Source organism: Peterkaempfera bronchialis (assembly GCF_003258605.2).
Classification (GTDB): domain Bacteria; phylum Actinomycetota; class Actinomycetes; order Streptomycetales; family Streptomycetaceae; genus Peterkaempfera; species Peterkaempfera bronchialis.
On record NZ_CP031264.1, the window covers coordinates 4,210,633 to 4,435,172 of the forward strand.

The following is a 224,540-nucleotide window of genomic DNA, read 5'->3' on the forward strand; positions in this document are numbered from 1 at the left end:
AGCTGCACGGCGCGACCCACCTGGGCGAGGGTGCCGAGGTGGGCCCCAACTGCACGCTGACCGACACCTCGGTGGGGGCCGGGGCGCATGTGAGCAACGCCACGGCGGACCGGGCGGAGATCGGCCCGGAGGCGTCGGTGGGCCCCTACGCGTATCTGCGGCCGGGGACGCGGCTGGGCCGGAAGGCGAAGGCCGGCACCTATGTGGAGCTCAAGAACTCGGAGCTGGGCGAGGGCGCCAAGGTGCCGCACCTGTCGTACATCGGCGATGCCGAGATCGGTGAGGGCAGCAACATCGGCGCGGCGTCGGTGACGGTCAACTACGACGGCGTCAACAAGCACCGCACGGTGGTCGGGGCCCACTGCCGGACGGGTTCGGACAATATGTTCGTGGCCCCGGTGACGGTGGGGGACGGCGTCTACACGGCGGCCGGATCGGTGATCACCAAGGATGTGCCGGCGGGGGCGCTGGCGGTGGCCCGGGCGGAGCAGCGGAACATCGAGGGCTGGGTGGAGCGGCGCCGTGCGGGTACTGCGGCGGCGCAGGCAGCGGCGGCGGCCCGGGAGGCGCGGAAGGCCGGGGAGCGGGCTGCGGGAGGTCCCGGGGCGGACGCTTCCGCCACGGGCGCGTAACCTGGTGGACATGCGTGCGCTGCGGGTTCCCGATGGCTCGGCCTGCGGTGGCGTTTCCCTTTTTGAAAGGCCAGTCGCCCGGTTCTGGAGCGTGGACCCGCGTGCGGCAGCAACCGAGGAGACGGTGCAGTGACCGGCATCACCACGTCCGGTGAGAAGAACCTTCGACTCTTCTCCGGCCGAGCCCACCCGGAACTGGCGAGGGAGATCGCCGAGCAGCTGGGGACAGAACTGGTCCCGACCAAGGCGTTCGACTTCGCCAACGGTGAGATCTACGTCCGGTTCATGGACTCGGCGCGCGGCGCGGACTGCTTCGTGGTGCAGAGCCACACGGCGCCGATCAACCAGTGGATCATGGAACAGCTGATCATGATCGATGCTCTGAAGCGGGCCTCCGCCCGGAGCATCACCGCGATCCTGCCGTTCTACGGATACGCCCGCCAGGACAAGAAGCACCTGGGCCGGGAGCCGATCTCGGCCCGGCTGATCGCCGATCTGCTGCGGACGGCGGGCGCCGACCGGCTGATGGCGGTGGATCTGCACACCGCGCAGATCCAGGGCTTCTTCAACGGCCCGGTGGACCACCTCTTCGCGCTGCCGCTGCTGGCCGACTATGTGGCCACCCGGGTGCCGGCGGGCCGGCTGACGGTGGTCTCGCCGGACGCGGGCCGGGTGCGGGTCGCCGACCAGTGGTCGGACCGGCTGGGTGCGCCGCTGGCGATCATCCACAAGCGGCGCGACCCCAATGTGGCCAACAAGGTGATGTCGGCCGAGGTGGTCGGTGACGTCCGGGACCGGGTCTGCGTGCTGGTCGACGACATGATCGACACGGCGGGCACCATCTGCGCCGCCGCCGACGCGCTCTTCGACAACGGCGCGGCGGACGTCATCGTGGCGGCGACCCACGGGGTGCTCTCCGGCCCGGCCGCGGACCGGCTGAAGAACTCCCGGGTGAGCGAGTTCGTCTTCACCAACACGCTGCCGACGCCGGCGTCGCTGGAGATGGACAAGGTCACCACGCTGTCGATCGCGCCGTCGATCGCCGCCGCGATCCGCGAGGTCTTCGAGGACGGATCGGTGACCAGCCTCTTCGAGGGCGTGCACAACTGACCGCCTGAGCGGACTGCGCTGACTGAGCGGCCCACCGCCGGGACACCCCGGCGGTGGGCCGATTTCGTGCAGGCTTGGCCTGCGGGTAGACTTGCGGGGTTGCTCGGCGAGGGAGGCCGTACGGCTCGCGAGGGCTCTGCTTCCGTGATCGACGCGCTGCCTGCAAGCCATCTGCGTGCCGCCGCCGAGTGAACTGCCCCGAATTTCCGAGGGTGTGGTCCCGGCGGCTTTCTGTTGTTCCGTCCGCACCCCGCGTATGCCACGAGGAGTGCTGTCGTGTCCGAGGTCCGTCTTGCCGCTGAGCCCCGTACCGAGTTCGGCAAGGGCGCTGCCCGCCGTGCCCGCCGTGCCGGCCTGGTCCCGGGTGTCGTCTACGGCCACGGTCAGGCGCCGGTCCACCTGAACCTGCCCGGCCACGCCCTGATGATGGCCCTGAAGACCCCCAATGTGCTGATCTCCCTGCCGATCGAGGGCAAGGACGAGTTCGTGCTGCCCAAGGCCGTGCAGCGCGACGCGATCAAGGGCTTCCTGGAGCACGTCGACCTGCTGCTGGTGCGGCGCGGCGAGAAGGTCACCGTCGAGATCCCGGTGCTGACCGAGGGCGAGCTGGCCCCGGGCGGCAACCTGCTGGAGTACATGCTCAACGCGCTCCCGGTGGAGGCCGAGGCCACCCACCTGCCGGAGAACGTCACCGTCTCCATCGAGGGCCTGGAGGCCGGCGTCTCCATCCACGCCAAGGACATCACGCTGCCCAAGGGCACCATCCTCTCCGTCGACCCGGAGACCGTGGTGCTCCAGGTCGTCGCCGCCCAGGCCGAGGCCCCCTCCGAGGAGGCCGCGGAGGCCGCCGAGGGCACCGAGGGCTGATCCGGTCGCGGACCCCTGCCAGACCGCTGCCCCGGTCCGCTCCGGCGGGCCGGGGCAGCGGTGTGCCGTGGGCCCGACCGGGCGTCGGTGGGCGGCGGCGGGGTCCGGCGATGATGGTCCTCGGTGGTGTCGATCTCGGGAGCGAAGCAGACGATGAGCAGCGGTGACGGCGGCTACACGGGGCCGTGGCTGGTGGTGGGCCTGGGCAACCCGGGCGACGAGTACGCCCGCAACCGGCACAACGTGGGCTGGATGGTGGTGGACCTGCTGGCCCAGCGGATGGGCGGCCGGTTCAAGGCGCACAAGAGCCGCAACCAGGTGGTGGACGGCCGGCTGTCCGGGCAGCGGGCGGTGCTGGCCAAGCCGATGTCGTATATGAACCTCTCCGGCGGCCCGGTGACCGCGCTGCGGGACTTCTACAAGGCGCCGACCTCGGCCCTGGTGGTGGTCCACGACGAGCTGGACATCGACTACGGGGCGCTGCGGCTGAAGCTGGGCGGCGGCGACAACGGGCACAACGGCCTGAAGTCGATCACCAAGTCGCTGGGCCCGGACTACCACCGGGTGCGCTTCGGGGTGGGCCGGCCGCCGGGCCGGATGCCGGTGGCGGACTTTGTGCTCAAGGACTTCTCGGCGGCCGAGCGCAAGGAGCTGGACTGGTTCGTGGACCGGGCGGCGGACGCGGTGGAGGCGCTGATCAGCGAGGGGCTGGAGCGGGCCCAGCAGTCGTACAACTCGTAGTCGGCGAGGGACTGGCAGGCGGAGCCTGGTGCGGGGGCGCTCCGCAGGGTAGCGTGCGGCGCCGACGGGCCGGAGGCGGGGGCGTACGGTGCCGGGCCCGGTCCTGACGAGTCCCCGGGAGTGCGTGTGGCGGTGGCGAAGGCGGCCGAGCGGAAGGCGGCGGCGGCCAGGGTCGTGGCCAGGACGGCGGCGACACCCGCCGCGCAGCGGGTGGCGGCCTCGCCGCGCTTCAAGGGGCGGCGCAGCCGGCTGCGCAGGGCGGGTGAGCGGGCCGTGGGCCTGGTGCTGCTGCTGCGCCTGCTGGCGGTCTGGGCGGTGGTGCTGGTGCTGCTGGGCACGGCGGGCTGGGCGAGCTGGCGGGGCTGCCAGGACGCGGTGCTGGGCGGCCGGGAACGGGGGACGCTGACGGTGGCCTCCTGCGACCCGGGGGTGTGCCGGGGCAGCTATGTCCCGGATGGGCCGGACAGCGCCTCGCGGGTGGTCACCGTGGACCGCTCGGGGGTGCCGGAGGGCGGGCGGTCGGCGGAGCCGCTGGCGGTGGCGATCCGGCCGGGTACGTCGGAGGCGGTGCGCACCGGCTGGGCGGGGGTGCTGCATGCCTGGATCCCCTTCGGCGGGGCGCTGCTGCTGGCGTCGGTGGTGCTGGGGGTGGCGCTGCGGATGCGGCGTACGGCGTGGGTGGGCGCGGTGCTGGGGGTGGCGCTGCTCTGCGGGGCCTTTGCCGCCAACTCGTTCTGATGGCTCGTCAGCGATCCTATGGCTTTGGATGGTTGGCGCGTGCAGGGATCGTGTTGAGTCGTGGCCGAAGTGTTACCCGTGGACCGGTGGGAGGGTTCTGTCCTGGTTCGCTGGTGTTCGATGGGATAGCGGTGTCCGGTCCGACTGTTTTTGTCGTGCATGCGGCGAATTGATTTCACTCCCGCGCCGGATGACGATGTGTGATGTTCCTGGGCCCGGCGTGCTCAGTGCCTCCCCTCCTCCGGCCTCTAGGTTTGCCGGATGCCGCCGCCTGACCACCCCGTACCGGGCCCCGTGCGACCAGATCAAAGGGGTACGTGTGTCCATGTCGCGACGCACCCGTGCGGCGCAGTTCGTCGGCGCCGCAGCACTTACGACCACCGTGGTCCTCGGCTGCGCCGGTGCGGCGCAGGCGGAGACCGGTGCCGATCCTGGACAGGTCCCCCGGATGCGTCCGGCCACCGCCCCGGTGGCGCCGCTGCTCGCCGACACGGGCAGCGAGGACACCGGACTGCTGGTCGTCTACGCGGGGCTGCTGGTGGCGGCCGGCGGAGGGGCGCTCTGGGCGCTGCGCAGACGCGAGGAAGCCGCCGCACACTGAGGGATCGTCACAACTCCGGCCGCTGTCAGTCCCATTGACAACCGCCTGCGGTCGGGTCGAGCATTCAACGTGCTCCTGGGACCCGTGTGATTGCGCGTTGCTGTCGAGCCCCGGCACACTCCCGCCGATGTCCCGCTCCGCCGCGCCCACGACCCGCCAGGGGCCCGTAATCAGAGCTAAGGGGTATCCGTGTCCATATCACTCCGGGTCAGCCCGACCCGCCTGCTGGGCGTCGGGGCTGCCGCCGTCGCGCTCTCCGCAGCCGCGGCCTCGCCCGCCCTCGCCTGCGCGCACGGCACCGGGCCGGGCGGCAAGCACTGGGACAAGAACCCGGGCCGCTACCAGCCGCATCCCGGCGGCAAGACGGCGACCTGCGAGTTCTCCCTCAACGACGGCCGTACCTGGTCGAAGTCGGTGGACGTCAGCCGCGAGTCGCTGAAGCCCGACGCCGCCGGCAAGGTGCACCTCAAGGTCAGGGCCGACGGCAAGGGCACCTGCACCGTCTCGCTGGCCTCGTACCTGACCCACGGTCCGACCTGGGAGACCTCGGGCAAGCAGGTCTTCGTGGACTTCGACTCGGTGACCGTCGGGGACAAGTTCAAGACCGACACGCTCAATGTGAACATCCCGGACGCCGGCTGCTTCGCCCAGGTGGACCTCTACAAGGGCGACACCCAGTTCGACGGCGTCCCCGGGCACAAGCACGGCGACCTGCCCGAGGGCCCGGACCACGCGGTCATCAAGGAGCTGCTGATCACCTCCTGGAACGGCGGCACCCGGGACTGCACGGACAACGCGTCCCCGACCCCGAGCGAGTCCGCCCCGGAGACCGAGACCCCGACGCCGTCGGAGAGCGCGCCGGAGTCGGAGTCCCCGACCCCGAGCGAGTCCGCTCCGGAGAGCGAGACCCCGACGCCGTCGGAGAGCGCGCCGGAGTCGGAGTCCCCGGCTCCGAGCGAGTCCGTGTCGCCCACCGACTCCGTCTCCCCGACCGACTCCGGGGCGCCCGGCGAGTCCGCCTCGCCCAGTGAGTCCTCCTCGGAGGTCGCCCCGGTGGCGTCCGACTCCACCGCGCCCGTGAGCGTCGCGCCCGGCACCTCGCTGGCGAACACCGGCAGCAGCGGCACCGGCATGCTGGCCGGGATCGCCGGAGCGCTGGCGGTGGCCGGCGGCGCGGCGCTGTTCTTCGTCCGCCGCAGCCGTACGGCCCGCCACTGAGGCGGCTGAGGCAGTCAGCCGGAAGGCCCGCCCGCATCGCGTGAAGCGATGCGGGCGGGCCTTCCGCCGTTCCGGGGCCGGGGCCAGGGTTAGGGCCAGGGTCCCGGCCGGGTGCGGGTCAGCCGGTGTTGCGCAGCCCCGCCGCGATGCCGTTGACGGTCAGCAGCAGGGCGCGGGAGACCAGCGGGTCCTCCTCGGCGCCGCGTGCCGCGTCCTCGCGCTGCCGGCGCAGCAGCGCCACCTGGAGGTAGGAGATCGGGTCCAGGTAGGCGTCGCGGACGGTGAAGGTCTGCTTGAGCACCGGGTTGTGCTCCAGCAGCTCGTTCTCGCCGGTGAGCCGCAGCACCTCCTTGAGGGTCAGATGGTGCTCGGCCTCGATCGCGGTGAAGACATGCCGCAGCTCCGCCGGGACCAGCTGCTCGACATAGTGGCGGGCGATCCGCAGGTCGGTCTTGGCCAGCGTCATCGCGACATTGGACAGGAAGTTGCGGAAGAAGTGCCAGGAGCCGTGCATCTCGTCCAGCACATCGCCCAGGCCCGCGTCGCGGGCTGCGGCCAGGCCGGAGCCGACCCCGTACCAGCCGGGGACGATCTGCCGGGACTGGGTCCAGCCGAAGACCCAGGGGATGGCCCGCAGGCCGTCCAGCCCCGCCCCGGAGTCCGGGCGGCGCGAGGGCCGGGAGCCCAGGTGCAGCGAGGCCAGCTGGTCGACCGGAGTGGCGGCGAAGAAGTACTTCGGCAGGTCCGGGTCCTCCACCAGACGGCGGTAGGCGGTGTGGGACGCCTCGGAGACGGTGTCCATGCAGGCGTCCCAGCGGGCCAGCGCCTCGGCGGACTGCCGGGGCGCGGTGTGCAGCGCGGACGCCTGGAGCGTGGCGGAGACGGTGAGCTCCAGGTTCTCCCGGGCCAGCGAGGGGATCAGGTACTTGTCGGAGATCACCTCGCCCTGCTCGGTGACCTTGATCTCGCCGTCCAGGGTGCCCCACGGCTGGGCCAGGATCGCCTCGTGCGAGGGGCCGCCGCCACGGCCGACGGTGCCGCCGCGGCCGTGGAAGAGGCGCAGCCGGATGCCGTACCGCTTGGCGACGTCGCGCAGCCTGCGCTGGGCGCGGTGGATCTCCCACTGGGAGGTGGTGATGCCGCCGAACTTGGAGGAGTCGGAGTAGCCGAGCATGACCTCCTGGACGTCGCCGCGCAGCGACACCAGCAGCCGGTAGGAGGGGTCGGCCAGCATCTCGTCGAGGATCCGGTCGGCCTGCTGGAGTTCGTCGGTGGTCTCCAGCAGCGGCACGATGCCGATCCTGGCGACGCCCGCGTGCAGGTCGATCAGCCCGGCCTCGCGGGCCAGCACGGCGGCGGCGAAGACGTCGTCGGCGCCCTGGCACATGGAGATGATGTAGCTCTCCACGATCTCGTCGCCGAACCGCTCGAAGCCCTCGCGTACGGTCTGGAAGACCCCGAGGGTCTTCTGCCCGGCCGCGTCGATCGGCGCCGGGGAGGGGGCCAGCGGGCGGCGTGACTTCAGCTCCCGGGCGAGCAGCCGCTGCCGGTAGTCGCGCGGCATGTCCTCGTACCGCCAGGCTTCCTCGCCGAGCCGGTCGAAGAGCTGGCCCAGGGCGTGGTGGTGGGCGTCGGCGTGCTCGCGGACGTCCATGGTGGCCAGCTGGAGGCCGAACGCCTCCACGGTGCGGATGGCGCGGGCCAGCCGGCCGTCGGCGATCAGGCCGCCCCGGTGGGCGCGCAGCGACTCCTGGATCAGCTTGAGGTCGGCCAGCAGCTCGCGGGTGCCCAGGTAGTCGCGGCCGGGCTGGTGCACGGTGCCGGCGGCGAGCCGCTTGCGGGTGTTGACCAGCTTCTCCCGGACGCAGGTGGCCTTGAGCCGGTAGGGCTCCTCCGCGTTCATCCGCTTGTAGCGGGGGGAGAGCTCGGGCAGCGCCTCCAGGTCGGCGGCGAGCGAGTCCAGCAGCTCCTGGGAGGCGCCGGCCAGCCGGACCGAGGTGGAGAGGGTGGCCCGCAGGTCGTCCACGGTCTCCAGGGCGTCCTTGATGCCGTACTCGTGCTGGAGGATCAGCACATCGCGAGTGACCGCCGGGGTGACATTGGGGTTGCCGTCCCGGTCGCCGCCGATCCAGGTGCCGAAGGTGAGCGGCCGTACGCCCTCCGGGATCGCCACGCCGATCCGGGCCAGCTCCTCGTGCAGCTCCTCCAGGACCTCCGGCACGGCCTCCCGGTACAGCTCGTCCAGGTAGTAGACGGCGTTGCGGGCCTCGTCGGCGGGCTCGGGGCGGGCGATCCGCAGTTCGTCGGTCTGCCAGAGCAGGTCGATGACCTCGGCCAGCCGCCGGTCGGCCTGGCGGCGGGCGGAGCCGTGCCGGGCCGGATCGGCCTCGGCGAGGCCGGAGACGGTCTGCTCGCGGTGGATCTTGTCCAGCAGCTCCGCGATGCGGCGCAGCTTGTTGAGGACGCTGCGGCGGGCGGCCTCGGTCGGGTGCGCGGTGAAGACCGGCCGTACGGAGAGATGGGCCAGGGTGTCCGCGAGGTGCTGCGGGTCGGCGTCGGCGAGCTGGTCGGCGGTCCGGGCGATCGTGGACCCCTCGCGGGTGCGCTGTACCGACAGCTCGTGGCCACGGTGCACCTGCTCGGTGACATTGGCGAGTTGGAAGTAGGTGGAGAAGGCGCGGACCAGCTTGGCCGCCGTCTCCAGTTCGGTCTGCTCCAGCAGGGCTGCGGCGGCCTTGCCGTCGCTGCGGGTGAGGCGGCGGACCTCCTCGACCAGGTCCAGCAGCTCCTGGCCCTCCTGGCGGACCAGGGTCTCGCCCAGCAGGTCGCCGAGGCGTCGGATGTCGGCGCGCAGCGCGGCATTGGCGGCGAGTGCGGTCGGGTCGGCGGTGTCGTGCTCTGCCGCGGGGCGGTCGGCCGGGGTGGGGACCGGTGCGGTCACGGCTGGCTCCCTTTGCTCACGGTTACGGCTACGGGACGGTGCTTGGCACGGCCATGGCTCCGCGCGGAGGGCGGCAGACGCCGACCCGGAAGGGCGGCGCCCGCCCGGCGCGGGTCCTCGGCAGAGCCCGGTGGTGCGGGCCGGGGCGGTGAGTTCCGCCACAGCCGGTGCGGACCGCGCTGTCCGACGCGACCAGCATAGGTCGCCGGGTCCGTCCGCAGCCCCTGGCGGTCGTATGGCGGACAGGCCGTGCCCGGGTGTGCGCCGCGCGGGACGGGTAGCCGTCATGGGGGGGAGAGCCCGAGGCGGGTGGCGCCTACGCTGGTGCCCATGAGCATGTCGGCGGGGGAGAGCACGTCCCGGAGCGGGGTGTCGGGACCGGTGGCGGTGGCGGTGTCGGTACCACGGGCACCGGGCGCGGCGCGGGCGGAGGGCGGCCGGGGGAGGAGCGGCCCGCTCTGGTGGGCGCGGCGGCGCAGCATGGCACTGGATGTGCTGCTGGCCGCGGCGGCGGCGCTGGAGTGCGGGGCGGGCGCGGCCGGGTTCGCCTCCGGGTCGCTGCACTGGCATGGCGTGGTACCGGTCATCGCCTTTGTCCTGGGCTCGCTGGCCGGGGCCTCCCTGGTGGTGCGGCGGCGCTGGCCGGCGCTGCCGGTGGTGGCGGCGCTGGTCTTCGTGCCCGGCATGGTCGGCGTGGTGCTGCTGGTCGTCTCCCTCTACACGCTCGCCGCCTGCCGGGACTGGCGGGCCCGGCGCTCCACGGTGACCACGCTCTCCGCGCTGGTCTTCGTGGAGACGCTGGGCATGGTGCTGATCACCTTCTTCGGCGACCCGGAGTCCGGCGGCAGCGACTCGCCGCGCCTGCTGCTGGTCGTGCTGGCCGTCCTGGTCGCGGTCGGGCTGACGGTGCCGCCGGTCGTGGTCGGCCTGTACGTGGGGGCCCGGCGCCGACTGGTGGAGTCGCTGCGGGACCGCGCCGAGGGCCTGGAGACCGAGCTGGCCCTGCTGGCCGAGCAGGCCCATGAGCGGGCCCGGCGGGCCCGGATGGAGGAGCGCACCCGGATCGCCCGGGAGATGCACGATGTGGTGGCGCACCGGGTGAGCCTGATGGTGGTGCACGCCGGGGCGATGGAGCGGATCGTCGCCAAGGACCCGGACCGGGCGGCGGAGAGCGCCCGGCTGATGGGCGAGGTGGGCCGGCAGGCGCTGGACGAGTTGCGGCAGATCCTGGGCGTGCTGCGGATGTCCGAGGGGGAGACCGGTACCGCCGCGGCCCGGGCCGGTGCGGCTCCGTCCCCGGCGCGGAAGGCCGAGGACGGGGCGCCGGACGGCGGCGCGTTCGGCGGTGGCCGGGGCGGTGGCGGCCGGGCCGACGGGGGCGCGGGCGACGACGGTACGGCGGCCGGAGCGGACGGCGGCCCTGGGCTGGGCGATCTGGTGCGGCTGGTGGAGCAGTCCCGGTCGGCCGGGCTGCCGGTGCGGCTCGCGGTCAGCGGGGCCCGGCGGGCGTTCACCGCCCAGGCCGAGCACACCGCGTACCGGGTGGTGCAGGAGGCGCTGACCAATGCGTACAAGCATGCGCGGGGCGCGGACACGCTGGTGACCGTGGCCTATGTACCCAACGGGGTGCGGATCACGGTGGTCAACACCTGCCCCGCCGAGCGGCCGCAGCCTGGCGCCGACCGGCCGCTGCCGAGCGGCGGCAACGGGCTGGTGGGGATGCGCGAGCGGGTCGCGGCGCTGGGCGGGACCTTCGCCGCCGGAGCGGCCGACGACGGCGGCTTCCAGGTGGAGGCGGTACTGCCGTCGCGGCTGGCGGTGAACGCGGTGCCGCTGCGGCGGGAGCCGGTCGAGCCCGCGTAGGCGGTGCCGCTCGGGCGGGTCGGCGGTCAGACGGTCAGGCGGTCAGGCGGTCAGGCGGTCAGGCGCTGGAGATGGTGCCGCCGACGCTCTGCTGGAGGGACCGCAGGGTGGCGCTGTCCGCGCCCACCGCCCAGCGGTCGCCCACCAGGAAGCTGCCGCCGCCGAGGGTGGCCTGGAGCCACTGCTGCTGGTCGGCCTGGCTGGTGAAGGTGGTGACCGCGAAGCGCGTCCCCTGCCGGTCGGTGCAGGTGGTCTGCTTCAGCTGCTGGCCCGCGTCGGGCGCGGCGGCAGTGCAGCCGGTGGCGGCGGCGAAGCCGCTGAGCGCCACCGGCGGCCTGCCCTGGTCCCCGGCGCCGGGCTGCTGCGCTCCCGGTGCCCCCTGCATGGTCTGCATCCCGGCCGGGAACTGCGGGCTGTCCGCGCCCGAAACCGCCCCCGGGTTGGCCTGGCTGGCGCTGCCCACATGGTTGCTGGCGGTACAGCCGACCACGGACATCAGCAGGGCGGCGACGGCGACGGCTCCGCCGACCGCAGCCTGCGGACGGACGGCGGGCGTGCGGCGCGGTGCGGTTGGATCGGTCGCGGTCGCGGTCGCGTCGGTCGCGGTCGGATCGGTCGCGGTCGCATCGGTCATGGGGGGTGCCTCCCGGGCGGGTGTGCTGCGGGCCGGTGGTGTCCGCAGACGGGTACGCGGGGAGGCGGTGGACGGTTCACCCGGAGGCGTGTGGCGGCGCGCGGGACGGTCGGAGCAGCCCGGGTCAGAGCAGCCCGGCGACGGTCCGCAGCCGCTCCGGGGCGGCGCCCGTGACCAGGGTCGTCACCGCCTGGTCGACGCTCGGGCCGAGGTACCACTCGCCGCTGTGGTCCAGGCTGTAGACCCGGCCCTGTGCGTCGATCGCCAGCAGGCCGAGCCCGCCGTTCTCCTCGCCGAGCGGGGCGACCGGGCTGTCCAGCGCCCGGCTGAGGTCGGCGAGGGTACGCGGCTGGTGCAGGCCGCGCATCGGGTCGATCAGGAAGGGGGTGCGGGCCAGCTGCTCGCCCGCCCCGGCCAGGTCGACGCCGATGCCGCCGAACTCCGCCCAGGCGTCGACGGCGGCGGGGAAGACGCTGTGGCGGTGGCCGTCGGGGGAGTCGTGCGCGGCGAGGGCGTCCGCCCACGCCTCGGCCTGGCGGATCTGCCAGCGGCCGGGATGCCAGCCGGCGTGCTTGAGCGCGGACGAGACCTCGGCGGGGAAGCGGGCGTTCAGCAGGGGGCTCCTCGGTTCGGGGACGGGGCCGTGGTGCGGTGCGGCGCGGGTGCGCGGCGGCTCAGCCGGCGTCGGCCGGCGGCGCCACCGCGACGCTGCGCACGCCGAAGTGGTCCAGCATCGGTTCGCAGGAGCGGCAGGGCGGCTGGTGGGTACCGTGCGCCGGGTCGCCCTCCTCGCGAATCCGCACCGTCGTCAACTTGGCGCCCTTGAGCGCCTTGCGGGCCTCGGAGAGCCCGAGTGGCTTACGCGAGGCACGCCGTGACCGGTTCGCCTCCGCGACGGTGAGGTACTGCGACAGCAGCACCGCCTCGGGGCAGCGCCCGGTGAACCGCTCCCGGCTCTCCAACGGCAGCCCGTCCAGGAAGGCGGCGACCAGTGGATGCAGCGCGGGCAGCGGGTCGTCCTTGTACCCGGGGTGGGTGTGGGTGGCACCCCGGACCGACAGGGCGGCGGCCACGGCGGGCAGCAGGCTGTCACGGTGGTGGCGGAGCAGCGGGGTGGCGGCCGGTGGGCGGGGGCCCGCCGGGTCGGGGTCGTCCGGCCGGGCGGAGGAGGTGGCGAGCGGCGGTCCGGCAGCGGCCGGCGTCCGTTCTCCGATGGTCAAGGTCTCTCCTCCCTCCCTCTGCGCCGGGCCGAGTGGTATCGGCGAAGTACAAGAGGTCAGACTGCCAAATCCTGGAGATGATCACGAATCCGGGGTGGGGGACGCGGGATGGTTCACGGGGGACTGTCCTGTTTTATCGGCGGCGGGGGCATCGTCAGCAGCAGTGGAAATGACGTCAGTTGCCGACCGGCCGGGGGGCGTGGGCAAGTCGCAACTCCGCCGCCGTGGCCGATCCTCACAGCCCTTCCACAAGTCGTGGGCGGGGTTTCCGCATTCCGCCTCCCTGCGCCGGAGGGCGGCGGTAGCGTTCCAGCAGCGACACCGGAAGCGGTGCGCGCGGCACCGCCACCGCAGGGGAGAGCAGGCGGCTGCCGCGTCCCGTCCTCCGGTCGTCTCCGGCAGTGAGGGTGTCAGCCGCGCCGGTCGCAGCGCCGCGCGGCGAGCATGGGGGGTCGATGCCATGACGCATTCGCGGCGGAAGAGCGGCGAGAGCGGCCAGAGCGGTGGAAACGGCAGGAGCAGCGCAAGGGGCGTGACCGGGGCCGCCGAGGCCCATGAGGCGCCGGGTGAGCATGTGGAGACGCCGGGGCCGCCCACCGTACCGGCCGGCGGGCCGATCGGCCTGGCCGTCGTCGGCGCCGGGTACTGGGGGCCCAACCTGGTCCGCAACGCCCAGCAGACGCCCGCACTGCGGCTGCGCTGGCTCTGCGACCTGGACGAGTCCCGCTCCCGGCGGGTGCTCGGCGAGTACAGCACGGTGCGCGCCACCACCTCCTACGACGAGGTGCTGGCCGACGAGCGGGTGCAGGCCGTCGCCGTCGCCACCCCGGCCGCCAGCCACTACCGGCTGGTCCGGGCCGCCCTGGAGGCGGGCAAGCACGTCCTGGTGGAGAAGCCCATCACCACCGACGCCGACGACGCCGCCGAGCTGGTCGCGGTCGCCGAGCGGCACGGCCGGGTGCTGATGTGCGACCACACCTTCTGCTACACCCCGGTGGTGCGCCGCATCCGCGAGCTGGTGCGCGGCGGCGACCTGGGCGAGGTGCAGTTCTTCGACTCGGTACGGATCAACCTCGGCCTGGTGCAGCCCGACGTCGACGTGCTGTGGGACCTCGCCCCGCATGACCTGTCCATCCTGGACTTCGTGCTGCCGCCGGGCGTGGAGCCGGTCGGGGTCTCCGCCCAGGGCGCCGACCCGATAGGCGCCGGCCGTGCCTGCGTCGCCTATCTGACCGTCCGGCTCAGCAGCGGCGCGCTCGCCCACTGCCACGTCAACTGGCTGTCGCCGACCAAGGTCCGCACCACCATGATCGGCGGCTCGCGGCGCACCCTGGTCTGGGACGACCTCAATCCGCAGGCCCGGCTGGCCGTCTACGACCGTGGCGTGGACCTCACCCCGCCCGACGAACTCACCGATGCCATCCGCCACCAGGCGCTGATCTCCTACCGGGTCGGCGAGATGGTCGCCCCCGCGCTGATGGAGCAGGAGGCGCTGCGCAATGTGATGGCCGAGTTCGCCGCCGCCATCGCCGAGGGGCGGGCGCCGCTCACCGACGGCCGGGCCGGCGTACGGGTGCTGCGGCTGCTGCACGCCGCCTCCCGCAGCCTGGAGCTCGGCGGCGCCACCGTACCGGTCGGCGCCGCCTCCGGCCCCGCCGCCGACCCCGACCTGATCACCGCCACCCTCCCGGAAAGGGCCGTCCCCCGATGACCGACACCACGCCCCCCGAACCCCGGTGCAGCGTCGACCTGCGGGGCGCCCGATGCGTCGTCACCGGCGGCGCCGGGACCATCGGCTCCACCGTCGTCGACCAGCTGCTGGAGGCCGGTGCGGGGGAGGTCGTCGTGCTCGACACCTTCGTCCGGGGCCGGATGGCCAACCTCGCCCGCGCCCAGCACCTCGCCGCCGCCGACGACCCCCGGCGGCTGCGGGTGGTGCACGGCGACATCCGCGACCGGGCGCTGCTCCGCGAACTGCTGGAGCCCGGCACCGATGTCCTCTTCCACCTCGCCGCCATCCGCATCACCCAGTGCGCCACCGAACCAAGGCTCGCCCTGGAGGTGCTGGTCGACGGCACCTTCGACGTCCTGGAGGCGGCGGTGGAGACCGGCGTGCGCAAGGTCGTCGCCTCCTCGTCGGCCTCCGTGTACGGCCTGGCGGACACCTTCCCCACCCCGGAGACCCAGCACCCGTACCACAACGACACCTTCTACGGCGCCGCCAAGACCTTCAACGAGGGCATGCTGCGCAGCTTCCACGCCATGAGCGGCCTGGACTATGTCGCGCTGCGCTACTTCAACGTCTACGGCCCCCGGATGGACGTGCACGGCCGCTACACCGAGGTCTTCATCCGCTGGATGGAGCGGATCGCCGCCGGGCAGCCACCGCTGATCTTCGGCGACGGCGCCCAGACCATGGACTTCGTCTACACCGACGACATCGCCCGGGCCAATCTGCTGGCCGCCCGGGCCCCCGTCACCGACCGCGTCTACAACATCGCCAGCGCGAGCGAGGTGTCGCTGCGCGGCCTCGCCGACGCCCTGCTGGCCGCCATGGACCGTACCGACCTCGGCGTCGAGCACGGGCCCGCCCGGGACACCGCCGGCGGCGTCACCCGCCGCCTCGCCGACATCACCGCCGCCGAGCGCGACCTGGGCTGGAAGCCGGAGCTCGGGCTGGAGGAGGGCCTGCGCCGACTGGTCGGCTGGTGGCGGGAGACCACGGCTGCCGAGACCGAGGCCGCTGCCGAGAGCGCTGCCGGGAGTGCCCTGTGACCATCCCCGTGATGATCCCCTGGCTCGGCGAGGAGGAGGCCGAGGCCGCCGCCGAGGCGGTCCGCTCCGGCTGGGTCGCCCAGGGCCCCCGGGTCGCCGCCTTCGAGCGGGCCTTCGCCGACCACCTCGGCGTACCGCACGCCGTTGCCGTCTCCTCCTGCACCGCCGCCCTCCACCTCGCCCTGATCGGCGCCGGAGTCGGCCCCGGCGACGAGGTCGTGGTCCCCTCCCTCTCCTTCATCGCCACCGCCAACGCCGCCACCTACGTCGGCGCCGTCCCCGTCTTCGCCGACGTCGACCCGGCCACCGGCAACCTCACCGCCGAGACCGTCGCCCCGCTGCTCACCGACCGCACCCGGGCCGTGGTCGCCGTCGACCAGGGCGGCGTACCGGTCGACCTCGACGCCCTGCGGGCACTGGCCGACCCGCGCGGCATCACCGTGGTCGAGGACGCCGCCTGCGCCGCCGGCTCCACCTACCGGGGCGCCCCCGCCGGACAGGGCGCCACCCTGGCCGCGTTCTCCTTCCACCCGCGCAAGCTGCTCACCACCGGCGAGGGCGGCATGGTCACCTGCCAGGACGCCGCCACCGCCGCCCGGCTGCGGCGGCTGCGCGAGCACGGCATGAGCGTCTCCGCCGCCGACCGGCACGCCGCCACCGCCGGGGCCACCGTGCTGGAGACCTACGACGAGATCGGCTTCAACCACCGGATGACCGACATCCAGGCCGCCGTGGGCCTGGTCCAACTCGGCAAGCTGCCCGCCATGGTGGAGCGCCGCCGCGCCCTCGCCGAGCGCTACCGCGCCCTGCTGGCCCCGCTGCTCACCGCGTACCAGGGCGCCCGGCTGGTCGCCGACCCGCCGCACGGCACCACCAACTACCAGTCCTGCTGGCTGCTGCTGCCGGACGGCTTCCCGGTGGGCCGGGCCGACCTGCTGGGCAAGCTCGCCGCCGCCGGGGTCTCCGCCCGGCGCGGCATCATGGCCGCCCATCTGGAGGCCCCGTACGCGGGCACCGCCAGGGTGCCGCTGCCCGCCACCGAGCACCTCACCCGCAACTCCCTGGTCCTGCCGCTGCACCACTTCCTGACCGAGCCGCAGCAGGACCAGGTCGTCGCCGCCCTGCTGGGCGCGGCGGGCTGAGACAGACCGACCACACCGAATCGGGGGACCGCACCATGACCACCGGTACACCGGCCGACGACCCCATCCCGCTGGTGGACCTGCGGGCCGCCCACGCGGAGGTCGCCGAGCAGGTACGCGAGGGGTTCGACCGGGTCCTCGCCACCGGCGCGTACATCAAGGGGCCGGACGTCGGCGCCTTCGAGCAGGAGTACGCCGCCTTCTCCGGCACCCGCCACTGCGTGGGCACCGCCAATGGCACCGACGCCGTGGAACTGGCCCTGCGCGCCCTGGAACTGCCGCCCGGCGGCGGCGTGGTGCTGCCCGCCAACACCTTTGTGGCCACCGCCGAGGCCGTGGTCCGGGCCGGGCTGCGGCCGGTCCTGGTGGACGCCGACCCCGAGCACCTGCTGATCGACCCGGCCCGGGTCGCCGAGACCCTGGAGGCCGACGGCGGCGCCGTCGCCGCTGCCGCCGCAGGCCGCGACGGCCGCCCCGGCCGGATCACCGCCCTGCTGCCGGTCCACCTCAACGGCCAGCTCGCCCCGATGCGCCCGCTGCTCGACCTGGCCGCCGAGTACGGCCTGCCGGTCGTCGAGGACGCCGCCCAGTCGCAGGGCGCCACCCAGCACGGCCGCCCCTCCGGCTCCTGGGGCCGGGTCGCCGCCACCAGCTTCTACCCGGGCAAGAACCTCGGCGCCTACGGCGACGCCGGCGCCGTCACCACCTCCCACGACGCCCTCGCCGACGCCGTCCGGCTGATCGGCGACCATGGGTCGGGCCGCAAGTACCTCCACGACCGGTTCGGCTTCAACTCCCGGATGGACACCCTCCAGGCCGTGGTGCTGCGCGCCAAACTCCGCCGCCTGCCCGCCTGGAACGCGGCCCGCCGCGCCGCCGCCGCCCGCTACCACGCCCTCCTCGCCGACCTGGACACCCTCACCCTGCCCCGCACCCTGCCGGGCAATGAGCACGTCTGGCACCTCTACGCCGTCCGCATCCACCCCGGCCGCTCCCGCGACGCCATACTGGCCGCGCTGCACGAGGCGGGTATCGGCGCGGGCATCCACTACCCGGTGCCGGTCCACCTCCAGCCCGCCTTCCGCTCCCTCGGCCACGGCCCCGGCTCCTTCCCCGCCGCCGAGCAGGCCGCCCGCGAACTGCTCACCCTGCCGCTCTTCCCGCAGATCACCGAGGCCCAGCAGACCCGCGTCGCCGAAACCCTCGCCAAAGCCCTGACCCGCACATCCTGACCGGTCGCGGACCCCGGCTTCAGGCCCATCGCACCCGGTGTCCGGCGGCGACGATCCAGCGAGCAGTGAGAGGCTCCGAGATGACCGGTACACACGCACCCAGCGCGGACCAGGTGCCTGCGGCGCGTTGGCGCAAGTCCAGCTTCAGCGGCGGCGGCAATGACTGCGTCGAGGTGGCCGAGGGCGTCCCGGGCCTGGTGCCGGTGCGGGACAGCAAGGACCCGCACGGCCCGGCGCTGCTCTTCACCCACCGGGCCTTCGCCGACTTCCTGGCCGGGCTGAAGGCAGGCGAGTACTGACCGGACGGCCCCGGACCCCCTCCGGGGCCGTCCCCACCTCACCCCGCCCCGGCTCAGCCGACGGGCCGCGCCTGATGCTCGGCGGCGAGGGCGGTGACAGGGAAGGCGCAGGCCGATGAAGGACAGCAGCACCGCCCGCGCGCTGCGGGCCCAACTCGTCGCCGAGTTGGAGCAGGACGGCTCGATCCGGACTGAGCCGTGGCGGCGGGCGGTGTCGGACGTGCCTCGGCACCTCTTTGTGCCCGCCTTCTGCACCGACGGGCCCGGCCCGGACGGCATCACCCGCTACACCCCCGTACCGCAGGGCACCGGCGAGTGGCTGACTCTGGCTTACCGCAACCGCACCTGGGTCACCCAGCTCGACCACGGGGCCACTTCCACCACCGACGGCCCGGTGACCGGCACCCCGACCAGTTCGTCCACGCTGCCGGGCGTCGTGGTGCGCATGCTGGAGGACTTGGAGGTCGGCGACGACAGCCGGGTGCTCGAAGTCGGCACCGGGACCGGGTACTCCACCGCCCTGCTCTGCGCCCGCGTCGGTCCGGAGCGGGTGGCGAGCGTGGAATTCGACCCCGGGCTGTCGCGGGCGGCCCGAGACCGCCTGGAATCCCTCGGCTACCGGCCCCGCCTGATGGTCGGCGACGGCGCCCTCGGTGCTCCCGCGCACGCACCCTTTGAGCGGATCATCGCCACCTACTCGCCCGGCCGCATCCCGGCCGCCTGGCTGGAGCAGAGCGTCCCGGGGGCGGTCATCCTCGCCTCACTCGCCGGCAGCCTGGACGCCTACGGCTATGTACGCCTGGATGTCCGGACCCCGGAGAGGGCGGAGGGGCGGTTCATCGACGGCCGGGTGTCGTTCATGCTCTCCCGTGGAACCCGTCGCCCCGCCCTCGGACCTCTCCTGCGGGCGGCCCTGGATGCTCGCAGGCACACCGCCGCCGCCGACACCGCCGTGCACCCGGCGGTACTGGACGAGACGGGTCTGCTGTGGGCCGTCCAACTCGCGCTGCCCGGGGTCACCCGGCTCACCCTTGCCACCAACGGCGGTACGGGCTGCTGGCTCCTCCACCCCGACGGGTCGTGGGCCGTCCTGGAGAGCGCTCCGGGTGGCGGGGTGCGGGTCTGCCAGGGCGGTCCCCGGGCGTTGTGGTCCACGGTCGAAGCGGTGGTGTCCCGCTGGCTCGGGGACGGGCGTCCGGGGTTGGGCCGGTATGGGCTGACCGTCACGCCGGAGGCGAACTCCGTCTGGCTGGACACCCCCGACCGGCCCGTCGGAGTCCTCGCCGGGTGAGCCGGGGGCGTGCCGTGGCCGGGGGGTGACGGGTGGGGCAACGGGGGCTCAACCGGGTTGGGCGGGATGGGGTTTCGGCAGGGAAAGTGCTCGGCCTGTCTTCCGTGGTGGGGTCCGCGTCCCTACAGTCTTGACTGTCATGGGCACTACAAGTCGCCATGACGCTCATCGTCCGACACCCCTGGGGACAGCCATGCCCACAGTCGGCAGAACCTCCGGCCGCCGACCATTCGCCTACGCGGCCGGACTCCTGGTCACCTCACTTGCCCTCCTCCTCTCGCTGCCCGGCGCCGCCACCGCGCAATCCGCCGCGGGCCGGGGAACTCCGCCGCCGATCACCCACCCCGATGCCGACCACGCCGGATCGGGCCTGCAACGTCAGGGCGGAAGCGGCGTACTCGCGCAGCCCTCCGTCGCCGCAGCGGCCGCCGGCACCCTGGCCGGGCTGGATGTGAGCAGCTACCAGGGCGTTGTGGACTGGGCGGCGGTCAGAAGCAACGGCGCCGCCTTCGCCTACGTCAAGGCCACCGAGGGGACCACCTACACCAGCCCCTCCTACAGCGGGCAGTACACGGGCTCGTACAACGCCGGGCTGATCCGCGGCGCCTACCACTTCGCCCTGCCGGACCGCTCCAACGGCACCGCCCAGGCCGACTGGTTCGTGGGCCACGGCGGCGGCTGGTCCGCCGACGGCAGGACGCTGCCGCCCGCCCTGGACATCGAGTACAACCCCTACGGCGCCACCTGCTACGGCCTCGGCCAGAGCGCGATGGTCTCCTGGATACGCGCCTTCAGCGACGAGGTGCGGGCCAAGACCGGTCGCTACCCGATGATCTACACCACCACCGACTGGTGGACCACCTGCACGGGCAACAACGGCAGCTTCGGCGCGACCAACCCGCTCTGGATCGCCCGCTATGCCGGCAGCCCGGGCACCCTGCCCGCCGGTTGGTCGGCGCAGACCATCTGGCAGTACGCCGACTCCGGGGTCTTCCCCGGCGACCAGGACCGCTTCAACGGCTCCCTCGCCGACCTCCAGGCGCTCGCCCTCGGCAACGGCGGCACACCGCCGCCGAGCGCCGGGTGGCCCACCGTGCAGCAGGGGCAGAGCGGCCGGCAGGTGACCACCGTGCAGTACCTGCTCAATGCGCATGGTGCGTCGCTGGCGGTGGACGGTGTCTTCGGCTCGGGTACCGGCAGTGCGGTGCGTTCCTTCCAGTCCTCGCACGGTCTGGCGGCCGATGGCGTCGTCGGCCCCGCGACCTGGCAGGCACTGCTGGTCACCGTGCAGCAGGGCAGCACCGGCCCTGCGGTCTCCGCCGTGCAGGCGGAACTCAATGCGCATGGTGCGTCGGTGGCGGTGGACGGTGTCTTCGGCTCGGGTACCGGCAGTGCGGTGCGTTCCTTCCAGTCCTCGCACGGTCTGGCGGTCGACGGCGTCGTCGGCCCCGCGACCTGGCAGGCACTGGTCTCCTAGCCCGTCCCCCTCAAGGAGAGGTTCAGCCATGAACACAGAGCACAGCACGGGCCGGGACGTGAGCCGGCGCACCCTGCTCAGAGGCGCGGCCGGTCTGGCGGGCGCGCTGGGCGCGGCGGCTGCCCTGAACATCGGGCTGGCCGGCCGGGCGTCGGCGTACGGGTGGTCCCGTACGCTCCAGCAGGGCGCCAGCGGCTCGGATGTCACCGAATTGCAGATCCGGGTCGCGGGCTGGGCGGCGGCCGGGGCGCAGCAGACCTATGTGGCCGTGGACGGCTCGTTCGGGCCGGGTACGGCGGCGGCGGTCAAGCGGTTCCAGTCCGCCTACGGGCTGGCCTCGGACGGCGTGGTGGGGCCGCAGACCCAGCAGACGCTCAACGGGCTGGAGGCTTCGGACGGATCGACGTCGCACTTCGGCTGGAACGAGTTCACCTCCCATGACGGCGCCGGGTTCACCGGGGGCAAGGTGGGCTCCGCCCAGGTCAAGGAGAATGTGCGGCGGCTGATGTACAAGTTGGAGGCCCTGCGCAGGAAGGCCGGGGACCGTCCCATCACCATCAACTCCGGCTTCCGCAGCATCTCCTACAACGCCCAGGTGGGCGGCGCCTCCAACAGCATGCACGCCTATGGCGTCGCGGCGGACCTGGCCGTGTCGGGGCTCTCCACGCTCAGCGTGTACCGGATCGCGGAGACCTGCGGCTTCTCCGGCCTGGAGACCTACACGGTGTCATGGCAGCACGTGGACAGCCGGATCGAGTACCCGTATGGCTCGCAGTTCTGGTGGTGGGAGGACGGCGTCGCCTGACGCGAGACCGGGCTGACCCGGGCGGCCCTGAGTGGCCGCCCGGGTCGGGCCGGTGTCAGCCGGTGCGCTGGGCGAGGTGGCGCGGGTACTCCTGGCGGTTGAGCGGGTTGCCGTCGGGCCGCTCCCGGGTCGGGGCGGGGCCGCTGACCGGCCGGTCCCCGGACGGCTGGGACCACCAGACGCCCTCGCCGTGGGAGAGGCCGGGGAGCTGCCGGGTGAACCGGTCCACCCGGCGGGCCGGGAGGTCTCCGGCGAGCAGCCAGGAGGAGTCCTCCCGGACGGGGTCGCGGAGGTGTGCGCCGAGGGCGGCCGGTCGGGCGGTGACCGGGCCGAGGACGTCCGCCGGGATCTCGCGCTCCAGGCAGACGACGCGGCTCGGCGCAAAGACGGCCTCCACGCCGAAGTCGTCACGCAGGACCGCCGCGATGACCTCCTTCTGCACCTCCCCGTACGGCAGCACCGACGTCCGCCGCCGACGGCGGGGCGGGTGCTGATCAGCGGGTCCTGCTCGGCCAGGGCGAGCAGCGCGGTGTGCAGCCGGGCCGCCTGGTCGGGCCGCCGCGCCCGGACGACGGTCTCCAGGGTCGGCGGCGGGAAGCGGGGGCGTCCATGCAGCCCGTCGGCCGTCACGGTATTTCTCAGCCCTGATACCCCGGACCGGGGCCGGGGTCGGGACCGGGCTCGGCCCGGCGGATCGCCTGGTCGCGCACCAGGCGGGCCACCAGCGCGCCGATCAGCAGCCCGGCCACGACAGCCGCGGTGAGCAGGTCCCACCACGAGGGACCGACGGCCACCCCGGCCCGATTGACCCCGAGCCCGCCCAGCACTCGGACGGCCGCCACCCAGAGCGCGAGGCGGAGCAGGTTGCCGGGGCTGAGGTGGGTGCGCCACGGGGGGATCGCCACCTGGGGCAGCTCCTGTCCGTCCGGCAGGATCGGCCCGTAGCCGGGCGGCCGGCCGGGAGGCGTCCACAGCAGCGGCCACCGCCCCGGTTGGTTCGCGCCCCAGAGGACGGGGGCCGGCACACCCGGGCGGAGGTCGGGCGCGCGCATCCACGCGGCCCGCTGCCGCGCGGCGGGGTCGGTGTCCACCGCCAGATGGAGCCGGGGACCGGCCAGACCGGGCAGCCGTCCACCGTCGAACCGTTCGAACCGGTAGCCGTAGAGATGCGCCACCCAGATCTCCTGGGACAGCTCCGCACCCCGGTGGAAGCCGGGCGAATGGGTGGACGGCTGGGCCTGGGACCGGTCTGGCATCGACTCCCCCATCGGGGAGAACGGTCCGGCGATTGTATCGGGATGGCAAAGGCGGGTCAGGGTTGTTCGCGGGCGAAGAGGTGGGTGAGGCGGGGGAGTTCGTAGAGGACGGCGTGGGCGGTGACCTCGCTGGAGGGGGAGGCGACGACGCATGCCTCGATCAGGGACTCCAGGGCCTGGCGGGTGCGGTGCAGGCCGAGGCCGAGGGCGGCGGTGGCCTCTTCGAGGGTGAAGAGCGGGGCGGGGAGTGAGCCGAGGATGCGCAGGATGTCGCGGGCGGGCTCGGGGAGGTCGCGCCAACATCGGGCCAGGCGGGGGCGGACGGCGGTGTCCCCGACGGAGAGTTCGTCGAGGGCGGTGAGCGGGTCGGCGAGCCGGGCGGCGTACTCGTCCAGCGGCAGGTGGCGCAGGACGGCGAGCTTGGTCGCGGCGACCCGTACGGCGAGCGGCAGCAGCCCGGCGGCGGAGACGATCCGTTCGGCGGCGGGCCGGTCCGCCGTGACCCGGCCGAACCCGATGATGCGGCCGAGCAGTTCGAGGGCTTCGGCGGGGGTGTACGGGCCGACCTCGACGCGGTGGGCCGACTCCAGCCCGGCCAGTCCGGTGCGGGCGGTGACCAGGACCTGGCCCGGGCCGGAGGCGGGCAGCAGCGGCCGTACGCTGGCCTCGTCCGGCGCGTCGTCCAGGAGCAGCAGCACCCGGCGCCCGGCCAGCCGCCCCCGCCACTCGGCGGCGGCTTCGGCGGTCTCGGCGGTCTCGGCGGGGTCGTCGCCGAGCGGCGGCGCGGGCAGTCCGGCGGCGCGGTGGAGTTCGGCGAGTACCGCGCCGGTCGGCCGGGGGGAGCCGTCCGGGGTGCGCATCCGGACCAGCAGCCGGCCGTCCGGGAAGGCGTCCCGCAGCCGGTGCGCCACATGCAGCGCCAACGAGCTCTTGCCCGCGCCCACCGGGCCGGTCAGCGCCACCGGCTGCCCGCTGTCGCGGCCGAGCACCTTGAGCAGCCGGTGGACGTGCTCCTTGCGGCCGGTGAAGTCCGCCAGGTCGCGGGGGAGCAGGGGGCCCGCAGCGCCGGAGGGGCGGCGGCGGGCCGGTGCGGCGGCCGAGGGCGGGCCGGGCGGGTCGGTGAGCAGGGCGCGGTACCGGGCCTCCAGGGTGGGGCTCGGCGGCAGGCCCAGTTCCCGGGCCAGCAGTCTGCGGTACTCGTCGTAGACGGCGAACGCCTCGCTCTGCCGCCCGCAGCGGTGCAGCGCGGTCATCTGGGAGACCCGCAGCCGCTCCCGGAACGGGTGCTCACGGGTCAGCTCGCCGATCGTCTCGGCGACGGCGCCCGGGTCGCCCGCCTGGCCGGAGCCGCCCGCATGACCAGGCCCGCCCGCATGACCGGGGCCGTCAGGCCCGCGCGGGTCGAGCTCCGCCTCGGCCCAGTCCTCGTACACGGCCACCCGGAGCAGGGCCAGCCGCTCGGCCTCGGCCCGGATCGCCTCCGGTCCGGCCAGGTCGGCGAGGACCGGCCCGCGCCACAGGGCCAGCGCCTCGCGCAGCAGCCGGGCGGCGGCGGCGCCCTGGGCGGCCTGCCGCCCGGCCCGGGACAGCTGGTCGAAGCGGAGTGCGTCGAGTTCGCCGGGGCCGACCCGCAGCAGGTAGCCGCCGTGCCCGTGGACCAGCCGGTCGCCGTGCCCGGCGGTGGAGAGCAGCTTGCGCAGCGCGCAGATGTACACCTGGAGGTTCTTCCGGGCGGTGCGCGGCGGACTGCCCTCCCAGAGGGCGTCGGCCAGCAGCTCCAGCGGGACGGTGCTGTTGGCGCGGCAGAGCAGCAGGCCCAGCACGGTGCGCTGCTTGTGCGGGCCGAGCGGCAGCGGTCGGCCGTCCAGGGCGGCGGTGAGCGGGCCCAGGATCCCGAAGTGGAGCCGGCCGGGCCGTTGCGGCTGGTCGTGTCCCAATCGTCTTCTCCTCCCGGCCGGGGGCAGCCGTGAGCGGCGGTCGGCGGGTCGCGCCGACCGTCCGCTCGGTGACGGTGACGGTGACGGTGACGGGTGACGGGTGGCGGCGGCGGATGCTGTGAGGCGGCCGTCAGCGGTCGGGCGGGGGCGGCCTGCCGCCCCAGGCGGTGTCGTCGGCGGCGCGGTGTTCTCCCGCAGTCCTGGGGGCGACCTGCATCGTGATGGGCTCCGTGGTCGTCGGTCCGTCCGTCGGCGGTTCCGGGGCAGCCCTCACCACGGCCTCATGCGTTCTTGACCGCTTCTCCACCCCTCGGTTACAAGACTGAGATGTCACCGTCCGTGCCGTCCAGATGACCCACATCGCACTATCGTGCGCCGCAACAACCTGCAAGGAGAGACGAGTTGGCGATCAGTCGCTTATCGGGAGTCCCGGTGGCCTCGGCCACCCTCGGAGCGGACGAGGTCCAGGTCTATGCCTGGGCGGTCGAGCGGGGCCGGCTGGTGGTCGAGGAGGCGGAGGCCGACCTGGGCATGCGGCCGGAGCGGCTGCGGGCCGCGGTCCATGTACTGGCGGGGCTGGAGCTGCTCCGGCCCGACCGGCCCGACCGCCCCGACAGTGCCGACGGCCCCGACCGGCCCGACGGCCCCGACAGACCCGACAGACCGGACCGGCCGAGGGAGGCCGAGGAGCCCGGGTCCACCGAGGAGCCCGGGTCCACCGGGGAGTGGCTGGTCGCCAGCCCGATGACCGCCAGCGCCGGAGCCGCCGTCGCCGAGGCGAAGCTGCGCCGCAGCCTGGCCGACCTGGACCGGCTGCGCGACTCGCTGGCCGCCCTGGGGACGCTCTACGCGGCAGCCGGGCGCAACGCCGAGGCGGCGGGCAGGCCGCTGGCGGAGGTGGAGTCGCTGGACACCGTGGTCGCCATGATCGAGGAGGCCAGCGAACGGGCGGCGACCGAGGTGATGACCTGTCAGCCCGGCGGCGGACGCCCCGCGCACCTGCTGGAGCAGGCCGTGGAGCGCGATCTGCGCACGGTGCGGCGCGGGGTGCGGATGCGGGTGCTGTACCAGCACACGGCGCGCGGCCACGGCCCCACCCGCGCCTATGTGGACCGGATCACCTCGGTCGGGGCGGAGGTGCGCACCCTGGGCGAACTGGTCGGCCAGATGGTCGCCTTCGACCGCCGGGTGGTCTTTCTGCCGCTGCACCGCGACCCGGACGGCGCGGTGGTGCTGCGCGACCCTTCGGTGGTGGCCTTCCTCTGCCGGACGTTCGACCGGATGTGGGGCCTGGCGTCGCCGTTCGCCCCGGACCGCCGCGACGCCGTCGTCCTGGACGACCTCAAGCGGGCGATCCTGCGGCTGCTCGCCGAGGGGCTGCGGGACGAGACCATCGCCCGCCGACTGGGCATGTCGCTGCGCACCTGCCGCAAGCACATCGCGGAGATGCTGGAGCAGTTGGGCGCGGAGAGCCGCTTCCAGGCGGGCCATCTGGCGCACGCCGCCGGGCTGCTGCGGGTCGGCGGCGAGGGGTCCGGCCCTCCCCCCGGGGGTGAGGGCGGACGCCGCCCGCCGTCAGCGCCCCGCCTCGCCCACGGGGGTGCCCGCCGCCGCCGGGTCCTGGGCGGACCCCGCCGCGCCCTCCGGTTCCGCCGCCGTCCCCGGTTTGGTCTGCGGCTGGGCCTCGGACGGCTGCGGCCGGACCGTGAGCAGCCCCCGGGTACGGAGCAGCGGCCCGGCCGAGACCAGGGTGATGACCAGGGCCAGGCCGCCCAGCAGCAGCCAGGTCCAGGAGACGCCGAGTGCCTGGAGCGCGGCGCCGGCCAGGACCGGGCCGGTCGCCGCCAACCCGGCCGTCACCATGCCGGACGCGGTGCTCACCCGCCCGATCAGCTCCCGGGGGGCCAGGGTGAGCACCGCCCGGCCCACCACGATCCCGGCAGGCGGCGAGAGCAGCACCAGCACCACCAGCACCGGGCCCAGCACCCACGGGCTGGACGTGGTGGCGAAGAGCGTCAGACCCGCCGCCCACACCGTGCCGACCAGCAGGAACAGCGGCCCCGGATCGAGCCGCCGGACGATCCACGGCGCCGCCGCCGAACCCAGCACCCCGCCCACCCCGGCGCAGGCCATCACCAGCCCGATACCGGACGGGCTGGTGCCGCCCAACCGCAGCGCCAGCACAAACGCCACCTCGGCGGAGGCCGTCACCAGGTTGAGCAGTCCGGCAAAGGCCAGCGCCCGCAGCAGCATCGGCTGCCGCCCCAGCCAGCGCAGCCCCGCGACCGGGCTGCGGTCCGCCGTGCCCGAGGCCGGAGCCGCCTCCGGCCGGGCGGTGATCCGCGCCACCAGCACCGCCGAGACCGCGTACGAGGCCGAGTCCACGACAAACGGCAGCACCCGGTCCACGGTGAAGAGCCAGCCGCCCACGAACGGCCCGATCAGCGACGCCGTCGCCGCAGCGGCCTGGCTGCGCCCCAGCGCCTCGGGCAGATGCTCCTCGGGCACCACGTCCCGGACGGCGATGGTGCTCGCCGGGGAGAAGAGCGCGGTGGCCACGCCCTCCACGGCGGCGACGATCAGCAGCTGCGGGTAGCCGAGCACGCCGATGGCGGCGGCGACCGGGATGGAGCCCACGCCGACCGCCCGCACCACATCGGTGGCGAACATCACCCGCCGCCGGTCCCAGCCGTCCACCAGGTGGCCGGCCGGCAGCCGGAAGATCAGCCGGGCGGCCATGGCGCAGGTGGCCACCGCCCCGGCCTCCGCCGGGCTGCCGCCCAGCGACAGGACCAGCAGCGGATAGGCGATGTACGAGACATAGGAGCCGAGGGTGGACAGCGTCTCGCTGGTCCAGTACCGCCGGAAGTCCGCGTTGCCCCGCAGCGCGCCGGATCTCGCCATACCGCACCTCCGTGGCCGGGTGGCCGCTCGGTGCCGGGCCGCTCAGAGGCGTCCGGCCGCGTTCAGTCGGTCCAGCAGCGCCGCGTCCACCTGGTCCTGGAAGGCGGTGAGCGCGGCGGCCTCCTCGCTCTGCCGGTACAGGTCGCCGCAGGAGACCCAGCGGCCCTCGGCCTGCTCGTCCGGCAGATAGCCGTCGTCGAGCGTGCCGACCTGCCACTCCGGCCGCCCGGCGGTGTCCCAGCAGCTGGAGAGGGTGCCGTCGGCGCTGATCACGGCGCCGTACCGGCCGTCCCGGAAGGAGCAGGACTGGCACGGCGTGTGGGCGCTCGGCCGGGGCACGCTGAAGCCCCGGTCCAGGGCGGCGGCGTACCAGCGGGTGAAGTCGGCGGCCAGGGTGCCGTTGTGCAGCAGGTCGTTGCGGTAGCCCACGCCCACGTCGCCGACCATCGCGAAGTAGAGGGAGCAGCGGGTCGGGTCCAGCCGCTCGGCCAGCCGGTCGACCAACTCGTCCATGCCGGGCCGGCTGCGGTGCGAGACATTGACCCGCAACTGCCAGCGGAGCGTGGTGGCCTCGGTGGCGCGGGCCAGGTTGGCGGTGATCCGGTCGAAGGTGCCGCCGCCGGAGCGCCGGACCCTGATCCGGTCGTGCTCCTCCCGGTCGCCGTCGAAGGTCACCTGGACCGAGCCGAGCCCGGCGGCGTTCAGCTCCTTGGCGATCAGCGGGGTGAGCAGGGTGGCGTTGGAGGTCATGGCGGCCCCCGCCAGGCCCAGGTCGGCGGCCCTGGCCAGCAGCTCCCGGGCGCCGCGCGGGTTCAGCAGCGGCTCGCCGCCGAAGAGCAGCAGCGAGAGGCGGTCAAGGTCGGCGTCGGCCATCCGGCGGCGGGTGAAGTCCAGCACCGCGCCGATGGTCTCGGAGGTCAGCCGGGCGTGCCTGATCCTCGGCGGGCGGCTGCCCCCGGCCGGGTCCTGCCCGGTGTTCTGGAAGCAGTAGTCGCAGCCGAGGTTGCAGTCGGTGCTGGTCAGCACGGTCAGGGCGTAGACGCGGTAGGGCGGCGCCGTGTACAGGCCCGCCTTGCGCAGATAGCGCTCGGCGGAGGGCCGCGGTACGCCCTCCGGTGTGACCTGCTCGGGGCGGAGCAGCGCGCAGCCGCCGCCGCCGAGGAACCACCATCCCCGGGCGGAGCGGATCAGCCGCGCGCCGGTCTCCGAGACGGCGGGCAGGGTGCTGTGCATGCTTCCTCCCAGGAGCGGGCGCGGCGGTTGACCGGGCCGCCGGGCCGACCCGGGGGTCGGCCCGGCGGGTGGATCAGTTGACCTTCTCCTGGTGGACGCCGCACCAGCCGGCCACGTCGGAGATGCCCTGCTCGTCGTCGACGTCGGCGGTGTGCGCGACGACCTCGGGAGCGTCCTCGCTGCCGGTCTCGATCTCTTCGGGGGTCGGCTCGGTGTTCTCGGCCATGGCGGACTCCTGTTCTGGGAGTGGCAGATGCTGGGAGTGGCGGACGGAGACGGGCTGTCCGCCCCGGACCGGGCGCCGACGGGGTACGGCCGACCGCTCGGACGGAGGCGGGCCGACGGTCGTCCGCCGGCCCTCCAGAAGCTAGGCGGCCCGGGTTCGGCAGCGGTTGGACGCCGGTATGCGGGCGGTGAACGCGCAGGCGGCGACGGGTGCACCGGGTCGGCCGCCGCCCCCCGCCGCCGCTCGGCCGACCCCCGGCAACCCCGCTGAGCAGCGGCCATACCGTCCCCGAACCGGCACCCAACCGGCAGCCAACCGCGCCGCGTCACCGTGGTCCCCGTACGGCGGCGGCCCGGCGGCCCGGAGCCGCGCCGACCAGCCGGAGGGAGGGTGTGCCGATGCGGCTGGCCGACCTGCTCGCGCTGCGCCCGGTGCCCGGCGCCGGCCTGCTCCTCACCCTGACCCGGCGCTGCCCGCTGCGCTGTGCGCACTGCTCGACCGCCTCCACCATGGCGGCGGAGCAGGTGGACGGGGCCGCGCTGCTGCGGTTCGTCCGCTCCTTCACCGCCGCCGACCGGCCCGAGGTGGTGCTGCTGACCGGCGGCGAGCCGCTGCTGCGGCCGGAGCTGGCCGCCGACCTCGCCGCCGCCGCCCGGACGGCCGGGACCCGCAGCGCCCTGCTCAGCGGCCTCTTCTTCGCCCGGGAGGACCGCATCCCGGCCCGGATCCTGCGTGCGGTCACCGCCGTCGACCACTTCTCGGCCAGCCTGGACGCCTTCCATGAGCGGGAGGTGCCCAGGGCGGCGGCCTTCCGCGCGGTGCACCAGGTGCTGGACGCGGGCGTACCGGCCAGCTTCCACCTCACCGGGACGGGCGCCGACGACCCGTACCTGGCGGACGCCACCGCCGCCGTCCGCCGCGAGTTCGGCGACCGGGCGCCGATGCTGGTCAACGAGGTGCGCGCGGTGGGCCGGGCCGCAGGCTGGGCCGCGACCGCCCGTACGGGGGCGGCCGACCCGGGCGCGGTGCAGCCCTGCGCCATGGCCGCCTGGCCGGTGGTCGCCTTCGACGGCGCCGTCGTCGCCTGCTGCAACCAGGACGTGGTGGACCGCCGCCCCGCCCCCGCCCATCTGCTGCTGGGCCGGATCGCCGACGACCCTTGGCCGGTGGTCCGCGCCCGCGCCGCCGGCTCACCGCTGCTGCGGATGGTCCGGGCCGTCGGGCCCGACCACCTGTACGCCCGCTACGGCGGCGACCCGGCACCCAACGCCGCCGAGGACTGCTGCACGGGCTGCCGCAGGCTCTCCGAGCGGCCCGCCGTCGCGGACGCCGCCCGCCGGGCCGGGGCCGGACCGGTCGGCGAGCTGCTGGACCGCGAGGCCGCCCGACTCCAGTACCAGGCCGGGCCGGTGGCGCTGGCCCGCCGCTGGGGCTGCGCCGGGTACGCCGACCTGGTCGCGCCGGGGCACCCACTGCCCGAGACCGCCGGGGCGACGCGGTGACCGCTCCCGCCCCCGCCGCCGCATCCGGCGCGGCGCGGCGGCTGGCGGTCAAGCTGGAACCGGCCTCCGCCGCGCTGCACGCCGCGCTCTCCGCGCTCTGGCGGCTGCCCGACCCGGCCGACCGCTACCGGGCCTATCTGCGGACCATGCACACGGTGATCCGGGCCTCCGTACCGCTGATGGAGACCGCCGCCCGGCGGTGCGCCGACCTGGGCCCGGCCGACCCGGTCGCCGGGCCGCTCGGCCGCTACCTCACCGCACACATCGAGGAGGAACGCCACCACGACGCCTGGCTGCTGGCCGACCTCGCCCTCGCCGGCGGGGACCCCGCCGAGCCGCTGCGGCAGCTGCCGCCGCCGGAGGCCGCCCGGCTGGTCGGCGCGCAGTTCTACTGGGTGCTGCACCACCACCCGGTCTGCCTGCTGGGCTACATCGCCGTCCTGGAGGGCCACGCCCCCGCACCCTGGCTGGCCGACCGGCTGGCGCGGACCACCGGCCTGCCCGACGCGGCCTTCCGCACGGTACGGGAGCACGCGGTGCTGGACGCCGGCCACGGCGCCGACCTGGACGCGCTGCTGGACCGGCTGCCGCTGACCCCGGAGCAGGAGAGCTGGGTCGCGGTCAGCGCGCTGCACACCGTCGCCGCCGCCGTGGAACTGCTCCGGCGCCCGGACCCGACCGTCCCCCACGCGCCGCCAGGAGGAGCCCCATGACCGACGGCCACGACGACCAGGCAGCCGTCATAGACGACATAGACGACATAGACGACGTGGACGACGTACTGGAGGTGCTGGAGGCCGCGGGCATCGTGGTCGACGGCTTCACCGAGGAGCAGCGGCAGGTCTTCCGCTCGCTCTCCGCCGAGGAGTTGGCGCTGCTGCTGGAGATCAAGGGACGGCTTGACGCGGTCGAGCCGGAGGTGCAGGCGCACGGCGTGGTGGCGGGCGGCGCCCTGTTCTGAACGGCCCAGCTCCGAACGGACCTGTTCGTGAACGGCCGCCCGTCCGCCGAGAGGGAGGACTCCACGATGCACTGCTCCTCGTGCCGGACGCCGCTGGTCGCGGGCGCCCGGTTCTGCTCCGGCTGCGGGACGCCCTGCGCCCCGGCCGCTCCGGCCGACCCGGCCACCGAGGAGCGCAAGGTGGTCACCGTCGTCTTCTGCGACCTGGTGGGCTCCACCGCGATCTCCGGCCGGCTCGACCCCGAGGCACTGCGCGCCGTCACCCTGCGCTACTTCGAGGTGATGAGACGTCAGATCGAGGCGCACGGCGGCACGGTGGAGAAGTTCATCGGCGACGCCGTGATGGCGGTCTTCGGCGTCCCGGTGATGCACGAGGACGACGCCCGGCGGGCGCTGGCCGCCGCCCTGGACATGCTCACCGCCCTGGACCGCCTCAACACGGAACTCGCCGCCGCGCCCGGCGTCCGGCTGGACGTCAGGATCGGGGTCAACACCGGTGAGGTGGTGGCCGGTTCCGATGCCTCCGCCCGGCAGGCGCTGGTCTCCGGCGAGGTGGTCAATGTCGCCGCCCGGCTGGAGCAGAACGCCGCCGCCGGGCAGATCCTGATCGGCCCGGACACCCTGCGGGCCGCCGGCGCCGCCGCCGTCGCCGAGGACGCCGGACCGCTGCGGCTCAAGGGCAAGGCGGACCCGGTCCGCGCCCACCGGCTGCTGGCCGTCCGCAACGACGACCCGGAGCTGCTGCGCCGCTTCGACATCCCGTTCGTCGGCCGCGAGCAGGAGCTGGCGCAGCTGCACCTGGTCCTGGAGAAGACCACCGGGACGCTCGGCTGCCACCTGGCGACCCTGTACGGCGAGGCCGGCATCGGCAAGACCCGCCTGGTCCGCGAATGGCTCGACCGGCTCGACCGGACCGGTACCGCCGTGGCCCACGGCACCGGCCGCTGCCGCCCGTACGGGGACGGCGGCACACTCAGCCCGCTCGCCGACGCACTCCGCCACCTGCTGGAGGCCGCCCCTGAGCACCCCGCCGCGCTTCAGCCGGACGCCGACCCCGGCGAACTCGCCGACCAGGCCGAGGCGTTGGCCCTGCTCCGCAGCGGCCTGCTGCTCGACGGCACCCCCAACCCGTCGGTGGAGGACACCTGCGCGGCGGCGGCCTGCCTGCTGGGCGGCCTCGCCCGGCGGCGGCCCCTGCTGCTGGTACTGGACGACTGCCACTGGGCCGACGCCCTGCTGCTGGGCGTCCTGGACCGGCTCTGCGAGGACCTGGACCGGTCACCGGTACTGCTGGTCTGCACCGCCCGCCCCGAACTGCTGGACCGCCACCCCGGCTGGGGCAGCGGACGGCTCAAGGCGGTCTCGCTGATGCTGCCCGGCCTCTCCGCCGAGGAGTCCGCCCGGCTGGCTGCCGGGCTGGAGGAGGTCGGCGCCCACCTGGCCGACCCGGAGTCGGCCCGGGTGCTGGAACGCGCCGAGGGCAACCCGCTGCACCTGGAGCAGCTGCTGGCGATGCTGGCCGACGGCGGCCCACCGGAGGAACTGCCGCCCACCGTGCACGCCCTGCTGGGGTCGCGGATCGACGCCCTCGGCCCGGCCGAGCGCACCGTACTCGACCTCGCCGCCGTGGTGGGCCGGGAGTTCGACCTCGACCGGCTGGCGGCCCTGGCCCGCTCCGGCCCCGAGGGGCGGCCCGGCGGCTCCCTGCCGCCGGACGGCACCGAGGGAGACACCGTGCGCGCCGCCCTGCGGCGGCTCATCCGCAGGCGGCTGGTCGAACCGGCCCGCCGCGCGCCCGGCGGCGGCCCGGCCTTCCGGTTCAGCAGCGGCCTGGTCCATGAGGTCGCCTACCAGGGCATGGCCAAGCGGGTACGCGCCGAGCGGCACGAAAGGGCCGCCGCACTGCCCGGCGGCGCCACCGACGGCACGGTGGGCCTCCACCTGGAGCAGGCCCACCGCTACCGCACCGAACTCGGCCTGCTGGACGCCCGTACCGAACGGCTGCGCCGCCACGCCGCCGACCGGCTGGCCGCCGCCGGAGCCCAGGCACTCGCCCGCGCCGACCTCCGCTGGGCCGACGACCTGCTGCGCCGGGCGGTGGCCGTCAGCCGCCCCGGCGAACCATGCTGGGCACCGGCCGCCCGCAGGCTGGCCGAGGCGGCGTTGGCCCGAGGGCGTACCGAGGAGGGCGCGGCGCTGCTGCGGCAGGTGGTCTCCGCTGCCACCGCCTCCGGCGACCCCGTCAGCGCCGCCCACGCCCGCCTCACCCTCGCCGCCACCCAACCCGCCGCCGACCCGGAGGTCGCCGACCCGACGGCTGGGCCGGACGTGGAGCCTGCTGTCGCCGGGGCGGCCGCCGCTGGGCCGGCTGCCGGGTCGGGCGTGGCTGGGCCGGTCGCCGATCCGGTCGCTGAGTTCGGGACTGCCGCTGGACCGGTGGCGGGGCCGGGCGTTGCCGGTTCGGTGGCCGAAATCGGGGTTGCCGCTGGGCTGGTCGCCGGGCCGGGGGTGGATGCCGAGGCCGGGGTGGTGGGTGGGTCGCCGACGGCCGTTGCGCGGGCTGTGCTGCCCGTCTTCCAGGCCGCCGGGGACCTGCTGGGGCTGGCCCGGGCCGAGATCCGGATCGCCCAGGACGAGCAGCGCCGGGGCCTGCACACCGAGGCCGACCGGCGGCTCACCCGGGCTCTGGACCACGCGGTACGGGCCGACGCCGAGCCCGAGCGGGCGCTCGCCCTCGGCGCGGTCGGCGTCTCGCTCTGGCTCGGACCGGAGCCCGTACCGTCCGCCGTCGCCCGCTGCCGCGCCCTGCTGGCCGAGCACGGCGCCGGCCGCCGCACCGTCGGAGTGACCCTCAACTGCCCGCTGGCCGTGCTGCTGGCCCTGGACGACCGGCCCGAGGAGGCCCGGGCCTGCCTCGCCGCCGCAGCCCGGCTCGCCCGGGAACTGGGCTACGCCGAGGCGGCCGTCTTCCTGCCGGTCTTCGCCGCCGCCGTGGAGGTCCCGGCAGGCCGCCCGGAACGGGCCGAGGAACTGCTGCTGGAGGCCGAGCGGGCGGGCCGGGAACTCGGCGGCAGCCTGCCCGCCGCCGTCTCCCGGGAACTGGCCCGGCTGCTGCTGGCCCGAGGCGAGTGGCGGCGCGCGCTGTGCCGGGTCGAACCCGACGACCGGGGCCTGCCGCTCTCCGAGGCGGCCGACCGCGACGGCCTGCTCGCCCGGATCGCCGCACTGCGCGGCGACCACGCCGAGGCGGAACGGCTGGCCGAGCGGGCCTGCGACCGGGCGGGCCGCACCGATTCGCCGGTGGCCCGGGCGGTGGCCGCGCTCGACCGGGCGCACACCCTGCTGCTGACCGGCAGCCCCGCCCGCGCCGCCGACGCCGCCGCCGAGGCGGGCCTCGGCTTCACGGAGAAGGGGCACCGGCCCGGGGCGCGGTGGGCGGCGCGGCTCTCCGCCCGCGCCGCCGCCACCGGACCGGACGCGCCGTACGGGGAGGCCGCCCGATGACCACCCAGCCCGCTCCCCGCCCCCCGCTCACCTGGAGCCTGCGCGGCCGGGGCCCGCAGGACATCCCCGTGGACGCCGACGGCGAGCGGATCACCGCCGGCTGGTCCTGGGGCGGCTCCACCGGCCATGGCGTACGGGTCTGCGTGGTGGACAGCGGGGTGGAACGCGACCACCCGCTGGTCGGCCCGGTGCAGGGCTCCTACGCCGTGGTGCAGGGCGACGACGGGCTCACCGTCGAGGAGACCTCCACCGGGGACACCTGCGGACACGGCACCGCCTGCGCGGGCATCATCCGCCGCACCGCGCCCGACTGCGAGCTGTACAGCGTCCGGGTCCTCGGCGAGCGGTTCGCCGGCACCGGCGACGCCCTGCTCACCGGGCTCCGCTGGGCCGTCCGGCAGCGCTTCGACGTGGTGAACATGAGCCTGTCCACCACCCGCCCGCACTTCGCCGAGGCGCTGCGGGTGCTCGCCGACGACGCCTACTTCGGCCGCACCGCGATCGTGGCCTCCGCGCACAACACCCAGGTGGAGAGCTACCCCTGGCGGTTCTCCTCGGTGATCTCGGTCGGCAGCCACCAGGAGGACGACCCCGACCTGTACCTGTACAACCCCCGGCCACCGGTGGAGTTCTTCGCCCCCGGCCAGAACGTCACCGTGCCCTGGCTGGGCGGCGCGACCATCCGCACCACCGGCAACAGCTTCGCCACCCCGTATGTCGCCGGGCTCTGCGCCCGCATCCTGGCCAAGCACCCGGCGATGACGACCTTCCAGCTGAAGAACGCGCTCTACCTATCCGCGGCCAATGTCCGGACCGGCAGCAGAGGTGCCCAATGACCGAGAGCAGAGACCCCGTCGCGCGGGAACTCCTCCAGTCGATCGTCGGGGTGGCACAGGCCATCTTCGGCGCTCAGGCCAGCTCCATCTTCCTGCTCGACGAGCGGGCCGACGAGCTGGTCTTCGAGGCCGTCTCCGGCCGGGGCGAGGAGTTCCTGGTCGGCATGCGCTTCCCGGCCGACCGGGGGATCGCCGGCTGGGTGGCGACCTCCGGCGAGCCGATGGTGGTGGACGACCTCGCGCACGACCCGTCCTTCGCCCGCGACCTCGCCGAGTCCACCCGCTATGTCCCCGACGCGCTGATGGCCGCGCCGCTCATCCACGGCACCCGCATCCTCGGGGTGCTGGAGGTGCTGGACCCGGTGCAGCAGTCCCGGTCCAGCCTGGGCGAACTCGACCTGCTGGCGCTCTTCGCCCGGCAGGCCGCCGCCGCGCTCCGCATCGTGCTGGAACGCCGCGCCGCCGACCTGCCGCCCGTCGACCGGCCGGACCTGGACGCCGGGCAGCGGGCCACCGGGCTGCGGCTGGTCGAGGAGCTGAAGGAGCTGCTGCGCCATGCCGGCTGACGACCGCCGCCCCGCCCCCTCACCGCTCGGCCGGGCGTTCGTCCAGCACCCCCACCCGGTCCTCGCCGAGCTGCGGGAGGGCTGCCCGGTGGCCAGGGTGGACGACCCCCGGGGTCGGCCGGTCTGGGTCGTCACCCGCGCCGAGGACGTCCGGGCCGGGCTGCTCGACCCCCGGCTGTCGCTCCAGCACCCGCCGCCCGCGCCCGGCGCCCGCCCGTACCGCGCGCTGGAGCTGAGCCTGGTCGACTACGACCCGCCGCACCACACCCGCATCCGCAGACTGGCCGCACCCGCCTTCGCCCCGCAGCGGGTGGAGCGCTACCGGCAGGCCGCCGAGACCACCGCCGCCGCGCTGCTGGCGCCGCTGCCCGCCGACCGGCCCGCCGACCTGATGAGCGCCTTCGCCCGCCCCTTCTCCTTCCGCGTCCTCTGCGAGGCGTTCGCGACCCCCGAGGCGGCCCGCGCCGACCTCCTCGGCTGGATGACCGCCCTCTTCGACCGCCGAGGCCGCACCCCCGCCGACATCCAGGCCGCCACCGACGGCATCGAACGGCACGTCAGGGATGAGATCGCGGCCCGCCGCCGCGCCCCCGGCAGCGACCTGCTCTCCGCCATCGCCACCGCCTGGCAGCCGGACGGCGACGTCACCGAGGACGAACTGGTCTCGCTCTGCGCCATGGTGCTGCTCGCCGGATTCGACTCCACCGCGCAGATGATCGGCCTCTGCGTACGGGCCCTGCTCACCCACCCTGACCTGTACGCCCGGCTCCGCGCCGACCCCGCTCTGGTCCCCGCCGCCGTGGACGAGCTGCTGCGCTGGGACACCCCCGCGCCGTTCAGCACCCGCCGCCGGGCCCTGGCCGACATCACCCTCGGCGACACCGTCATCCCGGCCGGCAGCGGCGTACTGCTCGCCATGGCCGCCGCCAACCGCGACCCCCGCCACCACCCCGACCCGGACACCCTGGACCTCGACCGGCCGGGCGCCGCCCGCCACCTGGCCTTCGGACTCGGGCCGCACTACTGCCTCGGCTCCGCCCTGGCCCGGCTGGAACTCTGCACCGCCCTCACCGCGCTGCTGCGCCACCGCCCCGCCGCCCGGCTCGCCGTCCCCGCCGCAGAGCTCTCCTGGCGCGGCGGCTGCCAGCACCGCGTGCTGGCCGCACTGCCCGTCCTGCTCGGTACAGGGGTGGATCCCCGGTGAACGTGCTGCTCTGCCCGCTGAGCGACCCCGGATTCCGCTACCCCGCCCTCGCCGTCGGCCTGGAACTGCGGCGGCGCGGCCACACCGTACGGGTGCTCGCCCCCGGCGGCGCCGCCGGACCCCTGCCGCCCGGCCTGGACCCGGCCGCGACCGCCGGACCCGAGGACGCGACGGCCTTCCGGGTCGGCAACTGGTTCCGGTACGGCGCCGCCCAGTACCGCGCCGTACGCGAAGCCGCCCGGCGGACCCGCGCCGACGCCCTGGTCACCTCCGTGCTCTGCCACGGCGCCCTGCTGGCCGCCGAGACCCTGGACCTGCCGGTCGCCGTCCTCGGCCTGGCCGCCCACCTCTGGCCGTACGCGGCCGGCGGCCAGGGCGAGCCCGAACGGCCCGCGCTCCGCGCCTGGCGGCTGCACGAGACCCTCGGCCACTACGCCCGCGCCCGGGAGGACGCCGGACTCCCGCCCCGCCGCGACCGCGCCCCGGAACGCCCGCTGACCGGCGACGCCCTGCTGCTGCGCGGCCACCCGGCGTTCGAGTACCCCGGCGCGGAGCTGCCGGAACGCATCCACCGGGTCGGCCCCTGCTGGTGGGAACCGGCCCCCGACCCCGCCGACCTCGCCACCCTCGCGGACCTCGACGCCCGCATCGCCCGGTGCGGCAAACCCCTGGTCTATGTCCACCATGGGCGCAGCTTCGGCGGCAGCAGCCTCTGGCCCTGGCTGAACGCGGCCTTCACCGGCGGCCCGTACCAGGCCGTCGTCGAGACCGGCCGCTCCGGCCCGGCCCGACCCGCCCCCGGCGCCGACCTGCTGCCGGTACGCCACCCCTGGATGACCCCCCTGATCACCCGGGCCACCGCCGTCGTCGCCAGCGGTACCACCGCCCCCGTCCTGGCCGCCCTGCTCACCGCGCGCCCGCTGCTGCTCCACCCCGCCGGCGGCGAACAGCCCCTGCTCACCGAGGCCTGCCTACGGGCCGGAGTCGCCCACCGCGCCCCGGCCGACCCCGCCGCGGCCCCGACCGCCCTGGACGCGGCCCGCACCGACCCCGCCCTACGCGCCCGCACCACCGCCGTCGGCGACTGGCTCCGCCGCTCCCCCGGCCCACCCGCCGCCGCCACCCTGATCGAATCCCTCTCCCACCCGACCCCCGCCGTCAGCCCCGCCGGCACCCTCACCGGGTGACCCACCGTCAGCCCAGGCCGGTCACCGCCCCCCGGCCGTGCCGTGCCTGCCGGGCTCAGCTGCCGTCGCGCAGGTCCTTCGGCGCCTCCCGCTGGAAGGCGATCCGGTCGAAGACCGCCGTACAGCCCTCGCCCAGCGGCGACTGCGCCATAAAGCCGATCTTCACCCGGTTCGCCGCCTCCGGGCCCAGCGTGAAGTAGCGGAGCAACTGCCACCAGCGGCCGTCGGCGGAGGCGTGGAAGGCGAAGGCGGCGCCGCTGCGGGTGATCCGCAGCCAGAGCCGGTCACCCATCACCTCATGGGCGTTGGCGTCGTCGGAGGTGCCCCGGGTCACCACCGTCACCGCGGTCGGCCGGTGCTGCGGCGAGTACTCGAAGCAGAGCTTCGCCCAGACCCGCTCGCCCGCGTGCAGCAGCAGCACCCCGGCGTCATAGGTGCTGCGGAACCCCACGGCCACCCGCGCGGCAAGCGTGAAGTCGCCCTCCGGCGGACTCCCCACCAGCCGCCCCGCGTCGGGAAGTTGCTCGCCCTCCCGGCTCATCGGGTCGATGAACAGGTCCGTACTCGGGGCGGACGTCATCGTCAGCGTCCCGCCGTCGATGGCCCAGGAGCCGCCGAGCGGCCCCTCCTCGGCGAGTGCGATCAGCAGACCCTGGATGATGTACCCCTCCGCTTCGGGTTCCACAGGTCCGGCCACAGTGGCGTCCCCCTCGTCTTGTCGCCGCACCGTTTGCGCTGCCGGTGCGGGCGCTGCCGTCCATCCTGCTGGGCGGCGGCGCAGCGCGCCAGAGGAGTCGGGGGACCGCCCCCAGAGGGCCGCCACCGGGGATGGGGAGCGGCACCCCCCACCCCCTAGGCTGGGGACGGAGCAGTAGGAGCCGAGCCAGTGGGGGCATCGCGATGACGACAGGTCGGCCCGGGGCGCCTGCCGGACCCGGTAGCGCACAGGCGCCTGGCGCCGCCTACGCGGGGCAGGCCGTGCACTTCCCCGACCCGCTGCGGGCGGAGAAGTACCCCGCCGGGGTGCGGGTGGACGCCCATGGCTACCCGGACTTCGGCCCCTTCGCGGCTGCCGCCGCCGAGGTCGCCGACCCGCCCGACGGCTTCGGCGTGGACGAACTGCGGCTCACCGACTACGTCTCGGCCAACGCCGCCCTGTACACCCAGGGCCACGCCCTCTGGGCCGACCTGGACTGCGCCGTGGCCACCCCGCAGGGCTGGACCTGGCACCACGCCGTCGGCGGCGCCCCGACCGGCAGCCGCCGCCTGGAACTGGTCCCGGTCGAGGTCAAGGCGCTGCTGCGGCACCACGGCGGCCTGGCCCTGTCCAGCGCCGACCACGCCCGGCGCGGCACCCGCCCGCTCCAGGAGCACCGGCCCACCCACTTCTCCCTCACCGAGGACGGCGGCGACCCGGTGACGGTGACCGAGGATCAGCTCCAGCGGGTCGAGGAGCGGCTCGGCTACCGGCTGCCCGGCGCCTACCGGGGCTTCCTCAAGCTCGCCGGCGGCCGGGCGCCGGTCGGCGTGGCCCTCGACACCGAGCTGGGACTCCTGCTCGACCAGCCGTTCTTCGGCGTCCACGACAGCCACCGGCTGGACGACCTGGTCTACGTCAACAAGTGCGTACGCGACCACCTCACCAAGGACTACCTGGCCGTCGCCTACGCCCAGGGCGGGCTGCTGGCGCTCAAGGTGCGCGGCCCGCGCACCGGCTCGGTCTGGTTCTGCCCGTACGACGACGCCCGCGACACGGGCGCGCAGGAACCGCCGGACCAGCGCTGCGAACGGCTGCTGCTGCCCTGCGGGGACGACTTCGACGCGTTCCTGCTGCGGCTGGCGGGCAGCCCGCCCGAACTGGAGACGGTGGCCGAGCTGATGGTGGACGGCGGGTTCGCCCGCGCCGTCCCCGCGAAGGGGCAGGGGTGATCCGGCCGTGGTGACGTATGCGCAGGCGCAGGAGACCGCCGAGGAGTGGGTCAACGGCGGAGTGCCGCACTTCCAGCGCCGCGAGGTGCGGGTGCGCGAGTTCGACCTGGGGTTCGTCTGCTGGGCGGTGGACCGGGCCACCGGGCCGTCGTCGGACGGCGGCGAGGTGCGGATGGTCATCGCCCGCGACAGCGGGGCGACCACGCTCTGGCCGGCGCTGCCGGTCAACGAGGTGGTGCGGCACTACGAGCAGGCGTACGGCCGTCCGGCGGGCGCCGCCTCGGCGGGGACGGCGACACCGCCCGCCCGCGACTCCGTGGAGGCCACCTCCTTCCTGCTCAGCCCGCCGCAGTGGCTCCAGGAGGCGGGCGCCGCCGCGCTCGCCGCCGAGGCGGCGGAACTGGGCGCCCCGGCCGGGCCCGCGAGGATGGTCGCGCCGCCGGTCCCGGAGGGGCCCGGCGACGTACCGACCATGCTCGCCCCGCCCGAGCGCACCCCCGCCGCAGGCCGCCACGGCCACCCCTCCCCACCCGGCCCCCCGATGCCGCCACCGGGCGGCCCTGCGGGCCCGCCGCCTCCGCCTCCCGGACACGGCTACCCGCCGCCGCCGGGTGGCCCTGCGGGGCCTCCGCCTCCTGGTGTGGGCAGCGTTCCTCTGTTCCCGCCCGGTGGTCCTGCGGGGCCTCCGCCTCAGCCTCCCGGTGTGGGCAGTGTTCCGCCTCCGCCGCCGGGTGGTCCTGCGGGGCCTCCGCCTCCTGATGTGGGGGGTGGTTACGGTTACCCGCCGCCGCCTCCTGGTGTGGGCAGCGTTCCTCTGTTCCCGCCCGGTGGCCCTGCGGGGCCTCCGCCTCAGCCTCCCGGTGTGGGCAGTGTTCCGCCTCCGCCGCCGGGTGGTCCTGCGGGGCCTCCGCCTTCCGGTGCGGGGGGTGGTTACGGTTACCCGCCGCAGCCTGGTGGCTCCACGCCTCCGCCGCCTCCCGGTGTGGGCAGTGTTCCGCCTCCGCCGCCGGGTGGTCCTGCGGGGCCTCCGCCTTCCGGTGCGGGGGGTGGCTACGGTTACCCGCCGCCTGGTGGCCCCACGCCTCCGCCTCCTCCGGGGGCGGGCAGTGTTCCTCCGCCGCCGGGTGGCCCTGCGGGCCCGCCACCTCCGCCCCCCGGTGTGGGCGGTATTCCCCCGCGTCCCGGCGCGGCGGATGGCTATGGCTACCCCATGCCCCCGCCCCCGCCGAGCAGCCCTGCGGGGCCTCCGCCGCCGCCCCCTGGTGTGGGCAGCGTCCCTCCGTCTCGCGACGCGCATGGTGGTTACGGTTACCCGTCGCCGTCGGGTGGCCCTGCGGGGCCTCCGCCTCCGCCTCCCGGTGCGCCGGACGGTCATGGCTACCCGTCACCGCCGCCGCCCCCGCTCCCGGAACTCGACCATGCGCCGACGATGCTGGCCCCCCCGGGCAGCTTCGGCCTGCCCGGTGGCCCGGCGGCGGTGGGGCGCGGGGCGGGCGGTACGCCTCCGCCGCCCCCGCCGGGTCTGCTGGGCGGCGGCCGTGGCCCCAGCGCTCCGCCGCCCCCGCCGCCGCCGGGCGTGCTGCACGGTGGCCCGGGTGCGGCCCCCGGAGGCGGTGGCGGACGCGGTGCCAGTGCCCCGCCGCCTCCGCCGCCGCCGGGCGTGCTGCACGGCGGCCCGGGTGCGGCCGACATCGCGGACGAGCGCACCTCGCGGGCGCCCGGCCCCGGCCGCCCGGGTACGCCGCAGGGAGCCCCGCCGCCCCCTCCGGCGGAACTCGACCATGAAGCCACCCAGCTCGCCCCGGCCGTCAACCTCGGCCCCGGCGGCCGCCCGACGCCCCCGCCGCCGGGCGGTCCCGGCCTGCCCGGGGACCTGGCCGCCGCGCCGCCGCCCCCGCCCGGCATGCAGGCCGCCCCACTGCCCCCACCCCCCGCCGCCGGAGCCGCAGCCGGAGCCGGAGCCGGAGCCGGAGCCGGAGCCGCCGGGCCGAGCTACGGCTACCCGTCGCCGCCCCCGCCCCCGCCCCGGCAGCCGTCCATGCCCTTCCCGCCGGGCCCCGCGATGCAGCCCCCGCCCTTCGCCCCCGGCGGCCCGGTACCCGGGCCTCCCGGCCTGCCCACCGTCGGCCCCGGCTACCTCGCGGTGCTCAGCTACCGGGGCCCCGACGGCTCCGAGCAGAAGGTGATGCAGCGCAGCGAACCCGGCACCCCGCACCCGGAGTGGAAGATCCTCCAGGAGCTGCGCCGCCTCAATGTGCCGCCGGACCAAGTCCTGGAGCTGCACACCGAGTTGGAGTGCTGCGACCTGCCGGCCGGCTACTGCGCCCGCATGGTCAAGGAGGCGTGGCCCAACGTACGGATCAGCCACACCGCCGCGTACGGCCGCGACCATGCCGCCCGGCAGTCCGGGATGCGGCATCTGCTGGAGCACCTGGACGAGTTGCACGCCCTGGCGTCGGGCCCGGCCCGGCCCAAGCCGGTACGGGTCCCGCTGCCGGACCCGGGTGCGGTGCCCAGGCTGCCGCCGCTCGCCCCGCAGCAGTTGGCGGCCGAGCTGGGGCAGGCGTTCGGCCCGGCGGTGTTCCGGTACGAGCAGCGCGCGGTGTCCCGGCAGGGTGTCCCGCAGCCGGTGTCGCAGACACTGACCTGGGCGGGGTTGCCGGTGGAGTTCCCGCCGTTCTTCTGGGCGCAGGCGCAGCCGGGCCGGCCGATCCCGACGCTGGCCGAACTGGCGGCCGAGCGCGGTCGTACGGCCGCCCCGGACGCGGGCGGCTATCTGGTGCTGGGCAATGACTACGGCCGCCAGCTGTGCGTGCAGTACGGCACCGCCGCCGTGGTCGCCGTGGACCTGGACGGCGGGCCGGAGCAGACCCAGCCGAGGTTTGTGAACTCCGGGGTGCCGGAGTTCGTCCGCTGCCTGGCACTGCTCGGCCGGATGTGGCGGCTGCGCTACGGCCTGACGCCGGAACAGGCCGGCCGCTGGACCACCGACTTCCAGGCCCAGTTGGCCGCCATCGACCCGGCGGCCCTGCATTCCCCGGACACCTGGTGGGCCGTCCTCCTTGAGCAGTTCTGGGACGGCCTCCTGTAACACCCGATACCCGGCCACCGCCCCGGCCGACCCGGACCACTCCGAGTCGCCCGGGGCGGTGTCTTCAGGCCACGTTCGACGCGCGAAGCCGGTGCCATCCATGAGGCATCGGCCGCTACCGCATGTCCGCGTGGCGCGGATCGCAGGGGGTGGTTCGGGTACGAGACGGTCTTAAGCAGGTAGCTTAGTGGTCAAAACGGATCAAAAGTGATCAGGTGGTCTGCCTGATCGCGAGCGACGAGGGGAGCAGCATCCATGCGCGACGCCGTCTCTGCGTACGACTTCACCACGGCCCGGCGCGGCTACGCGCCCGAACAGGTCGAGCGTGCGGTCACGGCGCTGGTCAGCCAGCGGGACGAGGCATGGGAGCGGCTCAGCGCCCTCGGGTCCAGGCTCCGCGACCTGGAGGCCGAACTGGCCGCGGCGGTACAGGCCGTCGCGGAGGCCCCGCCGCCCGACTACTCGGTGCTCAGCCCGAGGGCCGCCGGGCTGCTCGCCTCGGCCGAGGCGGAGGCGGATGCGGTGCTCCAGGAGGCGCGGCAGGCCGCCGACGAGCTGCGGCAGCTGGCGCTCCAGCAGGCCCGGCAGCAGGCGGAGTTCACCGCGCAGATCGCCGAGACCACGCGCGGTGAGGCGGACCGGGACGCCGAGCAGGTGCTGGAGCAGGCCCGCGCCGAGGCCGGGAAGGTGCGCGAGGAAGCCGAGCGGGAGAGCCGGGAGGTCCGGGAGGCCGCTGCCGAGGAGGCCGCCCGGCTGTCGGAGCAGGTCGCGCAGGAGCGCGAGCGGACCGAGGCCGAACTCACCGCCCGGCGGCGGGTCGCCGACGAGGAGACCGCCGCAGCCCTGGCCCGCGAGCAGGAGGTCGAGGACCGGATCACCGCCATCGGCGAGCGCCGGGACCGCGAGTCGGCGCAGCACCGCGAGACCGTGCTGGCCCGGGTCGAGGAGATCGACCACGAGGCCCGGACCCGCGCCGACCGGGTGCTGGAGCGGGCCCACCAGGAGGCCGAGCGGATCACTGCGGCGGCGGAGCGGGAGCAGCGGACGTACGAGGAGCGCCAGGAGCTGGTCCAGGTGCACCTGGACCACATTCGGCAGACCCTGGCGGCGCTGACCAATATGCCGACCGCCGCCGGCGCCGGCACCGCCACGTTCTCCGTACCGGCTCCCGCGACCGAGCCCATGCCGGTCGCCGACGCCGACGCGGACACCGCCGAGGTGGCGCTGCCGATCGCGCCGCCGCCCCCGGCGCAGCGGACCGGCCCGACCGGCGACGAGCGCCGCTCCGGCTGACCCTGCCGACCCGCAGGGGAACGTCACAGCACCTCGACGGCGGCCCCGCTCAACCGGCGGCGGCAGTCCAGCACATAGCGGGCATGCTCGGTGACGGCCGCGTAGTCGAACTCGTCGTGGTCCGCGAGCAGGACCACCGCGTCCGCCGCCGCCAGCTCCTCGGGCGTGGCCTCCACCCGCCGGACCGAGGCGAGCGCGTCCCCGTGCCCGCCGTCGGCGGCGGAGGCCGCCCGGGGGCCCGGCGGCACCGGCTCGGCCACATGCACGCCCGCCACCACATGCGGGTCCGCCGCCCGGACCTCCGCGCCCATCCGGGTCAGCAGCTCCGCGACCCGGGCGGCGGGGGTCTCCCGGGCGTCGCCGGTGTTCTTCTTGTACGCCAGGCCCAGCAGCAGCACCCGGGAGCCCTTCACCGACCGCTGCCGCTCGTTCAGCGCCTCCACCAGCCGCCGCACCACATAGTCCGGCATATGGCTGTTGACGTCATTGGCCAGCTCCACAAACCGGAACGGGTGGCCCAGCGCCCGTTCCACCCGCCACGACAGATACGACGGGTCGATCGGCAGGCAGTGCCCGCCCACCCCCGGGCCGGGGGTGAACCGCAGATAGCCGAAGGGCTTGGTGGAGGCGGCGTCGATCGCCTCCCAGACGTCGATCCCCAGGTCGTGGGCGAACATCGCCAGCTCGTTGACCAGCGCGATGTTCACATGCCGGAAGGTGTTCTCCAGGAGCTTGGTCAGCTCCGCCTCCTTGCAGGAGGAGACCGGTACGGTCCGCTCCACCAGCTGCCCGTAGAACCCCTCGACGGCCGCCAGCGACTCCGCGTCCAGACCGGAGACCACCTTGGGCGTGTTCTCCAGCCGCCAGGTCGGGTTGCCCGGGTCGATCCGCTCGGGGCTGTAGCCGAGGTGGAAGTCCCGGCCCGCGACCAGCCCCGAACCCTCCTCCAGCAGCGGCGCCAGCAGTTCCTCCGTCGTCCCCGGGTAGGTCGTGGACTCCAGCACCACCGTCGCCCCCGGCCGCAGGAAGCGGGCCAGCATCCGGGCCGACGCCTCGATGTACGACAGGTCGGGCGCACCGTCGCGCAGCGGCGTCGGCACGGTGATCACCGCGATGTCGAACCCCGCCGCGTCCCGGGGGTCGGTGGACGGCAGATACGAGCCCGCCTCCAGCAGCGGCCGCAGCCGCTCCGCCGGGATGTCCTCCACATAGGACTCGCCCACCGCGAGCCGCTTGATCCGCCGCTCGTCGACGTCGTACCCGACGACCTCGTGCCCCACCTCGGCAGCCCGGACCGCCAGCGGCAACCCCACATATCCCTGGCCTGCGATCACCACGCGCATCGTGGTCCCCACCCCCCTCGGGGCGGCGCCATCCCCACGCCGCCTCACAAATCCAGCCTAGAGAGCGGCGCCGCCCGGCGGAGGCGTTTCCCCAACGCGGCCGCCCACCCGGCCCGGCCGCCCCCGGGCCACCCCGCCGGACGGCGGGTTGCCGGGCCCGGGCGTACCCTGGAACCCCCGGCCCGCACCGCGTGCCGGGCGGTTCGCGTTGCGCGCCGCCGCCCCCGGCCTGCCCACCCCCATGCGCTCGCGTACACCACCGACACACGCGTACACCACCGATACACGCGCACACCACCGACACAGCCGCCACCCCTGACCGGAAGCACGGGACAAGAAGACCCCATGACCCTGACCGGACTGCTTGACGTCGTCGCCCAGGACGCCGCACTCGCCGAGGCCGTCGAGGCCGCCGCCACCGGCAGCCGCCGGCACCTCGACCTGGTGGGGCCGCCCGCCGCCAGACCCTTCGCCATCGCCGCGCTGGCCCGCTCGCTCGCCGGCAAGGCCGCAGGCGACCGGGGCCGCCCGGTACTCGCCGTCACCGCGACCGGCCGCGAGGCCGAGGACCTGGCCGCCGCCCTCCGCTCGCTGCTGCCGCCCGACGCGGTGGCGGAGTTCCCGGCGTGGGAGACCCTGCCGCACGAACGGCTCTCCCCCCGCTCCGACACCGTCGGCCGCCGCCTCGCCGTGCTGCGCCGGATCGTCCACCCTCAGGACGGCGGCACCCCCCAAGCCCCCGAGGGGCTTGGCGGAGACCCGGCGGCCGGCCCGGTGCAGGTGGTCGTCGCCCCCGTACGCTCCGTGCTCCAACCGCAGGTCAAGGGCCTCGCCGACCTGGAGCCGGTGGCGCTGCGGAGCGGTGAGCAGCACGACCTGGACGAGGTCGCGCACCGCCTGTCCGCCGCCGCGTACCAGCGGGTGGAGCTGGTCGAGAAGCGCGGCGAGTTCGCCGTGCGCGGCGGCATCCTGGACGTCTTCCCGCCCACCGAGGAGCACCCGCTGCGGGTGGAGTTCTGGGGCGACGACATCGAGGAGATCCGCTACTTCAAGGTCGCCGACCAGCGCTCCCTGGAGATCGCCGAGCACGGCCTGTGGGCGCCGCCCTGCCGCGAACTGCTGCTCACCGAGCCGGTCCGGGCCCGCGCCGCCGAACTGGCCGCCGCCCATCCCGAGCTGGCCGAGATCCTGGACCGGATCGCCGAGGGCATCGCGGTGGAGGGCATGGAGTCCCTGGCCCCCGTGCTGGTCGACGACATGGAGCTGCTGATCGACGTACTGCCGCAGGGCAGCGTCGCCGTGGTCTGCGACCCCGAGCGGGTCCGCACCCGGGCCGCCGACCTGGTCGCCACCAGCCAGGAGTTCCTGCACGCCTCCTGGGTGGCCGCCGCCTCCGGCGGTGACCGGCCGATCGACCTGGCACCCATCGACGTCTCCGCCGCCTCCCTCTGGGCGCTGGCCGACATCCGGGAGCACGCGGACGAGATCGGCCTGCCCTGGTGGTCCGTCAGCCCCTTCGCAACCAGCGACTCCGCCGAGACCTTCGAGACCCGGCTGGACTTCGACCCGGACACCCTGACCCTCGGCATGCACGCCGTGGAGGCGTACCGGGGCGACACCGCCCGCGCCATCGCCGACGCCAAGGAGCGGCTCGCCGACGGCTGGCGGGTCGTGATGGTCACCGAGGGCCACGGCCCGGCCAGCCGGATCGCCGAGATGCTCGGCAACGAGGGCATCGCCGCCCGGCTCACCGCCGACCTGGCCACCGCCCCCGAACCGGGCCTGGTCCATGTCTCCTGCGGCTCCATCGAACACGGCCTGGTCGACGAGGCCCTGAAGCTCACCGTGGTCACCGAGACCGACCTCGCCGGGCAGAAGTCCTCCACCAAGGACATGCGGCGGATGCCGTCGCGCCGCCGCAACGCCATCGACCCGCTCGCCCTCCAGGCCGGCGACTATGTCGTCCACGAGCAGCACGGCGTCGGCCGCTATGTCGAGATGGTGCAGCGCACCGTGCAGGGCGCCACTCGCGAGTACCTGGTGCTGGAGTACGCCCCGGCCAAGCGCGGCCTGCCCGGCGACCGGCTCTTCGTCCCCACCGACCAACTGGACCAGGTCACCAAGTACGTCGGCGGCGAGGCGCCCTCGCTGCACCGGATCGGCGGCGCCGACTGGGCCAAGACCAAGTCCCGCGCCAAGAAGGCGGTCAAGGAGATCGCCGCCGACCTGATCAGGCTCTACTCGGCGCGGATGGCCGCCCCCGGCCACACCTTCGGCAACGACACCCCCTGGCAGCGGGAGTTGGAGGACGCCTTCCCGTACGCCGAGACGCCCGACCAGCTCACCACCATCGCCGAGGTCAAGGCCGACATGGAGAAGTCGGTCCCGATGGACCGGCTGATCTGCGGCGACGTCGGCTACGGCAAGACCGAGATCGCGGTGCGGGCCGCCTTCAAGGCGGTGCAGGACGGCAAGCAGGTGGCGGTGCTGGTGCCCACCACGCTTCTGGTCCAGCAGCACTTCTCCACCTTCTCCGAGCGGTACGCCAACTTCCCCGTGGTGGTGAAGGCGCTCTCCCGCTTCCAGACCGACACCGAGGCCAAGGCCGTCCTTGAGGGCCTGCGCGAGGGCTCGGTGGACGTGGTCATCGGCACCCACCGGCTCTTCTCCTCCGAGACCAGGTTCAAGGACCTGGGCCTGGTGATCGTGGACGAGGAGCAGCGCTTCGGCGTGGAGCACAAGGAGCAGCTGAAGAAGCTCCGCGCCAATGTGGACGTGCTCACCATGTCCGCCACCCCGATCCCGCGCACCCTGGAGATGGCGGTCACCGGCATCCGCGAGATGTCCACCATCACCACCCCGCCGGAGGAGCGCCACCCGGTGCTGACCTTCGTCGGCCCGTACGACGACAAGCAGATCGCCGCCGCCGTCCGCCGCGAACTGCTCCGCGAGGGACAGGTCTTCTACATCCACAACCGCGTCGAGTCCATCGACAAGGCCGCCGCCCGCCTCAAGGACCTGGTCCCCGAGGCCCGGGTGGCCACCGCGCATGGGCAGATGGGCGAGAACCACCTGGAGAAGGTGGTGGTCGACTTCTGGGAGAAGGAGTTCGACGTGCTGGTCTCCACCACGATCGTGGAGTCCGGCATCGACATCTCCAATGCCAACACCCTGATCGTGGAGCGCGGCGACACCTTCGGCCTCTCCCAGCTCCACCAGCTGCGCGGCCGGGTCGGCCGTGGCCGCGAGCGCGGCTATGCGTACTTCCTCTACCCGCCGGAGAAGCCGCTCACCGAGACCGCCCACGAGCGGCTGGCCACCATCGCCCAGCACACCGAGATGGGCGCGGGCATGTACGTCGCCATGAAGGACCTGGAGATCCGGGGCGCGGGCAACCTGCTCGGCGGCGAGCAGTCCGGCCATATCGCGGGCGTCGGCTTCGACCTCTATATGCGGATGGTCGGCGAGGCCGTCGCCGAGTTCCGCGACCAGTTGGAGACCGGCGGCGAACCGGAGGAGGAGCCGCTGGAGGTCAAGATCGAGCTGCCCGTGGACGCCCATGTGCCGCACGACTACGCCCCCGGTGAGCGGCTGCGGCTCCAGGCGTACCGCTCCATCGCCGCCGTCAACTCCGAGGACGACATCACCCAGGTCCGGGAGGAACTCACCGACCGCTACGGCAAGTTGCCCGAGCCGGTGGAGAACCTGCTGCTGGTCGCCGGGCTGCGGCTGTTCGCCCGCCGCTGCGGCATCAGCGACATCACCCTCCAGGGCTCCAATGTCCGCTTCGGCCCGGTGGAACTGCGTGAGTCCCAGCAGCTCCGGCTGAACCGCCTCTACCCGCGCAACGTCCTCAAGAGCGCCACCCACCAGCTCCTGGTACCCCGCCCCACCACCGGCCGCATCGGCGGCAAACCCGTCGTCGGCCGCGAACTCCTCGCCTGGTCCCGCGAGTTCCTCACCGCCATCTTCGACGAACTCCCCGCCCCCACCCGCTGACCCTCCCCACCCGCACCTCCCTGGCAGCAGCCCGCCCCTGTGGCGGGCTGCTGCCGGTTGTGCGCCGGTGTGTGATCGCGGGCCGACTCAGCGCGTCCCGGGTGTGAGCTCGGCGCCGGTGAGGTCGGCCTGGCGGAGGCCGGCTGTGGCGGTCGGTGATCTGACCGACGGCGGCGGCTGAGTAGGCTCGGGGGGTGCTCATCGGTCTTGTGGCGGCGCTGGTTGCCGCGGTCTGCTTCGGCGTGGCGACGGTGCTTCAGGCGCTGGGTGCCCGTGCGTCGGATGCCCGTGGTTCGGAGGCCCATGGCGCCGCGTCGGGGGGTGTGGGCGGGACGGTCAGGGCGATGGTGAACCTGCCGTTCGCGGCCGGGCTGGGGCTGGATGGGCTGGGGTTTCTGGCGCAGTTGGTGGCGTTGCGTTCGCTGCCGCTCTATGTGGTGCAGGCGGCGCTGGCCGGGGCGCTGGCGGTGACGGCGGTGACCGGGGCGCTGCTGCTGGGGATGCGGCTGGGCCGGGCCGAGTGGCTGGGCGTGGCCGGGGTGTGCTGCGGGTTGGCGGTGCTGGGGGCGACGGCCGGGGCCGAGGGGCATCGGCAGCCGGGCGGCGGCTTCCACTGGGCGCTGCTGGCGGCTGCGGCTGCGCTGGGGGTGGCCGGTGGCGCGGCCTGGCGGCTGCGCGGGCCGGTCCGGGCGGCGCTGCTGGGGCTGCTGTGCGGGTTCGGGTTCGGGTTGGTGGGGCTGGCCGTACGGGTGCTGCCCGCCGTGGAGCTGCCGCAGGTGGCGCCGCTGCTGCGGGATCCGGCGCTGTACGCCCTGGTCGGCGGCGGGGCGGTGGCGTTCCTCTTCCTCACCGAGGCGGTGCGCGGTGGTTCGGTGACCACGGCCACCGCCGGGATGGTGCTCGGGGAGACCGGTGTCCCGGCCGTGCTGGGGGTGCTGCTGCTGGGCGACGGGACCCGCCATGGCATGGTCCCGCTGGCGGTGGCGGGGTTCGCCGTGGCGGTGGCGGGCGCGCTGGCGCTGGCCCGCTTCGGGGAGGTCGGCGGGGTGGAGCCGTCCCGTTAGCGGGCGTCCCACCGGCCGGTCCGGCCCCCGCCCGTCGGGCCGGTGACTGCGGCAAGGACCGTCCCCGGCCTCCCTTTCGAGGCCGGAATGGCTGCTTTTCGGGTGATCGCGCCGACGCGATCAGGTGAAGGCATGGCCCTGGAGGCGCAACCGTCCCTATCCTGCCTCCCGGCAGCACACGCACCAGCAGTCCCGTCCAGGCGGGGCAGACCACCGGACACCAGGACACACAGCACGCCACCGCCGGGAGGCTTCAGTGATCCGCATCCCCGTCCCCGACCGCACCGCGGCGCCCGTCCGCAGGCGGGCCATCGCCGCCGCCGGGGCGGTGCTGGCCACAGTCGCGCTCACCGCCTGCGGGAACACCGCGCGCCCCGGCTCGGCCGCCGTGGTCGGCGACCACCGGATCACCACCTCCGCCGTGCAGGCGCAGGTGGTGGCGTACCGCGACGCGGTGGCCGAGGAGAGCCAGGGCATCCCCCAGCCGGAGAACGCGGGCCTGGCCCGCAACACCGTGCGCGAGATGATCCTCTCCGACCTGGTCGCGCACGCCCTGACCCAGCAGGGGCTGACCGTCACCCCCGGCGAGATCCAGCAGGCCCGTGCGGCCGACGCCCGCCAGCTCGGCGGGGAGGCCGGGCTGCGACGGGCCCTGCTGGAGCAGAAGGGCGTGGCCCCCAACGCGGCCGACGACTTCTACCGGCGGATCCTGGGCATGCAGAAGCTCGCCCAGCACTCCGGCGAGGACCCCGACACCCAGCAGGGCACCGAGGCGATCCGCAAGGCGCTGATCGAGTCGTCCGGCTCCATCAAGGTGGAGCTCAACCCGCGCTACGGCAGCTGGGACCCGAAGACGATCAGCTTCTCCGAGGGCGGCGACGACTGGCTGCACGCCCCGCGTACAGAACCCTCCTGACCTGCACCGGGGCCGCGCACACCGGGGGACACCACCTGGTGTGCGCGGCCCGGGCACGGGTAGGCGCCGCCCATGCCGATGGAAGCAGCAGTGGTCAGCACGGTGAAGCCGGCCGTCGTCGTGATCATCGTGATCGGGGTCCTGATCGTGGTGGGCCTGGTCGCGGCGTTCATCGCGGGCTACCGCCGCAAGCAGGACGAGCCCCCGCCGCGGGTCTCGCACGCCCCGGGCAGCGACTCCTGGGAGACCCGGGAGCAGCATGAGCAGCACCGGCAGCAGCGGCCCGGGGAGCACACCCCCGGGGAGCACACCGGCGGACAGACCGGCGGACAGACCGGCGGGGACCGGCAGCCGCCCGGCCCGCCGCCGCACTGAGACCCGCCGCCCCGCCGGCGGTAGGTTCATGCCGTGGCATCGATCAGTGAGCACCCCCAGCACCCCCAGCACCCCCAGTCGGCCGAGCCGTCCCAGCACCCCGAGCCGCTGCCGGCCCCGACCGGCCGGCTCGTCCTGCTGACCACCACCCACCGGATCGCCCCCGGGCTGCTCTCCTGGCCGGCCTGGGAGACGCTGCGCGGCGCCGACCTGGTCCTGGTCGGCGACCCCGCCCATCCGCAGCTGCCCGCCGTACGGCAGGCCGGTGTCCGGGTCGAGCCGCAGACCGCCGACACCGTGCCCGCGCTGGCCCGCCGCCTCGCCGAGACCGCCGCCGTACCCGGCCGCACCGTGGTCTGGATCGGCGGCGCCGACGGCGACCCCGGCCTCACCGACGCCCTGGCCCGGCTCGCCGTCGAGGGCGGCCTGGACCCGGCCCCGGAGATCGAACTCCTCCCCGGCTCCTATGACCTGCCCGGCGCCCGGCTGCTCGACCTGGTCGCCGTGATGGACCGGATGCGCTCGCCCGGCGGCTGCCCGTGGGACGCCCAGCAGACCCATGCGTCGCTGGTGAAGTACCTGGTGGAGGAGGCGTTCGAGCTGGTGGAGGCGATCGAGGAGGGCGACCGGGAGTCGCTGCGCGAGGAGCTGGGCGATGTGCTCTTCCAGGTGGCCTTCCACGCCCGCATCGCCGAGGAGCACGCCGAGGAGCCCTTCACCATCGACGATGTGGCCGCCGACCTGGTGGAGAAGCTGATGTACCGGCACCCGCATGTCTTCGGCGACGCGGAGGCCGGCACCCCGGAGCAGGTCGAGGCCAACTGGGAGCTGCTCAAGGCCGCCGAGAAGCAGCGCGGCTCGGCCGTGGACGGCGTCCCGCTGGCGCAGCCCGCCCTCGCCCTGGCGGCCAAGCTGGTCTCCCGCGCCCGCAAGGCCGGACTGGATGTCCCGGCGGGTACCCCCGCGCCGCCGCCCGGCGGTGAGACCCCCGAAACGGCCGAGACGGCCGAGACGACCGAGGCGGCAGTCGGCGAGGCGCTGCTCGGCCTGGCCGCCCGGGCGCAGGCCGAGGGCATCGACCCGGAGGCGGCGCTGCGCGCAGCGGCCCGCCGCTACCGCGATGCCGTACAGGCGGCGGAGCGGCAGTCCTGACGCCCGCCGCTCCCGGCTACACCGCCGACCCGGCGGGCTCCTCCCCGGCGGGCTGCCCGGGCCCGCCGGGCACGTCCGCCTGAGCGATGCCCTGGACGGCCTTGCGCATCCCGGCCAGCCAGGCGTCGCGGTCGGTGGCCCGGCCCTGCTCGTACCGCGCCACCTCCGGGTGCGGCAGGATCAGGAACCGCTCGTCGGCCAGCCCGGCGACGACGGCGTCAGCCACCTCGGCCGGCTCCAGCATCGGGCCGAAGGCGCCGAGTACGGCCGCCACCCCGGGGTCGGTGGTCAGCTTGGTGTGCACGCCCTGCGGGCAGAGCACGCTCACCCCGATGCCGCGCCCGCCATAGGTCACCGCCAGCCACTCGGCGAACGCCACCGCCGCATGCTTGGTGGCGCTGTACGGCGCGTCCCCCGGCATGGTGAGCAGCCCCGCCGCCGAGGCGGTGTTCAGCAGCCAGCCCCGGCCCCGGGCGAGCATCCCGGGGACCACGGCCCTGGCCGCGTACACCTGCGCCATGACATTGACGTCCCAGCACGCCTGCCAGAGCGCGTCGGGGGCGTCGATGCCCTGGGCGGTGCCGACCCCGGCGTTGCTACAGAAGAGGTCGATCGGGCCGAGGTGCTTCTCGGCGGTGTGCACCAGGGTCCGTACATCGCCCTCGTGGGAGACGTCGCTCCCCACGCCGACCGCCCGGCAGCCGTCCCGGTCGAGTTCGCCCGCCAGGTCCTCCACGGCGTCCGCGTCCAGGTCGGCCAGGAGCAGCCCGGCCGCGCCCTCCGCCGCGAAGCGCCGCGCGAGCGCCGCACCGATTCCGCCCGCCGCCCCGGTGACGACCACCACCGCACCGCGTACCCGCATGGACCGCTCCTCCCCGGGGCCGCATTCGCCCTGCGCGGCCCGCTGAATCGCACTGCCCGGGATCGTAGGTCACCGCCACCCAGCGCAACAGGGCATGTCCGCCAAGTGGCCAGCTCGCCGCCCTGGCACGCACAGCTGCCGCGTCGGCGAACCACCCCCGTGCAAACCCGGGGCGAGGGCCGGCCGCCGCCTGGCAGCCGCACGCACCAGGACGCCTCGCTCCCGGGCAGACGTCGGCGGGCGAGGCACTAGGTTGGCCGGTATGCCCGTTCCGCCCGCCCCCGCCCTCTTCACCTTCGAGTTCGCCGCCGATCCCTACCCGGCGTACGCCTGGCTGCGCGAGCACTCCCCGGTGCACCGCACCACCCTTCCCAGCGGCGTGGAGGCATGGCTGGTCACCCGGTACGCGGACGCCCGGCAGGCGCTCGCCGACACCCGGCTCTCCAAGAACCCGGCGCACCACAGCGAGCAGGCGCACCGCAGCGGGCGGGTCGGCATCCCCGGGGAACGCAGTGCCGAGCTGATGACCCACCTCCTCAACATCGACCCTCCCGACCACACCCGGCTGCGCAGGCTGGTCTCCAAGGCGTTTACGCCGCGCAGGGTCGCCGAGTTCGAACCCCGGGTGCAGCAGCTCACCGACCGGCTGATCGACTCCTTCGCCGAGCGGGGCAGCGCCGACCTGATCCATGAGTTCGCCTTCCCGCTGCCCATCTACGCCATCTGCGACCTGCTGGGCGTACCGGCCGAGGACCAGGACGACTTCCGCGACTGGGCCGGGATGATGGTGCGGCACGCCGGGGGCAAGCGCGGTGGGGTGGGCCGCGCGGTGAAGCGGATGCGCACTTATCTGGCCGAGCTGATCCACCGCAAGCGGGCCGAGCTCACCGCCCAGCCGCTGCCCGGCGAGGACCTGATCTCCGGCCTGATCCGGGCCAGCGACCACGGCGAGCACCTCACCGAGAACGAGGCCGCCGCGATGGCCTTCATCCTGCTCTTCGCGGGCTTCGAGACCACCGTCAACCTGATCGGCAACGGCCTCTACGCACTGCTGCGCAACCCCGACCAGCGGGCGCTGCTCCAGGACGCCCTGCGCCGTGGCGACTCCGCTCTGCTCGCCGGCGCGGTGGAGGAACTGCTGCGCTACGACGGCCCGGTGGAGCTGGCCACCTGGCGGTTCGCCACCGCCCCGGTCACCATCGGCGGCACGGAGATCCCGGCCGGGGACCCGGTGCTGGTGGTGCTGGCCGCCGCCGACCGGGACCCGGACCGCTTCGACGGCCCCGACACCCTGGACCTGGCCCGCCGCGACAACCCGCACCTCGGCTTCGGCCATGGCATCCACTACTGCCTGGGCGCCCCGCTGGCCCGGCTGGAGGGCCAGATCGCCCTGGCCACCCTGCTCACCCGCCTGCCTGACCTGGAACTCGCCGCCGACCCCGACGACCTGCGCTGGCGCGGCGGGCTCATCATGCGCGGCCTGCGCGACCTCCCGGTCCGCTTCACCCCCGGTTCGACACGGTCGGGAAGCGACCCGGAGTAGGCATCCGGCGACGGTGAGTCTGCCTTTGTGTGATGTTTGTGATGCCGGGTTGTTATCAGTCAGATCAACTGTCTAGGCTCCGGGCGTCTGCTGTTGCGGACCCCGACGCGTGGGACGCCAAGTCCTGTCCACCGTGCGGCCGGGCCACCGAGACCGACCTTGGGACAGGAGCGGGGGAACCAGGTAAGACGCCGCGCACCGCCCCGTGCACGGCTTGGGGTGAAGCCGCCTCCGCGCGGCCGGGCCACCTCCCGGTCCGAACCCGACAGCTCACCTCGCAGGCGTCGGAGAGGGACCCCTTCATGCTGCTTTCCGGCAACGGCCGCCACCGCCGCCCCCGCCCCAGCCAGACCAAGAAGTTCGTCACCGCCGCAGGCGTGACCGGTGCGGGCATCGCGCTGCCGCTGATGGCCGCCGGCAGCGCGTCCGCCGCCTCCACCGCCACCTGGGACAAGGTCGCCCAGTGCGAGAGCGGCGGCGAGTGGGACATCAACACCGGCAACGGCTTCTACGGCGGGTTGCAGTTCACCCAGAGCACCTGGGCGGCGTACGGCGGCACCGTGTACGCGGACCGGGCGGACCTGGCGAGCAAGAGCGTGCAGATCGAGATAGCCGAGAAGGTGCTGGGCAGTCAGGGGCCGGGCGCCTGGCCGGTCTGCTCGGTGCAGGCCGGGCTGACGGCGGCCGGGTCGGACGCGGGTGCGGGGGCGGACACCGGCGGCAGCACCTCCACCGGCGCGGGCGAGGCGGCCTCGCGCGGCGGTGGCCGCACCGACCTGGACCCTGCGGGCAGCACTTCCCCGGACACCACCCCGACCCAGCAGGAGCAGCTGCCCGAGTTCGAGGGCAAGGACGGCTGGGACTCCCAGGACGACGTCTACTGGTACGAGGAGGACGGCGTCTGGCACTGGACCAGCCACCAGAGCGTGTACGAGCAGCACACCGCCGCCGCCGAGGGCACCACCCCGGCCTCCGCCACCCCCGCCGCGCAGACCACCTCCCGGCCCGCAGCGGCGGACGGCGACCAGGACGGCCGGAGCAGCCGCAGCGGCCAGGGAGGCCGGAGCGAGCTGGGCGGCCAGGGCGACCAGGACGGTTACACCGTCCAGGCCGGCGACACCCTCTCCCAGATCGCCGAGAGCCACCACCTCGGCGGCTGGCACCACCTGTACGAGCAGAACCGTTCCACCGTCGGCGCCGACCCGGACCTGATCCTGCCCGGCCAGCAGCTGGACCTCGGCTGACCGGCCCGGGGTCTGACGGCACCGCAGCCCGCACCTGACAGGGCCCGATACCAGCCGGTAGAGGTGTTCGACCGGCGAGACAGGGCCCGGGCAGCGACGGCCGCGGCCTCCGGTGCGGTTAGGCTCAGGTCGTAACGCATCCATATCCGTCAAAGGAGATGCCACGTGCCGTCCATCGATGTCGTCGTAGCCCGGGAGATCCTCGACTCGCGAGGCAACCCCACGGTCGAGGTCGAGGTCGGCCTCGACGACGGCAGCACCGGTCGTGCGGCGGTGCCGTCGGGCGCCTCCACCGGCGCCTTCGAGGCGCTGGAGCTGCGCGACGGCGACAAGTCCCGCTACGGCGGCAAGGGTGTGGAGAAGGCCGTCCTCGCCGTCATCGAGCAGATCGGCCCGGAGCTGGTCGGCTACGACGCCACCGAGCAGCGGCTGATCGACCAGGCGATGCTGGACCTGGACGCCACCCCGGACAAGTCCTCGCTCGGCGCCAACGCCATCCTCGGCGTCTCCCTCGCCGTGGCGCACGCCGCCTCCGAGGCGTCGGACCTGCCGCTCTTCCGCTACGTCGGCGGCCCCAACGCCCATGTGCTGCCGGTCCCGATGATGAACATCCTGAACGGCGGCTCACACGCCGACTCCAATGTGGACATCCAGGAGTTCATGATCGCTCCGATCGGCGCGGAGTCCTTCTCCGAGGCCGTGCGCTGGGGCGTGGAGGTCTACCACACCCTCAAGGGCGTGCTGAAGGAGCGCGGCCTCTCCACCGGTCTGGGCGACGAGGGCGGCTTCGCGCCGAACCTCGACTCCAACCGCGAGGCCCTGGACCTCATCGTCGAGGCCATCAAGAAGGCCGGGTACACCCCGGGCAAGGACATCGCGCTCGCCCTGGACGTCGCCGCCTCCGAGTTCCACAAGGACGGCGCCTACCAGTACGAGGGCAAGGCGCTCTCCGCCGCCGAGCTCACCGACTACTACGCCGAGCTGGTCGCCGCGTACCCGCTGGTCTCCATCGAGGACCCGCTGAACGAGGAGGACTGGGACGGCTGGAAGACCATCACCGAGCGGCTGGGCGACAAGGTCCAGCTGGTCGGTGACGACCTGTTCGTCACCAACCCGGAGCGCCTGGCCCGAGGCATCGAGTCCGGCACCGCCAACGCGCTGCTGGTGAAGGTCAACCAGATCGGCTCGCTGACCGAGACGCTGGACGCCGTGGAGCTGGCCCAGCGCAACGGCTACCGCTGCATGATGTCGCACCGCTCCGGCGAGACCGAGGACGTTACCATCGCCGACCTGGCCGTCGCCACCAACTGCGGCCAGATCAAGACCGGCGCCCCGGCCCGCTCCGAGCGCGTCGCCAAGTACAACCAGCTGCTGCGCATCGAGGAGATCCTCGACGACGCCGCCGAGTACGCCGGCCGGGGCGCGTTCCCCCGCTACAAGTACGAGGGCTGAGACGCGGCTTTCCCGGTGCCCCGCCGTCCGCCCTCTAGGGTGGGCGGCGGGGCACCCGCGCGACCACGGAGGGGACGGAGCAGATGGCGACACGGAAGACGGCCGCACGGCCGCGCGGATCCGCGACCAGGCCCCGCTCGCGCCCCCGCTTCACCGGCCGGGCCGCCGTGCTCGCGCTGGTGCTCTGTTCGCTGATCGCGGCGCTGGCCTACCCCACCCGGCAGTTCATCGCCCAGCGGGCCGACATCGCCGCCCAGCGGGCCAAGGCCGAGCAGGCCCGGGCCCGGGTCGAGGAGCTGCGCCGGGAGAAGGCCCGCTGGCAGGACCCCGCCTATGTCCGGGCGCAGGCCCGGGCGCGGCTGCACTACGCGATGCCCGGGGAGACCCCGTACATCTCGGTGGACCCCGGCGCCGCGCAGTCCTCCGCCGCCTCCGCCCCCGCCGCCCGAGGCGCGGCCCGGCAGCCCTGGTACGCCGGCGTCTGGGACTCCGTGGACGCCGCCGACCGGGCCGCCCCCGCCGCCCCACCCCGGCCCTGACCGGACCCCGCTCCACCTTCCAGCCTTCCCCACGCACGAGACAGCGCCCCCACATGACTTCTGCCGAACACCCCGCCACCCCGGCCGCCGCCGATGCCGCGCCCGCCGATGCCGCCCCCGCCACCCCGGCCGCCGCCGCCGGTGTCGCCCCCGCCGATATCGCCGCCGTTGCCGAGCAGCTCGGCCGCGTCCCGCGCGGGCTGCGCGCCGTCGCCCACCGGTGCCCCTGCGGCCTGCCCGACGTGGTGGAGACCGCGCCCCGGCTGGAGGACGGCACGCCGTTCCCCACCCTGTACTACCTGACCTGCCCGCGTGCCGCCTCGCTGATCGGCACCCTGGAGGCCGACGGCGTGATGAAGGAGATGACCGCCCGGCTCGGCGAGGACGAGCAGCTCGCCGCCGGCTACCGCGCGGCCCATGAGGACTACCTCGCCCGGCGCGACGCGATCGAGGTGCTGGAGAACTTCCCCAGCGCCGGCGGGATGCCGGACCGGGTGAAGTGCCTGCACGTCCTGGTCGGGCACTCGCTGGCGGCCGGCCGGGGCGTCAACCCGCTGGGCGACGAGGCGCTGGACATGCTGCCCGAGTGGTGGCGCAAGGGCCCCTGCGTCTGCGCCGCCACGGAGGACGGCGAGAAGGAGAAGGACAAGTGACCGCCACCCGCGTCGCCGCCGTCGACTGCGGCACCAACTCCATCCGGCTGCTGGTCGCCGATCTGGACCCGCACACCGGCGAGGTGACCGAGCTGGACCGCCGGATGACCATCGTCCGGCTGGGCCAGGACGTCGACCGCACCGGCCGGCTCGCCCCGGAGGCGCTGGAGCGCACCTTCGCGGCCTGCAAGGAGTACGCCGAGCTGATCCACGGCCATGGCGTCGGCCCCGACCGCACCCGCTTTGTGGCCACCAGCGCCTCGCGGGACGCCGAGAACCGCGATGACTTCGTCCGGGGCGTGGTGGAGATCCTGGGCGTCGAACCCGAGGTGATCAGCGGGGACGAGGAGGCGCGGCTCTCCTTCACCGGCGCCACCCGGGAGCTGGCCGCCGCCGGGCTGCACCTGGAGCAGCCCTATCTGGTGGTCGACATCGGCGGCGGCTCCACCGAGTTCGTGCTGGGCGACGGGGAGGTCCGTGCGGCCCGCTCGGTGGACGTGGGCTGCGTACGGATGACCGAGCGCCACTTCACCACCGCCGATCCCTCCACTGCCGATCCCTCCACTGCCGATCCCTTCAGCGCCGATCCCTTCAGCGCCGAGCAGATCGCGGCGGCCCGGGCCGACATCGAGCGCGCCCTGGACACCGCCGCCGAGGTGGTGCCGCTGGACCAGGCCCGCACCCTGGTCGGGCTGGCCGGGTCGGTCACCACGGTCGCCGCCATCGCGCTGGGCCTGACCGCGTACGACTCCACCCGCATCCACCATGCGCGCATCCCGGTGGCCCAGGTCCGGGAGGTCACCGAACGGCTGCTCGCCGCCACCCATGAGGAGCGCGCCGCCAACCCGGTGATCCACCCGGGGCGGGTGGATGTGATCGGCGCGGGCGCGCTGGTGCTGCTGGCCCTGATGGAGCGGACGGGGGCCGCCGAAGTGGTCGTCAGCGAGCACGACATCCTGGACGGAATCGCCTGGAGCATCGCCGGCTGAGGCCCACACGCCCGGGGCGCCGGACGAACTTCGTGAATTTCTTCACATGGAGTTCCGGCCCTTCCCTGCCGTCTGCCAGACAGGCCGTCCGATATGTGGGACGAAGGTCTCCGGGCGCCCTGGCGTGGGGATCCCAGGCCCAGCCCGCCATCCGCACCTGGAATCGAATGACAGTGCCGGGAACCACCGTCTGCCGGCATCGTCGCCGGGATCGTCGCTGCTCACAAGCGGTGCCCGGTCGGCCCCCGGCGCCGGGCCCGTACGGCCCTTCCACGCGGGCCCGTCGGCCGTTCCGCCCGGCCCGAAGCGAGGGCCGCGAAATATAGCACACCGTGTCCAGGGGTACATGACCGGCCTCGCGAGGGACCCCCCGATCCGTGCTGGATACTTTCGGATATGAGCACCACGGAGCGTCCTCGCATCCTCATCGTCGGCGGTGGATACGTCGGCCTGTATGCCGCGATGCGCATCCTCAAGAAGATGCGCTACGGCGAGGCGACCGTCACGGTCGTCGACCCGCGGTCGTACATGACGTACCTGCCTTTCCTCCCGGAGGCCGCGGGCGGCAACGTTGCCCCCCGCAACCTCGTCGCGCCGCTGCGCCGCGTCCTGAAGAAGGCCGAGGTGCTGACCGGTCATGTCACCCGGGTCGACCACGGCCGCAAGGTCGCGACCATCAGCCCGCTGGCCGGCGACGCGTACGAGCTGCCCTTCGACTACCTGGTGGTGGCGGCCGGATCGGTCTCCCGCACCTTCCCGATCCCCGGTCTGGCCGAGCACGGCATCGGCATGAAGACCGTGGAGGAGGCCATCGGCCTGCGCAACCACGTGATGGCGCAGCTCGACAAGGCCGAGTCGACCACGGACAAGGACGTCCGCCGCCAGGCCCTCACCTTTGTCTTCATCGGCGGCGGCTTCGCCGGGGTGGAGACCATCGCCGAGGTCGAGGACATGGCCCGCGACGCGGCGAAGATCTACAACACCGTCAGCCGCGAGGACATGCGCTTCATCCTCGTCGAGGCGTCCAACCGGATCCTCCCCGAGATGGGCCCGGACCTGGGCGTCTGGACCAAGGAGCGGCTGGAGGAGCGGGGCATCGAGGTCTTCCTGGAGACCTCCATGGAGTCCTGCGTCGACAAGCACGTGGTGCTGAAGAACGGTGTCGAGGCGGACGCCTCCACCATCGTGTGGACCGCCGGCGTCAAGCCCAACCCGGTGCTCGCCGACTTCGGCCTGCCGCTGGGCCCGCGCGGCCACGTGGACACCGCCCCGACCCTCCAGGTCAAGGGCTTCGACTACGTCTGGGCGGCCGGCGACAACGCCCAGGTGCCGGACCTCGCCGCCGGTGAGGGTGCCTGGTGCCCGCCGAACGCGCAGCACGCCGTCCGCCAGGCCATCGCGCTGGGCGACAACGTGATCTCCGGGATGCGCGGCTTCCCGCAGTCCGACTACAAGCACAAGAACCTCGGTGCGGTGGCCGGCCTCGGCCTGCACAAGGGCGTGGCGATCCTCTTCGGCAAGTACAAGCTGAAGGGCCGCCCGGCCTGGTGGTTCCACCGCCTGTACCACGGCAGCCGGGTGCCGACCATGAACCGCAAGGTCCGGGTCTTCACCGACTGGACGCTGGCGATGTTCCTCAAGCGGGAGACCGTGGGCCTGTCCCAGATGGAGAACCCGCGCGAGGCGTTCTACGAGGCCGCCGTCCCGGTGCCCGCCCCCCGCAGCGAGAAGGCACTGGCCGACCGGGTCTCCTGATCCCGCGCTGGTGCGGCATCAGTTCGGAGGCTCTCCGCCCGGCGGCGTTGCCGGACCACGACCTCCGTGGTGCTCAGCCGGCCCTGGTGCCGGGCGGAGCCGCCCCCGCGCAACGCGGGTGTGCACACAGAGCCCCCTCGGCCGACTCCCGTCGGCCGAGGGGGCTCTGTGCTGTGCTGTCCCGGCAGGTGATGTCCAGGGCGTCAGTCGCCCTTGATGGCCTCCAGCACGTTGATCCGGGAGGCCCGGCGGGCCGGCCAGACCGCCGCCAGCAGGCCGATCACCGCGGCGCCCGCCAGCAGGTACGCCACCTGCGTGAGCGGCACCACCGTGGTGAGACCGGACAGGTTCTCCTTGAGGGTGCCGTTCACCGCCCAGGCGAGGAAGATGCCGAGGCCGATCCCCAGCACCGCGCCGAAGAGCGAGATCACCAGCGACTCCAGCCGGACCATCCGCTTCACCCCGGCCCGGTCCAGGCCGATCGCCCGCAGCATGCCGATCTCCCGGCGGCGCTCGAAGACCGACATCGCCAGGGTGTTCACCACGCCGAGCACCGCGATCAGCACGGCCATCGCCAGCAGCCCGTACAGCAGATTGAGCAGAAAGCTGATCACCTGGCTGAAGCCCGCCCGGATCTCGTCCTGGTTCTGCACCTTGATCAGCGGGTTGTCACCGGTGGCCGCCTTGACCGCGCGTTGCAGGGAGTCGCTCTCCCCATGCGCGCCCTTGAGCAGCACCTGGCTGACGCCGGACTCCTTCCTGTGCCGGTCCAGTACCCGGTTGTCCAGCACCAGCGACGAGACCATGCCGTTCTTCTCATAGACGCCCCCCACCGTCAGCCGCGCCGTGGACCCGTCCGGGTAGCGCGCCTGCACGGTGGAGCCGGTGTGCCAGCCCCGTTCGGCGGCCACATCGGCCCGGACCAGCAGCTGCCCCTGGGCCAGGGCGGCGGTGGAGCCGCTGCGCAGGCGCAGCGCGACCAGCCGGTCGAAGGCCGCCGCGTCCACCCCGGAGAGCGGGCGGGTACGGCCGCCCAGGTCGAGCTGGGCGGACGTCATGGCGCCGACGGCGGAGACATCCGGCACCTTGGCGATCTCCCTGGCGACCTCGGGGGAGAGGTCGGAGTAGTTCGCCATGGAGACCAGGTAGTCGGCCTTGAGGTCACCGGTGACGGCCTTGTCCACCGCGTGGTTCACCGAGCTGCCGATCACCGACAGCGCGCTGATCAGGGTGATGCCGATGGTCAGCGCCGAGGCGGTGGCGGCGGTGCGGCGCGGGTTGCGTACCGCGTTCTGCCGGGCGAGCCGGCCGGAGACCCCGAAGGCCCCGCTGAGCAGCGGCGTGGCGAGCGCGATCACCGGGCGGGAGAGCAGCGGGGTGAGGACGAAGACGCCGATCAGGGTGAGGAACGCGCCTGCGGCGATCGGCATCCGGCCGTCGCTGCCGCCGGTGGACGCGCCGTACACGATGGCGGCCACGCCCAGCGCGGTCATCGCCGCGCCGATGGAGTTGCGGACCAGCAGGCTCTTCTGGGTGGCGGGCAGCTCGGCGCTGCTCATCGCCGCCACCGGCGGGATCCTGGATGCGCGACGGGCGGGCAGCCAGGCCGCGAGCAGTGTGACCAGGGTGCCGACGGCCAGCGAGACCAGCACCGTGGCCGGGGTGACGACCAGCGGCCCGTCGGGCAGCGGGGCGTCCAGGGCGCCCATCACCGCGCGCATGGCCGCCGCGATGCCGATGCCCGCCGCAAGACCGGCCAGCGAGGCGGCGGCGCCCACCGCGAATGCCTCGGCCAGCACCGAGCGGGTCACCTGGCGGCGGCTGGCGCCGACCGCGCGGAGCAGCGCCAGCTCCCGGGTGCGCTGGGCGACCAGCATGGTGAAGGTGTTGGCGATGATGAAGACGCCGACGAAGAGCGCGATCCCGGCGAAGGCGAGCAGCGCGGTGGAGAGCGAGTCGGTCGAGCGGGCGATCTGCTCGGCCTGGTCGTCGGCGAGCTGCTGCCCGGTCTCGGCCCGGATGGTGTGGCTCTTGGGCAGCAGCTTCTCGACCCGGGTGAGCAGTGCGGCCTGGGAGGTGCCAGGGGCGGCGGCGACGTCGATCTCGCCGAAGCGGCCGGGGGAGAGGTAGAGCCGCTGCGCGGTGGCGGTGTCGAAGAGGACCAGGGAGCCGCCGGAGGAGACCCGGGGGTCGTCGGTGTGGAAGACACCGGTCAGCCTGAGCCGCATCACCGGCCCGTTGACGGCGACCCGCACGGTGTCGCCGACCTGGAGTCCGCCCTTCTCGGCGGTCCTGGTGTCCAACGCGATCTCGCCCGGGCCCGACGGGCCGTGGCCCTCGGCCATGGGGTAGCGGGAGTCCCGGCCGCCGTCGCCGGGCACGAAGTTGGTACCGGTGGTCGACCAGCCGTCGCCTATCAGGTCGCCCTTGCGGTCGGCGACCCCGGCGAAGCCGTCGACCACGCCCCGGGCGCGGGCCACGCCCTCGGTGGCGGTGATCCGCTTCAGGGTGTCGGCGGTGAGCGTGGCGCCGCTGCGGTTCTTCTCGGCGGAGTCGGCGTAGGCGGAGGCCGAGCGGTCGGTGATGGCGACGGAGACGTCGGAGAAGCTCTTGGAGGCGCTGTTCCTCAGCGCCTGGCCGAGGGTGTCGGTGAAGACCAGGGTGCCGGCCACGAAGGCGATGCCGAGCAGTACGGCGAGCGCCGTCATCAGCAGTCTGGTCTTGTGCGCGAGGACATTGCGCAGTGCGGTGCGGAGCATGGGTGCGGATCCTGTCGGTGCGGGTCCTGGTCGGTGCCGGCCCTGTCGGCGCGGTACCGGCGGCGGTCAGCTGGTGCGGCCCTTGGCGTCGAAACGCCGCATGCGGTCGAGCACGCCGTCGGCGGTGGGGCGGTCGAGCTCGTCCACGATCCGGCCGTCGGCCAGGAAGACCACCCGGTCCGCGTAGGAGGCGGCCACCGGGTCGTGAGTGACCATCACCACGGTCTGGCCCAGCTCGCGGACCGAGTTCCGCAGAAAGGCGAGGATCTCGGCACCGGAGCGGGAGTCCAGGTTGCCGGTGGGCTCGTCGGCGAAGACGATCTCCGGTCGACCGGCCAGCGCGCGGGCGCAGGCCACCCGCTGCTGCTGGCCGCCGGAGAGCTGGGAGGGGCGGTGGGAGAGCCGGCCGGAGAGGCCCACGGTCTCGATCACCCGGTCCAGCCACTCCTTGTCGGGCTTGCGGCCGGCGATGTCCATGGGGAGGGTGATGTTCTCCAGCGCGGTCAGGGTGGGCAGCAAATTGAACGCCTGGAAGACGAACCCGACATGGTCGCGGCGGAGCCGGGTCAGGTCCTTGTCCTTCAGCCCGACCAGCTCGGTGTCGCCGATGGTGGTGGACCCGCCGGAGACCGTGTCCAGACCGGCCATGCAGTGCATCAGGGTCGACTTGCCGGAGCCGGAGGGGCCCATGATCGCGGTGAACTCACCACGGTGGAACTCCACGCTCACCTGGTCCAGCGCGACGACGCGGGTCTCGCCCTCGCCGTACACCTTGCTGAGCGCGGTGGCGCGGGCGGCGGCCCGCCCGGTGATGACGGGGGCGGCGGTCGTGGTCACGGAGGGCTCCTGGAGGTGGGTGGATTCCGGGTCACTCCATGCTCCGGTGCGCCACCCCCGCCAACCGTCGCCCGGGCGGAGGGTTGGCCCCACCGCCTCGCGGCGTAGAGGGTCGTACACGGCCTCCTCCCCCGGGATGACACGGCCCCGAGAGACCAGGTCGTGCGGTGGAGGCCCGGGGGCGTCCAAGACAGGCTAATGATGCGTCAGATCACATGAAAACAAGACAACTTCGGCTGCTGTGTGCATGCAGTGCATGCCCCACCCCACTAGGCTCGGAAGTGCCCCCGCGAGGGGGGAGTGGGGTGTGTGCCCGGATGGTGGAATGCAGACACGGGCAGCTTAAAACTGCTTGGCCGAGAGGTCGTGCCGGTTCGAATCCGGCTCCGGGCACCCCCGCCGTGACCGGCATTCCGTCATGGCGTGCATCGTGGGGAGGCCAGGTCCGGTGAGGTCTCCGGCTGTGTCCGGGCGCCGACCTACGACGGCAGGGCGGCCAGTGCCGCATCCCACGGGAACCCGTCCGGCTGCCCCTGCCCCGGCGCGTTCGGCACGAACCCGCCCTCGCCCAGCAGCACCCGCACCCCGACCCCGCGCAGCGCCTCGACGCTGCGGTCGAACTGCGGGTGCGCGAGGAACGCGGAGTTCACGCAGGGCATGGTCACCAGCGGGATCCGCTTCCCGATCGCCTCGGCCGCGAAGCCCACGACGAAGTGGTCCGTGATCCCCAGCGCCCACTGGTTCAGCGTGTTGAAGGTCGCCGGAGCCACCAGCGCCGCATCGGCCGGTGGCCATACGTCCGGCTCGCCCGGCAGCTTGTACTGCGAACGCACCGGGTGCCCGGTGTGATCCGCCAGGGCAGGGATGTCCCGCTCCAACCAGCGCGCCGCCGTCGGCGTGAGCCCCACGCACACCTCCCACCCGTCCTCCTGCGCGCGCCGTACGACGTCGGGCAGTTGGAACACCGGCGGGGCGGCGCAGCCGATCAGGTACAGCACACGAGTCACCGTCATGTCGCCCAGCCAACCCGGCCCCGGGCCGACCGTGCAACCGCATGTCTTCGGGTTGGCCCAGGGCGTGGACGGCGGCGGCTGGGAGGACGAGGCGTCGTGGAACAAGCCGATGAAGGCGGGCGCCAGCGAGGCCCTGCGTGACGCTCGCGCCGAGCTGGCCGGCGTCGCGGACTGGCGGGCGGACGACCTGAAGGCCGTCCTGCTCGCCATCGGTGAGAAGCACGGGCTGAAGCTGGGCAAGGCCCAGGCGCCCATCCGGGTCGCGGTCACCGGCCGGACGCTCGGACTGCCGCTGCTCGAGGGTCACCTGCTCGGTGGCCGGGGCGAGCGCGGCCAGCATGGTCAGCGCCTCGACGCGGGGGCCGAGCAGCGAGTCGTTGACGAAGAGCGAGTCGAATCCCAGGCGTTCGGCCCGGCGGCCGAAGGCGACCAGCTCGCGAGGGTCGTCACCTGGGCCCCACTGGGCGGCGCCGGTCGGAAGCAGTACACCGATGTCCATGCCGACGAGCCTCACGGCCGGCGCGAAGGGCGGCAATTCCCCGCTGGGAATAGGCGTTCAGCTGCTCACCCCCGCCCCAGCCCCGCGCCGCTGCCCGCCGTCCGCCGCGACACCGCGTCGGACTGCCCCGGGGTGCATGGCCTGCCCTTTACCAGGGCATTACCATTGCCGTGCGGGCAGCACCGAGCCGCCCTGGGAGGAAACACATGAGGAGCAGCAACCCGGTCTTCTCGCGGCAGGGAGCCTTCACCCGCGACACCGGATACGCGGGCTTCGGGCCGTCGCAGTCCACCGGGCCGCAGCCGCAGAGCCCGTCCGGCGGCAACCCGTACGCCAACAACCCCTACGACCAGCAGCAGCCGCTCACCGACGAGCAGTTGCAGCAGATGTACCAGGCACCCCCGGCCGGTCCGCTGGAGACCGGGCGGATGACCATGGACGACGTGGTGGCCCGTACGGCCATGACGCTGCTCACCCTGGTCGCGGGCGGTGCGGTGGCCTGGTTCGCCATCCCGGTCGGCAGCTACGGCATCGCCATGGGCGCGGCGCTGGCCGCCTTTGTGGTCGCCATGGTGATCAACTTCCGGCGCTCCATCAGCCCGGCGCTGGTGCTCACCTACGCGGGACTGGAGGGGGTCTTCCTCGGGGCGATCAGCAAGGCGCTCAACACCTACTTCTCGGGCATCGCCATCCAGGCGGTGCTGGGCACCGCAGCCGTCTTCGCCGGCATGCTGCTCGCCTACCGCTCCGGGCGGATCCGGGTGACCGCGCGCTACCAGCGGATCGGCATGGCCGTGGCCCTGGGGTTCGTGCTGCTGATGGTGGTCAACATGGTGGCGGCCATGTTCGGCGCCGACATGGGTCTGCGCTCCGGCCCGCTGGGCATCCTGGTGGGCGTGCTCGGGATCGGGCTCGGCGCCTTCTTCCTCTCGCTGGACTTCCACGAGATCGAGCAGGGCATCCGGGGCGGCGCCCCGGAGCGCGAGGCGTGGCGGGCCGCCTTCGGCCTGACCCTCTCGCTGGTCTGGATCTACCTGGAGATGCTGCGGCTGATCGCCATCCTGCGCGGAGACGACTGAGCCGTCCGGCAGCGCGGAGGGCCTGGGAGCCGATGGCTCCCGGGCCCTCTGGCGTATGGGGGTGAGGGTGATGGTTCGCGGGTGGTACGGGGGTTCTTCCGAGGTGGGTCGAGGGGAACCGGGGATCGGACGGGGAGCGCTGCTCAGGCGAGCTTCCGCGCGGCCCTCCGCAGGTCGTGCTCGTGCACGATGGCCTTGGCATAGCCGTACGAGATGCCGTACTCGCGGCGGAGCCAGTCGATCTTCTCCTCACAGCGGGTGAGGCCCGGTCCGTCGTCGACGGCCTTGAGCCAGTCGCTGATCTCGCGGCCGGTGACCGCCGGGATCCTGGAGAGGAGGTTCTGATGGGTCGCTGCGGAGTACATGAGGGACATGGGCGCCTCCGGTTGAGCGGTCCGTCCTCCCACCGTGCCTGAGGTCGGAACCCTTGGCAACACTCGCCGTCCGGGCGGTGCGCGGAAGGGGACGGGCGGTCCTCGTTGCACGCCTGCTTACCCACCATTCGCCCGGTTGACGCCTGCCCCTCGGCGAACCGCCGCAGGTGCCCGGTTACGCTCGCCCCATGCCCGATCCCGCCCCGCTGCTCACCGCCGTCGACCGGCTGGCCGACCGTTTCCGCTCGATGCCGCAGAGCAGGCTGGCGGCGCCGGTGCCCGGCCACCCCTCGCGGGCGGCGGCGGTGCTCGCCCTGGCCCGGCGGCTGGCCGAGCACGCACAGGCGGTGGAGGAGCAGGGTACGGAGACGCGGCGGCTGCCGGACGCGGGCCCCTTCGCCTGCGGTGACCAGCTCGCCGTGGCCGGCCACGACCTCGCCGCCGCGCTGGCCGACCTGCCCCCGGACGCCCCCGTCACCACCCAGGACGGCGCCCGGTCCACGGCGGCCGGAGTCCTGGCGGACGCGGTCGCGGCGGTGGGCGCCACAGCGGAACTGGTGGCCTGAGCCGGGTGGTCCGAGCCTGAGCCGTCAGAGGCTGGCGACGACCCGGTCGGCCAGCACGTACACGGTGCCCTCACCGGTGGCGAAGGTCAGCGAGTAGGAGCCGGAGAAGCGCGAACCGCCGAGCAGCCGCACCTCATCCCCGCAGCGCACCGCCTCGATCAGCCGCTCCGCCGACTCCCGGTCGCCGGGGGCCACGCAGAGGGTGGTGCCGTCCGCGAACGCGTAGACGTCCAGGGTGCCCAGCGGGCCGGGGCGGACGTCGGTGAGGGCGGTGCCGTCGCCGGAGAGCCGGTTGAGGGTGGAGTCGGTCCACTCCCGGGACGGCGCCTGGCCGGGTACGAAGTCCGGGTGCGAGGGGTGGCGGCGCGGGTCGGGGGCGGTCGGCGCGGGCTCCGCCTGCACCTCCAGGTCGGCCGGGGCACCGGCGCCGCTCTGTACGGGGTGGCCGGTACGCATTCCGTTGCCCTCGGCGATCAGCTCCTCCAGCGCGGTCCGCAGCGCATCCGCGAACTCCGGGTCCATCCGCTCGGTGGCGGCGGTGTGCGGGAAGTCCTCGGCGCTCTCCGGGGCGTCCTGCGGGCCGGTCGGCCGGGGGAAGTACAGCGGCCAGCCGTCCACCGGATCGGCGCCGCTGAACGGGGTGTCGAAGAGCGGCGCGTCCTCCGCCGACCGGGCCTCCTGCTCGGCCCAGAAGGCGCGCGCCTCGGCGACCTCCCGCTCGCGGTCCTCGGCCAGGGCGGCGGCGACCGCCGTCCTTATCGCGGCGTCGTCCGGCGCGGGGACGGTGGCCGGGGGCGCCGCGCCGGCGGCGGTGGCGGCGTCGAGGCGTCGCGACAGGCCGCGTACATGGACCAGCAGCCCTGCCGTGAGGACGAGCAGGAGCAGCAGCAGGACGGTGCACACGGCGTTCACGGAACGTACTCCTCGCGCGGAGCTGAACGGGGGATCACCACCACAGTGCCGTATGCGCGCGCGTGACGTCAGGGGAAGGAGTCCGCTTCGTGAGTGAGCTGTGACCTTGTCCATGTCGACGCAGGTGGACGTGGTATACGGGGCGGAGTCGAGTGACTGCGGGCCGTCGATCGAATGGCGTCGCACGGGTGCGCAGAGGGCTGGATCAGCTTCTCCATGTGATCCAGCCCTCAAACACGAAGTGTCACGCCAAACGGGTGACTCCCCCCGCTGCGGCTCAGCTCAGCCGCTCTCAGCTCAGCCGCTCGATCACCATGGCCATGCCCTGCCCCCCGCCCACGCACATGGTCTCCAGGCCGAACTGCTTGTCGTGCCACTGGAGCGAGTTGATCAGGGTGGTGGTGATGCGTGCGCCGGTCATGCCGAAGGGGTGGCCCACGGCGATGGCGCCGCCGTTGACGTTCAGCCGGTCGAGGTCGATGCCCAGGTCGCGGTAGGACGGGATGACCTGCGCGGCGAAGGCTTCGTTGATCTCCACCAGGTCGATGTCGCCGATGGCCAGCCCGGCCCGCCGCAGGGCCTGCCGGGAGGCTTCGACCGGGCCGTACCCCATGATCTCGGGGGAGAGCCCGGAGACGCCGGTGGAGACCACCCGCGCCAGCGGGGTGATGCCCAGCTCCCGCGCCTTGGTGTCGGACATGATGACCAGCGCGGCGGCGCCGTCGTTCAGCGGGCAGCAGTTGCCGGCGGTGACGGTCCCGTCCGGGCGGAAGACCGGCTTGAGCCCGGAGACGCCCTCCAGGGTGACGCCGGCGCGCGGGCCGTCGTCGGCGGAGACCACGGTGCCGTCCGGGGTGGTGACCGGGGTGATCTCGCGGGCCCAGAAGCCGTCCTGGATGGCCTTCTCGGCGAGGTTCTGCGACCGCACGCCGAACTCGTCCTGCTCGGCGCGGGTGATGCCCTTGAGCCGGGCCAGGTTCTCGGCGGTCTGGCCCATCGCGATGTACGCGTCGGGCAGCAGGCCGTCCTCGCGCGGGTCGTGCCACTCGTCGGAGCCATGGGCGGCGCGCTCGGCGGTACGGGCCCTGGCCTGGGCGAAGACCGGGTTCTCGGTGTCGGGCAGGCCGTCCGAGGTGCCCTTGACGCTGCGGGAGACGGTCTCCACACCGGCCGAGACGAAGACGTCGCCCTCGCCCGCCCGGATGGCGTGCAGCGCCATCCGGGTGGTCTGCAACGACGAGGAGCAGTAGCGGGTGACCGTACAGCCGGGCAGGTGGTCCATCCCCAGCTGTACGGCGACGATCCGGCCCAGGTTGAAGCCCTGCTCGCCGCCGGGCAGGCCGCAGCCCAGCATCAGGTCGTCGATCTCGCGCGGGTCCAGCTGGGGCACCCGGTCCAGGGCGGCACGCACGATGGAGGCGGTGAGGTCGTCCGGGCGGACGTCCTTGAGCGACCCCTTGAAGGCCCGGCCGATGGGTGAGCGGGCGGCGCTGACGATGACGGCTTCGGGCACGGTGACTCCTCGGGGGACAGGACAGCCGGGCGGCCAGTCGGCCACGGCCGTAAGCTACCGCTTAGTACCACGGTCGTCACCCAGCGCGGCATGTGAGCTGGGCGACGTTCCCGCTCTCCCCCCGTCCGGCCCCCTGCCCGGCCCCTCGTCCGGCCTCTCGTCCGGGCCCCCGTTCGGGCCCGCCTGCCCCGCCTCCGCCGCCGTGGGCTCCGACGTCATCGGCAGCCGCTGCCGCCGCCGGTGCCGGATCAGCGCCCAGCGCCCCAGCGGGCCGCTCGGCGAGCCGCCCGGAGCCGCTGCCGCGACCTCCGTACCGGACCGCCCGGCGGCCTCCGCCGCAGCCACCGCCACCGGCAGCACACCCTCGCCGCGCCGCGCGTCCGGCCGCTCCTCCTCCGGCCAGAGGCCCAGCGCCGCACAGAGCGAGGGCAGCACGGCCATCGCGGCGGTGCCGTACCCCTGCGCCGACGGGTGGTAGCGGTCGGCCGCGAACAGCTCCCGGCGGGTGGCGAACTCCGGCCCCAGCAGCGACCCCAGGGAGACGCTCCGGCCGCCCGCCTCCACCACCGCAATGGTCTGCGCCGCCGCCAGCTGCCGGCTCAGCCGCCGCGCCACCCAGCGCAGCGGCGGCCGTACGGGCTCGATGGTGCCCAGGTCAGGGCAGGTGCCCACGACCACCTCGCAGCCCGCCCCGCGCAGCCGCCGCACCGCCTCGCCGAGCAGCCGCACCGACTCCACCAGCGGCATCCGATGGGTCACGTCATTGGCCCCGATGATGATCACGGCCACATCGGGGACGGTCTCCAGTGCCAGGTCCACCTGCCGGTCCAGGTCGCTGGAGCGGGCCCCCGACAGCGCCACATTGACCAGCCGCACCCGCCGCTCGGCGACCGACGCCAGCCCGGCCGCCAGCAGCGCGCCCGGCGTCTCATGGCCGCGCAGCACCCCCAGCCCGGCGGCGGTGGAGTCGCCCAGGAAGGCCAGCACCAGCGGGGGAGCCGCCGCCTGCGGCCCGTCGGCGAAGGCGCCGCCGTAGACCCCGTCGGCCTTCGGCGGGTCGGCTCCGAGCGCCCCCACGGCCCGCTCGGCGAACTTGGCCTCGGTGACCAGCAGGCCGACGACGCCGACGCCGAGCAGCCCGATCCCGCCGCCGCCGTACGCAGCCGCCGCCGCGATCCGCCGTGCCACCCGTGCCCGCGACATCCACCAACCCCCTCACCCGGTCCCGGTCCGATCTCTCACTGGCTGCATACCCAGCGCCGCACCGGGCTACCGCGTGTGCGCCCCGGGTGATCACCACCGGGCCGGGGCGTCGGCGCCCGGGACTCCGCACCTCTACCCTGACCGGTACAGACACACCCCGCTGCACCGATCTGTGCGCATCTGTTCCACATCCCGGGAGGACCCCCGTGCGGTACCACGAGTCGATCATCGAGTTGGTCGGCGACACGCCCCTGGTGAAACTCAACAAGGTCACCGAGGGAATCCAGGCGACCGTTCTCGCCAAGGTCGAGTACTTCAACCCCGGCGGCTCGGTGAAGGACCGCATCGCGATGCGGATGATCGAGGCCGCCGAGGAGTCCGGAGCGCTGCGGCCCGGCGGCACCATCGTCGAGCCCACCTCCGGCAACACCGGTATCGGGCTGGCCATCGTGGCGCAGCAGAAGGGCTACCGCTGCATCTTCGTCTGCCCGGACAAGGTCTCCACCGACAAGATCAACACCCTGCGGGCGTACGGCGCCGAGGTCGTGGTCTGCCCGACCGCGGTCGCCCCCGAGCACCCCGACTCGTACTACAACGTCTCCGACCGCCTGGTGCGGGAGACCCCCGGCGCCTGGAAGCCCGACCAGTACTCCAACCCGGAGAACCCGGCCTCCCACTACCACTCCACCGGCCCCGAGCTGTGGAAGCAGACCGAGGGCCGGATCACCCACTTCGTGGCGGGCGTCGGCACCGGCGGCACCATCTCCGGCACCGGCCGCTACCTCAAGGACGCCTCCGAGGGCCGGGTCACCGTGGTCGGCGCCGATCCGGAGGGCTCGGTCTACTCCGGCGGCACCGGCCGCCCGTACCTGGTGGAGGGCGTCGGCGAGGACTTCTGGCCGGAGGCGTACGACCGCACCGTCGCGGACGAGATCGTCGCCGTCTCCGACAAGGACTCCTTCCAGATGACCCGCCGCCTCGCCAAGGAGGAGGGCCTGCTGGTCGGCGGCTCCTGCGGGATGGCCGTGGTCGCCGCGCTGGAGGTCGCCCGCCGGCTCGGGCCCGACGACGTGGTGGTGGTGCTGCTGCCGGACGGCGGCCGCGGCTACCTCAGCAAGATCTTCAACGACGAGTGGATGGCGGACTACGGCTTCCTCTCCTCGCCCACCGAGGAGGCCACCGTCGGCGATGTGCTCGCCCGCAAGGACGCCGTGGAGCACGCCGGCATCCCGCAGTTCGTCCATATGCACCCCGGCGAGACGGTCGGCGAGGCGGTGCAGGTGCTGCGCGAGTACGGCGTCTCCCAGATGCCCGTGGTCTCGCCCGGCGCCGGCCACCCGGATGTGATGGCCGGTGAGGTCATCGGCGCGGTGGTGGAGCGGGAACTGCTGGACGGGCTCTTCACCCAGCGGGTGGAGCTCGGCGACCCGCTGGAGAAGCACATGTCGCCGCCGCTGCCGGTGGTCGGCTCCGGTGAGTCCGCCACCCGGCTGATGGCGGTGCTGGAGCGGGCCGACGCGGCGGTGGTGCTGGTCGACGGCAAGCCCCAGGGCATCGTCACCCGGCAGGACCTGCTGTCCTTCCTGGCCGACCGGGCGCACTGACCGGTACTCACGCTTCCGCCGTGCAAGTGGTACACCGACGTCACGTGTACGCAGCATGCGCTTAACAAGCGCCAGGCATCGTAGGAGTCACGGCAAGACGCCGAGCGTGGTGGCAGTGGATGGCGGGAGCGGCTCCCCGGCACCGCAGCCTCCAGGAGGGCGCGTCGGTCGGCCCTGACCCGGCCCACCGCGTCCCCGCCCGCAGGGGCCGTCGTCGTCCCGCCCCTGGTGGTCCCGACCGATCGCCAGGGTGCGACGGCTCCTGCGGCACCGCACGCCGCAGGGCGTGCCTCCGTGCTCCCGGGTGGGGGAGTGAGACGGAGACGGCAGGGCCGGTCCTGGTATCCAGGGCCGGCCCTCACCGTTGTTCCGTTGTTCCGTTGTTCCGTGTCCGGGTCTGCCGGTGTTTGGGTCTGCCCGAGCCCGGGTCAGCCCGCTTCCGGCGCCTCGCGGCGGCGTACCACCGCCAGCATCCCGGCGCCCACCACCAGCAACGCCGCCCCGCCCAGCAGATACGGGGTGGTGTCGACACCGCCGGTGTCCGCCAGCCGCAGCCCCGCCGCGCTCTGCGCCTCGGCCGCCCGTGCCGCCGAGCGCACCGCTGCCGACTCCGCCGCCGCCCGTTCCGCCAGCGCCTGCGTGGCCTTGTCCTGCCGGGCCGCCGCAACCTCCGCCGACGCATCCGAGGAGGCGGCGGAGGCCACCGGGCCGAGGATCAGCGCCAGCGCCACCGCACCGCCTGCCGCCGCAGCCGTGATCGTCAGCGGGCTGCGCTGGGCTGCCTTCCGCTCACCCACCGGATCTCCTCACGCCGTAGCCGACCCGGATCACCGTGCGGCGGGGACGCCTCCGGCCGGGCCGTTCGCACGATCGTAGTGAGCCCGGCGCCGCTTGGGTAGCGGCGGCCCCGGGCGGCGGTGCCGCAGCACCGCCCCGACTGGCCTACGCTCACTGCCATGACCAGCACCGACATCACCGAAGAGGGCGAGCCCCGCTTCGTCCGCCTGCACATCGAACTCGTCGCCCAGATCACCGACGTGGAGGCCCTCAAGGCCGCCGCCCTCCAGCAGGTGCAGAACGACGAGTACATGGACGACGACGAGCGGGCCCAGGCGGTGGAGGCCGTCGAGATCGACCCGTCCGGCTCGCTCGCCCACTTCGTGGACCCGCTGAAGCTGCTGGGCGAGGTCCCCGGCATCGAGCTGGCCCAGGCCACCTGGGAGTCCGCGCACACCGAGTTCGACCCCGAGAACGAGGACTGGGACCTGTACGAGTCCGGCGACGCCGCCGACGAGTGACCCGCGCCCTCCCGCCCCGCCCGGGGCGGGAGGGTCCGAACGGGCCTGTCGTGGAACGGAACGCCCGCGAACGACGAGCGCACCGGGAGCAGCGGAGGAGCAGCCCACCTTCTCCACCGCCGTCACCGAGCGCAGGGCGGTCCAGCAGGCCATCACCGTGCGGGCCGACCCGCCCGTCGAGATCGTCGGCCACTGGTTCGACGCCACCCGGCTGGACTTCCGGCCCGAGCGGTACTGGGCGCCCGGCACCAGGATCACCCTCCGGCTGCGGCTCAAGGACGTACGGGGGGGCCAAGGGCGTCTACGAGGCCTGAGCGGCTGGAACCTCGGCTGGGCCGAGTGGAAAGCCGGCAGCGCCCTCTGACCCGCCCGCGCCCCCGGCCATCCCGCCCGCCCGCGCAAAGCGGTGCCCCGGCGCGTGACTCGGGCTACCGTGCGCCCATGGCCTCGCAACCGCCCGCCCCCGTCACCCTGGACGGCCGCCACATCAGCCTGGAGCCGCTCACCCCGGCGCACGCCCCCGACCTGCACCTGGCCGGCGGCAACGACGACGAGGTGTGGCGCTGGCTGCCCGCCCTCACCCCCCGCTCCGAGGACGAGATGCGCCGCCTGGTGGAGCAGCGCCTCGCCCAGCAGGCCGCCGGCGAGGCCGCGGTCTTCGCGGTGGTCCCCCGGGGCACCTTCCGGCCGGTCGGCTGGATCGCCTACCTCGACATCTCGGCCACCGACGAGCGGGTGGACATCGGCTGGGACTGGGTTGCCCGCCCCTACCGCAACACCGCCGTCGCCGTCGAAGCCCATCTGCTGCTCCTCTACAACGCCTTCGAGACGCTGCGCTTCGGCCGCGTCCAGTGGCAGATCGACCATCAGGACTTCGCGGCCCAAGCCGTCATGGCCCGCATCGGAGGACTCCGCGAGGGCCCGCTGCGCCGCCACACCCGCCGCCTGGACGGCACCTGGCGGGACACCGTCGTCTACTCACTGCTCGCCCCCGAGTGGCCCGCCGTCAAGGAACGGGTCCGCGCCGGGCTGCTCCCCTGACCCAGCTCCCCTGACGCTGTTCCCCGACCCTGCTCCGACTGGCAGCTTTTCGACGCACCCTGACCGCAGGGCCACTGGAGGACGCCCACCCCCGCCCCCATCCTTGAACCATGATCACCCCCGACACCAAGGACTGGACCTGGGTGCTCCGGCGCCCCTGCTCCGAGTGCGGCTTCGACCCGGTAGCCGTCCCCCGCGAAGCCGTCGCCGACCTGCTCCGCGCCAACGCCGCCGCCTGGGCCGCCCTGCTCACCGCCGAGCCCGCCTCCCAACTGCGCCACCGCCCCCGCCCCGACGTCTGGTCACCCCTGGAGTACGCCTGCCATGTGCGGGACGTCTGCCGGATCTACACCACCCGCCTCGGGCTGATGCTCACCCAGGACAGCCCCCTCTTCGCCAACTGGGACCAGGACGAGACCGCTGTCGCCGACCGCTACGGCGAGCAGGACCCGGCCCGCGTCGCCCCCGAACTCACCGCCGCCGCCGACACCCTCGCCGCCGCCTTCGACCGCGTCTCCGGCGACCAGTGGCACCGCCCCGGCGACCGCAGCGACGGCGCCCACTTCACCGTGGAGTCCTTCGCCCGCTACTTCGTCCACGACCCCCTGCACCACCTCTGGGACGTCACCGGAGACCGGGTCGCCGCCTGACCACCGGCCGACCATGACCTCCGGGGTCATCGACCCCTCCCCGGCGCTGCGGCACGATCGGGACCGTCCACCGCATCGCCGCCCGAGGAGGCCGCCATGACCGCCTATGCCATCGCCCACCTCCGCAATCCGCAGTCGGACCACCCCGACGTCCTGGAGTACCTGCGCCGCATCGACGCCACCCTGGACCCCTTCGGCGGCCGGTTCGCCGTCCACGGCGCCGCCATGGAGGTGGTCGAGGGCGACTGGCCCGGCACCGTGGTCGTCATCGCCTTCCCCGACCTCGCCGCCGCCCGCGGCTGGTACGCCTCCCCTGCCTACCGCGAGATCCTGCCGCTGCGTACCGACCACATCGACGGCACCGCGATCCTGGTCGACGGCGTCGCCCCCGGCTACCGAGCCGCCGCCCTGTCCACCGCCAAGCCCGCCTGAGGAACCCTCCGGCCCCGGTCCCCCGGCCGGGGCGCGTCCGTCCTCAGCCGTCGGTCCTGGCGACGCCGATGGGGCAGGAGAGGCCGGTGCCGCCGATGCCGCAGTAGCCGGCGGGGTTCTTGTCCAGGTACTGCTGGTGGTAGGGCTCGGCGGGCCAGAAGGGGGTGGCGGGGCGGATCTCGGTGGTGATGGGCCCGTGGCCGGCGCGGGTGAGGTGGGGCTGGAAGGCGTCGCGGGTGGCTTCGGCGGCGGCGAGCTGGGCGGGGGAGTGGGTGTAGACGGCGGAGCGGTACTGGGTGCCGAGGTCGTTGCCCTGGCGGAAGCCCTGGGTGGGGTCATGGGACTCCCAGAAGACCTTGAGCAGCTGCTCATAGCCGACCTTGGCCGGGTCGAAGACCACCCGGACGGCCTCGGTGTGGCCGGTGTGGCCGCTGCACACCTCCTCGTAGGTGGGGTTGGGGGTGTGCCCGCCCTGGTAGCCGACCAGAGTGGTCCAGACGCCGGGGGTCTGCCAGAAGCGCCGCTCGGCGCCCCAGAAGCAGCCCAGGCCGAAGTCGGCGACCTCCAGGCCCTCGGGATAGGGGCCGAGCAGGGGGTTACCGAGCACGGTGTGGCGGTCCGGGACGGCGAAGGGGCGCTCGGCGCGGCCGGGGAGGGCTTCGTCGGCGGTGGGGATGCGGTTCTTGAAGCGGTTCAGCAGCATCGGGGAAGCCTCCGGTCGGCGAGTCGTCTGCTGACCACAACGCGCGGCGGGGGTGGGAGATTTCCCCCGGCGGACGCAGTCGTACCGGGCACCACGCTGCGGCGCGATGGTCACGGCCGTTCCCGGGCTACGCTCGGACACCATGAGCGACCAGCACGGACAGCAGCAGTACGCCTTCGAGACCCTTGCCATCCACGCGGGCCAGGAGGCCGACCCGCAGACAGGAGCGGTGGTCCCGCCCATCTACCAGGTCTCCACCTACAAGCAGGACGGCGTCGGCGGCCTGCGCGGCGGCTATGAGTACAGCCGCTCCGCCAACCCGACCCGCACCGCGCTGGAGGAGAACCTCGCGGCGCTGGAGGGCGGCCGGCGCGGGCTGGCGTTCGCCTCCGGCCTGGCCGCCGAGGACTGCCTGCTGCGTACGGTGCTGAAGCCGGGCGACCACATCCTGATCCCCAACGACGCCTACGGCGGCACCTTCCGGCTCTTCTCCAAGGTGCTGCAGCGCTGGGGCGTGGAGTGGTCGGTGGCCGACATGCACAACCCGGAGTCGGTGCGCGCCGGGGTCCGCGCCACCACCAGGGTGGTCTGGGTGGAGACGCCGAGCAATCCGCTGCTGGGCATCGCGGACATCGCCGTACTGGCGCAGATCGCCCGGGACGCGGGCGCGCTGCTGGTGGTGGACAACACCTTCGCCAGCCCGTACCTCCAGCAGCCGCTGGCGCTGGGCGCGGACGTGGTGGTGCACTCCACCACCAAGTACATGGGCGGTCACTCGGACGTGGTCGGCGGCGCCCTGGTCACGGCCGACGCGGGTCTGGGCGAGGAGCTGGCGTACCACCAGAACGCGATGGGCGGGGTGGCCGGGCCCTTCGACTCCTGGCTGGTGCTGCGCGGCATCAAGACGCTCGGGGTGCGGATGGACCGGCACAGCGAGAACGCCACCCGGGTCGCCGAGATGCTCACCCGCCACCCCTCGGTGGTGCAGGTGCTCTACCCGGGGCTGCCGGAGCACGCCGGGCACGAGGTGGCGGCCAAGCAGATGAAGGCGTTCGGCGGCATGGTGTCGTTCCGCGTGGCGGGCGGCGAGCAGGCGGCCGTGGAGGTGTGCAACCGGGCGCAGCTGTTCACCCTGGGCGAGTCGCTGGGCGGCGTGGAGTCGCTGATCGAGCACCCGGGTCGGATGACGCATGCCTCGGCGGCCGGTTCGGCGCTGGAGGTGCCGGCCGACCTGGTGCGGCTGTCGGTGGGGATCGAGTCGGTGGACGACCTGCTGGCGGACCTGGGCCAGGCGCTGGGCTGACACGCCGGAGGGCAGGACGCACAGGCGGCGGTGGCGGGCCCGGATCAGCGGCTCGACACCGTCGCCTGCGCGTCCTGGGGGCCTCCGCCGCTTCCGCTGCCGCGGCGGCTCCCGCTCCCGCTGCCACCCCAGCTTCCGGTCTCGCCCCCGCCCCCGCTTTCGCTGCCGCCCCCGCTGCGGCTCCCGCTCCCGCTCCCGCTTCCGGTCCCGCTCCCGCCCCAGCTTCGGTTCTCGCCCCCGCTTCCGCCGCCACTCCCGCTTTCGCTGCCACTCCCACTCCCACCTGAGTAGGACTCCATGGAGAGGTTGAAGCGGGCGAGCAGTTCGCAGAAGGACTCCCGGTCCTCCTGGGGCCAGTCGGCGATCAGCCGCCGGACGAGTTCCTGCCGGCTGGTCCGTACCTCCTCCAGCCGCTCCCGGCCGAGCGGGGAGAGGGCCAGGAAGACGGCGCGCTTGTCGTCGGGGTTCTGCACCCGTTCGACCAGGCCCGCGTCGACCAGCGGCGCCACCTGCCGGGTGACCGTGGAGGAGTCGATGACCAGGGCGTCCGCGAGGGCCTTGACGCCCATCGGGCCTTCCCAGTCCAGTCGGTTGAGTACCAGGAAGGCGGCGCGGTCCATGGAGTTGCGCTGGGCACCGACGCCGCCGATGCGGACCTGCTCGACCCGGCGGGCGAAGATCGCCACCTGGTACTGCAGGCGGTCGTGGAGGGTGTAGTCCGAGGTCATGGGCGGCTCGCGTTGTCCGGTCGGTGCGGTGCGCCACGGCCCTGGGGACCGGGCAGACTCTGAGAGTACGCGCGTCGACCCCTTGCACGTAACGCCCCGAACCGTGTGAACTTTCCCCCCGTACGCCGAGCGGCACCATCCGGCCGGGCGCGGCCGGTCCCCCTAGGCTGGGGCCATGCACAGCTGGCCGATCACCGTGGACGACGTGCGCGGTGCCCACAAGATGCTCGCGGGCGTGGCCCGGGTGACCCCGATGGAGGGCAGCCGGTACCTCACCTCCCTCGTCGGCGCCCCGGTCCACCTCAAGTGCGAGAACCTCCAGCGCACCGGCTCCTTCAAACTGCGCGGGGCGTACGTCCGGATCGCGGGCCTGTCGCCGGTGGAGCGCGCCGCCGGGGTGGTCGCGGCCAGCGCGGGCAACCATGCGCAGGGGGTGGCGCTGGCCGCCGCGCTGCTGGGGGTGCGCTCCACGGTCTTCATGCCGGTCGCCGCCCCGCTGCCCAAGGTGGCGGCCACCCGGGACTACGGCGCCGAGGTGCGGCTGCACGGGCAGAACGTCGACGAGTCGCTGGCGGCGGCGCAGGACTTCGCGGACTCCACCGGCGCGGTCTTCATCCACCCCTTCGACCACCCGGACGTGGTGGCCGGACAGGGCACGGTCGGCCTGGAGATCCTGGAGCAGTGCCCGGAGGTGCGCACCATCCTGGTGGGGGTGGGCGGCGGCGGGCTGCTCGCCGGGATCGCCGCCGCGGTGAAGCCGCTCCGCCCCGATGTGCGGGTGGTCGGGGTGCAGGCGGCGGGCGCCGCCGCGTATCCGCCGTCGATGGCGGCCGGGCATCCGGTGGCGCTGGAGTCCTATGCGACCATGGCCGACGGCATCATGGTCGGCCGACCCGGCGATGTGCCGTTCGCCGTGGTCAGCGCGCTGGCAGACGGCGTACGGACGGTCACCGAGGACTCCCTCTCGCGGGCGCTGCTGCTCTGCCTGGAGCGGATGAAGCTGGTGGTGGAACCGGCCGGGGCGAGCCCGGTTGCCGCGCTGCTCCAGGACCCGGAGGCGGTGGAGGGTCCGGTGGTGGCGGTGCTCTCCGGCGGCAACATCGACCCACTGCTGATGCAGCGGGTGCTGCGGCACGGTATGGCGGCGGCCGGCCGCTATCTGTCGCTGCGGCTGCTGCTCAGCGACCGGCCGGGTGCGCTGGCGACGCTGCTGGGGGTGCTCTTCCGGGCGGACGCCAATGTGCTGGACGTGGCCCATGTACGGACCGCGCCCGAGCTGGGCGTGGCGGAGGCCGAGGTGGACCTGCACCTGGAGACCAAGGGCCCGGACCACTGCGCGGCGGTCCTCGCCGAGCTGCGGGAGGCCGGGTACACGGTGCTGCGCCAGGGCTGACGGCCACCCGGTGCACAACGGCAGGAGGGCGGCCGGGGCTCAGCCGCTGTACGGCTTGGCCTCCACGATGTTCACGGTGGCGTTCTTGCCGTTGGGCAGCTCGTAGGTGGCGTCCTCGCCGACCTTCTTGCCGTTGATGGCGGTGCCGAGCGGCGACTGCGGGGAGTAGATGTCCAGGTCGTCGCCGGCCACCTCGCGGGAGCCGAGCAGGAACGTCATGGTGTCATCCGGGTCCCCGTCGAAGGCGACGGTGACGACCATGCCGGGGGCGACCACGCCGGAATCCGACGGCGCCTCGCCGACCTTGGCCTTCTCCAGCAGCTGGGTGAGCTGGCGGATACGCAACTCCTGCTTGCCCTGCTCCTCCTTGGCCGCGTGGTATCCGCCGTTCTCGCGCAGGTCACCCTCTTCACGGGCCGCCTCGATCTTCTTGGCGATCTCCACGCGTGCGGGACCCGACAGATAGTCCAGCTCGGCCTTGAGCTGGTCATACGCCGCCTGGGTGAGCCAGGTGGCGTTATCGCTGGTCTGGGTCACAGGTGCTCCTCGTCGGTACTCGGCTGTACTACAAAGCAACGCCCACTCCCGTGCCGGCCCGGCTCGGAAGGGGCGAAACCACGAGCGTAACAATTTCTTGGGGGTGAGGGGGAGTGGCTGACTGCGCACTGCTACCCGGCGGCTGCTCTGCGCATGCCCAGCCCCACGGTCGACTATGCCTCACGGCTCCGACAATCGGGGCGTGCGCCGGTGCGATCGGCGCACGCCCCGGCGCGTCGGCGCCCGGCCGTCGGCCCGTTCGGCCGTGGGCGTCAGCCGTGGGCGACGCAGCCCAGCAGCTCGGCCGTGGTGCCCGGGTGGACCGTGCGGATGGTCACATCCTTCTCGAAGCCGGTGCCGCCGGCCGGGACCGCCACATCCAGCTGCCCGACCACATCGCCGTCCGCCGACTGCGACCGCAGGGTGCAGACCCCGCTCACGCCGTCGCGCTTCTGCACCGACAGATGCGCCCGCACGGCCGTGTCGGAGGTCACCTCGAAGGTCGGCACCTCCCCGTGCATCCGGGTCTCCCGCACCAGGTAGGAGGTGCCCAGCCAGGCGATCAGGCCCAGGAAGAGCACCCCGCAGACCACGGCGGCGACCCGCAACCGCCGGTCGGCACCGGCGTCACCGCCGCCGGAATGCCCGGCCTTGCCGTACCGGCCCTCGGGGAGCCTGGGCGCTGTGGTGCTCATCTGATCGTTCCTTCCCCGGCAGGGCCGTGGAATGTACGGGCCTCCCAGTCCGTCACTATAGGAGTGGCCGACCCCGACCGGACGCGGTGGGGAGGCACGGGATGGATGCGGAAGGAAACAGGCGTTGACTGAGCAGCTGCGACTGATGGCGGTGCACGCCCACCCGGACGACGAGTCCAGCAAGGGCGCCGCCAGCATGGCCATGTACGTCGCCCGAGGGGTGGACGTGCTGGTGGCCACCTGCACGGGGGGAGAGCGCGGTTCCATCCTCAACCCCAAGCTCCAGGGCGACCCCTGGGTGGAGGAGAACATCCACGAGGTCCGGCGGAAGGAGATGGACGCGGCCCGCGAGATCCTGGGCGTCAAGCAGGCATGGCTGGGGTTCGTCGACTCCGGGCTGCCCGAGGGCGACCCGCTGCCGCCCCTCCCGGAGGGCTGCTTCGGCCTCCAGGAGGTGGAGAAGGCCGCGGAGCCGTTGGTCCGGCTGATCCGCGAGTTCCGGCCGCATGTGATCACCACATACGACGAGAACGGCGGATACCCGCACCCGGACCACATCATGACCCACAAGATCACCATGGCCGCCTTCGAGGCCGCCGGCGACCCCGACGCCTACCCGGGAACCGGTGAGCCCTGGCAGCCGCTGAAGCTCTACTACAACCACGGCTTCCCGATGGGCCGCATCCGCGCCCTGCACGCGTACCTCACCGAGCACGGGCACGACTCCCCGTACGGCGAGTGGATCGAGGGCTGGGAGAAGAGCGGCCGCAAGGAGCGGGAGGTCACCACCCAGGTGGAGTGCGCCGACTTCTTCGAGGTCCGGGACCGGGCGCTGATCGCCCACGCCACCCAGATCGACCCCGACGGGCCGTGGTTCCGCGTCCCGCTGGAGGTCCAGCGGGAGGTCTGGCCCACCGAGGACTTCGAGCTGGCCCGCTCCCTGGTCGACACCTCCCTCCCGGAGGACGACCTCTTCGCCGGCATCACCGCCGACATCACCGTCTGACCGACACCCCGGTGGCCCGGCCCGGCCGTGGCCGGGCCACCATAGAGAGGTGACCACCCCCATGACCGACCCCGCCGCCCTCTCCCACCTCACCACCCTGGCCTTCGAGAAGAACAAGGTGACCCCCGGCCTGCTGGGCTTTGTCGTCTTCGCCGTGCTCGGCGCCGCCACCTGGCTCCTGCTGAAGAACATGAACCGGCAGTTCGGCAAGGTGGACTTTATCGAGGAGCCCGAGCAGCCCGACGACGCCGCCCCCCGCAACCCCGAGACCACCCGCAGCGCCTGACCAGCTCCCCCCGGACCCGGCTATCCCCCTCGGCCGGGTACCCCTCCTGCCACCGGTGCCAGTGAACTCGCAGACCGAGTAGTCCGGGACGCTCACGTCTCTCTGATCATCACGCGGCTCCCGCAGAGCTTCGACCAGTCGTCGCGGTCGGAGGTCAGGACAACGACGGGCGTCGGGGTGTAGCTGGACAGCCCCCGGCGACCGGTCCGAGAGCGGGAGCTCACTGACCAGGTCGGCGGGCATGGAGACAGAGATGTTCTCGGTGGTCCCAGCTCGAGTTCGTCCAAGCGAGGCAGCGCCTGCGCGGGCTTCGCCGACGGGGTTGGGCATTGTGAGAGGCTGGCTCTGTGAACCGGTTGGCTGGTGTGACCTCGCCTTATCTGCTTCAGCATGCTGAGAATCCGGTCGACTGGTGGCCTTGGGGGCCGGAGGCTTTCGAGGAAGCGCGACGGCGCGATGTACCCGTTCTGCTGTCGGTCGGCTACGCAGCGTGTCACTGGTGCCATGTGATGGCGCACGAGTCCTTCGAGGACGACGTGGTGGCCGGGTACCTCAATGAGCACTTCGTGGCGGTGAAGGTCGACCGCGAGGAGCGGCCCGACATCGACGCCGTGTACATGGAGGCGGTGCAGGCTGCCACCGGGCGGGGTGGCTGGCCGATGACGGTCTTCCTCACGCCCGACGGTGCGCCGTTCTACTTCGGCACCTACTTCCCGCCCTCCCCCCGGCACGGCATGCCGTCCTTCGGGCAGGTGCTCCAGGGGGTGACCGCCGCCTGGCAGGAGCGGCGCGACGAGGTCGGGGAGGTCGCCGGGCGGATCGTGGCGGACCTGGCCGAGCGGGCGTCGGTGTTCGGGGCCGGTGGGCATGCGGCCCCCGGTGAGGCGGAGCTGCACCAGGCCCTGATGGCCCTCTCCCGGGAGTTCGACCAGAAGCGCGGCGGCTTCGGCGGCGCCCCCAAGTTCCCGCCGTCCATGGCGCTGGAGTTCCTGCTCCGCCACCACGCCCGCACCGGCTCCGACGCCGCCCTGGAGATGGCCGAGCGGACCTGCGAGGCGATGGCCCGGGGCGGCATCCACGACCAGCTGGCCGGCGGCTTCGCCCGCTATGCCGTCGACGCCGCGTGGGTGACGCCGCACTTCGAGAAGATGCTGTACGACAACGCGCTGCTGCTCCGGGTCTATCTGCACCTGTGGCGGGCCACCGGCTCCCAGCAGGCCCACCGGGTCACGCTGGACACCGCCGGGTTCCTTCTCGCCGAGCTGCGCACCCCCGAGGGCGGCTTCGCCTCCGCGCTGGACGCCGACAGCCCCGACCCGGCCACCGGCGAGCCCACCGAGGGCGCCTACTACCTGTGGACCCCCGAGCAGTTGGCCGCCGAGCTGGGCACGGAGGACGGCCACCGGGCCGCCGAGCTGTTCCGGGTCACCGCGTCCGGCACCTTCGACGGCGACACCAGGCCGCTGGGCGGCGAGGGCCCGTCGGTCCTCCAGCTCCCCGAGGACCCCCGCGACCTGCCCTGGTACGAGTCGGTGCGCGGCAGGCTGCTCGAAGCCCGGTCGCGCCGCCCCCGGCCGGCCCGCGACGACAAGGTGGTCGCCGCCTGGAACGGCCTGGCCATCGCCGCCCTCGCCGAGGCCGGCGCCCTGCTGGAGCGGCCCGACCTGGTCGAGGCGGCGCTGGCCGCAGCCGACCTGCTGCTGGCCGTCCACCTCACCGCCGACGGCCGGCTGCTGCGCACCTCCCGCGACGGCCGCCCGGGCGAGGCGCCCGGCGTACTGGAGGACTACGCGGATGTCGCCGAGGGCTTCCTGGCCCTCTACGCGGTGACCGGCGACGCCGAGTGGCTGGAGCTGGCCGGCGGCCTGCTGGACACCGTCCTGGTGCACTTCACCGACCCGGCGAGCGGCGCCCTGTACGACACCGCCGACGACGCCGAGCAGCTGATCCGCCGCCCCCAGGACCCCACCGACAACGCCACCCCGTCCGGCTGGACCGCCGCCGCCGGGGCGCTGCTCGGCTATGCCGCGTACACCGGCTCGGACCGCCACCGCACCGCCGCCGAGCGGGCGCTGGGCGTCGTCGGGGCGCTGGCCGCCCGCGCGCCCCGCTTCATCGGCTGGGGGCTGGCCGTCGCCGAGGCGTACGCCGACGGGCCGCGCGAGGTGGCCGTGGTCGGCCCGCAGGACGACCCCGCCACCGCCGTACTGCACCGCACCGCGCTGCTGGCCACCGCCCCGGGCGCGGTGGTCGCGGTGGGCGGGCCGGACGGCTCCGAGGTGCCGCTGCTGCGCGACCGCCCGCTGCTGGACGGCCGCCCGGCCGCCTATGTCTGCCGCCACTTCACCTGCGACGCACCCACCGGCGACGCGGCGGTGCTGGCCACGACCGTCGGAGCCCATGTGCAGTGACGGCGCAGGACTGAGTGACGGCGCAGGACTGGCCGGTGCAGGGCCGGTCGGCGCAGGGCCTCAGCGCGGCGCCCCGCTCGGGGGCGGGACGATGTCCAGGCCGCGCTCCAGGGTGTCGAAGCAGCGGGTCAACAGGTCGACCAGGTCCTCACGGTCCTCCTGCTCGGCCCAGTAGAGGATGGCCTCGGTGGTGGCGGCCATGAAGGCCGAGACGGCGACCCGCATCTCCATGGTCGGGGCCACACCGGTCCGCTCGGCCAGTACGCCCAGGATCATGTCGCGCGGCTGCCCCGACTGCGTCGCCATCCGGGCGCGCAGCGCGGGCACCTGGTTGACCAGCCGCATCCGGGTCAGCAGCTCCTCGCGGTCGGACTTGAACGCCTGGCGCAGCAGGGCCAGCATCGTCTGCCGGGCGCTGGTCACAAAGGGTTCGCCGGCGGGGCGGGCCCGCAGGGCGGCGACGATGGCGGGGTCGTACTCGTCGCTGAGGACCAGGTCCTCCTTGGTGGCGAAGTAGCGGAAGAAGGTGGACGGGGAGACCTCGGCGGCGGCTGCGATCTGGTCGACCGTGGTGGCGTCGTAGCCCTGCTCGGCGAAGAGCCGGTAGGCCTCGCGGCGCATGGCCTGCCGGGTCTTCAGCTTCTTGCGCTCGCGCAGCGACAGCGGCGCCTCCAGCAGCTCCTGGAGCTCCTTTGCCTCGTGGCCCTCCTGGACGCCCCGGCCCTCCCGGACCGCATCGCCGCCCCCGGTGGCGGTCCGGGCGGTGGCGGTCCGGGAGGGGGCGGCGGGTGTCGGCTGCGCGGCGGTCATACAGGTGATTCTCCGCGATCACCGGCGGTCGCGGCCAGCGGCGGGGTGCCCGGCCCCTCCGGAGCGGGCACGGCGGCGGTGGCGGCCCGGCCGGGCATCCGGGCGCCGACCAGGACTGCGGAGAGCAGCCCGACCACCCCGGCGACCAGCAGCACCCGGTCCATGGCGTGGATGTACGCCGCGTGCGCGGAGGCGGTCAGGGCGGCGTCGTGCAGCTGCCTGGCGACCGCGTCGGCGGCGGCCACCGAGTCGTGGGCGACCCTGGCCGCTGCGGCGGGCAGACCGCTGGTGTCCAGCCGCGCGGTGTACGCCCCGGCCAGCAGGCTGCCGAAGATCGCGACCCCCAGCGCGCCGCCGACCTGGCGCAGCGTCTGGAGCAGCCCGGAGCCCACTCCGGCCCGATCGGGCGGCAGTGTGGCCAGCGCCGCGCCCATGGCGGGGACGATGGAGAGGCCCATACCGAGGCCGAGCAGCGGCAGCCAGACGGCGGTGAAGCCATAGCCGTCGCCGGTCTGGGTACGGCTGCCGAGCAGCAGGGCGGCGCCGATCACCACCAGGCCCGCGGTGATCACCGGTCGGGGGCCGAACCGGACGACCAGCCGTTCGGCGAGCCTGGCGGCCACCATCAGGCCGCCCATCATGGGCATCAGCCGCAGCCCGGTGCCGAAGGCGTCGCTGCCCAGTACGGCCTGGAGATAGAGCGGCAGGACGAAGAAGCCGCCGAAGAGGACCAGCGAGACCAGCGTCGCGGCCAGCGCCGACCAGCGGTAGCTCCGGTCGCGGAGCAGCGAGAGGTCGAGCATCGGCCGCTGCTGGCGCAGGCTGCGCAGCACCAGCACGGTGATTGCGGCGACCGCGCCGCCCAGCGCGGTGACGACCGGGACGTCGTCCCAGCCCCGGCCGGGAGCCTCGATGATGCCCCAGGTGAGGGCGGCCAGGCCGCCGGCGGCCAGCACGGTGGCGACCGGGTCGACCCGGGGCGCGGCGGGGTCGCGGGATTCGGGGATCAGCAGCAGGCAGGCCGTGATGCCGATGGCCACCAGCGGCAGGTTGACCAGGAAGATCGACCCCCACCAGAAGTGGTCCAGCAGCAGGCCGCCGATCAGCGGGCCGAGCGGCATCCCGGCGGCGAGCGCGGAGGCGAGGGCGCCCACGGCGCGGCCCTGCTCGGCGGGCGGGAAGAGCCCGGGGATCACCGCCATGGAGAGCGGCATGATCAGCGCCCCGCCGACGCCCATCGCGGCGCGGGCGGCGATCACGGTGCCGGGGGAGTCGGCGAGCATGCCCAGCAGCGAGGCCGCGCCGAAGAGGACCAGGCCGACGGTGAGCATCAGGCGGCGGCCGAACCGGTCGCCGAGCAGACCCGCCGGGAGCATCACGGCGGCGAAGACGACGGTGTAGCCGTCGATGATCCACTGCTGCTGGCTGGTGGACGCGTGCAGCTGGGTCGCCATGGTCGGCAGGGCCACATTGAGGATGGTCATGTCGAAGCTGATCACCAGCACGGCGAGCACCACGGCGGCCAGCGCCCACCAGCGGCGCGGGTCTGGGGTGGACATGGGAGACCTCCGAGAGTCGATGTCTTATGAGGGTAGCTCTCAAAAGATGGCGGGTGTCAATGCGGATGGGTCTCCATGCCGAATTGTCCGGATGTTGACGCCCCGTTCTCCTGCTGGAATTCCGGCGGTGTCACGCTGGGTAGAGAACGGGTGTCGGCTGAGTCATACCATCGGGCGGCGGCAGCGGAGGGAGGCGGCGATGGGCGGGCGGATTCTGGGTGGCGCTGCGGCGGTCGGCGCGGCGGTCGGTGCGGGCGGCTCCGTCGTGGGCGCCTATCTGCTCGGCGGCCGGCTGCTGGTGCTGGCCGTGGCGGCGGCGGGCACAGGCTGGGCGATGGGGCAGGTGGCCCGCGCCTGGGCGGTGCGGCCGGGTTCGGCGCGGCCCGGGGCGGCACGGCCCGGGGCGGCACGGCTGGGTTCGGCCAGTCCGGGGGCGCGGCGGCGGCTGGGAAGGCGCGCGGCCCCGGCAGCGCGCGGGGCGGCTGCCGGGGCCGATGGGGTGGGAGCGGTCGGGGGTCTCGGGGCGGTCGGGAGCGTCGGTGCGGGCGGAACGGCGGAGCACTGCGAGCGCTGCCGCCGGGCGCGGGAGGCGCGGGAGGCGCGTGCTCAGCTGGTGGCGGAGTACGCCACGATCGACACCCCCACGTACTGGACGATGAAGGCGGCCAGCGTGAAGGAGTGGAAGACCTCGTGGAAGCCGAACCAGCGCGGTGACGGGTTGGGCCGCTTGAGGCCGTAGATCACCCCGCCGGCGCTGTAGAGCAGCCCGCCCAGCACGATCAGGACCAGTACGGCGACACCGCCGGTCTTCAGGAAGTCGGGCAGGAAGAACACCGCCGCCCAGCCCAGCGCCAGATAGCAGGGCGTGTAGAGCCAGCGCGGCGCCCCCACCCAGAAGACCCGGAAGCCGATCCCGGCGAGCGCCCCCGCCCACACCAGCCAGAGCAGCATCTCGCGCTTCCCGCCGTGCAGCAGGAGCAGGGTGAACGGGGTGTAGGTGCCCGCGATGATCAGGAAGATATTGGCGTGGTCGAGCCTGCGCAGCACGGCCTCGCCGCGCGGGCCCCAGGTGAAGCGGTGGTAGATCGCGCTGACCCCGAAGAGCAGCCACGCCGACACCGAGTAGACGGTGCACGCGACCCGCGCCTGCGGGGACCCGGCCAGGCAGATCAGCACGATGCCGCCGATCACCGAGGCGGGGAACATGCCGGCGTGCAGCCAGCCGCGAAGTCTGGGCTTGACCGGACGCGCGCCCTCGATCGCAGCGTCGACGGCGGCGTCGGCGGCGTCGGCGGCGTGATCGAGGGCGGCGAGAGGGGCGGCGAGGGGGGCGTCCGCCGGGGCGGGCAAGGGCTTCGGGGTGTCCTCCGCTGTCATGGCGACATGCTACCTACGGCACCGTAGGTTACCGTTAGGTATGACGTGGTGATCGTCACTCTGCCGGCCGTACCGCCGCCGCAACCGCCACGCTCCGCAGCGCTCGATGCCACGGATTTTCCGGTTCGTCGCCCGTTTGATCACCGGAAAGTCACGGAAGGAGCCCTTCTGACGCGAGGGGCGCTATGTCGCTTTAAAACCCACGGAGATACCCTGCCGACAACCCTCAACCCCAACGCCGGCTCAAGGATGAGCCGACGTGAAACGGAGCGATCGTGCCGTACGAGAACTCTGCCCCCGGCAACTCCGCCCCCACCGAGCACAAACGACTTCTGGCCTGGGTGAGCGAGATCGCGGAACTCACCCAGCCCGACCGCGTCGAGTGGTGCGACGGCTCGGAGGAGGAGTACCAGCGGTTGTGCGACCTGCTGGTCGAGAAGGGCACCTTCACCAGGCTCAACCCCGAGAAGCGCCCCAACTCCTTCTACGCGGCCTCGGACCCCAGCGATGTCGCGCGCGTCGAGGACCGGACTTTCATCTGCTCCGAGAAGGAGGAAGATGCCGGTCCCACCAACAACTGGAAGCAGCCCGAGGAGATGCGCGGCATCTTCCGTGAGATCTTCCAGGGCTCCATGCGCGGCCGCACGATGTATGTCGTGCCCTTCTCCATGGGCCCGGTCGGTTCCCCGCTCTCCGCGTACGGCGTGGAGATCACCGACTCCGCGTATGTCGCCGTGTCCATGCGCGTGATGACCCGCATGGGCCAGGCCGTGCTGGACCACCTCGGTACGGACGGTGACTTCGTCCGGGCCGTGCACAGCGTCGGCGCCCCGCTGGCGGAGGGCCAGGCCGATGTCGCCTGGCCGTGCAGCAGCACCAAGTACATCTCGCACTTCCCGGAGACCCGCGAGATCTGGTCCTACGGCTCCGGGTACGGCGGCAACGCCCTGCTCGGCAAGAAGTGCTACGCGCTGCGCATCGCCTCGACCATGGCCCGCGACGAGGGCTGGCTGGCCGAGCACATGCTGGTGCTCAAGCTCACCCCGCCGACCGGTGCCCCCCGGTATGTCGCGGCGGCCTTCCCGTCCGCCTGCGGCAAGACCAACCTGGCGATGCTCCAGCCGACCATCCCGGGCTGGAAGGTCGAGACCATCGGCGACGACATCGCCTGGATGCGGTTCGGCGAGGACGGCCGGCTGCACGCCATCAACCCGGAGGCCGGCTTCTTCGGCGTCGCCCCCGGCACCGGCACGGCGACCAACGCCAACGCGATCGACACCCTGTGGGGCAACACCGTCTTCACCAATGTCGCGCTGACCGACGACGGCGACGTCTGGTGGGAGGGCCTCACCGAGGAGCCCCCGGCGCACCTCATCGACTGGCGCGGCAACGACTGGACCCCGGAGAGCGGCACCCCCGCCGCCCACCCCAACGCCCGGTTCGCCGTCCCGGCCGCCCAGTGCCCGACCATCGCCCCCGAGTGGGAGGACCCGGCCGGCGTCCCGATCTCGGCGATCCTCTTCGGCGGCCGACGGGCCAGCGCCGTCCCGCTGGTCACCGAGTCCTTCGACTGGCAGCACGGCGTCTTCCTGGGCGCCAACGTCGCCAGCGAGAAGACGGCGGCGGCCGAGGGCACCGTGGGCGAGCTGCGCCGCGACCCGTTCGCGATGCTGCCGTTCTGCGGCTACAACATGGGCGACTACTTCGGCCACTGGATCAAGCTCGGACAGCAGGCCGACCCGGCCAAGCTGCCGAAGATCTACTACGTGAACTGGTTCCGCAAGAACGCCGACGGCAAGTTCGTCTGGCCGGGCTTCGGCGAGAACAGCCGCGTGCTGAAGTGGATCATCGAGCGCCTGGAGGGCACCGCCGAGGGCGTCGAGACCCCGATCGGCATCCTGCCGACCGAGGACACCCTCGACCTCAAGGGCCTGGACCTCACCCAGGACGACCTGGAGCTGCTGCTCACGGTCGACCCTGAGATCTGGAAGCAGGAGGCCGCGCTGATCCCCGCCCACCTGGAGCTCTTCGGCGACCACACGCCGCGCGAGCTGTGGGACGAGTACAACAAGCTCGTCGAGCGGCTCGGCTAGCAGCGGCCGGCAGTCGTACACCGTACGGCCGGAGCCTCGGCCAGGCGATCCCCCGACCGACGATCGCCTGGTTCGGGACTCCGGCCGTCGGCGTCCCGCCGCCCCGCCCGCAGCGCGGTCCAGGAGCCTCAGGCCGCACGCAGCGCCCGGCAGGCCGCCTCATGGGCGTCCATCCGGGTGCAGGCCAGCATCGCGGTGGCGGTGTCCTGCTGGGCGGCGGCCACCACCAGCACCCGCCCGGCCAGCGTATGGGCGCGGGCGTGCAGCTCGGCGAGGGAGCCGGCGGCGGCGGAGTCGGGGAGGTGGCGGACGCGCAGCGGCTCCCCGGCGGGGGAGAGCTCCGCGATCCGGTCGCCGATCCGCTGCGCCGCGCTCTCCAGGTCGGCCCGCTGGCCGCCGAGCGCCGGATCCGGCGCGGGTGCGGCATCGAGTGCGGCGGCGGTGGCCCGGCGCAGCTCGGCGGTGGCGGAGAGCAGCGCGTCCAGGTGCCCGGCGAGCTGTTGCCGCAGGTGGGCGGGCCGGTCGGCGGGCACGCCGGTGTGGTCGCTGCTGTTGTGGTGCGCCGTGCGGGGGCGCGCGGCGGCCGCCATCGGGGCGGACTCCCGCATGGTGTGCACGGACTTGTGGCGTATCGGCTCGTACATGGATGCCCTCCTTACGGTGAGTGCATCCCATCCTCACGTGGACCTGGACTTGGACCAAGTCTAAATCAAGGCTGGGTGTAGCCCTGGAGGAAGGCGCCGATCCGGGTCACCGCATCCACCACCTCCTCCGGCCGGGGCAGCGTCACCAGCCGGAAGTGGTCCGGCTCCGGCCAGTTGAAGCCGCTGCCCTGCACCACCAGGATGTGCTGGGACCGCAGCAGGTCCAGCACCAGTTGCGCATCGTCCTTCACCTTGTAGACCCGAGGGTCCAGCCGGGGGAAGGCGTACAGCGCCCCCCGGGGCTTGACGCAGCTGACCCCGGGGATGTCGTTGAGCAGCGTCCACGCCGCGTCCCGGGACTCCAGCAGCCGCCCGCCCGGCAGGATCAGATCCCTGATCGACTGCCGCCCGCCCAGCGCCGCCGCCACCGCGTGCTGGGCCGGCATATTGGCGCAGAGCCGCATATTGGCCAGGATCGACAGCCCCTCGACATAGCTGGAGGCATGGTCCTTGGGCCCCGACAGCGCCATCCAGCCCGAGCGGAACCCCGCCACCCGGTACGCCTTGGAGAGCCCGTTGAAGGTGACGCAGAGCAGGTCGGGCGCGAGCGAGGCGGTCGGGGTGTGGGTGACCCCGTCGTAGAGGATCTTGTCGTAGATCTCGTCCGAGTAGACCACCAGCCGGTGCCGGCGGGCGATCTCCACCAGGCCCTCCAGCACCTCCACCGGGTAGACCGCACCGGTGGGGTTGTTGGGGTTGATGATCACGATGGCCCGGGTGCGGTCGGTGAGCTTGGCCTCGATGTCGGCCAGGTCCGGGTACCAGTCCGCCTGCTCGTCGCAGCGGTAGTGCACCGCCGTACCGCCCGCCAGGCTCACCGACGCCGTCCAGAGCGGGTAGTCCGGCGCCGGTACCAGCACCTCGTCGCCGTCGTCCAGCAGCGCCTGCATGGCCATCTGGATCAGCTCGGAGACCCCGTTGCCGAGGTAGACGTCCTCCACCGTCAGCCCGTGCAGGCCGCGCTCCTCGTAGTGCATCACCACCGCGCGGCGGGCCGCCAGCAGCCCCTTGGAGTCGCCGTAGCCGTGCGCGGTGGCCAGGTTCTTGAGGATGTCCTGGAGGATCTCCGGCGGCGCCTCGAAACCGAAGATCGCCGGGTTGCCGGTGTTCAGCTTCAGAATGCGGTGGCCCTCGTCCTCCAGCCGCATCGCCTCGTCGAGCACCGGGCCGCGAATGTCGTAGCAGACATTGGCGAGCTTGCTGGACTGGATCACCTGCATGCCGGTCACTGTACGGGCCGGTCGCGGCGCTCGCCCCGTGGTGTTCACCACCTGGACCCGATCTCACCCATGTGCCCCAGTGCCGAGCCCGCCGCCCTTTGCCGCGCAGGCGTCGGCGGGCGAGGCACTAGGATCGCCCCGTTCGAGGGGGGAGCGCATCATGCTGCATCCGGACATCCCCGGGGCGCTGGCCGGCGCCGCGATCGGCCTGCTCAGCGGGGGGCGGCTGCGGGCCGCCGTGGCCCGCCACACCGACCCGCCGCCCCGGCAGCTCCCCGTCCGGGCCGCCGCCGTCGCCTCGCCGGCCCTGCTCGGCGCAGCCACCGGCCTCACCCCCGTCGCCGCCGCCCTCGGCTGGGCGGCGCTGCTCGGCGTCGCCCTGGCCTTTGTGGACGGTGCCGTCCACCGGCTGCCCAACGCCCTCACCCTCCCCGCCTTCGCCGGCACCGCCCTGCTGCTCACCGCCGCCGCCCTGCTGGACGGCCGCCCCGGTGTCCTGCCGCGCTGCCTGCTCGCCGCGCTGGCCCTGGGCACGCTCTACACCGCGCTGGCCCTGGTCGCCCCCGTCGGCCTCGGCGACGCCAAGCTCGCCCCCACCCTCGGCGCCCTCCTCGGCTGGTACGGCTGGGCCACCGTCTTCGCCGGACTGCTCACCGGCTTCCTGCTCGCCGGGCTCTGGGGGGCCGCCCTGCTGCTCACCCGCCGCGCCAAGGGTGCCGACCCCCTCCCGTTCGGCCCGTTCATGCTGCTCGGCGCCCTGGTCGCGGTGGTCCTGGCGGCCTGACCGATCAGGAATCGAGAAGCGCCGCTCCCCGAGGTCACCTAGCGTGACCGTCAGGACGTCCCGGAGCCGTCGGCCGCCCACCCCGTGGGGTGCAGACTTGTGAGGCCGACTGTCGGTTTGCGGCTCGACGTCCTTTTTGACCACGACCCACGACCTCAGGAGTGACCATGACCGGCTCTTCCACCCAGGGAATCAAGACCGTGCTGCATCCCGTGTCCGACCTGGCGGCGGCCAAGGCCGTGTACGCCGCGCTGCTCGGCGTGGAGCCGCAGGCCGACTCGTCCTACTATGTCGGCTTCGAGGCCGCGGGCCAGCACATCGGGCTGGTCCCGGGCGGTGGACCGCAGGGCATGACCGCACCGGTGGCCTACTGGCACGTACCGGACATCGAGGCGAAGATCGCCGAGGTGACCGCCGCGGGTGCCACCGTGAAGGAGCCCGCGCACGATGTCGGTGGCGGCCGCCTGGTGGCCACCGTCACCGACCCCGACGGCAACGTCCTCGGGCTGCTTCAGGACCGATGAGCGCCGCCCCCGCTCCCGCGCCGCCGCAGGAGCGGGGCCCCCGCCTCGGCGAACAGCCTCAGCGAACAGATGGAACATGGAGACCGGATGAGCATGGCCACGAGGACGGACACGCAGGCGCCTGCGCTGCCCGCTGCCGACAGCCACGAACTGATCCGCGTGCACGGCGCGCGCGAGAACAACCTCAAGGACGTCAGCATCGAGATACCGAAGCGCCGGCTGACGGTGTTCACCGGCATCTCCGGCTCGGGCAAGAGCTCCCTGGTGTTCGGCACCATCGCCGCTGAGTCGCAGCGGCTGATCAATGAGACCTACAGCGCCTTCGTCCAGGGCTTCATGCCGACGCTGGCACGGCCCGAGGTCGACGTGCTCGAAGGGCTGACCACCGCGATCATCGTGGACCAGCAGCGGATGGGTGCCGACCCCCGCTCCACGGTCGGCACCGCCACCGACGCCAACGCGATGCTGCGCATCCTCTTCAGCCGGCTCGGGAAGCCGCATATCGGCTCACCCAACGCGTTCTCCTTCAACGTCCCCTCGGTCCGGGCGAGCGGTGCGATCACCGTCGAACGCGGTGGCGGCAAGACCGTACGGCAGACCTTCACCCGCACCGGCGGCATGTGCCCGCGCTGCGAAGGCCGGGGCACGGTCTCCGATATCGACCTCACCCAGCTCTTCGACGACTCCAAGTCGCTCGCCGAGGGCGCCATCACCGTCCCCGGTTACAAGGTGGACGGCTGGTGGACGGTGCGGACCTTCACCGACTCGGGCTTCCTCGACCCGGACAAGCCGATCCGCGACTACACCGAGGCCGAGCTGCACGACTTCCTCCACCGCGAGCCGACCAAGGTGAAGGTCAACGGCGTCAACCTCACCTATGAGGGGCTGATCCCCCGGGTCCGGAAGTCGTTCCTCTCCAAGGACCGGGAGTCGCTGCAACCGCAGATCCGGGCGTTTGTGGACCGGGCGGTCACCTTCACCGCCTGCCCCGAGTGCGACGGCACCCGGCTCAGCGAGGGGGCCCGGTCGTCGCGGATCGGCGGGATCAACATCGCCGACGCCTGCGCGATGCAGATCAGCGACCTGGCCGCATGGGTCCGCAGCATCGAGGAACCGTCGGTGGCACCGCTGCTCGCGACGCTGCGGCAGACCCTCGACTCCTTTGTGGAGATCGGGCTGGGCTACCTCTCGCTGGACCGGCAGTCGGGCACACTCTCGGGCGGCGAGGCGCAGCGCGTCAAGATGATCCGCCACCTCGGTTCCTCGCTCACCGATGTCACCTATGTCTTCGACGAGCCCACCACGGGCCTGCACCCCCATGACATCCAGCGGATGAACGGCCTGCTGCTGCGGCTGCGGGACAAGGGCAACACGGTGCTCGTGGTGGAGCACAAGCCGGAGACGATCGTGATCGCCGACCATGTGATCGACCTCGGCCCCGGCGCCGGTACGGCGGGCGGCACCGTCTGCTTCGAGGGCACCATCGAAGGGCTGCGGGCCGGCGGCACCCTCACCGGCCGCCATCTCGACGACCGGGCCGCCGTCAAGGAGACGGTGCGGACGCCCACCGGCACGCTGGAGATCCGTGGCGCGACGACGCACAACCTGCGCGATGTCGACGTCGACATCCCGCTCGGGGTGCTGGTCGTCGTCACCGGCGTCGCCGGCTCCGGCAAGAGCTCGCTCATCCACGGGTCGCTGGTCAACGGGTCGCTGGTCAACGGGTCGCTGGTCAACGGGTCGCTGGTCAACGGGTCGCTGGTCAACGGCTCGGGGGCGGCCGACGGGGGTGTGGTGTCGATCGGCCAGGGCGCGATCCGTGGCTCGCGGCGGAGCAACCCGGCGACGTACACCGGACTGCTCGACCCGATCCGCAAGGCGTTCGCCAAGGCCAACGGCGTGAAGCCGGCGCTCTTCAGCGCCAACTCCGAGGGCGCCTGCCCCAACTGCAACGGCGCCGGGGTCGTCTATGTCGACCTGGCGATGATGGCCGGTATCGCCACCCCCTGCGAGGAGTGCGAGGGGAAGCGGTTCCAGGCAGCGGTGCTGGACCACCACCTCGGCGGTCGCGACATCAGCGAGGTGTTGGCGATGTCGGTGACCGAGGCCGAGCAGTTCTTCGGCGCCGGCGAGGCGCGCACCCCGGCCGCGCACGCCATCCTCAGGCGACTCGCCGACGTCGGGCTGGGCTACCTCAGCCTCGGCCAGCCGCTCACCACGCTCTCCGGCGGCGAGCGGCAGCGGCTCAAGCTGGCCACCCACATGGCGGAGAAGGGCGGCGTCTACGTCCTGGACGAGCCGACCACCGGCCTCCACCTCGCCGATGTCGAGCAGCTGCTCGGCCTGCTCGACCGGCTGGTGGACTCCGGCAAGTCGGTCATCGTCATCGAGCACCACCAGGCGGTCATGGCACACGCCGACTGGATCGTCGACCTCGGCCCCGGCGCCGGCCACGACGGCGGCCGGATCGTCTTCGAAGGCACCCCCGCCGACCTCGTCGCCGCCCGCTCCACCCTCACCGGGGAGCACCTCGCGGCCTATGTCGGCGCCTGACCGGGGCCCTGGCGGGGACCGTGGGACAGGTCCTCCCCTGTGGCACGATTTCGCAGGTGACCAGCAGACCCACCGCAGCGCACCACCTGCGCGACCTGGCGCGGCTGCGCCGCGTCCGCGACCGGATCGACCGGGAGTACGCGCAGCCGCTGGACGTCGAGGCGCTCGCCCGTGGCGCGCATATGTCGGCCGGGCACCTCAGCCGCCAGTTCCGGCTGGCCTATGGAGAGTCGCCGTACGGCTATCTGATGACGCGGCGCATCGAGCGGGCGATGGCGCTGCTGCGCCGGGGCGACCTCAGCGTCACCGAGGTCTGCTTCGCGGTGGGCTGCTCGTCGCTGGGCACCTTCAGTACGCGCTTCGCCGAACTGGTCGGTATGCCGCCCAGCGCCTATCGGCGCCATGCGGCGCGCGCCACGGCGGGGATGCCGTCATGCGTGGCGAAACAGGTGACCAGACCGACCAGGAGCCGAGCAGCGGGGTCACCGAGCCGAACCTAGGGTGACCACCATGACCACCATGGACCTCACGATTCACACGACCTTCCTCCCGCAGGACGATCCGGACGCGGCCCTGGCGTTCTACCGCGACCTCCTCGGCTTCGAGGTCCGCAATGACGTCGGCTACGGCGGCAGGCGCTGGATCACGGTCGGCCCCGCCGGCCAGCCCGGCACCTCCATCGTCCTGGAGCCGCCGGCCGCAGACCCCGGCATCACCGACGACGAGCGCCGCACCATCACCGAGATGATGGCCAAGGGCAGCTATGCCCGCATCATCCTGGCCACCGCCGACCTCGACGGCACCTTTGCGCGGTTGCAGGCCGGCGGTGCCGAGGTGGTCGAGGAGCCGACCGAGCAGCCGTACGGGGTTCGCGACTGCGCCTTCCGCGACCCTGCGGGCAACCTGGTCCGCATCAACGAGGTCCGCAACAACGAGGCCCGCTGAGTCGTCCGGCGACACGGGGCAGGGGGCCGCCCTCGCGGAATGCACGCGAGGACGGCCCCCTGGGGTGCCGAGCGGTTACGGCATGGCGTGGACGTGCGAGCCCACGCTGTTGGAGAAGGCATTGCCGTTGGCGGCGTCCCAGTTGGTGGACCAGGTCATGGCGCCCCGGATGGTGGGCCACTTCGCCGGGGGGACGAAGGAGCCGCAGCGGCTGCCGGTGGCGAGGCAGTCGAGGGCGTCGTTCACCACGGACGGGGAGACATAGCCGCCCCCGGCCGCCCGGGTGGACGCCGGGACGCCGATGCCGACCTGGGACGGGGCGAGGCCGCCCTGGATGTGGGTGCAGACCTGGGCGGTGATGAAGTCGACGGTGCCCTGGGAGTAGACCTTGCCGTCGCAGCCGTTCATCGAACCCGAGTTGTAGAACTGGGTGTTGACGACGGTGAGGATGTCCTTCACGGTCAGCGCCAGCTGGAAGTAGGCGCCGCTGGTGCTGTACATCCCGATGGTCTCGGGCGCCATGGTGAGGACGAAGCCGGAGCCCGCCTTGCTCGCCAGGGAGTGCAGCGACTGACCCATATAGGTCGGGTTGACGCCGTTCTCCAGGTCGATGTCGACGCCGTCGAAGCCGTACTTCTGCATCAGCGCCCAGGAGCTGTTGGCGAAGTTGGCGGCGGCGGTGGAGTCGGCGACGGTGATGGTGCCGTTCTGGCCGCCGACCGAGAGCACGACCTTCTTGCCGGCGGCGTGCTTGGCGGCGATGTCGGCCCTGAAGTCGGCGTCGGTGTAGCCGCCCAGCTTGGAGCCGAGGGCCGGGTCGAGGGTGAAGGTGATGCCGCCCCGGTTGCTCGGGTCGGCGTCGGCGAAGGAGACCGCGATGATGTCGTACGCGCTCTGGACGTCGCGCAGCCGCTGCACGGTGGCGCCGTTGTCGAAGTTCTGCCAGTAGCCGGTGACCGCGTGCTTGGGCACGCCGCCGGAGGGCGGCGGCGAGGTCGGGGGCTGGGAGGTCGGGGGCTGCGAGGTGGGGGGCTGCGTCGTCGGCGGCGGCGTCGTCGGGGGCTTGGACGTGGGCGGCTGCGAGGTCGGCGGTTGCGAGGTCGGCGGGGTGCCGCCGGGCCCGGTCAGGGTGACATCGTCGGCGGAGAAGGCGGCCTGCCCGTACCAGCCGTGCACCCAGACCGTGACGCTGGTGGTGGACGGGCCCGTCTTGAAGCTGGTGCTGAGCTGGCTCCAGGACGACGAGGTGGTCCAGGTGGAGACATCGGTGGTGCCGGTGCCGGTGGTGCCGAGGTAGACATAGGCACCCTGCACCCAGGCGCTCAGCGTGTAGCTGGAGTTGGGCTGCACCGACACCTTCTGCTCGCACTGACCCGTGTCGGAGTTGCTGGGGGTCGCGGTGAGCGCATATGAGCCGGAGTGCACGGGCGAGGTGACGATGTTCGCGGTTCCGGAACAGGTCCAGTTGGCCTTGGTACCGGTCTCGAAGCCGCCGTTGACGACCAGGTTGCCGTCGGCCGCGTTGGCGCCCGCCGGAAGCAGGGCGACGCCGGCCAGCGCCGCGCCGAGGGCGGTGGCGCCGGCCGTGAGGGCGCCTATGGTGCGCCTGCGCCTTCTGTGTGCAGCACGTGCCATGGGTACGGGTCTCCCTTGCGCGGAAGGCGGGCCGCCGCTGTGAGGGGGCGCGGCGGTCCGGTGGGGGGAAGGGTGGGGCATGCGGCACGGCGCGGCCCGTCCCTGGCACCCAGGGCACGCCGGAGCTGCGCCTCACAAGTTGGACTAGACCAATGTGGGTCGTCAAGACTCCGCGCACCCGCTTACGGCTCCCTTAAGGAAGGCATGAGACGCAGCGGAGGCCCGTACCCGCCGGTCGCGGATACGGGCCTCTGCCGGTGACCTGCCGGTGACCTGCGCGGTCGGCGCCGGATCAGCTCTCGCTTGACCTGGCCCAGAGGTTGAGGCCGGCGTCGGTGGCGTGGGTGTCGATCTCCGCCAGTTCGTCGGCGGTGAGGCGCGGCCCCCGCACCGCCGCCACATTGGCCTCCAACTGCGCCACCGAGGAGGCGCCGACCAGCGCCGAGGTGACCCGGTCGTCGCGCAGCAGCCAGGTCAGCGCCAGCTGGGCCAGCGTCTGGCCGCGCCGCTCGGCGATCCCATTGAGGGCGCGCAGCTTGCCCAGCGTCTCCTCGGTGAGCGCGCCCGGGTCCAGCGACTTGCCCTGGGTGGCCCGGGAGCCCTCCGGGACGCCGTGCAGATACCGGTCGGTGAGCAGGCCCTGCGCCAGCGGCGCGAACCCGATGCAGCCGGCGCCCGCCTCCTCCAGCACCTCCAGCAGGCCGTCCTCCTCCAGCCAGCGGTTGAGCATGGAGTACGACGGCTGGTGGATCAGCAGCGGCACGCCCAGGTCGGCGAGGATGGCCGCCGCCTCCCGGGTGCGCTCCGCGCTGTAGGAGGAGATGCCCACGTAGAGGGCCTTGCCCTGCTGTACGGCGGACGCCAGCGCGCCCATGGTCTCTTCCAGCGGGGTGTCCGGGTCGAACCGGTGCGAGTAGAAGATGTCGACGTAGTCCAGGCCCATCCGGGTCAGCGACTGGTCCAGGCTGGAGAGCAGGTACTTGCGGGACCCCCACTCGCCGTAGGGGCCGGGCCACATGTCGTACCCCGCCTTGGTGGAGATCACCAGCTCGTCGCGGTACGGGCGGAAGTCGGCGGCGAAGTGGCGGCCGAAGTTGGCCTCCGCCGAGCCGTACGGCGGGCCGTAGTTGTTGGCCAGGTCGAAGTGGGTGACACCGAGGTCGAAGGCGCGGCGCAGGATCGCCCGCTGGGTCTCCATCGGCTTGTCGTCACCGAAGTTGTGCCACAGGCCGAGCGAGATCGCGGGCAGCTTCAGCCCGCTGCGGCCGGTGCGGCGGTACGGCATCCGACCGTCGTAGCGGTCGTCCACGGGCCGGTAGGGGGCAGGGGTCATCGGTCGAGGCCCTTTCGGTTTTGTTGTCTGTGCAAACAATACGCGCCGCTTTCTGCCCCTTCACCAGCGCGTTTCGTCCGCGTACGGCCGACCGGAGTACGCTGCTCGCGGGCAAGTGCACGGAGGGGTTGAGCGCCATGGGTCTGCGCGACCTGGTCTATCGCACACCGGGTCTGCGGAACCTGGTCTACGGCGTATACGGGCGCCGAGTCGAAGCGCATCTCGATCCGGCACGCGTCCCGCGCCATGTGGGCGTCATGCTGGACGGCAACCGCCGCTGGGCCCGGGCCGCGGGCATCAGCACCGCCGACGGGCACCGCCGGGGCGCGGACAAGATCCAGGAGTTCCTCGGCTGGTGCGAGGAGACCGGCGTCGAGGTGGTCACCCTCTGGCTGCTCTCCACCGACAACCTCAGCCGGCCCGCCGACGAGCTGGTCCCGCTGCTGGGGATCATCGAGGACGCGGTGCAGGAGCTGGCGGACGCCCGGCGCTGGCGGGTCCACCCGGTGGGGGCGCTGGACCTGCTGCCGGACACCACCTCCGCCGTGCTGAAGACCGCCGAGCAGGCCACCGGCGCGGTGGACGGCATCCTGGTCAATGTCGCCGTCGGTTACGGGGGGCGGCATGAGATCGCCGACGCGGTGCGCTCCCTGCTCCAGGAGCACGCCGGCCGTGGCACCTCGCTGGACGAGCTGGCCGAGACCGTCGACACCGACGCCATCGCCGCCCACCTCTACACCCGTGGCCAGCCCGACCCCGACCTGGTGATCCGGACCTCGGGTGAGCAGCGGCTCTCCGGCTTCCTGCTCTGGCAGAGCGCGCACAGCGAGTTCTACTTCTGCGAGGCATACTGGCCGGCGTTCCGCAAGGTGGACTTCCTGCGTGCGGTGCGTGACTACGCCGCGCGGCATCGGCGCTTCGGGGGCTGAGCGGCGCCCCGGCCCTGGTGGGACGGCGGATGGGCCCGGAGCGGTGCTCAACGGCCGAAAACCGCCGCCGCCCTCCCCGGCTGACCGCGCGATACGCCGAAGGGGTGCGATACCCCCCTCCCACAAGGGCAAACGCGTATCGGGGATGGTCCGTCAGTTGGCCTTCGGCCGCATGCACCGGCCGCGACGCGGGAATACTCCGGCCAGACCGGGACCTCGGCCACCGGGGCCGCGGGGACCGGTGAGCCGCGGGTGACGACGGGTCATCCGCCCGGGAGGCCCTGTGGTCAGTTCCAAGAGCCGCCGGATGCACGACCGGCGCACGTACGTTCTCGACACCAGCGTGCTCCTGGCCGACCCGATGGCCATGACCCGTTTCGAGGAGCACGAGGTCGTGCTCCCGGTGGTCGTGGTCACCGAGCTGGAGGCCAAGCGGCACCACCCGGAGTTGGGCTACTTCGCCCGCCAGGCGCTACGGCTCCTGGACGACTACCGGGTCCGGTACGGGCGGCTGGACGAGCCGATCCCGGCCGGCGAGATCGGCGGCACCATCAGGGTGGAGCTCAACCACTCCGACCCGTCCGTGCTCCCGGCCGGTTACCGGCTCGGTGACAGCGACACCCGCATCCTCGCGGTCGCCCGCAACCTCCAGGCCGAGGGGTACGACGTCACCGTCGTCTCCAAGGACCTGCCGATGCGCATCAAGGCGAGTTCGGTCGGCCTGCTCGCGGAGGAGTACCGCGCGGAGCTGGCCATCACCTCCGGCTGGACCGGGATGTCCGAGCTCGCGGTCTCCGGCGAGGAGGTGGACGCCCTCTTCGCCCAGGACGCGGTGGACATCGAGCAGGCCCGCGACCTGCCCGTGCACACCGGTCTGGTGCTGACCTCCGAGCGCGGGCGCGCGCTCGGGCGGGTCACCGGGGACGGCCGGGTACGGCTGGTGCGCGGCGACCGGGAGGCGTTCGGCCTGCGCGGCCGCAGCGCCGAGCAGCGGGTCGCCCTGGACCTGCTGCTGGACTCGGACGTGGGGATCGTGTCCATGGGCGGACGGGCCGGCACCGGCAAGTCCGCGCTGGCGCTCTGTGCGGGGCTGGAAGCCGTACTGGAGCGCAGGCAGCACCGCAAGGTGATGGTGTTCCGCCCGCTGTACGCGGTCGGCGGCCAGGAGCTGGGCTATCTGCCGGGCACCGAGGCCGAGAAGATGAGCCCGTGGGCGCAGGCCGTCTTCGACACCCTCTCCGCGGTCACCACCTCGGATGTGATCGAGGAGGTGGTGGGCCGAGGCATGCTGGAGGTGCTGCCGCTGACCCACATCCGCGGCCGGTCGCTGCACGACGCCTTTGTGATCGTCGACGAGGCGCAGTCGCTGGAGCGCAATGTGCTGCTCACCGTGCTGTCCCGGATCGGCCAGGGCTCCCGGGTGGTGCTGACGCACGATGTGGCGCAGCGCGACAACCTGAGGGTGGGCCGGTACGACGGCGTGGTGGCGGTGGTGGAGAAGCTGAAGGGCCACCCGCTCTTCGCCCACATCACGCTCACCCGGTCCGAGCGGTCGCCGATCGCGGCGCTGGTCACCGAGATGTTGGAGGATGTGCAGCCCTGAGTTCCCGGAAAGCGGTCAGCCGACCTTCTCACATCCCGTCATATCGGTCGAAATCGGTCATGTGAGAGAAATTCACGGCAAAAGGGGTCGAGCCTCAGGGCTCGGCCCCTTCCGCTGTGCCGCACCCTCAACTCGGCCGGGCGGTACGGCAGGAGCCCGCGAGGGCGGGCGGAGCCTAACGTGGCCTTAAGGCCGCCGCCGGGTGAACCGTAAAGTTCCTGGTCGGCGACCGATGTGAATTTCGACACGCAACCGGGAATTGCGTGGACAGGTCTCCGTCGGGCATGGTGTGGGTTCTGTCAGGCCCCGCGTACGGCGTGGCAAGCCGCCTCCCCCGGGTGGCGTCGTCACCTTCACGGTGACGGTGTGTGCGAACAACTGAAGACCGTGAAGCCGTACGCCGCCCGAGAACCACCACCCCCGTCCCACCGGGGCACCGGGCCCGCGCCTCCCGTGACCAGCACCGGTGGAGGCCAGCGACAGGGGTAGGTCGCGTCCGCAGCGGTCACGCGTGGACGACGCTGGAAGGAAACCATGTGACTCGGATCTCGGTCCGGGGAGTTGCTGTGGCCTCAGCCACCGCCGTCACCGCTGTCGGTGCCGTCGTGGGCGTGGCCTCGGGCAATGAGGGCAAGACCACGCAGACGGTCGATGTCGCCGGCGCCACCCTGCTCGCGGACATCCCCTCGGGCGCCCAGGCCCAGACCATCAGCGACAACATCGGCAGGCAGGCGGACGCGCAGGCCAGCGCTGCCGACGCTGCCGCCAAGAAGGCTGCGGAGGAGGCCGCTCGCAAGAAGGCCGCCGAGGTCGCCAAGGCGAAGGCCGAGGCGGAGCGCAAGGCCAAGGAGGCCGAGGCCAAGCGCAAGGCCGAGGAGGCCAGCCGGGCTGCGGCCCGCTCGGCACTCGCCGCGCCGATGGTCAGCGTGTCCCCGGGATCGGTCCAGGCACTGGCCCGCTCCATCGTCGGCGACGGCCAGTTCCAGTGCTTCAGCGCGATCGTGGAGCGGGAGAGCGGCTGGGACTACACGGCCACCAATGCCTCCTCCGGCGCCTATGGCCTGGTCCAGGCGCTGCCCGGCTCCAAGATGGCCTCGGCCGGCGCCGACTGGCGCACCAACCCGGCCACCCAGATCAAATGGGGCCTCAACTACATGAACTCCCGGTACGGCAGCCCCTGCGGTGCCTGGTCGTTCTGGCAGTCGCACCACTGGTACTGAGCCGTACCGAGCCCTGCCGATCGCTCCGCCTACGCCCTCGACCCGCCGCCGGGTCGGGGGCGTAGGTGTGTCCCCTGCCGGGCGCAGGGTCGCTCCTCCCGGTACACCGCGCCCGAAACCACCGACCGCACCGCACCGGTGCGGGATCATCGGATCGGCCGCGCCGTCCGGTGCGGCCCGTGCGGCCGGTGCGAATCGCCGACCGGCGCAGCGGGTACGGTCGAGCACACGGCGGACGGCGGAACCGGGGAGAGGTCCCGGCCCGCGCGCCATGCGGACCGAGCGGGGACGAGGGAGGGTGTCGCGAGTGTCGCGAATCGGCAAGTGGGGTGTGGTCGAGTGGGGGATGTCCACCGCCGCGCGCACCGCGGCGCGGTTGGAGCAGCGCCGCCGCGAGGCCGAGGACCTGCTCAGGCGGGAGGCGCAGCAGCAGCAGGAGGCGGCGCCGGTCCATCTGGCCGGTCCGGTGGGCCCGGCGGCGCCGGCCGCACCGCCCCGATCGGCCCGGTATGCCCGCGAGTCGTCGATGGGCCGCCCGGCGACACCGGCCGAGGCGGTCCCCTGGGGGCTGCGGGTCGCCGCCGAGTCCACCTGGCGGCTGCTGCTGCTGGGTGCGGCCCTCTATGTCCTCTTCCGGGTGATCACCACGCTGCGGCTGGTGGCGCTGGCCTTTATCGCGGCGGTGCTGATCACGGCGCTGCTCCAGCCCACGGTCTCCTGGCTGCGGCGGCACGGGCTGCCGCGCTCGCTGGCCGCTGCGGTGACCTTCCTCAGCGGGCTGGTGGGGATAGGGCTGGTCGTCTGGTTTGTGGTGTGGCAGGTCTCCACCAACCTGGAGTCGGTGACCAGCCGGGTCCAGGAGGGCGTGGAGCAGCTGCGCGACTGGCTGGTGAAGGGGCCGCTGCATCTGACGGACAAGCAGATCAGCGACTTCGCCAAGCAGATATCGAAGGCCATCGGCACCAACTCCGACGCCATCACCTCGGCCGGCTTCACCGGGGTGACCATCGCGGTGGAGCTGCTGACCGGTGTGGTGCTCGCCGCCTTCTGCACCTTCTTCCTGCTCTATGACGGCGAGCGGATCTGGCAGTGGACGCTGCGCGGGCTGCCGCGCCACTCCCGGTACGCCATGGCCGGTGCCGGGCCGCGCGCTTGGGCGACGCTCACCAGCTATGTGCGGGGCACCGTGCTGGTGGCCTTCATCGACTCGGTCTGCATCGGCATCGGGCTGCAACTGCTGGATGTTCCGCTGGCGGTGCCGCTGGCGGTGATCATCTTCCTGGGGGCGTTCGTCCCGCTGGTCGGGGCGCTGATCACCGGCACCATCGCGGTGCTGATCGCGATCGTCACCCAGGGCGTCTTCACGGCGGCCATGGTGCTGGTGGTGCTGGTGGCCGTGCAGCAGATCGAGGGGCATCTGCTCCAGCCGCTGATCCTCGGCAGGGCGGTACGGGTGCACCCGCTCGCCGTGGTGCTGGCGGTCGCCGCCGGTTCCATCCTGGCCGGGATCGGGGGCGCGGTGGTCGCGGTGCCGCTGGTGGCGGTGACCAACACCGTGGTCGGCTATCTGCGCCGCCGCAGTGCCGCCGGGCACGAGGTCTTCACCGCCCTGGAGGCGGCCCGGGAGGAGCACGCCCGGGAGTCCGTGGAGGCGGAGGAGGGGACCGGGGCGGCCGTGGCCATCGAGAGTGCCGGGGTCCCCGAGCCTGCCGGAGTGGCGGAGGGCGGCGCGGGCCGCGAGGGCACGGAGAGCGGGAATCCCCCGCCCGGCCAGGCCGGTACGGGGGATTCCTAGAGGTGCTGTGGGGCCTCGCCGCTCGGGTTCACCCGGCGGCGAGGGCGCCCTCGGCCTCCAGGGTGGCGCCGACGGCGGCCACCACTGCGGCGATCTTCGCCGCCTCCTGCACGGTCTCCCGCTCCACGCCGGCCTTGCGCAGCACCTGCTCGTGGGAGTCCAGGCACATACCGCAGCCGTTGATCGCCGAGACGGCGAACGACCAGAGCTCGAAGTCGGTCTTCTCCACGCCCGGGTTGCCGATGACGTTCATCCGCAGACCGGCCCGCATGGTGCTGTACTCCTTGTCGGAGAGCAGATGCAGGGTCCGGTAGTAGACGTTGTTCATCGCCATGATCGCGGCGGCGGACTTGGCGGCGGTGTACGCCTGCTCCGACAGGTGCTCCCGGGCCTCCGGCTCCAGCTCGGCCAGCACCCGCGGGCTGCGCGAGGCCAGCGCGCACGCCAGCACGGTGCCCCAGAGCTGCTGCTCGGGGAGGTTGGAGTTGCCGATGACCGAGCCCAGGTTGAGCTTGAGGTCCTTGGCGTAGTCGGGCAGCGCGGCCTTGAGTTCGTCAAGCGCCACGGTCACTCACCCGCGAGCAGCGCGACGGGGTCCAGGGTGGTCTCGCCCTTGTTCCAGTTGCAGGGGCACAGCTCGTCGGTCTGGAGGGCGTCCAGCACCCGCAGGACCTCCTTGGGGTTACGGCCGACGGAGCCGGCGGTCACCATGACGAACTGGATCTCGTTGTTGGGGTCCACCACGAAGACCGCGCGCTGGGCGTAGCCGTCCTCGCCCTCGACGCCGCAGTCCCGCATCAGCTCGTGCTTGGGGTCGGCCAGCATCGGGAAGGGCAGGTCGCGCAGGTCCTTGTGGTCCTTGCGCCAGGCGTGGTGCACAAACTCGGAGTCACCGGAGACACCGAGGATCTGGGCGTCGCGGTCGGCGAACTCCTCATTGAGCTTGCCGAAGGCGGCGATCTCGGTCGGGCAGACGAACGTGAAGTCCTTGGGCCAGAAGAAGACGATCCGCCACTTGCCCTCGTAGGTCTTCTGGTCGATCTGGGCGAACGCCTTCTCCGGGTCGAGGTCGACGCAGGCGGTGAGATCGTACTCGGGGAACTTGTCACCGATGGTGAGCACGTTCGTCCTCCTTGAGCTCGTTGAGGGTGTTTCGTCCGTGTTGCGTATGGTTCCGCACCGTACGGACGTGATCCACACTGACACGAGGGTGTTTGATCCGTGAAATAGCTAGAATCGAACCATCTGATCGGAGGTGGCTATCAGTACCCGAATGCCCGGCAGTTCCGGGGCCCGTCCCGCCAGGCCCGCTCCGGCTGTGGTCAAGCACACAGACCGGCGCCACTCGCGCACGCCCTCGGTCGCCCAGCTCAGAGCATTTGCGGCGGTCGCCGACCACCGGCACTTCCGGGACGCGGCAGCGGCCATCGGGACCAGCCAGCCCGCCCTCTCCGGCGCCGTCGCCGCCCTGGAGGAGACGCTGGACGTGCAACTGGTGGAACGCACCACCCGCAGGGTCATCATCACCCCTCTGGGTGAGCGTGTCGCCGAGCATGCGCGCCGGGTCCTCGCCTCACTGCACTCCCTGACGGAGGAGGTCGAAGCCGCCCGCCGCCCCTTCACCGGCCCGCTGCGCCTCGGCGTCATCCCCACCGTCGCCCCCTATCTGCTGCCCACCGTGCTGCGCATGGTCCGTGACACCTACCCGGACCTGGAACTCCACGTCCACGAGGAGCGCACCTCCTCGCTGCTGGACGGCCTGGCCGGCGGCCGGCTCGACCTGCTGCTGCTGGCGCTGCCCGCCGGCGGCGCGCTGCCGGTCCATGAGATCCCGCTCTTCGACGAGGACTTCGTCCTGGTCACGCCGCCCGACCACCCGCTGGCGGGCCGGGCCGGAGTGCCCCGCGACGCGCTGCTCGACCTCGATGTCCTGCTGCTGGAGGAGGGGCACTGCCTGCGCGACCAGGCGCTGGACATCTGCCGTGACGTCGGCGCCGACCCGGCCGCCGCCACCACCCGCGCCGCCGGGCTCTCCACCCTCGTCCAACTGGTCGCCGGCGGGCTCGGTGTCACCCTGCTGCCGGCCACCGCCCTCGACGTCGAGGCCGGCCGCACCGACCGCCTCGCCGCCACCCGCTTCGCCACCCCCGCCCCCGGCCGCCGCATCGGCCTCGCCTCCCGCCTCGGCTCCGCCCGCTCCCCCGAGTACGACCACTTCGCCACCTCCCTCCGCGACGCCCTCCGCCCCCTCCCGGTCCGCATCGTCACCTGACCCGCCCGCCCGTCCACACCCTGTGGGCAGCCCCGCCGCAGAGACCGCCGAGGCCCCGCCTGCAAGCTGCAGGCGGGGCCGTCGGATGGTGTACGGGTTGGCTTACGGGCGGGCGTCGGCTAGAGGTGCGGCCTGATCGCCAGCACGGTGATCACGGGGACGTCCTTGCCGTCCACCGTCTCGTCCGGGCCGTACATCCAGTAGACCCTCCAGGCGCTGGGCACATGGTTCTCCACATAGGAGTCCCACACCTTGCCCTTTGGCAGACCGGGAAAGCTCTCGTAGGGGTGGGAGTTCAGCCCCGGGTAGCGGGGGTCCTGCTGGAGGAGGGCCAGCGCCTTGCGGACCCTTTTGAGCTTCGCCTCGGTCGCTCTTCCGCCCTTGACGAGTGCGGTCAGCGCCTCGTTGGCGTCCTCGGTGAAGCGCAGCATGTGCGGCACGTTCGCTAGTCCTCGCTGTCGTCCTCCGCGAGGTACGCGCTGAAGTCGCCCAGGTCGATGGTCTTGCCTGCCCTGGCCTGGTCGACGCCCCGGCGGATGCTCTCGGCGAGTTCGGGGTCCTTCCAGACGGCCATCTCACGCTCGGGGATGGACACCACGGGGGTCAGCAGCAGGACTCCGTCGCTGGTGGACTCGACCCGGTAGCGGCGGCCCGGCTTGGCCCCGGCCCGCCCCAGGGAAACGCGCCCACGGGAGTCGACCTCGGTCTCTGCGACGGCTTCGAACTCCTCGCGTTCGATGTGCACTGCGGTCATGACGTTCTCCCTGTGTGTCCCGGAGTGGCCAGCCTGCTCTGGCGGTGCTCCGGGACTCACCGTCAAGGGTACCCATAGTCCCATGAGTGGGAAACTCCCACTTACCCAACAGTCCGCTGCTCAGTGGTCGGAGGTGCCGGAGGTGGCGGGGGTGTCCAGGGGGTGTGGGGCGGCGGTGGCGGGGATGGGGTGGGGGCGGGGGTGCGGTCGATGGCCCAGGAGACGACGGCGAGGAGGGCGCCGACGGCGGCGAGGCCCGCGCCGGCCAGGGTGGGGGAGGTCCAGCCGAGGCCGGCGGAGAGGACCGCGCCGCCGAGCCAGGCGCCCTGGGCGTTGGCGAGGTTGAAGGCGCCCTGGACGGTGGCGGAGGCCAGGGTGGGGGCGTGCCGGGCCTTCTCCATGACCAGGGTCTGCACGGTGGGCACGATGGCGAAGCCGAAGAGGCCGATCAGCATCAGGGTGAGCGCCGCCGACCACTTTGTGTGCGCGGTGACGGCGAAGACGGCGAGGGCGGCGGCGAGCAGCAGGAAGGCCGCACAGACGCTGGGCCGCAGCGCCCGGTCGGCAGCCCAGCCGCCGACCGCATTGCCGATGGTCATCCCGACCCCGAAGAGCGCCAGCACCAGCGTCATCGACCCGGGTGCGAACCCGGCGACCTCGGTCATCAGCGGCGCGATATAGCTGTAGCAGGCGAAGAAGCCGCCGCAGCCGAAGACCACGGTGGCCAGCGCCAGCCAGAGCTGCCCGCTGCGGAAGGCGGAGAGTTCATGGCGCAGCCCCGCCTGGGCATGGCTGGGCAGGGCGGGCACCAGCCGGGCGATGGCGGCGGTGCCCAGTGCGCCGATCGCGACCACGACGACCATGGTCGCCCGCCAGCCGAGGTGCTGGCCCAGCAGGGTGGCGGCGGGGACGCCGACGATGTTGGAGACGGTGAGCCCGGCGAACATCACCGAGACCGCGCGGGCCCGCAGATGGGCGGGGGCCAGTTCGGCGGCGGCCACCGCGCCGGCGCCGAAGAAGGCACCGTGCGGCAGCCCGGTCACCAGCCGCGCGGCGGCCAGGAACCAGAAGTTCGGGGCGATGGCGCAGAGCAGATTGCCGAGGGTGAAGAGGCCGGCCAGGCCGACCAGTACGGCCTTGCGGGGCAGTCGGGCGGCCACTCCGGTGAGCAGCGGAGCGCCGATGACGACGCCGATCGCATACGCGGAGATCAGCCAGCCCGCGCGCGGGATGGAGACCCCGAGGTCGCCGGCGATCTGGGGCAGCAGCCCCATCGCGGCGAACTCGGTGGTGCCGATGCCGAAGGCGGTGACGGCCAGGGCGACGAGCGCCAGGGGCATGGGAGGTTCGCTTCCGAAGGGGCGGGGACGGGCCCTTGAGCGAACCACACGCGGGCGGCCGGCATTCCCCCGGACGGGGGAACGCCGGCCGCGAGCGGGCCGGACCGGCCCGGGTGGGGGCCGGTCAGGGCCGGGTCATGCCTTGCCGATGCCGGTGGCGATGCGGTCGCCGAGGTCCTTGTCGACGTTGCGCCAGTACTGCACGGCGCGCAGCTGGACCTTGTCGGAGACGCCGTTGAGCAGGTGCCCGGTGACATTGGAGACCAGCCGGTCCCGGGCGGCGTTGTCCAGCACCTGGCGGACCATGGTGCCGGCCTGGCCGAAGTCGTCGTCCTCGCGGTGCAGCGGGTACGCCTCGCGGACCATCCGGCCCGCCACGTCCCAGCCGGCCGGTTCGCCGTAGCGCTCGGTGTCGGCGGCGGGCCCGCCGTAGGAGTTGGGCGCGTACGGGGCGGCGGCAGTGGACGGGTCGTACCGCATCGGCCCGTCCTTGGCGTACGAGTGCACCGGGACGTGCGGCCGGTTGGGCGGCAGCTGCGCGTAGTTGGGGCCGATCCGGTAGCGGTGGGTGTCGGGGTAGGAGAAGATCCGGCCGAGCAGCATCTTGTCCGGCGAGACGCTGATGCCGGGCACCAGGTTGGACGGCTCGAAGGCGGCCTGCTCGATGTGGATGTGGAAGTTGTCCGGGTTGCGGTTGAGCGTCATCCGGCCGACCTCGATCAGCGGGTAGTCGCCGTGCGGCCACACCTTGGTCAGGTCGAACGGGTTGAACCGGTAGTCCCATGCGTCGTCGAACGGCATCACCTGGACATACAGCGTCCACGACGGGTGGTTGCCGCTGCGGATGGCGGTGAAGAGGTCGCGGCGGTGGACGTCGGGGTCCTCCCCGGCCATCGCGTCGCCCTCGGCCTGGGTGTAGAACTCGATGCCCTGGTCGGTCTTGAAGTGGTACTTCACCCAGAACCGCTCGCCGCCCGCGTTCTGCCACATATAGGTGTGCGAGCCGTAGCCGTTCATATGGCGCCAGGTCCTCGGGATGCCCCGGTCGCCCATCAGCCAGGTCACCATGTGGGCCGACTCGGGCGAGAGCGTCCAGAAGTCCCACTGCATGTCGTTGTCGCGCAGGCCGTTGTCGGGGCGGCGCTTCTGCGAGCGGATGAAGTCCTGGAACTTGATCGTGTCGCGGACGAAGAAGATCGGCGTGTTGTTGCCGACCAGGTCGTAGTTGCCCTGCTCGGTGTAGAACTTCAGCGCGAAGCCGCGCGGGTCGCGCCAGGTGTCGGGGGAGCCCTGCTCGCCGGCCACGGTGGAGAACCGGGCCAGCATCTCGGTACGCCTGCCCGGCTGGAAGAGGTCCGCCCTGGTGAACTGGCTGACGTCCTGGGTGACCTCGAAGATGCCGTAGGCGCCGCTGCCCTTGGCGTGCACCACGCGCTCGGGCACCCGCTCCCGGTTGAACTGGGCCATCTTCTCGATCAGGTAGTGGTCGTGCAGCAGGATCGGCCCGAGCGCGCCGGCGGTGAGCGAGTCGGAGTCGCTCTCCACGGGGACGCCGGCGTTGTTGGTGGTGTACGGGACCGTCGCGTCGGACATGAGGTGTCCTCCAGCCTGGAATCGTCCGTTTTCGACGTATATGGACGTATACGACTGAAGCACTCGGCGGCGGCCCGCACAACCCGGTCCGACCGCTCAGGGCCTGCTCAGGGCCTGCTCATGGCCTGGTCATCCGCAGCACGTCCAGAGCCTCGTCCAACTGCTGCTCGGTGAGCAGGCCCCGCTCGACGCAGCCGCGCTCCAGCACCACCTGCCGGATGGTCTTACGCTCGGCGAGCGACTGCTTGGCGACCTGGGCGGCCTCCTCGTAGCCGAGGTACCGGTTGAGCGGGGTGACCACCGAGGGGGAGGACTCGGCGTACTCCCGCAGCCGCTCCTCGTTGGCGGTGATGCCGTCCACCGTGCGGTCGGCCAGCAGCCGGGCCGCATTGGCCAGCAGCCGGACCGACTCCAGCACATTGCGGGCGATCACCGGCAGCATCACATTGAGTTCGAAGCTGCCCGAGGCACCGGCGAAGGCCACGGTGGCGTCATTGCCGACCACCTGCGCGGCGACCATCGCGACGGCCTCCGGGACCACCGGGTTGACCTTGCCCGGCATGATCGAGGAACCGGGCTGGAGGTCGGGCAGATTGATCTCGCCCAGGCCGGTGCGCGGGCCGGAGCCCATCCAGCGCAGATCGTTGGCGATCTTGGTGAAGCCGACCGCGACGGTGCGCAACTGGCCGCTCAGCTCCACCAGTCCGTCCCGGGCGCCCTGCGCCTCGAAGTGGTCCCGGGCCTCGGTCAGCGGCAGCCCGGTCGTCCGCGCCAGCTCCGCGATCACCGCGGCGGCGAACCCGGGCGGGGTGTTGATCCCGGTGCCCACCGCCGTGCCGCCCAGCGGCAGTTCGGCGACCCGGGGCAGCGAGGCCAGCAGCCGCTCCACCCCGTACCGCACCTGCGCGGCATAGCCGCCGAACTCCTGGCCCAGGGTGACCGGGGTGGCGTCCATCAGATGCGTCCGGCCGGACTTCACCACCCCGGCGAACTCCACCGCCTTGCGCTCCAACGCCGCCGCCAGCCGCTCCAGCGCCGGGATGAGATCGCCGGTCACCGAGGCGGTGGCCGCGATGTGGATCGAGGAGGGGAAGACGTCATTGGACGACTGGCTGGCGTTGACCTGGTCATTGGGGTGGACGGGCCGCCCCAGCCGCTCGCTCGCCAGGGTGGCGATCACCTCGTTGGCGTTCATATTCGAGGAGGTGCCGGAACCGGTCTGGAAGACGTCGATCGGGAAGTGGTCGTCCCAGCGGCCCTCCGCCACCTCGCCGGCCGCCTGCCGGATCGCCTCGGCCGTCTCCCCGTCCAGTACGCCCAGCTCCGCGTTGACCTTGGCCGCCGCCGCCTTGATCCGGGCCAGCGCCGCGATATGCGCCCGCTCCAGCCGCTGACCGGAGATCGGGAAGTTCGCCACCGCCCGCTCGGTCTGCGCCCGCCACTTCGCGGTCGCGGGCACCCGTACCTCACCCATCGAGTCGTGCTCGATCCGGTACCCGCCCTCGCTGCCGGTCATCGCCGCGCCTCCCTCTCTCGGTCTCTCCTGCCCAAGCGTCCGTTGACGACGCTTCTGTTCCCCGGTCCCGGCCCCAGCAGGGCGGATGCGCGGCGCGTTAGGCCATAGGGATCGATCGGCATATCTAAGGACCCCCGAATGCCGCACATGCCGACGGCGGCGGGGTGTCGTTGGGGACACGTGACCTCTCGACATCTCATCGCCGCACCGCCGGACGGCACGGCGGCGCACCATGACACGGACTGCGCCCGCCTGGGGGAGTGGCTCTTTGTGCCGCCGCCCGGGAGCGGACCGGACGGAACGGGCGCTCCCGACGGTCCGGGCGGCCCGGATGACCCGGTCGGCCAGGACGGCCAGGACGGCGGGGCGGTGGCCTATCTGGAACGCGCCGGCGAGCAGGTGCGCCTGGAGTACTGCTCCCGGCTGGTCGCGGACTTCGCGCGGCTGATCCGGCAGATCGAGGCCGACTTCGCCCGGCGGTTCGGCGCCCGGACCGTACGGGCCGGCGGGTGATGCGGACCGCAGGAGGGGAGCGGAGACGCCATGTATGACACCAGGGAGACCTACCTCCCCTACGGGGGGCTCGGCCACGAGGGCTTCGCCGACCCGCAGGGCACCACCTACCAGCAGAGCGGCTGGTACCTGGGTGAGCCGCTGCTGGACGTGCCGCCCTCCTACACCCCCATCGCCGACCTGCTGGACGCCGGGCACGCCCCGTCGGTCGGCGGCTACCTCCCGCCGCAGCGGTCCGCCGAGCAGGACGGCGACCCGTCCTCCGCCGGCTTCGACCTGCCGCGCGCCCGCCGGCCGGTGCCGCACCGCCGCCGCCGGCCGCGACCGCAGCTGGCCGCCTGGCCGCAGCTCACCAGCTCGGTCTTCGGGGTGCTGACCACCTTCACGGTGACCGCGGTCTCCCTGCTGGGCTGGATCTTCTCCTACGATCCGCTGCAACGGCTGGCCTCCGCGCACGTCGGCAGCGGCCTCGCCCAGCTCTGGCCGGTGATCATCTACGGACCGTGGTTCGTGGCCTCGCTCTCCATCCTGCGGGCCGCCCTGGACCGGCGCCGGATCACCCACTCCTGGGTGGTGCTGGGCGTCTTCTCCGGCATGGCCGCCGTGCTCTGCGTGGCCTCGGCGTCCGCGACCCTCTCCGATGTGATCGTGGCCGGACTGCCGCCGATCACGGCGGTGATCTCCTTCCACCAGCTGATCCGGCAGATGACCGCCACCCGCCGGGCCCGGCACGGCCCGACGGCCGCCCCGCTGCCCCCGCAGCGGACGGCGGGCAAGGGCCGCCGCTGACTGACGCACGGCAGCGCGCAGAGGGCCCCGCACCGGTCCACCGGTGCGGAGCCCTGCCGCGTGTAGCCGTGCCCGGGTCGCTCAGCCGGCCGGGCGGACCGGGATGGAGCCGATGAAGGTCTCGCTGGGCGCCAGCGAGGTGAAGAAGTCATTGCCCTTGTCGTCCACCACGATGAACGCCGGGAAGTCCTCCACCTCGATCCGCCAGACCGCCTCCATGCCGAGTTCGGCGTACTCCAGCACCTCGACCTTCCTGATGCAGTCCTGCGCGAGGCGCGCGGCCGGGCCGCCGATCGAGCCCAGGTAGAAGCCGCCGTGCTTGCCGCAGGCGTCGGTGACCTGCTGGGAGCGGTTGCCCTTGGCCAGCATCACCAAGGAGCCGCCGGCCGCCTGGAACTGCTCCACATAGGAGTCCATCCGCCCCGCCGTGGTCGGGCCGAAGGAGCCGGAGGCATAGCCCTCGGGGGTCTTGGCCGGGCCCGCGTAGTACACCGGGTGGTCCCGCAGGTACTGCGGCATGCCCTCGCCCGCGTCCAGCCGCTCCTTGATCTTGGCGTGCGCGATGTCGCGGGCCACTACCAGGGTGCCGGTCAGTGAGAGGCGGGTCTTCACCGGGTACTTGGACAGCTCGGCGCGGACCTCGGTCATCGGCCGGTTGAGGTCGATCCGCACCACGGCGTCGTCCAGGTGCTCGTCGGTGGTGTCCGGCAGGTATTTGGCCGGGTCGGTCTCCAACTGCTCCAGGAAGACGCCCTCGGCGGTGACCTTGCCCAGCGCCTGCCGGTCGGCCGAGCAGGAGACGGCGATGGCGACCGGGCAGGAGGCGCCGTGCCGGGGCAGCCGGACCACCCGCACATCGTGGCAGAAGTACTTGCCGCCGAACTGCGCGCCGATGCCGATCCGCTGGGTCAGCTCATGGACCTTCTGCTCCAGTTCCAGGTCGCGGAAGCCGTGGCCGGTCGGCGAGCCCTCGGCGGGCAGGGTGTCCAGGTAGTGCGCGGAGGCGTACTTGGCGGTCTTCAGCGCGAACTCGGCGCTGGTGCCGCCGACCACGATCGCCAGGTGGTACGGCGGGCAGGCGGCGGTGCCCAGGGCGCGGATCTTCTCCTCCAGGAAGGACATCATCCGCTTCTCATTGAGGACGGCCTTGGTCTCCTGGTACAGGAACGACTTGTTGGCGCTGCCGCCGCCCTTGGCCATGAAGAGGAACTTGTAGGCGTCCCCGTCGGTCGCGTACAGCTCGATCTGGGCCGGCAGGTTGGAGCCGGTGTTCCGCTCGTCCCACATGGTCAGCGGGGCCATCTGGGAGTAGCGAAGATTGAGCCTGGTGTACGCGTCGTACACGCCGCGCGACAGCGCCTCCTCGTCGCCGCCGGCGGTCAGCACCTGCTGGCCGCGCTTGCCCATCACGATCGCGGTGCCGGTGTCCTGGCACATCGGGAGCACGCCGCCGGCCGAGATGTTGGCGTTCTTCAGCAGGTCCAACGCCACAAAGCGGTCGTTGGCGCTGGCCTCCGGGTCGTCCAGGATGCGGCGCAGCTGGGCGAGGTGCGCCGGGCGCAGATAGTGCGAGATGTCGTGCATCGCCTCGGCGGTGAGCCGGCGCAGCGCCTCGGGCTCGACCTGGAGGAAGCGGCGGCCGCCCGCCTCGAAGGTGGAGACGCCCTCGGTGGTGATCAGGCGGTACGGGGTGGTGTCGGCACCCAGCGGGAGAAGGTCGGAGTAGGCGAACTCTGGCATGGCGGCCATCGGCGGGTGGTCCTCACTGACTGCGGTCTGTCCGGCGACATCGACGAAGCGCCTTCCAGGTTAGAGGGCCGCCGGCCGGGGGCCCGGGCCAGGTGGGCCTGCGTGACAGGGGTCACCCCCGGGCGTACGGGCGGCTGTTCGGCACGTGCCCCGCTGACTACCCTGGGCCCGTGGACAACTCGCCTGCCCAGGACCCGCCCTCCCTGCCCGACTTCGACAAGCGGGGAGGCGGTGCCCAGCGCACCCCGCCGCCCGTGCCGATGACCAAGCCGGCCGCCGCCGAACCGGCGCTGCGCGCCTCCGACGCCGACCGCGAGCGGGTCGCGGACATCCTGCGGGACGCCTTCGCCGAAGGCCGGCTCGATGTGAACGAGCACGCCGAGCGGATCGAGGCGGCCTATGGAGCGAAGACGCTCGGTGAGCTGGAGCCGCTCACCCGCGACCTGCCCGCGCACCGCCCCTCCGCCGCCCCCAAGCCCGCGCCGGCGCCCGCCCCCGCGGGACCGCCGCTGCCCCCGGCGCGGGACTACTCGCCGAACGCCGTGGCGGTCTTCGGCGGCTCCACCCGCAAGGGCCGCTGGCGGGTGGGGTCCCGGATCAGGGCTGTCGCCGTCTTCGGCGGGGTAGACATCGACCTCACCGACGCCGTCTTCGAGTCGCCCGAGGTGCTGATCGACGTCACCGCCGTCTTCGGCGGGGTGACCGTCAAGGTGCCGGAGAACGTCTCGCTGCACGGCACCGGGGTCGGCATCTTCGGCGGGTTCGATGTGCGTGAGCAGACGGCGGACGACCCGTATGCGCCGGTGGTGCGGGTGCGCGGCGCGGCGGTCTTCGGCGGCTGCGAGGCCCGGCCGAAGCGGGGGAAGCTGCTCAAGGAGTGGGTTCGCAAGCAGCTCGACTTCTAGCCCGGCCAGGGTGGTGCCGAGGTCGGGCTCGGGTCGTGCCGGGGTCGGGTCGGGGTGGTGCCGGGGTCGATCGGGGGAGGGGCGTACGGGAGGCGCGTTCCGGGCGCATGTGCCACATGCACACGACTCGTCACGCCGGGCCCGCCTACTTGACATCCGGTGCAACGAGTTGGGCGGCAACTGCGTGCGGTGTGCATGAATCGCCAGGGGTCCGGGTAGTTCCCTCTCCACATCGTCTGTTGTGCGGCCGCGGGGTTCCGCAGGGGCTGTGAGTCGGCCAGGGGAAACTGCGGAGCGTGTACGCCCGGCCGCGCACTGACACGATCCCCCCGCCGAGCCGTCGTCAGGAGTACGCCGTGCTGCACCCGATCGAGTCCACCAAGAGCGCCACCGACCAGAGCGTTCCGGGGCAGTTCAGCCCGAGCCAGTACGGACAGCAGAACGGACAGCACGGAGCCGGCGACGACTCCCCCTGGCACTCCGGCGCCGCCTGCCGCCGGGACGAGGCCGGCCTCTTCTTCGCCCCCTCCAAGGAGCCCACCGCGGCCCGGCTGGCCCGCGAGGAGGCGGCCAAGCGGGTCTGCGCCCGCTGCCCGGTGCTGCTGGAGTGCCGCGAGCACGCCCTCGCCCAGCCGGAGCCCTACGGTGTGTGGGGCGGGCTGACCGCCGCCGAGCGCCGGGTGGTGCTGGCCCGCCGCAGGCGCCGCGAGGTCGAGCTGCGCGCCGATGTGCAGCGCGTCTCGCGCGGGCGCATCGCGGCCGCCGGGTGACCGGCAGAGGCGGTAAGGACGACGGCAGACCCGAAGCGGCGGGGCCCCGGAAGTGACTGCTCCGAGGCCCCGCCGCTCACTGCCGCCGGGCTGCCCGGCCGCCGCTCACCGGGCGCGGTCGAAGTCGATCGCGCTGTAGGCCCGCAGCTTGGACAGCTTGTGGGTGGAGTTGATCTCGCGGATGGTGCCGCTCTTGGAGCGCATCACCAGCGAGCTGGTGGTGGCGGTCTCGGCCCGGTAGCGCACCCCGCGCAGCAGCTCGCCGTCGGTGATGCCGGTCGCCACGAAGAAGACGTTGTCGCCGCCGACCAGGTCGTCGGTGGAGAGCACCCGGTCCAGGTCGTGCCCGGCGTCCAGCGCCTTCTGCCGCTCCTGGTCGTCCTTGGGCCAGAGCCGGCCCTGGATGACGCCGCCCATGCACTTCATGGCGCAGGCCGCGATGATGCCCTCCGGGGTGCCGCCGATGCCGAGCAGCAGGTCCACGCCGGTGTTCTCGCGGGCGGCCATGATGGCGCCGGCCACATCGCCGTCCGAGATGAACTTGATCCGGGCGCCCGCCTCGCGCACCTCCTTGACCAGGCCGTCGTGGCGCGGCCGGTCCAGGATGACCACGGTGACGTCCTCCACCGCGCTGCCCTTGGCCTTGGCGACCCGGCGGATGTTGACCGCCGGGGGCGCGGTGATGTCGACGAACTCGGCGGCCTCCGGTCCGGCCACCAGCTTGTCCATGTAGAAGACCGCGCTGGGGTCGAACATGGTGCCGCGATCGGCCACGGCGAGCACCGAGACCGCGTTGCCCATGCCCTTGGCGGTGAGGGTGGTGCCGTCGACCGGGTCCACCGCCACGTCGCACTCCGCGCCGGTCCCGTCACCCACCCGCTCGCCGTTGTAGAGCATCGGAGCCTCGTCCTTCTCCCCCTCGCCGATGACGACGACGCCGTTCATCGAGACGGTGTGGACGAGGGTGCGCATGGCCTTGACGGCCGCGCCGTCGGCGCCGTTCTTGTCGCCTCGGCCGACCCACCGGCCGGCGGCCATGGCGGCGGCTTCGGTGACGCGGACGAGCTCCAGGGCCAGGTTGCGGTCGGGTGCCTCGGGGGCGACCTCCAGGGGAGCAGGGAGATTGTGGTGGTTCTGGGCGGTCATCGGCGATACCTCTCTCGTACGCGACGGCCGGATATGAGGGTGATGTGATCGTATCCGTGCACCGTAGGGGCGTCTGTGGTGCCGTTACCCGGGTGGGCTGTGCGAATGCCGGGACCACTGGGGCCGCCGGGGCGGGGCGGGGCGGGCCGGGCACCCCGGGTGCGGGCGGCCGAGCCGGTATGGGTCACCATGGGGGCGTGGCGAGCGATACGAAGACGCAGAGGGGCCGGCAGACGGTACGGGACATGATCCTGTCGCTGCTGGTGGTCGGCGGCGTGGCCGCGGTGGTGTACATCTTCATCCCGCACTCGGAGGGCGACCCGGTCCGGACGGTGCCGTACACGGTCGAGCTGGCGACCGCGCGCCGGGCGGCTCCCTACCCCGTACTGGCGCCGCAGGGCCTTCCCGCGCAGTGGCGGGCGACCTCGGTGCGCTACAGCGCCGACGACGGCGGGCACGCCACCTGGCACCTGGGCTTCGTCACCCCGTCCGGCAGCTATGCGGCGGTCGAGCAGAGCGACGACTCCGCCGACGGCGTGCTGCGGGCGCAGGTCAAGGGCGGCAAGCCGGACGGCTCCGCCTCGGTGGGCGGCGAGGACTGGGACCGCTACCAGGGCGAGCCCTACCGCGCGCTGGTGCGGGAGTCGGGCGGCGCCACCACCGTGGTCACCGGCAGCGCGTCCTACCGGGAGCTGGCGCAGCTGGCACAGGCGCTGCACGGATAGCGGCCGACCGCAGAGCCGATCGACCGGGCAGTCGAAGGGCCCTGCTCCTCCCGACCGGGAGGAGCAGGGCCCTTCGGCGTGCCAGGGGTGTGCCCGGGGTGTGCCCGGATCAGACGGTGGTGACGACCTCGTCGTACTCCAGGCGCGGGGAACGCGGGAACCAGGCGTTCTCGCCCGGCTTGCCGATGTTCACCACGGCGAGCACGGTGTGGTCGCCGTCGGCGAAGAACTCCTTGTTGATGCCCGCGGCGTCATAGCCGGTCATCGGGCCGGCGGCCAGACCGGCCGCGCGGACGCCCAGGATGAAGTAGCCGACCTGGAGGGAGGCGTTGAAGGTACCGGTCTGCTCGCGCACCGGACGCTCGCTGAAGAAGAGGTCCTTGGCCTGCGGGAAGTGCGGCAGCAGCTTCGGCAGCTCCTCGTGGAACTCGTGGTCGGCGGCCAGGATGGCGACCAGCGGGGCGCTGCCGGTCTTCTCCTTGTTGCCGTCCATCATGTGGGTGACCAGGCGCTCGCGGGCCTCGGCCGAGCGCACCAGCACAATGCGCAGCGGCTGCTGGTTGAAGGCGGTCGGCGCGTACTTGACCAGGTCGTAGATGGCGCGCAGCTGCTCGTCGGTGACGGGCTCGTCGGAGAAGGTGTTGGCGGTGCGGGCCTCGCGGAAGAGCAGGTCCTGGGCGGCGGCGTCGAGGGCCAGCACGTTGTCGGCAGTGGTCATCAGTTGATCCAGCCTCGTCTTGGTTCGGAGGGCAGGGCGGCCGGAGCGCCGCCCTCCGGATGCAACGTAGGTGAATGTTCAACCGCTTCCCGGGAGGAAGGTGACCTGCCTCACGTCCTTCCTCACCGCACCGCGCCGCCCGGACCCTCCTCTGCGGCCAGCGCCGCGTCCAGCCGCTGCCGGGCGCCGTCCAGCCACCGCCGGCAGACCTTCGCCAACTGCTCGCCGCGCTCCCAGAGCGCCAGCGACTCCTCCAGCGAGGTGCCGCCGGCCTCCAGCCGCCGCACCACCTCCAGCAGTGCATCGCGTGCCTGCTCATAACCCAGCGCATCGTCCACGCCCGCGCCGTCCGCGCCGCTGTCGCGGGTCTCCTCGTTCGCCATGCCTGCCAGCGTAGGGGGCGCCGCCGACAGAACGGCACGCCAAACCGGCTGGCGCAGGGCGCGGCCGCCGGCCAGTGCCGCGCCCGGCAGCCGCCGCTGCCCCGCTCGCCGCCCTGGCACTCTTCGGCTTCGTCCTCAACGTCTGCACCGACCCCACGCAGCGCCGCCGGGGCCACGTCCGGGCCTGTACCGAGGCGCTGCTCGGCTGGTTCGACGCACACGGCGTCACCCGGGTCGACCTGCACGCCACCGCCGAGGCCGAACCCCTCTACCGGCGCCTCGGCTTCAGGCCCCGCCACCCGCAGTGACCCGCGCCCGGGCCGGGTCAGCGCAACCCTGGTCGGCTCACTCCTGGTCGGCGACCGTCACCGTGAAGCCGCCCTCGGCGACCCGGGCACGCAGCTCGTCCCCCGCCGCCACCTCGGCCGCGCTGCGCACCACCGCCCCGTCCGCCCGCTGCAGCACCGCATAGCCGCGTTGCAGCGTCGCGGCGGGGGAGAGCGCCACCACCCGGGCCAGGGTGTGCCCCAGGTCGGAGGAGGCCCGGTCCAGCTGGTGGCCCAGGCACCGCCGGGAACGCTCCAGCAGCGCGTCCAGCTCGGCCGCCCGGTCGTCCACCATCCGCCGGGGCGCCGCCAGCACCGGGCGGCTCAGCGTGGCCGCCAGGCCCGCCAGCTCGCGCTCCACCCGGCCCCGCACCGCGTGCCGGGCCCGGTCCCGCAGCTGGGTCACCCGGGCCAGCTCCTCGCCGACGTCCGGAACCACCCGTTTGGCCGCATCGGTCGGGGTGGAGGCCCGCAGGTCCGCCACGAAGTCCAGCAGCGGCTGGTCCGGCTCATGGCCGATGGCGCTCACCACCGGGGTCCGCGCCGCAGCCACCGTACGGACCAGCTGCTCGTCGGAGAAGGGCAGCAGATCCTCCACGCTGCCGCCGCCCCGGGCCACGATGATCACGTCCACCTCGGGGTGCTCGTCCAGCTCCCGCACGGCCGCCACCACCTGGGCGACGGCGGTCACCCCCTGCACCGCCACATTGCGCACCTCGAACCGGACCGCCGGCCAGCGGTGCCGCGCGTTCTGGAGCACATCGCGCTCGGCCGCCGAGGCGCGGCCGGTCACCAGGCCGACGCACTGCGGCAGGAACGGCAGCGCCCGCTTGCGGTCGGCCGCGAACAGCCCCTCCCCGGCCAGCCGCCGCTTCAGCTGCTCCAGCCTGGCCAGCAGCTCGCCCAGCCCCACCGGGCGGATCTCGGCGGCGCGCAGCGACAGGGTGCCGCGCGCCGCGTACCACTCCGGCTTGGCGTGCACCACCACCCGCGCGCCCTCGGCGACCACCTCGGCGACCGGGTCGAAGACACTGCGGAAGCAGGTGACCGTGAGGGAGACGTCCTCCGACGGGTCACGCAGCGTCATAAAGACCACCCCGGCCCCGGGACGCCTGCTCAGCTGGGTGATCTGGCCCTCCACCCAGACCGCGCCCAGCCGGTCGATCCAGCCGCCGATCAGCGTGGAGACCTTGCCGACCGGGATCGGCGCGTCCGCAGAGGTGTCAAGACCCATGCGCCGAGCCTAGCGGCGCCCTCCGACAACCGGCCCCCGCCCGCGAGCGGTCCCCGTCCCGGGCGGGTGAGGGAGGCCGGAGGCCGCCGGACGGGCCGGACCCGGGCCCGTACGATGGACCCATGTCTGCAACTGCCCAGCGCCGCGTCCTGCTCGCCGCCCCCCGTGGCTACTGCGCCGGTGTCGACCGCGCCGTCATCGCCGTGGAGAAGGCCCTGGAGCAGTACGGGGCGCCGATCTACGTCCGCAAGCAGATCGTCCACAACAAGTACGTCGTGCAGACCCTGGAGAAGAAGGGCGCGATCTTCGTCGACGAGACGGAGGAGGTGCCCGAGGGCTCCATCGTGGTCTTCTCCGCACACGGCGTCGCCCCCGCCGTGCACGACGAGGCCCAGCGCGGCAGGCTCGCCACCATCGACGCCACCTGCCCGCTGGTCACCAAGGTCCACAAGGAGGCCGTGCGCTTCGCCGACGAGGACTACGACATCCTGCTGATCGGCCATGAGGGCCATGAGGAGGTCGTCGGCACCATGGGCGAGGCCCCCGAGCGGATCCACCTGGTGGACGGGCCCGAGGACGTCGCCGCCGTACAGGTCCGCGACGAGTCCAAGGTCGTCTGGCTCTCCCAGACCACCCTCTCGGTGGACGAGACCATGGCCACCGTCGGCCGGCTCCAGGAGCGCTTCCCCGCCCTGGTCAGCCCGCCCAGCGACGACATCTGCTACGCCACCCAGAACCGCCAGGTGGTGGTGAAGCAGATCGCCCCCGAGACCGACCTGCTGATCGTGGTCGGCTCCGGGAACTCCTCCAACTCGGTCCGCCTGGTCGAGGTCGGCCTGGAGTACGGCGCCCGCGCCGCCCACCTGGTGGACTTCGCCGACGAGATCGACGAGTCCTGGCTGGACGGCGTCGCCACCGTCGGCGTCACCAGCGGCGCCTCGGTGCCGGAGGTCCTGGTCCAGGGCGTGCTGGAGTGGCTTGCCGCGCGCGGCTACGACGATGTGCAGACCGTCCGCTCGGTGGAGGAGCACCTCCAGTTCTCGCTCCCCAAGGAGCTGCGCCGGGACCTGCGCGCAGAGGCCGCAGGCAAGGTCGACCAGGCATAGCGGGGCAGTGGTCTCCGCCGCCCCGCCCCGGGTATCAGCCCGGAAGCGGGGCGGCACACTTCCGCATTCCGCCCAGAGCCGAGGAGAAGGCGCTCGTGAGGTCATTCGGTGTGGACATCGGCGGCTCCGGCATCAAGGGTGCGCCGGTCGACCTGGAGCGGGGCGCACTCGCGGAGGAGCGGCTGAAGCTGTTCACCCCGCACCCCGCCGCGCCGTCGGCCGTGGTGGACACGGTCTGCCGGGTCGTCGAGCACTTCGGGCAGCCGGGCCCGGTCGGCATCACCTTCCCCGGCGTGGTGGTCGACGGCCACACCCTCACCGCCGCCAATGTCGCCGCCGGCTGGGTCGGCCTGGACGCCGTGGACCACTTCGAGCAGGCGCTCGGCCGACCGGTGGCCCTGCTCAATGACGCGGACGCCGCCGGGATGGCCGAGATGGCGTACGGCGCCGGGCGCGACCGGGACGGAGTGGTGATCACCCTCACCTTCGGCACCGGCATCGGCAGCGCCCTCTTCGTGGACGGCACCCTCGTGCCCAACACCGAACTGGGCCACCTGGAACTCGACGGCAAGGACGCCGAGAAGCGCGCCTCCGCCGCAGCCCGCGACCGGCACGACCTCAGCTGGTCCAAGTGGGCCCGGCGGGTCGACGCCTACCTCGCCCATGTGGAGATGCTCTTCTCCCCGCACCTGGTCATCATCGGCGGCGGGGTGAGCCGCAAGCCCGAGAAGTTCCTGCCGCTGCTGAAGCGGCGCCGGGCCGAGATCGTCCCGGCGCGGTTGCAGAACGACGCCGGGATCGTGGGCGCCGCGATGGCCGCCGCCAAGCTGGGCTGACGCTGTGCTGGGCTGAAGCTGCGCTGGGCTGATGCCGTGCGGCGACCAGTCAGCGGGTACGGGACCGCCGGATGGCCACCGCCCGGGCGACCACGATCGCGGCGGCCACGCCGGTCCCGGCGAAGAGCCACCCGGCCTGCGTCGCCAGCCCCCCGGTCAGGCCCATCACATGGCCGCCGAACCCGGCGCCCGAGGTCGGCCCGAGCAGCAGCAGCGCCAGCGCGAAGGCGATCGGCCCGGCGATGGGTGCGGCCGGCAGGTCGGCCGGTCGCACCCGCACCGCCAACTGGAAGCAGACGGCGACGTACACCATGCCGAACAGCACCCCGGGGCCGCCCAGCAGCAGACTGTCCGCCAGCGCTCCCAGCAGCGTGACGGCCAGCGCCACCACCCCGGTACCCACCGCCGTCAACCGCCGCCTCGGCCCGGCCCCGCCGCGCCCGCTGCGCGTGTTCCGGCCGTTCCGCCCGCGTCCACGCCCACGCCCGGGGCAGCCTCCGCCGTCCACCTGCGGCCTGGCCCGGGGCAGCCGCAGCCGCCTCGGGCCCACGGGCTCCGGGGGGCGCGTCGGCCCGGGTACGGAGGCCCGGGAAGCGGGCCCGTCGAGTGTCCGGCTCCGTGGCCGGGGTGGCTGAGTCTGCGTGCGTTGCTGCTCCACCCGACCAACGTACGGTCCGATGAACGCCACGCTCTGTCACAGACACGCTACAGACCGGCGTGTCACCCGGACGCCCGGCGTGGCGCGGAGCCGGGCCGGATGCGACCCCGCAGCACCGTCGCCGGGGCGCGGGCGGTGACCCGTAGACTTGTGGATCGGCCCTCCATGGGCCGAACCCATCCCCAGCCTCCTCTACGGGAAGTCGCCACGTGTCGCTCACGATCGGAATCGTCGGCCTGCCGAACGTCGGCAAGTCGACCCTGTTCAACGCCCTGACCAAGAACGACGTGCTGGCGGCCAACTACCCGTTCGCCACCATCGAGCCCAACGTCGGCGTGGTCGGCGTCCCCGACCCGCGCCTGGACAAGCTCGCCGAGATCTTCGGCTCGCAGCGCAAGCTCCCGGCGACCGTGGACTTCGTGGACATCGCCGGTATCGTCCGCGGCGCCTCCGAGGGGCAGGGCCTGGGCAACAAGTTCCTGGCGAACATCCGCGAGTCGGACGCCATCTGCCAGGTCATCCGGGCCTTCAACGACCCGGACGTGGTCCATGTCGACGGCAAGGTCTCGCCCAAGGACGACATCGAGACCATCCACACCGAGCTGATCCTGGCCGACCTCCAGACCATCGAGAAGGCGCTGCCGAGGCTCCAGAAGGAAGCCCGCCTCAAGAAGGAGACGGCCGCCACCGCCGCCGCCGTCGAGCAGGCCCAGAAGGTGCTGGAGTCCGGCGAGACCGTCTTCCACGCCGGCCTGGACCGCGAGCCGCTGCGCGAGCTGCACCTGCTCACCGCCAAGCCCTTCCTCTACGTCTTCAACGTGGACGAGGACGAACTGGTCGACGAGGACTTCAAGGACGGCCTGCGTGCCCTGGTCGCCCCGGCCGAGGCCATCTTCCTCAACGCCAAGATCGAGTCCGAGCTGATCGAGCTGGACGACGACGAGGCCCTGGAACTCCTCCAGTCCATGGGCCAGGAAGAGCCCGGCCTCTCCACCCTCGCCCACGTCGGCTTCCGCACCCTGGGCCTCCAGACCTACCTCACCGCCGGCCCCAAGGAGGCCCGCGCCTGGACCATCAAGAAGGGCGCCACCGCCCCCGAGGCCGCCGGAGTCATCCACACCGACTTCCAGAAGGGCTTCATCAAGGCCGAGATCGTCTCCTTCGACGACCTGGTCGAGTGCGGCTCCATCCCCGAGGCCCGCGCCAAGGGCAAGGCCCGCATGGAGGGCAAGGAGTACATCATGCAGGACGGCGACGTGGTGGAATTCCGCTTCAACGTGTAGCGGGCGCTGCATCGCCACGTCGCTGATCTGGCACACATGCAGGTCAGGAGGGGTCCGACCTTTCGGGGTCGGGCCCTTGGCTGTTTCCCGTGTTGGGGTGGCGCTGGGAAACCTGCCTGGTCTTCGCCTGTCATCATCCCTGGTCATCCCTACCGTGCCGAGATTGTGCCGGGACGGTGGCCGGCTTCCGTGCTGAGTCGCGGACTGTGCGGTGCGCGACGAGAGGGGGGTGGGCGGCTCTTACCCGGCCTTTCCCGGGTGGCTCCCGCATGGGTGGCGGAGGCGGGGGCCGTAGCGCTTTTCCTACTCGTTTGACACACTCGGGTCATGGCTGAGACGACGTACAGCATCGGAGAAGGGCCGGCGACACGGGTGAGCCTGTCGCTTCCGGAGGGGACCGCGGAGGCGATCCGTGCGCGGGTGGGAAAGCGGGAGTTCTCTGCGTTCATCGCCGCGGCGGTCGAGCGTGAGCTGCGCGGCCAGGTGTTGGACGAGTACCTGGCGGACTACGAGAACCGCAAGGGGCCGGTCTCCGAGCAGGCTCGTCAGCGGGCGCGGCAGGTCTTCGACGAGGTGTTCGCCGAGGAGGCCGAGTGGCCCGCCGCAGGCTGAGCCACGAGGGGACGCTGGTCCTCGACAGCGAAGGGCTCTCGAAGCTCCTCGCCGACGACGAGCAGGTGGTGGCTCTGGTTGCTGAGGCGCGCTCGCGAGGCATGGAGGTCGTGATCAGTGCGCTCACCATCATCGAGGTCGTCCATGTCCGTACGAACAGGTCCCGCCTGAACTGGGTGCTCTCCGGACTGCGCGTAGTCCCGGTGGGCGACGAGGAGGCGAGGGCGGCCTCGAAGCTGCTGATGGATGCCGGATTGCACGGGCACAAGTATGCGATCGATGCCGCGGTCGCCGAGGCTGCGTTGCGGCAGCACCGCCCCGTGGTCATGTTGACCTCCGACATCGACGACATGGTCAAGCTATGCGGCGATCGCGTCCGGCTCGTGGCGGTGTGATTCCCTTTGTCCGGCTCACCAGCACAGTCTCATTGACGAGCCGGTCGCGGTGCCATGCGTTTCCCGACCGGTGGAGTACCCGCCAGTCCGCAAACAGTCCGCAGGATGCTCGTAGACGCCCGTCGGCGGCCAACGCAAACAAACGGTGAATGTGCTGGTCAGCGCTCTGGGTGGTGCTCCGCCGCAGGTCAGGATCGGCCCGCAGGCATTCCGTTTCAACGTATGGGCGATGCGTTACTGCACGCTAGGTGGTTCGGCAAGTGTGCAGGTGAGTAAACGGTGGAGCGATCTGGGTGTCAGCGCTGTCCCGGCTCAGGCGCCTGGGGTTTGCGGTGCCTGCCGGTACCGGCGCCGAGCGGCCTGGGCTCGGGGGCCGGCACCGAGGCGGGGGGCTCACTGGCCTGGGGGTACAGGATGCGTTTCGCCTCGGCGAGATTCGACGCAAACCCGTGGGGCTCCCAGGCGTGCCCGTTCCATCGCTGGATGGCGCGGGGCGCGTCCGGGTTCAGATGTGAGCCCTGGGGGCCGTCGCCGGAGACAAGGGGGACAGCGCGAAGTCGCCCGATTTTCGCGTCACGCCGCTCCGCCCATTCCGACAGTGGTTCGTCGTCCATCCGGTTTCCCCACGATTCGGTGCCTGCTCACCCAGGAGAGTAGCGGGCCCACCGGCCTGACCGCCTCGCCATCCTTCAGGCGAGGCGGTGCCGGTTGATGTCCATAGGTGGGGAGGGAAAGGCTGGTTCCGCCGGTCCGGGCTCCGGTCAGTCGTGGGTGGTGAGCAGGTTGCGGTCTTGCGTCTGCTCGGCGTGTTTCGGCGGGCTGGTCCGGCGCAGGACGGTGAGGGCGATGAGGATGGCGGCGGCCAGGAGGGCGGCGCCGAGGGTGAGGCCGAGTGCGTAGCCGTCGTTGAGGGCGTCGAGTGTGGGGGTGCGGCCGGTGCGGTGGTGGGCCGCGGTGCCGAGGGCGGCGAGGCCGAGGGAGGCGCCGATCTGGCGTGAGCTGTTGAGCAGGCCGGAGGCGGTTCCGGTCTCGTGGGGCGCGACGCCGCCGGTCGCGATGGAGACGACCGGGCCGAGGCAGAGCCCGAAGCCGATGCTGGCGACGATCGAGGGGCCGAGGACGTCGGTGGTGAAGGCGCCGTCCGTGCTGATCAGGCCGAACCAGGCGAGCCCGACCGCGGTGAGCAGTCCTCCGACGATCAGAAGGGTGCGGGGAGGGAGGCGGTAGCCGAGTTTGACGGCGGCTACCGAGCCGGCGATCAGCCCGAAGGTGAAGGGCAGGAACATGACCCCGGTCAGCGCGGGCCCCTTCCCGAGGATCTCCTGGAGGTAGAGGGAGGTGAAGTAGAAGGCCGGGGTCATGGCCGCTCCGACCAGGAGGTTGAACGCGTTGGCGCCGGCCACCGAGCGGTTGGCGAACAGGCCGAGCCGGATCAGCGGTTCGCGGGCGGTGGTCCGCTCGGTGTGGAGGAACGCGGCCAGTAGCGCGACGGCGACCGCCAGCGTCGTCAGGGTGACGGGCGAGGTCCATGCGTACCGGTCGGTGCGGACGACGCCGAACACCAGCAGGGTCATGCCCGCAGTGGCCAGGACGGCGCCGAGCACGTCGGGACGGCTGCCGCGAGCGGTCGGCGGGGCGGCGGCGACCCCGCGCCAGGCCAGGGCCAGCGCGCAGGCGGCCATCGGCACGTTCACCAACATGACCCAGCGCCAGCTCGCGTACTGGGTGAGCACACCGCCTATCACGACACCGAAGGCACCTCCGGCAGCGTTTGTCGCGCTCCACACGCCGAAGGCCCGGACGCGGGCCCTGCCCGTGGGGAACGTCGCGGTCAGCAGTGCCAGCGCGGCCGGGGCCAGTGCGGCGGCGCCGATGCCCTGTACGGTCCGGGCGGCGACGAGTTGGCCGGGCTCCTGGGCGAGGCCGCCGCCGAGGGAGGCCAGGCCGAACAGGCCGAGTCCGAGCAGCAGGACCGGTTTGCGGCCGTAGCGGTCGGCGGCCTTGCCGCCCAGCAGGAGCAGCCCGCCGAAGGTCAGGGCGTAGGCGTGGATCACCCAGGCCAGGTTTGCGGCGCCGAAGCCCAGGCCGGTGGCGATCTGGGGGAGTCCCACGTTCACGACCGAGACGTCCAGCGACACCATGAACTGCACGACGGCCACCACGGCGAGCGTGAGCCCTGGCCGTACACCCGAAACACCCGGCTTGCTCATCATCACAGCCCCCGTCCTTGTCGCCGTCATGCCAGTGCCTGGCTTTTGGAACATGTTCCGAAAGTAGCACCCGGAGCGGCCGCTGTGAACAAGGAGGAGGCGCCCCCACGGCCGCTTCGCGGCTCGCGGCGGGTGGGCGTACGACCTACGGCTCGCGGTACGCGGCCGAGTACGGCGGGGCGGCATGATGGGGCAATGCCCCGACCCCCCGCCTCCCACGGCCGCACCGGCCGCCCGCCCGTGACCTCCCGCGCGGAGATCCTCACGGCGGCCCGCCGACTCATCGACCGGGACGGCTGGGAGAAGCTGACCATCCGCCGGTTGGCCGCGGAGCTCGGCATCGGGGCGACGACCCTGTACCACCACATCCGGGACAAGGAGGATCTGCTGGTCCAGTTGCTTGAGCACCACATCAGCCGGCTCCAGCGCCCGCAACTCCCCCGTGACCCGAGGGACCGCATCGTCGCCGCCGCCACCGCGATGCACGACGCGCTCGCGGACTGGCCATGGGCGGCGGAGGTCCTCACCACCGACGGCTTCGTCGGCCTCCTCGACGAATCGGCGCTCTGGATGGTCGAGGCCATCGTCGCCGGAGCCGACGACCACGGTTGCACGCCGGAACAATCCGTCCACGTGTTCCGCAGCATCTGGTACTACACCGTCGGCGAAATCCTCGTCCGCGCCCATACCGCCCGCCGGCTGACCGACGAGAAGCTCCCCGTATTCCGCGACAGCTTCGACGCGTCCCAGGTGCCGCACCTGGCCGCCGTCAGTAAGCGATGGCGCGCGCTGGCCGTACGGGACACCTATGCGGAGGGACTCCGCGCGTTTGTCGACGGGTTGCTCGCGCGGGCCGCGTCGGCGACTTCGGATGGCGTCGGCTGAGTGGGCCGGGTCGGCTGGGTCGGCTGGGTCGGCCGCGTCGGCTGAGTCGGCGGGCCCCGCGCCGGTCGGCCAGGGTGGTTGCGTGATCGCAGCAGGGCGCGGGCGGTGATCTCTGCCGAGGGCGGCGCCCGCGCCCTGCCGGGGGGTGGTCAGGACTCCGCGGACTCCCGCTGGGCCTTCTCGTAGAGGTCGACAAAGGCGGCGGGGATGCGGCCCTTCTCGCTGATGCCCCGGCCGTCGACCTCGATGCCGTTCTCCTGAGCCCACTTGCGCACTGCGGCGGGGTCGGGGCCGGTGGGCTGTACGGGAAGGGGGCGGTGGCCGGGGGCTACCTCTTCGGCTGCCTCAAGGTAGGGCGAGAGGAATTCCTCGATTTTCCTCCGCTCGCCTTCGGCAAGGTCGATGGTGTAGCGGGTGCCGTCCCAGGCGAATTCAACCGTCTCGGCTCCCTCTTCGCCGGTCACGTCGCAGACGATGATGGTCTTCCTTGCCATGGCTTTCCTCTCGGGAGTCAAACGGTGAATGAAGGCTGAGCCGGGTGCCCGGCTCGCGGAGCGGAACCCCGGGGCGGGCGCGGCCGGAGGGCGCGTCGGCACCAGGCGGCTCCATCGCGGCCGGCGGTGATCTACGACTGCCCGGCGCAGGCGAACCCGTCGTCCGGTCCGCCGCCGAGGATGGGCGGCGAGGCGAGGGTCGGGGCGAGGTCCCGGTCGGCTCCGGTGCAGTCGTAGAGCCCACCGGACAGCGCCCGGACTCCGGTGGCGGTGACGGTGGCCAGGCCGCTCGGTCCGGCGAGGATCAGGGTGGCTACCGTCCGCCGCTTCATGGCGCGGAGCGTAGCGCACCTGATCCGGGCGGCCGATTCGGCCCGGTGGACCGGTGGGGACGCGTACGATCCGGTTCATTCGGGGTGAAACTCGCGGAAATGCGTGGGGGGCGAACTGATGTCGCGCCAGGAAATCCCGCGTCGGCAATTCCCGGGAATGGCCGGAGGGCATAAGGGAATGCGGTCACCGCACCGCGTCCGGTAGAGTCGCGCGGCCGTCGACCGCCGACGGGTGCGCCAACGAGACCGAGGGCCGGAGCCGATGTCCCTACCGCCGACCGAGGCAGCGTCGACCCCGGAGCCGCCCGACCCGTGGGCTCCGCCGAAGCCCGGCGCGGAGGGAGTGCCGAGGCCGCGCTCGCCGCAGCCGTGGGGGCACCCGCCGTTCCCCGGGCGCCCGCCGGAGCAGGTGGAGGGGACCAATGGGTTCGCGATTGCCTCGCTGGTGCTCGGGCTGACCTGTCTGGCCCCGGTCTCGGCGGCGTTCGGGATCGCCGCCCTGGTGCAGCTCCGCCGCCGCAGCCAGCGGGGTCGCGGACTGGCCGTCACCGGGCTGGTCCTCTCCGCCGTCTGGATGGTGCTGGCGGTGGTGGCCGCTGTCGGCGGCCTGGCGTACGTGGCCTCCCATCCCGGGCTGGGCGGCGTGCACCGGAACGCCCTGGGCCAGGTCACCGAGCGGACCGAGGCGTATGTCGACGACCTGCGGGTGGGGGACTGCTTCGACCGGCACTCGCCCACCGCCCTGCACGACCTGGCCCTGCTGCCCTGCGACGAGCCGCACGAGGCGGAGGCGTACGGCATCGTCACGTACGCCGGGGGCGCGTACCCCGGCTCGCGGAAGGTCCAGGACTTCGCCGAGAAGCGGTGCGCCGGGCTGGCGGCCGACTACAACCCGGACATCTGGGCCTACCCGGACACCCTGGAGACCCGCTACTACTGGCCGGACCGCGACCAGTGGGAGGACGACGACCCCACCGCCGTCTGCTTCTTCACCGACACCCGGGGCTCCTGGACGGGCACCCTGCGCCGGAGCCGCACGTCGTTCACCGACAACCAGCTCCGCTACCTGGATGCCGCGCGGATCTACAACGACGTCATGGACGCGCAGCCGGACGGCGAGCCCGGGGACCGGCCGAGCGTCTACCGCGCCTGGGCCGGGGAGGTGGCCGACGCGCTGGAGAAGGAGGCCGACCTGCTGGACTCCGACGACTGGCCGACTTCGGCCCGCCGCCCGGTGGCCGCGTTCGTCCGGCAGAACCGGGCCGCGGTGCCGTACTGGCGGCAGGCGGCCTCGGCGGCCGATGGGGCTGCGCTGGAGCGGGCCCTGAACCGGGCGTTCGCGCAGTACGGCGGGGAGGAGGCCAGGGCCGCACGGGTCGCCCTCGGTCTGTCGACCGGGGACGACACGGCGGGCCTGGCCACCTGATCCGGGTCAGGACAGCGCGGCGAAGTGGTCGCGCAGCCCCACTCCGAAGGCGGTCGGGGTGCCGTCGTAGCTGCTGATCAGCGACGGGCCGGAGGAGCAGTCCCAGGTGTTCCAGGTCCAGCCCAGGTAGGAGACGCCGTGCTGGTCGAGCCACTTCATCAGGGTGTCGACATAGCCGTGCGCGCAGTCGTTCTCGCCGATCTCACCCGCGACCACCGGCACCTTGGCGGCGACCGGGGCGATCTGGCTGTCCCAGCAGGAGCTGGAGGCGCAGGTGTTGAAGTTGTACGAGTGCCAGGAGGCGCCGAGGTTGTTCAGCGGGTCGGTGGGCTTGTAGGTGAGCCACGAGGTGAGGTCGTTGGCGTAGGCCAGCCCGCCGACCAGGATGACGTTGTCGGCGCCGGTGCCGCGCACCGCGTTCACCATCGACTGCATACCGGCCACGGTGTAGCTGAGGCCGGGGCAGGCACTGCCGCCGTCCCGCCAGCAGAGCCATGCCTGGGTGCCGGAGACCGCCCGGTCCGGGTAGGGCTCGTTGAAGAGGTCGAAGACGGTGGAGCGGTCGCCCTTGAAGGTCTGCGCCACCGAGGTCCAGAAGGCGGTCGCGTTGTCGGCGTCGGGCATCGGCTTCTGGCAGGTGGCGTTGACGTCGGTGCAGGCCGAGGAGTTGCCCGAGTAGACGCCGTGTGACCAGTGCATCTCGACGATGGCGACGATGCCGTTCTGGTGCAGCAGGTCGACGTAGTTCTTCACGGCGGTCCGGTAGGTGGCGCCGCTGTAGGCGGAGCCGACGTTGGGGAGGCTGTTCCAGCAGTCCTCGTTGAGCGGGACGCGCACGATGTTGGCGTGCCAGCTCTTGATCGCGGCGACCGAGGCGGCGTCGGACGGGCCGTCGAAGAGTCCACGGCCCTGCACACACATGAACTCGGTGCCGGAGCGGTTGACGCCGTGCAGGGTGACGGCCTTGCCGGAGGCGTCCACCAGGGTATTGCCGGAGACCTTCAGCTGGGGTGCCGAGGTGGTCGGCGGCGGGCTGGTGGGCGGCGGAGTCGTCGGGGGCGGGGTGGTCGGCGGAGGTGTGGTGGGCGGCGGGGTGGTCGGGGGAGTGGTCGGCGGGGTGGTGGGCGGCGAGGTCGGGGGCTGGGAGCCGTTGCAGGCCACGCCGTTCACGGTGAAGGAGGTCGGCGCCTTGTTGCTGCCGCTGTATCCGAAGTTGGCGCCGGCGTTGACGGAGGCGCCCGGGGCGAGGGTGCCGTTGTAGGACATGCTCTTGACCGTGACAACGTTGCCAGACTGCGTCCAGGTGCCGTTCCAGCCCTGCTGGAGCTGCTGGTTGCCGCTGTAGGAGTAGGTCAGGGTCCAGTTGCTCGCCGAGGCCGTACCGGTGTTGGTGATGGTGACATCGGCGGTGAAGCCCGAGCCCCAGTCATTGGTGGCGTACTTGACGCCGCAGCCGAAGTCGGCCGCCGCGGCGCCGCCGGCCCACGGCCCGACGGCCGGGAGCACGGTGCCGGCGACGGTCGCCGCCACGGCGGCGAGGACGGTTCTGGTGCGCGTTCGCATGAACTGCTCCTCCGGGTGGTGAGGTGCAAGGGGTGGTGGGTGCGCTCCCACTGGTCCCGGAGCAAGGTAGCCGTGCCATCCTGTGCATGACATCCCCTCTGCGGCGACTTTCCCAGCTCTTTGCAGGGACAATCGCCCTCTTTTCCTGGCATATCGGCCCGGCATGCGGCCCTCTTGACGCCGGGGGAAATCGCCCGCATGCTTTGGGAGCGCTCCCACTGGTTCCGACACCCACCCCGCCCCCACCCCTGCCCTGAGCACGCCCGGCCGTAGGCTCTCCGCCATGGAGAACCGTGTGGTGATCGGCGCCGCCCTGCTGCACCGGGGCCGGGTGCTGGCCGCCCGGCGCAGCGCCCCGGCCGAGACGGCCGGCCGCTGGGAGTTCCCCGGCGGCAAGGTGGAGCCCGGCGAGACCCCGCAGCAGGCCCTGGCGCGCGAGCTGCGCGAGGAGCTGGGCGTGGAGGCCCGCGCGCTGGCGCCGCTGCCCGGCGAGTGGGCGGTCCGCCCGGGGCTGGTGCTGCGGATCTGGACCGCCGAGCTGCTCTCCGGCGACCCGCTGCCGCTCCAGGACCACTCCGAGCTGCGCTGGCTGGGCCCGGCGGAGCTGGACGGCGTGGACTGGCTGGACCACGACCGCGCCGTGCTGCCGGAGGTGGCCAGGCTGCTGAACGCGTCCTGAGGGCCCTCCGGGACGTCCCGCGAGCTGCGCGACAGGCGGCAAAAGTTGACCCGTACGCCTGGATAGGCCGGGTTTGTGACGGGTATGTCACTATCTGGCCGCAGCGCGCCGGGGGCGAGCGGCGATGGGAACCAAGCCGCATGGCCATGTCGGGACAGTGCGTCACAGAGCCGGAGGGGCCTTCGGTGTCCAGTGCGGGTAGCGGTGGGGCCCAGCGGCCGGGCGACCGGCCGGGGAGTCCGTACCGGCGGGGTGGCGCCGCCGCCCGAGCCCGGCTGCGACGCGCCCGAGGTGCCCGCCCGGCCGCCCGCCGCGCGGTGCCGCCCCCGCCGGCCTCGGCTGGCGTCTCCCGGGAGCCGCCGCCCGCCCCCGGAGCGCGCAGCCGCGCACCCGCGCGGTTCCCCGGTACGGAGCCGCAGGGCGCCCCGGAGCCGTCGCGGAGCGTCCGGGACAGCCTCTTCGACGCGGTCCGGACCGCCGTCGCGCTGCTGGACACGGACGGCCGGGTGGTGCTGTGGAGCCCGACCGCCGAGCAGCTGCTCGGCTGGCCCAGCGAGAGCCTGGTGGGCCGCCGGCTGGAGGAGGTGCTGCTCACCTCGGACGGCGTGCTCCGCGCCCGGCACGCCCTGGACCAGGCCGTCCGCTCCGGCAGCTGGCACGGCCGGGCCCGGGTGTCCAACCGCGACGGCGACGAGGTCCCGGTGGACGTCCGCATCTCACTGCTGGTCGACGGCGGCGGGGTGCCCTTCCTCCAGCTCTCGCTCTCCGAGGCGGGCGCCCTGCAGGCGGTGGAGCGGGACCTGGCGGTACGCGACGCGCTCTTCGAGCAGGCGGCGCTGGGGATCTGCGTCCTCGACACCGACCTGCGGTACGTCGGCGTCAACACCATGCTGGCCGGGATGAACGGCCTGCGGCCCGAGGCGCACATCGGGCGGACCACCGGCGAGGTGCTGCCGGAGCGCGCCGCCGACGAGGTGACGGCGATCCAGCGCCAGGTGCTGGCCACCGGTGAGCCCATCGTGGATGTCACCGTGGCGTCGCCCAGCGCCCGCTGCCCCGGCTACCGCTCGCTCTCGTACAGCCGCCTGACCGACCGCTCCGGCCGGGTGCTGGGCATCGCCGGTCTGATCATGGATGTCACCGACCGCTACCGGGCGGTGGCCAAGGTGGAGCACGCCCGGCGGCGGCTGTCGCTGCTCAATGAGTTCGGCTCCCGGGTCGGCGACCTGCTGGACGCCTCGCGGATCGCCCAGGAGCTGGCCGGTGCGGTGGTGCCCCGGCTCGCCGACTACTCGGGCGTCATCCTGCTCCAGGCGGTCGCCTCCGGCGACGACCTGCCGCGCCATCCGCACAGCCGCCACACCGTGCTGGTGCAGCTGGGCGTCGGCTCGGTCCGGGAGGGCCCGCAGGTGCGGGCCATGCTGCGGCGCGGCGCGCAGATCGCCTTCACCGACGAGTCGGTCTTCGGCCGGGTGCTGCGCACCGGTGTACCGGAACTGGTCTGCGGCCCGGCCGAGTTGGAGAACACCACCTTCCCCGACGACCCCAGGGTCCAGGTCGCGCTGGACCTGGGCGTCCACTCGATGATGGTGGCGCCGCTGCGGGCGCGCGGCATCGTGATCGGCCTGCTGGTGGTCAGCCGGGCCGGGCGCCGGGAGGCCTTCGACCGCGACGACCTGGCCTTCGCGGTGGAACTGGCCGACCGGGCGGGCAGCTCCCTGGACAACGCCCGGCTGTACGCGCGGGAGCGGGCCGCCGCGCTCACCCTGCAACGCACCCTGCTGCCCCAGCAGGTGCCGCAGCCGCCGGGCGTGGAGGTCGCATACCGGTACGTCCCCGGCAGCAGCGGTGCCGAGGTCGGCGGCGACTGGTTCGACGTCATCCCGCTGCCCGGCGACCGCACCGCCCTGGTGGTCGGCGATGTGATGGGCCACGGACTGCGGGCCGCCGCCACCATGGGCCGGCTGCGCACCGCCGTACGGACGCTCGCCGGTCTCGACCTGCCGCCGGCGGTGCTGCTGGAGCATGTCCACCAGCTCGCCGACGACCTGGTGCAGGGGCCCGACGAGGCGCTGATCGCCACCTGTGTGTACGCCGTCTACGACCCGGCGACGCGGCGCTGCGTGCTCGCCAGGGCCGGTCACATCCCGCCGCTGCTGGTGGTGCCGGCCGAGGGGGCGCCCGGCACCGTGCCCGGCTCCGGTCCGCTGCCCGGCGGCACCGCCCGGGTGCTGGACCTGCCGTCCGGGGCGCCGCTGGGGGTCGGCGGGGTGCCCTTCGAGTCGCTGGAGCTGGAGATCCCGGAGGGGAGTCTGCTGGCGCTCTGCACCGACGGCCTGGTGGAGTCGCGCGACCGGGACCTGGACGAGGGCCTGGGCAGGTTGCAGGACGTACTGGAGAAGCCGCACGCCTCCATCCAGGAAGCCTGCGAGGCGGTGCTGGGCATCGTGGACCAGGGCCGTGAGCCGGACGATGTGGCGCTGCTGCTCGCCCGGCTGGGGCGCGGGCCGGAGCGGAGCACCGCCGGCTGGACGCTGCCCGCCGAGCCCAGCGCCGTCTCCCGCGCCCGCCGGCTGACCCGCGCCGCGCTGACGGAGTGGCATCTGGAGCCGCTCGGCGACACCGCCGAACTGCTCGCCAGCGAACTGGTCACCAACGCGGTGCGCTATGCCGGCGCGCCGATCGGCCTGCGGCTGACGGTCGGTGATGACACCCTGGTGGTCGAGGTGTCCGACCCGGTGCCCGAGCCGCCCACCGAGCGGCGTGCGGAGGGCACCGACGAGGGCGGCCGGGGGCTGGAGCTGGTGCGGCGGCTGGCCTTGCGCTGGGGTACCCGCTCCGAGGGCCGGGGCAAGGTGGTCTGGCTGGAACTGCCGCTTCCCGGCGGCGGGGGGTGAACCGCGCACCACGGTGGTACCAGGCTGGTGGGGAGCGGTGAGCCGAACGGTCCCGGGATGCGTATGCAGCGGTGTGGACGTGGCCGGGACGGGAGCGAGTGAGCAGGTGGCGGCGGCGGTCGGTCGACAAGGGCAAAATCCTTCGCCCGATTTGATGTTGTGACCCCGAGGGCATGGGCCCAACGGCCCTGATGATGAATACTCGTGGTCTCGACACCCGGACGGCTGCCCTGGTCGGACGGGAGACGGCGGAGTCCGACCCGGTGAAGGGGGAGTCGGTTCGTTGAGCGACATGCCGGCGCGGAATGCGTGGACGGGCAGCGGTGCGCTGCCGGGCCGGACCGGCCATGCCGAGCACGACCGGAGCGGGCACATGGGCAGGAGGGCGCCGGTGCGCGGCGGTGAGCGGTCCCAGACCGGAGTGCGCGTGCCCCGGCCGGGGCGGGCGGCGGAGCAGGCGGAGGCGGGTCTGCCGGAGCCGGGCCAGTCGGAGCCGGGCACGGCCGGGACGGGCCTGGCGGGGGCGGGCCTGGCCGGGGCGGCTCGGACGTTGACGGGCCCGACCGAGTGGGGCCAGGGCGAGCCGGGCTCCATCTACGACTACATCCGGGTCGCCGCCTTCGCGATCGGCGCCGACGGCCGGATCAGCCAGTGGAGCGACCGGGCGGCCGAGTTCTTCGGAGTGGCCGCCGCCGACGCGGTGGGCGCCGACCCGGTGACCGCCTTCATGCCGCGCGAGCAGTGGCGCGAGGGCCGCGCCCGGCTGGAGCGCATCCTGGCCGGCGAGGAGTGGGTCGGCACCGCACCGTACCGGGACGCGTCCGGCGGCGAGGGCGTCGCCGAGGTGTACCTGATGCCCGGCCACTCCGAGGGCGGCAGCGGCGGGGCCGTCTGCCTCGCCGTGGACCTGCGCAAGCTGCGGCGGATCGAGACCGACCTGGCCGCCTCGGAGGCGGTTTTCGGCCAGACTCCGACCGGCTTCTTCCTCTTCGACCGGCAGCTGCGGTTGCAGCGGGTCAATGACGCCTTCGCGGCCGGGATCGGGGTCTCCCCGGACGACCTGCCCGGTCTGCACCCGTACGACATCTTCCCGCGCGCCGAGGCGGAGCGGCTGCTCGGTGCCCTCCGGCAGGTGCTGGAGAGCGGCGACCCGGTCGTCGACATGCGCTTCACCGGGTTCGCGCCGATGCGCGACACCGCCCGCAGATGGTCCGTGTCGCTCTACCGGCTGGTCGGCGCCGACGACCGGCCGATGGGCGTCGCCGGTCAGATCTCCGATGTGACGCGCCGTCAGCGCGACGAGCGGGAGGCCGCCAGCGTCCGCCGCAACCTGGCCCTGCTCAACGAGGCCAGCGCCCACATCGGCTCCACCCTGGACCTGGAGACCACCGCCAAGGAACTGCTGGACGTGATCGTCCCCCGGTTCTGCGACGTCGCCTCCGTCGACCTGTACTCGGCGCTGCTGGCCGGTGAGGACACCCCCGGCGGGCCCGCCGACGGCGCGGGCGAGCTGCGCCGGGTCGCCGTCTCCAGCGTGGTGGCGGGAGCCGCCGCGGTGGCCGGTGCCCCGCCCGCCGCCGACGCCGCCCGGGTCGTAGGAGGAACGTTCTGCTACCCGCCCCGCTCGCCGCACGCCAAGGCGCTGCGCACCGGCCGCAGCGTGGTCCCCGACAGCCACCCCGACCCGCTGGTGCGGTCCACCATCGTGGTCCCGCTGGTCGCCCGCAATGTGGTGCTGGGCCTGGTCCAGCTCTCCCGCGCCAAGGGCTCGGAACCCTTCGACCAGCGCGATGTGGCCATCGCCCGGGAGCTGGTGGCCCGCGCCGCCGTCTGCGTGGACAACGCCCGCCTCTACCGCCGCGAGCATGAGCGCGCCCTGATCCTCCAACGCAGCCTGCTGCCGCCCGGCAACCCCGCCGCCAGCGGACTGGAGATCGCCTGTCGCTACCTGCCCGGCAGCAGCGGCACCGAGGTCGGCGGCGACTGGTTCGACGTCATCCCGCTGCCCGGCAACCGCACCGCCCTGGTGGTCGGCGACGTCATGGGGCGCGGCCTGCGCGCCGCCGTCGCCATGGGCCAACTCCGCACCGCCGTACGCACCCTGGCCATGCTCGACCTGGACCCGGCCGAGGTGCTCACCGCCCTGGACGAGATCGCCCGGGGCCTCGGCGACGGCTCCGGCTCCGCCCAGCTCTCGCTGGGCAGCGGCCCCTCCCCGTTCGGCCAGCACCAGCCGCTGCTGGCCGGACGGCAGGGCACCCCGCCGCCGCACGTCCCGGAGCCCGCCGACGCCTCCGAGGTCTACCTGGCGACCTGCGTCTACGCCGTGTACGACGCGGTCACCCGGCGCTGCACCATCGCCAACGCCGGGCATCTGCCGCCGGTGCTGCTCTCCCCCGGCGACGACGCGCTGATGCTGGATGTGCCGCCCGGCCTGCCGCTGGGCGTCGGCGGCGAGATCTTCGAGGAGGTCGAGGTTCCGCTGCCGGACGGCGCGCTGCTCGGCCTGTACACCGACGGGCTGGTGGAGTCGCGCAAGCACCAGCTGGAGGAGGGCCTGGAAGCCTTCCGGCGGGCGCTCTCCGGGCCGCAGCGCAGCCTGGAGGACGTCTGCGACCACGTCCTCAGCGAACTGGACCCGCACCACGGCGAGGACGACATCGCCCTGGTGATGGCCCGGGTGCACGCGCTGCCCAAGGACGCGGTCGGCGACTGGCGGCTGCCCCGGGAGCCCACCTCGGTCGCCCGCGCCCGCGAACTGGCCATCGGCTGGCTGCTCGCCCGTGGCCTGGACGACCTGATGGACACCACCGAGCTGCTGGTCAGCGAACTCGCCACCAATGCGCTGCGGCACGGCAGCGGCGACATCCGGCTGCGGCTGCTGCGCGACACCACCGTGGTCTGCGAGGTCTGGGACAACGGCTACGCCCAGCCCCGCCAGCGCCGCGCCCAGGAGACCGACGAGGGCGGCCGGGGCCTTCAGCTGGTCAGCCTGCTCGCCGAGCGCTGGGGCAGCCGCCGCACCCCCAAGGGCAAGATCGTCTGGTTTGAGCTGGGCCTGCCGCAGCCGCCGACCGCCCGGCCCTGAGGGGCCCACGGGCCCCCAGCTCTCAGCGGCGGCGGCGGATCTTCGAGCCCAGCCACACCAGCGGGTCGTACTTGCGGTCCGCCGCGCGCTCCTTGAGCGGGATCAGGGCGTTCTCGGTGATGGTGATCCGCTCGGGGCAGACATCGGTGCAGCAGCGGGTGATGTTGCAGTAGCCGAGGCCGTGGTCGTCCTGGGCGCTGCGGCTGCGGTCGATGCCGGCCCCGGCGGCGGCGTCGAGCGGGTGCATGTCGAGTTCGGCGATCCGCATCAGAAAGCGGGGACCGGCGTAGACGGGCTTGTTCTCCTCATGGTCGCGGATCACATGGCAGACGTCCTGGCAGAGGAAGCACTCGATGCACTTGCGGAACTCCTGCGACCGGCCCACGTCCTGCTGGGCCATCCGGTAGGCGCCGGGGGCGACGCCGGGCGGCGGGACGAAGGAGGGGATCTCCCGCGCCTTGGCGTAGTTGAAGGAGACATCCGTGACCAGGTCGCGGACGACCGGGAAGGTCCGCATCGGGGTGAGGGTGACCGGCTCGTCCGGCGGCAGGGTGGACATCCGGGTCATACACATCAGCCGGGGCCGGCCGTTGACCTCGGCGCTGCACGAGCCGCACTTGCCCGCCTTGCAGTTCCAGCGGACCGCCAGGTCCGGCGTCTGGGTGGCCTGGAGGCGGTGGACGACATCGAGGACCACCTCGCCCTCGTTCACCTCGACCTCGTACGGCTGGAGGCGCCCGCCGGAGGCGTCGCCCCGCCACACCCGGAAGGTGGCCCGGTAGCTCACGAGTCGGCTCCGTTCTCAGCAGCGGCGGTGTTCTCAGCAGGGGCGGTGACAGCCGCGGCGGGCAGCTCGGCCTCGGTGAGGTACTTGGCCAGCTCCTCGGCGGCGAAGAGGTCCAGCAGATCGGGCCGGATCGGCGGATTGGGCCGCCGCTCCACCGCGACGGACCCGGAGTCGGCCAGCGAGCAGTACAGATTGACGCTCCGCCAGGCCCGGTCCATCTCCGGATGGTCGTCACGGGTGTGGCCGCCCCGGCTCTCGGTCCGCTCCAGCGCGGCCCGGGCCACGCACTCGGAGACCAGCAGCATATTGCGCAGGTCCAGCGCCAGGTGCCAGCCCGGGTTGAACTGCCGGTGGCCCTCCACCACGGCCCGCGCGGCCCGCTCCCGCAGCCCGGCCAGCCGCTCCAGCGCCTCGGCCATCTCCTCGGCCCGGCGGACGATGCCGACCAGGTCGTTCATGGTCTGCTGCAACTCCTGGTGGAGCGTGTACGGGTTCTCGGCGGCCCGGCCCCCGGCGCGCGCCCCGTCGAACGGCGCCACCGCCTCGGCGGCGGCCCGGTCGACCTGCGCCGGGTCGATCCCCGGCCGCCCGGCACCCGGCCCGGTTCCCAGCCCGGTTCCCAGCCCGGCGGCGTACGCGGCGGCGTGCAGCCCGGCCCGGCGGCCGAAGACCAGCAGATCGGAGAGGGAGTTGCCGCCCAGCCGGTTGGAGCCGTGCATCCCCCCGGCCACCTCGCCCGCCGCGAAGAGCCCCGGCACCCCGGGTGCGGCGGCGGTGTCCGGGTCGACCGCCACCCCGCCCATCACATAGTGGCAGGTGGGGCCGACCTCCATCGGCTCGCGGGTGATGTCCACGTCCGCCAGTTCCTTGAACTGGTGGTGCATGGACGGCAGTCGGCGGATGATCTCCTCGGCGGGCAGCCGGGTGGAGACGTCCAGGAAGACCCCGCCGTGCGGCGAGCCGCGCCCGGCCTTGACCTCGGTGTTGATCGCCCGGGCCACCTCGTCGCGGGGCAGCAGCTCGGGCGGCCGGCGGTTCCGGTCGGGGTCGGCGTACCAGCGGTCGGCCTCCTCCTCGGACTGCGCGTACTGGCCCTTGAAGACGTCCGGGACGTAGTCGAACATGAACCGCCGGCCGTCGCTGTTGCGCAGCACCCCGCCGTCGCCCCGCACCGACTCGGTGACCAGGATGCCCTTCACCGAGGGCGGCCAGACCATCCCCGTCGGATGGAACTGCACGAACTCCATGTTCAGCAGGGACGCCCCGGCCAGCAGCGCCAGCGCATGCCCGTCGCCGGTGTACTCCCAGGAGTTGGAGGTCACCTTGAAGGACTTGCCGATGCCACCGGTGGCCAGCACCACGGCGGGCGCCTCGACGGTGAAGAAGCGCCCGCTATCCCGCACATAGCCGAAGACCCCGCTGACCCGGTCCCCGTCCTTGCAGATCCGGGTGACCGTGCACTCCTGGAGGATGCGCAGCCGCGCCTCGTAGTCGCCGTACTCCGCGAAGTCCTGCTGCTGGAGCGAGACCACCTTCTGCTGGAGGGTGCGGATCAGCTCCAGCCCGGTGCGGTCGCCGACATGGGCGAGCCTGGGGTACTCATGGCCGCCGAAGTTGCGCTGCGAGATCCGGCCGTCCCCGGTGCGGTCGAAGAGCGCGCCCCAGGTCTCCAGCTCCCACACCCGGTCGGGCGCCTCCTGGGCGTGCAGCTCCGCCATCCGCCAGTGGTTGAGGAACTTGCCGCCGCGCATGGTGTCGCGGAAGTGCACCTGCCAGGTGTCGCCGCTGTTGACATTGCCCATGGCGGCGGCGATCCCGCCCTCCGCCATCACGGTGTGCGCCTTACCGAAGAGCGACTTGCAGATCACGGCCGTCCGCATGCCCTGCTCGCGCGCCTCGATCGCGGCCCGCAGCCCCGCCCCGCCCGCGCCCACCACGACCACGTCGAAGGTGTGGCGCTCCACCTCGGTCATCCTCAAGGGTCCCTTCGTCAGACGTCAGAAGAAGCGCGGGTCGCTGAAGGCACCGGCGGCGAGCAGATAGACATAGAGGTCGGCGATGCCGACCGAGGCCAGCGACAGCCAGGCCAGCAGCATGTGCCGGGCGTTGAGGCGGCTCACCCAGCTCCAGAGCCGATAGCGCACCGGGTGCCGGGAGAAGTGCCGCAGCCGGCCTCCCACCAGATGCCGGCAGGAGTGGCAGGAGAGCGTGTACGCCCAGATCAGCGCCACATTCACCAGCAGCACCAGGCTGCCCAGACCCATATGCCCCCACTGCCCGCGCGGGTCGCGGAAGCCCAGGGCCACGTCGTAGGTGAGCACCGAGGCGACCGGGATCGCCACATAGAAGAAGTACCGGTGGACGTTCTGCAGGATCAGCGGGAAGCGGGTCTCCCCGGTGTACCCGGCGTGCGGCTCGGCGACCGCGCAGGCCGGCGGGGAGGCCCAGAACGCCCGGTAGTACGCCTTGCGGTAGTAGTAGCAGGTCAGCCGGAAGCCCAGCGGGAAGATCAGCACGATCAGCGCCGGTGACAGCCGCCACCAGGAGCCGAAGAGGCCCCAGTCGGCGCCGCCGCGCATCCGCTCGCAGTTCTCGGCCAGGCAGGGGGAGTAGAACGGCGAGACATACGGCGCCGCGTAGTAGTGCGACCCCGCGAAGGCCCGCCAGGTCGAGTAGCCGATGAAGGCCAGCAGCCCGACCAGGGTCGCGGTGCGCGGCACCCACCACCGGTCGGTGCGCAGCTGGCGGGCCGGGATCGCCGCCCGGCCCGGGGCGTGCACGCCCCGCCCGGCGGGTGGGGGCCGGTCCGCCCCGTCCTGCGGCGCTTGGATCTCGGTGGTCACACGGGCTCCTTCACGCTGCCGGGGTGGGGGGACCTATGGCGGTTGGGGCTGCGGCCGGGCTGCGGGCTCAGGGACTCAGGGGCTCAGCGGGACCCGATGCCCTCGTCGCCGGCGTCCCGCCAGAGCGTCGGGTCGTACGGCGTGTCGGGGATCTCCACCACCGGTTCGGACCGCCGCCCGGCCCCGGACCCGGCCCGCTGCACTCCGGCGTCCGCGGCCTCCTGGAGCTCCTGGAGCAGCGCCAGGCTCTCCCGCAGATGGTCCAGGTCCGCCCGGACGCGCCGCACATCCAGGCCCCGGCCCAGCCGGGACTCCAGGGCGTGCACGGTCCGCTCCAGTTCATCGGTCAGCTGCCTGCCCCGGGCGAGGTCGCCCTCGGCCGCCGCTCCGGGTGTCATGTGCTGCGGCATCGTGCACCCACCTCCGCGCTCGTCGGGTCGTATCTGCTCGCTCGCCGTCTGCGCTGCGCCAGCGAGTGTGACTCACCTCACAGCCTAGGGGAAGGGTCTGTCCATGATTGGTACGGAAAGGGCCGACCGTGGAGCGCACGGGCCGCGATCCGCGCCGCACCCGGCGCGACGCACCCGGCGGAGGGTCCCCCCGATGTCGACCATCCGGGTGGTGGGCGCGGGCCTGGGCCGTGTCCGGCGGCGACGGCGGGTCCGGATGCCCTTGAGTGGACGGGCGGCGTGCGCCCGGATCCGGGCGGTCCGCCATCCGTACGGAGGCCGGTGCGCCGGAGCGCGCCGTGGCGGGGTGCCGCGTCCCGAGGAGGAAGCGTGCCCATCATCCAGGACGTCCACGACGGACCGGCCGAATCCGGACCGCCCGCACCCGGACCGGCAGCCGACCGCCGCCCGCGCCGGGCGGTCGGCACTGCGGCCCTGCTCCTCACCGTCGCCCTGGGCGTGGGTGTGGCCGCCTGCTCCGGCTCCGACTCCGGGCCGATCGCCTCCGACGTACCCGGGGCGGACCGTACGGAGCTGCGCGAGGGCGGCACCCTGCGCTGGGCCGTGAACGCGGTCCCCGCCACCCTCAATGTCTTCCAGACCGGCACCGACGCCACCTCGGCGCTGGTGGCCCAGGCCGCGCTGCCCACCCTCTTCCGGCTGGACGACCGCGCCCGGGCCACCCTCGACCCGGACTTCCTGGTCTCCGCCGACTCCACCGCCCCCGCCGCCGGCCACCCCCAGCAGACCGTCGTCTACCGGCTCAACCCCAAGGCGGTGTGGAGCGACGGCACCCCGATCTCCGCAGCCGACTTCGCGGCGCAGTGGAAGGCCCTGTCCGGCACCGACTCCGCGTACTGGAGCACCCCGGCGGCCGGCTACTCGGCCATCGCGTCGGTCACCCAGGGGGCCGACGCGCACCATGTCAAGGTCGTCTTCAAGCAGCCGTGCGCGCACTGGAAGGGCCTCTTCACACCGCTCTACCCGGCGTCCGCCACCAAGAGCGCGGAGGCGTTCAACACCGGCTCCAAGGACGGGCTCGCCGTCTCCGCCGGGCCGTTCAAGGTGGCCCGGGTGGACCGCTCGGCGGGCAGCGTCACCCTGGTCCGCAACCCCGCCTGGTGGGGCGACCGCGCCCGGCTGGACCGGATCGACCTGGTCGCCGTACCGGTCGGCAAGCGCCTGGAGGCCCTGGGGCAGGGCCGCCTGGACATCGCCGCGCTCGACCGCGCGGTGGACGACCCCGCCGGAGTGGTGCCGGCGGCGACGGCAGCTCCGGCCGCCGACTCCGCCGACGCGGCCGGGGCGGTGTACCGGAGCGCCGAGGCGCTGCCCGGCTTCCAGCTGCGCAAGGCCGCAGGGGCGGCGTACACCCAGCTCACCTTGAACGGCGGCCGTGGCCCGCTCGCCGACCCCCGGGTGCGGCGGGCGGTGGCCCGAGCCGTGGACCGGCAGCACATCGCGGACGCGGTGCTGAAGCCGTTCGGGCTGCCGGCGGTGACGCTCGGCAACCATCTGCTGCTGGCCGACCAGGACGGCTACCAGGACAACACCGCCGCCCTCGGCCGCACCGACCGCGAGGCGGCGGCCGAGCTGCTGGAGGCGGCCGGCTGGAAGGTCGGGGGCGCCATCACCACGCCCGCTCCGGACACCTCCGCGAGCCGCTCGGCCGGTGCCTCCCCCGGCCCGTCGGCCGGTCCGTCGGCCCACGCCTCGGCCGGCCCGTCCGCTTCCGCTTCCGCCTCCGCCTCCGCCTCGGAGTCGGAGTCGGCGTCGGCGGTGCCTGCCGCCGCCACCGCCGCCACCCCGGCCCCGGCCCCGGTGCCGGTACCGGCCGGGACGCGCGCCCGGGGCGGCAAGCCGCTCACCCTCGACCTGCTCATCCCGTCCGGCTCCACCACCGCCCGCCGGATCGCCCGCGCGGTCAGCGCCGACCTGGCGCGGGTGGGCATCGTCGCCGTCCCCCGGGCGGTGGACGGTGCGGGGTTCTTCGCCGACCACATCGCGGCGGGCGACTTCGACCTGGCGGTCTTCTCCTGGCCCGGCAGCCCCAACACCGTGGCCGACGAGCGCCCGCTGTACGCCAAGCCGCAGCCGGGCCCGGACGGGCTGCCCGTGGTGGGCCTCAACTACGCCCGTACCGGCACCGACGAGATCGACCGGCTGCTGGACGAGGCCGCCGCCGCCCTGGACCCGGAGGAGGCGGCCCGGCTGACCCAGCAGGCCGACGTCCGGATCTGGGAGGAGGCCCACTCCCTTCCGCTCTTCCAGCGTCCCGAGCTGGTCGCGGTCCGGGACTCGGTGGCCGGTGTCGGGGCCTTCGGCTTCGCCACCCCGCGCTTCCAGGACATGGGCTTCCGCCTGACCTCCTGAGTGGGTGACGGGTCGGTGGACCTGGGCGTTTCTGCCAGGTTCACCCCGTCCCCTTACCATGGAGGACAGCCGTGGCATGTCGAGCCCGGTGGGTGGACCCGGTACCAGGCCGGGGCGCCACGATCCACGATCCGGGAGATTCCGCTCCGCATGCCCACGCGCAATGACATCCGCAACGTCGCCATCGTCGCCCACGTCGACCACGGCAAGACGACCCTGGTCGACGCCATGCTGAAGCAGGGCGGTGCCTTCGCCGCCCACCAGCACGTGGACGAGCGGGTGATGGACTCCAACGACCTGGAGCGCGAGAAGGGCATCACCATTCTCGCCAAGAACACCGCCGTCCGGTACCACCCCAAGGGCGGCGGCGACCCGATCACCATCAACATCATCGACACCCCGGGCCACGCCGACTTCGGCGGCGAGGTGGAGCGCGGCCTGTCGATGGTGGACGCGGTGGTGCTGCTGGTGGACTCCTCCGAGGGCCCGCTGCCGCAGACCCGCTTTGTGCTGCGCAAGGCGCTCCAGGCGAAGCTGCCGGTCATCCTCTGCATCAACAAGACGGACCGGCCGGACGCCCGGATCGACGAGGTCGTCAATGAGGCGTACGACCTCTTCCTGGACCTGGACGCCACCGAGGACCAGATCGAGTTCCCGATCGTCTACGCCTGCGCCCGCGACGGCGTGGCCTCGCTGACCAAGCCGGAGGACGGCACCGTCCCGGCCGACAGCGACAGCCTGGAGCCGTTCTTCTCCACCATCCTGGAGCACGTCCCGGCCCCCGAGTACGACGAGCACGCTCCGCTCCAGGCGCATGTCACCAACCTGGACGCCGACAACTTCCTCGGCCGGATCGCGCTCTGCCGGGTCGAGCAGGGCGAGCTCAAGAAGGGCCAGACGGTCGCCTGGATCAGGCGTGACGGCTCGATCCAGAACGTCCGCATCACCGAGCTGCTGATGACCGACGCGCTCACCCGCAAGCCGGCCGAGAAGGCGGGCCCCGGTGACATCTGCGCGGTGGCCGGCATCCCGGACATCATGATCGGTGAGACCCTGGCCGACCCGGAGGACCCGATCGCGCTGCCGCTGATCACGGTCGACGAGCCGGCGATCTCGATGACCATCGGCACCAACACCTCGCCGCTGGTCGGCAAGGGCGGCAAGGGCCACAAGGTCACCGCCCGGCTGGTCAAGGACCGCCTGGAGCGCGAGCTGGTCGGCAATGTCTCGCTGCGGGTGCTGCCGACCGAGCGCCCGGACGCCTGGGAGGTGCAGGGCCGAGGCGAGCTGGCGCTGGCCATCCTGGTGGAGACCATGCGCCGGGAGGGCTTCGAGCTCACCGTGGGCAAGCCGCAGGTGGTCACCAAGGTCATCGGCGGCAAGGTGCACGAGCCGGTGGAGCGGATGACCATCGACTGCCCGGAGGAGTACCTGGGCGCGATCACGCAGCTGATGGCGACCCGCAAGGGCCGGATGGAGACCATGACCAACCATGGCTCCGGCTGGGTGCGCATGGAGTTCGTGGTGCCCGCCCGTGGCCTGATCGGCTTCCGTACGGAGTTCCTGACCGACACCCGGGGCACCGGTATCGCGCACTCCATCTTCGAGGGCCACGAGCCGTGGTTCGGCGAGCTGCGGACCCGCAGCAGCGGCTCGCTGGTGGCCGACCGCCCGGGTCCGGTCACCGCCTTCGCGATGACCAACCTCCAGGAGCGCGGCACCCTCTTCGTGGAGCCGGGTACCGAGGTGTACGAGGGCATGATCGTCGGGGAGAACTCGCGCGCCGACGACATGGATGTGAACATCACCAAGGAGAAGAAGCTCACCAACATGCGGTCCTCGACCGCCGATGTGACCGAGTCGCTGGTCCCGCCGCGCAAGCTCTCGCTGGAGCAGTCGCTGGAGTTCTGCCGTGAGGACGAGTGCATCGAGGTGACGCCGGAGACGGTGCGCATCCGCAAGCTGGTGCTGGACCAGAAGGAGCGCGGCCGGGCGACCGCCCGCGCCAAGAAGGGCTGACGCCCGGCAGTCCAGCGCGCACTCCGCGTGCCAGTAGCCCCCGGTGTGGATCCTTCACCCGGGGGCTTCTGTACGCTCTGTCATCAACGCGCGTAGCGCAGGGTGGCCAAGAGTGTACGGAATTCGGTGTACACAGTCCGTCATGTGTGACGACTGTCCGTTTAATGACTGTCTGTCTATGTCTGGTATGTCCGAATTCCAAAACCTTTGGATCATTCGTGTGACCAAATTGAGATCCGTTATGGGCATTGCCATGCCCTCCAGTGACGGATAGTGGGTGACGTTGTGCTCGGGTCAAGGGTCATGCGCAGGGGTGCGCGCCGAACCTCGAGCGAGGAGGCAGTGGTGCCTCCACGTTGCACGTTTCTCACAGGAGGCATCCCCCCATGCGCGGTGCTACCCAGGCCAAGTGGGTCGTTGCGGCAGCTGCGATAGCTCTCGCCGCGACTGCTTGCGGCAGCAGCAACTCCGGCGGCAGTGGTGCGAGCGGGTCCAAGGCGGCGGCCATCAACCCCCAGGGCACGTTCACCTACCAGAGCAGCGAGCCGCAGCGCCCGCTGCAGCCGGCGAACGCCATGGAGGTCGGCGGCGGGCGCATCGTCCAGGAGCTCTACAAGGGCCTGGTCGACTACGACCCGAGCACCGGCAAGCTGCGCAACCAGGTCGCCGAGTCCATCGAGACCAAGGACGCCCAGCACTACACCGTCAAGCTGAAGTCCGGCTGGACCTTCCACAACGGCACCCCGGTCACCGCCGCGTCCTTCGTCGACGCCTGGAACTGGGCCGCCGACCCCAAGAACAACCAGATCAACAGCAACTGGTTCTCGGACATCAAGGGCTACGACGAGGTCCACCCGGAGACGGGCGCCTCGAAGGCCACCACGATGTCCGGCCTGAAGGTGGTGGACGACCACACCTTCACCATCGACCTGACCTCGCCGGTCTCGTACTTCGAGTACAAGCTGGGCTACGCGGCCTTCTCCCCGCTGCCCAAGGTCTTCTTCACCGACCCGAAGAAGTACGGCGAGGCCCCGATCGGCAACGGCCCGTACGCGTTTGTCAAGTGGGTCCACAACCAGGGCGTGACGGTCAAGGCGTACGACAAGTACGTGGGCGTGGACAAGCCCAAGAACGGCGGCATCACCTTCAAGGTGGAGACCACCGGCGAGGCTGCCTACCAGGAGCTGCTCTCCGACACGCTCGACGTGATGGACCAGGTCCCGCCGTCCGCGCTGGCCAAGTACAAGACGGACCTCGGCGACCGCGCCGTGGACCAGCCGCAGGGCGCTATCCAGGCGATCACCTTCGCCATGTACAACAAGGACTGGCAGGGCAAGGACAAGAACCTGGTCCGCCAGGGCCTGTCCATGGCGATCGACCGCGACACCATCACCAAGACGGTGCTCCAGGGCTCGCGCCAGCCGGCCGACAGCTGGGTCGCCCCGGGCGTGATGGGCTACCAGCAGGGCGTCTGCGGCGAGGCGTGCACCTACAACCCCGCCAAGGCCAAGGAGCTCATCAAGCAGGGCGGCGGCGTCCCCAACAACAAGATCTCCATCCTGTACAACGCCGACGGCGGCCACAAGGAGTGGGTGGACGCGGTCTGCAACTCCATCCGCCAGGCGACCGGCGTGGAGTGCTCGGGCGACGGCAAGCCGGACTTCAAGACCGCGCGTGACCTGATCACCAGCAAGAAGGCGACCAGCCTGATGCGGTCCGGCTGGGTCCAGGACTACCCGATCAACGCCAACTTCCTCAAGGACATCTACGTCACCGGCGCGGACGCCAACGACGGCGGCTACTCCAGCCCCGAGTTCGACAAGCTGGCCCACGCCGCCGACAAGGCCACCTCGGTGGAGGACACCGCCAAGCTCTACGCGCAGGCGGAGAAGCAGCTCGCGGTCGACATGCCCTCGATCCCGCTCTGGTACTACAAGACCACCTCGGGCTACTCGAACAACGTCACCAACGTGAAGTTCGACTCCTTCGGCAACCCGGTCTTCACCGACGTCGAGGTCAAGCAGAAGTAACCAGGTCGGCACCGCACGACCCGTGCGGACGGCAGTCGGCGCCCGACAGGGCGCCGACTGCCGCCGCGCCGACTGACATGGAGGCACGATGGGGCGCTACGTCGCACGACGACTGCTCCAGATGATCCCGGTCTTCATCGGGACCACCTTTCTGATCTACCTGATGGTGTACGCCCTACCGGGCGACCCGCTGCGAGCGATGTGGGGCGACCGCCCCGCCGACCCGGCTCAGCTCGCCGAGATGCGGCACCATTACGGCCTCGACCTGCCCTGGTGGCAGCAGTACTGGCACTACCTGTCCACCCTGGTCCGTGGCGACCTGGGCGAGACCTTCGGTGGCCGCCCGGTCGTCGACGTGCTGAAGGAGACCTTCCCGGTCACCATCCGGCTGGCCCTGATGGCCTTTGCCGTGGAGGCCGTGCTGGGTCTGCTGCTGGGCCTGCTGGGCGGTCTGCGCCGGGGCCGGTGGGCCGACAAGGTCGTGCTGGTGGTCACCCTGCTGCTGATCTCCATCCCGGTCTTCGTGCTCGGCTACATCTTCCAGACGGTCTTCGGCAACACCCTGCACTGGGTGACCCCGACCGTTCAGGACTCCATGAACATCAGCCAGCTGATGCTGCCCGCCATCGTGCTGGGCTCGGTCTCGCTGGCCTATGTCGCGCGCCTCACCCGGACCTCCATAGCGGAGAACCTGAGCGCCGACTACATGCGCACCGCCGTCGCCAAGGGCCTCCCCAAGCGGCGGATCATCACCAACCACCTGATGCGCAACTCGCTGATCCCGGTGGTGACCTTCCTCGGCACCGACCTGGGCGCCCTGATGGGCGGCGCGATCGTCACCGAGGGCATCTTCAATGTGCACGGTGTGGGACTCACGCTGTACCAGTCCATCAGCCGCTCCGAGTCGCCCACCGTGGTCGGCATCGTCGCGGTGCTGGTCATCGTGTACCTCATCGCCAGCCTGATCGTCGACCTGCTCTACGCGGTCCTGGACCCGAGGATCCGGTATGCCTGACGTGATCCCTGACACCGCGGCCGCAGAGAAGCAGCCCGTGGACGCCATCGCGGCGGCCGGCGGCACGCCCGTCCCGGCCAAGCCGGAGAAGGCCCGCAGCCTCTGGTCCGACGCCTGGCGGGACCTGCGCCGCAACCCGTTCTTCATCGTCTCCGGCCTGGTCATCCTGGTACTGCTGGTGATCACCGTCTGGCCGGGGCTCTTCACCTCGGTCTCGCCGCGCGACGGCGACCTGGCCCAGCACTACCTGGCCAAGCCGAACTACGGCCACTTCTTCTCCGGCGAGTGGTTCGGCTTCGACGGCCAGGGCCGCTCCATCTACGCCCGGGTCATCTACGGCGCCCGCGCCTCGGTGATCGTCGGCGTCTGCGTCACCGCCGCCGTCACCCTGCTGGGCGGCCTGGTCGGGCTGCTGGCCGGCTACTTCGGCGGCTGGATGGACACCCTGCTCTCCCGGCTGACCGACATCTTCTTCGGCATCCCGATGCTGCTGGGCGCGCTGGTGGTGCTGAACGCCTTCACCCACCGCACCGTCTGGACGGTCGTGCTGGCCCTCGCCGTCCTCGGCTGGACCCAGATCGCCCGCGTCATGCGCGGCTCGGTGATCACCGTCAAGCAGGCCGACTATGTGACGGCGGCCAGGGCACTGGGCGCCGGGACCTGGCGGATCATGCTCCGGCACATCGTGCCCAACGCCATCGCGCCCGTGATCGTGGTGGCCACCATCGCCCTCGGCGGCTATATCTCCACCGAGGCGACGCTCTCCTACCTGGGCATCGGACTCGCCGACCCCACCATCTCCTGGGGCATCGACATCTCGTCGGCGAAGGATGTGCTGCGGGTCGCACCGCATGCGCTGTTCTTCCCGGCAGGCATGCTGAGTATCACCGTGCTGGCGTTCATCATGCTCGGCGACGCGGTGCGCGACGCCCTCGACCCCAAGCTGCGCTGAGAGAGGCGGCACGATGACCACCACGATCGAGAAGACCGGCGCCCCGGCCGACGGCCGCCCCGTCCCCGGCACCCCGCTGCTGGACGTCCGCGACCTGCATGTGGAGTTCCACACCCGGGACGGCGTCGCCAAGGCCGTCAACGGCGTCAACTACAGCGTCGCCGCTGGGGAGACCCTGGCGGTGCTCGGTGAGTCCGGCTCCGGCAAGTCGGTGACCGCGCAGACCATCATGGGCATCCTGGACATGCCTCCGGGCCGGATCTCGCAGGGCGAGATCCTGTTCCGGGGCGAGGACATGCTCAAGATGAGCAATGAGCAGCGGCGGAAGATCCGCGGCCGGAAGATCGCCATGATCTTCCAGGACGCACTGTCGTCGCTCAACCCGGTGCTGACGGTCGGCTACCAGCTGGGCGAGATGTTCCGGGTGCACCAGGGCATGTCCAAGAAGGACGCCAAGGCCCGGTCGATCGAGCTGATGGACCGGGTGCGGATCCCGGCGGCGGCGCAGCGGGTGAACGACTATCCGCATCAGTTCTCCGGCGGTATGCGGCAGCGGATCATGATCGCGATGGCGCTGGCCCTGGAGCCGGACCTGATCATCGCGGACGAGCCGACCACCGCGCTGGATGTCACGGTGCAGGCGCAGGTGATGGACCTGCTGGCGGAGCTCCAGCGGGAGTTCCACATGGGTCTGATCCTGATCACCCATGACCTGGGTGTGGTGGCGGATGTCGCCGACAAGATCGCGGTGATGTACGCGGGCCGGATCGTGGAGACCGCACCGGTCCACGAGCTGTACCGGAACCCCGCCCACCCGTACACCCGGGGCCTGCTCCAGTCGATCCCCCGCCTGGACCAGAAGGGCCAGGAGCTCTACGCCATCAAGGGCCTGCCCCCGAACCTGCTGCGCATCCCCTCCGGCTGCGCCTTCAACCCGCGCTGCCCGATGGCGCAGGACATCTGCCGCAGCGAGGTGCCGGTCCTGAGCCGGGTCACCGCCGAGGACGGCACGGAGTCGGCCGGGCGTGGCAGCGCCTGCCACTTCTGGAAGGAGACCCTCCATGGCTGAGGCCATTCTCGAAGTGCGCGACCTGGTCAAGCACTTCCCGCTCACCCAGGGCGTCCTCTTCAAGCGGCAGGTCGGCGCGGTCAAGGCCGTCGACGGGGTCTCCTTCGACCTGCGCCAGGGTGAGACGCTGGGGATCGTGGGGGAGTCGGGGTGTGGGAAGTCGACGCTGGCCAAGGTGTTGATGAACCTGGAGCGGGCGACGTCCGGTCAGGTGCTCTACAAGGGTGAGGACATCGCCCGGCTGTCCGGGCGGGCGCTGAAGGCGGTGCGCCGCAATATCCAGATGGTCTTCCAGGACCCGTACACCTCGCTCAACCCGAGGATGACGGTCGGCGACATCATCGGGGAGCCGTACGAGATCCACCCGGAGGTGGCGCCCAAGGGCGACCGCCGCAAGGCCGTGCAGGACCTGCTGGACGTGGTGGGTCTCAACCCGGAGTACATCAACCGCTATCCGCACCAGTTCTCGGGCGGCCAGCGGCAGCGGATCGGCATCGCGCGGGGGCTGGCGCTCAAGCCGGAGATCATCATCTGCGACGAGCCGGTCTCGGCGCTGGACGTCTCGGTGCAGGCACAGGTGATCAACCTGCTGGAGAAGCTCCAGGACGAGTTCGACCTCTCCTATATGTTCATCGCCCACGACCTGTCGATCGTGCGGCACATCTCCGACCGCGTCGGGGTGATGTACCTGGGCAAGATGGTCGAGATCGGCACCGACACCCAGATCTACGACCACCCCACCCACCCCTACACCCAGGCGCTGCTCTCGGCCGTGCCGGTGCCGGACCCGGAGGCGCGGGACCGGCGGGAGCGGATCATCCTCCAGGGCGATGTGCCCTCACCGGCCAACCCGCCCTCCGGCTGCCGCTTCCGCACCCGCTGCTGGAAGGCGCAGGAGCAGTGTGCGCAGGAGGTGCCGCTGCTGGCGGTGCCGCAGGTGCTCAAGGGCGGCGCCGCCCATGACTCCGCCTGCCACTTCGCCGAGGAGAAGAACATCGTGCACGCCGCCTGACCCAGGCGTCGCAGCGGCCCGGCCGCGCCACCCCTCCCGGGGCGGCGCGGCCGGGCCGTCTGCCGTCACCCGCCTGGCCGAGCACGTCTTTCCGGCCGGTCGATGGCGGGGGTGCCATGGTGGACCCTGCGCCCAGATCTCCCCTCCGGGGCAGGTCGGGCGCCGGTCCGGTCTGCAACCGGCAGGCCGCCGTCCCCATGCCGAAGGGAGGCCCCATGCGCGCAACGGCGTGCGCGCGCTGGATCGCCGGCGCGACCGCCGCCGCCCTGACCGCCCTGACCGCCACGGCCTGCACCGGCACCACCGGCGACTCCGGCGCACCGGGCGTGGTACGGGCCTACTGGACCGACCCGCAGAACCCGCTGGAGCCCGCCGACACCAATGAGGTGCAGGGCGGCAAGGTGCTCGACATGATCTTCCGCGGCCTCAAGCGCTACGACCCCGACACCGGCGCCGCCCGGAACGAGATCGCCCGGTCGATCACCACCGCCGACCGCCGGACCTTCACCATCCGGCTCAAGCCCGGCTGGAGGTTCAGCAACGGCGAACCGGTCACCGCGCAGTCGTTCATCGACGCCTGGAACTACGGCGCCCTGGTCACCAACGGGCAGCTCAACTCGTCCTTCTTCGGCTACATCCAGGGCTATGCCGCCGTCCACCCCCGGTCCGGCAGCCCCACCGCCAGGACGATGGCGGGGCTGAAGAAGATCGACGACCTGGCCTTCACGGTCACCCTCACCCAGCCGTTCTCGCTCTTCCCCGACACCCTCGGCTACGCCGCCTACTACCCGCTGCCCCGGGCGTTCTTCACCGACCACGCCGGCTGGCTCCAGCGGCCCATCGGCAACGGCCCGTACACCATCGCCGACTACACCCGGGGCTTCCGGATGCGACTGCGCCGCAGCAGCACCTTCTCCGGCCCCGACCGGGCCCGGAACAACGGCGTGGACCTGCTGGTCTACACCGACGCCATCACCGCCTACACCGACCTCCAGGCCGGCAACCTGGACGTGGTCGACATCATCCCCGCCGCCCTGCTGGGCGACGCGGCGTCCGACCTCTCCGGCCGCTTCATCAACCGGCCGGCGGGCGTCATCCAGACCCTCTCGTTCCCGATGTACCGGGCCGCCTGGAACACTCCCGGGGCGGCCAAGGTGCGCCAGGGCCTGTCGATGGCGATCAACCGGCCGCAGATCACCCAGCGGGTCTTCCGCAACTCCCGCACCCCCGCCACCGACTGGACCTCCCCGGTGCTCGGGGTGAAAGGCGGCTGGTCCACCACCATCTGCGGCCGGTACTGCCGCTATGACCCGGCCGGGGCCAGGGCGCTGATCCGGCAGGGCGGCGGCCTGCCCGGCGGGAGGATGACCATCAGCTACAACGCCGACGCCGACCACAAGTCCTGGGTCGACGCCGTCTGCAACAGCATCAACGCCGTGCTCGGCGACCACCAAGCCTGCGTGGGCAACCCCATCGGGACCTTCGCCGACTTCCGCAGCCAGGTCACCCAGAAGAGGATGACCAGCGCCTTCCGCACCGGCTGGCAGATGGACTACCCGCTGATCCAGGACTTCCTGGAGCCGTTGTACACCAGCACCGGCTCCTCCAATGACGCCCACTTCGGCAATGCGCGCTTCGACCGGCTGGTGAACGAGGCCAACGCGGCGAGCAGCAACGCCGCCGCAGTGGCGACCTTCCAGGAGGCCGAGAAGATCCTCGCGGCGCAGATGCCGGCCATCCCGCTCTGGTACCAGAACGCGGTCGGCGGCTACTCCGACCGGGTCTCCCACGTCAGCCTCAACACCTTCAGCGTGCCGGTGTACGAGCGGATCACCGTCAAGAGCTGACCGCAGCCACCTTCGGAGGGAAGAAGCGCATGGGACGCTACATCATCCGGCGGCTGCTCCAGATGGTCCCGGTGTTCGTCGGCACCACCCTGCTGATCTTCATCATGGTCTACGCGCTGGGCGACCCGGTGGCCGCGCTCTTCGGCGACCGGGCCCCCGACCCCGCCGTGGCCGCCCGGATCCGCCATGACCTGCACCTGGACGAGCCGCTGTGGAAGCAGTACCTGCTCTACATGGGGGGCATCTTCACCGGCGACTTCGGCCAGGCGTTCACCGGTCAGCCGGTCACCGAGCTGATGGGCAGCGCCTTCCCGGTCACCGTACGGCTGACCATCGTCGCCATCGTCATCGAGGCGGTCTTCGGCATCCTGCTCGGCGTCGCCGGCGGCCTGCGCCGGCGCGGCTGGGTGGACACCACGGTGCTGGCCCTCACCCTGGTCGTGGTCTCCGTCCCCACCTTTGTCACCGGCTACCTGCTGCAACTGCTCTTCGGCGTCCGCTGGGGACTGGCCTCCGCCACCGTCGGCTACGGGGCACCCTTCGGCGAACTCCTGCTGCCCGGACTGGTACTGGCCGCCGTCTCACTGGCGTATGTCACCCGGCTGACCCGCACCACCGTCGCCGAGAACGCCCGCGCCGACTATGTACGCACCGCCGTGGCCAAGGGCCTGCCACGGCACCGCGTGATCACCCGCCATCTGCTACGCAACTCGCTGATCCCGGTCGTCACCTTCCTCGGCACCGACATCGGCGCGCTGATGGGCGGCGCCCTGGTCACCGAGCGGATCTTCAACATCCATGGCGTGGGCTACCAGCTCTACCAGGGCATCCTGCGCCAGAACTCGCCGACCGTGGTCGGCTTTGTCACCATCCTGGTGATCGTCTTCCTGGTCGCCAATCTGCTCGTCGACCTGCTCTACGCGGTCCTGGACCCGAGGATCCGGTATGTCTGACCCGACCCGGCCCGGCGAGACCGGCGACCCCGGCGAGATCAACAGGACCGGCGTCAACCCCACCGGCCTCGCCATGGGCGAGGCCGACACCCTTGAACGCCCCGACGGACACGCCGACGGACACCCTGACTGGGCCCGCGCCGGAGGCCCCGGCCCGGCCGGAAAGCCGCGCAGCCTCTGGCAGGACGCCTGGCAGGACCTCCGCCGCAACCCGGTCTTCCTGCTCTCCGCGCTGCTGATCCTCTTCCTGGTCGTCATCTCGCTCTGGCCCGGGACCATCGCCACCCGCTCCCCGCTCCAGTGCGACCTCGGCAGATCCCTGGACGGCCCCGCCTCCGGCCACTGGTTCGGCTTCGACAGCCAAGGCTGCGACGTCTACACCCGCGTCGTCTACGGCGCCAGGGCCTCGGTGACCGTCGGTGTCTGCGCCACCGCCGGAGCCGCCGTCGCCGGCACGGTGCTGGGCGGCCTGGCCGGTTTCTTCGGCGGCTGGTGGGACGGCCTGCTCTCGCGCATCACCGACATCTTCTTCGGCATCCCCATCCTGCTCGGCGGCCTGGTGCTGCTCTCCGTACTGCCCAGCAGCACCATCTGGACCGTGATCGGCTTTATCGTGCTGCTCGGCTGGCCGCAGGTCGCGCGGATCGCCCGGGGCGCCGTGATCACCGCCAAGCAGGCCGACTATGTGATGGCGGCCAGGGCCCTGGGCGCAGGCAACACCCGGCTGATGGTGCGCCATGTCCTGCCCAATGCCATCGCCCCGGTGATCGTGGTCGCCACCATCGCGCTGGGCACCTATATCGCCCTGGAGGCGACCCTCAGCTACCTGGGCGTGGGGCTCAAGCCCCCGACGGTCTCCTGGGGCATCGACATCTCCGCGGCGGCCGGCTACATCCGCAATGCGCCGCACATGCTGCTCTACCCGGCGGGCGCCCTCAGCCTCACGGTGCTGGCGTTCATCATGCTCGGCGACGCGGTGCGCGACGCCCTCGACCCCAAGCTGCGCTGACCACGGAGGAAGCGATGAGCGCCACCCACGGCACCACCGACGCGACCCTGCGCGACCCGGCGGCGGACTCCGACCGCGCCCCGCTGCTGGAGGTGCGCGACCTGCATGTGGAGTTCCGCACCCGCGAGGGCGTCGCCAGGGCCGTCAACGGCGTCGACTACAGCGTCGCCGCCGGGGAGACTCTGGCGATCCTGGGCGAGTCCGGCTCCGGCAAGTCGGTGAGTTCGCAGGCGGTGATGGGCATCCTGGACTCCCCGCCCGGGTTTGTCACCCGGGGGGAGATCCTCTTCCAGGGGCGGGACCTGCTGAAGGTCTCCGAGGCCGAGCGGCGCAAGGTGCGGGGCGCCAGAATGGCGATGATCTTCCAGGACGCGCTGTCGTCGCTCAACCCGGTGCTGAGGGTCGGCTACCAGCTGGGCGAGATGTTCCGGGTGCACCAGGGCATGTCCAGGAAGGACGCCAGGGCCCGGTCGATCGAGCTGATGGACCGGGTGCGGATCCCGGCGGCGGCGCAGCGGGTGGACGACTACCCGCATCAGTTCTCCGGCGGTATGCGGCAGCGGATCATGATCGCGATGGCGCTGGCCCTGGAGCCGGACCTGATCATCGCGGACGAGCCGACGACCGCGTTGGACGTCACGGTGCAGGCGCAGGTGATGGACCTGCTGGCGGAGCTCCAGCGGGAGTACCGGATGGGTCTGATCCTGATCACCCATGACCTGGGTGTGGTGGCGGATGTCGCCGACAAGATCGCGGTGATGTACGCGGGCCGGATCGTGGAGACCGCACCGGTCCACGAGCTGTACCGGCGCCCGGCGCACCCGTACACCCGGGGGCTGCTCCAGTCGATCCCGCGCCTGGACCAGAAGGGCCGGGACCTCTACGCCATCAAGGGCCTACCGCCCAGCCTGCTGCGCATCCCGCCCGGCTGCGCCTTCAATCCGCGCTGTGCGCAGGCGCGGGAGGTCTGCCGGGTGGAGGTGCCCCCGCTGTATCCGGTGGCCGAGCAGGACGGTACGGAACTGGTGGGGCGTGGCAGCGCCTGCCACTTCTGGGAGGAGACCCTTCATGGCTGAGGCGATTCTGGAGGTCCGCGACCTGGTCAAGCACTTCCCGGTCACCCAGGGTGTCCTGTTCAAGCGGCAGGTGGGCGCGGTGCGGGCGGTGGACGGGGTCTCCTTCGACCTCTTCCGGGGTGAGACGCTGGGGATCGTGGGGGAGTCGGGGTGTGGGAAGTCGACGCTGGCCAAGGTGTTGATGAACCTGGAGCGGGCGACGTCCGGTCAGGTGCTGTACAAGGGTGAGGACATCGCCCGGCTGTCGGGGCGGGCGCTGAAGGCGGTGCGCCGCAATATCCAGATGGTCTTCCAGGACCCGTACACCTCGCTCAACCCGAGGATGACGGTGGGCGACATCATCGGGGAGCCGTACGAGATCCACCCGGAGGTGGCGCCCAAGGGCGACCGCCGCAGGGCGGTGCAGGACCTGCTGGACGTGGTGGGTCTGAACCCGGAGTACATCAACCGCTATCCGCACCAGTTCTCGGGCGGGCAGCGGCAGCGGATCGGCATCGCGCGGGGGCTGGCGCTCAAGCCGGAGATCATCATCTGCGACGAGCCGGTCTCGGCGCTGGACGTCTCGGTGCAGGCGCAGGTGATCAACCTGCTGGAGAAGCTCCAGGACGAGTTCGACCTCTCCTATATGTTCATCGCCCACGACCTGTCGATCGTGCGGCACATCTCCGACCGCGTCGGGGTGATGTACCTGGGCAAGATGGTCGAGATCGGCACCGACACCCAGATCTACGACCACCCCACCCACCCCTACACCCAGGCGCTGCTCTCGGCCGTGCCGGTGCCGGACCCGGAGGCGCGGGACCGGCGGGAGCGGATCATCCTCCAGGGCGATGTGCCCTCACCGGCCAACCCGCCCTCCGGCTGCCGCTTCCGCACCCGCTGCTGGAAGGCCCAGCAGCGGTGCACCGACGAGGAACCGCTGCTCGCCGCCCCCTCCTGGCTGGACGGCGAGGCCGCCCATGACTCCGCCTGCCACTTCGCCGAGGACAGAGGGGCCGCCCTCACCGCCTAGCGCTTGGTGGCTGCGGTCACGGCGGAGTGGGCGGTGACGTGTCCATCCGCGTTGCTGGCGGTGACATCGAGGCGCAGGCGTTTGCCGACGTCGGCTGCCGGTGATGGTGGGAAGCGTGTGGTTGACCGGCTTCAGGGCCTGGACCGCCAGGGTGTGCAGCGCGCCGGTGGCCACCTGGGTGACCCCGCCGGGGGGCCTCGGCGTCGGTGGTGGTGCCGTCGCCCAGCTGCCCGTACGCGTTGTACCCCCAGATCCACACGGTGCCGTCGGAGCGCACGGCCGCGCCGTGGTAGGAGCCGATGGAGACCTGTACCGCTCCGCTCAGTCCGGCCACTCGTACGGGTGTGGTGCGGCTGGTGGTGGTGCCGTCGCCCCTCCGGGGCGGGCGCATGGGAGAGGAAACGGCGGCGGGGTACCGGGAGCTGGTCCCGGTACCCCGCCGCCGCTGTGGGTGCGCGGGGTCAGCCCTGGGTGTCGCGCGGCTCCGGGATGGTGGTGCCGGGCACCTCGATGGTGGCGAGCGCCGGGTCGAGGACGACCTCCTTGCCGGAGGTGATGGTGGGCTCCTCGGGGAAGTGGCAGGCCGTCAGGTGGCCCTCCTGGTTGCCGGAGAGCCGGACCAGCGGCGGCTCCTCCGTGGCGCACTTCTCCTGGGCCTTCCAGCACCGGGTGCGGAAGCGGCAGCCGGACGGCGGGTTGATCGGGGACGGGACGTCGCCGGCCAGGCGGATGCGCTCGCGGTGGTCGTCCGGGTCCGCCTCGGGGGCGGCGGAGAGCAGGGCGTGGGTGTAGGGGTGCCGGGGGCGCTCGTACAGCGACGCGCGGTCGGCGATCTCCACGATCTTGCCCAGGTACATCACCGCGACCCGCTGCGAGAAGTGGCGCACGATCGCCAGGTCGTGGGCGATGAAGAGGAAGGCGATGCCGAGGTCCTTCTGCAACTGCTGGAGCAGGTTGACGACCTGGGCCTGGATGGAGACGTCCAGCGCGGAGACCGGCTCGTCGGCGACGATCAGCTTGGGCTCCAGGGAGAGCGCCCGGGCCACGCCGATGCGCTGCCGCTGGCCGCCGGAGAACTCGTGCGGGAAGCGGTTGTAGTGCTCCGGGTTGAGGCCCACGGTCTCCAGCAGCTCCTGCACCCGCTTCTGGATGCCGCCGGCCGGCTTGATGCCGTTGATCTCCATCGGGGCGCCGATGATGGCGCCGACGGTCTGCCGGGGGTTGAGCGAGGAGTACGGGTCCTGGAAGATCATCTGGATTTCGGACCGGATCGGCGCGAGATCCTTGCGGGAGGCATGGGAGATGTCCTGGCCCGCGTAGGTGATCGTGCCGCCGGTGGGCTCCAGCAGCCGGGTGACCAGGCGGCCGGTGGTCGACTTGCCGCAGCCGGACTCGCCGACCAGGCCGACCGCCTCACCGGCGGAGACGGTGAGGTCGATGCCGTCCACCGCGTGGACCGCGCCCACCTGCCGCTTGAAGAGCAGGCCGTCGGTGACCGGGAAGTGCTTCTCCAGACCGGAGAGCTGGAGCAGCGGCTCCCCCGCCGGGGTGGCCGGGGACGGGCCGTCGGCCTTGCTGAGGGTCAGCTGATCGTTCACTTTGTTCGCCCCAAGGTGACGGTTGAAGGGTCCTCAGCCGAGCCGCGGCTGGATCTGGTCGATGAAGATGTCCTGCTTCTGCCCGAGGGAGAGGTGGCAGGCCGAGCCGTGGCCGGTCTCCGGGGAGATCAGGGGCCGCTCGGTGGTGCAGCGGTCGCCGAGCACCTTCTCCCGGTAGTCGCAGCGCGGGTTGAAGGGGCAGCCGGACGGCACATTGATCAGGCTGGGCGGGGTGCCCCGGACCGGTCGCAGCGGCACGTCCACCGACCCGCTGAGGCTCGGCATCGAGGACAGCAGACCCCAGGTGTACGGGTGCTGCGGGGACTTGAGCACCTCGCGGACGGTGCCGCGCTCGACGGCGCGGCCCGCGTACATCACCATCACATTGTGCGCGGTGCTGGCGACCACGCCGAGGTCATGGGTGATCAGGATGATCGCGGTGCCCATGTCCTGCTGGAGGTCCTTCAGCAGGTCCAGGATCTGCGCCTGGACCGTCACGTCCAGGGCGGTGGTCGGCTCGTCCGCGATCAGCAGGTCGGGGTCGCAGACCAGCGCCATGGCGATCATCGCGCGCTGGCGCATACCGCCGGAGAACTGGTGCGGGTAGTCGTCGACGCGGGTCTGCGGCTGCGGGATGCCCACCTTGGTGAGCATCTCGATGGACCGGTCCCGGGCCTCCTTCTTGCTCGCCCCGGTGTGCTTGCGGTAGGTCTCGCCGATCTGCCGGCCGATGGTGTGGTACGGCGACAGCGCGGTCAGCGGGTCCTGGAAGATCATCGACATGGTGTTGCCGCGGAGCTTCTCCAGGGTGCGCCGGGGGGCGCCCACCAGCTCCTGCCCGGCCAGGTCGATGGAGCCGCTGATCTCGGTCGACTCGGGGTTGTGCAGGCCGAGGACGGCCAGGTTGGTGACCGACTTGCCGGAGCCGGACTCGCCGACGATGCCGAGGGTGGTGCCCTTCTCCAGGTCGAAGGAGAGGCCGTCCACGGCCCGCACCACGCCGTCCTCGGTGCTGAAGCGCACATGCAGGTCGCGGACGGAGAGGAAGGGCGCACCCCCGGACGGCGCGGGGGCCTCCTCGGGCTTGGCCAGGGTGGTCATGGACGGGGCTCCTCGGTGCGGTGCTGAAGGTCGGTTCGGTGTCGGCGGATCGGGGGCGGGCCGGGAGTCAGGCCAGCCGGACGCGCGGGTCGATGACCGCGTAGGCGGCGTCCACGATGATGTTGAAGACCACGATCAGGGCGGCGGCGACCAGGGTGACACCGACCAGCATCCCCAGGTCGGACTGCTGCACCGAGTCGATCGCGAGCCGTCCGATGCCCTGGAGGCCGAAGGTGGTCTCGGTGATGATCGCACCGCCGAGCAGGGCGCCGAGGTCCACACCGAAGATGGTGATGATGGGGCCCATGGCACCGCGCCATGCATACCTGAGGAAGACCGAGGTACCGGACATGCCCTTGGCGCGCGCCGTCCGGACGTAGTCCTCGGAGAGCTGCTCGACCATGGAGGAGCGCGTCATACGGGTGTAGTTGGCGGTCCAGATCAGGGAGAGGACGATCCAGGGGACGAGCAGTCCGCCGAACCAGCCGATGGGGTCCTCGGTGAACGGCACATAGTGCGGCTGGTCCAGCCAGTCGGTGCTGTAGACCAGCAGGTACAGGGCGAGCGGGCCGACGAAGTAGATCTGCATCGCGGAGGCCAGCAGCGAGGCCGAGCTGGCGATCTTGTCGGTGGCCTTGCCCTGCTTCCAGGCGGCCAGCATGCCGGTGCCGATGCCGAAGATGAGGAAGACCACGGCGGAGCCGATGGTCAGCGAGACCGTGGTGGGGAAGCGGTCCAGGATGGTCGTGGTGACCATCTCCTGCTTGACGTACGAGTAGCCGAGGCAGGGGAACTCGCAGTGGCCCGTGGGGAAGTCGCGGCCCGCGAAGATGCCCACCAGCCAGTGGAAGTACTGCTCCGGCACCGACTGGTCGAAGCCCATGGTGTGCTTGATGACCGCGAGGTTCTCCGGCGGGCAGATCTTGCCGCAGAAGAGTCGGGCCGGCTCGGACGGGAGGGCGAAGAAGAGCCCGAAGGTGATGGCGCTGATGATCAGCAGGATGACGAGCGCGCCAAGCGATCGTCGGATGAGAAAACGGAGCATGGCGGAGGGTCTCTCCTGATCGGGCGCCGTCGGTGGTCGGGCGGTGCGTGGGGGATGGCCGGGCAGGGTGGCGGCGGTGGGTCACCGGGGAGCCGGTGACCCACCGCCCGACTGCCGTCCTACTTGATGAAGACGTTCAGCGGGGACTGCTCACCGGACAGCGGGTCGAACTCCACGCCGCCCAGGCCCGAGCCGTACAGGCCCAGGTACTTGTCGTAGATGTAGGGGATCGACGCGGCCTGCTCGTTGATCTGCTTGTCGATCGCAGCCCATGCCTTGCCCTGCTCGGCGGCGTCGGCGATCTTCGCGGCGTCGTCCATCGCCTTGTCGATGGCCTTGTCCGCGAAGTGCGCGTAGTTCGAGGCCAGGTCGCCGATCTGGCGGCCGTCCCACACCGGCTGGAGGGCGGTCTGACCGGTCGGCCAGTCGGCGCCCCAGCCACCCCAGTACACGTCGTAGCTGTTGTTCAGCTTGCCGGTCTGGTCGTAGTAGTTCTTCGGGTCCAGCGGCTTGGAGACGAACTTGAAGCCGGCCTTCTCCAGCGCCTGCCGGATGACCTCGGTGACCTTCTGCTGGGTCGGCGTGTTGTTGTACGCGTAGACGATGGTCTGGCCGGTCTTGCCCGCCTGCTCCAGCAGCTTCTTGGCCGCCTCGGGGTCGCCCTCGGGCTTCTGGAGCTTGCCGTAGACGTCGAACTGCTCGTAGCCCAGGACGGTCGGGCTCATCATGGTGGTGGCGAAGTCACCCGCCGTCGGGCCGCCCTCGGCCAGCCGGATCTGCTGCAGCGGGAAGGCCGTGATCAGCGCCTTGCGGACGTTGACGTCGGAGATCCGGGTGTTGTTGATGTAGTAGTAGTCGACGTACGGGGTCAGGCCCTGAAGCAGACGGGGCTTGAGCGAGGCGTTGCCGAGAACCTCGGTGATCTTCGTCGGCTCGACGCCGTTGTGGAAGGTCATCGTGGTCTTGTCGGTGCCGTTGTCCGCGATGAAGCGGTTGGTCGACTCCTCGGCCTGGACGCCGAACTGCATGTGCCACTTGTCCGGGAAGGCGTTCCGGATCGGGTCCGTCTTCGGGTCCCAGTTGGGGTTGCGCTCCAGGTCCAGGGACTTGTCGGTGATGTGGCTGGAGATCTTGTACGGGCCGGAGGAGAACGGCTTCTTGTCGTAGGCCTCCTTGGTGTCGTGGGCCTTGGGCACGACACCGTAGCCGGTCATCGCCAGGGTGAAGTTGGCGTCCGGGTGGGCCTCCTTGAACTTGAAGACCACGGTCTTCTTGTCAGGAGTCTCGACCGCGCCGAGCGACTTGCCCTTGTAGGGGCCCTCGTAGACCTTCTGGTACTCGTTGCCCGACAGCCACTGCTGGATGTACTTGGGGCCCTCCTGGATGAAGGGGGCGTACAGCCGCTCAATGGAGTACTTGATGTCGTCGGAGGTGATGGCAGAGCCGTCCTCCCACTTCAGGCCGTCCTTGAGGGTGAACGTCCAGGTCTTGCCGCCGTCGCTGGTGGTACCGGTGTCGGTCGCCAGGTCGCCGACCAGCTTGGTGCCGTCGGGGGTCTTCTTGTACCCCGTCAGCTGACGGGTGAAGAGCAGCGAGACCGTGGAGTTGTAGTTCATGTAGATACGGCCGGGATCGAGGTGCGAGAAGTCATCGCGGTCGATCATGGTGACCGTGCCGCCGGCCTTCGAACCCTCCGGCGCCAGGGCGGGGCCGTTGGAGTCCTCGGCGGTGCCCACGCTGATGCTGGTGGCGACGGGAGCGGCCGGGGCCGAGGCGGAGGCGGAGGAGGAACCGCCGGCGCTGGGCTTGCTGCCGTCGCTGTTGGTGTGGCCGCTGGAGCAGGCAGCGGTCATGGTGAGCGCCCCGGAGACGAGGATCGCGGCTGCGAGGTGCCGCTTTCTGCGAGTGGTCATGGATGCCCTGTCCTGTGTGACGGAGTTGATCTTGCCGTGGTGCCCGGGGCGGGCGAAACGATCCCCCCGGAGTGCGAACGCGCTGGTCAGCGCTTGGTCTTCGGGTCGAATGCGTCCCGGACCGAGTCCCCCAGCAGGTTGAAGGCGAGCACGAAGATCACCATCGCTACGCCGGGGAAGATCAGAAAGGTGATGTCCTCACGGTAGAAACTGGCCGCATCGGCGATCATGCGGCCCCAGTCCGGGGTCGGTTCGGTGACACCGACGCCGAGGTAGGAGAGGCCGGCCTCGGCGGTGACGAAGCCCGGAAGAGCCAGCGTGGACTGCACCAGGATGGGCGTCCACAGGTTGGGCAGCAGCTCCTTGAAGATGATCCGCATCGGGGAGGCGCCGGTCACCCGGGCGGCTTCCACGAACTCCCGCTCGCGCAGGGAGAGGGCCACGGCCCGCAGGATGCGCGCCAGTCCCATCCAGCCCAGCGCCGAGAGCACGATCATCACGGTGACGGTGCGCAGCCATACCGGGGTCGACTCGTCGGGCGAGACGAAGAGCGAGTCCACTACGGGGACCAGGGCGATGAAGAAGATCTGGGACGGGAACGACAGCAGGATGTCGATGCCGCGGCCGATGAAGTAGTCGGTCTTGCCGCCGGCGTAGCCCGCGATGATGCCGACCAGAATGCCCAGGAACGTGGTGGCGACCGTGGCCACCACCGCGATCAGCAGCGAGGTGCGGATGCCGTAGATCAGCTGGGTGAAGATGTCGCGGCCCAGCTGCGGCTCGATGCCGAACCAGTACTCGCCGCTCATACCGCCGTTGGGACCGGTGGGCAGACCGGTGTCGGTGAGCATGCCGGGGGTGTTCTGCCCGTACAGCTCGGTCGGGTTCTTGCCGTACAGCGCCGAGATCAGCGGTGCGCAGGCGGCAATCAGCAGGAAGAGGATCACAATCGCGGCACACACCACGCCGGTCCGGTCGCGGAGGAAGCGACGCCACATGATCTGGCCGGGAGAGCGGCCCTTGAGCTCCGGTGCCGCAGGCAGGGTGACTGCCTCGGCGGGGCCGGCCGAACCGATGATCTCGGTTTCGGCCTGCGCCTGAGTGGGGTTGGTCATGGTGCGAAAGCTCCCGCTCGGGGTGTGTGCGGCCGCAAGAAGTGTTTGACGAACGGACTCTGGCAAGTCGTTTATCGAACGTCAAGTAGCTGTACGCATTACCGCCGGGCGACGGGGCATCGTTTTGGAAGATCGATCAGGTTGTGGCCATAAAGAGGTTGACACCCCGTCAGTGAAACGGGCATAAGTGTCCAAAGTGCCCAAAGGGTCGTTCACAATCCCGAAACACGGTCGACATGGTCCCGCTATGCGGACGAGCGGAGCTGGGAGCGATGTTGACGCGCACTCCCTCGAAGGAGTGTCCGTTCTGCCGCTACCGATACTTTTGGGCGGGGTCGGGGGAGTGTCCGATTATCGGACGGTTCATGGGTGGCCAAAACTCGCCATGACGGTAAGTCGCCAGCCGTTCCGGTGATTGCCGGGTGTTTCCGAGGCGTGTGTGGGCAGCTATTAACATCTCGGCGATCCGCTATCGGGGCCGGGTATTGTGAAGGTCATTCTTGGGGGCTGTGCAATTTGGTCCGGGCGGGCTGGTTGACGGGGTTGTCGTTGACGTGTGCACACCAAAACTAGGCCGGGTCCTGATGTTCAGGACCCGGCCTCGTGGTGCTGGGGAGAGGTCAGCCGGTGACCACCGGCAGGACGACGGTCCGGGCGGCGCCGGTCTTGTCCAGGGCCGAGATGATGGCGTCGGCGACATCCCGGGTGGTGACCGGGCCGACGGTGGAGCCGTGCTTCATCTGGTAGCCGTTGAAGGCGCCGTCGGAGCGGGCCTCCAGCTTCGCCAGGTCGAAGGACGGGACGACCTTGCCGTCGGCGTCCGGTGCCAGGCGGAGCGACAGGCTGAAGGACGCCAGCCCGAAGGGGATGCCGTAGTCGGCCGGCCCCCGCTTGACGATCACATTGCCGCCGCTGACGATCTGCTTGCCCAGGCCGTCGGCTGCGGCCTGGAGGTCGGCGGCGGACGCCTTGGGCTGGGCCTCGGTGACCTTGAGCTCGATGGGAGCGGTCTTCTGGCCGAGGGCGCGGGCCTGGTAGCTCTGCTGGACCGCGACGACGGCCGACTCCACATCGACGGCCTTGCCGGCCTTCGGCGGCACCACGACGGCCGCGCCGGCCGCGGTGAAGGAGACATAGCCCTCGCGCGGGCCCTGACCCGCCTGGCTGCCCAGCTGCTCCAGGGCGGCGCGCAGCTTGGCCGGGTCGATCTTCACCAGCGGCGGGACGGCCTTGGCGTTGCCGGTGAGGGAGTCCATGACGTCCACCGGGTTGTAGCTGTGCTGGGTGAGCAGGTCGACGGTCGCGGTGGTGTCGAAGCTCAGGCCGGCGGCGGCGGGGTCCAGGGCGACCGCCTTGCCGCCGAGGCGGAGCTGGATGGGCTCCCGGCCGATCTTCGCCACCGTGGAGTCCAGGGTGTGCACGGCGGCGTCCCGGCTGCTGCCGCCGATGTCGGTGCCGAGCACGGTGATGCCCTTGGGGACGTCCGACTGGTTGAGCATCAGACCGGCGCCATAGGCGACACCGGCCGCGCAGACCACTGCGGCGACGGCGTAGATCAGCAGCTTGCGGGTGCGGCCCCGGCGGCGGGGGGCGGCGGCCGGAGCGTCGTCCTCCGCGTCGTCCGGCACCGGCACCGGAACGGTGACCGGCGCCCGCTGCGCAGGGGGCCGCGCGGCGGCGGCCGGGTGGGCGGCGGGGCGGAAGTCCTCGTTGCGGAAGCCGGCGGCGAAGGTGTTGCCCTGCGCCTCGGCCTGGCCTGCCGGGAGCGGCGCTCCGGGGGGCGGGAAGGCCGCCGCCGGGAAGGCGGCGGTGGTCTCGCCCGGGCCGGGGTCGGCCACCGGGGGGAAGCCGCCGACGGCGGTCTCCGCGAGGGCGGCGTCCTGCGGGGCGCCCGCCGGGCCGGTGCCATAGGGAGCGTTGCCGTAGTCGGGCTGGAACCCGTCGTACGGGGCGGCCGGTGCGCCGCCGCCCTGCTGCGGCAGCGGGCCGGGGGCCGGGCGGCTGCGCACGCCCAGGCCGGGCGGGAACGGACCGGCGGTGGGCTGCGGCGCGGGCTGCTGCGGGACGGCACCGGGGAAGGCGTCGTCCTGGGTGTGCCCATGGCCATGTCCCTGCTGGCCGGGCCCCTGGCCGGGCCCCTGGCCGGGCCCCTGCTGGCCGGGAGGGGTCGCGGTCGGCGGGGCGAAGGGCGTGGCGGGCACGCCGCTGGGGCGCGGGCCGCCCTGCGGTCCGCCGGGCCGGGGGATGGAGCCGCCGCCGCTCTGCCGCTGCGCTCCGCCGCCCTGCTGCGGCCCCCGCTGCTGCGGCCCGCCGCCCTCGGGGTGGGTCGCAGGCGCCTCGAAGGCGGGGTGCCCGGGGGTGCGCGGGGGCGCGGAGAAGTCATCGGGCGCCGGGGAGGCCGGCGGCGGTACGGGTGCGCCGCCCGCCGGAGCGGGGCCCGCAGCGGGACCGGCCGGCCCGCCCTTCTTCCGTGGCCGGAACCATTCGCCGGCCGACGCCGGGGAGCCGCCCGCGCCGTTCCCGCCCTCCGGGGTCTGCCACTCGGGCGGCAGATTGGGCGGCGTGGAGGTGCGGTTCTCGGCGTCCATCACCCCGAGCACCGGGGAACCGGGCCCGGCGGCCCGGCGCCGGGAGCCGTCGGCCTGCCGACCGGGGGCCGCACCCTCGGCGGGCGGCTGCTGGTCCGCGGCGTCCGCGTCCTTCACCGGGCTGCGCACCACCACCGGCGGGATGGGCCGCGAGCCGGGGATGTTGATGCGGATCCGGGTGGTCAGCGTGGTCTCGGTCTTCGGCCCGTCGTCGGCGGCGGGATCCTCCGCCGCGCCGCCGTCCGGCCCGTAGCCGTCCGGCCCCACGCCCTCCGGCGCAAAGCCGTCCGGCCCGAAGGCGCCCGTGGCCTGCGGGATGCCGTACGGGGGCGTGCCCGACGGATAGGCGTCCCCGCCGTTGCGGCGGGGGCTCGGGGACGCGTTGTCAGTTTCGCGGCTGCTCAATGCTGCTCCGGATTCGCCTCTGTCGCCCGCAGGGGGCGCCAGTCGCGGATTGTGGATCGACCTCCGTGCGGTACGGACGCACGGCGGCTGTGGCCGGCACCGGCCCACGGCCCGGCCCCGGAGGGCACGACCGGTGCCTCCTGGCTCGCGGACTGCTCCAAGAGTCTAGGGTCCTGCCGGCAGCCCGGCCATCGGCGGGCTGCCGCACCACCATACTGGGAACGCCAGGTCGGCGAACCGGTTCCGATAGAACCCCGTTGGTCCGAATCACGGCGTATGGCCCTGCCGACGCACCCTGCTGACGGTTCGTCGCCGGTCATCCGAACGCTTTCGACGTCTGGAGGACGCGTCAGGGGCATCGGTGGTTCAGCCGCGCCCGGCGCCGCCGGGGCCCGCACCGAACCCGAACATCGTACGGGTCGGCAGAGTGGCGCAGATCACGCCCCCCACCGCTCCGGCGAAGAGGTAGACGTACGGGCCGATGCCGCTCGCCAGGATGAAGTCGCCCTCGGGGCGCGGGCTCATCAGCACCATCAGCGCCAGGAACCAGCCGATCAGCGGCGCCCCGGCCCCCAGCTTGGTGGTGGTCAGCCGCAGCCCGCCGTAGAAGAGGCCCACCGTCGCCGCCAGCGCCAGCAGCAGGCCGCCGGGGAACCAGAGCGACTGCGCGAAGGACCCGGCCAGCGCGGTCGCCATGCCCAGCACCAGCAGCAGCACATAGGCCGCGATCCGCGCGCCGCGCGGCGGCGGGGTCTCGGCCAGGCGGGCGGAGCGGGAGCCGAACAGTGCGGCCGGCCCCGACCGGCGCGGCCTGGGCGGCACCGGCAGCGGCTGGCCCGGGCGGGGGTCCTCCGGCATGGCGGGGCTCATCGGGCTTCCTCCAGCCCGGCGAAGAGGTCCAGCCCGGCGAAGAGGTCGCCCTCCCAGCCGGCCGCCGCACCGGAGGTGCCGTGCACCAGCCGGTAGTACTCCATCGCGGGCATCGGCTGGCCCAGGTCGTTGGAGAGGGCGAAGAAGGGGCCGTCCACGGCGATCTGGGTGGCGTGCGCCGCCATGGCCGCGGCCTTCCGCCCGGCGTAGGCGGAACCGTCCACCGCCGCCGTCACCAGGGAGTCGTCCACCACTCCGGGGACGTCGTCGGCGCTCGCGATGCCGGGGAAGGGGATCTCCCGGCCGGCGGCGCGCAGCGCGGCGAAGCCGGCCTCCAGCACGGAGCGCGGCATGCAGTTCCAGTAGACCTTGGGGATGTCCCAGGCGGCGCCGAGGTCGGGCCGGAAGGCCGGGTCGGCGGCCAGCTCGCGGCCGCGCATGGCGACCCGGTGGGCCTGGATGTGGTCGGGGTGGCCGTAGCCGCCGTTCTCGTCGTAGGTCACCAGCACCTGCGGCCGCACCTCGCGGACGACCGCCACCAGGTGCGCGGCGGCCTCGTCCGGGTCGGCCTGCCAGAAGCAGCCGGGGCGGTCGTTGCTCGCCACGCCCATCATCCCGGAGTCGCGGTAGCGGCCCGGCCCGCCGAGGAAGCGGTGGTCGGTGACGCCCAGCTCCTTCATGGCGGCGGCCAGTTCGCCGATGCGGTGCTCGCCGAGGGTGTCGTCCCGGTCGGCGGTGAGATGGGCCAGTTCGGGCGGGATGACCTCGCCCTCCTCGCCCAGCGTGCAGGTGACCAGGGTGACGCGGGCGCCCTCGGCCGCGTACCTGGCCATGGTGGCGCCATTGCCGATCGACTCGTCGTCGGGGTGGGCGTGCACCAGCAGCAGTCGGCGGGGCGGGAGGTCGTCCGCGCCCGCACCGACGGAGTCCTCGGACTGGTCCGGCAGCTGCGGCAGGTCGCTCATGGGGGTCAGCCTACGGGCGGCCCTCTCCGGAGGGGGACCGGCGGCCCCGGATCAGAGCTTCAGCCCGTTGATCATGCCGGCCAGATTGCTGGTGACCTGCTGGATCGAAGGGGCGATGGAGCTGGACGCGAGGTAGAAGCCGAGCAGCGTGCACGCCAGGGCATGCCAGAACTTCAGACCGGACCGGCGGATCAGCAGTACCACGATGAGCAGCAGCAGGACGGCTGCGGAGATGGTCAGGGCCATGGCGGGTCAACACCTCTCAGCGCGCGCCGCCCGAGGCGGCGGCGGTCGGGACCGGCAGGGGACGGTGGGGACGGGCAGCACTGTGCGGCGGAGGTGGGATCCGCCGCGCCGGATGGGGCCAACCGGCTATCCCTTCATACCCGATCGGTCAGTCCGGCATTACTTTCCGTCAGCCTGCATATGCCGGTGCATAGATGCATCGACGGGGCGCACAGCGGTCAAACCCCGGCGGGCGATGGATCTCCGGGCTCCCCCCGGTCCGGCGACCGACGCCGCAGGGCGCCGGACGGCGGTACTCCCTCCGGGTGGGCGGGGCGACATAGGGTCACCCGTATGACCAAGGAGATCTCCTTCCCCCGGCAGTACTCGCGGACGTTGCGCTACACCCTCGGCGCACCACGCTCCTTCACGGTCTCGCCGGACGGCGACCGGGTGGCCTTCCTCCGTTCCCGCTCCGGCACCGACCGGGCCAATCTGCTCTGGGTGCTGGACGTGGCGACCGGCCGCGAACACCCCGCCGCCGACCCGGCGGAGCTGCTGGGCAGTGGCGAGGAGAACCTCTCCCCGGCCGAGCGGGCCCGCCGTGAGCGCAGCCGCGAGGGCTCGGCGGGCATCGTCGGCTACGCCACCGACGCCGCCGCCGAGCTGGCCGCCTTCGCGCTCTCCGGACGGCTCTTCACCGCCGGTCTGGGCGAGGGCGGGGAGGCCCGCGAGATCCTGGTCACCGGCCCGGTGATCGACCCCCGCCCGGCCCCCGACGGCCGCCACATCGCCTATGCCACCACCCGGGGCGACCTGCGGGTGGTGACCGGCGACGGCGAGACCGACCGGGCGCTGGCCGAGCCGGAGGCGGCCGGGGTGACCTGGGGCCAGGCCGAGTTCATCGCCCAGGAGGAGATGGACCGCAGCCGGGGCTTCTGGTGGGCCCCCGAGGGCGACCGGCTGCTGGCCGCCCGCGCCGACGACACCCCGGTACGGCGCTGGTGGATCGCCGACCCGGCCAACCCGGCCACCGCCCCCGCCGAGGTCGCCTACCCGGCGGCCGGCACCCCCAACGCCGAGGTCACGCTGGCCGTGCTGGGCCTGGACGGCTCCCGGGTGGACGTCTCCTGGGACCGCAACCGCTACCCGTACCTGGCCCGGGTGCACTGGTCGGCGGGCGGCCCGCCGCTGCTGCTGGTGCAGGCCCGCGACCAGCGCAGCCAGCTGGTGCTGGCGCTCGACCCGGACACCGGCGCCACCCGCACCCTGCATGTGGACGAGGACCCGGTGTGGCTCGATCTCTTCCCCGGCGTCCCCGCCTGGACCCCGGACGGCCGCCTGGTGCGGATCGCCGACGAGGGCGGCGCCCGGGTGCTCGCGGTCGGCGACCGGGTGCTCACCGGCGCCGCGCTGCACCTGCGTGCGGTACTCGACGTGGGCGCCGACGACCTGCTGGTCACCGCCTCGGCCGGTGAGGAGGCCGCCGAGCCGGAGATCGGCGAGGTCCATGTGGTGCGGGTCGGCGCGACCGGCGCCACCCGGCTCTCCACCCGGCCCGGCCTGCACACGGCGGCCCGCTCCGGCCCCACCACCGTGCTGGTCTCCGCCTCGCTGGACCGCCCCGGCAGCCGCGTTCGGGTGCTGCGTGACGGGACCCCGGTCGCCGAGATCGCCTCGTACGCCGAGACCCCGGTGATCAGCGCGGAGGTCCGCCTGACGGCGGCCGGCAAGCGGCGCATCCCCTGCGCGGTGCTGCTGCCCACCGGCTACGACCGGGACCGCGACGGCCTGCTGCCGGTGCTGATGGACCCGTACGGCGGCCCGCACGGCCAGCGGGTGGTCGCCGCCCGCAACGCCCATCTGACCTCCCAGTGGTTCGCCGACCAGGGCTTCGCCGTGGTGGTCGCCGACGGCCGGGGCACCCCCGGGCAGAGCCCCACCTGGGAGAAGGCCATCGCCGGCGACTTCGCCGGGGCCACCCTGGACGACCAGGTGGAGGCGGTGCAGGCGCTCGCCGAGGACTTCCCGCTGGACCTCACCCGGGTCGCCATCCGCGGCTGGTCGTACGGCGGCTACCTGGCGGCGCTGGCGGTGCTGCGCCGCCCGGACGTCTTCCACGCCGCCGTCTCCGGCGCCCCGGTCACCGACTGGCGGCTGTACGACACCCACTACACCGAGCGCTACCTCGGCCACCCCGACGAGCGCCCCGAGGTGTACGACGCCAACTCGCTGACCGCCGACGCCCCGAAGCTCACCCGGCCGCTGATGCTGATCCACGGTCTGGCCGACGACAACGTGGTGGCCGCGCACACCCTGCGGCTCTCCTCCGCGCTGCTGGCCGCCGGGCGCCCGCACACCGTGCTGCCGCTGTCGGGCGTCACCCATATGACCCCGCAGGAGGAGGTCGCCGAGAACCTGCTGCTGCTTCAGGTCGACTTCCTCAAGCGGTCGTTGGGCCTCTGACCGACCGGTGGCCCCCACCTGCGGGCGGGGGCCACCACCGCAGCTCAGGCGGCCGGTGGGTCCTCCCGGCCGGAGGGCGGGTCCGACCCGGGCGCGCGCGGCTCGGCGCCGGGGCCCTCCCGCAGCGTGCGCTCCCGTTCCTCCGGCCCGCCCCCCAGCCGGGAGCCCACCAGGGCCCAGACGACCCCGAACAGCAGCGAGGCAGCGACCGCCACCACGGCGGTCTCCAACAGGACGCGCATCTCTCTCCGGGGTGTTCCAGGGGCGGTCTTCGCAGCCGTTCACAAGCGCACAAGGTCGGGGTTCCCTGCCCATGCACGGCGAACCCGCCGAAGCGTACGGCGCGCGGAGCGGACAGCAGGCACACGCCGCGCCGTGACATCCGTCATGCGGAGAACACGACCGGCCGCACTGCCGCCGCCACCCCGTCCCCCCGCACCCTTGAGCAGTCGGGTCGACGCGCTGAAGTCGACGCACCGGGATGGGGACAGGGGAGAGACGGATGAGCATCGCGACGCAGCCGCCGCGCGGCGTGCCAGGGCAGGTCGCCGAACCGGCGGAGGTCGCCGCCTTCGCCGCGGTGACCAGGACCTACGGCCAGGTCAGGGCGGTGGACGGGCTGGACCTGACACTGCGGGCAGGGGAGACGGTCGCGCTGCTCGGCCCCAACGGCGCCGGCAAGTCCACCGCCCTCGACCTGCTGCTGGGCCTGCGCAACCCCGACTCCGGGTCGGTCCGGCTCTTCGGCTCCACCCCACGGCAGGCGCTGGCGGACGGCCTGGTCGGCGCCATGTTGCAGAGCGGCGGCCTGATGACCGAGGTCAAGGTCCGCGAACTGGTCCGCTTCGCCTGCGATGTACACCCGCGCGGCTACCCCGTCGACCAGGTGCTGGAGACCGCCGGCATCACCGACATCGCCGACCGCAAGGTGGACAGGCTCTCCGGCGGACAGGAGCAGCGGGTCCGCTTTGCGCTCGCCACCGCCGGAGCCAGTGAGCTGATCGTGCTGGACGAGCCCACCGTCGCCATGGACGTCTCCGCCCGGCAGGCGTTCTGGGGCACCATGCGGGCCCAGGCCGCGGCCGGCCGCACCATCCTCTTCGCCACCCACTACCTGGAGGAGGCCGACTCGGTCGCCGACCGCGTCCTGGTGATGCACCGAGGACGGCTGATCGCCGACGGCACCCCGGCCGACATCAAGGCCAGGGCCGGCGCCCGCCGCATCGTCTTCGACCTGGACCCCGATCCGCACCCCGACCCGGACCAGCTGCGCACCCTGCCCGGGGTCACCGCCCTGGAGCTGCACGGCCGCACCCTACGGATCCGCTCCACCGACGCCGACGCCACCGTCGCCGCGATCTACCGCGCCGGGCTGTACCCGCACCACCTGGAGGTCACCAGCCTCGGCCTGGAGCAGGCATTTCTGGCCATCACCGGCACCGAGGAGAGCGCACGATGACCACCCTGATCCGGCTTGAGATCACGCGCGTGCTGCGCAACCGCAAGTTCCTCTTCTTCAGCCTGCTCTACCCCTCGGTGATCTACCTGCTGATCTCCAGCTCGTACGGGGGCAAGGAGATCACCCCGGGCATGCCCGCCGCCAAGTACTTCATGATCTCCATGGCGACCTTCGGCGCCGTCGGCGCCGTGCTCTCCGGCGCCCAGCGGATCGCCACCGAGCGCAAGAACGGCTGGGTGCGGCAACTGCGGCTGAGCGCGCTGCCCGGCCACGGCTATGTCATCGCCAAGGTCGCCTCGGCCGCCACCGTCTCGCTCCCCGCCATCCTGCTGGTGCTGCTCATCGGCGGCCTCGGCAAGGGCGTACGACTGGCCGCCTGGCAGTGGCCGGCGCTGCTGCTCGTGCTCTGGGTGGGCAGCTTCGTCTTCGCCGCGCTGGGCGTCGCCCTCGGCTACGCCGCCGGGCCGGAGGTGGTCCAGCCGGTGGTGATGATCACGTATATGGGGCTCTCCTTCCTCGGCGGCAGCTGGTTCTCGCTCGCGGACGCCCCGGTCTGGCTCCAGGACATCGGCAAGGCCAGCCCGACCTGGCTCTACAACCAGCTCGGCCGGATCGCCCAGACCGGCGACCTGCCCGGCGCCGGAGCGCTCACCGGCCTGGCGGCCTACTTCGTGGCCTTCGCGGCGCTCGCCGCCTGGCTGTACCAGCGGGACACCCGGCAGGCCTGACGGCCGCTCTGCCGACGCCCCCGACGCCCCGACGGGCGGCCGGGGGCGTCCGACGTCCATCAGCGCGGCCCTAGGCTGGCCGCATGACTGATCGATCCGTACGAGTCCTGCTCGCCGAGGACCAGGGCATGGTGCGGGAGGCGCTTGCCGCGCTGCTCAGCCTTGAGGGCGACATCGACGTCGTGGCGCAGGTCGCACGTGGCGACGAGGTGGTGGCCGCCGCCGTGGAACACGGGGTGGATGTCGCCCTGCTGGACATCGAGATGCCCGGTATGACCGGGATCGAGGCTGCGGGGCTGCTCCGCCGTACGCAGCCCGCGACGAAGATCGTCGTCCTGACCACCTTCGGCCGCCCCGGGTATCTCCGCCGGGCCATGGAGTCGGGCGCCGACGCCTTTCTGGTGAAGGATGCTCCGGCGGCCCAACTCGCCGATGCGGTGCGGCGGGTGCTGCGGGGTGAACGGGTGATCGACCCGACCCTGGCGGCGGCGGCCCTCGCGGAGGGCGCCAACCCGCTGACCGCCCGGGAACGGGACGTCCTGGACGTCGCCGCCGATGGGTCGGTCAATGCGGACATCGCGGCGCGGCTGCATCTGTCGGAGGGGACGGTGCGGAACTACCTGTCGATGGCGATTCAGAAGACGGGGGCGCGGAATCGGGCTGAGGCGGTGCGGATCGCGCGGGAGAAGGGGTGGTTGTGAGCGCGCTGCGCGCGGGGGTTCGGGGGTGGGGTGGGGTGGGCGCGGGGTCGGGCCGGGGTGGTGCGGATCGCGCGGGAGAAGGGGTGGTTGTAGGCGCGCTGCGCGCGGGGGTTCGGGGGTGGGGTGAGGTGGGCGCGGGGTCGGGCTGAGGTGGTGCGGATTGCGCGGGAGAAGGGGTGGTTGTAGGCGCGCTGCGCGCGGGGGGTTGCGGGGGTGGGGCGTCAGTTGAGGCGGTGGCGGGCGGCGCGGGCTTCGAGGCGGACGCGGGCGGCGGAGTCCGGGTCGAAGGCGTCCAGGATCTGTGCGTAGGACTCCATCTCGGCGGCGCCGCCGAGGAAGTCGCCGGTGCGGATCAGGGTTTCGGCGCGCTCCAGCCGCAGTTGGGCGGGGTGGCGGGGGAGCAGCAGGGAGAGTTCGGTGGCCCACAGCTGGGTGCCCGCGTGCTCGGGGCGAGAGGCGGCCCAGGTACGGATGTTGCCGAGCACCCGCAGCACGATGTCCAGCGGCTGGGCGGGGGCCAGCATCTCCTCGGTGAGCGGTTCGCCGGTGGCGGCGGCGACCAGGCCGCCGGCGTCGTTCAGCGAGAGCCGCCGCCCGCCGTGGAACGGGTCGACCAGCACCGGCTCGCAGCCGGGGCCACCGCCCACCGCGACCACGAAGTGGCCGGGCAGGGCGACCCCGTGGACGGGCAGGTCGGCGCGGGTGCCGACGGCCGTCCAGACCAGCGAGAGCATGATGGGCAGCCCCCGGCGGCGCCGTAGCACTGCGGGCAGCAGGGAGGACTCCAGGCGGTTGTAGTCCGACGGCCGCCCGTGGAACCGCTCGCGCCCGGCGAGTACCGCCGAGAGCAGCGCGGCCACCGCCTCCGGCCCGCCGGGGGCCCGCTCGGCGATGGCCAGGCGGACGGTGGCGGCGAGCCGGTCCAGGATGGCGTCGGCGGTGGCGATCACCTCGTCCGGATCGGCCTGCGGGTCCTGCTCCACCGAGGCGAGCAGGCAGAGCAGCACCGGGTCCGGGCACTCGGCCCGGGCTTCGGCGCTGAACCGCGTCCGGCTGTCTTCGGTCACGACTGGTTCCGGCCCGTTCCCGTCGGTGTGATGGGTCCTCCGTGCCGCCGCCCGTCAACTCCGGGGCAGGCGGCAGTAGTGGTAAGTGTGGCTGGTGGCGAACCCCAGCCGGTCGTACAGCGCGGTGGCGCCGCTGTTGGCGGTCTCCACCTGGAGGTAGGCGCCGGTGGCGCCCTCCTCGGCGGCGCGGGCCGCCAGCGCGGCCATCACCTGGGAGCCGAGGCCCCGGCGGCGCTGCTCGGGCACCACCTCGACGGCGGAGAACCCGGCCCAGGCGCCGTCCACCACGCACCGCCCGATGGCGGCGGGGCCGGACCCGTCCGCCGACGGCACGGTGGCGAACCAGACCGACGGGCCGCCGTGCAGCACCGCCCGCGCGGCCTGCTCCAGCGCCGGGTCGCCGCCGAACCGGTGGTAGCGCGCCATCCAGTCGGCCGAGGCGGTGTGGGCCAGCCGGACCGGGCCGCCGGCGTCGGCGAGCCGGGCGAGCGGCGCCAGCGGCGCGCTGCGGACCTCGGTGCGGGACAGCTCGATGGCGAAGCGGTCCAGTTCCTCGCGCAGTACGGCGTCGGAACCGGGCACGGTGACCTCCACCAGGGCGGGCAGCCCACGGGCGCCGTACCAGTCCCGGACGGCGTCCAGGGCGGCCGGCAGCGGCAGCCCGGGGTCGCCGAGCGCCTGCACCGAGTTGGCCCGCCTGGTGAAGCCGTCGGCGGCGCGCAGGGTCCACTCGCCGAGCGCGGCGGTCTCCATGGCGGGCCAGCCGCGTGCGGCGATGCGCTGGAGTTCGGCGGGACCGGCCTCGGGGGCGGGGCCGCGCCGGGCGGGCGCGGGGGGCACGGGCTTGCCCGCGACCAGCAGGTCTTCGGCGATCTCGACCGCTTCGCCGTCGCGACGGACGACGGTGAGCACCCCGCCGTCCCACGATGTGAGCACACCGACCGCATCGCCGAATACCGGACGGCGCTCGACGATCTCCAGAATCCGCCGCACCGAGACGCGTCGTCCCACGTCAGAGGGGGTTATCCGGACCTCTGCGAGCCCCTGCTGCGGACCGTTGTCCGCCATCCCGGCCACCTCCCGTGCATCCACTGTCATAGACCCGCGATACTAGGGGCGGGCATCGACGACGACGCGCTCCCCCGCGCGAGAGCCAGCCCCTACGAGGAGGAACGACAGCGTGACCTACGTCATCGCGCAGCCTTGTGTCGACGTCAAGGACAAGGCTTGCATCGAGGAATGCCCGGTCGACTGCATCTACGAGGGCCAGCGGTCCCTCTACATCCACCCGGACGAGTGTGTCGACTGTGGTGCCTGTGAGCCGGTCTGCCCGGTCGAGGCGATCTTCTACGAGGACGACACTCCGGAGGAGTGGAAGGACTACTACAAGGCGAATGTCGAGTTCTTCGACGACCTCGGCTCTCCCGGCGGCGCCTCCAAGCTCGGGCTGATCGAGCGCGACCACCCCTTTGTCGCCGCCCTGCCGCCGCAGGCCTGACGATCGGTGGCACCGAGGCTGTGAGCACCAACGACAGCACGCACGCGCCGCTCCCGACCGGTTCGGGGGCGGCGCGACGCGTCTCCCAGCTCCTCCCTGTCTTCCCGTGGGACCGGCTGGAGCCCTACAAGGCGACCGCCGCCGCGCACCCGGACGGGATCGTCGACCTCTCGGTCGGCACGCCGGTGGACCCGGTGCCGGAGCTGATCCGGAAGGCGCTGGCCGCCGCCTCCGACGCACCCGGCTACCCCACCGTCTGGGGCACCCCGGAGCTGCGCGGGGCCATCGCGGACTGGCTGCGCCGCCGGCTGGGCGCCACCGGCGCCGACCCCTCGGGCGTGCTGCCCACGGTGGGGTCCAAGGAACTGGTGGCCTGGCTGCCGACCCAGCTGGGCCTGGGGCCCGGCGACCGGGTGGCCTTCCCGCGCCTGGCGTACCCGACCTATGAGGTGGGCGCCCGGCTGGCACGGGCCGAGCCGGTGGCGTACGACGACCCCATGGAGCTGGACCCGGCCGGGCTGCGGCTGCTCTGGCTCAACTCGCCGTCCAACCCCACCGGCCGGGTGCTGACCCCGGAGGAGCTGCGCCGCACGGTGGCCTGGGCCCGGGAGCACGGGGTGCTGCTGGTGAGCGACGAGTGCTACCTGGAGCTGGGCTGGGACGCCGACCCGGTGTCGGTGCTGCACCCGGAGGTCTGCGGGGACAGCCATGACGGCCTGCTGGCCGTGCACTCGCTCTCCAAGCGCTCCAACCTGGCCGGGTACCGCGCCTCCTTTGTCGCGGGCGACCGCGCGCTGGTGCAGGAGCTGCTCCAGGTGCGCAAGCACAGCGGCATGATCGTGCCCGCCCCGGTGCAGGCGGCGACCGTCGCCGCGCTCTCCGACGACGCGCATGTGGCGGAGCAGCGGGAGCGCTACGCCCGCCGCCGCACGGCGCTGCGGGAGGCGCTGGAGGCGTACGGCTTCCGGATCGAGCACTCCGAGGCCAGCCTCTACCTCTGGGCGACCCGGGACGAGCCGTGCTGGGAGACGGTGGCGGAGCTGGCCGGGCTGGGCGTCCTGGTGGCGCCCGGGGACTTCTACGGCGAGGCCGGGGAGCGGTTCGTCCGGGTGGCGTTCACGGCCACCGACGAGCGGGTGGACGCGGCGGTGCGGCGGCTGGGCAGCTGAGGGACCGCGCGGTACGGAACGGCAAGCGGCGGGGCCGGGAGTGATCCACTCCCGGCCCCGCCGCAGCTGTACCCGCCCGTGCCGTTCGCCGGTGCGGAGGTCAGAGCGGCAGGCCCTGGAGGGGGGAGCCGCCGCCGTGGAGGCCCTGGGTGCCCTGGGTGGCGGCGCCGCCGATGGAGCCGATCAGCGAGGTCAGCGAGTCCAGGCCGCCGAGGCCGCCGGTGGAGGAGCCGAGGTCGGGCAGCCCGCCGAGGCGGTGGCTTGCGCCGCCGGCGGCGTGGTCCAGCCCGCCGAGGGGCAGGCCGCCGGTGAGCTGCCCGGTGGGCAGGCCGCCGCCGGTGAGCGCGCTGAGCGGGCTGCCTGCGGTGACCGGGGCGACGGCGCGCTGGGTGGCGTCGGAGGCCATCCCGCCGGTGGTGCTCGCGGTGGCGCCGGCCTGCTCGGCGGCGGACCCGGCGAACCGGTTGACCTCCGGGATCGCGGCAGCGGCGGTGGTGCCCAGGGTGTCGGCGGCGGTCGGGACGCCTGCGGCCACGGCGCTGCTGCCGGCGCCGCCGGCCTGCTTGCCGGTCTGGTGGGCGACGTCCCGCACCTGGCCGGCGAGGCTGTCGCTGTCGAGCTGGGTCAGCCCACCCAGGTCGGCCGTACGGGGCAGCTCCGCGGCGGACGCGGTACCGGCCGTCGCGACCACGGGGGCCGCTCCGGCCGCGACGAGCAGCGCGGCCTGGGCGATCCGACGCGTGAGGGGGAGAGACATGGTGCTCCTAACGGAGATGAGGACAAGACCCGTCCGCCGGGCGGACGTGGTGATTACCGCTCCAGGAGCAGGAAGGTTGCGGGCGTCTTTGGCAAAGACTCGGTAAACGTACTATCAGCCTTCTTGTGACATTGCGGACATTGTGCTTCACCGCCTTCGCCCAGGCGGAACGTCACTCCCCGTCCGCCGCAAGGCCACCCGGGGCTCCGGCGGGTGTGGCGCCCGGACCGGTCCGGGTCCCTCTCCGGAGTGGCGGCACGTCAAGCCGGGCCCGGATTCTTCACCCCTGGGTGCGTCGCACGGCTGCCGCACCGCCCGGCGCCGGGGTCAGCCGCCCGCCGTCACCAGCACCCCGCCGGCGGCCGGTGCAGCCGTCCCCCGGTACGGCTGCCAGCCGCCGGTGGAGCTCCCGGTGCGCCACTCCTGGCCGTCGTACACCACCGAGGTGATGCCCAGCTCCGCCGCCCGCGCCACCGCCCAGTGCGCCACCACCCAGCCGTCGCGCCCGGCAGTTCCCGAGGAGGCCCCCGCCGCGGCCTTCCCGGCCGGGACGAGCTCCAGGGCACGGCCGTCGCCGGACGGGACGGTCCGCACCGCGACGGTCCGGGCGAAGTCCCGCTTCACCTGCGCCGAGACCCGCCGGGCCCCCTCCGTCAGACCGTCCTTGCCGGTCTGCGGCGAGGCGGCGGCGACCGGGGCGGCGCTTGTCACCGTGCACCCCATGGACGCCGCCTCGCGGCCGCTGAGCGCCCCGGCGATCACCGTGGCATCGGTCTCATGCTTGGCGTACGCCTGCGGGAAGCCGCTCTTCTGCACCGCCTGCGCCGCCTCGGTGAGCGGCAGCCGCGAGTAGCCGGGGACCTTGACCAGTCCGTCGAAGAACTTGTTGGTGGTGTACACCGGGTCGGCGATCTGCTTGGCGGTGCCCCAGCCCTGTGAGGGCCGCTGCTGGAAGAGGCCCACCGAGTCGCGGTCGCCGCCCTCCAGGTTCTTCAGGTGCGACTCCTGGAGCGCGGTGGCCAGCGCGATGGTGACCGCCCGCTCCGGCAGCCTGCGGGAGTGGGCCACCGCCGTGATCACGGCGGCGTTGGACGCCTCCTCCGGCTCCAGCACCATCTCCCCCGCCGCCGTGGCGAAGTGGCACTGCTCGGGCGTCGGCAGCACATGCCGGCGGTTGACGAAGAGCAGCCCGCCCGCGAGCACGGCCAGCGCCAGCACCGCCGGCAGAATCCAGCGCCTCCTGCGGGCGCGTCCCGGGGATGTCACCATCGCCTTCAACCGCCGTCCCTCCCGTGCCTGAGGGCACCCAAGGTACCCGCAGGTACCGGCAGCGGAACACGAGGTACACCGCGTCGGCGGAGGCCGGGGCCAGGGTGAGGGTCCAGCTAGGGTGAGGGTCCATGAGCAACCCGCAGCCTCTCCCCGCCTCGCTGGACCTCGCCCTGGACGGCGGCGCACTGACCGCGCAGCTCGTGGACTTCCCCTCGGTCAGCGGCGACGAGGCACGGCTCGCCGACGCCGTGGAGGCCGCGCTGCGGACCCTGCCGCACCTCACCGTGGACCGGTACGGCAACAACGTGGTCGCCCGCACCGACCTGGGCCGCACCGAGCGGGTGGTGCTCGCCGGGCATCTGGACACCGTGCCGATCGCCGACAACCTCCCCTCCCGGGTGGAGGGCGACCTGCTGTACGGCTGCGGCACCTCCGACATGAAGGCGGGCGTGGCCGTGCAGCTGCGGATCGCCGCCACCGTCCCGGAGCCCAACCGCGACCTCACCTTCGTCTTCTACGACTGCGAGGAGGTGGAGGCGGTCCGCAACGGCCTCGGCATCCTCGCCCGGGAGCGCCCCGACTGGCTGCACGGGGACTTCGCGGTACTGCTGGAGCCCAGCAGCGCGGCCGTGGAGGGCGGCTGCCAGGGCACCATGCGGGCGGTGGTCCGGATCCACGGGCAGCGTGCGCACTCCGCCCGCAGCTGGCTGGGCGAGAACGCCATCCACGGCGCCGCCGACCTGCTCGGCCGGCTCTCCGCGTACCAGCCGCGCCAGGTGGTGATCGACGGCCTGGAGTACCGCGAGGGCCTCAACGCGGTGCTGATCGAGGGCGGGGTGGCCGGCAATGTCATCCCCGACCTGTGCACCGTCACGGTGAACTTCCGGTTTGCGCCCGACCGCAGCGAGGCGGAGGCGGCGGCGCATGTGCGGGAGGTCCTGCACGGCTACGAGGTGGAGATCACCGACTCGGCACCGGGCGCCCTGCCCGGCCTCGCCCACCCGGCGGCCAAGGCGTTCCTGGCGGCGACCGGGAGCGAGCCCCGGGCCAAGTACGGCTGGACCGATGTCGCCCGCTTCTCCGGGCTGGGCGTCCCGGCGGTCAACTACGGGCCCGGCGACCCCAACCTGGCCCACAAGCGCGAGGAGCACTGCTCGCTGGCGGCGATCGCCGAGTGCGAACGGCGCATCCACGCCTGGCTCACGGCCTGACCTGCCCCCGCCGGGCGCCGCGTCCTACTACCCTTCCTGCATGAGTGGAACCGGTGGACAGGAGGTCCGCCCTGGTCAGGGGCGGAGCAATGGACAGGGCCCGGCGCAGGCGAGCGGCCCGCCGGAGCGCCAGCAGGGGCCGATGCTGCTGCGGCGCGGCCGGGTGGCGGCCGAGACGACGGACCAGCGGCTGCTGGACACCACCGGCCCCACGGACTGGCTGCACACCGACCCATGGCGGGTGCTGCGGATCACCTCGGAGTTTGTCGAGGGCTTCGGCGGCCTCGCCGAGCTGCCGCCCGCGGTGAGCGTCTTCGGCTCCGCCCGGACCGCGCGGGACTCCGCCGAGTACCAGGTCGGGATCAAGATCGGGCGGACGCTGGCCGAGGCGGGCTATGCGGTGATCACCGGCGGCGGCCCCGGCGCGATGGAGGCGGCCAACCGGGGCGCCGTCGAGGCGGGCGGCGTGTCGGTGGGGCTCGGCATCGAGCTGCCCTTCGAGCAGGGGCTCAACGAGTATGTCGACCTGGGGCTGAACTTCCGGTACTTCTTCGTCCGCAAGACGATGTTCGTGAAGTACGCGCGGGGCTTTGTGGTGCTGCCGGGCGGCTTCGGCACCCTGGACGAGCTCTTCGAGGCGCTCACGCTGGTGCAGACCCGCAAGGTGACCCGCTTCCCCGTGGTGCTCTTCGGCACCGAGTACTGGGGCGGGCTGGTCGACTGGCTGCGCACCACCCTGATCGCCCAGGGCAAGGCGTCGCCGAGCGATCTGGACCTCTTCCATGTCACCGACGACGTGGCCGACATGATGGCGGTCCTGGAGGACGCGCGGCAGCGCAACGGCGACCAGGAGAGCGCCGAGCGGGCGGCGTACGCGGCCTTCGAGCGGGACGTCGAAGAGGTCTAGCTCCGGCCGGACTCAGGCGAGCCCCCGGCGGGCCACCGCCGGGGGACGGGTGCCGAGGATCGACGCGACCATGTCCAGCACCTGCCGGGTCTCCGCCACCTGGTGCACCCGGTAGATCCGGGCGCCCAGCCAGGCGGAGACGGCGGTGGTGGCCAGCGTGCCCAGCAGCCGCTCGTCCACCGGCCGGTCGAGGGTCTCGCCGACGAAGTCCTTGTTGGAGAGCGAGACCAGCACCGGCCAGCCGGTGGCGGTCATCTCCGGCAGCCGGCGGGTGGCCTCCAGCGAGTGGCGGGTGTTCTTGCCGAAGTCGTGCCCCGGGTCGATGACCACCGCGTCGCGGCGCACCCCGAGCGCCACCGCGCGCTCGGCCAGGCCCGTGGTCACCCGCAGGATGTCGGCCATCACATCCGGGTACCCCACCCGGTGCGGGCGGGTGCGCGGCTCGGCGCCGCCCGCGTGGGTGCAGACGATCCCCACGCCGTACCGGGCGGCCACCTCGGCCAGCAGCGGGTCGACCCCGCCCCAGGCGTCATTGAGCAGGTCGGCGCCGACCTCGCAGACCGCCTCGCCGACCTCGTGCCGCCAGGTGTCCACGCTGATCACCGCCTCCGGGTGGCGCTTGCGCAGCTCGGCCACGAAGGGCACGGTGCGCCGCAGCTCCTCCTCGACCGTGACCTCCTCGCCGGGACCGGCCTTCACCCCACCGATGTCCAGGATCGCCGCCCCCTCGGCCACCGCCCGGTCGGCGGCGGCGAACGCCGCCTCGTCCGCGAAGGTGGCCCCCCGGTCGAAGAAGGAGTCGGGCGTCCGGTTGACGATCGCCATGATGACGAGGTCGTCGTCGCCGAACTCGCGCCGTCCCAGCCTCAGTGCCACGCGTCCTCCCGATCCGTGCTCACCCGCCCGGTTCTCACCCGGGTGGTCCATCATGGTCGTCGCCGGTGCGCGATGATGGCCCAGGGGCTCTTGCCAGAGGTCATGATCCCCCACGCGGCGGCGCAGGGGTGACGGGAGGAGCGGATCGTGTTCTGGTTGATCGTGGTCGGTATGGCCGTGGTGGTGGCGGTGGCCGCACTGGTGGCGCTGGGCGCCGGCGGGGCGATGCCGGACGCCGCCCCCGACCGGCTGGCCCCCCGGCTGCCGCAGGAACGGCCGCTGAACCGGTCCGACATCGACGAGCTGCGGCTGCCGATGGCGCTGCGCGGCTACCGGATGGACGAGGTGGACGACGTCCTGGACCGGCTCGGCGCCGAGCTGGCCCTGCGGGACGCCCGGATCGCCGAGCTGGAGGCGGCGGCGGCCGGCAGCCGGGCCGGGCACACCCTGACCCTGGACAAGGACCGCCCCGGGGACCACCTGCACGAGGGCCACCCGCACGAGGACCACCAGCACCGGGACCACCAGCACCAGGACCACCCGCACGAGGACCACCCCTACGGCACCCCGCAGGACGCCTCCGCGCTGCCCACCCCCGGCGAGGAGGGCCGGGGATGACCGGCGCCGTGGCCGGTGCCGACGGGCTGCTGCGCTGCACCTGGGGCAACTCCGCCGAGGACTACCGGATCTACCACGACACCGAGTGGGGCCGCCCGGTCCGGGGTGACGACGCGCTCTTCGAACGGGTCTGCCTGGAGGCATTCCAGTCGGGGCTCTCCTGGATCACCATCCTGCGCCGCCGGGAGAACTTCCGAGCCGCCTTCGACGGCTTTGTGATCGAGAAGGTCGCCGCCTTCACCGATGCCGACCGCGAGCGGCTGCTCCAGGACGCGGGCATCATCCGCAACCGCGCCAAGATCGACGCCGCAGTGGCCAACGCCCGCGCCGCCCTGGAGCTGCCGGCCGGCCTGGACGCGCTGATCTGGTCGTACGCCGGGGACCCGGCCCGCCCGGCGCCGCGTACCCCGGCCGATGTGCCCGCCACCACGGCGGAGTCCGCGGCGCTCGCCAAGGAGCTCAAGCGCCGCGGCTTCCGCTTTGTGGGGCCCACCACCGCCTATGCGCTGATGCAGGCCTGCGGGCTGGTCGACGACCACCTGGCCGACTGCTTCGCCCGGGGCGGCGGCACCGCCGCCGCGTAGCGGGCAGGCTGGCGGCGGGCTACTTCCCCAGGTAGTGGGGCCGCTTCTTGTCCAGGAAAGCCTGCACCGCGATGGCGTGGTCCTCGGCGGAGCCGGCCAGGGTCTGCAACTCGTCCTCCTTGTCCAGCGTCTCGCTCAGCGAGTGCGACCAGCCGAAGGCGATCGACTCCTTGATCGCGCCCAGCGCCACCGTGGGACCCTCCGCCAGCCGCCGGGCGAAGGCCCGGGCGGTCGCGGCCAGCTCGCCCGCCGGGACCACCTGGGTCGCCAGGCCCAGCTCCAGCGCCTCCGCCGCCGCCACGGTGCGGGGCAGCATCAGCAGCTCGGTCGCCCTGGCGTGGCCGACCAGCCGGGGGAGCGTCCAGGAGGCGCCGGAGTCCGCCGTCAGCGCCACCCCGGCGAAGGAGGTGTTGAAGCCCGCGGTGTCCGCCACGATCCGGAAGTCGCAGGCGAAGGCGAGCGAGGCACCCGCCCCCGCCGCCACGCCGTTGACCGCCGCCACGGTCGGCTTGCGCATCCCGGCCAGCGCCCTGACCAGCGGGTTGTAGTGCTCCGCGACGGTGGCCAGCGCCGGGCCGCCGCCCTCCCGGGCCTCCGCCAGCTTCCCGATGTGCTCCTTGAGGTCCTGCCCGACGCAGAAGGCCCGGTCCCCGGCGCCGGTGAGCAGCACCGCCCGTACCGCCGGGTCCTCGGCGACTGCGGCGACCGTGTCACGCAGGGCCACCTTGGCCGCCGTGTCCAGTGCGTTCATGGCGGCGGGACGGTCGAGGGTGAGGACGGCGAGCCCGCCGTCGAGTTCGTACTGCACCGGGCTGTCGGCCATGGGGTGTCCTGTCCTGTGAGGGTGGGGTCCCGGTCAGCATGCCGGAGCCGGAGCAGGTCTCGGCAGTGTGACGTGCGGCACCTTTGCGCGTTGCCGGGGAGAGACCGCCGCGCAAGGCCCTGTCCAAGGGGTGGACACCCATAAAGGGAGGCGGGGGTACCGCTTTTCGAAGCCCGCGCGTCGGGCGGCGGTCCCCGGCCGGGTGTCGGAATGCGGAGGTTTGGGACCGGTGGCTGCGGATGTGCGCAGAGTGATGTTGGTCATTGGGCCTTCCGATGCGGGATAATGGGCTCCGATCAATGCGTTCGATACCGGCGGTGGACGGACCGGTGGTACGTCGATGAGCAGGTTGCAGGAAGGGGAACGAGCATGGCGGCCATGAAGCCGCGGACGGGCGACGGCCCGCTCGAGGTGACCAAGGAGGGGCGGGGCATCGTCATGCGAGTTCCGCTTGAGGGCGGCGGTCGGCTCGTCGTGGAGCTCACGCCCGACGAGGCCGACGCGCTGGGCGAGGCCCTGAAGAGGGCCTGCGGCTGAGCCGGTCGGTGAGTCTCTCCCTCCACGGAGCGTGAAGGCCCTGCCAGGACATCGTCCCGGCAGGGCTTTCGCCGTCTCCGGGGCGCCGTCTCCGGGGCGCCGTCTCCGGAAGCGAGTGGTGCCGAGCGGTGTCAGCGCTTGACCGCGCAGAGCAGTCCGTCGCTCACCGGCAGCAGCGCCGGCAGCACCATGTCGCTCTCCCGGACGATGCGGACCAGTTCCCGCATCGCATGGGTCTGCGGGTCGCGCAGCCCCGGATCGGCCAGCCGGCCCTCCTGGAAGACGCCCTCGAAGCAGACCATGCCGCCGGGCCGCAGCAGCCGCAACGATTCTGCGAGGTACTCCCGGGACTCGGCCGCCTCGCCGTCGCAGAAGACCAGGTCGTACTGCCGGTCAGCGAGCCTCGGCAGCACCTCCAGCGCCCGGCCGGCGATCAGCCGTGACCGGTTGGCGGCGAAGCCGGCCTCCGCGTACGCCTCCCTGGCCAGCTGCTGCCGGTCCGGCTCCGGGTCCACCGTGGTCAGGACCCCGTCCGGGCGCATTCCGCGCAGCAGGTAGATGCCCGACACCCCGACCCCGGTGCCGATCTCTGCCACCGCCTTGGCGCCGAGCGCCGCCGCGAGCAGCCGCAGGCAGGCGCCGCCGCCCGGGCCGATCGCCCCTACCCCGGCGTGTGCGGCCCGCGTACGGGCGCGCACCAAGGCGTCGTCCTCCCCGACATAGGTGTCGGAGAGGGCCGCAGCCGCGAGCCCGAAGCCGGTGATGGCTGCCTCCGTCGGGGACCTGGCCGAAGTGGATGTCGATATTTCCAGCCACAGGTTACTGGCCGTCCCGGGAACCGCGTCCGACGGCGGCGCGTTGGAGCAGTACGAGGGCGGCGGACGCCCTCCCCGGCGGGCGCATGGGAACGGCCGGGTGGCAAAGAGCGCGAGACAGGCTTTATCCGGAACTGACGGGCGAGGCGGATATGGTGGTGGCCCTGCTGGGCAGAAGAGCCGACCGAGGAGGTGTGGCTGAGGGCGACGCCCCTGTGCGGCGGCACTTCCGCGGCATTGCGTCGGCCCGTACGCCGGAGCCCGTGATGAACCAGCCTGCGCAGTCCCCCGCCGACGAGTCGTCCGCCAACCCGCAGACGGCGAAGGCCACCACGGCGTCCTTCGCCGAGGGCGCCGACGCGCAGAGCTGGACGCCGCCCACCTGGGAGGAGATCGTCCAGGCGCACAGCGCCCGGGTGTACCGCCTCGCCTACCGGCTGACCGGCAACCAGCACGACGCCGAGGACCTCACCCAGGAGGTCTTCGTCCGCGTCTTCCGGTCGCTCTCCACGTACACGCCCGGCACCTTCGAGGGCTGGCTGCACCGCATCACCACCAATCTCTTCCTCGACATGGTGCGCCGCCGCCAGCGGATCCGCTTCGACGCCCTGGGCGACGACGCCGCCGAGCGGCTGCCCAGCCGGGAGCCCAGCCCCGCGCAGCACTTCCACGACAACCACTTCGACGCGGACGTCCAGCAGGCGCTGGACACCCTCGCGCCGGAGTTCAGGGCCGCGGTGGTGCTCTGCGACATCGAGGGGCTCTCGTACGAGGAGATCGCCGCGACGCTGGGAGTGAAGCTCGGCACCGTCCGCAGCCGCATCCACCGTGGCCGCTCCCACCTGCGCTCCGCGCTGAAGCACCGCGCGCCGGGCGCCGCCCCGGGCCGTGCCCGGCGTGGCGGGTCCGGCCCTGCGGAGCCGGCCGCCGCCGTCGCGGGCCCCACCTCGTCCGGTGAACCGGGACGGAGGCGATCGTGAGCGCCGAGCGCTATGCCGGATCGGGGCGACGGAGCAAGGTCCAGCAGGTCAGGACGGACATCGGGGAGATCCCGGAGGAGCAGCAGACCGGTGCGCTGGTCGCGCTCAGCAATGTGGGCGGGTCCGGCGGACCCGACCAGCCCGCCGAGGAGCACCACCTCGGGGACCGGCTGACCGGCTTTGTTGACGGTGAGCTCGACCATGACCTGCGGGACCGGGTCCAGGCCCACCTGGCGACCTGTCCCGACTGCCTCGCCCAGGCGGAGGAGGAGCGCCGGGTCAAGCAACTGCTGGCCGAGGCCGTCACCCCGGAGCCGTCCGCCCTGCTGATGAGCCGACTGCTGGCCGTGGGCACCGACTGGCCGGACGGCGGCGACAGCGCTATCGGCGGCAGCCGGCTCGACGGCGGGTCGTTCGGCCGGGGCACCGGCGGAGGGTCCTTCGGCGGCGGCGCGGCCTTCGGTACCGGGGGGCTGGCCTCCGCCTCGCCGCCCCCCTTCGGGCAGCCGTCGCCGATGACGGCGCAGCGCGGCACCAACCTCCGGGCGATGGCCCGGCTGCGCGGCGTGGTGGCGCCCCCGGACGGACGGCCTGCGGGTACGGCGGCCGAGCGGGCGGTGCGGCCCTCGGCGCCCCGTGGCCGGCGGTTCGCCTTTGCGGCGGCGGGGGCCTTCTCGGTGGCGGCCGTGGCGCTCACCGGCTTCGGCGGGCTGGGCGGCGTGGACGCCACCACGGACGAGCCGTACGGCAGCAGGGTCAGCCCGATCGCGGACACCGGCGCCGGTGCGGACGAGGTCTCCCCGCTCAATGTGCCGCTGCGGGCGCCGGTCCAGGCCGGTTACCCGGTCTCGGTCCCCGTCCCGTTCATCACCTCGGCCCTTCCCGCCGCCCCGTCCCCGGCCGCCGCCGGACACCTGCCGCACGACCGGTAGGCGTTCGGGGGGCCGTTTGTGGTGGCTGCCGCTGGGCTTCTGTTGCACGACTGGTGGGTGTTCCGGGCCCTGGCCGTGGGGGTGGTCGCCGCTTGTGGTGGTTGCCGCCGGGCTTCTGCCGCACGACTGGTGGGTGTTCCCGGGCTGGGGTCTGTGCGGGGCCTTGGCCCTGGGGGGTGGTTGCCGCCGGGCTTCTGCCGCACGACTGGTAGGCGTTCCCGGGCTGGGGTCTGTGCGGGGCTTTGGCCGTGGAGGGTGGCCGCCGCCGGGCTTCTGTTGCAGGGCCAGTAGGCGTCCCAGGCTGGGGTCTGCGGGGGCCTCGGTCGTGTGGGGCGGCGGTTGCCGTGGCCGGACGGACCGGCGTGGTCCCCGCAGGGGTGCCGGGGCTGGTTGAATCTGCGTGGGCGGTCGCTGTGGCCGCGGTGCCTACAGGGGAGCGGCTGCACGTTATGAGCTCGACGGAGGACAGGGCGGAGCCGGTGAGCGGCGGCGCACCGGAGTGGTGGAGCCATCCGGACCGCCCCGCTGCCGCACCCGCTGCCGCGCCCGCCGACGCCGCCCCCCAGCCGGTGGAGCAGCCCTTCCCGGAGCCGCCCGCCGCACCGCCGGTCCGCCCGGCCGACCCGTGGGACCCGTGGGGGCCGCCGTCCCCGGGCGGGTCCGGGCCCGGGTACGGGCTGGAAGGCTGGGCCGCGCCGCCGCCACCGGCCGCCCACCGCCGTACCGGTCGGCTGGTGGCCGCAGCGGTGCTGCTCGCCCTGGCCGCCGGTACCGTCGGCGGGGGCGTGGGCGCGTACCTCCAGGACCGCACCACGGGCGGCCACATCACGCTGCCCCAGATCACCGACGCCGCCGTGGACCGGGCCCCGGACAGCGTGGCGGGCATCGCCCGGGCGACGCTCCCGGGCGTGGTGTACATCCATGTCAAGGGGCCCAAGGCGGAGGGCACCGGGACCGGCTTCGTACTGGACACCAGGGGCCACATCCTCACCAACAACCACGTGGTCGCCGCAGCCGCCTCCTCGGGCACCATCACGGTGACGTTCAACAGCGGCCAGACCCGCAAGGCCACCGTGGTCGGCCGGGACAGCGGGTACGACCTGGCCGTGATCCGGGTGACCGGGGTCTCCGGGCTCCGGCCGCTCACCCTCGGCGACTCCGACGCCGTGCAGGTGGGCGATCCGGTGGTGGCGATCGGTGCCCCGTTCGGCCTGGAGGGCACCGTCACCTCGGGCATCATCAGCGCCACCCACCGCCCCATCACCGCCGGCGGGGACGCGGGCAGCGACGGGGTCTCCTATGTGGACGCCCTGCAGACCGATGCGCCGATAAACCCCGGCAACTCCGGCGGTCCGCTGATGGACGCCCGGGGCCGGGTGATCGGCATCAACTCGGCGATCCGCTCCGCGACGGGCTCCTCCGGCGACCCCTTCGAGTCCGACCGGCAGGCGGGCTCCATCGGCCTGGGCTTCGCCATCCCGGTGAACGAGGCCCGCCGGGTCGCCGAGCAGTTGGTCAACGAGGGCAAGGCGGTCCATCCGGTGATCGGCGTCACCCTGGACATGCGGTACAGCGGCGACGGAGCCAGGGTGCTGGACAAGGCCGGTACCTCGGGCAGCGAACCGGTCACCCCGGGCGGGCCCGGGGACCGGGCGGGGATCCGGCCCGGCGATGTGATCTCCTCGGCGGACGGCCGTCCGGTGCACGACGGCGACCAACTGGTGGTCGTCATCCGCAGCCACCGCCCTGGCGACACCGTCGAACTGGTCCTGAAGCGCGGCACCGCCCGCCACACCGTGCGGGTGGTCCTGGGCAGTGCTCCCGGCAGCTGACCGAGCGGAACGCCCGTGTTTGCCCCCGCTTAACCCGCCCGGTACCCCGCGTATCGGCGACCGGCCATTACTCTGGAGGACGGTCGCCGCCGCGCCACTACGCAGTCCAGCAGCAGGGAGCCCCGGGTGTTCAATGACATAGGTCTTCCGGAGATGCTGGTGCTCATCGTCATCGCGGTGATCATCTTCGGGCCGGACAAGCTGCCGAAGGTGATCCAGGACACCATGGCCTTCATCCGCAAGGTGCGCTCCTTCGCCGACAACGCCAAGGCGGACATCCGCAAGGAGCTCGGCCCGGAGTTCCAGGACTTCGAGTTCGAGGACCTCAACCCCAAGACCTTTGTCCGAAAGAACCTGCTGGGCGACGACCTTGGCCTGAAGGAGATCCGCAACGGCTTCGACCTGGACAGCCTCGGCCTGGACGACGACCCGGCGCCGTCCCCGCAGCGCACGGCGGGCGGCACCGTCGACATGACCAAGGGCGGCGGCGGAGAGCTGAAGGCCGGCGAGCGGCCGCCGTACGACCCGGACGCCACCTGAGGCGTCTAAACCTCGCCACTCCCGAAACACCGGCGTGCACTACGACACGCCGGGCGGTGGCGCTCTGCTCGCTATCCTATTTTCTGCCCTGATGCATCGTCTGCTCACGGGGCCCGGCGCACCCCGCGTCGGAGCGGTGATCAGCGGTAGAAGGAGGCCCGGGATGGACACGACGAGTCGTGCGGCGGGAGCGGCGGTCGCGCTCGACGGATACCTGGCGGCGGACTTCCCCTGGTACGGCCTGGACGAGGGCTGGACGGGCCACCGCTGGCTGATGCAGGTGGGCGCCGGCACCGAGGGCACCGTCGACTACGGTTCGATCGGCCACGGCGACGAGCCTGCGGCCCGCCAGTACGAGGGCCAGGACACCCGCCGCTTCGCCGCCGTGGTGACGGTGGCCCGCCGCCCGGTGCGGCGCAGCACCGACGGCACCGGCGTCATGGAGGCCACCTCGGCCTGCTCGGCCGCCTGGCTGGCCGGTTCCGGGCTGCTCTCCGCCACCTGGCCCGGCCAGCTGGACCGCTCCCTGCGGCAGGACTGGCTGGACCAGCAGACCGCCATCGCCTGGGACCTCGCCGACGCCCTGGACGGCCCCAACTGGTCCTCGCTCAGCCTGCCCGTCAACGGGCTGCCGCAGCCCTTCCGCTACCGTGAGTCCGAGTACGGCTGGGTGCTGGCCGGAGAGGCCCCCGGGGTGCTGCTGGGTGCCTATGGGCGCGGCATCAGCGCCTATGGGCTGGGCTTCGCCGCCGTCGGCGACATCGCCCGGTACGCGGAGCCCCGCCCGGCCGGTGCCACGGCGCTCGGGGCCTCCTGACAACGCGTGTCCCCGTAGGTCCTGACGTCATGCCAGGCGTCGCTGTTGTTCCGGATCCAGAGACGAGGACAAGGCCTCATGCCCTCTGCGGAGGAGTTGCTCAGCCATGCGGCCGTGGTCGGCCTGGCCGACTGCCTCGGGGCGGTCGGCCGACAGTCCATGGCCGCCGCCGTCCGTGGATGCGTACCGGCGCTCGGAGACCTCGCCCTGCGGGAGCGCTGCGACCTGGTGCGTGAGGCGCTGCTGTCCACGGAGCCGGAGGGCTGCGAGGCGCTGGAGGCGACCATACGCGCGGCACTTCCCGATCCGCGCTTCACCGGCTGGATGATCTGGCCGGTCACCGAGGCGGTTGCCGAAAGGGCATCACGGGAGCCCGAGGGAGATGCCTTCGAGCGTGCCCTTCAGCTGCTGGCGGACCTCACCCCGCGCCTCACGTCGGAGTTCGCCGTCAGACGGCTCCTCAACGCCGATCTCGATCGGGCGATGGCCGTGGTGAAGCGATGGACCGCGCATCCGGACGAGCATGTACGGCGCCTCGCCAGCGAGGGCACCCGGCCACGCCTGCCCTGGGCCGTGCGAGTGCCGGCGATCCTCGCCGACCCCGACGTCACACTCCCCGTGCTGGACGCCCTCTACCGGGACCCGTCGGAGTATGTGCGCCGATCGGTGGCCAACCATCTCAATGACATCAGCCACGCACGTCCGGATCTCGCCGTCGCCACCGCCGGCCGATGGGCCGGGGCTCCCGACGGGCAGACCTCCCGGCTGATCCGGCACGCCCTGCGCACGGTGGTCAAGCGAGGCGACAGGGAGGCGCTGGCGCTGCTGGGCTTCAAGCCCACCGTCGGTCTGAAGGTCGAAGGGCCGACGGTGGAGAGCAGCCTCGTCCAGGTGGGAGAGGACCTCCGCTTCAGGTTCACCGTCGAGAACCAGGGCGATGAGCAGCTCAGGCTTGCCATCGACTATGTCGTCCACTACCGCAAGGCCAGCGGTGCCACGTCGCCGAAGGTCTTCAAACTCGCCGTCAGGACGCTGGGGCCGGGGGAGCGGAGCGCGCTCGCCGGGGTCCGCTCCTTCGCGCCGATCTCCACCCGGGTGGTGCACCCCGGTATGCACGCCCTGGAGCTCCAGATCAACGGCGAGTCCTATGGCAGGACGGACTTCGAGGTCGCAGCCGCCGCCCGGACCGGCTGACGGAAGAGCCGGGCGCGGCAGCCACCGCGCCCGGCCCCCCTTCCCTGCTCAGAACTTGTTGCGCGGCGTCAGCCCCAGAGACAGTCCGGCCAGACCGCGCTCACGGCGGCCCAGCTTGGCCGCCACGGCACGCAGCGCCGCGCCGGCCGGGGAGTCGGGGTCGGAGAGGACGACCGGCTTGCCCTCGTCGCCGCCCTCGCGCAGCCGTACGTCGATCGGGATGGAGCCCAGTACGGGCACCTCGGCGCCGGTCGCCCGGGTGAGCGCATCGGCGACGGTCCGGCCGCCGCCGGTGCCGAAGACGTCCACCATCTCGTCGCAGTGCGGGCAGGGCATGCCGGACATGTTCTCGATCACGCCGACGATCTTCTGGTGGGTCTGGAGCGCGATGGTTCCGGCCCGCTCCGCGACCTCGGCGGCGGCCTGCTGCGGGGTGGTGACGATCAGGATCTCCGCGTTGGGGACCAGCTGCGCCACCGAGATGGCGATGTCGCCGGTGCCGGGCGGCAGGTCCAGCAGCAGTACGTCCAGGTCGCCCCAGTAGACATCGGCCAGGAACTGCTGGAGCGCACGGTGCAGCATCGGCCCGCGCCACACCACCGGGGCGTTGCCCGGGGTGAACATGCCGATGGAGATCACCTTCACGTCATGCGCCGACGGCGGCATGATCATGTTCTCGACCTGGGTCGGCCGACCGTCCACGCCCAGCATCCGGGGCACGCTGTGGCCGTAGATGTCGGCGTCCACCACCGCGACCTTGAGGCCGTCGGCGGCCAGCGCCGCAGCCACATTGACCGTCACCGACGACTTGCCGACGCCGCCCTTTCCGGACGCTACCGCGTACACCCGGGTCAGCGAACCCGGCTTGGCGAACGGGATCTCCCGCTCGGCGGTGCCGCCGCGCAGCATGGTGGAGAGCTCGCGCCGCTGCTCGTCGCTCATCACATCCAGCTCGACCTCGACCGCCGTGACGCCGGGGACCCGCCCCACCGCCTCGGTCACCCGGCTGGTGATGGTGTCGCGCATCGGGCAGCCGGAGACGGTGAGCCAGACGGCGACGCGCACCGCGCCGCCCTCGCCGATCTCCACCGATTTCACCATGCCCAGATCGGTGATGGGACGGTGGATCTCCGGGTCCTGCACAGTCGCCAGCGCACCGCGTACGGACTGCTCAAGTGGCGTCGCGTCGCCGGCCGCGCCCTGCGTCTCAATGGCCATGCACCGATGGTACGGCGCCGGGCCGCACCCCTGACCAGCCGGTAGCGTGCGGCGGGTCACACGGCGGGTCACACGGCGGGTCACACGGCGGGCTCAGCGCTGGTCCGGCACGTCCTCCACCCGCCCGGCGGGCCCCCGGCGGTGCTCCTCCAGCTCCTTGAGCAGCACCTGCAACTCCGAGCGGATGAAGTCCCGGGTGGCCACCTCGCCCAGGCCCTGCCGCAGCGCCGCCACCTCCCGGGTCAGGAACTCGGTGTCGGCGATATTGCGCTCGCTGCGCGCCCGGTCCTGCTCCATGTTCACCCGGTCGCGGTCGTCCTGCCGGTTCTGCGCCAGCAGGATCAGCGGCGCGGCGTACGACGCCTGGAGCGAGAGCGCCAGGGTGAGGAAGATGAAGGGGTAGTTGTCGAACCGCAGGGACCCCGGCGCCAGGGTGTTCCAGCCGATCCAGACGATCACCACCACCGTCATCCAGACGATGAACCGGCCGGTCCCCAGGAACCGGGCGATCTGCTCGGACAGCCGCCCGAACGCCTCCGGGTCGTACGCCGGCAGCCGCACCCAGACCCGTCGGCCGCTGCGCGGCTGGTCCAGCCGGATGCGCCGCCGCTCCTCCCGCTCGCCGACCCGGGCGGCGGCGCCCTGGCCGGCGTACGACAGCCCTTCGCGGATCCGCAGCTCCCGCAGCTCGCGGAGTTCGCGCAGCTCCCGCTGGAGCCGGGAGCGGCCCTCGTCGCGGGGGTCCCGGTCCCGGCGGCCCCGGCCGCCGCGCTCACCGTCCACCGCCGGACACCCCCTCGGCCGGCAGGTCGCCGAGGTGCACGGTGGACTCCCGCCAGTCCTCCGGCAGCAGGTGGTCCAGGACGTCGTCCACCGTGACCGCGCCCAGCAGGTGGTCGGCGTCGTCCACCACCGGCGCGGCCACCAGGTTGTAGGTGGCCAGATAGCTGGTGATCACCGCGAGCGGGGTGTCGGGCGGCAGCGGGTCCAGGTCCCGGTCCACGATCGCCCCGATCAGGGTGTACGGGGGCTCCCGCAGCAGCCGCTGGAAGTGCACGATGCCCAGATAGGTACCGGTCGGCGTCTCATTGGGCGGTCGGCACACATACACCTGCGCCGCCAGCGCGGACTTCTGCTCGGCCATCCGCACCCGGGCCAGCGCGTCGGCCACGGTGGCGTCCGGCTCCAGCACGATCGGCTCGGTCGTCATCAGGCCGCCGGCGGAGTCCTCCTGGTAGCTCAGCAGCCGGCGGACCGGTTCCGCCTCGTCCGGCTCCATCAGCCGCAGCAGCCGCTCGGCGTCGTCGCCCGGCAGCTCGGAGAGCAGGTCGGCGGCGTCGTCCGGGTCCATCGCCTCCAGGATGTCGGCGGCCCGCTCGTCCTTCAGCTTGCCGATGATCTCCACCTGGTCGTCCTCGGGCAGCTCCTCCAGGACATCCGCCAGCCGCTCGTCGTCCAGCGCCGCCGCCACCTCGGCACGGCGCTTCGCCGACAGATGGTGCAGCACATTGGCCAGGTCGGCGGGGCGCAGCTGCTCGAAGGTGGCCAGCAGATTGGCCGCGCCCTGCCCCTCCTCGCTGAGCGAGAAACCGGTGACCGCCGACCAGTCCACGGTCAGCGTCTCGCCCCGGCGGCGCAGCCGGCCGGCCTTGGCGCGCTGGACGAAGACCTTGCCGACCTCCCACTCGCGCAGCCGGATCTGCTCCATCGCCACATCCAGCACGGTGACCTGCTCGCCGGTCTCGGCGAGGGTGACCCGGCGGTCCAGCATCTCGCCCAGCACCAGGGTCTCGCTGGCCCGCTGCTCGAAGCGGCGCATATTGATCACGCCGGTGGTCAGCACCTGGCCGGACTCCAGGCTGGTCACCCTGGTCATCGGCAGGAAGATCCGGCGGCGGGTCACCACCTCGGCGACCAGCCCCAGCACCCGGGGCGGCCGACCGCCCACCCGCAGTGACACCACGACATCGCGGACCCGGCCCACCTGGTCGCCGTTGGGATCGAAGACCGCGGCCCCGGACAGGTGCGAGATGAAGACCCGGTTGGCTGCTGCTGCCATGGCCTCCTTGATCTCCTCCCTGCCACCCCGGCACCCGCCTGCCCCCTGGCCCGTCCGCCGATGCAGCCAGGCTACCCGCGCGCCCCGGCGCGGGCCCGTCGGAGGGCGGGCCCGTGGTGCTCCCGCACCCGGGGTGCGCAGGTCCGGTGAAGGGGCGTCCGCAGGCCGCCGGGAGCGGAATGCGCATTGCCGTATCCCGCGTGTGCTGCGGTAGCTTGCTGCCGTTCCACCAGCCCCTACCCTCCGGCGGGCCGGTCTTCGGGCCCGCTGCCGTCCCCCTGCGCGGGAGGAACACACAACCATGCTGATGCGCAGCACCGCCCTCGGGACCGCCTGCGCGACGGCGGCCCTGGCACTCGCCGCCGGATGCAGCCAGCCGCCGCCGGACCCGGACGCGGACACCAACGGCGTCGGCCGCCAGGCCCCGGCCGCCATCGCGGCCAAGGCTCGGCAGGCCGCGCTGGGCGCCTCCTCGGTGCACCTCTCCGGCAGCGTCGTCAGCTCGGGTGCCCGCTACCGCCTCGACATGCGGCTCAAGGCGGACGGGGGCACCGGGAAGGTGGTCAGCGGCCAGCGCACCTTCGAGCTGCTGCGGGTCGGGTCCAAGCTCTATGTGAAGGGCGACGCCGCGTTCTACGCCGAGGCGTCGTCGGCGTCGGCGTCCGCCGCCTCCGTGTCGACCACGCTGGAGGGCAAGTATGTGCGGGTGCACTCCACGGACCCCTCGTACAAGGAGCTGTCGGTCTTCACGGACAAGGCGGCGCTGCTCGGCAGCGTCACCGACCTGGGCGGCCCGGCCGACAAGGGCGACTACCGGAAGGTCGGCGGACTGCGCACGGTGGCGGTCACCACGGAGGGCGGCAGCACCTTGCGGGTCTCCCTGGAGGGCACGCCCTACCCGGTCCGCGTGGAGCGGCCCGGCGGCGCGGGCACCTTGGACCTCACGGACTACGGCAAGGCGTTCACGGTGAAAGCTCCGCCTGCCGAGGAGGTGCTGGACTACGGTGCGGGGGCGCGCAGCGGCGAGGGGTGAGGGGGGCTTCCCGCCCGGGGCCGGGGCGGGGTGGGGTGGGGGTGGGCGTGGGTGGATGCTCCGCCTGCCGAGGAGGTGCTGGATTACGGTGCGGGGGCGCGCAGCGGCTAGGGGTGAGGGGGGGCTTCCCGCCCGGGGCCGGGGCCGGGTCAGGGCTTGCGGCGGCGGAGGAGGAGGCGGGGGAGGGCTGCCGGGACGGGGTGGCGGGTGGTGGCCGGGGACGGCATCGGCGTCGCGGCCTGGGAGGCGTCGGGCATGGCGCCGGGCCGCTCCGCCGTCGGGCCGGTCGGCTCCAGCCGCAGCACCCGGCACTCCCGGGCCCACCGCTCGGTGACGGTCTCGGTGTCCGGCGCATTGAGCCGCTTGCCCTTGAGCTCCTCGACCGCCGCCTGCCAGGCCGCACTGCCCGGGACCAGCTCCACCACCCGGGCCGACCAGCCCACCAGCCGCCCGCCCTTGTCCTTGCTGCGTACCGTCACCACCGCGTCCTGCCCGCCGACCAGCCCGTGCAGCGGCTGCTCGGCGCCGTCGCCGACCACCACCACCGCCCCGTCCTGCCAGGCGTGCCAGAGCGGACGGGGCTGCCCCTGCCCGCCCGGGGCCACCCAGAGCAGTCCGGACTTCTTCGCGGACTCCTCCACCAGGGCGGAGTCGAAGAACTCCTCGGCCGACGGGGCGGGTGCGGCTGTCACACGGTCCATGAGGCACAGCGTACGGGGCCGGGGAGGCCCGGTCAGACCTGGGCGCCGTTGGAGTGCCGGGCCGCTCCGACGGCGCCCGGGGAGCGCTTTGCGGCCGGGGGCGGCGGCGTGGGGCGGTGGCTCTCCAGTTCCACGGCGAGCGGTGCCGCGGTGAACATCGAGGACCAGGTACCCACGACGATGCCGATGAGCAGGGCGATGGCGAAGTCGGTGAGCGAGTCCCCGCCGAGCACGGCGAGCGCGGTGAGGATGAAGACCGCGCCGAGGCCGGTGTTCACGGTGCGCGGCACGGTCTGGAGCACCGCGTCATTGGCGATCTGCTGGAACGGGGTCTTGCGGGCCCGCGCCCACAGCTCCCGTACCCGGTCGAAGACGACCACCGAGTCATTGACGGAGTAGCCGATCACGGTGAGCAGCGCCGCCAGGAAGACCCCGTCGATGGGCTTGCCGAGCCAGGCGAAGACACCGACCAGGACCACCACGTCATGGGCCATGGCCGTCACCGAGGCCGCCGCGAAGGTCCAGCGGAAGCGGATCGCCAGATAGCCGAGCTGGGCGGCGAGCGCCACCCCGAGGGCGATCAGCGCACCCCGGCGCAGTTCGGCGCCGAGGCTCGGGCCGATGAACTCGTCGCGGAGCTTGGTGGTGCTGCCGCCGACCTTCTCCAGCGCCTGCTCGATCTTGGTCCGGTCGGCCTCGGAGAGCTGCCCGGTGCGGATGGAGATGGCGTCGGAGCCGGCGGTGCCGACGGTGGCGCGCGGGAATCCGGCGTCCGAGACGGCCTGGCGGGCGGTCTCCGCGTCGATGGTGCGGCTGGTGGTGTACTCGACCAGCCGCCCGCCGGTGAACTCGACGTCCAGGTTCAGCCCGCGTACCGCGATGCCGCTGCCGGCCAGCACGGTGACGGCGGCGGCGATGGCCAGCCAGCGGCGGGGGTGGCGCAGCAGGTTCGGGCCCATCCGGGTGAGCCGGGTGCGGATGCTGCCGAGTCCGGCGATGCCGGTGAGGCCGGGCCGCCGCCGTACCCAGCCCAGGGCGAGCGCGACATCGGTGAGCGCCCGGGTGACGACCAGCGCGGAGACCATGGAGGCGAGCACGCCGATGCCGAGGGTGACACCGAAGCCGCGCACCGGTCCGGAGGCGAAGAAGAAGAGCAGTCCGGCGGCGAGCAGGGTGGTGATGTTGGAGTCGGCGATGGCGCTCCAGGCGTTGCGGAAGCCTGCGGTGAGGGCCGCCGCCAGCCCGCGCCGCCTGCTCGCGGCGTACTCCTCCCGGGCCCGTTCGAAGACCAGGACGTTGGCGTCCACCGCCATGCCGATCGCCAGCACGAACCCGGCCAGGCCGGGCAGCGTGAGGGTGGCGCCCAGGGCCAGCAGGGCGGCGTAGGAGATCAGCCCGTAGGAGGCCAGGGCGACGGCGGCCAGGGCGCCGAAGAGCCGGTAGACGCAGATCAGGAAGATCGCGGTGCAGGCCACGCCGATCACGGCGGCCTCGGTGGAGGCGGCGATGGCGGCGGCGCCCAGGGTGGGGCCGACGGTGCGCTGCTCGACGACGTCCACCGGGACGGGGAGCGCACCGCCCTGGATCAGCAGGGCCAGTTCGCGGGCTTCCTCGGGGGAGAAGGAGCCGGTGATCTGGGTGGAGCTGCCGGTGATGCCGACGTTGCAGGAGACGCTGGGGTCCACCTGCGGCGAGGAGATCACCTTGTCGTCCAGCACGATCGCCACCCGGCGCCGGGGGTCGCCCGGGGCCTGGCAGGCGGCGTCGCCGGTCAGCTTGGACCAGGCCTTGCCGCCGTCGCCCCGGAAGTCGACGGTGACGTACCAGCCGAGGCCCTGCTGGGAGTCCAGCTGGGCCTCGGCGCCTTTGACGCCGCTGCCGGTCAGCCCGGCGGCGCCCAGCTGGAGCGCGGTACCGGACTCGTCCTCCATCACCAGCGTGCCGGGGGTGGCGGTGGCGCCCGGTTCGGTGGCGCCGAGCACCGGGTGGAAGGCGAGCTGGGCGGTGCGGCCGAGGATGTCGGCGGCCTGCTTCGGGTCCTGCACGCTGGGCAGTTCCACGATGATGCGGCGGTCGCCGGACTGGGTGAGGGTGGGTTCGGCGACGCCGAGTGCGTCGATGCGCTTGCGCAGCACCTCCATGGCCCGTTCGGTGGTGTCCCGGTCGGCCTTGGCGGTGGCCGTGTCACGGGCCTCCAGCACGATCTGGGTGCCGCCGCGCAGGTCCAGGCCGAGTCGGGGCGACTTGGTGACGGTCAGGAACGCGGACCCCAGCAGCACGGCGAGGGCCAGCACTGCCCGTACGGCGGTGGCGCGAGTCATGGGGGAGGGCCTCCAACGGGGGGCCGCGGCCCGGCGGGGCCGACGGCGGGCCCGCCGTTGCGGGCTTCGGTCAGGGGGTGGCTGGGGGTACGGGAGTCCGGGCGGGAGCCGCTCGGGGCGCCCTGGCTGCGACACCTTGGACGGGCGCCGCGAGCGGCTCCGGCCCGGACGGTCTGCGGCTCTCGGAGCTACTGGGCACGCACGGCGGAGACCACCGGCTCGCCTTCGTTCACCGAGGGGTGCCGACGCGCCGCCTGAAGGGCGACGGCCGCTCCGCGCAGCGCCGCCCAGTGCGGTGCGGGCGCCGGGCGGACGCTGGTGCGCAGCTCCATGGCCAGGCGGTAGGCGATGTCCGGCCGCAGCGCGCCACCGCCGACCAGCAGCGGGCCCCGGTCCAGTGCGTCGACCGTGCCCGCCGCGTCGGCGTCCCGCAGCAGCTGGGTCACCATGCCGGCCACGGCGTCGGCGATCAGCGCGGCGGGCCGGTCGCGGCCGAGGTCGGCGGTGCCGACCTCGGCCCGCCGGGCGCCCACCACCGTCCCGTCGGTGAGCACCGCCACCTCGGTGAGGTGCGCGCCGACGTCGACCACCAGCAGCGACCGGCCGCCGGGCGGCTCGTCGGGGCAGCCCACGGCAGCGGCCTTCACGCTGTCGAGGGTCAGTACCGACCGGGGCTCCAGCACCTCCAGCGCGGCCAGCGCGGCGGCGTGGTCGGCGGGCTCGGTGAGCACCGGCCCGGAGAGCACCACCAGCGGCCGGCGTCGCCGCCGGCTGACGTGGCGGCCCAGCAGCAGGCCGAGCATCCGGGAGCACTGCTCGACGTCGACCACCCGCCCACGCCGCACCGGATAGCACGGGCCGTCCGGGGAGAGCGCCACGCTGGGGACGTCCGCGACGACGCCCCGGCCCGGCATCCAGGCCCGGGTGCGGGAGCTGCCCAGGTCGATGGCGATCCCCGGGCAGAGCCCCAGCACCGGCGAGGGCGTCTCGTCGAGCACCTGCCGCAGGCCGGGGAGGATCATCGCCCGGCCTCCCGCACCAGGTGGCACCGCACGCAGTAGCGCGCCTGCGGCACGATCTCCAGCCGGGCCTGCGCGATGGGCTTGCCGCACAGCTCGCAGGCGCCGTACCGGCCGGTGTCCATGCGGGCCAGCGCGGCTTCCACGTCCTCCAGCACCATGCGGGCCGAGGCGAGCAGCTGGTGGTGGACCTCCAGCTGACCGGACTCCGGCTGGCCCGACTCCAACGGGCCGGACGCCGACTCGCCCGGCATCGCCTGCCCGGACCGGGCGATGCCGACCGGGACCATGGCGGACTCCTGGAGCTGCTGCAGCCGGAACCGGCGCTGCTCCTCCAGCGACTCCCGCAGCCGGTCCAGGGTGCGGCGGGGCAGACGGGACTCGGCAGCGCGGGTGACCTGGTCGTTGCTCACGGCTTCACGTCCTCCGGGCGAGAGGCGGGCAGGGGAGGTCGGCCTACCGCGGAAGGCAGCCGACGCAGCAGCGGGCGTAGGGCAGGATCTCCAGCCGCTCCACCGGGATCGGCTGCGAGCAGGTCTGGCAGACGCCGTAGACGCCCTCGTCCAGCCGGTGCTGGGCGGCGGTGATCTCCTCCAGCACATTGCGGATCGCCGTGGTCTGGGCAGCCATCAGCTGGTCCGAGCCGTCCGGCTCGGACTCCTCGATCGCGGTGAGCTGCACCAGCCGCGTGTTGCGCTCGCGCTCCAGCCACTGCTTCGCATCGTGCGTGGTGATGCGGTTCTGCTGGTACGTGCGTGCGGTCTCCGTCGACATCCGCTTCCTCCCATGGGCGCCGGCGGGCCGAAGGGCCCGGTCAGGTAGTGACTCCACCCTCCTCGACCGGGGCCGCTCCGACCATCGGTGCCGCCACCCATATCGGGTGGGGGGCGGGCTGTACCCGGACGGCCCGGCGGACGGCCGGGCGCGGGCCGGTATGGCGGTCGGCCCGGTTCGACGTACGGTGCGTCGGGGCGACAAGCTGGACCCACATCGGGCCCACATCGCAGAACCGGAGGAGGTCGCGGAGACGGTGTCCCTGTTCTGGCGGATCTTCCTGCTCAACGCCGTGGTGCTGGCCGCGGCCACCGCGCTGCTGCTCTGGGCGCCGGTCACGGTGTCGGTGCCCATTGTGCTCACCGAGGCGGTGGTGCTCACCGGCGGCATGGTCGCCATGCTGCTCGCCAATGCCGTGCTGCTGCGCATCGGACTGGCCCCGCTGGACCGGCTGACCCGCCTGATGACCAGGATCGACCTGCTGCGGCCCGGCCAGCGGCTGCCGGTGACCGGCCGTGGCGAGATCGCCGACGTGGTGCGGACCTTCAACGAGATGCTGGACCGGCTGGAGGCCGAGCGCGGCGACAGCAACGCCCGCGCGCTCTCCGCCCAGGAGTCCGAGCGCCGCCGGATCGCCCGGGAGCTGCACGACGAGGTCGGCCAGAGCCTCACGGCGGTGCTGCTGGAGCTGAAGCGGCTCGGCGACCGGGTCCCCGAGGAGCTGGGCGCGGACCTGCGGGACGCCCAGGAGACCACCCGCGCCAGCCTGGACGAGGTACGCCGGCTCGCCCGCCGGCTGCGCCCCGGCGTCCTGGACGACCTCGGCCTGGTCGCCGCCCTCACCGCGCTCACCACCGAGTTCCGCACCCACACCGGGCTCGACGTCCGCCGCCGCTTCGACCCCGACCTGCCGCCGCTGCCCAATGAGGCCGAGCTGGTGCTGTACCGCGTCGTCCAGGAGAGCCTGACCAATGTCGCCCGCCACGCGGACGCCACCGGCGCCGAGGTCGCGCTGCGCCGCACCCCCGCCGGGGTGGCGCTGCGCATCCGCGACGACGGCCGGGGTCTCGGCCGCTCCAAGGAGGGCTCCGGCATCCGCGGCATGCGGGAACGGGCCCTCTTCGTCAGCGCGGACTTCACCATAAGCACCATGGATGGGGGCGGCACCGAGGTCTCCCTGCATGTGCCCGCCCTCGACAGGAGCAGCTGACCGATGCCGAACGCGCCCCAGACCACCCCCCAGACCACCCCCCAGACCACCCCGCAGACCACCCCGCAGCCCCGGAAGACCCGCATCCTGCTCGCCGACGACCATGTGCTGGTCCGGCGCGGCGTGCGGCTGATCCTGGACGGGGAGCCCGACCTCCAGGTGGTGGCCGAGGCCGGCGACGGCGCCGAGGCCATCGAGCTGGCCCGCGCCCAACCGGTCGACCTGGCCGTGCTGGATGTCGCCATGCCCCGGATGACCGGACTCCAGGCGGCCCGCGAACTCTCCCGGCTCCAGCCCGGCCTGCGCATCCTGATGCTCACCATGTACGACAACGAGCAGTACTTCTTCGAGGCGCTCAAGGCCGGGGCCTGCGGCTATGTCCTGAAGTCGGTCGCCGACCGGGACCTGGTGGAGGCATGCCGGGCGGCCATGCGCGGCGAGTCCTTCCTCTACCCGGGCGCGGTCACCGCCCTGATCCGCAACTACCTGGACCGGGTGCGGCAGGGCGAGGACCTGCCCGAGCGGATGCTTACCGCCCGCGAGGAGGAGATCCTCAAGCTGGTCGCCGAGGGCCACTCCTCCAAGGACATCGCACAGACCCTCTTCATCAGCGTCAAGACGGTCGAGCGGCACCGGGCCAACATGCTCCAGAAGCTCGGCCTGCGCGACCGGCTGGAGCTCACCCGCTACGCCATCCGGGCCGGTCTGATCGAGCCCTGACCCTCGCCGCCCCGACCCCACCGCCCGGGCGACAGTGGTGTACGGCCGGTACGAGCCTTACCTTTGGAGGGCCCGCCACCACGCCCGCACCCCGAGGAGCACCGTGCCCGCCGTCCGGCCCGACACCGCAGCAGACCGCCGAGCCGCAGCCGTCCCGGCCGCACCCGGCGGCCCGCCGCCGCACCGGCTGCCGACGCTGGACCTGCTGCTGCTCGCGATCTCCGTCGGCGGGATCTCCCTCTCCGCGCCGCTGATCAGCGCCACCGCCGCCCCCGCCCTGGCCATCGCCTTCTGGCGGAACACCATGGCGGTGGGCGTGCTCGGCCCGTACGCGCTGCTGCGGCACCGCGCCGAGCTGCGCCGGATCGGCCGCCGCGCGCTGCTGCTGACGCTGGCCGCGGGTCTCCTGCTGGCCCTGCACTTCGCGCTCTGGCTGCCCAGTCTGCGGATGACCTCGGTGGCGTCCTCCACCGCGCTGGTCACCACCACCCCGCTCTGGGCGACCCTGATCATGCGGCTGCGCGGCCGACGCGCGCCGCTGACCGTCTGGATCGGCACCTGCATCGCCTTCAGCGGCGTCCTGGTCCTCACCGGGGTCGACCTCACGCTCTCGTCGCGCGCCCTGGCCGGCGACGCGCTGGCGCTGGCCGCCGGACTGGCGGCGGCCGGCTATCTGCTGCTGGGCGCGGAGGTCCGCCGTACGGTCTCCACCACCGCGTACACGCTGGTCTGCTACGCCACCACGGCGGTGCTGCTGCTGGTCGCCGCGCTGGCCTCCGGCGCGGCGCTCGGCGGCTGGGACGCCGGGACCTGGTGGAAGCTGGTGCTGCTCACCGCGACCGCGCAACTGCTCGGCCACTCGCTGAGCAACCGGGTGGTGCGCACCCTCGGCGCCTCGGTCACCTCCACCGCGATCCTGCTGGAGACCCCGGGCGCGGCCCTGATCGCCGCCGTCTGGCTGGGCCAGCTGCCGCCGGTCGCCGCCTACCCGGCGGTGGCGCTGATCCTGGCCGGTCTGGTGCTGGTGATCCGCACCAACCGGCGCGGCTGAATGGCGGGCCCGGTGCCCCCCTGTAGCCCCGGGCCCGCCTCGCCTGTCAGGCCAGCCAGTCGGTGTCGGTGGCCAGCAGCCGGTTCTTGGCGTCATACAGCTTGATCGACGCCGCGCTGGTGCCGGGCCGCTTCGCCACCGCGAACCAGCGGATCGGCGAGTCCGCCACGGTGACCGGTACGGGCTGATCCACGGTGCCGTCCCGCCAGGTCACCCTGATCCGGGCGACATCCGGCCGGACGCCGGCCAGCAGCACCGGCGTACGGCCCATCTCGGCGCCCTTGAAGCCCAGCAGGGTGCCCTCAAGCGCGTCGTGGGGAGGGGTGCGCAGCGCGCCCGCGCCGAGCACCCCCGGCGCCGATGTGGTGTGCACCGAGTCGTCCACCAGGCGCTTGCCGTCCACCGTGAGGTACAGCTCGACCAGGTCCTCGCCCGGGCGGAAGCCCAGCCGGACATCCTCCTCGGTGGGTTTCGGCAGGTGCGGGATGGCGGCGTGGCGGCGCTCCCAGAGCAGGTCGGCCTGCTGCCGCGCCTGGGCCAGGTCGCGGGCGGCGGGCCAGAGTGCGGCCCATGCCTTCCACTCCCGGCCCTCGGAGCGGCCGTGCGCCAGCACCACCGACGTGGGCTCCAGCGGGTCGCGGGTGGGCGCCGCCGGGCTCCGGGTGGACGGCGCGCTGCCGTCGGCCGCCGTCGGCCCGGCCGTCCCGGAGGCGGCCACCCGCAGCTCGTGCGGCCGTTCGCCGCTGCCGGTCAGCGCCACCCCGCCGGCGGTCGCCAGGACCACTGCGGCGACCGTCCCCGCCACCGTCAGCCGGCGCCGGGCCCGGCGCCGCCGCCCGCCGCCGAGCACCGCCTCATACGGTGGGCTGCCGACCTCCAACTCGACCGCCAGCTCGGCCAGTCGGCGGCCGACCACGGCCTCCGGCCCGTCCTCCCCTGCCGCCGGTCGCTCATCGAACGCTCTCATGCCGCACCTCCCACGCGTGTCTCCACAGCAGCCGACGGAAGGGCGGAGCGAAGCTTCGCCAGCCCCTTCGACGCCTGGCTCTTGACCGTGCCCACCGAGCAGCCCATGGCCAGCGCTGTCTGGCTCTCGCTCAGGTCCTCCCAGTAGCGCAGCACCACGGCCTGCCGCTGCCGAGGCGGCAGGCTCGTCAGGGCGTGCATCAGCGCCGCCCGCTCGTCCAGCTGCGCGAAGCCGTCCCGTCCCGGATGGTCCGGGACGGCGGTGACCAGCTGCTCGCGCGGGCGCCTTCGGAACCGGCGGGCGTGCTCATTGACCAGGATCCGCCGGACATAGGCGTCCGGGTCGTCCGCCCGCCGTACCCGACCCCAGGCCACATAGGCCCGCTCCAGCGCCGACTGGACCAGGTCCTCGGCCGTGTGCCGGTCCCCGGCCAGCAGATACGCGGTACGCAGCAGGCGCGGCCAGCGGCCGGTGACAAACCCGTGGAACTCCTCGTCCCGTTCGGTGTCCTGCGCTCTCATGGGCACCTCCTCACTCCTGTGGAGTCCAAGGAGGTGCCGGACCGTTGCCCGGTGCGCAGAACTGCTCGGTCAGAGCCAGCCGTTGCGGCGGAAGCCCCGGTACATCAGGGCGCAGACCAGCAGGGTGCAGGCCATCAGCACCGGGTAGCCGTACAGGGTGTCCCGCTCCGGCATGAACTGGAAGTTCATCCCCTCCACGCCGGTGATCATGGTCGGCACGGCGAAGATGGCCGCCCAGGCGGTGATCTTGCGCATGTCCTCGTTCTGCGCCACCGACACCTGGGCCAGGTTGGCCTGGAGCAGCGAGTTCAGCAGTTCGTCGAAGGCGGCCACCTGCTCATTGACCCGGGCCAGGTGGTCGGCGACATCGCGGAAGTACTTCTGGATGTCCGGGTCGACCATCCGCATCGGCCGCTCCGAGAGCAGCTGCATCGGCCGCAGCAGCGGCCCGGCCGCCCGCTTGAACTCCAGCACCTCGCGCTTGAGCTGGTACACCCGGCCGATGTCGGAGCTCTTGCGGGTCCTGGAGGCGAAGACCTCGAACTCCGCCTCGTCGACATCGCTCTGCAACTCGTCCACCACCGCGAGGTAGCCGTCGACCACCTGGTCGGCGATGGCGTGCAGCACCGCCGACGGGCCCTTGGCCAGCAGCTCCGTGTCCCCCTCCAGCCGGCGGCGCAGCGCGCGCAGCGAGCCGTGCTCACCATGCCGCACGGTGATGACGAAGTCCTTGCCGGTGAAGACCATCACCTCGCCGGTGGAGACCACCTCGCTGGTGGGGGTGAGCTGGCCGTGCTCCACATAGCGGATGGTCTTGAAGACGGCGAAGAGCACATCGTCGTAGCGCTCCAGCTTGGGCCGCTGGTGGGCATGGACGGCGTCCTCCACGGCCAGCGGGTGCAGCCCGAACCGCTTGGCGATGCCCTCGAACTCGGCCTCGGTGGGCTCATGCAGGCCGATCCAGACAAAGGACCCCTCGGCGCTCTGCTCGCCATTGGCCAGCCGCACCCGGTGCGCGGCCTCGCGCGGGGAACAGGTGTCGCCGACGCGCTTGCCGGCGGAGTACACGGCGCAGTCCACCACTGCGCTGGGAGTCGACTCGGAAAGGGTGCCGTCGAAGGCGGCAACGCCACGGCGGCGGTGCGGACGGACGACGGCGCGCAGGTCGCGGATCATCGACATGGCGGGCTCCTTCACGGGCAGGGCCGTCGACTGCCGGCGGGGCGGTGGGGGCCCGCCCCAGCGGGATGCCGGGAGTGCGGCGGCGGTGAACGCCTGGCGGTGGTGCCGGCCGATCTGAGGAATCGTCATGGCACCCGGGGCGGCGCCCTCCCGTCCGGTGGTGCATGCCCGGTCACGCGGGGCGTCGGCACCTCGGGCGCAGCAGAAGGCCGTGAGCACTCCCGATCCGGGAGGAGGGAACGCCGGGGAGCCGGAGCCGGCGGAGGCTCACTGCTGCGCGGGGTTCGACTGCTGTCAGGGCTTCAGATCCGAGGAAGACGGCCGCAGGGCACCGGTACGGGAGAGCTGCCGGTACTGCACGGTCGGCTGGTATCCACCCGCAACCACCTCCCTCGGCCGGTCCCCGCTGGGGGAATGCCTGGTCCCGCACTGCGCGCGGTGCGCGCCGCTGCCCTTGCCCCGTGGACTGCCGCCGCCTGGTTTCACCCGCTCCTCGGCCGGGTAGGCCGTGGTGCATCGACCCCGTCAGGGGTCCCTTTGGCGTGTCCGCTTCGTGGGCCAGCGACCCACCCTATCAGGTGAAGCGACAGCCGTGCGGTAGGACGGCCGTACAAGCCCTTCCTCAGTCTGCCCGATAACCTCGCCCGTATGGCCTTCCATGACCCAGGCTTTGCCGACGGCCCGGATCCGCTCTCCCGCGACGCCGTGCTGGCCGCCGTGGAGGCCCGGCTGCTCACCGCCTTCGGGGAGCCGACCGGGCGGGCCGCCGTCACCTTCCTCGGTGCCGACCGGATCGAGGTGCTGCGCTTCGGACCCGGAGGCGCCGGAGACCCCGGAGACGCCGGAGGCCCCGCCGACGCCGCGCTGGTGAGGTACGCCACCCTGGGCATGGCCGCCGCGCCCATGGCCGACCCCACCGCGGCCGTCACCGACCCGGTGCGCGGGCCGCGCGCGGAGCTGCTGCTCTCGGTGCGCGGCGGCCGGGACGACGTGCTCCGCACCCTGGCCGTGCTGGCGGCCACCCCGCAGGTCGAGGGCCTGGTCGTGGCACCGGGCGCCGCCCTGGACGTCGGCGGTCCGCTCTGGGCGGGCGCCCCGTTCCACTCCGTCCTGGTCGCCGAGCCCGGCGGCCTGGTGGCGGACCTGGAGCTGGACACGCCGGCCGACCCGGTGCGCTTTCTGCCGCTGCTCCCCATGACCCCGAACGAGGCCGCGTACAAGCGCGTCCATGGAGCGGCGGCCCTCCAGGACCGCTGGCTGCGGCACGCCACCGACCTGCGCGACCCTCGGCGCCGCGCGGTGGAGCTGGACTGACGCGCGGTCGGCCGGCGGGTCTCCGTCAGGAGGCGTCGCGGACGAAGGCGAGGACGCCGTCGGCGACCAGCTGCACCGCGATGGCGGAGAGCAGCAGACCGGAGAGACGGGTGACCAGGACCACACCGCCCTCCTTGATGACCCGGATGACGATCAGCGAGTAGCGCATCGTCAGCCACATCACCACGTGCATCAGCACGATGGCCGTCCACACCGCGACCTGCTGCCCGGCGCCGTGCGCACCCTGGACCGCCAGGATCACGGCGACGATGGCGCCGGGACCGGCCAGCAGCGGGGTGCCCAGCGGGACCAGGGCGACATTGACCTCCTTGGTCTGGGTGGGCTCCTCGATCTTGCCGGTGAGCAGGTCCAGCGCGATCAGCAGAAGCAGCAGTCCGCCGGAGACCTGGAGCGCCGGGATCGAGACATGCAGATAGTCCAGGATCTGGTGGCCGAAGAGGCCGAACGCGGTGATCACCCCGAGGGCCACCGCAGCGGCCTGCCAGGCCATCCGGCGCTGGGTGCGGGCGGCGCGGCCGGAGGTGAGGGCCAGGAAGATGGGGATGGTGCCCGGCGGGTCCATGATCACGAAGAGGGTGACGAAGAGCGACCCGAAGGTCGCGACGTCGAAGAGGGCCATGGGTCGTTGCTCGCAGGTCTCGTGTCGCTCGGGCCCGGGGGCGGGCCTCGGTGTGCTGATGGTCGGTGAGGGGGCCGGTCGGGGAGGGCCCCGGCGCACGTCGGCGGCCCGCGCCGGGGTCGGCGGGCGCGGGTCGGGCGGTCCGGGTCGGGTCGAGTCGGGTAGCCCGGGTCGGGTAGCCCGGGTCGGGTAGCCCGGGTCGGGTAGCCCGGGTCGGGTAGCCCGGGTCGGGTAGCCCGGGTCGGGTGGTGAGGGGCCGGTCAGGCGGTGAGCGGCTTGGCGCCGGTGGCCTGGGCCACCAGCTCCTCGTAGACGCCCGGGTCGGTGGTGAACTCGCCGAGCCGCACCGTCTTGCGGCTGCCGTGGTAGTCGCTGGAGCCGGTGACCAGCAGGCCGAGGTCGGCGGCCAGGCCGCGCAGCCGGGCCCGGGTCGGCTCGTCGTGGTCCATGTGGTCGACCTCCAGGCCCGCCAGTCCGGCCGCCGCCAGTTCGGCGATCACCTGGTCCGGCACCGTGCGGCCCCGCTTGACGGCGCCCGGGTGGGCGAAGACCGGGACGCCCCCGGCGGCGCGCACCAGGCGCACCGCCTCGACCGGGTCCAGCTCGTGCTTCCGCACATCGGCCCGGCCGCCGTTGGCCAGCCACTCCAGGGTGAAGGCGTCGCCGACGGTGGGCACCACGCCGGCCTCGACCAGGGCGCTGGCGATATGCGGGCGGCCGACCGCGCCGCCGCCCGCGATCCGGCGTACCTGGTCCCAGCTGATCGGCGCCCCGAGCGCACGGCACCGCTCCACGACGGCCTCGCCACGGCGGAAGCGGTCGGTGCGGACCAGCTCGCGTTCGCGGGCGAGGTCGGGCTCCTCGGGGTCGAAGAGGTAGGCCAGCAGATGCATGCTGATGCCCTCGACCCGGCAGGACAGCTCGGCGCCGGTCACCAGCGTCAGCGTGCCCGGGGCCAGGGCGCGCAGCGCGGCGGCGGCCTCGGCGTGCCCGGAGACGGTGTCGTGGTCGGTGAGGGCCACCACGTCGAGCCCGGCGCGTACCGCAGCGGTGACCAGCTCCGCCGGGGAGTCGGTCCCGTCCGAGGCGTTGCTGTGGGCGTGCAGGTCGATGCGCACGGCGGGGGCTCCTGGGGGCGCTGCGGGGGAGGGGCGGCACCAGGATAGCGCGAGGGCGGAAGGAATCGGCGGGCGAGACCTGCAATTTATCCTGTCATCTGCGCCACACGCAGAAGATCTTAAGGTGAATCTCCTGATTCAGGAGAGAATCCTCGGCGAGAGTGCCCCGCAGGGAAGCAGCTCCAGTTCGGCCCCGGCGTCCCGCAGATCGGTGAGCACCAGCTCGTCGTACATCAGCATCCCGGACCGCTCGGGCCAGGCGACGGCCCAGATCCAGAGCCCCATCGCCTCGCCCACGAAGACCGCGCGGTCGTCCGGGGTGTGCGGGAGGTGCCACATCGGGGTGGGGCGGCCGGCGGCCAGCAGCTTGGCGTCCGGCGGCTTGTCCAGGGAGATGGCGTCGCCCGGGTCGGGGCCGGTGATCCCGGCGTACCGGGCGCCCAGACCCACGCCCAGCTCCTCGGCGACCAGCACCAGCTCGCCGAAGCCGCCCAGCGGGCCGGGCCCGGAGCAGGCCACGGCGGTGGCCCGGGCGCCCGAGAGGTCGTCGCCCGCATGGGCGATGCCGGTGTAGAGCCACCCCACGGGCAGCGGCCAGGGCATCCAGACGGGCACCTGGGAGCGCGCCACCGCCACGGCCAGCGCCTCGATGCTGGGCGGTACCACCGGTTGCAGGGGGTGGACGGCGCCGTGGGTGTCGCACTGCCAGGTGTCGGAGAAGAGGCCGGGGGCGCGGACGCGTCCTCCGCACCTCGGACAACTGGGCTCGCCCCTCATAGCCGTCAACGGTCCTCCGTCGAACGGGGCGCGTCAAGGACGATCACCCGACCGGGTCATTTCCGCAGGTCGGGGAGGGTGTCGCAGGGAGGGTTGTGTTATGCAACTGGTGTAGTTACCATCAATTAGCCAAGCTAAGAATCTCCGGAAGGGAAATGCCGCATGAGCACCGAGCCAGGTCCGGCCACCGGCCACCGCGGCGCGCAGTCCGGCATCCTGCGCCAGCCGATGGCCGTCTGGGCCACGGCCGGCGCCGCCGTCGTCGCCTTCATGGGCATCGGGCTCGTCGACCCGATCCTGCCCTCCATCGCCAAGGGGCTGGACGCCACCCCGAGCCAGGTGTCGCTGCTCTTCACCAGCTACTTCCTGATCACCGCCGTCGCCATGCTGGTCACCGGCTTCGTCTCCAGCCGGATCGGCGGCCGGAAGACCCTGCTGGCCGGCCTCGCCCTGGTGGTCGTCTTCGCCGCGCTGGCCGGCACCTCCGACACGGTGGGCCAGCTGGTCGGCTTCCGGGCCGGCTGGGGTCTCGGCAATGCGCTCTTCGTCTCCACCTCACTGGCGGTGATCGTGGGCGCCGCCAGCGGCGGCAGCGAGTCGGCGATCCTGCTCTATGAGTCCGCGCTCGGCCTCGGCATGGCCTGCGGTCCGCTGCTCGGCGCCCTGCTCGGCAACGCCAGCTGGCGCTACCCCTTCTTCGGCACCGCCACCCTGATGGCCGTCGGCTTTGTCGCCATCGCGGCGCTGCTCAAGGAGCAGCCCAAGCCCGCCCGGCGGACCGGCCTCAGCGAACCGATCAAGGCGCTGGCCCACGGCGGTCTGGCGACCACCGCAGCCAGCGCGTTCTTCTACAACTACGCCTTCTTCACCGTGCTGGCCTTCTCGCCGTTTGTGCTGGACATGAGCCCGTACCGGAGCGGCGGGGTCTTCTTCGCCTGGGGGGTGCTGCTCGCCGTCTTCTCGGTGCTGGTGGCCCCGCGCCTCCAGCAGCGGTTCGGGTCGGTCCGGGTGCTCGGCACCTCGCTGGTGCTGATGGCCGCCGACCTGATGCTGCTCGGCTACGGTTCGCACGGCGCGGCCGTCGCCGCCACCATCGCCTCCGGTGCCTTCATCGGCATGAACAACACCGTCTACACCGAGCTGGCGCTGGAGATCTCCGACGCGCCCCGGCCGGTCGCCTCGGCGGGCTACAACTTCGTCCGCTGGTTCGCCGCCGCAGCCGCCCCGTTCCTGGCTCCCAAGCTGGAGGAGCGCTTCGATGTGCACGCGCCCTTCACGGTGGCGGCGGTGGCCGCCGTCGCGGCCATGCTGATCGCCGTGGTGCGCCGGGCCCATCTGCGCCGCGACGCCGTGCACGAGGAGCGGGTGGTGGGGGCCCATGACCCGCTGGCGGTGGAGCTGGCCGCCGGGCAGCCGCGCTGAGGCGCCCCCGTCCCGTCCCCCGCCGTCTGGTCCCCCCGCCGGCTGGCAGACGCAGGACGCCCCGCCACCGTGCATACGGTGGCGGGGCGTCGGTGCCGCTGCGGCGCGGGTGCCGTCAGGCGGTCGGGCACGGGCGGATGTAGAGGCGCTCACCGGTGGCGGCGGCGGTCTCGACAAGCTCACGTACGGTGTCGGCATCGGCGATGAGGCGGTCCGTCGCGACGCCGTCTGCGTCGTCCAGTCGCATGATCTCGAAGCGCATGGGCTCTCCCTTCCTGGCCTCTCACGAGGAGCGGATGGTGCCGGCAAGGCTCCCCCCACGGTCACGGTGCCGTGCTACTGCTTCGTTGCGGTTGCCCGTCCGTTAAGTCCGGGTTTCGCACATCCTCTACCGGAAGGTAGGAAAGCGCGACCTGAACGCGCGCGGGTGAGGGATGGAGCCGAGGTGTTCACGGGGGCCAACGCAATATTTGGGTGCGTTGATTCCCGAACACCTCAAATTTTACCCTGACTAACGAAAAGTTGCCCAGAAATCCAGCAGCGCACGGGCCGTCTCGGCGGGGCGTTCGGCGTTGGGGGAGTGGCCGGAGCCCTCGATGACCACCCGGCGGGCGCCGAGCCGCTCCGCCATCGCGGACTGCCAGGGGACCGGCCAGGCGTAGTCCCGGTCACCGGAGAGCACCAGCTTGGGCAGGGCCGCGGCGGCCAGCTCCGGTACCCGGTCCGGCTCCGCGATCAGCCGCCTGCCCATGGCCGCCAGCGACTGCGGCACATTGGAGACCCAGCGCCGGTGCAGAAACGCGGCCACCTCGGGCGCCGGCGGCTCGACCTGGTCGCCGCTGCCCTCCTCCATCTCCTTCATCACCTGCCAGATCGCCTCCAGGTCCAGCACCGTGAGGGCGTCCAGCAGCAGCTTGGTACGCGCCGCTTCATTGGGCTCGATCGCGGCCGGGCCGGTGCTGAGCAGCGTCAGCGAGCGCCAGGGGGCGGGCTCGCCGGCCGCCAGCACCGCTTCCCGGACGACATATCCGCCGAACGAGTGACCGAGCAGATGTGGCGGACCGCTCTCGGCGGCCACCGCCTCGGTGAGCGCCAGGACGTCCAGGCCCAGCTCCGGCAGCTGGTACGCCGCCTCGTCGGCCGGGCCGCCGGTCTCGTGCTGGCCCCGCTGGTCCACCGCCACCACGCGGACGCCGGCTGCGGAGAGCGGCTCCAGGAGGGCGATGAAGTCCTCCTTGCTGCCGGTGAAGCCGGGCACCAGCAGCGCGGTGGCGCGCAGCGGGCCGTCGGGCAGCGCCTCCAGCGCGGCGAAGGTGCCGCGGGTGGTGTCCAGGCGGACCGCCCGGGCGCAGCGCGGAAGGGTCAGAAAGGGCGGCGTGCTCATCGGTCTCCGCCGGTCTCGGGTGCGGTCGGGCTCGGGTACGGGTCGTGAGAGCCCGTGTCCCGAGCGTCATCATGCCCCGTACCGGCCCGGTGTCCCGCACAGGGCGGTCCGAGGCCGTTCCGCGCGTCGCCCCCTGCGGCCGTGGGTGCGGCGGCAGGGGGCGACGCGGGGTGCCCGTACGGCTTGGTGCTCAGCCCTCGGACGGCGCGGCCTCCCCGGCCGCCGCAGGGCGGCGGGTGCGGCGACGCCGGCGCGGGGCGGCGTCGGCCTCGGTCGCTGCCTCGGCCGGGGCCTCGGCCTTGGCCTTGGCCGGGGCTTCCGCTACGGCGGTGGCGGTCGGGGCGTCCGCCGTGGCGGTGCCCGCCGAGCCGGAGCCCCGGCTGCGGCGACGGCGGCGCGGGGCCGCGCTGCCCTCGGCGGCCGGGGTGTCGGTCGGGGCGGTCTCGGCGGCGGCCTTGGCGTCCTCGACCACCTGCTCGGGCGCGGCGGTGCCGTCCGCCGTCATCCCGCCACGGGTGCGGCGGCGCTGGCGGGTACGGGGCGGACGCTCCTCCTCCGGAGCGGAGTCCGAGGCGGCGGGCCCGTCGGAGCCGCGCTTGCCGGGACGTCCACCGCGCGGGCGGTCGCCGCCCCGGTCGCTGCCCCGGCCGCGCTCGCGGCCGCGTCCACCGGTCTCGCCGAGGTCCTCGATCTGCTCCGCTCCCAGCCCGGCGCGGGTGCGCTCGGCGCGCGGCAGCACACCGGTGACACCCTCGGCGATGCCCAGCAGCTCATAGAGGTGCGGGGAGGTGGAGTAGGTCTCCTGCGGGTCGTTGAAGGACAGCTCCAGCGCCTTGTTGATCAGCTGCCAGCGCGGGATGTCGTCCCAGTCGACCAGCGTCACTGCGGTGCCGGAGGCCCCGGCGCGGCCGGTGCGGCCGATCCGGTGGAGGTAGGTCTTCTCGTCCTCCGGGCACTGGTAGTTGATCACATGGGTGACGCCCTCGACGTCGATGCCACGGGCGGCGACGTCGGTGCAGACCAGCACGTCCACCTTGCCGTTGCGGAAGGCGCGCAGCGCCTGCTCGCGGGCGCCCTGGCCGAGGTCGCCGTGGACCGCGCCGGCCGCGAAGCCGCGGTGGGTCAGCTGGTCGGCGACATCGGCGGCGGTGCGCTTGGTCCGGCAGAAGATCATCGCCAGTCCCCGGCCGTCGGCCTGGAGGATGCGCGAGACCATCTCGACCTTGTCCAGCGAGTGGGCGCGGAAGATGCGCTGGGTGACGGAGGCCACGGTGGCGCCCTCGTCGTCCGGCGCGGTGGCCCGGATGTGGGTGGGCTGGCGCATGTACCGGCGGGCGAGGCTGATCACCTGGCCCGGCATGGTAGCCGAGAAGAGCATGGTCTGCCGGGTGGCCGGCAGCATGGTGATGATCTTCTCGACGTCGGGCAGAAAGCCCAGGTCGAGCATCTCGTCGGCCTCGTCCAGCACCAGCGCGCGGACCTTGGACAGGTCCAGCTTCCGCTGGCCGGCCAGGTCGAGCAGTCGGCCCGGGGTGCCGACGACCACGTCGACGCCCTTCCTCAGGGCCTCCACCTGGGGCTCGTAGGCACGGCCGCCGTAGACGGCCAGCACCCGGACGTTGCGCACCTTGCCGGCGGTCTGGAGGTCGTTGGTCACCTGCGTGCACAGCTCGCGGGTGGGGACGACGACCAGTGCCTGCGGCGCCTCGGAGAGCTCGGCGGCGGGGTGCCGGCCGGCCTCCACATCGGCGGTGACGACCACCCGGTCGATGAGCGGCAGGCCGAACCCGAGGGTCTTGCCGGTGCCGGTCTTGGCCTGGCCGATGACATCATGGCCGGTCAGCGCGACCGGCAGGGTCATCTCCTGGATGGGAAAGGGAGTGGTGATGCCGACGGCCTCAAGGGCTTCGGCGGTCTCGGGAAGGATCCCCAGGTCTCTGAACGTGGACAGGATGCTGCCTCTTCCGTGTGGGTGGCCGGGAGCGAGGTCGGCGGGCGTCCGGCAGGCCGTACAGCCTGTGGGACGCGCAACCGCGCCGGTCCCTGCGGCCTGCGGGGCGCCGCCGCTCCCGTATGGCGTCCGGCGGGCAGCTCGCACCGCAGGCCGCGAGGTACTGACCCCGGGCGTGCACTGCGACAGCCGTACCGGGCCTGTCGGGCTCGGCGCCCCGTGGCGTCGGGAGATTCCCGCGAAGAGCCCCGGCGCGGGACCGGCGCACTGGCGCGGTCCGCGACGGCCCTCGGTCGGCCACTGAAGCGTTGTCTGGTCGGAGCCGATCGGTCCTCCGACCGGGCATCCGCGTACTGAGTACCCATTGCTCGCATCGGGTGAACACGGCGGGCCTCACTACCACCATACCTGCCGGGCGCCAGTCGGACAGGGGGCCGTGCAGGACGGATCCGGCGGCCGGGCCCGGTCGCGCTACTCCGCCGCAGGTCCGCGCACTACAGTGCGGAGGCATGGACACGCATGGCGATGCCGCGGTGACCGCGGCCGAGGGCAAGGCCGGCCCGGACGAGGGGACTGCGCAGACCGGCGCGACCGTGGAGGCCGCGGAGACCGCAGGGACCGGGCGCGAGTCGATCGGCGACTGGGCGAAGTGCTCCGCCGACCCGCACTACCGCGACGCGGTGGTGGACCTGCTCGGCGCCCTGGCCTACGGCGAGCTCAGCGCCTTCGAGCGGCTGGCCGAGGACGCCAAGCTCGCGCCGAGCCTGGCCGACAAGGCGGCGCTGGCCGAGATGGCCTCCGCCGAGTTCCACCACTACCGCCTGCTGCGCGACCGGCTGGCGGCGGTCGACGCCGACCCGGAGCAGTCCATGCGGCCCTT

General features: G+C 72.9%; 203 protein-coding genes, 1 tRNA gene, 6 pseudogenes and 1 riboswitch (2 of these 211 only partly in view). Of the genes and pseudogenes, 118 read left to right on the top strand and 92 right to left on the bottom strand.

Annotated elements, in window-relative coordinates; genetic code table 11:
• From glmU to C7M71_RS18810, 7 genes are all read left to right on the top strand, one after another.
• Window positions 1-632 carry the 3' portion of a bifunctional UDP-N-acetylglucosamine diphosphorylase/glucosamine-1-phosphate N-acetyltransferase GlmU gene (gene glmU / locus C7M71_RS18780; protein ID WP_111490432.1) on the top strand. It extends 871 nt beyond the left edge of the window, so 632 of the gene's 1,503 nt are visible here — the last part of the coding sequence; the start codon falls outside the window, past its left edge; its stop codon occupies window positions 630-632.
• Window positions 633-761: 129 nt separating this feature from the next.
• Window positions 762-1,742: a ribose-phosphate diphosphokinase gene (locus tag C7M71_RS18785; protein WP_111490431.1), complete on the top strand. Its 981-nt coding sequence runs from the start codon at window positions 762-764 to the stop codon at window positions 1,740-1,742.
• Window positions 1,743-2,018: 276 nt separating this feature from the next.
• Window positions 2,019-2,609, top strand: a complete 591-nt coding sequence (locus C7M71_RS18790) for a 50S ribosomal protein L25/general stress protein Ctc (RefSeq protein WP_111490430.1) — start codon at window positions 2,019-2,021, stop codon at window positions 2,607-2,609.
• 153 nt (window positions 2,610-2,762) lie between these two features.
• On the top strand, window positions 2,763-3,350 hold the full coding sequence (pth, locus tag C7M71_RS18795) for an aminoacyl-tRNA hydrolase (protein WP_111490429.1): 588 nt from the start codon (window positions 2,763-2,765) through the stop codon (window positions 3,348-3,350).
• Between the two features lie 126 nt (window positions 3,351-3,476).
• Entirely contained in the window at window positions 3,477-4,088 is a 612-nt protein-coding gene (locus C7M71_RS18800) for a hypothetical protein (protein ID WP_265737667.1), read from the top strand.
• A 325-nt stretch (window positions 4,089-4,413) separates the two neighbouring features.
• A complete protein-coding gene (locus C7M71_RS31925) occupies window positions 4,414-4,689 on the top strand; it encodes an LPXTG cell wall anchor domain-containing protein (RefSeq protein WP_229758798.1) in 276 nt (91 codons plus the stop codon).
• A gap of 189 nt (window positions 4,690-4,878) precedes the next feature.
• Entirely contained in the window at window positions 4,879-5,907 is a 1,029-nt protein-coding gene (locus C7M71_RS18810) for an LPXTG cell wall anchor domain-containing protein (protein ID WP_111490427.1), read from the top strand.
• Window positions 5,908-6,025: 118 nt separating this feature from the next.
• Here C7M71_RS18810 and ppc read toward each other — a convergent pair whose 3' ends face one another.
• The gene (gene ppc / locus C7M71_RS18815) at window positions 6,026-8,848 is read right to left on the bottom strand and encodes a phosphoenolpyruvate carboxylase (protein ID WP_111490426.1); all 2,823 of its coding nucleotides are present in this window, start codon (window positions 8,846-8,848) and stop codon (window positions 6,026-6,028) included.
• Between the two features lie 330 nt (window positions 8,849-9,178).
• On the opposite strand from ppc, the gene C7M71_RS18820 reads away from it, so the two are divergent.
• Entirely contained in the window at window positions 9,179-10,711 is a 1,533-nt protein-coding gene (locus C7M71_RS18820) for a sensor histidine kinase (RefSeq protein ID WP_229758799.1), read from the top strand.
• A 58-nt stretch (window positions 10,712-10,769) separates the two neighbouring features.
• Here C7M71_RS18820 and C7M71_RS18825 read toward each other — a convergent pair whose 3' ends face one another.
• From C7M71_RS18825 to C7M71_RS18835, 3 genes are all read right to left on the bottom strand, one after another.
• Window positions 10,770-11,345: a hypothetical protein gene (locus C7M71_RS18825; RefSeq protein WP_111490425.1), complete on the bottom strand. Its 576-nt coding sequence runs from the start codon at window positions 11,343-11,345 to the stop codon at window positions 10,770-10,772.
• A gap of 124 nt (window positions 11,346-11,469) precedes the next feature.
• On the bottom strand, window positions 11,470-11,961 hold the full coding sequence (locus C7M71_RS18830) for an SUKH-3 domain-containing protein (protein WP_111490424.1): 492 nt from the start codon (window positions 11,959-11,961) through the stop codon (window positions 11,470-11,472).
• 58 nt (window positions 11,962-12,019) lie between these two features.
• On the bottom strand, window positions 12,020-12,565 hold the full coding sequence (locus C7M71_RS18835; protein ID WP_229758800.1) for a YwqJ-related putative deaminase: 546 nt from the start codon (window positions 12,563-12,565) through the stop codon (window positions 12,020-12,022).
• Between the two features lie 532 nt (window positions 12,566-13,097).
• Here C7M71_RS18835 and C7M71_RS18840 point away from each other — a divergent pair.
• From C7M71_RS18840 to C7M71_RS18875, 8 genes are all read left to right on the top strand, one after another.
• Window positions 13,098-14,276, top strand: a complete 1,179-nt coding sequence (locus C7M71_RS18840) for a Gfo/Idh/MocA family protein (RefSeq protein ID WP_229758801.1) — start codon at window positions 13,098-13,100, stop codon at window positions 14,274-14,276.
• Complete coding sequence (locus C7M71_RS18845; protein WP_111490421.1) at window positions 14,273-15,340, top strand: NAD-dependent epimerase/dehydratase family protein; 1,068 nt, start codon at window positions 14,273-14,275, stop codon at window positions 15,338-15,340. Before C7M71_RS18840 ends, C7M71_RS18845 begins: the two co-directional genes overlap by 4 nt.
• On the top strand, window positions 15,337-16,482 hold the full coding sequence (locus C7M71_RS18850; protein ID WP_229758802.1) for a DegT/DnrJ/EryC1/StrS family aminotransferase: 1,146 nt from the start codon (window positions 15,337-15,339) through the stop codon (window positions 16,480-16,482). Before C7M71_RS18845 ends, C7M71_RS18850 begins: the two co-directional genes overlap by 4 nt.
• A 35-nt stretch (window positions 16,483-16,517) precedes the next feature.
• The gene (locus tag C7M71_RS18855) at window positions 16,518-17,714 is read left to right on the top strand and encodes a DegT/DnrJ/EryC1/StrS family aminotransferase (protein ID WP_111490420.1); all 1,197 of its coding nucleotides are present in this window, start codon (window positions 16,518-16,520) and stop codon (window positions 17,712-17,714) included.
• 80 nt (window positions 17,715-17,794) lie between these two features.
• Window positions 17,795-18,013 (top strand): DUF397 domain-containing protein, encoded by a 219-nt coding sequence (locus tag C7M71_RS18860; protein WP_111490419.1) that lies wholly within the window; start codon window positions 17,795-17,797, stop codon window positions 18,011-18,013.
• 115 nt (window positions 18,014-18,128) lie between these two features.
• Entirely contained in the window at window positions 18,129-19,304 is a 1,176-nt protein-coding gene (gene tgmC / locus C7M71_RS18865; RefSeq protein ID WP_111490418.1) for an ATP-grasp peptide maturase system methyltransferase, read from the top strand.
• Window positions 19,305-19,497: 193 nt separating this feature from the next.
• Window positions 19,498-20,781: a GH25 family lysozyme gene (locus C7M71_RS18870; RefSeq protein WP_111490417.1), complete on the top strand. Its 1,284-nt coding sequence runs from the start codon at window positions 19,498-19,500 to the stop codon at window positions 20,779-20,781.
• A gap of 28 nt (window positions 20,782-20,809) precedes the next feature.
• On the top strand, window positions 20,810-21,586 hold the full coding sequence (locus C7M71_RS18875; protein ID WP_111490416.1) for a D-Ala-D-Ala carboxypeptidase family metallohydrolase: 777 nt from the start codon (window positions 20,810-20,812) through the stop codon (window positions 21,584-21,586).
• Between the two features lie 55 nt (window positions 21,587-21,641).
• Here C7M71_RS18875 and C7M71_RS18880 read toward each other — a convergent pair whose 3' ends face one another.
• The 3 genes from C7M71_RS18880 to C7M71_RS18890 form a co-directional block, all read right to left on the bottom strand.
• On the bottom strand, window positions 21,642-22,028 hold the full coding sequence (locus tag C7M71_RS18880; protein WP_162824299.1) for a hypothetical protein: 387 nt from the start codon (window positions 22,026-22,028) through the stop codon (window positions 21,642-21,644).
• 196 nt (window positions 22,029-22,224) lie between these two features.
• The gene (locus tag C7M71_RS18885) at window positions 22,225-22,842 is read right to left on the bottom strand and encodes a hypothetical protein (protein WP_114914431.1); all 618 of its coding nucleotides are present in this window, start codon (window positions 22,840-22,842) and stop codon (window positions 22,225-22,227) included.
• A gap of 56 nt (window positions 22,843-22,898) precedes the next feature.
• A complete protein-coding gene (locus tag C7M71_RS18890; RefSeq protein WP_114914432.1) occupies window positions 22,899-24,779 on the bottom strand; it encodes a BTAD domain-containing putative transcriptional regulator in 1,881 nt (626 codons plus the stop codon).
• 1,281 nt (window positions 24,780-26,060) lie between these two features.
• On the opposite strand from C7M71_RS18890, the pseudogene C7M71_RS33250 reads away from it, so the two are divergent.
• Window positions 26,061-26,264 (top strand): annotated as a pseudogene (locus C7M71_RS33250) (helix-turn-helix domain-containing protein); the annotation flags it as partial.
• A 90-nt stretch (window positions 26,265-26,354) separates the two neighbouring features.
• Here C7M71_RS33250 and C7M71_RS18905 read toward each other — a convergent pair.
• The 3 genes from C7M71_RS18905 to C7M71_RS30750 form a co-directional block, all read right to left on the bottom strand.
• Window positions 26,355-27,683, bottom strand: a complete 1,329-nt coding sequence (locus tag C7M71_RS18905; RefSeq protein ID WP_111494960.1) for an MFS transporter — start codon at window positions 27,681-27,683, stop codon at window positions 26,355-26,357.
• 42 nt (window positions 27,684-27,725) lie between these two features.
• Window positions 27,726-28,916, bottom strand: coding sequence for a radical SAM protein (locus C7M71_RS18910; protein ID WP_111494962.1), 1,191 nt, complete (start codon window positions 28,914-28,916; stop codon window positions 27,726-27,728).
• Window positions 28,917-28,989: 73 nt separating this feature from the next.
• On the bottom strand, window positions 28,990-29,142 hold the full coding sequence (locus tag C7M71_RS30750; RefSeq protein WP_162824300.1) for a hypothetical protein: 153 nt from the start codon (window positions 29,140-29,142) through the stop codon (window positions 28,990-28,992).
• A gap of 398 nt (window positions 29,143-29,540) precedes the next feature.
• On the opposite strand from C7M71_RS30750, the gene C7M71_RS18915 reads away from it, so the two are divergent.
• The 8 genes from C7M71_RS18915 to C7M71_RS18950 all read left to right on the top strand — a co-directional run bounded on the left by C7M71_RS18915 (window position 29,541) and on the right by C7M71_RS18950 (window position 38,902).
• Window positions 29,541-30,644: a radical SAM protein gene (locus C7M71_RS18915; RefSeq protein ID WP_114914433.1), complete on the top strand. Its 1,104-nt coding sequence runs from the start codon at window positions 29,541-29,543 to the stop codon at window positions 30,642-30,644.
• Window positions 30,641-31,357, top strand: coding sequence for an iron-containing redox enzyme family protein (locus C7M71_RS18920; protein ID WP_407675916.1), 717 nt, complete (start codon window positions 30,641-30,643; stop codon window positions 31,355-31,357). Before C7M71_RS18915 ends, C7M71_RS18920 begins: the two co-directional genes overlap by 4 nt.
• On the top strand, window positions 31,354-31,605 hold the full coding sequence (locus tag C7M71_RS18925) for an aroma-sacti cluster domain-containing protein (protein ID WP_114914434.1): 252 nt from the start codon (window positions 31,354-31,356) through the stop codon (window positions 31,603-31,605). The genes C7M71_RS18920 and C7M71_RS18925 overlap by 4 nt, the downstream gene beginning before the upstream one ends.
• Before the next feature lie 66 nt (window positions 31,606-31,671).
• Window positions 31,672-35,109 (top strand): adenylate/guanylate cyclase domain-containing protein, encoded by a 3,438-nt coding sequence (locus C7M71_RS18930; RefSeq protein WP_114914435.1) that lies wholly within the window; start codon window positions 31,672-31,674, stop codon window positions 35,107-35,109.
• Complete coding sequence (locus tag C7M71_RS18935) at window positions 35,106-35,945, top strand: S8 family peptidase (protein WP_111494290.1); 840 nt, start codon at window positions 35,106-35,108, stop codon at window positions 35,943-35,945. The genes C7M71_RS18930 and C7M71_RS18935 overlap by 4 nt, the downstream gene beginning before the upstream one ends.
• Window positions 35,942-36,511 carry a GAF domain-containing protein gene (locus C7M71_RS18940; protein WP_111494292.1) on the top strand — a complete coding sequence of 190 codons (570 nt, stop codon included), beginning with the start codon at window positions 35,942-35,944 and terminating at the stop codon, window positions 36,509-36,511. The genes C7M71_RS18935 and C7M71_RS18940 overlap by 4 nt, the downstream gene beginning before the upstream one ends.
• The gene (locus C7M71_RS18945) at window positions 36,501-37,715 is read left to right on the top strand and encodes a cytochrome P450 (RefSeq protein WP_111494294.1); all 1,215 of its coding nucleotides are present in this window, start codon (window positions 36,501-36,503) and stop codon (window positions 37,713-37,715) included. The genes C7M71_RS18940 and C7M71_RS18945 overlap by 11 nt, the downstream gene beginning before the upstream one ends.
• Window positions 37,712-38,902: a glycosyltransferase gene (locus C7M71_RS18950; RefSeq protein ID WP_111494296.1), complete on the top strand. Its 1,191-nt coding sequence runs from the start codon at window positions 37,712-37,714 to the stop codon at window positions 38,900-38,902. The genes C7M71_RS18945 and C7M71_RS18950 overlap by 4 nt, the downstream gene beginning before the upstream one ends.
• 55 nt (window positions 38,903-38,957) lie before the next feature.
• On the opposite strand, the gene C7M71_RS18955 is transcribed toward C7M71_RS18950, so the two are convergent.
• On the bottom strand, window positions 38,958-39,587 hold the full coding sequence (locus tag C7M71_RS18955) for a DUF1349 domain-containing protein (protein ID WP_229758803.1): 630 nt from the start codon (window positions 39,585-39,587) through the stop codon (window positions 38,958-38,960).
• 215 nt (window positions 39,588-39,802) lie between these two features.
• Between C7M71_RS18955 and C7M71_RS18960 the strand changes: the two genes are divergently transcribed.
• Window positions 39,803-40,831 carry an SMI1/KNR4 family protein gene (locus C7M71_RS18960; protein ID WP_111494298.1) on the top strand — a complete coding sequence of 343 codons (1,029 nt, stop codon included), beginning with the start codon at window positions 39,803-39,805 and terminating at the stop codon, window positions 40,829-40,831.
• 243 nt (window positions 40,832-41,074) lie between these two features.
• On the opposite strand, the gene C7M71_RS31935 is transcribed toward C7M71_RS18960, so the two are convergent.
• Window positions 41,075-41,305, bottom strand: coding sequence for a hypothetical protein (locus C7M71_RS31935; protein WP_229759269.1), 231 nt, complete (start codon window positions 41,303-41,305; stop codon window positions 41,075-41,077).
• Window positions 41,306-42,260: 955 nt separating this feature from the next.
• Here C7M71_RS31935 and C7M71_RS18965 point away from each other — a divergent pair.
• Window positions 42,261-43,922: an SUKH-4 family immunity protein gene (locus tag C7M71_RS18965; protein WP_322975178.1), complete on the top strand. Its 1,662-nt coding sequence runs from the start codon at window positions 42,261-42,263 to the stop codon at window positions 43,920-43,922.
• A gap of 255 nt (window positions 43,923-44,177) precedes the next feature.
• Window positions 44,178-45,215: a coiled-coil domain-containing protein gene (locus C7M71_RS18970; protein WP_111495340.1), complete on the top strand. Its 1,038-nt coding sequence runs from the start codon at window positions 44,178-44,180 to the stop codon at window positions 45,213-45,215.
• Window positions 45,216-45,238: 23 nt separating this feature from the next.
• On the opposite strand, the gene C7M71_RS18975 is transcribed toward C7M71_RS18970, so the two are convergent.
• Window positions 45,239-46,558: a nucleotide sugar dehydrogenase gene (locus C7M71_RS18975; RefSeq protein ID WP_114914437.1), complete on the bottom strand. Its 1,320-nt coding sequence runs from the start codon at window positions 46,556-46,558 to the stop codon at window positions 45,239-45,241.
• A gap of 345 nt (window positions 46,559-46,903) precedes the next feature.
• Here C7M71_RS18975 and mfd point away from each other — a divergent pair, with 345 nt between their 5' ends.
• The 5 genes from mfd (at window position 46,904) to C7M71_RS19000 (ending at window position 54,064) form a co-directional block, all read left to right on the top strand.
• Entirely contained in the window at window positions 46,904-50,557 is a 3,654-nt protein-coding gene (mfd, locus tag C7M71_RS18980) for a transcription-repair coupling factor (protein WP_111492252.1), read from the top strand.
• Between the two features lie 194 nt (window positions 50,558-50,751).
• Window positions 50,752-51,621, top strand: coding sequence for a hypothetical protein (locus tag C7M71_RS18985; protein WP_175607707.1), 870 nt, complete (start codon window positions 50,752-50,754; stop codon window positions 51,619-51,621).
• 256 nt (window positions 51,622-51,877) lie between these two features.
• Window positions 51,878-52,537, top strand: coding sequence for a SurA N-terminal domain-containing protein (locus C7M71_RS18990; protein WP_162824301.1), 660 nt, complete (start codon window positions 51,878-51,880; stop codon window positions 52,535-52,537).
• Between the two features lie 72 nt (window positions 52,538-52,609).
• Window positions 52,610-52,912, top strand: coding sequence for a DUF6479 family protein (locus C7M71_RS18995; RefSeq protein ID WP_162824302.1), 303 nt, complete (start codon window positions 52,610-52,612; stop codon window positions 52,910-52,912).
• Window positions 52,913-53,020: 108 nt separating this feature from the next.
• Window positions 53,021-54,064 (top strand): MazG family protein, encoded by a 1,044-nt coding sequence (locus C7M71_RS19000; protein WP_111492254.1) that lies wholly within the window; start codon window positions 53,021-53,023, stop codon window positions 54,062-54,064.
• A gap of 16 nt (window positions 54,065-54,080) precedes the next feature.
• Here C7M71_RS19000 and C7M71_RS19005 read toward each other — a convergent pair whose 3' ends face one another.
• Complete coding sequence (locus C7M71_RS19005) at window positions 54,081-54,926, bottom strand: SDR family NAD(P)-dependent oxidoreductase (RefSeq protein ID WP_111492249.1); 846 nt, start codon at window positions 54,924-54,926, stop codon at window positions 54,081-54,083.
• Between the two features lie 262 nt (window positions 54,927-55,188).
• Between C7M71_RS19005 and C7M71_RS19010 the strand changes: the two genes are divergently transcribed.
• The 7 genes and pseudogenes from C7M71_RS19010 to C7M71_RS19040 all read left to right on the top strand — a co-directional run bounded on the left by C7M71_RS19010 (window position 55,189) and on the right by C7M71_RS19040 (window position 63,101).
• Window positions 55,189-56,469, top strand: coding sequence for a cytochrome P450 family protein (locus C7M71_RS19010; protein ID WP_111492248.1), 1,281 nt, complete (start codon window positions 55,189-55,191; stop codon window positions 56,467-56,469).
• A 145-nt stretch (window positions 56,470-56,614) separates the two neighbouring features.
• Window positions 56,615-56,764, top strand: a riboswitch (cyclic di-AMP (ydaO/yuaA leader).
• A 7-nt stretch (window positions 56,765-56,771) separates the two neighbouring features.
• Complete coding sequence (locus tag C7M71_RS32945) at window positions 56,772-57,713, top strand: transglycosylase family protein (RefSeq protein WP_111492247.1); 942 nt, start codon at window positions 56,772-56,774, stop codon at window positions 57,711-57,713.
• A 165-nt stretch (window positions 57,714-57,878) separates the two neighbouring features.
• Entirely contained in the window at window positions 57,879-59,165 is a 1,287-nt protein-coding gene (eno, locus tag C7M71_RS19020) for a phosphopyruvate hydratase (protein ID WP_111492246.1), read from the top strand.
• An 83-nt stretch (window positions 59,166-59,248) separates the two neighbouring features.
• Window positions 59,249-59,704 carry an FtsB family cell division protein gene (locus tag C7M71_RS19025; protein ID WP_111492245.1) on the top strand — a complete coding sequence of 152 codons (456 nt, stop codon included), beginning with the start codon at window positions 59,249-59,251 and terminating at the stop codon, window positions 59,702-59,704.
• Between the two features lie 108 nt (window positions 59,705-59,812).
• A pseudogene (locus C7M71_RS19030) lies at window positions 59,813-60,357 on the top strand (DUF501 domain-containing protein).
• Window positions 60,354-61,346: a Ppx/GppA phosphatase family protein gene (locus tag C7M71_RS19035; RefSeq protein ID WP_114914438.1), complete on the top strand. Its 993-nt coding sequence runs from the start codon at window positions 60,354-60,356 to the stop codon at window positions 61,344-61,346. The pseudogene C7M71_RS19030 and the gene C7M71_RS19035 overlap by 4 nt, the downstream one beginning before the upstream one ends.
• Before the next feature lie 396 nt (window positions 61,347-61,742).
• Complete coding sequence (locus C7M71_RS19040; protein WP_111490522.1) at window positions 61,743-63,101, top strand: NAD(P)/FAD-dependent oxidoreductase; 1,359 nt, start codon at window positions 61,743-61,745, stop codon at window positions 63,099-63,101.
• A 203-nt stretch (window positions 63,102-63,304) separates the two neighbouring features.
• On the opposite strand, the gene C7M71_RS19045 is transcribed toward C7M71_RS19040, so the two are convergent.
• Window positions 63,305-65,860 (bottom strand): ABC transporter permease, encoded by a 2,556-nt coding sequence (locus C7M71_RS19045; RefSeq protein ID WP_111490521.1) that lies wholly within the window; start codon window positions 65,858-65,860, stop codon window positions 63,305-63,307.
• 66 nt (window positions 65,861-65,926) lie between these two features.
• Entirely contained in the window at window positions 65,927-66,697 is a 771-nt protein-coding gene (locus C7M71_RS19050) for an ABC transporter ATP-binding protein (protein WP_111490520.1), read from the bottom strand.
• A gap of 311 nt (window positions 66,698-67,008) precedes the next feature.
• On the opposite strand from C7M71_RS19050, the gene C7M71_RS19055 reads away from it, so the two are divergent.
• Window positions 67,009-67,090, top strand: a tRNA-Leu gene (locus tag C7M71_RS19055).
• A gap of 86 nt (window positions 67,091-67,176) precedes the next feature.
• Here the strand turns inward: C7M71_RS19055 and C7M71_RS19060 are convergent.
• Window positions 67,177-67,710: a flavoprotein gene (locus C7M71_RS19060; RefSeq protein WP_111490519.1), complete on the bottom strand. Its 534-nt coding sequence runs from the start codon at window positions 67,708-67,710 to the stop codon at window positions 67,177-67,179.
• A gap of 82 nt (window positions 67,711-67,792) precedes the next feature.
• On the opposite strand from C7M71_RS19060, the pseudogene C7M71_RS19065 reads away from it, so the two are divergent.
• Window positions 67,793-68,068 (top strand): annotated as a pseudogene (locus tag C7M71_RS19065) (glutamate--tRNA ligase); the annotation flags it as partial.
• On the opposite strand, the pseudogene C7M71_RS19070 reads toward C7M71_RS19065, so the two are convergent.
• Window positions 68,069-68,209: pseudogene (locus tag C7M71_RS19070) on the bottom strand (LLM class flavin-dependent oxidoreductase); the annotation flags it as partial.
• Window positions 68,210-68,415: 206 nt separating this feature from the next.
• On the opposite strand from C7M71_RS19070, the gene C7M71_RS19075 reads away from it, so the two are divergent.
• Window positions 68,416-69,288: a Bax inhibitor-1/YccA family protein gene (locus C7M71_RS19075; protein ID WP_111490518.1), complete on the top strand. Its 873-nt coding sequence runs from the start codon at window positions 68,416-68,418 to the stop codon at window positions 69,286-69,288.
• Between the two features lie 143 nt (window positions 69,289-69,431).
• Here C7M71_RS19075 and C7M71_RS19080 read toward each other — a convergent pair whose 3' ends face one another.
• Window positions 69,432-69,662: a DUF4287 domain-containing protein gene (locus tag C7M71_RS19080; RefSeq protein ID WP_111490517.1), complete on the bottom strand. Its 231-nt coding sequence runs from the start codon at window positions 69,660-69,662 to the stop codon at window positions 69,432-69,434.
• 188 nt (window positions 69,663-69,850) lie between these two features.
• Here C7M71_RS19080 and C7M71_RS19085 point away from each other — a divergent pair, with 188 nt between their 5' ends.
• Window positions 69,851-70,228, top strand: a complete 378-nt coding sequence (locus C7M71_RS19085; protein ID WP_111490516.1) for a hypothetical protein — start codon at window positions 69,851-69,853, stop codon at window positions 70,226-70,228.
• 24 nt (window positions 70,229-70,252) lie between these two features.
• Here C7M71_RS19085 and C7M71_RS19090 read toward each other — a convergent pair whose 3' ends face one another.
• The 3 genes from C7M71_RS19090 to C7M71_RS19100 form a co-directional block, all read right to left on the bottom strand.
• Complete coding sequence (locus C7M71_RS19090) at window positions 70,253-71,140, bottom strand: hypothetical protein (RefSeq protein ID WP_111490515.1); 888 nt, start codon at window positions 71,138-71,140, stop codon at window positions 70,253-70,255.
• A 292-nt stretch (window positions 71,141-71,432) separates the two neighbouring features.
• Window positions 71,433-72,653, bottom strand: a complete 1,221-nt coding sequence (locus C7M71_RS19095) for an acetyl-CoA C-acetyltransferase (RefSeq protein WP_111490514.1) — start codon at window positions 72,651-72,653, stop codon at window positions 71,433-71,435.
• Between the two features lie 54 nt (window positions 72,654-72,707).
• Window positions 72,708-73,856: an SGNH/GDSL hydrolase family protein gene (locus tag C7M71_RS19100; RefSeq protein ID WP_111490513.1), complete on the bottom strand. Its 1,149-nt coding sequence runs from the start codon at window positions 73,854-73,856 to the stop codon at window positions 72,708-72,710.
• Window positions 73,857-74,062: 206 nt separating this feature from the next.
• Between C7M71_RS19100 and C7M71_RS19105 the strand changes: the two genes are divergently transcribed.
• Complete coding sequence (locus C7M71_RS19105) at window positions 74,063-75,460, top strand: cystathionine beta-synthase (RefSeq protein ID WP_111490512.1); 1,398 nt, start codon at window positions 74,063-74,065, stop codon at window positions 75,458-75,460.
• Between the two features lie 428 nt (window positions 75,461-75,888).
• On the opposite strand, the gene C7M71_RS32700 is transcribed toward C7M71_RS19105, so the two are convergent.
• Window positions 75,889-76,257: an LAETG motif-containing sortase-dependent surface protein gene (locus tag C7M71_RS32700; protein WP_111490511.1), complete on the bottom strand. Its 369-nt coding sequence runs from the start codon at window positions 76,255-76,257 to the stop codon at window positions 75,889-75,891.
• 159 nt (window positions 76,258-76,416) lie between these two features.
• On the opposite strand from C7M71_RS32700, the gene C7M71_RS19115 reads away from it, so the two are divergent.
• The 5 genes and pseudogenes from C7M71_RS19115 to C7M71_RS19135 all read left to right on the top strand — a co-directional run bounded on the left by C7M71_RS19115 (window position 76,417) and on the right by C7M71_RS19135 (window position 78,881).
• Window positions 76,417-76,758 (top strand): hypothetical protein, encoded by a 342-nt coding sequence (locus C7M71_RS19115; RefSeq protein ID WP_111490510.1) that lies wholly within the window; start codon window positions 76,417-76,419, stop codon window positions 76,756-76,758.
• Window positions 76,759-76,867: 109 nt separating this feature from the next.
• Window positions 76,868-77,056 (top strand): annotated as a pseudogene (locus C7M71_RS19120) (Ig-like domain-containing protein); the annotation flags it as partial.
• Between the two features lie 143 nt (window positions 77,057-77,199).
• On the top strand, window positions 77,200-77,799 hold the full coding sequence (locus tag C7M71_RS19125; protein ID WP_111490509.1) for a GNAT family N-acetyltransferase: 600 nt from the start codon (window positions 77,200-77,202) through the stop codon (window positions 77,797-77,799).
• A gap of 110 nt (window positions 77,800-77,909) precedes the next feature.
• Window positions 77,910-78,449: a DinB family protein gene (locus tag C7M71_RS19130; RefSeq protein WP_111490508.1), complete on the top strand. Its 540-nt coding sequence runs from the start codon at window positions 77,910-77,912 to the stop codon at window positions 78,447-78,449.
• Window positions 78,450-78,545: 96 nt separating this feature from the next.
• Complete coding sequence (locus tag C7M71_RS19135) at window positions 78,546-78,881, top strand: DUF1330 domain-containing protein (RefSeq protein ID WP_111490507.1); 336 nt, start codon at window positions 78,546-78,548, stop codon at window positions 78,879-78,881.
• Between the two features lie 43 nt (window positions 78,882-78,924).
• Here the strand turns inward: C7M71_RS19135 and msrA are convergent, their stop codons facing one another.
• On the bottom strand, window positions 78,925-79,584 hold the full coding sequence (gene msrA / locus C7M71_RS19140) for a peptide-methionine (S)-S-oxide reductase MsrA (RefSeq protein WP_111490506.1): 660 nt from the start codon (window positions 79,582-79,584) through the stop codon (window positions 78,925-78,927).
• Between the two features lie 142 nt (window positions 79,585-79,726).
• On the opposite strand from msrA, the gene C7M71_RS19145 reads away from it, so the two are divergent.
• Entirely contained in the window at window positions 79,727-80,887 is a 1,161-nt protein-coding gene (locus C7M71_RS19145; protein WP_111490505.1) for a cystathionine gamma-synthase, read from the top strand.
• A 44-nt stretch (window positions 80,888-80,931) separates the two neighbouring features.
• On the opposite strand, the gene C7M71_RS33255 is transcribed toward C7M71_RS19145, so the two are convergent.
• The gene (locus C7M71_RS33255; RefSeq protein WP_111490504.1) at window positions 80,932-81,615 is read right to left on the bottom strand and encodes a MarR family winged helix-turn-helix transcriptional regulator; all 684 of its coding nucleotides are present in this window, start codon (window positions 81,613-81,615) and stop codon (window positions 80,932-80,934) included.
• Window positions 81,616-81,790: 175 nt separating this feature from the next.
• On the opposite strand from C7M71_RS33255, the gene ilvA reads away from it, so the two are divergent.
• The gene (gene ilvA, locus C7M71_RS19155; RefSeq protein WP_111490503.1) at window positions 81,791-83,008 is read left to right on the top strand and encodes a threonine ammonia-lyase; all 1,218 of its coding nucleotides are present in this window, start codon (window positions 81,791-81,793) and stop codon (window positions 83,006-83,008) included.
• A 39-nt stretch (window positions 83,009-83,047) separates the two neighbouring features.
• On the opposite strand, the gene greA is transcribed toward ilvA, so the two are convergent.
• Entirely contained in the window at window positions 83,048-83,545 is a 498-nt protein-coding gene (gene greA / locus C7M71_RS19160; protein WP_111490502.1) for a transcription elongation factor GreA, read from the bottom strand.
• Between the two features lie 272 nt (window positions 83,546-83,817).
• A complete protein-coding gene (locus C7M71_RS19165) occupies window positions 83,818-84,240 on the bottom strand; it encodes a DUF4307 domain-containing protein (RefSeq protein ID WP_111490501.1) in 423 nt (140 codons plus the stop codon).
• Window positions 84,241-84,364: 124 nt separating this feature from the next.
• Between C7M71_RS19165 and mca the strand changes: the two genes are divergently transcribed.
• Both mca and C7M71_RS19175 read left to right on the top strand, forming a co-directional pair.
• Window positions 84,365-85,246, top strand: coding sequence for a mycothiol conjugate amidase Mca (mca, locus tag C7M71_RS19170; protein ID WP_111490500.1), 882 nt, complete (start codon window positions 84,365-84,367; stop codon window positions 85,244-85,246).
• Between the two features lie 61 nt (window positions 85,247-85,307).
• On the top strand, window positions 85,308-85,532 hold the full coding sequence (locus C7M71_RS19175) for a hypothetical protein (RefSeq protein ID WP_111490499.1): 225 nt from the start codon (window positions 85,308-85,310) through the stop codon (window positions 85,530-85,532).
• A 92-nt stretch (window positions 85,533-85,624) separates the two neighbouring features.
• Here the strand turns inward: C7M71_RS19175 and C7M71_RS31960 are convergent.
• Window positions 85,625-85,708 (bottom strand): annotated as a pseudogene (locus tag C7M71_RS31960) (DNA-binding protein); the annotation flags it as partial.
• A gap of 171 nt (window positions 85,709-85,879) precedes the next feature.
• Here C7M71_RS31960 and C7M71_RS19180 point away from each other — a divergent pair.
• Complete coding sequence (locus C7M71_RS19180) at window positions 85,880-87,943, top strand: thioredoxin domain-containing protein (protein WP_114914439.1); 2,064 nt, start codon at window positions 85,880-85,882, stop codon at window positions 87,941-87,943.
• A gap of 60 nt (window positions 87,944-88,003) precedes the next feature.
• Here the strand turns inward: C7M71_RS19180 and C7M71_RS19185 are convergent, their stop codons facing one another.
• The 3 genes from C7M71_RS19185 to trhA form a co-directional block, all read right to left on the bottom strand.
• Window positions 88,004-88,753 carry an acyl-CoA-like ligand-binding transcription factor gene (locus tag C7M71_RS19185; protein ID WP_111495219.1) on the bottom strand — a complete coding sequence of 250 codons (750 nt, stop codon included), beginning with the start codon at window positions 88,751-88,753 and terminating at the stop codon, window positions 88,004-88,006.
• Window positions 88,750-90,312 carry an MFS transporter gene (locus C7M71_RS19190; protein ID WP_175607708.1) on the bottom strand — a complete coding sequence of 521 codons (1,563 nt, stop codon included), beginning with the start codon at window positions 90,310-90,312 and terminating at the stop codon, window positions 88,750-88,752. The genes C7M71_RS19185 and C7M71_RS19190 overlap by 4 nt, the downstream gene beginning before the upstream one ends.
• Before the next feature lie 606 nt (window positions 90,313-90,918).
• The gene (trhA, locus tag C7M71_RS19195) at window positions 90,919-91,689 is read right to left on the bottom strand and encodes a PAQR family membrane homeostasis protein TrhA (protein ID WP_111494665.1); all 771 of its coding nucleotides are present in this window, start codon (window positions 91,687-91,689) and stop codon (window positions 90,919-90,921) included.
• A 275-nt stretch (window positions 91,690-91,964) separates the two neighbouring features.
• Between trhA and C7M71_RS19200 the strand changes: the two genes are divergently transcribed.
• Window positions 91,965-93,782, top strand: a complete 1,818-nt coding sequence (locus C7M71_RS19200) for a phosphoenolpyruvate carboxykinase (GTP) (RefSeq protein ID WP_111494663.1) — start codon at window positions 91,965-91,967, stop codon at window positions 93,780-93,782.
• Window positions 93,783-93,910: 128 nt separating this feature from the next.
• Here the strand turns inward: C7M71_RS19200 and C7M71_RS19205 are convergent, their stop codons facing one another.
• The gene (locus C7M71_RS19205) at window positions 93,911-94,426 is read right to left on the bottom strand and encodes an SCO4983 family protein (RefSeq protein WP_111494661.1); all 516 of its coding nucleotides are present in this window, start codon (window positions 94,424-94,426) and stop codon (window positions 93,911-93,913) included.
• A gap of 65 nt (window positions 94,427-94,491) precedes the next feature.
• On the bottom strand, window positions 94,492-95,706 hold the full coding sequence (locus tag C7M71_RS19210; protein ID WP_111494667.1) for a pyridoxal phosphate-dependent aminotransferase: 1,215 nt from the start codon (window positions 95,704-95,706) through the stop codon (window positions 94,492-94,494).
• 160 nt (window positions 95,707-95,866) lie between these two features.
• Between C7M71_RS19210 and C7M71_RS19215 the strand changes: the two genes are divergently transcribed.
• The 5 genes from C7M71_RS19215 (at window position 95,867) to C7M71_RS19235 (ending at window position 100,512) form a co-directional block, all read left to right on the top strand.
• Window positions 95,867-96,490, top strand: a complete 624-nt coding sequence (locus tag C7M71_RS19215; protein ID WP_114914440.1) for a prepilin peptidase — start codon at window positions 95,867-95,869, stop codon at window positions 96,488-96,490.
• Between the two features lie 167 nt (window positions 96,491-96,657).
• A complete protein-coding gene (locus tag C7M71_RS19220) occupies window positions 96,658-97,014 on the top strand; it encodes a VOC family protein (RefSeq protein ID WP_111491970.1) in 357 nt (118 codons plus the stop codon).
• Between the two features lie 87 nt (window positions 97,015-97,101).
• Window positions 97,102-99,567, top strand: coding sequence for an ATP-binding cassette domain-containing protein (locus tag C7M71_RS19225; protein ID WP_111491969.1), 2,466 nt, complete (start codon window positions 97,102-97,104; stop codon window positions 99,565-99,567).
• Between the two features lie 56 nt (window positions 99,568-99,623).
• Window positions 99,624-100,067: a helix-turn-helix transcriptional regulator gene (locus tag C7M71_RS19230; RefSeq protein ID WP_111491968.1), complete on the top strand. Its 444-nt coding sequence runs from the start codon at window positions 99,624-99,626 to the stop codon at window positions 100,065-100,067.
• Window positions 100,068-100,086: 19 nt separating this feature from the next.
• Window positions 100,087-100,512, top strand: a complete 426-nt coding sequence (locus tag C7M71_RS19235) for a VOC family protein (protein WP_111491973.1) — start codon at window positions 100,087-100,089, stop codon at window positions 100,510-100,512.
• A 75-nt stretch (window positions 100,513-100,587) separates the two neighbouring features.
• On the opposite strand, the gene C7M71_RS19240 is transcribed toward C7M71_RS19235, so the two are convergent.
• Both C7M71_RS19240 and mgrA read right to left on the bottom strand, forming a co-directional pair.
• Window positions 100,588-102,147, bottom strand: a complete 1,560-nt coding sequence (locus tag C7M71_RS19240; protein WP_111491967.1) for a chitinase — start codon at window positions 102,145-102,147, stop codon at window positions 100,588-100,590.
• A gap of 292 nt (window positions 102,148-102,439) precedes the next feature.
• Window positions 102,440-103,480 carry an L-glyceraldehyde 3-phosphate reductase gene (mgrA, locus tag C7M71_RS19245; protein WP_111491966.1) on the bottom strand — a complete coding sequence of 347 codons (1,041 nt, stop codon included), beginning with the start codon at window positions 103,478-103,480 and terminating at the stop codon, window positions 102,440-102,442.
• A gap of 137 nt (window positions 103,481-103,617) precedes the next feature.
• Between mgrA and C7M71_RS19250 the strand changes: the two genes are divergently transcribed.
• The 4 genes from C7M71_RS19250 to C7M71_RS19265 all read left to right on the top strand — a co-directional run bounded on the left by C7M71_RS19250 (window position 103,618) and on the right by C7M71_RS19265 (window position 109,027).
• The gene (locus C7M71_RS19250; RefSeq protein ID WP_111491965.1) at window positions 103,618-104,409 is read left to right on the top strand and encodes an isoprenyl transferase; all 792 of its coding nucleotides are present in this window, start codon (window positions 103,618-103,620) and stop codon (window positions 104,407-104,409) included.
• A 283-nt stretch (window positions 104,410-104,692) separates the two neighbouring features.
• Window positions 104,693-106,012: a PhoH family protein gene (locus tag C7M71_RS19255; RefSeq protein ID WP_111491964.1), complete on the top strand. Its 1,320-nt coding sequence runs from the start codon at window positions 104,693-104,695 to the stop codon at window positions 106,010-106,012.
• 536 nt (window positions 106,013-106,548) lie between these two features.
• Window positions 106,549-107,232: an aggregation-promoting factor C-terminal-like domain-containing protein gene (locus C7M71_RS19260; RefSeq protein ID WP_111491963.1), complete on the top strand. Its 684-nt coding sequence runs from the start codon at window positions 106,549-106,551 to the stop codon at window positions 107,230-107,232.
• A 307-nt stretch (window positions 107,233-107,539) separates the two neighbouring features.
• A complete protein-coding gene (locus C7M71_RS19265; RefSeq protein WP_407675917.1) occupies window positions 107,540-109,027 on the top strand; it encodes an AI-2E family transporter in 1,488 nt (495 codons plus the stop codon).
• Window positions 109,028-109,055: 28 nt separating this feature from the next.
• Here C7M71_RS19265 and C7M71_RS19270 read toward each other — a convergent pair whose 3' ends face one another.
• Window positions 109,056-109,592, bottom strand: a complete 537-nt coding sequence (locus C7M71_RS19270) for an alkyl hydroperoxide reductase (protein ID WP_111491972.1) — start codon at window positions 109,590-109,592, stop codon at window positions 109,056-109,058.
• A gap of 2 nt (window positions 109,593-109,594) precedes the next feature.
• Window positions 109,595-110,149, bottom strand: a complete 555-nt coding sequence (locus C7M71_RS19275) for a peroxiredoxin (protein WP_111491961.1) — start codon at window positions 110,147-110,149, stop codon at window positions 109,595-109,597.
• Between the two features lie 151 nt (window positions 110,150-110,300).
• On the opposite strand from C7M71_RS19275, the gene C7M71_RS19280 reads away from it, so the two are divergent.
• Complete coding sequence (locus tag C7M71_RS19280) at window positions 110,301-111,299, top strand: LysR substrate-binding domain-containing protein (RefSeq protein WP_111491960.1); 999 nt, start codon at window positions 110,301-110,303, stop codon at window positions 111,297-111,299.
• Between the two features lie 119 nt (window positions 111,300-111,418).
• Here C7M71_RS19280 and C7M71_RS19285 read toward each other — a convergent pair whose 3' ends face one another.
• The 5 genes from C7M71_RS19285 to C7M71_RS19305 form a co-directional block, all read right to left on the bottom strand.
• Window positions 111,419-111,730 (bottom strand): hypothetical protein, encoded by a 312-nt coding sequence (locus C7M71_RS19285; protein WP_229759163.1) that lies wholly within the window; start codon window positions 111,728-111,730, stop codon window positions 111,419-111,421.
• Between the two features lie 14 nt (window positions 111,731-111,744).
• Window positions 111,745-112,053: a hypothetical protein gene (locus C7M71_RS19290; protein ID WP_111491958.1), complete on the bottom strand. Its 309-nt coding sequence runs from the start codon at window positions 112,051-112,053 to the stop codon at window positions 111,745-111,747.
• Between the two features lie 101 nt (window positions 112,054-112,154).
• Entirely contained in the window at window positions 112,155-113,393 is a 1,239-nt protein-coding gene (locus C7M71_RS19295) for an MFS transporter (protein ID WP_114914441.1), read from the bottom strand.
• Between the two features lie 135 nt (window positions 113,394-113,528).
• Window positions 113,529-114,986, bottom strand: coding sequence for a catalase (locus C7M71_RS19300; protein WP_111494741.1), 1,458 nt, complete (start codon window positions 114,984-114,986; stop codon window positions 113,529-113,531).
• A gap of 118 nt (window positions 114,987-115,104) precedes the next feature.
• Entirely contained in the window at window positions 115,105-116,502 is a 1,398-nt protein-coding gene (locus C7M71_RS19305) for a class II fumarate hydratase (RefSeq protein ID WP_111494739.1), read from the bottom strand.
• Between the two features lie 180 nt (window positions 116,503-116,682).
• Here C7M71_RS19305 and C7M71_RS19310 point away from each other — a divergent pair, with 180 nt between their 5' ends.
• Window positions 116,683-117,015 carry a hypothetical protein gene (locus C7M71_RS19310; RefSeq protein WP_114914442.1) on the top strand — a complete coding sequence of 111 codons (333 nt, stop codon included), beginning with the start codon at window positions 116,683-116,685 and terminating at the stop codon, window positions 117,013-117,015.
• 30 nt (window positions 117,016-117,045) lie between these two features.
• Window positions 117,046-117,804, top strand: coding sequence for a DUF2637 domain-containing protein (locus tag C7M71_RS19315; protein WP_114914443.1), 759 nt, complete (start codon window positions 117,046-117,048; stop codon window positions 117,802-117,804).
• Window positions 117,805-117,885: 81 nt separating this feature from the next.
• Here C7M71_RS19315 and C7M71_RS19320 read toward each other — a convergent pair whose 3' ends face one another.
• Entirely contained in the window at window positions 117,886-119,544 is a 1,659-nt protein-coding gene (locus C7M71_RS19320) for a fumarate hydratase (RefSeq protein ID WP_111491192.1), read from the bottom strand.
• A gap of 179 nt (window positions 119,545-119,723) precedes the next feature.
• On the opposite strand from C7M71_RS19320, the gene C7M71_RS19325 reads away from it, so the two are divergent.
• Window positions 119,724-120,458: a DUF1707 SHOCT-like domain-containing protein gene (locus tag C7M71_RS19325; protein WP_407675918.1), complete on the top strand. Its 735-nt coding sequence runs from the start codon at window positions 119,724-119,726 to the stop codon at window positions 120,456-120,458.
• A gap of 356 nt (window positions 120,459-120,814) precedes the next feature.
• The gene (locus C7M71_RS19330) at window positions 120,815-121,228 is read left to right on the top strand and encodes a WhiB family transcriptional regulator (protein ID WP_229758805.1); all 414 of its coding nucleotides are present in this window, start codon (window positions 120,815-120,817) and stop codon (window positions 121,226-121,228) included.
• Between the two features lie 105 nt (window positions 121,229-121,333).
• Here the strand turns inward: C7M71_RS19330 and glpX are convergent, their stop codons facing one another.
• Window positions 121,334-122,374 carry a class II fructose-bisphosphatase gene (gene glpX, locus C7M71_RS19335; RefSeq protein WP_111491189.1) on the bottom strand — a complete coding sequence of 347 codons (1,041 nt, stop codon included), beginning with the start codon at window positions 122,372-122,374 and terminating at the stop codon, window positions 121,334-121,336.
• A gap of 179 nt (window positions 122,375-122,553) precedes the next feature.
• Between glpX and C7M71_RS19340 the strand changes: the two genes are divergently transcribed.
• Window positions 122,554-123,099 carry a DUF4245 domain-containing protein gene (locus C7M71_RS19340; protein ID WP_111491188.1) on the top strand — a complete coding sequence of 182 codons (546 nt, stop codon included), beginning with the start codon at window positions 122,554-122,556 and terminating at the stop codon, window positions 123,097-123,099.
• Between the two features lie 109 nt (window positions 123,100-123,208).
• Here the strand turns inward: C7M71_RS19340 and C7M71_RS19345 are convergent, their stop codons facing one another.
• Together C7M71_RS19345 and C7M71_RS19350 are read right to left on the bottom strand one after the other, a co-directional pair.
• Window positions 123,209-123,817, bottom strand: a complete 609-nt coding sequence (locus C7M71_RS19345) for a malonic semialdehyde reductase (protein ID WP_111491187.1) — start codon at window positions 123,815-123,817, stop codon at window positions 123,209-123,211.
• 122 nt (window positions 123,818-123,939) lie between these two features.
• Complete coding sequence (locus C7M71_RS19350) at window positions 123,940-124,200, bottom strand: exodeoxyribonuclease VII small subunit (RefSeq protein ID WP_111491186.1); 261 nt, start codon at window positions 124,198-124,200, stop codon at window positions 123,940-123,942.
• 74 nt (window positions 124,201-124,274) lie between these two features.
• On the opposite strand from C7M71_RS19350, the gene C7M71_RS19355 reads away from it, so the two are divergent.
• On the top strand, window positions 124,275-124,508 hold the full coding sequence (locus tag C7M71_RS19355; protein WP_111491185.1) for a GNAT family N-acetyltransferase: 234 nt from the start codon (window positions 124,275-124,277) through the stop codon (window positions 124,506-124,508).
• A gap of 37 nt (window positions 124,509-124,545) precedes the next feature.
• On the opposite strand, the gene xseA is transcribed toward C7M71_RS19355, so the two are convergent.
• Window positions 124,546-125,760 carry an exodeoxyribonuclease VII large subunit gene (gene xseA / locus C7M71_RS19360; protein WP_111491184.1) on the bottom strand — a complete coding sequence of 405 codons (1,215 nt, stop codon included), beginning with the start codon at window positions 125,758-125,760 and terminating at the stop codon, window positions 124,546-124,548.
• Window positions 125,761-125,882: 122 nt separating this feature from the next.
• Here xseA and C7M71_RS19365 point away from each other — a divergent pair, with 122 nt between their 5' ends.
• Window positions 125,883-126,866, top strand: coding sequence for a 4-hydroxy-3-methylbut-2-enyl diphosphate reductase (locus tag C7M71_RS19365; protein WP_111491183.1), 984 nt, complete (start codon window positions 125,883-125,885; stop codon window positions 126,864-126,866).
• A gap of 95 nt (window positions 126,867-126,961) precedes the next feature.
• Window positions 126,962-127,702: a polyphosphate--glucose phosphotransferase gene (ppgK, locus tag C7M71_RS19370; RefSeq protein ID WP_111491182.1), complete on the top strand. Its 741-nt coding sequence runs from the start codon at window positions 126,962-126,964 to the stop codon at window positions 127,700-127,702.
• Between the two features lie 49 nt (window positions 127,703-127,751).
• On the opposite strand, the gene C7M71_RS19375 is transcribed toward ppgK, so the two are convergent.
• On the bottom strand, window positions 127,752-128,105 hold the full coding sequence (locus tag C7M71_RS19375) for a DUF6542 domain-containing protein (protein ID WP_111491181.1): 354 nt from the start codon (window positions 128,103-128,105) through the stop codon (window positions 127,752-127,754).
• 464 nt (window positions 128,106-128,569) lie between these two features.
• Here C7M71_RS19375 and ychF point away from each other — a divergent pair, with 464 nt between their 5' ends.
• The 3 genes from ychF (at window position 128,570) to C7M71_RS19390 (ending at window position 130,650) form a co-directional block, all read left to right on the top strand.
• Window positions 128,570-129,643, top strand: coding sequence for a redox-regulated ATPase YchF (gene ychF / locus C7M71_RS19380; protein ID WP_111491180.1), 1,074 nt, complete (start codon window positions 128,570-128,572; stop codon window positions 129,641-129,643).
• Between the two features lie 327 nt (window positions 129,644-129,970).
• Window positions 129,971-130,255 carry a hypothetical protein gene (locus tag C7M71_RS19385; protein WP_100571986.1) on the top strand — a complete coding sequence of 95 codons (285 nt, stop codon included), beginning with the start codon at window positions 129,971-129,973 and terminating at the stop codon, window positions 130,253-130,255.
• Window positions 130,237-130,650 (top strand): PIN domain-containing protein, encoded by a 414-nt coding sequence (locus C7M71_RS19390; protein WP_111491179.1) that lies wholly within the window; start codon window positions 130,237-130,239, stop codon window positions 130,648-130,650. The genes C7M71_RS19385 and C7M71_RS19390 overlap by 19 nt, the downstream gene beginning before the upstream one ends.
• A gap of 296 nt (window positions 130,651-130,946) precedes the next feature.
• Here the strand turns inward: C7M71_RS19390 and C7M71_RS31965 are convergent, their stop codons facing one another.
• A complete protein-coding gene (locus C7M71_RS31965) occupies window positions 130,947-131,264 on the bottom strand; it encodes a DUF6087 family protein (protein WP_111491178.1) in 318 nt (105 codons plus the stop codon).
• Between the two features lie 147 nt (window positions 131,265-131,411).
• The gene (locus C7M71_RS19400; protein ID WP_229758807.1) at window positions 131,412-132,809 is read right to left on the bottom strand and encodes an MFS transporter; all 1,398 of its coding nucleotides are present in this window, start codon (window positions 132,807-132,809) and stop codon (window positions 131,412-131,414) included.
• 246 nt (window positions 132,810-133,055) lie between these two features.
• On the opposite strand from C7M71_RS19400, the gene C7M71_RS19405 reads away from it, so the two are divergent.
• Entirely contained in the window at window positions 133,056-133,745 is a 690-nt protein-coding gene (locus tag C7M71_RS19405) for a TetR/AcrR family transcriptional regulator (RefSeq protein WP_175607709.1), read from the top strand.
• 149 nt (window positions 133,746-133,894) lie between these two features.
• On the opposite strand, the gene C7M71_RS30755 is transcribed toward C7M71_RS19405, so the two are convergent.
• Complete coding sequence (locus C7M71_RS30755) at window positions 133,895-134,239, bottom strand: histone-like nucleoid-structuring protein Lsr2 (RefSeq protein ID WP_162824305.1); 345 nt, start codon at window positions 134,237-134,239, stop codon at window positions 133,895-133,897.
• A gap of 131 nt (window positions 134,240-134,370) precedes the next feature.
• Window positions 134,371-134,571, bottom strand: coding sequence for a hypothetical protein (locus tag C7M71_RS30760; RefSeq protein WP_162824306.1), 201 nt, complete (start codon window positions 134,569-134,571; stop codon window positions 134,371-134,373).
• A 409-nt stretch (window positions 134,572-134,980) separates the two neighbouring features.
• Here C7M71_RS30760 and C7M71_RS19415 point away from each other — a divergent pair, with 409 nt between their 5' ends.
• Window positions 134,981-135,997: a DUF4190 domain-containing protein gene (locus C7M71_RS19415; RefSeq protein ID WP_162824307.1), complete on the top strand. Its 1,017-nt coding sequence runs from the start codon at window positions 134,981-134,983 to the stop codon at window positions 135,995-135,997.
• A gap of 6 nt (window positions 135,998-136,003) precedes the next feature.
• Here the strand turns inward: C7M71_RS19415 and C7M71_RS19420 are convergent, their stop codons facing one another.
• The gene (locus tag C7M71_RS19420) at window positions 136,004-137,560 is read right to left on the bottom strand and encodes a cellulase family glycosylhydrolase (RefSeq protein WP_111491174.1); all 1,557 of its coding nucleotides are present in this window, start codon (window positions 137,558-137,560) and stop codon (window positions 136,004-136,006) included.
• 283 nt (window positions 137,561-137,843) lie between these two features.
• On the opposite strand from C7M71_RS19420, the gene C7M71_RS19425 reads away from it, so the two are divergent.
• The 3 genes from C7M71_RS19425 (at window position 137,844) to C7M71_RS19435 (ending at window position 144,224) form a co-directional block, all read left to right on the top strand.
• Window positions 137,844-138,239 carry a (deoxy)nucleoside triphosphate pyrophosphohydrolase gene (locus C7M71_RS19425; RefSeq protein ID WP_111491173.1) on the top strand — a complete coding sequence of 132 codons (396 nt, stop codon included), beginning with the start codon at window positions 137,844-137,846 and terminating at the stop codon, window positions 138,237-138,239.
• A 185-nt stretch (window positions 138,240-138,424) separates the two neighbouring features.
• Window positions 138,425-141,136: a SpoIIE family protein phosphatase gene (locus tag C7M71_RS19430; RefSeq protein WP_229758808.1), complete on the top strand. Its 2,712-nt coding sequence runs from the start codon at window positions 138,425-138,427 to the stop codon at window positions 141,134-141,136.
• A gap of 292 nt (window positions 141,137-141,428) precedes the next feature.
• A complete protein-coding gene (locus tag C7M71_RS19435) occupies window positions 141,429-144,224 on the top strand; it encodes a SpoIIE family protein phosphatase (RefSeq protein WP_265737699.1) in 2,796 nt (931 codons plus the stop codon).
• A gap of 22 nt (window positions 144,225-144,246) precedes the next feature.
• Here C7M71_RS19435 and C7M71_RS19440 read toward each other — a convergent pair whose 3' ends face one another.
• The 4 genes from C7M71_RS19440 to C7M71_RS19455 form a co-directional block, all read right to left on the bottom strand.
• Window positions 144,247-145,011: a succinate dehydrogenase/fumarate reductase iron-sulfur subunit gene (locus C7M71_RS19440; RefSeq protein ID WP_111490165.1), complete on the bottom strand. Its 765-nt coding sequence runs from the start codon at window positions 145,009-145,011 to the stop codon at window positions 144,247-144,249.
• Complete coding sequence (locus C7M71_RS19445; protein WP_111490164.1) at window positions 145,008-146,984, bottom strand: fumarate reductase/succinate dehydrogenase flavoprotein subunit; 1,977 nt, start codon at window positions 146,982-146,984, stop codon at window positions 145,008-145,010. Before C7M71_RS19445 ends, C7M71_RS19440 begins: the two co-directional genes overlap by 4 nt.
• Before the next feature lie 24 nt (window positions 146,985-147,008).
• Window positions 147,009-147,842 carry a hypothetical protein gene (locus C7M71_RS19450; RefSeq protein WP_407675991.1) on the bottom strand — a complete coding sequence of 278 codons (834 nt, stop codon included), beginning with the start codon at window positions 147,840-147,842 and terminating at the stop codon, window positions 147,009-147,011.
• Window positions 147,843-147,937: 95 nt separating this feature from the next.
• On the bottom strand, window positions 147,938-148,264 hold the full coding sequence (locus tag C7M71_RS19455; protein WP_229758810.1) for a hypothetical protein: 327 nt from the start codon (window positions 148,262-148,264) through the stop codon (window positions 147,938-147,940).
• 369 nt (window positions 148,265-148,633) lie between these two features.
• Between C7M71_RS19455 and C7M71_RS19460 the strand changes: the two genes are divergently transcribed.
• From C7M71_RS19460 to C7M71_RS19515, 12 genes are all read left to right on the top strand, one after another.
• Window positions 148,634-150,676 (top strand): ABC transporter family substrate-binding protein, encoded by a 2,043-nt coding sequence (locus C7M71_RS19460; protein WP_175607608.1) that lies wholly within the window; start codon window positions 148,634-148,636, stop codon window positions 150,674-150,676.
• A 150-nt stretch (window positions 150,677-150,826) separates the two neighbouring features.
• Window positions 150,827-152,695, top strand: a complete 1,869-nt coding sequence (typA, locus tag C7M71_RS19465) for a translational GTPase TypA (RefSeq protein WP_111490161.1) — start codon at window positions 150,827-150,829, stop codon at window positions 152,693-152,695.
• A 386-nt stretch (window positions 152,696-153,081) separates the two neighbouring features.
• Window positions 153,082-154,725, top strand: coding sequence for a peptide ABC transporter substrate-binding protein (locus C7M71_RS19470; protein ID WP_111490160.1), 1,644 nt, complete (start codon window positions 153,082-153,084; stop codon window positions 154,723-154,725).
• Between the two features lie 88 nt (window positions 154,726-154,813).
• Window positions 154,814-155,740 (top strand): ABC transporter permease, encoded by a 927-nt coding sequence (locus tag C7M71_RS19475; RefSeq protein WP_111490159.1) that lies wholly within the window; start codon window positions 154,814-154,816, stop codon window positions 155,738-155,740.
• A complete protein-coding gene (locus tag C7M71_RS19480) occupies window positions 155,733-156,692 on the top strand; it encodes an ABC transporter permease (protein ID WP_111490158.1) in 960 nt (319 codons plus the stop codon). The genes C7M71_RS19475 and C7M71_RS19480 overlap by 8 nt, the downstream gene beginning before the upstream one ends.
• A gap of 13 nt (window positions 156,693-156,705) precedes the next feature.
• Complete coding sequence (locus C7M71_RS19485) at window positions 156,706-157,761, top strand: ABC transporter ATP-binding protein (RefSeq protein ID WP_111490157.1); 1,056 nt, start codon at window positions 156,706-156,708, stop codon at window positions 157,759-157,761.
• Window positions 157,754-158,773, top strand: a complete 1,020-nt coding sequence (locus C7M71_RS19490) for an ABC transporter ATP-binding protein (protein WP_111490156.1) — start codon at window positions 157,754-157,756, stop codon at window positions 158,771-158,773. Before C7M71_RS19485 ends, C7M71_RS19490 begins: the two co-directional genes overlap by 8 nt.
• Before the next feature lie 215 nt (window positions 158,774-158,988).
• Window positions 158,989-160,620: a peptide ABC transporter substrate-binding protein gene (locus tag C7M71_RS19495; protein WP_111490155.1), complete on the top strand. Its 1,632-nt coding sequence runs from the start codon at window positions 158,989-158,991 to the stop codon at window positions 160,618-160,620.
• A 29-nt stretch (window positions 160,621-160,649) separates the two neighbouring features.
• A complete protein-coding gene (locus C7M71_RS19500; RefSeq protein WP_111490154.1) occupies window positions 160,650-161,573 on the top strand; it encodes an ABC transporter permease in 924 nt (307 codons plus the stop codon).
• Window positions 161,566-162,582, top strand: coding sequence for an ABC transporter permease (locus C7M71_RS19505; RefSeq protein ID WP_111490153.1), 1,017 nt, complete (start codon window positions 161,566-161,568; stop codon window positions 162,580-162,582). The genes C7M71_RS19500 and C7M71_RS19505 overlap by 8 nt, the downstream gene beginning before the upstream one ends.
• Window positions 162,583-162,596: 14 nt before the next feature.
• Window positions 162,597-163,658, top strand: a complete 1,062-nt coding sequence (locus C7M71_RS19510; protein ID WP_111490152.1) for an ABC transporter ATP-binding protein — start codon at window positions 162,597-162,599, stop codon at window positions 163,656-163,658.
• The gene (locus C7M71_RS19515) at window positions 163,651-164,670 is read left to right on the top strand and encodes an ABC transporter ATP-binding protein (protein ID WP_111490151.1); all 1,020 of its coding nucleotides are present in this window, start codon (window positions 163,651-163,653) and stop codon (window positions 164,668-164,670) included. The genes C7M71_RS19510 and C7M71_RS19515 overlap by 8 nt, the downstream gene beginning before the upstream one ends.
• Before the next feature lie 16 nt (window positions 164,671-164,686).
• Here the strand turns inward: C7M71_RS19515 and C7M71_RS19520 are convergent, their stop codons facing one another.
• The 10 genes from C7M71_RS19520 to C7M71_RS19565 all read right to left on the bottom strand — a co-directional run bounded on the left by C7M71_RS19520 (window position 164,687) and on the right by C7M71_RS19565 (window position 176,516).
• Window positions 164,687-165,061 (bottom strand): RCC1 domain-containing protein, encoded by a 375-nt coding sequence (locus C7M71_RS19520; RefSeq protein ID WP_175607710.1) that lies wholly within the window; start codon window positions 165,059-165,061, stop codon window positions 164,687-164,689.
• Between the two features lie 70 nt (window positions 165,062-165,131).
• Window positions 165,132-166,268, bottom strand: a complete 1,137-nt coding sequence (locus C7M71_RS19525) for an ABC transporter ATP-binding protein (RefSeq protein ID WP_111490150.1) — start codon at window positions 166,266-166,268, stop codon at window positions 165,132-165,134.
• A gap of 33 nt (window positions 166,269-166,301) precedes the next feature.
• A complete protein-coding gene (locus tag C7M71_RS19530) occupies window positions 166,302-167,369 on the bottom strand; it encodes an ABC transporter ATP-binding protein (RefSeq protein WP_111490149.1) in 1,068 nt (355 codons plus the stop codon).
• 67 nt (window positions 167,370-167,436) lie between these two features.
• Window positions 167,437-168,414: an ABC transporter permease gene (locus tag C7M71_RS19535; RefSeq protein ID WP_111490148.1), complete on the bottom strand. Its 978-nt coding sequence runs from the start codon at window positions 168,412-168,414 to the stop codon at window positions 167,437-167,439.
• Between the two features lie 119 nt (window positions 168,415-168,533).
• Window positions 168,534-170,327, bottom strand: coding sequence for an ABC transporter substrate-binding protein (locus C7M71_RS19540; RefSeq protein WP_111490147.1), 1,794 nt, complete (start codon window positions 170,325-170,327; stop codon window positions 168,534-168,536).
• Window positions 170,328-170,413: 86 nt separating this feature from the next.
• Window positions 170,414-171,442 carry an ABC transporter permease gene (locus tag C7M71_RS19545; RefSeq protein WP_111490146.1) on the bottom strand — a complete coding sequence of 343 codons (1,029 nt, stop codon included), beginning with the start codon at window positions 171,440-171,442 and terminating at the stop codon, window positions 170,414-170,416.
• A gap of 620 nt (window positions 171,443-172,062) precedes the next feature.
• Window positions 172,063-174,435, bottom strand: coding sequence for a VanW family protein (locus C7M71_RS19550; protein WP_114914444.1), 2,373 nt, complete (start codon window positions 174,433-174,435; stop codon window positions 172,063-172,065).
• A 366-nt stretch (window positions 174,436-174,801) separates the two neighbouring features.
• Entirely contained in the window at window positions 174,802-175,305 is a 504-nt protein-coding gene (locus tag C7M71_RS19555; RefSeq protein ID WP_229758811.1) for a DUF6113 family protein, read from the bottom strand.
• The gene (gene mshB, locus C7M71_RS19560) at window positions 175,302-176,270 is read right to left on the bottom strand and encodes an N-acetyl-1-D-myo-inositol-2-amino-2-deoxy-alpha-D-glucopyranoside deacetylase (RefSeq protein WP_111493001.1); all 969 of its coding nucleotides are present in this window, start codon (window positions 176,268-176,270) and stop codon (window positions 175,302-175,304) included. Before mshB ends, C7M71_RS19555 begins: the two co-directional genes overlap by 4 nt.
• A gap of 51 nt (window positions 176,271-176,321) precedes the next feature.
• The gene (locus tag C7M71_RS19565) at window positions 176,322-176,516 is read right to left on the bottom strand and encodes a DUF2304 family protein (protein ID WP_111493002.1); all 195 of its coding nucleotides are present in this window, start codon (window positions 176,514-176,516) and stop codon (window positions 176,322-176,324) included.
• Between the two features lie 333 nt (window positions 176,517-176,849).
• Here C7M71_RS19565 and C7M71_RS19570 point away from each other — a divergent pair, with 333 nt between their 5' ends.
• The gene (locus tag C7M71_RS19570) at window positions 176,850-178,961 is read left to right on the top strand and encodes a S9 family peptidase (RefSeq protein WP_111493003.1); all 2,112 of its coding nucleotides are present in this window, start codon (window positions 176,850-176,852) and stop codon (window positions 178,959-178,961) included.
• A 44-nt stretch (window positions 178,962-179,005) separates the two neighbouring features.
• Here C7M71_RS19570 and C7M71_RS19575 read toward each other — a convergent pair whose 3' ends face one another.
• Window positions 179,006-179,203 (bottom strand): hypothetical protein, encoded by a 198-nt coding sequence (locus C7M71_RS19575; protein WP_114914445.1) that lies wholly within the window; start codon window positions 179,201-179,203, stop codon window positions 179,006-179,008.
• A 260-nt stretch (window positions 179,204-179,463) separates the two neighbouring features.
• On the opposite strand from C7M71_RS19575, the gene C7M71_RS19580 reads away from it, so the two are divergent.
• The 3 genes from C7M71_RS19580 to C7M71_RS19590 all read left to right on the top strand — a co-directional run bounded on the left by C7M71_RS19580 (window position 179,464) and on the right by C7M71_RS19590 (window position 181,849).
• Window positions 179,464-180,420, top strand: a complete 957-nt coding sequence (locus C7M71_RS19580) for an ABC transporter ATP-binding protein (RefSeq protein ID WP_111493005.1) — start codon at window positions 179,464-179,466, stop codon at window positions 180,418-180,420.
• The gene (locus tag C7M71_RS19585; protein ID WP_111493006.1) at window positions 180,417-181,148 is read left to right on the top strand and encodes an ABC transporter permease; all 732 of its coding nucleotides are present in this window, start codon (window positions 180,417-180,419) and stop codon (window positions 181,146-181,148) included. Before C7M71_RS19580 ends, C7M71_RS19585 begins: the two co-directional genes overlap by 4 nt.
• 83 nt (window positions 181,149-181,231) lie before the next feature.
• Window positions 181,232-181,849 (top strand): response regulator transcription factor, encoded by a 618-nt coding sequence (locus C7M71_RS19590; RefSeq protein WP_111493007.1) that lies wholly within the window; start codon window positions 181,232-181,234, stop codon window positions 181,847-181,849.
• 221 nt (window positions 181,850-182,070) lie between these two features.
• Here C7M71_RS19590 and C7M71_RS19595 read toward each other — a convergent pair whose 3' ends face one another.
• Window positions 182,071-182,916 carry a SirB1 family protein gene (locus tag C7M71_RS19595; RefSeq protein ID WP_111493008.1) on the bottom strand — a complete coding sequence of 282 codons (846 nt, stop codon included), beginning with the start codon at window positions 182,914-182,916 and terminating at the stop codon, window positions 182,071-182,073.
• Window positions 182,917-182,970: 54 nt separating this feature from the next.
• On the bottom strand, window positions 182,971-183,984 hold the full coding sequence (locus C7M71_RS19600) for a GNAT family N-acetyltransferase (protein ID WP_111493009.1): 1,014 nt from the start codon (window positions 183,982-183,984) through the stop codon (window positions 182,971-182,973).
• 112 nt (window positions 183,985-184,096) lie between these two features.
• On the opposite strand from C7M71_RS19600, the gene fdxA reads away from it, so the two are divergent.
• Both fdxA and dapC read left to right on the top strand, forming a co-directional pair.
• Window positions 184,097-184,414, top strand: a complete 318-nt coding sequence (gene fdxA, locus C7M71_RS19605; RefSeq protein ID WP_111493010.1) for a ferredoxin — start codon at window positions 184,097-184,099, stop codon at window positions 184,412-184,414.
• Window positions 184,415-184,434: 20 nt separating this feature from the next.
• The gene (gene dapC, locus C7M71_RS19610; RefSeq protein WP_111493011.1) at window positions 184,435-185,583 is read left to right on the top strand and encodes a succinyldiaminopimelate transaminase; all 1,149 of its coding nucleotides are present in this window, start codon (window positions 184,435-184,437) and stop codon (window positions 185,581-185,583) included.
• Window positions 185,584-185,683: 100 nt separating this feature from the next.
• Here dapC and C7M71_RS19615 read toward each other — a convergent pair whose 3' ends face one another.
• Together C7M71_RS19615 and C7M71_RS19620 are read right to left on the bottom strand one after the other, a co-directional pair.
• Window positions 185,684-186,340 (bottom strand): ATP-binding protein, encoded by a 657-nt coding sequence (locus C7M71_RS19615; RefSeq protein WP_322975179.1) that lies wholly within the window; start codon window positions 186,338-186,340, stop codon window positions 185,684-185,686.
• 327 nt (window positions 186,341-186,667) lie between these two features.
• Entirely contained in the window at window positions 186,668-187,609 is a 942-nt protein-coding gene (locus tag C7M71_RS19620) for a hypothetical protein (RefSeq protein WP_111492912.1), read from the bottom strand.
• Window positions 187,610-187,740: 131 nt separating this feature from the next.
• Here C7M71_RS19620 and dapE point away from each other — a divergent pair, with 131 nt between their 5' ends.
• A complete protein-coding gene (dapE, locus tag C7M71_RS19625; RefSeq protein WP_111492902.1) occupies window positions 187,741-188,823 on the top strand; it encodes a succinyl-diaminopimelate desuccinylase in 1,083 nt (360 codons plus the stop codon).
• Window positions 188,824-188,965: 142 nt separating this feature from the next.
• Entirely contained in the window at window positions 188,966-189,730 is a 765-nt protein-coding gene (locus tag C7M71_RS19630) for an LOG family protein (RefSeq protein WP_229759165.1), read from the top strand.
• Between the two features lie 12 nt (window positions 189,731-189,742).
• Here the strand turns inward: C7M71_RS19630 and folP are convergent, their stop codons facing one another.
• Complete coding sequence (gene folP / locus C7M71_RS19635) at window positions 189,743-190,657, bottom strand: dihydropteroate synthase (RefSeq protein ID WP_111492904.1); 915 nt, start codon at window positions 190,655-190,657, stop codon at window positions 189,743-189,745.
• 96 nt (window positions 190,658-190,753) lie between these two features.
• On the opposite strand from folP, the gene C7M71_RS19640 reads away from it, so the two are divergent.
• Window positions 190,754-191,224: a DivIVA domain-containing protein gene (locus tag C7M71_RS19640; protein ID WP_111492905.1), complete on the top strand. Its 471-nt coding sequence runs from the start codon at window positions 190,754-190,756 to the stop codon at window positions 191,222-191,224.
• On the top strand, window positions 191,221-191,808 hold the full coding sequence (locus C7M71_RS19645; protein ID WP_111492906.1) for a DNA-3-methyladenine glycosylase I: 588 nt from the start codon (window positions 191,221-191,223) through the stop codon (window positions 191,806-191,808). Before C7M71_RS19640 ends, C7M71_RS19645 begins: the two co-directional genes overlap by 4 nt.
• A gap of 19 nt (window positions 191,809-191,827) precedes the next feature.
• Here the strand turns inward: C7M71_RS19645 and C7M71_RS19650 are convergent, their stop codons facing one another.
• On the bottom strand, window positions 191,828-192,631 hold the full coding sequence (locus C7M71_RS19650) for an enoyl-CoA hydratase-related protein (RefSeq protein ID WP_111492907.1): 804 nt from the start codon (window positions 192,629-192,631) through the stop codon (window positions 191,828-191,830).
• Between the two features lie 369 nt (window positions 192,632-193,000).
• Here C7M71_RS19650 and C7M71_RS19655 point away from each other — a divergent pair, with 369 nt between their 5' ends.
• Complete coding sequence (locus tag C7M71_RS19655; RefSeq protein WP_111492908.1) at window positions 193,001-193,168, top strand: DUF3117 domain-containing protein; 168 nt, start codon at window positions 193,001-193,003, stop codon at window positions 193,166-193,168.
• A 131-nt stretch (window positions 193,169-193,299) separates the two neighbouring features.
• Here the strand turns inward: C7M71_RS19655 and C7M71_RS19660 are convergent, their stop codons facing one another.
• Window positions 193,300-193,974 (bottom strand): O-methyltransferase, encoded by a 675-nt coding sequence (locus C7M71_RS19660; RefSeq protein WP_407675992.1) that lies wholly within the window; start codon window positions 193,972-193,974, stop codon window positions 193,300-193,302.
• Window positions 193,975-194,249: 275 nt separating this feature from the next.
• On the opposite strand from C7M71_RS19660, the gene sigE reads away from it, so the two are divergent.
• The 6 genes from sigE (at window position 194,250) to C7M71_RS19690 (ending at window position 200,278) form a co-directional block, all read left to right on the top strand.
• Window positions 194,250-194,963 carry an RNA polymerase sigma factor SigE gene (sigE, locus tag C7M71_RS19665; protein ID WP_111492910.1) on the top strand — a complete coding sequence of 238 codons (714 nt, stop codon included), beginning with the start codon at window positions 194,250-194,252 and terminating at the stop codon, window positions 194,961-194,963.
• Window positions 194,960-195,895, top strand: coding sequence for an anti-sigma factor family protein (locus tag C7M71_RS19670; RefSeq protein WP_114914446.1), 936 nt, complete (start codon window positions 194,960-194,962; stop codon window positions 195,893-195,895). The genes sigE and C7M71_RS19670 overlap by 4 nt, the downstream gene beginning before the upstream one ends.
• A gap of 449 nt (window positions 195,896-196,344) precedes the next feature.
• The gene (locus tag C7M71_RS19675) at window positions 196,345-197,727 is read left to right on the top strand and encodes a S1C family serine protease (protein ID WP_114914447.1); all 1,383 of its coding nucleotides are present in this window, start codon (window positions 196,345-196,347) and stop codon (window positions 197,725-197,727) included.
• Between the two features lie 126 nt (window positions 197,728-197,853).
• Entirely contained in the window at window positions 197,854-198,267 is a 414-nt protein-coding gene (locus C7M71_RS19680) for a sec-independent translocase (protein ID WP_111492730.1), read from the top strand.
• A 163-nt stretch (window positions 198,268-198,430) separates the two neighbouring features.
• Window positions 198,431-199,084 (top strand): hypothetical protein, encoded by a 654-nt coding sequence (locus C7M71_RS19685; protein ID WP_111492731.1) that lies wholly within the window; start codon window positions 198,431-198,433, stop codon window positions 199,082-199,084.
• Between the two features lie 78 nt (window positions 199,085-199,162).
• Window positions 199,163-200,278 (top strand): DNA alkylation repair protein, encoded by a 1,116-nt coding sequence (locus C7M71_RS19690; protein WP_111492732.1) that lies wholly within the window; start codon window positions 199,163-199,165, stop codon window positions 200,276-200,278.
• Window positions 200,279-200,326: 48 nt separating this feature from the next.
• On the opposite strand, the gene C7M71_RS19695 is transcribed toward C7M71_RS19690, so the two are convergent.
• The 3 genes from C7M71_RS19695 to C7M71_RS19705 all read right to left on the bottom strand — a co-directional run bounded on the left by C7M71_RS19695 (window position 200,327) and on the right by C7M71_RS19705 (window position 203,555).
• The gene (locus C7M71_RS19695) at window positions 200,327-201,496 is read right to left on the bottom strand and encodes an Mrp/NBP35 family ATP-binding protein (RefSeq protein ID WP_111492733.1); all 1,170 of its coding nucleotides are present in this window, start codon (window positions 201,494-201,496) and stop codon (window positions 200,327-200,329) included.
• A gap of 93 nt (window positions 201,497-201,589) precedes the next feature.
• Window positions 201,590-202,156 (bottom strand): DUF1003 domain-containing protein, encoded by a 567-nt coding sequence (locus tag C7M71_RS19700; protein ID WP_229759168.1) that lies wholly within the window; start codon window positions 202,154-202,156, stop codon window positions 201,590-201,592.
• Window positions 202,157-202,268: 112 nt separating this feature from the next.
• Entirely contained in the window at window positions 202,269-203,555 is a 1,287-nt protein-coding gene (locus tag C7M71_RS19705; protein WP_111492735.1) for a magnesium transporter MgtE N-terminal domain-containing protein, read from the bottom strand.
• 301 nt (window positions 203,556-203,856) lie between these two features.
• Here C7M71_RS19705 and C7M71_RS19710 point away from each other — a divergent pair, with 301 nt between their 5' ends.
• Window positions 203,857-204,588, top strand: a complete 732-nt coding sequence (locus C7M71_RS19710) for a hypothetical protein (RefSeq protein WP_111492736.1) — start codon at window positions 203,857-203,859, stop codon at window positions 204,586-204,588.
• Window positions 204,589-204,737: 149 nt separating this feature from the next.
• On the opposite strand, the gene C7M71_RS19715 is transcribed toward C7M71_RS19710, so the two are convergent.
• From C7M71_RS19715 to C7M71_RS19735, 5 genes are all read right to left on the bottom strand, one after another.
• On the bottom strand, window positions 204,738-205,289 hold the full coding sequence (locus C7M71_RS19715) for a hypothetical protein (RefSeq protein ID WP_111492737.1): 552 nt from the start codon (window positions 205,287-205,289) through the stop codon (window positions 204,738-204,740).
• Between the two features lie 32 nt (window positions 205,290-205,321).
• Window positions 205,322-207,610, bottom strand: coding sequence for a protein translocase subunit SecD (gene secD / locus C7M71_RS19720; protein WP_111492738.1), 2,289 nt, complete (start codon window positions 207,608-207,610; stop codon window positions 205,322-205,324).
• Between the two features lie 188 nt (window positions 207,611-207,798).
• Window positions 207,799-208,632 (bottom strand): rod shape-determining protein, encoded by an 834-nt coding sequence (locus tag C7M71_RS19725; protein WP_114914448.1) that lies wholly within the window; start codon window positions 208,630-208,632, stop codon window positions 207,799-207,801.
• Window positions 208,629-209,042, bottom strand: a complete 414-nt coding sequence (locus C7M71_RS19730; RefSeq protein ID WP_407675920.1) for a TraR/DksA family transcriptional regulator — start codon at window positions 209,040-209,042, stop codon at window positions 208,629-208,631. The genes C7M71_RS19725 and C7M71_RS19730 overlap by 4 nt, the downstream gene beginning before the upstream one ends.
• Window positions 209,043-209,085: 43 nt before the next feature.
• Window positions 209,086-209,403, bottom strand: coding sequence for a TraR/DksA family transcriptional regulator (locus C7M71_RS19735; protein WP_111494751.1), 318 nt, complete (start codon window positions 209,401-209,403; stop codon window positions 209,086-209,088).
• A gap of 256 nt (window positions 209,404-209,659) precedes the next feature.
• On the opposite strand from C7M71_RS19735, the gene C7M71_RS19740 reads away from it, so the two are divergent.
• The 3 genes from C7M71_RS19740 to C7M71_RS19750 all read left to right on the top strand — a co-directional run bounded on the left by C7M71_RS19740 (window position 209,660) and on the right by C7M71_RS19750 (window position 212,384).
• On the top strand, window positions 209,660-210,613 hold the full coding sequence (locus C7M71_RS19740; protein WP_111494749.1) for a HAMP domain-containing sensor histidine kinase: 954 nt from the start codon (window positions 209,660-209,662) through the stop codon (window positions 210,611-210,613).
• Between the two features lie 3 nt (window positions 210,614-210,616).
• On the top strand, window positions 210,617-211,333 hold the full coding sequence (locus C7M71_RS19745; RefSeq protein WP_111494747.1) for a response regulator: 717 nt from the start codon (window positions 210,617-210,619) through the stop codon (window positions 211,331-211,333).
• Window positions 211,334-211,436: 103 nt separating this feature from the next.
• Window positions 211,437-212,384, top strand: coding sequence for a DMT family transporter (locus C7M71_RS19750; protein WP_111494745.1), 948 nt, complete (start codon window positions 211,437-211,439; stop codon window positions 212,382-212,384).
• A gap of 46 nt (window positions 212,385-212,430) precedes the next feature.
• Here the strand turns inward: C7M71_RS19750 and C7M71_RS19755 are convergent, their stop codons facing one another.
• From C7M71_RS19755 to C7M71_RS19765, 3 genes are all read right to left on the bottom strand, one after another.
• Window positions 212,431-213,351 (bottom strand): hypothetical protein, encoded by a 921-nt coding sequence (locus C7M71_RS19755; RefSeq protein WP_114914449.1) that lies wholly within the window; start codon window positions 213,349-213,351, stop codon window positions 212,431-212,433.
• Window positions 213,348-213,872, bottom strand: coding sequence for a SigE family RNA polymerase sigma factor (locus tag C7M71_RS19760; protein WP_111493373.1), 525 nt, complete (start codon window positions 213,870-213,872; stop codon window positions 213,348-213,350). Before C7M71_RS19760 ends, C7M71_RS19755 begins: the two co-directional genes overlap by 4 nt.
• Window positions 213,873-213,941: 69 nt before the next feature.
• Window positions 213,942-215,054, bottom strand: coding sequence for a magnesium and cobalt transport protein CorA (locus tag C7M71_RS19765; protein ID WP_111493371.1), 1,113 nt, complete (start codon window positions 215,052-215,054; stop codon window positions 213,942-213,944).
• A gap of 648 nt (window positions 215,055-215,702) precedes the next feature.
• Here C7M71_RS19765 and C7M71_RS19770 point away from each other — a divergent pair.
• Complete coding sequence (locus tag C7M71_RS19770) at window positions 215,703-216,368, top strand: suppressor of fused domain protein (RefSeq protein ID WP_111493369.1); 666 nt, start codon at window positions 215,703-215,705, stop codon at window positions 216,366-216,368.
• 25 nt (window positions 216,369-216,393) lie between these two features.
• Here C7M71_RS19770 and C7M71_RS19775 read toward each other — a convergent pair whose 3' ends face one another.
• The 3 genes from C7M71_RS19775 to C7M71_RS19785 all read right to left on the bottom strand — a co-directional run bounded on the left by C7M71_RS19775 (window position 216,394) and on the right by C7M71_RS19785 (window position 218,903).
• Window positions 216,394-217,008: a MarC family protein gene (locus tag C7M71_RS19775; protein WP_111493367.1), complete on the bottom strand. Its 615-nt coding sequence runs from the start codon at window positions 217,006-217,008 to the stop codon at window positions 216,394-216,396.
• Between the two features lie 260 nt (window positions 217,009-217,268).
• On the bottom strand, window positions 217,269-218,126 hold the full coding sequence (locus C7M71_RS19780; RefSeq protein WP_111493365.1) for a PHP domain-containing protein: 858 nt from the start codon (window positions 218,124-218,126) through the stop codon (window positions 217,269-217,271).
• A gap of 138 nt (window positions 218,127-218,264) precedes the next feature.
• The gene (locus C7M71_RS19785) at window positions 218,265-218,903 is read right to left on the bottom strand and encodes a DUF6758 family protein (RefSeq protein WP_111493363.1); all 639 of its coding nucleotides are present in this window, start codon (window positions 218,901-218,903) and stop codon (window positions 218,265-218,267) included.
• A gap of 162 nt (window positions 218,904-219,065) precedes the next feature.
• Here C7M71_RS19785 and C7M71_RS19790 point away from each other — a divergent pair, with 162 nt between their 5' ends.
• The gene (locus tag C7M71_RS19790; RefSeq protein ID WP_111493361.1) at window positions 219,066-220,325 is read left to right on the top strand and encodes an MFS transporter; all 1,260 of its coding nucleotides are present in this window, start codon (window positions 219,066-219,068) and stop codon (window positions 220,323-220,325) included.
• Window positions 220,326-220,440: 115 nt separating this feature from the next.
• Here C7M71_RS19790 and C7M71_RS31080 read toward each other — a convergent pair whose 3' ends face one another.
• From C7M71_RS31080 to C7M71_RS19800, 3 genes are all read right to left on the bottom strand, one after another.
• Window positions 220,441-220,587, bottom strand: coding sequence for a hypothetical protein (locus C7M71_RS31080; protein ID WP_175607712.1), 147 nt, complete (start codon window positions 220,585-220,587; stop codon window positions 220,441-220,443).
• 249 nt (window positions 220,588-220,836) lie between these two features.
• Complete coding sequence (locus C7M71_RS19795) at window positions 220,837-221,709, bottom strand: alpha/beta fold hydrolase (RefSeq protein ID WP_111493359.1); 873 nt, start codon at window positions 221,707-221,709, stop codon at window positions 220,837-220,839.
• Between the two features lie 190 nt (window positions 221,710-221,899).
• Entirely contained in the window at window positions 221,900-223,570 is a 1,671-nt protein-coding gene (locus tag C7M71_RS19800) for a DEAD/DEAH box helicase (protein ID WP_407675921.1), read from the bottom strand.
• A gap of 683 nt (window positions 223,571-224,253) precedes the next feature.
• Between C7M71_RS19800 and C7M71_RS19805 the strand changes: the two genes are divergently transcribed.
• Window positions 224,254-224,540, top strand: partial view of a ferritin-like fold-containing protein gene (locus tag C7M71_RS19805; RefSeq protein ID WP_407675993.1) — the beginning only. The gene runs 439 nt beyond the window's last position; the window shows 287 of its 726 coding nt (coding positions 1-287); its start codon is at window positions 224,254-224,256; its stop codon lies off the right edge, out of view.

Excerpts from the sequence above, each read along its gene's own strand:
- C7M71_RS19535 (WP_111490148.1), bottom strand. The coding sequence starts at position 168,414 with ATGCTCCGTTTTCTCATCCGACGATCGCTTGGCGCGCTCGTCATCCTG.
- C7M71_RS18915 (WP_114914433.1), top strand. The coding sequence starts at position 29,541 with ATGCGGCTGGCCGACCTGCTCGCGCTGCGCCCGGTGCCCGGCGCCGGC.
- C7M71_RS19755 (WP_114914449.1), bottom strand. The coding sequence starts at position 213,351 with ATGAGAGCGTTCGATGAGCGACCGGCGGCAGGGGAGGACGGGCCGGAG.
- C7M71_RS30750 (WP_162824300.1), bottom strand. The coding sequence starts at position 29,142 with ATGGCCGAGAACACCGAGCCGACCCCCGAAGAGATCGAGACCGGCAGC.
- C7M71_RS19500 (WP_111490154.1), top strand. The coding sequence starts at position 160,650 with ATGGGACGCTACATCATCCGGCGGCTGCTCCAGATGGTCCCGGTGTTC.
- C7M71_RS31080 (WP_175607712.1), bottom strand. The coding sequence starts at position 220,587 with ATGCGCTTCGAGATCATGCGACTGGACGACGCAGACGGCGTCGCGACG.
- C7M71_RS18870 (WP_111490417.1), top strand. The coding sequence starts at position 19,498 with ATGCCCACAGTCGGCAGAACCTCCGGCCGCCGACCATTCGCCTACGCG.
- C7M71_RS18995 (WP_162824302.1), top strand. The coding sequence starts at position 52,610 with ATGCCGATGGAAGCAGCAGTGGTCAGCACGGTGAAGCCGGCCGTCGTC.
- C7M71_RS19765 (WP_111493371.1), bottom strand. The coding sequence starts at position 215,054 with ATGTCGATGATCCGCGACCTGCGCGCCGTCGTCCGTCCGCACCGCCGC.
- C7M71_RS19600 (WP_111493009.1), bottom strand. The coding sequence starts at position 183,984 with ATGGCGGACAACGGTCCGCAGCAGGGGCTCGCAGAGGTCCGGATAACC.
- C7M71_RS19505 (WP_111490153.1), top strand. The coding sequence starts at position 161,566 with ATGTCTGACCCGACCCGGCCCGGCGAGACCGGCGACCCCGGCGAGATC.
- C7M71_RS19315 (WP_114914443.1), top strand. The coding sequence starts at position 117,046 with ATGTATGACACCAGGGAGACCTACCTCCCCTACGGGGGGCTCGGCCAC.
- glpX (WP_111491189.1), bottom strand. The coding sequence starts at position 122,374 with ATGACCGCCCAGAACCACCACAATCTCCCTGCTCCCCTGGAGGTCGCC.
- C7M71_RS31925 (WP_229758798.1), top strand. The coding sequence starts at position 4,414 with ATGTCGCGACGCACCCGTGCGGCGCAGTTCGTCGGCGCCGCAGCACTT.
- C7M71_RS19705 (WP_111492735.1), bottom strand. The coding sequence starts at position 203,555 with ATGGCAGCAGCAGCCAACCGGGTCTTCATCTCGCACCTGTCCGGGGCC.
- C7M71_RS19745 (WP_111494747.1), top strand. The coding sequence starts at position 210,617 with ATGCCGAACGCGCCCCAGACCACCCCCCAGACCACCCCCCAGACCACC.
- C7M71_RS19040 (WP_111490522.1), top strand. The coding sequence starts at position 61,743 with ATGAGCACCACGGAGCGTCCTCGCATCCTCATCGTCGGCGGTGGATAC.
- mshB (WP_111493001.1), bottom strand. The coding sequence starts at position 176,270 with ATGAGCGACCTGCCGCAGCTGCCGGACCAGTCCGAGGACTCCGTCGGT.
- C7M71_RS19715 (WP_111492737.1), bottom strand. The coding sequence starts at position 205,289 with ATGGACCGTGTGACAGCCGCACCCGCCCCGTCGGCCGAGGAGTTCTTC.
- C7M71_RS19510 (WP_111490152.1), top strand. The coding sequence starts at position 162,597 with ATGAGCGCCACCCACGGCACCACCGACGCGACCCTGCGCGACCCGGCG.
- C7M71_RS19580 (WP_111493005.1), top strand. The coding sequence starts at position 179,464 with ATGAGCATCGCGACGCAGCCGCCGCGCGGCGTGCCAGGGCAGGTCGCC.
- C7M71_RS19075 (WP_111490518.1), top strand. The coding sequence starts at position 68,416 with ATGAGGAGCAGCAACCCGGTCTTCTCGCGGCAGGGAGCCTTCACCCGC.
- C7M71_RS19285 (WP_229759163.1), bottom strand. The coding sequence starts at position 111,730 with ATGCTGCGCTTCACCGAGGACGCCAACGAGGCGCTGACCGCACTCGTC.
- C7M71_RS19175 (WP_111490499.1), top strand. The coding sequence starts at position 85,308 with ATGACCGACCCCGCCGCCCTCTCCCACCTCACCACCCTGGCCTTCGAG.
- C7M71_RS18845 (WP_111490421.1), top strand. The coding sequence starts at position 14,273 with ATGACCGACACCACGCCCCCCGAACCCCGGTGCAGCGTCGACCTGCGG.
- C7M71_RS19575 (WP_114914445.1), bottom strand. The coding sequence starts at position 179,203 with ATGCGCGTCCTGTTGGAGACCGCCGTGGTGGCGGTCGCTGCCTCGCTG.
- C7M71_RS19320 (WP_111491192.1), bottom strand. The coding sequence starts at position 119,544 with ATGCCAGAGTTCGCCTACTCCGACCTTCTCCCGCTGGGTGCCGACACC.
- C7M71_RS19350 (WP_111491186.1), bottom strand. The coding sequence starts at position 124,200 with ATGGCGAACGAGGAGACCCGCGACAGCGGCGCGGACGGCGCGGGCGTG.
- C7M71_RS18965 (WP_322975178.1), top strand. The coding sequence starts at position 42,261 with ATGCTGGCCCCCCCGGGCAGCTTCGGCCTGCCCGGTGGCCCGGCGGCG.
- C7M71_RS19570 (WP_111493003.1), top strand. The coding sequence starts at position 176,850 with ATGACCAAGGAGATCTCCTTCCCCCGGCAGTACTCGCGGACGTTGCGC.
- C7M71_RS19490 (WP_111490156.1), top strand. The coding sequence starts at position 157,754 with ATGGCTGAGGCCATTCTCGAAGTGCGCGACCTGGTCAAGCACTTCCCG.
- C7M71_RS18855 (WP_111490420.1), top strand. The coding sequence starts at position 16,518 with ATGACCACCGGTACACCGGCCGACGACCCCATCCCGCTGGTGGACCTG.
- msrA (WP_111490506.1), bottom strand. The coding sequence starts at position 79,584 with ATGCTGCTGAACCGCTTCAAGAACCGCATCCCCACCGCCGACGAAGCC.
- C7M71_RS19215 (WP_114914440.1), top strand. The coding sequence starts at position 95,867 with ATGCTGCATCCGGACATCCCCGGGGCGCTGGCCGGCGCCGCGATCGGC.
- C7M71_RS19005 (WP_111492249.1), bottom strand. The coding sequence starts at position 54,926 with ATGCGGGTACGCGGTGCGGTGGTGGTCGTCACCGGGGCGGCGGGCGGA.
- secD (WP_111492738.1), bottom strand. The coding sequence starts at position 207,610 with ATGACTCGCGCCACCGCCGTACGGGCAGTGCTGGCCCTCGCCGTGCTG.
- C7M71_RS19365 (WP_111491183.1), top strand. The coding sequence starts at position 125,883 with ATGTCTGCAACTGCCCAGCGCCGCGTCCTGCTCGCCGCCCCCCGTGGC.
- C7M71_RS19685 (WP_111492731.1), top strand. The coding sequence starts at position 198,431 with ATGGACACGACGAGTCGTGCGGCGGGAGCGGCGGTCGCGCTCGACGGA.
- C7M71_RS19185 (WP_111495219.1), bottom strand. The coding sequence starts at position 88,753 with ATGACCGCCGCGCAGCCGACACCCGCCGCCCCCTCCCGGACCGCCACC.
- C7M71_RS19405 (WP_175607709.1), top strand. The coding sequence starts at position 133,056 with ATGCCCCGACCCCCCGCCTCCCACGGCCGCACCGGCCGCCCGCCCGTG.
- C7M71_RS19085 (WP_111490516.1), top strand. The coding sequence starts at position 69,851 with ATGCCCGATCCCGCCCCGCTGCTCACCGCCGTCGACCGGCTGGCCGAC.
- pth (WP_111490429.1), top strand. The coding sequence starts at position 2,763 with ATGAGCAGCGGTGACGGCGGCTACACGGGGCCGTGGCTGGTGGTGGGC.
- C7M71_RS19485 (WP_111490157.1), top strand. The coding sequence starts at position 156,706 with ATGACCACCACGATCGAGAAGACCGGCGCCCCGGCCGACGGCCGCCCC.
- C7M71_RS18940 (WP_111494292.1), top strand. The coding sequence starts at position 35,942 with ATGACCGAGAGCAGAGACCCCGTCGCGCGGGAACTCCTCCAGTCGATC.
- ilvA (WP_111490503.1), top strand. The coding sequence starts at position 81,791 with ATGCACAGCTGGCCGATCACCGTGGACGACGTGCGCGGTGCCCACAAG.
- C7M71_RS19045 (WP_111490521.1), bottom strand. The coding sequence starts at position 65,860 with ATGCTCCGCACCGCACTGCGCAATGTCCTCGCGCACAAGACCAGACTG.
- C7M71_RS31935 (WP_229759269.1), bottom strand. The coding sequence starts at position 41,305 with ATGGTCGGTACGTCGCCGGGCCCCTCCGGGACCGGCGGCGCGACCATC.
- C7M71_RS30760 (WP_162824306.1), bottom strand. The coding sequence starts at position 134,571 with ATGAAGCGGCGGACGGTAGCCACCCTGATCCTCGCCGGACCGAGCGGC.
- C7M71_RS18860 (WP_111490419.1), top strand. The coding sequence starts at position 17,795 with ATGACCGGTACACACGCACCCAGCGCGGACCAGGTGCCTGCGGCGCGT.
- C7M71_RS19165 (WP_111490501.1), bottom strand. The coding sequence starts at position 84,240 with ATGAGCACCACAGCGCCCAGGCTCCCCGAGGGCCGGTACGGCAAGGCC.
- C7M71_RS19290 (WP_111491958.1), bottom strand. The coding sequence starts at position 112,053 with ATGACCGCAGTGCACATCGAACGCGAGGAGTTCGAAGCCGTCGCAGAG.
- dapE (WP_111492902.1), top strand. The coding sequence starts at position 187,741 with ATGAGCAACCCGCAGCCTCTCCCCGCCTCGCTGGACCTCGCCCTGGAC.
- C7M71_RS19540 (WP_111490147.1), bottom strand. The coding sequence starts at position 170,327 with ATGACCACTCGCAGAAAGCGGCACCTCGCAGCCGCGATCCTCGTCTCC.
- C7M71_RS19345 (WP_111491187.1), bottom strand. The coding sequence starts at position 123,817 with ATGACCACTGCCGACAACGTGCTGGCCCTCGACGCCGCCGCCCAGGAC.
- C7M71_RS19080 (WP_111490517.1), bottom strand. The coding sequence starts at position 69,662 with ATGTCCCTCATGTACTCCGCAGCGACCCATCAGAACCTCCTCTCCAGG.
- C7M71_RS19135 (WP_111490507.1), top strand. The coding sequence starts at position 78,546 with ATGACCGCCTATGCCATCGCCCACCTCCGCAATCCGCAGTCGGACCAC.
- C7M71_RS19495 (WP_111490155.1), top strand. The coding sequence starts at position 158,989 with ATGCGCGCAACGGCGTGCGCGCGCTGGATCGCCGGCGCGACCGCCGCC.
- C7M71_RS19790 (WP_111493361.1), top strand. The coding sequence starts at position 219,066 with ATGAGCACCGAGCCAGGTCCGGCCACCGGCCACCGCGGCGCGCAGTCC.
- C7M71_RS19515 (WP_111490151.1), top strand. The coding sequence starts at position 163,651 with ATGGCTGAGGCGATTCTGGAGGTCCGCGACCTGGTCAAGCACTTCCCG.
- C7M71_RS19420 (WP_111491174.1), bottom strand. The coding sequence starts at position 137,560 with ATGCGAACGCGCACCAGAACCGTCCTCGCCGCCGTGGCGGCGACCGTC.
- C7M71_RS19545 (WP_111490146.1), bottom strand. The coding sequence starts at position 171,442 with ATGACCAACCCCACTCAGGCGCAGGCCGAAACCGAGATCATCGGTTCG.
- C7M71_RS19300 (WP_111494741.1), bottom strand. The coding sequence starts at position 114,986 with ATGTCCGACGCGACGGTCCCGTACACCACCAACAACGCCGGCGTCCCC.
- sigE (WP_111492910.1), top strand. The coding sequence starts at position 194,250 with ATGAACCAGCCTGCGCAGTCCCCCGCCGACGAGTCGTCCGCCAACCCG.
- C7M71_RS19425 (WP_111491173.1), top strand. The coding sequence starts at position 137,844 with ATGGAGAACCGTGTGGTGATCGGCGCCGCCCTGCTGCACCGGGGCCGG.
- C7M71_RS19555 (WP_229758811.1), bottom strand. The coding sequence starts at position 175,305 with ATGAGCCCCGCCATGCCGGAGGACCCCCGCCCGGGCCAGCCGCTGCCG.
- C7M71_RS19025 (WP_111492245.1), top strand. The coding sequence starts at position 59,249 with ATGGCGACACGGAAGACGGCCGCACGGCCGCGCGGATCCGCGACCAGG.
- C7M71_RS18875 (WP_111490416.1), top strand. The coding sequence starts at position 20,810 with ATGAACACAGAGCACAGCACGGGCCGGGACGTGAGCCGGCGCACCCTG.
- xseA (WP_111491184.1), bottom strand. The coding sequence starts at position 125,760 with ATGGGTCTTGACACCTCTGCGGACGCGCCGATCCCGGTCGGCAAGGTC.
- C7M71_RS19125 (WP_111490509.1), top strand. The coding sequence starts at position 77,200 with ATGGCCTCGCAACCGCCCGCCCCCGTCACCCTGGACGGCCGCCACATC.
- C7M71_RS19770 (WP_111493369.1), top strand. The coding sequence starts at position 215,703 with ATGGCCTTCCATGACCCAGGCTTTGCCGACGGCCCGGATCCGCTCTCC.
- C7M71_RS19455 (WP_229758810.1), bottom strand. The coding sequence starts at position 148,264 with ATGCCGCAGCACATGACACCCGGAGCGGCGGCCGAGGGCGACCTCGCC.
- C7M71_RS19220 (WP_111491970.1), top strand. The coding sequence starts at position 96,658 with ATGACCGGCTCTTCCACCCAGGGAATCAAGACCGTGCTGCATCCCGTG.
- C7M71_RS19210 (WP_111494667.1), bottom strand. The coding sequence starts at position 95,706 with ATGCAGGTGATCCAGTCCAGCAAGCTCGCCAATGTCTGCTACGACATT.
- C7M71_RS19785 (WP_111493363.1), bottom strand. The coding sequence starts at position 218,903 with ATGAGGGGCGAGCCCAGTTGTCCGAGGTGCGGAGGACGCGTCCGCGCC.
- C7M71_RS19060 (WP_111490519.1), bottom strand. The coding sequence starts at position 67,710 with ATGACGGTGACTCGTGTGCTGTACCTGATCGGCTGCGCCGCCCCGCCG.
- mgrA (WP_111491966.1), bottom strand. The coding sequence starts at position 103,480 with ATGACCCCTGCCCCCTACCGGCCCGTGGACGACCGCTACGACGGTCGG.
- C7M71_RS18825 (WP_111490425.1), bottom strand. The coding sequence starts at position 11,345 with ATGACCGATGCGACCGCGACCGATCCGACCGCGACCGACGCGACCGCG.
- C7M71_RS19615 (WP_322975179.1), bottom strand. The coding sequence starts at position 186,340 with ATGTCTCTCCCCCTCACGCGTCGGATCGCCCAGGCCGCGCTGCTCGTC.
- C7M71_RS30755 (WP_162824305.1), bottom strand. The coding sequence starts at position 134,239 with ATGGCAAGGAAGACCATCATCGTCTGCGACGTGACCGGCGAAGAGGGA.
- C7M71_RS19475 (WP_111490159.1), top strand. The coding sequence starts at position 154,814 with ATGGGGCGCTACGTCGCACGACGACTGCTCCAGATGATCCCGGTCTTC.
- C7M71_RS19800 (WP_407675921.1), bottom strand. The coding sequence starts at position 223,570 with ATGACCCTGCCGGTCGCGCTGACCGGCCATGATGTCATCGGCCAGGCC.
- C7M71_RS19650 (WP_111492907.1), bottom strand. The coding sequence starts at position 192,631 with ATGGCCGACAGCCCGGTGCAGTACGAACTCGACGGCGGGCTCGCCGTC.
- C7M71_RS19305 (WP_111494739.1), bottom strand. The coding sequence starts at position 116,502 with ATGACCGGCAGCGAGGGCGGGTACCGGATCGAGCACGACTCGATGGGT.
- C7M71_RS19520 (WP_175607710.1), bottom strand. The coding sequence starts at position 165,061 with ATGCGCCCGCCCCGGAGGGGCGACGGCACCACCACCAGCCGCACCACA.
- C7M71_RS19760 (WP_111493373.1), bottom strand. The coding sequence starts at position 213,872 with ATGAGAGCGCAGGACACCGAACGGGACGAGGAGTTCCACGGGTTTGTC.
- C7M71_RS19340 (WP_111491188.1), top strand. The coding sequence starts at position 122,554 with ATGGGTCACCATGGGGGCGTGGCGAGCGATACGAAGACGCAGAGGGGC.
- C7M71_RS19565 (WP_111493002.1), bottom strand. The coding sequence starts at position 176,516 with ATGGCCCTGACCATCTCCGCAGCCGTCCTGCTGCTGCTCATCGTGGTA.
- tgmC (WP_111490418.1), top strand. The coding sequence starts at position 18,129 with ATGAAGGACAGCAGCACCGCCCGCGCGCTGCGGGCCCAACTCGTCGCC.
- C7M71_RS19145 (WP_111490505.1), top strand. The coding sequence starts at position 79,727 with ATGAGCGACCAGCACGGACAGCAGCAGTACGCCTTCGAGACCCTTGCC.
- C7M71_RS19585 (WP_111493006.1), top strand. The coding sequence starts at position 180,417 with ATGACCACCCTGATCCGGCTTGAGATCACGCGCGTGCTGCGCAACCGC.
- C7M71_RS19480 (WP_111490158.1), top strand. The coding sequence starts at position 155,733 with ATGCCTGACGTGATCCCTGACACCGCGGCCGCAGAGAAGCAGCCCGTG.
- C7M71_RS19675 (WP_114914447.1), top strand. The coding sequence starts at position 196,345 with ATGAGCTCGACGGAGGACAGGGCGGAGCCGGTGAGCGGCGGCGCACCG.
- C7M71_RS18905 (WP_111494960.1), bottom strand. The coding sequence starts at position 27,683 with ATGGCGAGATCCGGCGCGCTGCGGGGCAACGCGGACTTCCGGCGGTAC.
- C7M71_RS19205 (WP_111494661.1), bottom strand. The coding sequence starts at position 94,426 with ATGTACGAGCCGATACGCCACAAGTCCGTGCACACCATGCGGGAGTCC.
- C7M71_RS19645 (WP_111492906.1), top strand. The coding sequence starts at position 191,221 with ATGACCGGCGCCGTGGCCGGTGCCGACGGGCTGCTGCGCTGCACCTGG.
- C7M71_RS19620 (WP_111492912.1), bottom strand. The coding sequence starts at position 187,609 with ATGGTGACATCCCCGGGACGCGCCCGCAGGAGGCGCTGGATTCTGCCG.
- C7M71_RS19130 (WP_111490508.1), top strand. The coding sequence starts at position 77,910 with ATGATCACCCCCGACACCAAGGACTGGACCTGGGTGCTCCGGCGCCCC.
- folP (WP_111492904.1), bottom strand. The coding sequence starts at position 190,657 with ATGGACCACCCGGGTGAGAACCGGGCGGGTGAGCACGGATCGGGAGGA.
- C7M71_RS19250 (WP_111491965.1), top strand. The coding sequence starts at position 103,618 with ATGGGTCTGCGCGACCTGGTCTATCGCACACCGGGTCTGCGGAACCTG.
- C7M71_RS18945 (WP_111494294.1), top strand. The coding sequence starts at position 36,501 with ATGCCGGCTGACGACCGCCGCCCCGCCCCCTCACCGCTCGGCCGGGCG.
- C7M71_RS18975 (WP_114914437.1), bottom strand. The coding sequence starts at position 46,558 with ATGCGCGTGGTGATCGCAGGCCAGGGATATGTGGGGTTGCCGCTGGCG.
- C7M71_RS19445 (WP_111490164.1), bottom strand. The coding sequence starts at position 146,984 with ATGACCGAGGTGGAGCGCCACACCTTCGACGTGGTCGTGGTGGGCGCG.
- C7M71_RS19295 (WP_114914441.1), bottom strand. The coding sequence starts at position 113,393 with ATGCCCCTGGCGCTCGTCGCCCTGGCCGTCACCGCCTTCGGCATCGGC.
- C7M71_RS19775 (WP_111493367.1), bottom strand. The coding sequence starts at position 217,008 with ATGGCCCTCTTCGACGTCGCGACCTTCGGGTCGCTCTTCGTCACCCTC.
- C7M71_RS18970 (WP_111495340.1), top strand. The coding sequence starts at position 44,178 with ATGCGCGACGCCGTCTCTGCGTACGACTTCACCACGGCCCGGCGCGGC.
- C7M71_RS19655 (WP_111492908.1), top strand. The coding sequence starts at position 193,001 with ATGGCGGCCATGAAGCCGCGGACGGGCGACGGCCCGCTCGAGGTGACC.
- trhA (WP_111494665.1), bottom strand. The coding sequence starts at position 91,689 with ATGACAGCGGAGGACACCCCGAAGCCCTTGCCCGCCCCGGCGGACGCC.
- C7M71_RS19795 (WP_111493359.1), bottom strand. The coding sequence starts at position 221,709 with ATGAGCACGCCGCCCTTTCTGACCCTTCCGCGCTGCGCCCGGGCGGTC.
- mfd (WP_111492252.1), top strand. The coding sequence starts at position 46,904 with ATGACCCTGACCGGACTGCTTGACGTCGTCGCCCAGGACGCCGCACTC.
- C7M71_RS33255 (WP_111490504.1), bottom strand. The coding sequence starts at position 81,615 with ATGACCTCGGACTACACCCTCCACGACCGCCTGCAGTACCAGGTGGCG.
- C7M71_RS18925 (WP_114914434.1), top strand. The coding sequence starts at position 31,354 with ATGACCGACGGCCACGACGACCAGGCAGCCGTCATAGACGACATAGAC.
- C7M71_RS19225 (WP_111491969.1), top strand. The coding sequence starts at position 97,102 with ATGAGCATGGCCACGAGGACGGACACGCAGGCGCCTGCGCTGCCCGCT.
- C7M71_RS19725 (WP_114914448.1), bottom strand. The coding sequence starts at position 208,632 with ATGATCCTCCCCGGCCTGCGGCAGGTGCTCGACGAGACGCCCTCGCCG.
- C7M71_RS19235 (WP_111491973.1), top strand. The coding sequence starts at position 100,087 with ATGGACCTCACGATTCACACGACCTTCCTCCCGCAGGACGATCCGGAC.
- C7M71_RS19010 (WP_111492248.1), top strand. The coding sequence starts at position 55,189 with ATGCCCGTTCCGCCCGCCCCCGCCCTCTTCACCTTCGAGTTCGCCGCC.
- C7M71_RS19690 (WP_111492732.1), top strand. The coding sequence starts at position 199,163 with ATGCCCTCTGCGGAGGAGTTGCTCAGCCATGCGGCCGTGGTCGGCCTG.
- C7M71_RS19435 (WP_265737699.1), top strand. The coding sequence starts at position 141,429 with ATGCCGGCGCGGAATGCGTGGACGGGCAGCGGTGCGCTGCCGGGCCGG.
- C7M71_RS18935 (WP_111494290.1), top strand. The coding sequence starts at position 35,106 with ATGACCACCCAGCCCGCTCCCCGCCCCCCGCTCACCTGGAGCCTGCGC.
- C7M71_RS18885 (WP_114914431.1), bottom strand. The coding sequence starts at position 22,842 with ATGCCAGACCGGTCCCAGGCCCAGCCGTCCACCCATTCGCCCGGCTTC.
- C7M71_RS19280 (WP_111491960.1), top strand. The coding sequence starts at position 110,301 with ATGCCCGGCAGTTCCGGGGCCCGTCCCGCCAGGCCCGCTCCGGCTGTG.
- C7M71_RS19385 (WP_100571986.1), top strand. The coding sequence starts at position 129,971 with ATGGCTGAGACGACGTACAGCATCGGAGAAGGGCCGGCGACACGGGTG.
- C7M71_RS19735 (WP_111494751.1), bottom strand. The coding sequence starts at position 209,403 with ATGTCGACGGAGACCGCACGCACGTACCAGCAGAACCGCATCACCACG.
- C7M71_RS18960 (WP_111494298.1), top strand. The coding sequence starts at position 39,803 with ATGACGACAGGTCGGCCCGGGGCGCCTGCCGGACCCGGTAGCGCACAG.
- C7M71_RS19100 (WP_111490513.1), bottom strand. The coding sequence starts at position 73,856 with ATGTCGCGGGCACGGGTGGCACGGCGGATCGCGGCGGCGGCTGCGTAC.
- C7M71_RS19630 (WP_229759165.1), top strand. The coding sequence starts at position 188,966 with ATGCTGCTGCGGCGCGGCCGGGTGGCGGCCGAGACGACGGACCAGCGG.
- C7M71_RS19470 (WP_111490160.1), top strand. The coding sequence starts at position 153,082 with ATGCGCGGTGCTACCCAGGCCAAGTGGGTCGTTGCGGCAGCTGCGATA.
- typA (WP_111490161.1), top strand. The coding sequence starts at position 150,827 with ATGCCCACGCGCAATGACATCCGCAACGTCGCCATCGTCGCCCACGTC.
- C7M71_RS19115 (WP_111490510.1), top strand. The coding sequence starts at position 76,417 with ATGACCAGCACCGACATCACCGAAGAGGGCGAGCCCCGCTTCGTCCGC.
- C7M71_RS19710 (WP_111492736.1), top strand. The coding sequence starts at position 203,857 with ATGCTGATGCGCAGCACCGCCCTCGGGACCGCCTGCGCGACGGCGGCC.
- C7M71_RS19695 (WP_111492733.1), bottom strand. The coding sequence starts at position 201,496 with ATGGCCATTGAGACGCAGGGCGCGGCCGGCGACGCGACGCCACTTGAG.
- C7M71_RS31965 (WP_111491178.1), bottom strand. The coding sequence starts at position 131,264 with ATGGACGACGAACCACTGTCGGAATGGGCGGAGCGGCGTGACGCGAAA.
- C7M71_RS19590 (WP_111493007.1), top strand. The coding sequence starts at position 181,232 with ATGACTGATCGATCCGTACGAGTCCTGCTCGCCGAGGACCAGGGCATG.
- C7M71_RS19240 (WP_111491967.1), bottom strand. The coding sequence starts at position 102,147 with ATGGCACGTGCTGCACACAGAAGGCGCAGGCGCACCATAGGCGCCCTC.
- C7M71_RS32945 (WP_111492247.1), top strand. The coding sequence starts at position 56,772 with ATGCTGCTTTCCGGCAACGGCCGCCACCGCCGCCCCCGCCCCAGCCAG.
- C7M71_RS18930 (WP_114914435.1), top strand. The coding sequence starts at position 31,672 with ATGCACTGCTCCTCGTGCCGGACGCCGCTGGTCGCGGGCGCCCGGTTC.
- C7M71_RS19530 (WP_111490149.1), bottom strand. The coding sequence starts at position 167,369 with ATGACCACCCTGGCCAAGCCCGAGGAGGCCCCCGCGCCGTCCGGGGGT.
- C7M71_RS18820 (WP_229758799.1), top strand. The coding sequence starts at position 9,179 with ATGAGCATGTCGGCGGGGGAGAGCACGTCCCGGAGCGGGGTGTCGGGA.
- C7M71_RS18910 (WP_111494962.1), bottom strand. The coding sequence starts at position 28,916 with ATGCACAGCACCCTGCCCGCCGTCTCGGAGACCGGCGCGCGGCTGATC.
- C7M71_RS19190 (WP_175607708.1), bottom strand. The coding sequence starts at position 90,312 with ATGTCCACCCCAGACCCGCGCCGCTGGTGGGCGCTGGCCGCCGTGGTG.